Origin of the sequence: Corallococcus sp. EGB, from assembly GCF_019968905.1 — a bacterium.
In the GTDB taxonomy this organism is placed as follows: Bacteria; Myxococcota; Myxococcia; order Myxococcales; family Myxococcaceae; genus Corallococcus.
This window is the reverse complement of sequence record NZ_CP079946.1, coordinates 170,916-396,755: the sequence shown is the minus strand read 5'-3', so window position 1 is coordinate 396,755 and position 225,840 is coordinate 170,916. Positions and strand designations below refer to the sequence as shown.

199 protein-coding genes and 1 pseudogene (2 of these 200 running past the window's edge) are annotated in these 225,840 nt (G+C 71.3%); 95 read left to right on the top strand and 105 right to left on the bottom strand.

The window, feature by feature from the left end; translation table 11 throughout:
• On the top strand, positions 1-158 hold the final stretch of the coding sequence (locus KYK13_RS01725) for an OmpP1/FadL family transporter (RefSeq protein ID WP_223641374.1). The gene continues 1,033 nt to the left of window position 1, outside the view; 158 of the gene's 1,191 nt are visible here — the last part of the coding sequence; its start codon lies beyond the left edge, outside the window; the stop codon is at positions 156-158.
• A gap of 86 nt (positions 159-244) precedes the next feature.
• Complete coding sequence (locus KYK13_RS01720) at positions 245-1,537, top strand: YecA family protein (RefSeq protein WP_223641372.1); 1,293 nt, start codon at positions 245-247, stop codon at positions 1,535-1,537.
• 4 nt (positions 1,538-1,541) lie between these two features.
• Here the strand turns inward: KYK13_RS01720 and KYK13_RS01715 are convergent, their stop codons facing one another.
• Both KYK13_RS01715 and KYK13_RS01710 read right to left on the bottom strand, forming a co-directional pair.
• Complete coding sequence (locus KYK13_RS01715) at positions 1,542-2,702, bottom strand: cyclic nucleotide-binding domain-containing protein (protein ID WP_223641369.1); 1,161 nt, start codon at positions 2,700-2,702, stop codon at positions 1,542-1,544.
• Between the two features lie 57 nt (positions 2,703-2,759).
• Positions 2,760-3,857 (bottom strand): cyclic nucleotide-binding domain-containing protein, encoded by a 1,098-nt coding sequence (locus tag KYK13_RS01710; protein ID WP_370645398.1) that lies wholly within the window; start codon positions 3,855-3,857, stop codon positions 2,760-2,762.
• A 361-nt stretch (positions 3,858-4,218) separates the two neighbouring features.
• Here KYK13_RS01710 and KYK13_RS01705 point away from each other — a divergent pair, with 361 nt between their 5' ends.
• Complete coding sequence (locus KYK13_RS01705; protein ID WP_223641363.1) at positions 4,219-4,986, top strand: hypothetical protein; 768 nt, start codon at positions 4,219-4,221, stop codon at positions 4,984-4,986.
• A 10-nt stretch (positions 4,987-4,996) separates the two neighbouring features.
• On the opposite strand, the gene zigA is transcribed toward KYK13_RS01705, so the two are convergent.
• Entirely contained in the window at positions 4,997-6,253 is a 1,257-nt protein-coding gene (gene zigA / locus KYK13_RS01700; protein WP_223641361.1) for a zinc metallochaperone GTPase ZigA, read from the bottom strand.
• On the bottom strand, positions 6,250-6,414 hold the full coding sequence (rpmG, locus tag KYK13_RS01695; RefSeq protein WP_223641360.1) for a 50S ribosomal protein L33: 165 nt from the start codon (positions 6,412-6,414) through the stop codon (positions 6,250-6,252). The genes zigA and rpmG overlap by 4 nt, the downstream gene beginning before the upstream one ends.
• A gap of 245 nt (positions 6,415-6,659) precedes the next feature.
• Between rpmG and KYK13_RS01690 the strand changes: the two genes are divergently transcribed.
• From KYK13_RS01690 to KYK13_RS01660, 7 genes are all read left to right on the top strand, one after another.
• On the top strand, positions 6,660-7,970 hold the full coding sequence (locus KYK13_RS01690) for a sialidase family protein (RefSeq protein ID WP_223641358.1): 1,311 nt from the start codon (positions 6,660-6,662) through the stop codon (positions 7,968-7,970).
• 2 nt (positions 7,971-7,972) lie between these two features.
• On the top strand, positions 7,973-8,617 hold the full coding sequence (locus KYK13_RS01685; RefSeq protein ID WP_223641356.1) for a hypothetical protein: 645 nt from the start codon (positions 7,973-7,975) through the stop codon (positions 8,615-8,617).
• Positions 8,614-9,852, top strand: coding sequence for a YncE family protein (locus tag KYK13_RS01680; protein ID WP_223641354.1), 1,239 nt, complete (start codon positions 8,614-8,616; stop codon positions 9,850-9,852). The genes KYK13_RS01685 and KYK13_RS01680 overlap by 4 nt, the downstream gene beginning before the upstream one ends.
• Positions 9,849-10,568 (top strand): c-type cytochrome, encoded by a 720-nt coding sequence (locus KYK13_RS01675; RefSeq protein WP_370645268.1) that lies wholly within the window; start codon positions 9,849-9,851, stop codon positions 10,566-10,568. The genes KYK13_RS01680 and KYK13_RS01675 overlap by 4 nt, the downstream gene beginning before the upstream one ends.
• Before the next feature lie 146 nt (positions 10,569-10,714).
• Complete coding sequence (locus tag KYK13_RS01670) at positions 10,715-13,126, top strand: PAS domain S-box protein (RefSeq protein WP_223641350.1); 2,412 nt, start codon at positions 10,715-10,717, stop codon at positions 13,124-13,126.
• A 112-nt stretch (positions 13,127-13,238) separates the two neighbouring features.
• Positions 13,239-14,021: a hypothetical protein gene (locus KYK13_RS01665; RefSeq protein WP_223641347.1), complete on the top strand. Its 783-nt coding sequence runs from the start codon at positions 13,239-13,241 to the stop codon at positions 14,019-14,021.
• A 118-nt stretch (positions 14,022-14,139) separates the two neighbouring features.
• Positions 14,140-14,544, top strand: coding sequence for a DUF2203 domain-containing protein (locus KYK13_RS01660; protein WP_223641344.1), 405 nt, complete (start codon positions 14,140-14,142; stop codon positions 14,542-14,544).
• A 10-nt stretch (positions 14,545-14,554) separates the two neighbouring features.
• Here KYK13_RS01660 and KYK13_RS01655 read toward each other — a convergent pair whose 3' ends face one another.
• Positions 14,555-15,160, bottom strand: coding sequence for a hypothetical protein (locus KYK13_RS01655; RefSeq protein ID WP_223641342.1), 606 nt, complete (start codon positions 15,158-15,160; stop codon positions 14,555-14,557).
• Positions 15,161-15,319: 159 nt separating this feature from the next.
• Between KYK13_RS01655 and KYK13_RS01650 the strand changes: the two genes are divergently transcribed.
• Positions 15,320-16,246: an NmrA/HSCARG family protein gene (locus KYK13_RS01650; RefSeq protein WP_223641339.1), complete on the top strand. Its 927-nt coding sequence runs from the start codon at positions 15,320-15,322 to the stop codon at positions 16,244-16,246.
• Positions 16,247-16,345: 99 nt separating this feature from the next.
• Entirely contained in the window at positions 16,346-17,074 is a 729-nt protein-coding gene (locus KYK13_RS01645; RefSeq protein WP_223641336.1) for a hypothetical protein, read from the top strand.
• Here KYK13_RS01645 and KYK13_RS01640 read toward each other — a convergent pair whose 3' ends face one another.
• The gene (locus KYK13_RS01640; protein ID WP_223641333.1) at positions 17,075-17,374 is read right to left on the bottom strand and encodes a hypothetical protein; all 300 of its coding nucleotides are present in this window, start codon (positions 17,372-17,374) and stop codon (positions 17,075-17,077) included. It abuts the gene before it with no gap.
• Positions 17,375-17,523: 149 nt separating this feature from the next.
• Here KYK13_RS01640 and KYK13_RS01635 point away from each other — a divergent pair, with 149 nt between their 5' ends.
• From KYK13_RS01635 to KYK13_RS01620, 4 genes are all read left to right on the top strand, one after another.
• Entirely contained in the window at positions 17,524-19,062 is a 1,539-nt protein-coding gene (locus KYK13_RS01635) for an FAD-binding oxidoreductase (RefSeq protein WP_223641331.1), read from the top strand.
• Between the two features lie 116 nt (positions 19,063-19,178).
• Positions 19,179-20,117 carry a hypothetical protein gene (locus KYK13_RS01630; protein WP_223641329.1) on the top strand — a complete coding sequence of 313 codons (939 nt, stop codon included), beginning with the start codon at positions 19,179-19,181 and terminating at the stop codon, positions 20,115-20,117.
• 113 nt (positions 20,118-20,230) lie between these two features.
• The gene (locus KYK13_RS01625; protein WP_223641327.1) at positions 20,231-21,418 is read left to right on the top strand and encodes a tetratricopeptide repeat protein; all 1,188 of its coding nucleotides are present in this window, start codon (positions 20,231-20,233) and stop codon (positions 21,416-21,418) included.
• Positions 21,419-21,492: 74 nt separating this feature from the next.
• Positions 21,493-22,773, top strand: a complete 1,281-nt coding sequence (locus KYK13_RS01620; RefSeq protein ID WP_223640573.1) for a transposase — start codon at positions 21,493-21,495, stop codon at positions 22,771-22,773.
• Between the two features lie 27 nt (positions 22,774-22,800).
• On the opposite strand, the gene KYK13_RS01615 is transcribed toward KYK13_RS01620, so the two are convergent.
• The gene (locus KYK13_RS01615) at positions 22,801-23,763 is read right to left on the bottom strand and encodes an ornithine cyclodeaminase family protein (RefSeq protein WP_223641325.1); all 963 of its coding nucleotides are present in this window, start codon (positions 23,761-23,763) and stop codon (positions 22,801-22,803) included.
• Positions 23,764-24,033: 270 nt separating this feature from the next.
• On the opposite strand from KYK13_RS01615, the gene KYK13_RS01610 reads away from it, so the two are divergent.
• Positions 24,034-26,064 (top strand): ATP-binding protein, encoded by a 2,031-nt coding sequence (locus tag KYK13_RS01610; RefSeq protein WP_223641323.1) that lies wholly within the window; start codon positions 24,034-24,036, stop codon positions 26,062-26,064.
• Positions 26,065-26,071: 7 nt separating this feature from the next.
• Here KYK13_RS01610 and KYK13_RS01605 read toward each other — a convergent pair whose 3' ends face one another.
• Positions 26,072-27,700 carry a Sapep family Mn(2+)-dependent dipeptidase gene (locus tag KYK13_RS01605; RefSeq protein ID WP_255654157.1) on the bottom strand — a complete coding sequence of 543 codons (1,629 nt, stop codon included), beginning with the start codon at positions 27,698-27,700 and terminating at the stop codon, positions 26,072-26,074.
• Positions 27,701-27,812: 112 nt separating this feature from the next.
• On the opposite strand from KYK13_RS01605, the gene msrA reads away from it, so the two are divergent.
• The gene (msrA, locus tag KYK13_RS01595; protein WP_223641319.1) at positions 27,813-28,469 is read left to right on the top strand and encodes a peptide-methionine (S)-S-oxide reductase MsrA; all 657 of its coding nucleotides are present in this window, start codon (positions 27,813-27,815) and stop codon (positions 28,467-28,469) included.
• Positions 28,470-28,515: 46 nt separating this feature from the next.
• On the opposite strand, the gene KYK13_RS01590 is transcribed toward msrA, so the two are convergent.
• On the bottom strand, positions 28,516-29,499 hold the full coding sequence (locus KYK13_RS01590; protein ID WP_223641316.1) for an AraC family transcriptional regulator: 984 nt from the start codon (positions 29,497-29,499) through the stop codon (positions 28,516-28,518).
• 34 nt (positions 29,500-29,533) lie between these two features.
• On the opposite strand from KYK13_RS01590, the gene KYK13_RS01585 reads away from it, so the two are divergent.
• Positions 29,534-30,622: an alkene reductase gene (locus tag KYK13_RS01585; protein ID WP_223641314.1), complete on the top strand. Its 1,089-nt coding sequence runs from the start codon at positions 29,534-29,536 to the stop codon at positions 30,620-30,622.
• Between the two features lie 18 nt (positions 30,623-30,640).
• On the top strand, positions 30,641-31,504 hold the full coding sequence (locus KYK13_RS01580) for a pirin family protein (RefSeq protein WP_223641312.1): 864 nt from the start codon (positions 30,641-30,643) through the stop codon (positions 31,502-31,504).
• Between the two features lie 16 nt (positions 31,505-31,520).
• Here the strand turns inward: KYK13_RS01580 and KYK13_RS01575 are convergent, their stop codons facing one another.
• A complete protein-coding gene (locus tag KYK13_RS01575; RefSeq protein WP_223641310.1) occupies positions 31,521-31,895 on the bottom strand; it encodes a DUF962 domain-containing protein in 375 nt (124 codons plus the stop codon).
• A 240-nt stretch (positions 31,896-32,135) separates the two neighbouring features.
• On the opposite strand from KYK13_RS01575, the gene KYK13_RS01570 reads away from it, so the two are divergent.
• Genes KYK13_RS01570 through KYK13_RS01560 form a run of 3 tightly spaced genes read left to right on the top strand, consistent with a single transcriptional unit; the run spans position 32,136 to position 33,989 of the window.
• On the top strand, positions 32,136-33,179 hold the full coding sequence (locus tag KYK13_RS01570; protein WP_223641308.1) for a hypothetical protein: 1,044 nt from the start codon (positions 32,136-32,138) through the stop codon (positions 33,177-33,179).
• A 5-nt stretch (positions 33,180-33,184) separates the two neighbouring features.
• The gene (locus KYK13_RS01565; protein ID WP_223641306.1) at positions 33,185-33,619 is read left to right on the top strand and encodes a hypothetical protein; all 435 of its coding nucleotides are present in this window, start codon (positions 33,185-33,187) and stop codon (positions 33,617-33,619) included.
• A gap of 58 nt (positions 33,620-33,677) precedes the next feature.
• Positions 33,678-33,989: a hypothetical protein gene (locus KYK13_RS01560; protein ID WP_223641304.1), complete on the top strand. Its 312-nt coding sequence runs from the start codon at positions 33,678-33,680 to the stop codon at positions 33,987-33,989.
• Positions 33,990-33,995: 6 nt separating this feature from the next.
• Here KYK13_RS01560 and KYK13_RS01555 read toward each other — a convergent pair whose 3' ends face one another.
• Complete coding sequence (locus KYK13_RS01555) at positions 33,996-34,766, bottom strand: bifunctional 2-polyprenyl-6-hydroxyphenol methylase/3-demethylubiquinol 3-O-methyltransferase UbiG (protein ID WP_223641302.1); 771 nt, start codon at positions 34,764-34,766, stop codon at positions 33,996-33,998.
• 221 nt (positions 34,767-34,987) lie between these two features.
• Between KYK13_RS01555 and ptsP the strand changes: the two genes are divergently transcribed.
• Together ptsP and pfkB are read left to right on the top strand one after the other, a co-directional pair.
• A complete protein-coding gene (gene ptsP, locus KYK13_RS01550; protein ID WP_223641299.1) occupies positions 34,988-37,462 on the top strand; it encodes a phosphoenolpyruvate--protein phosphotransferase in 2,475 nt (824 codons plus the stop codon).
• Positions 37,459-38,415, top strand: a complete 957-nt coding sequence (gene pfkB / locus KYK13_RS01545) for a 1-phosphofructokinase (RefSeq protein ID WP_223641296.1) — start codon at positions 37,459-37,461, stop codon at positions 38,413-38,415. Before ptsP ends, pfkB begins: the two co-directional genes overlap by 4 nt.
• Before the next feature lie 95 nt (positions 38,416-38,510).
• On the opposite strand, the gene KYK13_RS01540 is transcribed toward pfkB, so the two are convergent.
• Together KYK13_RS01540 and KYK13_RS01535 are read right to left on the bottom strand one after the other, a co-directional pair.
• Positions 38,511-39,716 carry a GAF domain-containing sensor histidine kinase gene (locus tag KYK13_RS01540; protein WP_223641293.1) on the bottom strand — a complete coding sequence of 402 codons (1,206 nt, stop codon included), beginning with the start codon at positions 39,714-39,716 and terminating at the stop codon, positions 38,511-38,513.
• Between the two features lie 87 nt (positions 39,717-39,803).
• Positions 39,804-40,259, bottom strand: coding sequence for a thioesterase family protein (locus tag KYK13_RS01535; RefSeq protein ID WP_223641289.1), 456 nt, complete (start codon positions 40,257-40,259; stop codon positions 39,804-39,806).
• Positions 40,260-40,422: 163 nt separating this feature from the next.
• Between KYK13_RS01535 and KYK13_RS01530 the strand changes: the two genes are divergently transcribed.
• The gene (locus KYK13_RS01530) at positions 40,423-42,255 is read left to right on the top strand and encodes a metallophosphoesterase (protein ID WP_223641286.1); all 1,833 of its coding nucleotides are present in this window, start codon (positions 40,423-40,425) and stop codon (positions 42,253-42,255) included.
• Between the two features lie 2 nt (positions 42,256-42,257).
• Here KYK13_RS01530 and KYK13_RS01525 read toward each other — a convergent pair whose 3' ends face one another.
• Positions 42,258-43,601 (bottom strand): DUF4032 domain-containing protein, encoded by a 1,344-nt coding sequence (locus KYK13_RS01525; protein WP_223641283.1) that lies wholly within the window; start codon positions 43,599-43,601, stop codon positions 42,258-42,260.
• Positions 43,602-43,691: 90 nt separating this feature from the next.
• Between KYK13_RS01525 and KYK13_RS01520 the strand changes: the two genes are divergently transcribed.
• Positions 43,692-45,356, top strand: coding sequence for an alpha-amylase family glycosyl hydrolase (locus KYK13_RS01520; protein ID WP_223641280.1), 1,665 nt, complete (start codon positions 43,692-43,694; stop codon positions 45,354-45,356).
• On the opposite strand, the gene KYK13_RS01515 is transcribed toward KYK13_RS01520, so the two are convergent.
• The 10 genes from KYK13_RS01515 to KYK13_RS01470 form a co-directional block, all read right to left on the bottom strand.
• On the bottom strand, positions 45,353-46,486 hold the full coding sequence (locus tag KYK13_RS01515) for an imm11 family protein (protein WP_223641277.1): 1,134 nt from the start codon (positions 46,484-46,486) through the stop codon (positions 45,353-45,355). The two genes, KYK13_RS01520 and KYK13_RS01515, sit on opposite strands and share 4 nt — an antisense overlap.
• Before the next feature lie 133 nt (positions 46,487-46,619).
• The gene (locus KYK13_RS01510; RefSeq protein ID WP_223641274.1) at positions 46,620-47,978 is read right to left on the bottom strand and encodes an AHH domain-containing protein; all 1,359 of its coding nucleotides are present in this window, start codon (positions 47,976-47,978) and stop codon (positions 46,620-46,622) included.
• A gap of 122 nt (positions 47,979-48,100) precedes the next feature.
• On the bottom strand, positions 48,101-49,114 hold the full coding sequence (locus tag KYK13_RS01505) for a glucodextranase DOMON-like domain-containing protein (RefSeq protein ID WP_223641271.1): 1,014 nt from the start codon (positions 49,112-49,114) through the stop codon (positions 48,101-48,103).
• A 145-nt stretch (positions 49,115-49,259) separates the two neighbouring features.
• Positions 49,260-51,458, bottom strand: a complete 2,199-nt coding sequence (locus tag KYK13_RS01500; RefSeq protein ID WP_223641269.1) for a hypothetical protein — start codon at positions 51,456-51,458, stop codon at positions 49,260-49,262.
• A 141-nt stretch (positions 51,459-51,599) separates the two neighbouring features.
• Positions 51,600-52,559, bottom strand: coding sequence for a glucodextranase DOMON-like domain-containing protein (locus KYK13_RS01495; RefSeq protein ID WP_223641267.1), 960 nt, complete (start codon positions 52,557-52,559; stop codon positions 51,600-51,602).
• A gap of 43 nt (positions 52,560-52,602) precedes the next feature.
• Complete coding sequence (locus KYK13_RS01490) at positions 52,603-53,490, bottom strand: sugar ABC transporter permease (RefSeq protein WP_223641265.1); 888 nt, start codon at positions 53,488-53,490, stop codon at positions 52,603-52,605.
• A 3-nt stretch (positions 53,491-53,493) separates the two neighbouring features.
• Positions 53,494-55,542 carry a carbohydrate ABC transporter permease gene (locus KYK13_RS01485; RefSeq protein ID WP_223641263.1) on the bottom strand — a complete coding sequence of 683 codons (2,049 nt, stop codon included), beginning with the start codon at positions 55,540-55,542 and terminating at the stop codon, positions 53,494-53,496.
• A gap of 13 nt (positions 55,543-55,555) precedes the next feature.
• Positions 55,556-56,779, bottom strand: coding sequence for an extracellular solute-binding protein (locus KYK13_RS01480; RefSeq protein WP_223641262.1), 1,224 nt, complete (start codon positions 56,777-56,779; stop codon positions 55,556-55,558).
• A 20-nt stretch (positions 56,780-56,799) separates the two neighbouring features.
• Positions 56,800-57,894: an ABC transporter ATP-binding protein gene (locus KYK13_RS01475; protein WP_223646466.1), complete on the bottom strand. Its 1,095-nt coding sequence runs from the start codon at positions 57,892-57,894 to the stop codon at positions 56,800-56,802.
• Positions 57,895-57,973: 79 nt separating this feature from the next.
• On the bottom strand, positions 57,974-59,545 hold the full coding sequence (locus KYK13_RS01470) for an alpha-amylase family glycosyl hydrolase (protein WP_223641260.1): 1,572 nt from the start codon (positions 59,543-59,545) through the stop codon (positions 57,974-57,976).
• A 416-nt stretch (positions 59,546-59,961) separates the two neighbouring features.
• On the opposite strand from KYK13_RS01470, the gene pulA reads away from it, so the two are divergent.
• Positions 59,962-63,381, top strand: a complete 3,420-nt coding sequence (gene pulA, locus KYK13_RS01465; protein ID WP_223641257.1) for a pullulanase-type alpha-1,6-glucosidase — start codon at positions 59,962-59,964, stop codon at positions 63,379-63,381.
• A gap of 82 nt (positions 63,382-63,463) precedes the next feature.
• Here pulA and map read toward each other — a convergent pair whose 3' ends face one another.
• The 3 genes from map to KYK13_RS01450 all read right to left on the bottom strand — a co-directional run bounded on the left by map (position 63,464) and on the right by KYK13_RS01450 (position 65,922).
• Positions 63,464-64,465, bottom strand: coding sequence for a type I methionyl aminopeptidase (gene map / locus KYK13_RS01460; RefSeq protein WP_223641255.1), 1,002 nt, complete (start codon positions 64,463-64,465; stop codon positions 63,464-63,466).
• Positions 64,462-64,698: a hypothetical protein gene (locus tag KYK13_RS01455; protein ID WP_223641253.1), complete on the bottom strand. Its 237-nt coding sequence runs from the start codon at positions 64,696-64,698 to the stop codon at positions 64,462-64,464. Before KYK13_RS01455 ends, map begins: the two co-directional genes overlap by 4 nt.
• Positions 64,699-64,869: 171 nt before the next feature.
• Positions 64,870-65,922 (bottom strand): helix-hairpin-helix domain-containing protein, encoded by a 1,053-nt coding sequence (locus tag KYK13_RS01450; RefSeq protein ID WP_223641251.1) that lies wholly within the window; start codon positions 65,920-65,922, stop codon positions 64,870-64,872.
• Positions 65,923-66,179: 257 nt separating this feature from the next.
• Here KYK13_RS01450 and KYK13_RS01445 point away from each other — a divergent pair, with 257 nt between their 5' ends.
• Together KYK13_RS01445 and KYK13_RS01440 are read left to right on the top strand one after the other, a co-directional pair.
• The gene (locus KYK13_RS01445; protein WP_223641249.1) at positions 66,180-67,994 is read left to right on the top strand and encodes a serine/threonine-protein kinase; all 1,815 of its coding nucleotides are present in this window, start codon (positions 66,180-66,182) and stop codon (positions 67,992-67,994) included.
• Between the two features lie 11 nt (positions 67,995-68,005).
• Complete coding sequence (locus KYK13_RS01440) at positions 68,006-68,488, top strand: DUF2381 family protein (protein ID WP_223641247.1); 483 nt, start codon at positions 68,006-68,008, stop codon at positions 68,486-68,488.
• 73 nt (positions 68,489-68,561) lie between these two features.
• On the opposite strand, the gene KYK13_RS01435 is transcribed toward KYK13_RS01440, so the two are convergent.
• The 7 genes from KYK13_RS01435 to KYK13_RS01405 form a co-directional block, all read right to left on the bottom strand.
• A complete protein-coding gene (locus tag KYK13_RS01435) occupies positions 68,562-69,482 on the bottom strand; it encodes a hypothetical protein (protein WP_223641245.1) in 921 nt (306 codons plus the stop codon).
• Complete coding sequence (locus KYK13_RS01430) at positions 69,482-72,193, bottom strand: TonB family protein (protein WP_223641242.1); 2,712 nt, start codon at positions 72,191-72,193, stop codon at positions 69,482-69,484. The genes KYK13_RS01435 and KYK13_RS01430 overlap by 1 nt, the downstream gene beginning before the upstream one ends.
• 41 nt (positions 72,194-72,234) lie before the next feature.
• Positions 72,235-73,023 (bottom strand): energy transducer TonB, encoded by a 789-nt coding sequence (locus KYK13_RS01425; protein WP_223641238.1) that lies wholly within the window; start codon positions 73,021-73,023, stop codon positions 72,235-72,237.
• A gap of 4 nt (positions 73,024-73,027) precedes the next feature.
• A complete protein-coding gene (locus KYK13_RS01420; protein WP_223641236.1) occupies positions 73,028-73,456 on the bottom strand; it encodes a biopolymer transporter ExbD in 429 nt (142 codons plus the stop codon).
• Positions 73,457-73,458: 2 nt separating this feature from the next.
• Positions 73,459-74,133 carry a MotA/TolQ/ExbB proton channel family protein gene (locus KYK13_RS01415; RefSeq protein ID WP_223641234.1) on the bottom strand — a complete coding sequence of 225 codons (675 nt, stop codon included), beginning with the start codon at positions 74,131-74,133 and terminating at the stop codon, positions 73,459-73,461.
• A gap of 94 nt (positions 74,134-74,227) precedes the next feature.
• Positions 74,228-76,369: a caspase family protein gene (locus KYK13_RS01410; protein ID WP_223641231.1), complete on the bottom strand. Its 2,142-nt coding sequence runs from the start codon at positions 76,367-76,369 to the stop codon at positions 74,228-74,230.
• A gap of 100 nt (positions 76,370-76,469) precedes the next feature.
• The gene (locus KYK13_RS01405; RefSeq protein WP_223641229.1) at positions 76,470-77,306 is read right to left on the bottom strand and encodes an oxidoreductase; all 837 of its coding nucleotides are present in this window, start codon (positions 77,304-77,306) and stop codon (positions 76,470-76,472) included.
• A gap of 89 nt (positions 77,307-77,395) precedes the next feature.
• Between KYK13_RS01405 and KYK13_RS01400 the strand changes: the two genes are divergently transcribed.
• The gene (locus tag KYK13_RS01400; protein ID WP_223641227.1) at positions 77,396-78,292 is read left to right on the top strand and encodes a LysR family transcriptional regulator; all 897 of its coding nucleotides are present in this window, start codon (positions 77,396-77,398) and stop codon (positions 78,290-78,292) included.
• Here the strand turns inward: KYK13_RS01400 and KYK13_RS01395 are convergent.
• Both KYK13_RS01395 and KYK13_RS01390 read right to left on the bottom strand, forming a co-directional pair.
• Complete coding sequence (locus KYK13_RS01395; RefSeq protein WP_223641225.1) at positions 78,270-79,124, bottom strand: DUF5131 family protein; 855 nt, start codon at positions 79,122-79,124, stop codon at positions 78,270-78,272. The genes KYK13_RS01400 and KYK13_RS01395 overlap by 23 nt on opposite strands.
• A 40-nt stretch (positions 79,125-79,164) precedes the next feature.
• Positions 79,165-79,800 carry an SRPBCC family protein gene (locus KYK13_RS01390; protein WP_223641223.1) on the bottom strand — a complete coding sequence of 212 codons (636 nt, stop codon included), beginning with the start codon at positions 79,798-79,800 and terminating at the stop codon, positions 79,165-79,167.
• Between the two features lie 170 nt (positions 79,801-79,970).
• Here KYK13_RS01390 and KYK13_RS01385 point away from each other — a divergent pair, with 170 nt between their 5' ends.
• The gene (locus KYK13_RS01385; RefSeq protein ID WP_223641221.1) at positions 79,971-81,464 is read left to right on the top strand and encodes an HAD-IG family 5'-nucleotidase; all 1,494 of its coding nucleotides are present in this window, start codon (positions 79,971-79,973) and stop codon (positions 81,462-81,464) included.
• A 25-nt stretch (positions 81,465-81,489) separates the two neighbouring features.
• Here the strand turns inward: KYK13_RS01385 and KYK13_RS01380 are convergent, their stop codons facing one another.
• A complete protein-coding gene (locus KYK13_RS01380) occupies positions 81,490-81,948 on the bottom strand; it encodes a DUF2267 domain-containing protein (protein WP_223641219.1) in 459 nt (152 codons plus the stop codon).
• A 208-nt stretch (positions 81,949-82,156) separates the two neighbouring features.
• Here KYK13_RS01380 and KYK13_RS01375 point away from each other — a divergent pair, with 208 nt between their 5' ends.
• On the top strand, positions 82,157-82,675 hold the full coding sequence (locus KYK13_RS01375; protein WP_223641217.1) for a hypothetical protein: 519 nt from the start codon (positions 82,157-82,159) through the stop codon (positions 82,673-82,675).
• A gap of 181 nt (positions 82,676-82,856) precedes the next feature.
• Entirely contained in the window at positions 82,857-83,153 is a 297-nt protein-coding gene (locus tag KYK13_RS01370; RefSeq protein WP_223641214.1) for a hypothetical protein, read from the top strand.
• Positions 83,154-83,245: 92 nt separating this feature from the next.
• On the opposite strand, the gene KYK13_RS01365 is transcribed toward KYK13_RS01370, so the two are convergent.
• Positions 83,246-83,848, bottom strand: coding sequence for a transglycosylase SLT domain-containing protein (locus KYK13_RS01365; protein WP_223641211.1), 603 nt, complete (start codon positions 83,846-83,848; stop codon positions 83,246-83,248).
• Between the two features lie 108 nt (positions 83,849-83,956).
• On the bottom strand, positions 83,957-85,000 hold the full coding sequence (locus tag KYK13_RS01360) for a trypsin-like serine protease (protein WP_223641208.1): 1,044 nt from the start codon (positions 84,998-85,000) through the stop codon (positions 83,957-83,959).
• A 430-nt stretch (positions 85,001-85,430) separates the two neighbouring features.
• On the opposite strand from KYK13_RS01360, the gene infC reads away from it, so the two are divergent.
• Entirely contained in the window at positions 85,431-86,183 is a 753-nt protein-coding gene (gene infC, locus KYK13_RS01355) for a translation initiation factor IF-3 (RefSeq protein WP_223646464.1), read from the top strand.
• Between the two features lie 137 nt (positions 86,184-86,320).
• Here infC and KYK13_RS01350 read toward each other — a convergent pair whose 3' ends face one another.
• From KYK13_RS01350 to KYK13_RS01330, 5 genes are all read right to left on the bottom strand, one after another.
• Complete coding sequence (locus tag KYK13_RS01350) at positions 86,321-87,769, bottom strand: sialidase family protein (protein WP_223641206.1); 1,449 nt, start codon at positions 87,767-87,769, stop codon at positions 86,321-86,323.
• A gap of 153 nt (positions 87,770-87,922) precedes the next feature.
• A complete protein-coding gene (locus tag KYK13_RS01345; RefSeq protein ID WP_370645264.1) occupies positions 87,923-89,380 on the bottom strand; it encodes a DHA2 family efflux MFS transporter permease subunit in 1,458 nt (485 codons plus the stop codon).
• A gap of 320 nt (positions 89,381-89,700) precedes the next feature.
• Entirely contained in the window at positions 89,701-90,231 is a 531-nt protein-coding gene (locus tag KYK13_RS01340) for a hypothetical protein (RefSeq protein WP_223641203.1), read from the bottom strand.
• Positions 90,232-90,243: 12 nt separating this feature from the next.
• A complete protein-coding gene (locus KYK13_RS01335; protein WP_370645262.1) occupies positions 90,244-90,621 on the bottom strand; it encodes a hypothetical protein in 378 nt (125 codons plus the stop codon).
• 17 nt (positions 90,622-90,638) lie between these two features.
• Positions 90,639-91,532, bottom strand: coding sequence for a hypothetical protein (locus KYK13_RS01330; protein ID WP_223641197.1), 894 nt, complete (start codon positions 91,530-91,532; stop codon positions 90,639-90,641).
• 355 nt (positions 91,533-91,887) lie between these two features.
• Here KYK13_RS01330 and KYK13_RS01325 point away from each other — a divergent pair, with 355 nt between their 5' ends.
• The 4 genes from KYK13_RS01325 to KYK13_RS01310 all read left to right on the top strand — a co-directional run bounded on the left by KYK13_RS01325 (position 91,888) and on the right by KYK13_RS01310 (position 97,878).
• On the top strand, positions 91,888-93,846 hold the full coding sequence (locus KYK13_RS01325) for a M3 family metallopeptidase (protein ID WP_223646460.1): 1,959 nt from the start codon (positions 91,888-91,890) through the stop codon (positions 93,844-93,846).
• 277 nt (positions 93,847-94,123) lie between these two features.
• Positions 94,124-95,812 (top strand): DUF1592 domain-containing protein, encoded by a 1,689-nt coding sequence (locus KYK13_RS01320; RefSeq protein ID WP_223641194.1) that lies wholly within the window; start codon positions 94,124-94,126, stop codon positions 95,810-95,812.
• Complete coding sequence (locus KYK13_RS01315; protein WP_223641191.1) at positions 95,809-97,137, top strand: DUF1552 domain-containing protein; 1,329 nt, start codon at positions 95,809-95,811, stop codon at positions 97,135-97,137. The genes KYK13_RS01320 and KYK13_RS01315 overlap by 4 nt, the downstream gene beginning before the upstream one ends.
• An 87-nt stretch (positions 97,138-97,224) precedes the next feature.
• On the top strand, positions 97,225-97,878 hold the full coding sequence (locus KYK13_RS01310; protein WP_223641188.1) for a CAP domain-containing protein: 654 nt from the start codon (positions 97,225-97,227) through the stop codon (positions 97,876-97,878).
• Here the strand turns inward: KYK13_RS01310 and KYK13_RS01305 are convergent.
• The 3 genes from KYK13_RS01305 to KYK13_RS01295 form a co-directional block, all read right to left on the bottom strand.
• Positions 97,872-98,810, bottom strand: coding sequence for a hypothetical protein (locus KYK13_RS01305; RefSeq protein ID WP_223641185.1), 939 nt, complete (start codon positions 98,808-98,810; stop codon positions 97,872-97,874). The two genes, KYK13_RS01310 and KYK13_RS01305, sit on opposite strands and share 7 nt — an antisense overlap.
• 77 nt (positions 98,811-98,887) lie before the next feature.
• Positions 98,888-99,565 (bottom strand): lipopolysaccharide assembly protein LapB, encoded by a 678-nt coding sequence (locus KYK13_RS01300; RefSeq protein ID WP_223646459.1) that lies wholly within the window; start codon positions 99,563-99,565, stop codon positions 98,888-98,890.
• Between the two features lie 5 nt (positions 99,566-99,570).
• Positions 99,571-99,780, bottom strand: coding sequence for a hypothetical protein (locus tag KYK13_RS01295; protein WP_223641183.1), 210 nt, complete (start codon positions 99,778-99,780; stop codon positions 99,571-99,573).
• Positions 99,781-99,894: 114 nt separating this feature from the next.
• On the opposite strand from KYK13_RS01295, the gene KYK13_RS01290 reads away from it, so the two are divergent.
• A complete protein-coding gene (locus KYK13_RS01290; RefSeq protein ID WP_223641180.1) occupies positions 99,895-100,497 on the top strand; it encodes a CAP domain-containing protein in 603 nt (200 codons plus the stop codon).
• Positions 100,498-100,519: 22 nt separating this feature from the next.
• On the opposite strand, the gene KYK13_RS01285 is transcribed toward KYK13_RS01290, so the two are convergent.
• From KYK13_RS01285 to KYK13_RS01275, 3 genes are all read right to left on the bottom strand, one after another.
• Positions 100,520-101,353, bottom strand: a complete 834-nt coding sequence (locus KYK13_RS01285) for a dienelactone hydrolase family protein (RefSeq protein WP_223641178.1) — start codon at positions 101,351-101,353, stop codon at positions 100,520-100,522.
• A 188-nt stretch (positions 101,354-101,541) separates the two neighbouring features.
• A complete protein-coding gene (locus tag KYK13_RS01280; RefSeq protein ID WP_223646457.1) occupies positions 101,542-102,375 on the bottom strand; it encodes an FKBP-type peptidyl-prolyl cis-trans isomerase in 834 nt (277 codons plus the stop codon).
• A gap of 203 nt (positions 102,376-102,578) precedes the next feature.
• Positions 102,579-102,839: a GlsB/YeaQ/YmgE family stress response membrane protein gene (locus KYK13_RS01275; RefSeq protein ID WP_223641175.1), complete on the bottom strand. Its 261-nt coding sequence runs from the start codon at positions 102,837-102,839 to the stop codon at positions 102,579-102,581.
• Between the two features lie 100 nt (positions 102,840-102,939).
• On the opposite strand from KYK13_RS01275, the gene KYK13_RS01270 reads away from it, so the two are divergent.
• A complete protein-coding gene (locus KYK13_RS01270) occupies positions 102,940-104,046 on the top strand; it encodes a GNAT family N-acetyltransferase (protein WP_223641172.1) in 1,107 nt (368 codons plus the stop codon).
• A 3-nt stretch (positions 104,047-104,049) separates the two neighbouring features.
• On the opposite strand, the gene KYK13_RS01265 is transcribed toward KYK13_RS01270, so the two are convergent.
• Positions 104,050-105,486, bottom strand: coding sequence for an MATE family efflux transporter (locus KYK13_RS01265; RefSeq protein ID WP_223641169.1), 1,437 nt, complete (start codon positions 105,484-105,486; stop codon positions 104,050-104,052).
• Between the two features lie 265 nt (positions 105,487-105,751).
• Between KYK13_RS01265 and KYK13_RS01260 the strand changes: the two genes are divergently transcribed.
• On the top strand, positions 105,752-106,765 hold the full coding sequence (locus KYK13_RS01260; RefSeq protein WP_223641166.1) for a DapH/DapD/GlmU-related protein: 1,014 nt from the start codon (positions 105,752-105,754) through the stop codon (positions 106,763-106,765).
• 12 nt (positions 106,766-106,777) lie between these two features.
• On the opposite strand, the gene KYK13_RS01255 is transcribed toward KYK13_RS01260, so the two are convergent.
• Genes KYK13_RS01255 through KYK13_RS01240 form a run of 4 tightly spaced genes read right to left on the bottom strand, consistent with a single transcriptional unit; the run spans position 106,778 to position 113,219 of the window.
• On the bottom strand, positions 106,778-107,935 hold the full coding sequence (locus tag KYK13_RS01255) for an aromatic ring-hydroxylating dioxygenase subunit alpha (RefSeq protein WP_223641163.1): 1,158 nt from the start codon (positions 107,933-107,935) through the stop codon (positions 106,778-106,780).
• A complete protein-coding gene (locus tag KYK13_RS01250; protein WP_370645397.1) occupies positions 107,932-109,572 on the bottom strand; it encodes a GH3 auxin-responsive promoter family protein in 1,641 nt (546 codons plus the stop codon). The genes KYK13_RS01255 and KYK13_RS01250 overlap by 4 nt, the downstream gene beginning before the upstream one ends.
• A gap of 31 nt (positions 109,573-109,603) precedes the next feature.
• On the bottom strand, positions 109,604-110,365 hold the full coding sequence (locus KYK13_RS01245) for a hypothetical protein (RefSeq protein ID WP_223641157.1): 762 nt from the start codon (positions 110,363-110,365) through the stop codon (positions 109,604-109,606).
• Between the two features lie 4 nt (positions 110,366-110,369).
• The gene (locus KYK13_RS01240; RefSeq protein ID WP_223641154.1) at positions 110,370-113,219 is read right to left on the bottom strand and encodes an FG-GAP-like repeat-containing protein; all 2,850 of its coding nucleotides are present in this window, start codon (positions 113,217-113,219) and stop codon (positions 110,370-110,372) included.
• 105 nt (positions 113,220-113,324) lie between these two features.
• Between KYK13_RS01240 and KYK13_RS01235 the strand changes: the two genes are divergently transcribed.
• Together KYK13_RS01235 and KYK13_RS01230 are read left to right on the top strand one after the other, a co-directional pair.
• Complete coding sequence (locus KYK13_RS01235) at positions 113,325-114,248, top strand: fatty acid desaturase (RefSeq protein WP_223641151.1); 924 nt, start codon at positions 113,325-113,327, stop codon at positions 114,246-114,248.
• Entirely contained in the window at positions 114,248-114,874 is a 627-nt protein-coding gene (locus KYK13_RS01230; RefSeq protein WP_223641148.1) for a hypothetical protein, read from the top strand. Before KYK13_RS01235 ends, KYK13_RS01230 begins: the two co-directional genes overlap by 1 nt.
• Here KYK13_RS01230 and KYK13_RS01225 read toward each other — a convergent pair whose 3' ends face one another.
• The 5 genes from KYK13_RS01225 to KYK13_RS01205 form a co-directional block, all read right to left on the bottom strand.
• Complete coding sequence (locus tag KYK13_RS01225; protein WP_223641145.1) at positions 114,875-116,110, bottom strand: imm11 family protein; 1,236 nt, start codon at positions 116,108-116,110, stop codon at positions 114,875-114,877. It abuts the gene before it with no gap.
• Between the two features lie 21 nt (positions 116,111-116,131).
• Positions 116,132-117,328 (bottom strand): AHH domain-containing protein, encoded by a 1,197-nt coding sequence (locus KYK13_RS01220; RefSeq protein ID WP_223641143.1) that lies wholly within the window; start codon positions 117,326-117,328, stop codon positions 116,132-116,134.
• A gap of 247 nt (positions 117,329-117,575) precedes the next feature.
• Complete coding sequence (locus tag KYK13_RS01215; RefSeq protein ID WP_223641141.1) at positions 117,576-117,959, bottom strand: STAS/SEC14 domain-containing protein; 384 nt, start codon at positions 117,957-117,959, stop codon at positions 117,576-117,578.
• A gap of 99 nt (positions 117,960-118,058) precedes the next feature.
• Complete coding sequence (locus KYK13_RS01210; protein WP_223641139.1) at positions 118,059-118,550, bottom strand: CinA family protein; 492 nt, start codon at positions 118,548-118,550, stop codon at positions 118,059-118,061.
• Positions 118,547-119,659: a GRAS family protein gene (locus tag KYK13_RS01205; protein ID WP_223641137.1), complete on the bottom strand. Its 1,113-nt coding sequence runs from the start codon at positions 119,657-119,659 to the stop codon at positions 118,547-118,549. The genes KYK13_RS01210 and KYK13_RS01205 overlap by 4 nt, the downstream gene beginning before the upstream one ends.
• A 221-nt stretch (positions 119,660-119,880) precedes the next feature.
• Here KYK13_RS01205 and KYK13_RS01200 point away from each other — a divergent pair, with 221 nt between their 5' ends.
• From KYK13_RS01200 to KYK13_RS01190, 3 genes are all read left to right on the top strand, one after another.
• Positions 119,881-122,661 (top strand): TonB-dependent receptor domain-containing protein, encoded by a 2,781-nt coding sequence (locus KYK13_RS01200; protein WP_223641135.1) that lies wholly within the window; start codon positions 119,881-119,883, stop codon positions 122,659-122,661.
• A gap of 1 nt (position 122,662) precedes the next feature.
• Positions 122,663-123,943 (top strand): hypothetical protein, encoded by a 1,281-nt coding sequence (locus KYK13_RS01195; RefSeq protein WP_223641133.1) that lies wholly within the window; start codon positions 122,663-122,665, stop codon positions 123,941-123,943.
• A 141-nt stretch (positions 123,944-124,084) separates the two neighbouring features.
• Complete coding sequence (locus tag KYK13_RS01190) at positions 124,085-124,603, top strand: hypothetical protein (protein ID WP_223641130.1); 519 nt, start codon at positions 124,085-124,087, stop codon at positions 124,601-124,603.
• Here KYK13_RS01190 and KYK13_RS01185 read toward each other — a convergent pair.
• The 5 genes from KYK13_RS01185 to KYK13_RS01165 are packed head-to-tail and all read right to left on the bottom strand — an operon-like array spanning position 124,572 to position 131,834.
• Positions 124,572-125,948 carry a PAS domain-containing sensor histidine kinase gene (locus tag KYK13_RS01185; protein WP_223641127.1) on the bottom strand — a complete coding sequence of 459 codons (1,377 nt, stop codon included), beginning with the start codon at positions 125,946-125,948 and terminating at the stop codon, positions 124,572-124,574. The genes KYK13_RS01190 and KYK13_RS01185 overlap by 32 nt on opposite strands.
• 10 nt (positions 125,949-125,958) lie before the next feature.
• Positions 125,959-127,365, bottom strand: coding sequence for a sigma-54 dependent transcriptional regulator (locus KYK13_RS01180; RefSeq protein WP_223641124.1), 1,407 nt, complete (start codon positions 127,363-127,365; stop codon positions 125,959-125,961).
• 42 nt (positions 127,366-127,407) lie between these two features.
• On the bottom strand, positions 127,408-129,828 hold the full coding sequence (locus KYK13_RS01175) for an ABC transporter permease (protein ID WP_223641122.1): 2,421 nt from the start codon (positions 129,826-129,828) through the stop codon (positions 127,408-127,410).
• A gap of 18 nt (positions 129,829-129,846) precedes the next feature.
• Entirely contained in the window at positions 129,847-130,590 is a 744-nt protein-coding gene (locus KYK13_RS01170) for an ABC transporter ATP-binding protein (protein WP_370645396.1), read from the bottom strand.
• Entirely contained in the window at positions 130,590-131,834 is a 1,245-nt protein-coding gene (locus KYK13_RS01165; RefSeq protein WP_223641118.1) for an HlyD family secretion protein, read from the bottom strand. Before KYK13_RS01165 ends, KYK13_RS01170 begins: the two co-directional genes overlap by 1 nt.
• Before the next feature lie 217 nt (positions 131,835-132,051).
• Here KYK13_RS01165 and KYK13_RS01160 point away from each other — a divergent pair, with 217 nt between their 5' ends.
• Positions 132,052-133,140 carry a hypothetical protein gene (locus KYK13_RS01160; protein WP_223641116.1) on the top strand — a complete coding sequence of 363 codons (1,089 nt, stop codon included), beginning with the start codon at positions 132,052-132,054 and terminating at the stop codon, positions 133,138-133,140.
• Positions 133,141-133,147: 7 nt separating this feature from the next.
• On the opposite strand, the gene KYK13_RS01155 is transcribed toward KYK13_RS01160, so the two are convergent.
• The gene (locus tag KYK13_RS01155) at positions 133,148-133,723 is read right to left on the bottom strand and encodes a hypothetical protein (RefSeq protein WP_223641114.1); all 576 of its coding nucleotides are present in this window, start codon (positions 133,721-133,723) and stop codon (positions 133,148-133,150) included.
• Positions 133,724-133,761: 38 nt separating this feature from the next.
• Here KYK13_RS01155 and KYK13_RS01150 point away from each other — a divergent pair, with 38 nt between their 5' ends.
• Together KYK13_RS01150 and KYK13_RS01145 are read left to right on the top strand one after the other, a co-directional pair.
• Entirely contained in the window at positions 133,762-135,309 is a 1,548-nt protein-coding gene (locus tag KYK13_RS01150) for an AMP-binding protein (protein ID WP_223641112.1), read from the top strand.
• A 198-nt stretch (positions 135,310-135,507) separates the two neighbouring features.
• Positions 135,508-135,876: a response regulator gene (locus tag KYK13_RS01145; RefSeq protein WP_223641110.1), complete on the top strand. Its 369-nt coding sequence runs from the start codon at positions 135,508-135,510 to the stop codon at positions 135,874-135,876.
• A 9-nt stretch (positions 135,877-135,885) separates the two neighbouring features.
• Here KYK13_RS01145 and orn read toward each other — a convergent pair whose 3' ends face one another.
• The 3 genes from orn to KYK13_RS01130 form a co-directional block, all read right to left on the bottom strand.
• On the bottom strand, positions 135,886-136,437 hold the full coding sequence (gene orn / locus KYK13_RS01140; protein ID WP_223641108.1) for an oligoribonuclease: 552 nt from the start codon (positions 136,435-136,437) through the stop codon (positions 135,886-135,888).
• A 150-nt stretch (positions 136,438-136,587) separates the two neighbouring features.
• On the bottom strand, positions 136,588-137,043 hold the full coding sequence (locus KYK13_RS01135; RefSeq protein ID WP_223641105.1) for an archease: 456 nt from the start codon (positions 137,041-137,043) through the stop codon (positions 136,588-136,590).
• Positions 137,044-137,099: 56 nt separating this feature from the next.
• On the bottom strand, positions 137,100-137,798 hold the full coding sequence (locus tag KYK13_RS01130) for a phosphoribosyltransferase (RefSeq protein ID WP_223641103.1): 699 nt from the start codon (positions 137,796-137,798) through the stop codon (positions 137,100-137,102).
• Positions 137,799-137,921: 123 nt separating this feature from the next.
• On the opposite strand from KYK13_RS01130, the gene KYK13_RS01125 reads away from it, so the two are divergent.
• Positions 137,922-138,842, top strand: a complete 921-nt coding sequence (locus KYK13_RS01125) for a ribose-phosphate pyrophosphokinase (RefSeq protein ID WP_223641100.1) — start codon at positions 137,922-137,924, stop codon at positions 138,840-138,842.
• Between the two features lie 11 nt (positions 138,843-138,853).
• Positions 138,854-139,606: an enoyl-CoA hydratase gene (locus KYK13_RS01120; RefSeq protein ID WP_223641097.1), complete on the top strand. Its 753-nt coding sequence runs from the start codon at positions 138,854-138,856 to the stop codon at positions 139,604-139,606.
• An 84-nt stretch (positions 139,607-139,690) separates the two neighbouring features.
• Here KYK13_RS01120 and KYK13_RS01115 read toward each other — a convergent pair whose 3' ends face one another.
• Positions 139,691-142,444, bottom strand: a complete 2,754-nt coding sequence (locus KYK13_RS01115) for a M1 family metallopeptidase (RefSeq protein WP_223641094.1) — start codon at positions 142,442-142,444, stop codon at positions 139,691-139,693.
• A gap of 98 nt (positions 142,445-142,542) precedes the next feature.
• Between KYK13_RS01115 and KYK13_RS01110 the strand changes: the two genes are divergently transcribed.
• Positions 142,543-143,577, top strand: coding sequence for a lysophospholipid acyltransferase family protein (locus KYK13_RS01110; protein ID WP_223641091.1), 1,035 nt, complete (start codon positions 142,543-142,545; stop codon positions 143,575-143,577).
• Between the two features lie 22 nt (positions 143,578-143,599).
• Here KYK13_RS01110 and alr read toward each other — a convergent pair whose 3' ends face one another.
• On the bottom strand, positions 143,600-144,829 hold the full coding sequence (gene alr, locus KYK13_RS01105; RefSeq protein ID WP_223641088.1) for an alanine racemase: 1,230 nt from the start codon (positions 144,827-144,829) through the stop codon (positions 143,600-143,602).
• Between the two features lie 305 nt (positions 144,830-145,134).
• Between alr and KYK13_RS01100 the strand changes: the two genes are divergently transcribed.
• The 3 genes from KYK13_RS01100 to KYK13_RS01090 all read left to right on the top strand — a co-directional run bounded on the left by KYK13_RS01100 (position 145,135) and on the right by KYK13_RS01090 (position 147,929).
• On the top strand, positions 145,135-145,995 hold the full coding sequence (locus KYK13_RS01100; RefSeq protein WP_304504084.1) for a sigma-70 family RNA polymerase sigma factor: 861 nt from the start codon (positions 145,135-145,137) through the stop codon (positions 145,993-145,995).
• 86 nt (positions 145,996-146,081) lie between these two features.
• Positions 146,082-146,738: a metallophosphoesterase gene (locus KYK13_RS01095; RefSeq protein ID WP_223641085.1), complete on the top strand. Its 657-nt coding sequence runs from the start codon at positions 146,082-146,084 to the stop codon at positions 146,736-146,738.
• Positions 146,739-146,858: 120 nt separating this feature from the next.
• Positions 146,859-147,929: a hypothetical protein gene (locus KYK13_RS01090; protein WP_223641082.1), complete on the top strand. Its 1,071-nt coding sequence runs from the start codon at positions 146,859-146,861 to the stop codon at positions 147,927-147,929.
• A gap of 9 nt (positions 147,930-147,938) precedes the next feature.
• Here KYK13_RS01090 and KYK13_RS01085 read toward each other — a convergent pair whose 3' ends face one another.
• The 3 genes from KYK13_RS01085 to KYK13_RS01075 are packed head-to-tail and all read right to left on the bottom strand — an operon-like array spanning position 147,939 to position 152,559.
• Positions 147,939-148,829, bottom strand: coding sequence for a YIP1 family protein (locus KYK13_RS01085; RefSeq protein WP_223641079.1), 891 nt, complete (start codon positions 148,827-148,829; stop codon positions 147,939-147,941).
• Between the two features lie 53 nt (positions 148,830-148,882).
• A complete protein-coding gene (locus tag KYK13_RS01080; protein WP_223641076.1) occupies positions 148,883-151,141 on the bottom strand; it encodes a serine hydrolase domain-containing protein in 2,259 nt (752 codons plus the stop codon).
• Positions 151,138-152,559 (bottom strand): GDSL-type esterase/lipase family protein, encoded by a 1,422-nt coding sequence (locus tag KYK13_RS01075; RefSeq protein ID WP_223641073.1) that lies wholly within the window; start codon positions 152,557-152,559, stop codon positions 151,138-151,140. Before KYK13_RS01075 ends, KYK13_RS01080 begins: the two co-directional genes overlap by 4 nt.
• A 405-nt stretch (positions 152,560-152,964) precedes the next feature.
• Here KYK13_RS01075 and KYK13_RS01070 point away from each other — a divergent pair, with 405 nt between their 5' ends.
• Positions 152,965-153,312 (top strand): helix-turn-helix domain-containing protein, encoded by a 348-nt coding sequence (locus KYK13_RS01070; protein WP_223641070.1) that lies wholly within the window; start codon positions 152,965-152,967, stop codon positions 153,310-153,312.
• A gap of 90 nt (positions 153,313-153,402) precedes the next feature.
• Complete coding sequence (locus KYK13_RS01065; RefSeq protein WP_223641067.1) at positions 153,403-153,759, top strand: response regulator; 357 nt, start codon at positions 153,403-153,405, stop codon at positions 153,757-153,759.
• Positions 153,760-153,772: 13 nt separating this feature from the next.
• Here the strand turns inward: KYK13_RS01065 and KYK13_RS01060 are convergent, their stop codons facing one another.
• Both KYK13_RS01060 and KYK13_RS01055 read right to left on the bottom strand, forming a co-directional pair.
• Positions 153,773-154,384 carry a hypothetical protein gene (locus KYK13_RS01060; RefSeq protein WP_223641064.1) on the bottom strand — a complete coding sequence of 204 codons (612 nt, stop codon included), beginning with the start codon at positions 154,382-154,384 and terminating at the stop codon, positions 153,773-153,775.
• A gap of 102 nt (positions 154,385-154,486) precedes the next feature.
• Complete coding sequence (locus KYK13_RS01055) at positions 154,487-155,980, bottom strand: HAMP domain-containing sensor histidine kinase (RefSeq protein WP_223641061.1); 1,494 nt, start codon at positions 155,978-155,980, stop codon at positions 154,487-154,489.
• Between the two features lie 283 nt (positions 155,981-156,263).
• On the opposite strand from KYK13_RS01055, the gene KYK13_RS01050 reads away from it, so the two are divergent.
• On the top strand, positions 156,264-156,650 hold the full coding sequence (locus KYK13_RS01050) for a serine/threonine protein kinase (protein ID WP_223641059.1): 387 nt from the start codon (positions 156,264-156,266) through the stop codon (positions 156,648-156,650).
• Here KYK13_RS01050 and KYK13_RS01045 read toward each other — a convergent pair.
• The 5 genes from KYK13_RS01045 to KYK13_RS01025 are packed head-to-tail and all read right to left on the bottom strand — an operon-like array spanning position 156,647 to position 160,754.
• The gene (locus tag KYK13_RS01045; RefSeq protein ID WP_223641057.1) at positions 156,647-157,639 is read right to left on the bottom strand and encodes a glycosyltransferase; all 993 of its coding nucleotides are present in this window, start codon (positions 157,637-157,639) and stop codon (positions 156,647-156,649) included. The two genes, KYK13_RS01050 and KYK13_RS01045, sit on opposite strands and share 4 nt — an antisense overlap.
• Before the next feature lie 2 nt (positions 157,640-157,641).
• Positions 157,642-158,040 (bottom strand): hypothetical protein, encoded by a 399-nt coding sequence (locus KYK13_RS01040; RefSeq protein WP_223641055.1) that lies wholly within the window; start codon positions 158,038-158,040, stop codon positions 157,642-157,644.
• 13 nt (positions 158,041-158,053) lie between these two features.
• Positions 158,054-158,731: a hypothetical protein gene (locus tag KYK13_RS01035; protein ID WP_223641053.1), complete on the bottom strand. Its 678-nt coding sequence runs from the start codon at positions 158,729-158,731 to the stop codon at positions 158,054-158,056.
• Positions 158,728-159,702: a hypothetical protein gene (locus tag KYK13_RS01030; RefSeq protein ID WP_223641051.1), complete on the bottom strand. Its 975-nt coding sequence runs from the start codon at positions 159,700-159,702 to the stop codon at positions 158,728-158,730. The genes KYK13_RS01035 and KYK13_RS01030 overlap by 4 nt, the downstream gene beginning before the upstream one ends.
• 59 nt (positions 159,703-159,761) lie before the next feature.
• On the bottom strand, positions 159,762-160,754 hold the full coding sequence (locus KYK13_RS01025) for a hypothetical protein (RefSeq protein ID WP_223641049.1): 993 nt from the start codon (positions 160,752-160,754) through the stop codon (positions 159,762-159,764).
• Positions 160,755-161,030: 276 nt separating this feature from the next.
• Here KYK13_RS01025 and KYK13_RS01020 point away from each other — a divergent pair, with 276 nt between their 5' ends.
• Complete coding sequence (locus KYK13_RS01020) at positions 161,031-162,077, top strand: pirin family protein (RefSeq protein WP_223646453.1); 1,047 nt, start codon at positions 161,031-161,033, stop codon at positions 162,075-162,077.
• Here KYK13_RS01020 and KYK13_RS01015 read toward each other — a convergent pair whose 3' ends face one another.
• Positions 162,078-162,905 (bottom strand): hypothetical protein, encoded by an 828-nt coding sequence (locus tag KYK13_RS01015; RefSeq protein ID WP_223641046.1) that lies wholly within the window; start codon positions 162,903-162,905, stop codon positions 162,078-162,080.
• A 17-nt stretch (positions 162,906-162,922) separates the two neighbouring features.
• On the opposite strand from KYK13_RS01015, the gene KYK13_RS01010 reads away from it, so the two are divergent.
• The 4 genes from KYK13_RS01010 to KYK13_RS00995 all read left to right on the top strand — a co-directional run bounded on the left by KYK13_RS01010 (position 162,923) and on the right by KYK13_RS00995 (position 167,158).
• Positions 162,923-163,834: a DUF6310 domain-containing protein gene (locus KYK13_RS01010; protein WP_223641043.1), complete on the top strand. Its 912-nt coding sequence runs from the start codon at positions 162,923-162,925 to the stop codon at positions 163,832-163,834.
• 1 nt (position 163,835) lies between these two features.
• Complete coding sequence (locus KYK13_RS01005; RefSeq protein ID WP_223641040.1) at positions 163,836-164,588, top strand: DUF5953 family protein; 753 nt, start codon at positions 163,836-163,838, stop codon at positions 164,586-164,588.
• Positions 164,589-164,716: 128 nt separating this feature from the next.
• Positions 164,717-165,874 carry a hypothetical protein gene (locus tag KYK13_RS01000; protein ID WP_223641037.1) on the top strand — a complete coding sequence of 386 codons (1,158 nt, stop codon included), beginning with the start codon at positions 164,717-164,719 and terminating at the stop codon, positions 165,872-165,874.
• 57 nt (positions 165,875-165,931) lie between these two features.
• Positions 165,932-167,158, top strand: a complete 1,227-nt coding sequence (locus tag KYK13_RS00995; RefSeq protein ID WP_223641034.1) for a glycosyltransferase family 4 protein — start codon at positions 165,932-165,934, stop codon at positions 167,156-167,158.
• On the opposite strand, the gene KYK13_RS00990 is transcribed toward KYK13_RS00995, so the two are convergent.
• On the bottom strand, positions 167,089-168,282 hold the full coding sequence (locus KYK13_RS00990; RefSeq protein ID WP_223641032.1) for a glycosyltransferase: 1,194 nt from the start codon (positions 168,280-168,282) through the stop codon (positions 167,089-167,091). The two genes, KYK13_RS00995 and KYK13_RS00990, sit on opposite strands and share 70 nt — an antisense overlap.
• Positions 168,283-168,370: 88 nt before the next feature.
• Here KYK13_RS00990 and KYK13_RS00985 point away from each other — a divergent pair, with 88 nt between their 5' ends.
• From KYK13_RS00985 to KYK13_RS00935, 11 genes are all read left to right on the top strand, one after another.
• The gene (locus KYK13_RS00985; RefSeq protein WP_223641030.1) at positions 168,371-169,810 is read left to right on the top strand and encodes an MATE family efflux transporter; all 1,440 of its coding nucleotides are present in this window, start codon (positions 168,371-168,373) and stop codon (positions 169,808-169,810) included.
• A gap of 201 nt (positions 169,811-170,011) precedes the next feature.
• Positions 170,012-171,238 carry an inositol-3-phosphate synthase gene (locus tag KYK13_RS00980; RefSeq protein WP_223641028.1) on the top strand — a complete coding sequence of 409 codons (1,227 nt, stop codon included), beginning with the start codon at positions 170,012-170,014 and terminating at the stop codon, positions 171,236-171,238.
• Between the two features lie 5 nt (positions 171,239-171,243).
• Positions 171,244-172,176, top strand: coding sequence for a hypothetical protein (locus KYK13_RS00975; RefSeq protein WP_223641026.1), 933 nt, complete (start codon positions 171,244-171,246; stop codon positions 172,174-172,176).
• 42 nt (positions 172,177-172,218) lie between these two features.
• On the top strand, positions 172,219-173,253 hold the full coding sequence (locus KYK13_RS00970) for a Gfo/Idh/MocA family protein (protein ID WP_223641024.1): 1,035 nt from the start codon (positions 172,219-172,221) through the stop codon (positions 173,251-173,253).
• On the top strand, positions 173,244-174,077 hold the full coding sequence (locus tag KYK13_RS00965) for an MBL fold metallo-hydrolase (RefSeq protein WP_223641022.1): 834 nt from the start codon (positions 173,244-173,246) through the stop codon (positions 174,075-174,077). Before KYK13_RS00970 ends, KYK13_RS00965 begins: the two co-directional genes overlap by 10 nt.
• Positions 174,074-175,549 (top strand): YcaO-like family protein, encoded by a 1,476-nt coding sequence (locus tag KYK13_RS00960; protein ID WP_223641020.1) that lies wholly within the window; start codon positions 174,074-174,076, stop codon positions 175,547-175,549. The genes KYK13_RS00965 and KYK13_RS00960 overlap by 4 nt, the downstream gene beginning before the upstream one ends.
• A 3-nt stretch (positions 175,550-175,552) precedes the next feature.
• Positions 175,553-176,404, top strand: a complete 852-nt coding sequence (locus tag KYK13_RS00955) for a sugar phosphate isomerase/epimerase (protein WP_223641017.1) — start codon at positions 175,553-175,555, stop codon at positions 176,402-176,404.
• Positions 176,401-177,687, top strand: coding sequence for a glycosyltransferase family 4 protein (locus KYK13_RS00950; protein ID WP_223641014.1), 1,287 nt, complete (start codon positions 176,401-176,403; stop codon positions 177,685-177,687). The genes KYK13_RS00955 and KYK13_RS00950 overlap by 4 nt, the downstream gene beginning before the upstream one ends.
• Complete coding sequence (locus KYK13_RS00945) at positions 177,684-178,490, top strand: PIG-L deacetylase family protein (protein ID WP_223641010.1); 807 nt, start codon at positions 177,684-177,686, stop codon at positions 178,488-178,490. Before KYK13_RS00950 ends, KYK13_RS00945 begins: the two co-directional genes overlap by 4 nt.
• A 45-nt stretch (positions 178,491-178,535) precedes the next feature.
• Positions 178,536-178,973 (top strand): lipopolysaccharide assembly protein LapB, encoded by a 438-nt coding sequence (locus KYK13_RS00940; protein ID WP_223641008.1) that lies wholly within the window; start codon positions 178,536-178,538, stop codon positions 178,971-178,973.
• Between the two features lie 105 nt (positions 178,974-179,078).
• Positions 179,079-179,984: an alpha/beta fold hydrolase gene (locus KYK13_RS00935; RefSeq protein WP_223641006.1), complete on the top strand. Its 906-nt coding sequence runs from the start codon at positions 179,079-179,081 to the stop codon at positions 179,982-179,984.
• A 6-nt stretch (positions 179,985-179,990) separates the two neighbouring features.
• Here the strand turns inward: KYK13_RS00935 and KYK13_RS00930 are convergent, their stop codons facing one another.
• From KYK13_RS00930 to KYK13_RS00910, 5 genes are all read right to left on the bottom strand, one after another.
• On the bottom strand, positions 179,991-180,785 hold the full coding sequence (locus KYK13_RS00930; protein WP_370645261.1) for a hypothetical protein: 795 nt from the start codon (positions 180,783-180,785) through the stop codon (positions 179,991-179,993).
• 38 nt (positions 180,786-180,823) lie between these two features.
• Positions 180,824-181,891, bottom strand: coding sequence for a nicotinamidase (locus KYK13_RS00925; protein ID WP_223641002.1), 1,068 nt, complete (start codon positions 181,889-181,891; stop codon positions 180,824-180,826).
• Between the two features lie 21 nt (positions 181,892-181,912).
• Positions 181,913-183,781 carry a hypothetical protein gene (locus KYK13_RS00920; protein ID WP_223641001.1) on the bottom strand — a complete coding sequence of 623 codons (1,869 nt, stop codon included), beginning with the start codon at positions 183,779-183,781 and terminating at the stop codon, positions 181,913-181,915.
• 4 nt (positions 183,782-183,785) lie between these two features.
• The gene (locus tag KYK13_RS00915) at positions 183,786-184,589 is read right to left on the bottom strand and encodes a protein phosphatase 2C domain-containing protein (RefSeq protein WP_223641000.1); all 804 of its coding nucleotides are present in this window, start codon (positions 184,587-184,589) and stop codon (positions 183,786-183,788) included.
• Positions 184,590-184,770: 181 nt separating this feature from the next.
• Positions 184,771-185,460 (bottom strand): NUDIX domain-containing protein, encoded by a 690-nt coding sequence (locus KYK13_RS00910; protein WP_223640999.1) that lies wholly within the window; start codon positions 185,458-185,460, stop codon positions 184,771-184,773.
• Between the two features lie 110 nt (positions 185,461-185,570).
• On the opposite strand from KYK13_RS00910, the gene KYK13_RS00905 reads away from it, so the two are divergent.
• Both KYK13_RS00905 and KYK13_RS00900 read left to right on the top strand, forming a co-directional pair.
• Positions 185,571-187,298, top strand: a complete 1,728-nt coding sequence (locus KYK13_RS00905) for an ABC transporter permease subunit (protein WP_223640997.1) — start codon at positions 185,571-185,573, stop codon at positions 187,296-187,298.
• On the top strand, positions 187,295-188,632 hold the full coding sequence (locus tag KYK13_RS00900) for a nitrate/sulfonate/bicarbonate ABC transporter ATP-binding protein (RefSeq protein ID WP_223640996.1): 1,338 nt from the start codon (positions 187,295-187,297) through the stop codon (positions 188,630-188,632). The genes KYK13_RS00905 and KYK13_RS00900 overlap by 4 nt, the downstream gene beginning before the upstream one ends.
• Positions 188,633-188,662: 30 nt before the next feature.
• On the opposite strand, the gene KYK13_RS00895 is transcribed toward KYK13_RS00900, so the two are convergent.
• Entirely contained in the window at positions 188,663-189,664 is a 1,002-nt protein-coding gene (locus KYK13_RS00895) for a diacylglycerol kinase family protein (RefSeq protein ID WP_223640994.1), read from the bottom strand.
• 86 nt (positions 189,665-189,750) lie between these two features.
• Positions 189,751-190,755, bottom strand: coding sequence for an SDR family oxidoreductase (locus tag KYK13_RS00890; protein ID WP_223640993.1), 1,005 nt, complete (start codon positions 190,753-190,755; stop codon positions 189,751-189,753).
• Between the two features lie 280 nt (positions 190,756-191,035).
• Between KYK13_RS00890 and KYK13_RS00885 the strand changes: the two genes are divergently transcribed.
• From KYK13_RS00885 to KYK13_RS00870, 4 genes are all read left to right on the top strand, one after another.
• Positions 191,036-192,583 (top strand): PEGA domain-containing protein, encoded by a 1,548-nt coding sequence (locus tag KYK13_RS00885; RefSeq protein ID WP_223640991.1) that lies wholly within the window; start codon positions 191,036-191,038, stop codon positions 192,581-192,583.
• A gap of 43 nt (positions 192,584-192,626) precedes the next feature.
• Positions 192,627-194,048 carry an IgA Peptidase M64 gene (locus tag KYK13_RS00880; protein WP_223640990.1) on the top strand — a complete coding sequence of 474 codons (1,422 nt, stop codon included), beginning with the start codon at positions 192,627-192,629 and terminating at the stop codon, positions 194,046-194,048.
• A 143-nt stretch (positions 194,049-194,191) separates the two neighbouring features.
• Entirely contained in the window at positions 194,192-196,204 is a 2,013-nt protein-coding gene (locus KYK13_RS00875) for an Ig-like domain-containing protein (RefSeq protein ID WP_223640987.1), read from the top strand.
• A 168-nt stretch (positions 196,205-196,372) separates the two neighbouring features.
• The gene (locus KYK13_RS00870) at positions 196,373-198,577 is read left to right on the top strand and encodes a lamin tail domain-containing protein (RefSeq protein ID WP_223640984.1); all 2,205 of its coding nucleotides are present in this window, start codon (positions 196,373-196,375) and stop codon (positions 198,575-198,577) included.
• On the opposite strand, the gene KYK13_RS00865 is transcribed toward KYK13_RS00870, so the two are convergent.
• Together KYK13_RS00865 and KYK13_RS00860 are read right to left on the bottom strand one after the other, a co-directional pair.
• On the bottom strand, positions 198,578-199,120 hold the full coding sequence (locus KYK13_RS00865; RefSeq protein ID WP_223640982.1) for a hypothetical protein: 543 nt from the start codon (positions 199,118-199,120) through the stop codon (positions 198,578-198,580).
• 157 nt (positions 199,121-199,277) lie between these two features.
• Complete coding sequence (locus tag KYK13_RS00860; RefSeq protein WP_223640980.1) at positions 199,278-200,246, bottom strand: LysR family transcriptional regulator; 969 nt, start codon at positions 200,244-200,246, stop codon at positions 199,278-199,280.
• Positions 200,247-200,345: 99 nt separating this feature from the next.
• Between KYK13_RS00860 and KYK13_RS00855 the strand changes: the two genes are divergently transcribed.
• Complete coding sequence (locus KYK13_RS00855) at positions 200,346-201,062, top strand: type 1 glutamine amidotransferase domain-containing protein (protein WP_223640978.1); 717 nt, start codon at positions 200,346-200,348, stop codon at positions 201,060-201,062.
• Positions 201,063-201,074: 12 nt separating this feature from the next.
• Here the strand turns inward: KYK13_RS00855 and KYK13_RS00850 are convergent, their stop codons facing one another.
• Complete coding sequence (locus KYK13_RS00850) at positions 201,075-201,896, bottom strand: class III extradiol ring-cleavage dioxygenase (protein WP_223640975.1); 822 nt, start codon at positions 201,894-201,896, stop codon at positions 201,075-201,077.
• Between the two features lie 147 nt (positions 201,897-202,043).
• Between KYK13_RS00850 and KYK13_RS00845 the strand changes: the two genes are divergently transcribed.
• Positions 202,044-202,490, top strand: a complete 447-nt coding sequence (locus KYK13_RS00845; protein ID WP_223640972.1) for a hypothetical protein — start codon at positions 202,044-202,046, stop codon at positions 202,488-202,490.
• A 9-nt stretch (positions 202,491-202,499) separates the two neighbouring features.
• Here KYK13_RS00845 and KYK13_RS00840 read toward each other — a convergent pair whose 3' ends face one another.
• The gene (locus KYK13_RS00840; RefSeq protein WP_223640969.1) at positions 202,500-202,928 is read right to left on the bottom strand and encodes a FixH family protein; all 429 of its coding nucleotides are present in this window, start codon (positions 202,926-202,928) and stop codon (positions 202,500-202,502) included.
• 149 nt (positions 202,929-203,077) lie between these two features.
• Between KYK13_RS00840 and KYK13_RS00835 the strand changes: the two genes are divergently transcribed.
• Genes KYK13_RS00835 through KYK13_RS00815 form a run of 5 tightly spaced genes read left to right on the top strand, consistent with a single transcriptional unit; the run spans position 203,078 to position 206,201 of the window.
• Positions 203,078-203,545, top strand: coding sequence for a hypothetical protein (locus tag KYK13_RS00835; RefSeq protein ID WP_223640967.1), 468 nt, complete (start codon positions 203,078-203,080; stop codon positions 203,543-203,545).
• Between the two features lie 5 nt (positions 203,546-203,550).
• Positions 203,551-204,210, top strand: coding sequence for an SCO family protein (locus KYK13_RS00830; protein ID WP_223640965.1), 660 nt, complete (start codon positions 203,551-203,553; stop codon positions 204,208-204,210).
• 37 nt (positions 204,211-204,247) lie between these two features.
• A complete protein-coding gene (locus tag KYK13_RS00825) occupies positions 204,248-204,559 on the top strand; it encodes a PadR family transcriptional regulator (RefSeq protein WP_223640963.1) in 312 nt (103 codons plus the stop codon).
• Positions 204,556-205,725 carry an FtsW/RodA/SpoVE family cell cycle protein gene (locus KYK13_RS00820; protein ID WP_223640961.1) on the top strand — a complete coding sequence of 390 codons (1,170 nt, stop codon included), beginning with the start codon at positions 204,556-204,558 and terminating at the stop codon, positions 205,723-205,725. The genes KYK13_RS00825 and KYK13_RS00820 overlap by 4 nt, the downstream gene beginning before the upstream one ends.
• Before the next feature lie 2 nt (positions 205,726-205,727).
• On the top strand, positions 205,728-206,201 hold the full coding sequence (locus KYK13_RS00815) for a hypothetical protein (protein ID WP_223640959.1): 474 nt from the start codon (positions 205,728-205,730) through the stop codon (positions 206,199-206,201).
• 192 nt (positions 206,202-206,393) lie between these two features.
• Here KYK13_RS00815 and KYK13_RS00810 read toward each other — a convergent pair whose 3' ends face one another.
• From KYK13_RS00810 to KYK13_RS00795, 4 genes and pseudogenes are all read right to left on the bottom strand, one after another.
• Entirely contained in the window at positions 206,394-208,175 is a 1,782-nt protein-coding gene (locus KYK13_RS00810; RefSeq protein ID WP_223646451.1) for a sel1 repeat family protein, read from the bottom strand.
• Positions 208,176-208,343: 168 nt separating this feature from the next.
• Positions 208,344-208,658: pseudogene (locus tag KYK13_RS39170) on the bottom strand (hypothetical protein); the annotation flags it as partial.
• 362 nt (positions 208,659-209,020) lie between these two features.
• Entirely contained in the window at positions 209,021-209,773 is a 753-nt protein-coding gene (locus KYK13_RS00800; RefSeq protein WP_223640957.1) for an SIMPL domain-containing protein, read from the bottom strand.
• A 122-nt stretch (positions 209,774-209,895) separates the two neighbouring features.
• Positions 209,896-210,540, bottom strand: a complete 645-nt coding sequence (locus KYK13_RS00795; protein WP_223640954.1) for a hemerythrin domain-containing protein — start codon at positions 210,538-210,540, stop codon at positions 209,896-209,898.
• Positions 210,541-210,783: 243 nt separating this feature from the next.
• Between KYK13_RS00795 and KYK13_RS00790 the strand changes: the two genes are divergently transcribed.
• Positions 210,784-211,821: a PDR/VanB family oxidoreductase gene (locus KYK13_RS00790; protein ID WP_223640951.1), complete on the top strand. Its 1,038-nt coding sequence runs from the start codon at positions 210,784-210,786 to the stop codon at positions 211,819-211,821.
• Between the two features lie 102 nt (positions 211,822-211,923).
• Positions 211,924-212,601 carry an RDD family protein gene (locus KYK13_RS00785; RefSeq protein ID WP_223640948.1) on the top strand — a complete coding sequence of 226 codons (678 nt, stop codon included), beginning with the start codon at positions 211,924-211,926 and terminating at the stop codon, positions 212,599-212,601.
• A 33-nt stretch (positions 212,602-212,634) separates the two neighbouring features.
• Here KYK13_RS00785 and KYK13_RS00780 read toward each other — a convergent pair whose 3' ends face one another.
• Positions 212,635-214,971: a serine/threonine-protein kinase gene (locus tag KYK13_RS00780; RefSeq protein ID WP_223640945.1), complete on the bottom strand. Its 2,337-nt coding sequence runs from the start codon at positions 214,969-214,971 to the stop codon at positions 212,635-212,637.
• 351 nt (positions 214,972-215,322) lie between these two features.
• On the opposite strand from KYK13_RS00780, the gene KYK13_RS00775 reads away from it, so the two are divergent.
• The 3 genes from KYK13_RS00775 to KYK13_RS00765 all read left to right on the top strand — a co-directional run bounded on the left by KYK13_RS00775 (position 215,323) and on the right by KYK13_RS00765 (position 219,004).
• Complete coding sequence (locus KYK13_RS00775) at positions 215,323-217,074, top strand: S8 family serine peptidase (RefSeq protein ID WP_223640942.1); 1,752 nt, start codon at positions 215,323-215,325, stop codon at positions 217,072-217,074.
• A 208-nt stretch (positions 217,075-217,282) separates the two neighbouring features.
• On the top strand, positions 217,283-217,687 hold the full coding sequence (locus KYK13_RS00770) for a hypothetical protein (protein ID WP_223640940.1): 405 nt from the start codon (positions 217,283-217,285) through the stop codon (positions 217,685-217,687).
• A 153-nt stretch (positions 217,688-217,840) separates the two neighbouring features.
• Positions 217,841-219,004, top strand: coding sequence for a cytochrome-c peroxidase (locus KYK13_RS00765; RefSeq protein ID WP_223640938.1), 1,164 nt, complete (start codon positions 217,841-217,843; stop codon positions 219,002-219,004).
• A gap of 3 nt (positions 219,005-219,007) precedes the next feature.
• Here the strand turns inward: KYK13_RS00765 and KYK13_RS00760 are convergent, their stop codons facing one another.
• From KYK13_RS00760 to KYK13_RS00750, 3 genes are all read right to left on the bottom strand, one after another.
• Entirely contained in the window at positions 219,008-220,444 is a 1,437-nt protein-coding gene (locus KYK13_RS00760) for a M24 family metallopeptidase (protein ID WP_223640936.1), read from the bottom strand.
• A gap of 143 nt (positions 220,445-220,587) precedes the next feature.
• On the bottom strand, positions 220,588-221,688 hold the full coding sequence (locus KYK13_RS00755; protein WP_223640934.1) for a kelch repeat-containing protein: 1,101 nt from the start codon (positions 221,686-221,688) through the stop codon (positions 220,588-220,590).
• A 176-nt stretch (positions 221,689-221,864) separates the two neighbouring features.
• The gene (locus KYK13_RS00750; RefSeq protein ID WP_223640932.1) at positions 221,865-222,200 is read right to left on the bottom strand and encodes a DUF2171 domain-containing protein; all 336 of its coding nucleotides are present in this window, start codon (positions 222,198-222,200) and stop codon (positions 221,865-221,867) included.
• A gap of 152 nt (positions 222,201-222,352) precedes the next feature.
• Here KYK13_RS00750 and KYK13_RS00745 point away from each other — a divergent pair, with 152 nt between their 5' ends.
• Entirely contained in the window at positions 222,353-222,550 is a 198-nt protein-coding gene (locus KYK13_RS00745) for a hypothetical protein (protein ID WP_223640929.1), read from the top strand.
• Here the strand turns inward: KYK13_RS00745 and KYK13_RS00740 are convergent.
• On the bottom strand, positions 222,541-223,563 hold the full coding sequence (locus KYK13_RS00740) for an ABC transporter ATP-binding protein (protein WP_304504083.1): 1,023 nt from the start codon (positions 223,561-223,563) through the stop codon (positions 222,541-222,543). The two genes, KYK13_RS00745 and KYK13_RS00740, sit on opposite strands and share 10 nt — an antisense overlap.
• Positions 223,564-223,750: 187 nt before the next feature.
• Here KYK13_RS00740 and KYK13_RS00735 point away from each other — a divergent pair, with 187 nt between their 5' ends.
• Positions 223,751-224,794 carry an oxygenase MpaB family protein gene (locus KYK13_RS00735; RefSeq protein WP_223640927.1) on the top strand — a complete coding sequence of 348 codons (1,044 nt, stop codon included), beginning with the start codon at positions 223,751-223,753 and terminating at the stop codon, positions 224,792-224,794.
• A gap of 2 nt (positions 224,795-224,796) precedes the next feature.
• Here KYK13_RS00735 and KYK13_RS00730 read toward each other — a convergent pair whose 3' ends face one another.
• Both KYK13_RS00730 and KYK13_RS00725 read right to left on the bottom strand, forming a co-directional pair.
• Positions 224,797-225,081: a DUF427 domain-containing protein gene (locus KYK13_RS00730; protein WP_223640924.1), complete on the bottom strand. Its 285-nt coding sequence runs from the start codon at positions 225,079-225,081 to the stop codon at positions 224,797-224,799.
• Positions 225,082-225,120: 39 nt separating this feature from the next.
• Positions 225,121-225,840 carry the 3' portion of an alpha/beta fold hydrolase gene (locus KYK13_RS00725; RefSeq protein ID WP_223640921.1) on the bottom strand. Its footprint extends 108 nt past the window's final position, so only the last 720 of its 828 coding nucleotides appear in the window; its start codon lies beyond the right edge, outside the window; the stop codon is at positions 225,121-225,123.

The following is a 225,840-nucleotide window of genomic DNA, read 5'->3' as shown; positions in this document are numbered from 1 at the left end:
CCGCGGGCGTGGGCTACGAGTTCAAGCCGTTCCGCGCGGACCTGGGCTACCAGTTCGTCGCGCTGGCGAACAAGGAGAGCACGGCGCCGGGCATGCCCGGCACGTACTCCGGCTCCGCGCACGTGCTGGGCCTGACGTTGGGCTTCAACCTGCAGTAGCCCGCTGAACCGTTCCTGAAGCACCGGGGCGCCCGGCTCCTTCCGTTCATGGAAGGGCCGGGCGCTTTCGCTTACGGTGCCGGGCCGTGAGCCCTTCCAAGCCCGGCCGCAACGACCCGTGCCCCTGTGGCAGCGGGAAGAAGTACAAGGCCTGTCACGCCGCCGAGGACCGCGCGAAAGCCGCGCAGCCTCCTCCCTCCGCCCCCGCGAACCCGCTGAAGCAGGACCTGGAGGCCGCCATGGCGCTCCTGGGTGACGCGGACGTGTCCCGCCTGTCGCAGGCGCTGGAGCACCTGAGCGTGCTGCTCCAGGCCGCCGGTCCCCAGCCGGGGCTGCGCTACGACGACAAGGCCTTCAGCGACCACGTGGGCCAGGCGCTCGCGAAGCTGGCCGCGCAGGAGGGCCTGGACGCGATGGCCGCCCGAGACAGCCTGCGCGTGGGCGTGGTGCGCGAGCTGGGCGGGCGCCACTTCCAGGAGAAGCTGGGCGCGGCGCTGCTCGCGCAGGCGGCGAAGGGCGGGCGCACGCCGGAGGAGCGGCGGGCGCTGAGCGTGGGCGCGCTGCTGGCCACGGCGGCGAAGAAGACGGGCAAGGTGCGGCCGGAGGACAACCCGGTGCTGGACGTCGTCTTCGACGTGCAGTTCCGCGAGTGGAGCCAGAAGCACGCGGAGGTGGTGCGCAAGTACGAGGCCCTGATGGAAGGCATGGCGCCGGAGTCCCTCACGCCCGAGGCCGCGGAGGCCCTGCGGAGGGCGGAGACCGGTGAGCTGGACGCGCTGGTGAAGCACGTGCAGGCGGACCCCGCGCTGGTGGAGCGCATCTCGCGCGAGGCGAAGGAGCGCGCGCAGCGGGTGGAGACGAAGCTGCGCGACCCCGCGACGCCGTCCGTCTTCTCTCCGGAAGAGGAGCTGTGGCTCACCGTCACGCTGTGGGAGCCCCTGCGCGCGATGAAGACGCAGCCCAAGGACCCGGAGGCCCGGCGGCAGGTCATCGCCGCGCTCCTGCGCGCGGTGAAGGGCGCGGTGGACGCGGACTTCCTCGAAGGCATGCTGGAGCGCATGCGCGCGGGCGCGAAGGACCCGGCGGCGGACGAGCCCACGCGCGAGTGGCTCACCGACGCGGCCATCGCCTTCGAGGCGGAGCCCGCGCGGCTGGTGCTGGCGGCGCTGCTCACCGCGCGGCAGGAGGCGCGGGGGCGGAGCGCGGAGGAGCTGGTGGCGCTCGCGGACCTGAAGGCGCTGCCCGCGTGGACGCCGGAGCAGCTGGAGCCCTACCGGCAGCTCCTGGAGAAGGAGGGCCGCGCGTCCGGCGCCGACCGCGTCCGCCGCGCGCAGGACTGGCTGCGCGAGCACCCCGTGCGGCTGGACGCGGAGGCCTGACGCGTTAGACGAAGAGCGCCTTCGCGGTCTGCTGGAGGCGCTCCGTGCCCATGCGCATGAGCTGGCCCTTGAGGCCGGGCTGGCTGACGACGTGCCGCTCGAAGGCGGCGCGCTCCAGGCGCAGCACCACGCAAGGCGTCTTCGTGCGCACCGTCGCGGAGACGGGCTTGCCGAGCAGCAGCGAGATTTCACCGAACACGTCGCCCTCGCGCAGCTCCGGCAGCAGCACGATGCGGCCCGGCTGCTCCAGCGACAGCTGACACTGGCCGCGCAGGAGCAGGTAGAAGGCGTCGCCCGGCTGGCCCTGCGTGAGGAGCACCTGTCCCGCGGGCACGGCGCGCAGGTCGAACTCGCGCGACATGGCCTGCTTCAGCGCGGGCGACAGGTTGGTGAACAGGGGGCTGGTGCGCAGCAGGTTCTCCACCAGCCGGCGCTGGTAGAAGGCGTGCACCGCCGCGTCCACCTCCGGGTGCGCCGCGCTCACGCGGGCGAGGGAGGAGCGCTTGAACTCCAGCAGCACGGAGCGCTCGCGCACCTCCACGCTGGCGAGCCGGGGCCCCTCCGACACCAGCGCCACCTCGCCGAAGAAGTCCCCCGGCCCCAGCGTGGCGACGACCTGGCGCGCGTTGCCCTCCACCCGGCGCGCCACCTCCGCGCGGCCCTCCACCAGCGCGAACATGGAGTCGCCCGGCTGGCCCTCCTCCACCACGCGCTGGCCCGGCCAGAAGGCGCGCACCTCCAGCGCCCCCACGAGCGCCTCGAAGGCGTCGCGTCCCACGGCGGACAGGACGGGCACGCCCGCGTCCTTGCCGTCCGGCACCCAGGCGAAGGTGGGGGCCAGGGCGCCGGGAGGCTGGGCGAAGCGCTCCGCCAGGGCGCGCACCGTCTGGGGCCTCGCGCGCCGCGACAGCACCGCGGCGGCCACCGCGCGCAGGAGCGCACCCGCGCGGGTCCAGCCGAGCGCCGCGTCGTCGTAGGCGCGGGCGGCCTCGGGGGCTCGCCCCAGCCACTCCAGCAGCTCCGCGACGCGCTGGTGGAGCTCCGCGTCCTCCGGCTCATCGCGCAGGGCGGCCTGGTAGCCGGCCAGCGCCGCGTCCATCTTCCCTTCGGCGGCGAGCGCCGCCGCCTGGGACTTCAGGGACCGCGCGTGTGGAGGGTGCGCCATGCGCGCCTCTGTAACCCAGCCGCGCGGCGCACGCATCCCTTCCCAGGGGCAGTCCGTTCAGCTGCTCAAATCGCGCACCCGCTCCGCCAGGCTCTGGGTGAAGAGGCGGTAGATGCGCAGGGCCGCGGCCTCGTGCGTCTCCAGGAAGTATTGGAAGTCCGCCCGCGTGACCCGCAGCGCGCGCACCACCGTGTGCGCGCGCACATGCGCGGACACCGGGCCGTCGAGGATGAGCGAAATCTCTCCCAGGAACGCGCCCGGCCCCAGCATGTTGAGCTGGCGCGCGTCCGGCCCCGGGCCGGTGGACACGCTCACCATGCCCTCCAGCAGCACCACCAGCCCCATGCCCCTGGCGCCCTTCTCCAGCACCGTCGTGCCCGCCGGCACCAGGACGGGCCGGGCCAGACGGTAGAGGTCGCGCATGTCCTCCAAAGACAGACCATCGAAGATGGGAATGGCTTTCAGATAGCCATAGCCATCCACCACCGGCGGGGCCTTCTCCGCCGCGGCCGCGCCCTCCGGCGCCGACGCGAGCCCCAGGTGCTGGAGCAGCCGCGCCTGCTCCGCCTGGAGCAGGAGCAGCCCCGCTCCGGACGCGTGCTTGATGCCGTCCGCCAGCAGCACCAGCGCGCGCCACGTGGCGCCCTCCGCGTCCAGCAGCTCGCACATGCGCAGCACGGCCTCCGGCCGCTGCGGGTCGTCCACGGGCACCGCGCGCAGCATCTCCAGCTCCGCGTGCGCGTTGCCCAGCATCCGGAACGTCCTCGCCGCCTCCAGGGGCCGGTGCATGCGGCCCAGCAGGTGCGCCAGAGACTCGCGCGCGCCCAGCGCCTGGTACAGCGACAGCGCCTGCTCCAGCGAGCCGGCCCGCTCGAAGGCGGCCGCCGCGCGGGCCTGCTCCCCCACCCGCAGCCACGCCTCCGCCGCCAGCAGCGGCGCGCCCGCCTGTTCGTACAGCGGCGCCGCGCCCCGGTCGTCTCCGTCCGCCTCCAACAGCCGCGCCGCGCCCGCGAAGTCGCGCGCCTGCCGCAGCACCTCCACCAGCTGGGTGCGCGTGGCGGTGGGCACCACCAACGCCTCCTCCAGGACCCGCTCGCGCTGCCCCGCCCCCATCGCCTCGTAGGCGCGCACCGCCTCCTCCAACGAACCCTTCATCACCCGCGCCCACACCCCTCGAGTGGCGCTGGAGCCAGGGCCCCCGGCCACGTCGCCCACGTCCAAATCGTCTGGAGTCACGGCCTTGTCGTTCCTCCCGGACGCCCTGACGGACAAACGACGTCCACGCCGGGGTCCAGGAACCTGAATCCGTAGCATCCCGAAACATGGAAAGCCAGCCATCACGGCCATCAACGACAAGCCTTGGACAGACTGTCCACCGCGTGAATCGGATGCGCGGAACCTGAGAGGTTGGGGTTCACGCCAACCCTGCGCTTCGGGGTGGCTGTCGTGCGTGAGAGGGCTTCCCCACCTTCGGGCCTCCCTGTCCCAGGGATTCCTACCCCAGGTGTCTTCCCCCATGATGTCGCGCTCCACTCTCTCCCGTTCCCTCGATGTCCTGAAGTCGTCCCACCTGCGCCGCGCGCTGACCATCCTCGCGCGGGGTGGCTGTCTGCTGGTGCTCGCGTCGGGCGCCGCCAGGGCCCATGAACCCGAGTCTCCGCCTCCGGCGGCGGCGCCGGTGCGGGCGGAAGCCCCGGCGCAGGCCGAGGCTCCGGCGCAGGCCGAGGCTCCGGCGGAGGACATGGTGTGGGGCGAGGAGGCGCTGGCGCAGGCGGAGCTGCCGGAGTCGATGGAGGACGCGGCGCGCACGCTGGAGGACTCCCCGGTGGTGGTCTGCTCGGGGTCGCTCCAGGTGGCGTACCGCCCCGGGCTGCTGCTCACCACGCCGCGAAACTCCGTGCAGCGCGAGTCGCTCCAGTTCAGCGCCTGCCCCGTCAACGACGGCGTGGTGATGACGGCGGTGGGGCTGGAGACGCTGCACCTGAAGCGCGCGACCTGCATCGGCAACGCGGGCGGCGCGACGTCCGCCACGGTGAGCTGGTCCAACGGGGAGAAGTCCTCCGTGGAGCTGGACCGCGTGGAGGCGGTGGTCGACGGAGGGATGCAGGTCTTCACGTCCGAGGGCACCATCCGCTCCGGGCGCCACGCGGGCCACGCGGTGCGCCTGGTCACCGCGGTGCCCACGCTCACCACGCTGGCGGCGTGCGTCCAGCCGTCGGGGCTCACGACGAACATGGGCATCGCCACGCTCACCGTGACGGACCTGCCCTCCCAGGACGAGTGAGGGTGGCCGCTCAACCGGCGGACGTGTCCGGCGTGTCCGCGTCCTGAGCCATCCTGCGCCACTCGGGGAAGGGGTCCTTGAGCCGCGCCCAGGCCTTGGGCCCCTTCGCCAGCTCCTGGGGCGTGAGCAGGCAGCGCTCCAGCGCGCCCGCCAGCGCCGCGGGGTCCGCGTCGCGGGTGATGAAGACGATCTCCTGGCGCCGGTCTCCATACGGCCCGGCCGCCACGTCGCGCTCCAGCTCCGCGCGCACCTCCGGGTCATCGGGCCACTCCTCACGAGGCAGCGCGGACCACCAGAGGCCCGCGGGCTCGAAGCTGCACGCGCCGCCCGCCTGCGCCCACAGGCCGGTGATGTCCATGCGCGTCGCCAGCCAGAAGAACCCCTTGCTGCGCAGCACGCCCTTCCAGCTCCCGTGCACGAAGTCCCAGAGGCGCTTCGGGTGTAGCGGCACGCGGCTTCGAAAGACGAAGCTGCGGATGCCGTAGGCCTCGCTCTCCGGCAGGTGCTCGCCCCGCAGCTCCCGGAGCCAGCCCGGGGCACGGCTCGCGCGCTCGAAGTCGAAGCGGCGCGTGTCGAGCACCTCCGACAGCGGCACGCGGCCCCGTTCCGAGGGCACGATGCGCGCCTGGGGGTTCAAGCGGCGCAGCACCGCCTCCAGCCGTCCCAACGCCTCGGCGTCCACCAGGTCCGTCTTGTTCAGCACCAGCACGTCGGCGAACTCCACCTGCTCCACCAGCAGGTCCACCACCGTGCGGTCGTCCTCCTCCGCCAGCGCGAGCCCCCGCTCCGCGAGCGCCTCCGCCCCCTCCCAGTCCTTCAGGAAGTTGAACGCGTCCACCACCGTCACCATCGTGTCCAGGCGCGCCACCTTCGACAGGCCCTGGCCCTCCTCGTCCTCGAAGGTGAAGGTCTCCGCGACGGGCAGCGGCTCGGAGATGCCCGTGGACTCGATGAGCAGGTAGTCGAAGCGCTTCGCCTTCGCGAGCTTCGCCACCTCCTTCAGCAGGTCCTCGCGCAGCGTGCAGCAGATGCAGCCGTTGGACAGCTCCACCAGCTTCTCGTCCACGCGGCGCAGCGCGGCCCCGCCGCCGCGCACCAGCTTCGCGTCGATGTTCACCTCGCTCATGTCGTTGACGATGACCGCCACCCGCAGCCCCTCGCGGTTGTGCAGCACGTGGTTGAGCAGCGTCGTCTTGCCCGCGCCCAGGAACCCCGACAGCACCGTCACCGGCAGCCGCGAGTCCACCGCCTCACGCGCCCGGGTCATGGCCTGCCCTCCACGAAGAGCACGTGCTTGCGCACCCTCGGGTCGTACTTGCGCTTCTGGAGCTTCTCCTGCGACTTCCGCTTGTTCTTCGTCGTCGTGTAGCAGTAGCCGGTCCCCGCCGAGGACACGAGCTGGATGATGGTGCGGTTTCCCTTGGGCATGGCTACTTATGTAACTCAGTTACAATAACACCTCAAGCCTTCCGGCGGTGCGGGCCCCTCGCCGCCAGGGTTGCCGCGGCACCCGGTGGCGACCACGACGCAGCCCCCGCGGGCCAGGGATACCGGCTGGCTGCCTGCCGCATGGGGAGCCGGTGACGCCCGGGGCCGTCCCGCGCACGCGCCGCTATGCAGGCGCGGGCCGGGCGCTATCGTGGGGGGCCATGGGGCCTGCCCCGGAGCACCGGATGCGAAAGCGACGAATCATGGGGGTGTGGGCGGCGGTGACCGGGGTCCTGGCGTCGGGCACGGCGTGGGCCCACGCCGGCCTGCCAGAGTCGGCCAACGTCACGCTGAGACGGGGCCACCCGGAGGACTTCTTCGTGGGGGCCACGTTCGGCGCGGTCATCTCGCGCGACAGCGGGCACACGTGGCGCTGGGTGTGTCCGGATGCCATGGGCTACGGCGGCTGGCGCCCGGAGTCCTTTGTCTGGCGCGGGACGGGGGAAATCCTGGCGGCCACGGGCAACGCGCTCCTGTCCTCGAAGGACGGCGCGTGTTCGTGGTCGTCACATCCCGCGTTCAAGGACACGTGGGTGACGGGGCTCGCGGCGCACCCCACGGATGACGCGGTGTTGTACGTGACCACGGGCCGCTCCACGTCGGCGACGAACGGGGTGTTCCGCTCGGATGACGGTGGCGAGACGTGGCGGGCGCTGCCGCTCCAGCGCGCGGGGGTCCTCTTCTCCGCCGTGCGCCTGTCCACGGCGGAGCCGCGCACGCTCTACGTGTCCGCGACGGACACGGCGCGCATGTATCTGTTCCGCAGCGACGACGCGGGCGAGACGTGGGAGGAGCTGCCGCAGGCCTTCCCGGACCTGGTGCGCCCGTTCGACTTCGTGGTGACGGCGACGGACCCCGTGGAGCCTCACGGCGTCTGGGCGCGCGTGTCCGCGCAGGGCTACACGCACATCCTCCACAGCACGGACGGCGGGCGCACCTTCACCGCGCGCACAGGCGCGGGCATCGACGACGTCTTCGTCAACATGGACCTCTCCGCGGACGGCGGCACCGCGTGGGTGTCCACGTACAACGCCTTCTTCCGCAGCCAGGCGGGCGGGCCCTTCGCCAAGCTGGAGCTGCCCACCGGCAACGCGTGCGTGACGCGCGTGGGAGACGTCATCTACGGCTGCGGCTCGCCGTGGCTCCATGACTGGTCCCTGGCGCGCAGCAGCGACGAGGGCTCCACCTGGGAGCCCCTCTTCAGCCTGGAGCAGATCCAGGGCAGCCATCAGTGCCCCGCGGGCACGCCCGTGCGCGAGCTGTGTCCGTCGCGCTGGCCCCAGCTCGCGCAGACGATTGGCGCGCCGCTCTACCCGGACGGCGTGCCGGACGCGGGGGTGCCGGATGCGGGCGCACAGCCGGCCGACGACGCGGGCACGCCCACCGACCCGAAGCCGAAGCCGTCCTCGGGCTGCACCGCCGCGCCCGTGGGCACGCTGCTTCCCCTGTTCCTTCTTCCCCTGTGGCGCCGCGGCCGGCGGCGCGAGGACCCATGACCATGAGACTGAAGACGTCCCTGCCGTGGAGCACCGCCGCTGTCGCGCTGCTGGCCCTGAGCGCATGCAATGACGACGACAACAAGCCCCAGGACACCGGGTGCGGCGAGCCGCTCTACGCGGGCGCCGCCACGGACGAAGCGTGGCGCACGCTGGAGGATGCGCGGAACCAGCCCGTGGACAGCTCGCGCGCGGTGACGCTGGTGTCGCCCGAGTCCGGGCAGACGTACTTCACGGACCAGGCCGCGCCGCTGTGGAAGTGGACGTCCCCGCTGCGCGCGTCGCTGGAGCGCCCGGGCCGCACCTCCCCCCTCCCCGAGGGCCCTCCGCGCGAGTCGCGGCGCTCGGTGCTCGCGTGGCTGGGGAACCTCGTGCTGCCCACCGCCGAGGCCCACCTGCCGCCGTACACGGGCGACCTCTACTGGGTGAAGGTCCAAGTCGCCGGACGCGAGTGCCCCATCGCCCAGGTGTTGACGTCGGAGTTGCAGTGGCAACTGGATGACGGCTCCTGGCAGACGGTGAAGGAGGCCGCGGGCAAGGGGCTGTCGGTCCAGGTGGTGAGCGCGTACCTGGTGCAGAACCGCATCACGGAGGGGCCGTACACGATGGGGTCCACCGTGCCCTTCACCATGGGGATGGCCAGGTGAGGCGCGCTGCCTGGCTTTGCGCGCTGGCGCTGGGCGCGTGCTCGGAGACCGCCCCCCCGGAGCCGGGCACGGACATCCCCGAGCTGACGTACGCGGAGCCGGCTCCATGGACGCGCGGCGGTTCGACGGTGCCGCCTCCGGGGCCCTCCGGGCGGCTCATCGTGACCAACAGCCTGGATGACTCCCTCAGCCTGCTGGAGATGGACGGGCTGGGCACGCCGGGCTGGGGCGAGCTGGCGCGCGTGCCGGTGGGGCTCAACCCGGTGGAGTTGGAGGGGCCGCACCACACGGCGGTGTCTCCCGCGGGCGACTTCTACTACGTGGGCATCTCCAACTACGTGCCGGGCGGCGGCTCGGGTCCGCATGGCGCGCATGGCACGGGCACGGCGGATGGCTACTGCCTGAAGCTGGACGCGAAGACGAACCGGCTGGTGGCGTCCGCGCGAGTGGATCGCAACCCGGGGGACGTCATCGTCAGCGCGGATGGGCGCACGCTGTACCAGACGCACTTCGACCTCCTGCGCGTCGCGGACGTGGCGCGGCAGGGCGGGACGGAGGAGGACATGGTCGCGCGCATGGTCATCCTCGACGCGGAGACCCTGACGGTGAAGGAGCGCGTGAAGGTGTGCCCCGCGCCGCACGCGGTGCGCCTGTCCGCGGACGAGCGCACGGCGTACGTGGCCTGCTGGTCGGACGAGGTCGCGGTGGTGGACCTGGCGGCGGAGGGCAGGCCGGTGACGCGCGTGAAGGTGGCGGCAGGCGCGGGCACGGCGGTGAATCCGCGCCATCAGCCCTACGCGCTCACGGTGTCGCCCACGACGGGGGACGTGTGGGTCAGCTCGCTGGCGAGCCGGCAGGTGCAGGTGCTGGAGCCCGGGACGCGCACGATGAACCCGGAGCGCACGGTGTTCCTGCGCGGCTCTCCCATGTTCGGCGCTTTCACTCGGGACGGGCGCACGCTCTACATGCCCTATCAGCAGGAGGACGCGGTGGCGGTCATCGACGCGGCGACGTCCACGGTGCTGCGCACGGTGCAGCTGTCTCAGGCCGGCTGTCTCAACGTGCACCAGTTCATGCTGACGCCGGACGAGCGCCACGGGCTGGCGGTCTGCGAGGGGGACCACCTGGGCCCGGGCACGTTGCACGTCGTGGACGTGAGCGAGGGCACGGTGGTGTCCACGGTGCGGATGGGCATCTTCCCGGACTCGGTGAGCCTGCTCCGGGGGCAGCCGTGAGGGGCGTGCGCGGGAGTGTGGCGGCGCTGCTCCTGGGAGCGCTGGCCGGGTGTGGCGGTGAAGACGGCCCCCAGGCCGCGGCGGATTACGGGGAGGCGTTGTTCCGGAGCTCGAAGCTGTCGGAGAGCGAGTACAACCGCTTCTCGTGCGCGACGTGTCACGCGACGACCCCGGAGGCGCCGGCGGGGCGCATCGACTCCGGGCACACGCTGCACGACGTGGCGGCGCGGCCCAGCTGGTGGGGCGGCAACGAGACGCAGCTGCTGGACGCGGTGAACTTCTGCTACGTGAACTTCATGCGCGGCGTGAAGAAGCTGGACGCGCAGGAGCCGCGCGCCCGCGCGCTGTATGAATACCTGTCGCGGCTCAGCCCGGACGCGCAGGCGCCCGCGCTGCCCTTCACGGTGGTGAAGGACGTCCAGGACGTGCCCCGGGGCGACGCCACGCGCGGCGAAGCGGTGTACCGGGCCGCGTGCCAGACCTGCCATGGCGCGACGCACACGGGCGAGGGCCGGCTGACGGACCTGGCGTCGGTGTTGCCGGAGGTGACGCGGGAGTACGACCGGCTCTTCCCGGGCATCCCGCACGCGCAGGTCGTCATCGAGAAGGTGCGGCATGGGCCCTTCTTCGGCGTGGGCGGCAACATGCCGCTCTACGGCACGGAGGCCCTGTCCGACGCGGACCTGGGCGCGCTGCTCACGTACCTGGGGCTGTAGGCCTGCCCGTCCGGTGGACGGGCATGGCGGCAGGGGCCAGCCCCCCTGCCCCTGCCCATGCGAGCCCGGCCTCCGCACCTGTAGACACATTCATGGCTTCATCGGGTTCACAAGAGCGGGGCCCTTCTTCCGAAGAGCGGACGCCCATGAAGGGCCGTTCCCCCGCGTCCGTGGCCCAGCTGCTGGACGTGGACCGCGACGCGCTCCTGGAGGACTGGGCCGCGCGGGTGTCGCCCCTCTTCGCCCCCCTGCGCCTGTCGCATGCTCAGGTGGTCGATGCCCTGCCCGCCCTGCTCGATGAGCTCCACACCGTGCTCGTGGAGGCCGAGGAGGACCCCGGCGGACAGCCCCCGCACCACCACAGCGAAGCCGCTGGCGCCCATGGCCGCCAGCGCCTGCGCCTGGGCGCCGACGTGTCCCTGCTCACGCGCGAATACGCGCTGCTGCGCGACTGCATCCTGGCGCGGGCCGAACGCGCGGACCTGGACGTGTCCCTGCCTCAACTGCGCGTGCTCTGCACCTGCATCGACGACACGCTGGCCCAAGCCGCCATCCCCTTCGCGTTCGACAGCGCCGAACGCGGCCACGCCGAGGCCGAGGAGCGCGAGCGCTTCTTCCAGCTGTCCCCCGACATGTTCTGCATCGCGGGCATGGACGGATACTTCAAGCGCGTGAACGCGTACTTCGTCCACGTGCTCGGGTGGAGCGAAGAGGAGCTCTACCAGCGCCCCTCCATCGACCTGGTCCACCCCGACGACCAGGAGGCCACGCGTGAAGAGACGCGCAAGCTGTCCCAGGGCATCCCCACCCTGCGCTTCCAGAACCGCTTCCGCACCCGCGACGGCGACTACCGGTGGCTCGCGTGGGCCGCGCGCCCCGTGCCCGAGCTGGGCCTCATCTACGCCGCCGCGCGCGACATCACCGAGCAGAAGGCCGTGGCCCAGGAGCGCGAATACCTGCTGGAGGCCGTGCGCGACAGCGAGGCCCGCTTCCGCAACATGGCGGACCACGCCCCCGTCATGCTCTGGATCACGGACGTGCAGGGCTCCACGACCTACGTGAACCGGGGCTGGTATGCCTTCACCGGCCAGACCGAGGCCACGGGCCTGGGCTTCGGCTGGCTGGACGCCATCCACCCCGATGACCTGGAGCGCACGCGGCGCACCTTCGAGGAGGCCAACGCCATCCGCCAGCCCTTCCGCATGGACTACCGGCTGCGCGGCAGCGACGGGCAGTACCGGTGGACCGTGGACACCGGCTCGCCCCGCTTCGACGCGGAGGGGCACTTCCTGGGCTACATCGGCAGCGTCATCGACATCTCCGACCGCAAGCAGGCGGAGATGGACCGCGAAGCGCTGCTCGTGCGCGAGAGCGCCGCGCGCCGCGAGGCCGAGGAGGCCAACCAGCTCAAGGACGAGTTCCTCGCCACCGTCAGCCACGAGCTGCGCACGCCCCTCACCGCCATCCTGGGCTGGGTGCAGCTGCTGCGCACCGGCAACCTCACCGAGCCGCGCCGCGAGCGCGCGCTGGAGACCATCGAGCGCAACGCGCGCTCACAGGGGCAGCTCATCGAGGACCTGCTCGACGTCAGCCGCGTCGTGTCCGGCAAGCTCAAGCTGGACGTGGAGCCCGTGGAGCTGGCCACGGTGGTGCAGCAGGCGCTCGACTCCGTGAAGCCCGCCGCGGACGCGCGCGGCATCCAGGTGCACTCCACGGTGGACACCTCCAGCAGCGTGATGGGTGACCCGCACCGGCTCCAGCAGGTGGTGTGGAACCTGCTGTCCAACGCGGTGAAGTTCACGCCCCGGGGCGGCCACGTGCGGCTGGTGGTGGCGCGGCGCGACTCCACCGTGGAGCTCACCGTGGAGGACACCGGCCAGGGCATCTCCGCCGCCTTCCTGCCGCACGTCTTCGAGCGCTTCCGCCAGGCCGACAGCGGCACCACGCGCAAGACGGGCGGCCTGGGGCTGGGGCTGTCCATCGTGCGGCACATCGTGGAGATGCACGGCGGCACCGTCACCGCCGCCAGCGACGGCGAGGGCCGGGGCTCCGCCTTCACCGTGCGGCTGCCCCTGTCCGCCACCCTGCGGCGCGACCCCGCCATGCCGCCGTCGCCGAGACCGCCCGCGCCGGCCCCGGTGCGCGTGCCCCCGCCGGAGCTGGGCGGCGTGCGCGTGCTCGTGGTGGATGACGAAGAGGACGCGCGGGAGCTGCTGCGCACGCTCCTGGAGGACAGCGGCGCCCAGGTGGTGACCGCGGGCTCCGCGGAAGAGGGGCTCCGCGTGCTCCAGGCGGAACATCCGGACGTGCTCGTCTCCGACATCGGCATGCCCGGCACGGACGGCTATGGCTTCATCGAGCGCGTGCGCACGCTGTCCCCCGCCAGGGGAGGCCGCACCCCGGCGGTGGCCATCACCGCCTACGCCCGCTCCGAGGACCGCACCCGCGTGCTGCGCGCCGGCTTCCAGAGCCACGTGCCCAAGCCCGTGGAGCCCGGGGAGCTGCTCGCCGTGCTCGCGTCGCTCGCGGGCCGCTACCCCTCGCCCCCCAAGGCGTGAGGGCCGCGGCGTCCCGTGGGACGCCCGACACGCCCGAGCGCATCCTCCTGGCCAGAGGGAGGGGGCAGGGCTTACCTTTCCCGCGATGCGTCCACCGCCCGGACAGCTGGCGATGTTCGACGCCCCGGCGCCCGGGCGGGACCCGGCGCGCTCGCGGCTGCCCTCGCGCGAGGACGCGCTGCCCCGGGCCGCGGAGCTCGCCCGGCGCGTGTCCGCGCTCCTGGGCCTGCCGGTGCACCTGCGCCTCACGGACAACCGCGCCACCCTGGTGAGCTACCGCCGCCTCGCCGAAGGCGTGCGCCTGCGCCTGCACCACCTCTTCCTGGACGCGCCGGACACCGTGGTGCGCGCCCTGGCCCGCTACGTGGCCGGTGACGCCGCCTCCGGAGAAGTCCTGGAGGCCTTCAGCCACGCCCACCAGGGCCAGGTGCGCCGCGAGCGCAGACCCGGCGCGCCCCTGCGCACCCGTGGCCGCTGCTTCGACCTGAAGGCCGTCCACGCCCGGCTCGACGCGGCGTACTTCGACGGGCGCGTACACGCCGTGGAGGTGGGCTGGGCCCGCCGTCCCGGCCGCCGCACCCGCCGCACCATCCACCTGGGCGGCTACGACGCACGCCTGCGAGAGGTGCGCGTCCACCCCGCGCTGGACCGCCCCACCGTGCCCGCCTTCGTCGTGGACTTCATCGTCTTCCACGCCCTGCTGCACGCGGACCTCGCCGCCACCGACGCCGGCCCGGGCTCCGCCCCGGACTCCGCCCCGGACTCCCATGACGCCACCGGCCGCTGCGCCGCGGAGCACACCCCCGCGTTTCTCGCGCGCGAGGCCGCCTTCCCCCTGCGCGAGGCCGCGTGGCGCTGGCTGCTGGAGAACCTGGCATCGCTGCGGCGCGGCTGACCGCCCCTCCCGGGCGTTGACCTGTTTCAGACAGGTCCATCTGGCCGTGACATGGGCGCCCGTCCCCACTCGCAACGGGGTGGCGGGCGCGGGGCGCACACTGCATGCTGTCCCCCCGATGCGCTTTTTCAGCGTGGAAGAGGCCAGCCGGCTGGTGCCGTTGCTGACGAAGACCTTCGGGCGTGTGCGCCCCTGGGTGGAGCGCGTGCAGAAGCTGGCCGAGGTGCTGGACGGCCCGGAGGCCCCTCCCGACACCGCCGAGGTGCGCTCCTTCCGCGAGGAGCGCGAGGAGCTCCTGGAGCGCATCCGCCGCGAGTTGGGCCCGCTCCAGGAGATGGGCCTGGAGATCAAGGGCGCGGACGGCCTGGTGGACTTCCACGCGCGGCGCGGCGAGGAGCCCGTCTACCTCTGCTGGCGCTACGGAGAGAGCGCCGTGGCGCACTGGCACGACGTGAAGGCCGGCTTCTCCGGGCGCCGCCCCATCGACAGCCCGGACGACTTCGAGCCCACCTACCTCAGCTGAGGGCGCCCGCTCACTTCGACAGGCTCTGGTGCAGCAGGCCCAGCTTGTTGCGCGCGGAGAGCAGCTGCTGGCGCAGCGACTCCGCCTGCCGGCCGATGTCGGAGAACTTCGCCTCCTCCGCCGCGCGCGTCAGCGTGGCCGCCTCGTCCGCCACCTCCGCCATGCGCGCCTGGAGCGAGGTGAAGACCTCCGTGAGCCGCGCGTCCTCCTCCGCCGTGCGCGTGGCCTGCTGACGCAGCGCCGCGAACTCCTGCATGCGCCCGTTGAGGTCCGCCGCGCTCTGCCCCAGCGCCCCGTAGCGCGTGAGCAGCTCCTTGAAGACCTCCGTGCGCTGCTGCAGCTCCTGCGCGCGCACGTTGACCGCGTCCGCCTGCGTCTGCTGCCGGTTGCGCACCCCGGTGATGGCCTGCACCAGCGCGCCCACGCGCAGGCGCAGGGCGTCGTCCAGGTCCGCCAGTTCCTTGAGCGTCTTCGACGCACGCTCCAGCTGCTTCTCCGACGTCAGGGGCGCTTCCTTCAGCTGCTCCGACAGCGCCTCGAAGCGCGCCAGCTCGGCGTCGAGCGCCTGCGCGGCGGAGACCAGCTCGGAGGACGGGGGGGTGTCACGCTTGCTCATGGGACCCGGAGGATGCCACGCCGCCCGCCCCTCCCTGGCGGCCGCCTGCCTGCCTCGGGAGCCGGTGCTCGGGGGAGGACACTGCGGCCGATGGGCCTCGCCAAAAAAACGGGGCGTCTCCAGCTTTCCATGACACGTCGCATCCGGAGGTCTGAACCCATGCCCGTGGATTTCTCCATCACCGTGCTCGTCACTGGCGCCACCGGCCAGCAGGGCGGCGCCGTCCTCCGCAAGCTGGCGGACCGGGGCCACCACGTGGTGGCGCTGGTGCGCGACGTGGACGCCCCCTCGGCCCGGGCCCTGCGCCGGCCCGGCGTCACCCTGGCCCAGGGGGACTTCGACGACCCGACTTCCCTGGAGAGCGCCATGCGCGGCGTGGACGCCGTCTACGCCATGGCCACGCCCTTTGGCGGAGGCGGCGTGGACGCGGAGCTCCAGCACGGCAAGAACCTGGCGGACGCGGCGAAGCGCTCCAACGTGAGGCACTTCGTGTACTCGTCCGTGGCGGGCGCGTCCGAGCTCACGGGCATCCCGCACTTCGACAGCAAGCACGCCGTCGAGCTGTACCTGCGGCGGCGCGACATGCCCTTCACCATCCTGGGCCCCGCCTTCTTCATGGAGAACCTCCTCCGCTCGCCCACGTACGACCTGCTGGCGAAGGGGACGCTGGCCCTGGGGCTGCCCGCGACGCGCGGCCTGCAGATGGTGGCGGTGGAGGACCTGGCCGGCTTCGCGCTGTACGTGCTGAGTGACCCGGAGCGCTTCATCGGCGAGCGCATCGACGTCGCCTCCGACGAGGTGACGGGCCAGCAGGCCGCCGCGCTGCTCTCCATGGTGAGCGGCCACCGCATCAACTTCGAACAGATTCCCCTGGCCCAGCTCCGGCAGCAGAGCGAGGACCTGGCGGCCATGTTCGAGTGGCTCGACCGCGTGGGCTACCACGCGGACATCCTCACCCTGCGCAACAGCTACCCGCGCGTGGGCTGGCAGAAGTTCGAGGAGTGGGCGCGCCACCAGGTCTGGGACTTCGTCTCCGCGCCCTCGTACCTCGAAGAGGCCGCGCAGCCGGTGACGCCCCAGCCCTGAGCGGAGCCTCGTCCTGCCGCCCGCTCCCCGGGGGGGAGTCCGGGGCATGTCCTTCACCGAACGCAGCGGTCGTTACGTTGAGGCGTGAGGAGGCATGCGATGCGTGGAGCACTGGGACTGGGGGCCTTGGCATTGAGCCTGATCGCGGGCTGCGCGGCGCAGACGACGCTGCGGCCCACGCCGACGGAGGGAGTCCTCCAGGGCAACAGGGGCAGCGCCATCACGGAACAGGCGGGGGTGCGGCTGACGGCGGACGCCTCGGCCTGGCGCGGTTCCCCCTCCGACCTGGAGCGCCGCCTCACCCCGGTCTACGTCCGCGTGGAGAACCAGGGGGACCGCCCGCTGCGGCTCCAGTACAGGGACTTCGCGCTGGTGGGCCAGGAGTCGCGCTTCCGCTACAGCGCGCTGTCGCCCCTGGCCATCCGGCGGGCCACCTCGTCGCGCGAAACGCAGGCGCCCGCGACCATCAGCCCGGCGGTGGCGCCGCGAGGCAGGGTGTGGGTGGGCGGCGGCTTCGCCTACCGCCCCGGCCCCTGGCGGCGCGGCTGGGGACCCGGCTGGTACGGCCCCCCCTGGGGCGGCCCCTTCTATCCCCCGTACTACCCGGGCCCGACGTATTACGACTCGTCGCTGCCCACCACGGACATGATCAACAACGCGCTGCCCGAAGGCACGCTGGAGCCCGGCGGGAGGATGGAGGGCTTCCTCTACTTCCAGGGCGTGGTCCACCGTGAGAGCGCGGTGACGCTCCAGTTGCAGCTGGTGGACGCGCAGACGGGGGAGCCGTTCGGCTCGCTCGGCATCCCCTTCGAGGTGAGCACGAAGTAGCTAGTGCAGGAGCGTGCTGGGCGGGGCGTAGGGGGAGCGCCCGCCGTCGTGCGCCAGGTCGAGCAGCGGCGCGTCCTCCGGCTGCCCCAGCGCGCGCCGCACGTCCGCGCCCCGCACGGGCAGGCCCATGAGCGGCCCCAGCAGGAACAGGTCCAACGCGCCGGACAGCAGCGGGGCCAGCCCCGCCAGCGCCACCATCGCGCCCCGGGGGGTGCCCGCGCCCAGCCCTCCCAGGACCATGCCCGTGCCCGCCAGAATCCGAACCCACCGTCCGTTGCGTGACGTGATGAAGCCGACCATGCACACCTCCCCACGCCGAAGATGAACACGCGCCAGGGAGCGACCATGGTCGGTGTCCACCCGGCGACCCTCCACCCCGGAGGCCCGCCCGCCCGCTCGCCGCCCGGAGGGCCAGCGGGAGACCGTCCGCGCGGGCATACTGCGGCCCCGTGAGCGAGACCGAAGGGAAGGCCCCGGTGGACTCCCCGCTCCAGGCGGCCCTGGCCGCGTGGCGGGAGGCCGTGGGCGAGGCGCACGTCGTCGTGGAACCCGAAGCGCTGGAGGCCGCCCGGACGGCCACCTTCGCCACCACGCAGACCATCCCCGCCATCGTGCGGCCCGCGGACACGGCGCAGGTGCAGGCGTGCCTGCGCATCGCGAGCGAGCACCGCGTGCCGGTCTACCCGGTGAGCGCCGGCCGCAACTGGGGCTACGGCTCGCGCGTGCCCCCGGGTGACGGCAGCGTGCTGCTGGACCTGGGGCGCATGAACCGCATCCTCGCGCACGACGAGCAGCTGGCGTACCTCACCGTGGAGCCCGGCGTGACGTTCCGCCAGGCCGCCGCGTACCTGCGCGAGCGCGGCTCCGCCAACTTCGTCACCACCATCGGCGGCTCCCCGGACGCAAGCCTGGTGGGCAACGCGCTGGAGCGCGGCGACGGGCGCGGCCCCCACTCGGACATCTTCCAGCACGTGTGCGCGCTGGAGGTCGTCCTGCCCACGGGCGAGCGCCTGGAGACGGGCCACGCCCGGTTCCCCGGCTCGCGCGCCGCCCCCGTCTTCCGCTGGGGCCTGGGCCCGGTGCTGGACGGCCTGTTCAGCCAGTCCTCCCTGGGCGTGGTGACGCGGATGACGTTCTGGCTCGCGCGCAAGCAGCCCTGGCTGCGCGAGTTCGTCTGCGCCGTGAACGACGACGCGCAGCTGTGGGACTTCGTGGACCGGCTCCAGGCGCTGGCCCTGGATGGCACGCTCAAGGGCAGCTTCTTCTTCTGGAACGACATCAAGGCGTTCAGCGTCACCCAGCAGTACCCCTACGCCGCCGTGGGCCGCACGCCCCTGCCGGACTGGGCCCGCGAGAAGTTCCGCGAGGGCTTCGGCCGCTGGGCCATCAGCGGCACCCTCACCGCCCCGGACGCGGAGTTCGGCGCCCTGCTGGAGAAGCGGCTCGCCCGCGCGCTGGAGGGGGCCTTCCGCCCGCTGTCCTTCGGCCCCGAGGTGCGGGACGGCGACGGCGGCTTCCAGGGCGTCCCCTCCGAGGCCAACCTCGCCATGACCTACTGGCGCAAGCGCACGCCCCAGCCGCCGGACCCGAACCCGGACCGGGACCGCTGCGGCTTCATCTGGTGCTGCGTCGCCGTCCCCTTCACCGGCCAGGAGGCGAAGCGCGCCACGGAGATCGCCGACCGCGTCCCCCGCCTCTTCGGCTTCGAGCCCAACCTGGCCCTCCTCGCCTTCTCCCCGCGCTGCCTCTACCTCATCACCGCGCTCGCCTATGACCGCGACGCGAAGGGCGAGGACGCCCGCGCCCAGGCCTGCTACCGCGCCCTCACCCGTGAATTGGCGGAGGCCGGGTATCACCTGACCCGAGCCGGACTCCAGGCGCGGGAGTCCGTACCGGCCGTGCGGGATGACTCCCCGGAGGTGCGCCGGCGGCTGAAGGCGGCCTTCGACCCCGAGGGAATCCTGGCTCCCGGGAGATCCGAGCCCTGAGGGCCCGGCGGATCAGAAAGAAAAAAGAGGAGCGGAAACTTTCTCAGGGGCGCCGCCGATAAATTCTCAAGTCACAAGCTTTCCCACCGTGCCTCGCGCCGCCGGAGCCCTCTTCCATGTCCATCGAAGCCAACCGCTACCGCCCCGTGTTCCGGAACACCACCACGACGCCCCCGGCCAACGGCACGCAGGTGCGTCGCGAGGCGCAGGCCCAGACGCAGAACCGGGCCCAGGGCGAGGCGACGATCGACCTGAACCGCGGCGTGCAGGGCAACCGCGTCACCACCAGCAGCCAGGCCAACCCGAACACCACGTCGGACATCCAGAAGCAGCTGGACACCAGCCGCTTCGACAAGACGGTGGCCTCCGGCGAGTGGAACAAGAACTGGACCGCGGCCTCCGGCTCCCACACCGTCGGTGACGTCAACGGCAACTTCCACAACACGGTGGAAGGCCAGGCGCTGACGGCGGACGTGACGGCGCAGGGCAGCGTCTCGGTGGATCCGCTGCACGGCAAGATTGGCGCGCAGGGCTCCGTGGACGTGCAGGCGGACCTGGTGCGCGGCTCCGTGGAAGGCCACGCGGACAGCGCCCTGGGCCGCTCGCAGTGGGGCGCCGAGGGCAACGTGGGCGCCGAGGCGAGCGCCACGGGCCAGGTGGTGCTGGATCCGCTGCACGGCCAGGCCGCGGCCTCCGTGAAGGGTGAGGCCTTCGCCGGCGCCCGCGCGAGCGCCGAGGTCAGCCAGGAGATTGGCCCCGCGACCGTCACCGCCGGCGCCGAGGCCTTCGCCGGCATCGGCGTGGAGTTCGAGGCCAACGTGGGCCTGAAGGACGGCAAGCTGTCCGCCAACTTCGACGTGGGCGCGGCGCTGGGCATCGGCGCCAGCCTGGAGTTCGGCTTCTCCGTCGATGTGGGCAAGGTGGGCGACGCCGCCAAGGCCGCCGTGGAGAACGTCGGCGAGGGCATCAAGAACGTCGGCGAAGGCATCAAGAACGTCGGCGAGGGCATCAAGAACGTCGGCGAGGGCATCAAGAACGCGCTGAGCCACTGGTAGTCAGCGGCCTACCGCACCCGAAGCCCGTTCCCAGGGCCTCGTCCATCCGGGCGAGGCCCTTTCCTTTTCCCCGTTGCTCGACAGCCCCCGCCCCCTGGGGGACACTTTCCATCATGAACTCTCTGGAAACCCTCCTCGCGCAGGGCCAGGTCGCCCAGGCCAGGGCCGAGGCCGAGAAGCTCCTCGCGAAGAACCCCAACCACCGCGACGCGCTGGTGGTGATGGCCAAGCTGGCGCTGGTGGAGAACAAGGTCCCCCAGGCCGAAGGGCTGCTCGCCAAGGCGGAGGCCCAGGGCGCCACGGCGGAGACGGGCCTCGTCCGCGCGAACATCGCCGCCCAGAAGGGCCAGCTGGACGCCGCCCTCAAGGCCTACCAGGGCGTGCTCGCGGTGGAGCCCCAACGCGCGGAGGCCCACTTCGGCAAGGGCATGATGCTGATCAAGCAGGACAAGGCCGCCGCCGCGCTGGAGGCGCTGTCCCAGGCCGCGAAGCTCGCGCCCCAGAACCCGGTGTTCCGCTACCGGCTGGGCCAGGTGCAGCTGGAGGCGGGCAAGACGGACGCCGGCCTCGCCACGCTGCGCGAGGTGCTCACGCTGGCGCCGCGCTTCGTGCCCGCGTACCTGAGCCTGTCGCACGCGCTGTCCGCCCAGGAGAAGCTGGTGGAGGCGCGCAAGGTGCTGGAGCAGGGCCTGAAGGCGGTGCCCAACCAGCCGCGGCTGCTCGCGTCCGTGACGGTGCTGTCCATGGCGCTGCGAGACCTGCGCACGTCCTACCAGGCGGCCTCCACGCTCGCGGCCCAGCGCCCGAAGGACGCGGACGCCCAGGCGAACCTCGCGCAGCTGATGCTGGCGCGCGGCCAGATTGAACAGGCCCGCCACCTCTGCCAGACCATGGCGTCCCTGGGCGTGGCCAGCGAGTCCCTGAAGATGGCGGAGGCCACCTGCTTCGAGGCGCAGGAGCCGCCCGCGTACGACAAGGCCATCGCCGCGTACGAGCAGGGCATGAGCATCGCGCCGGACGGCTGGCGCGCGGCGAACAACCTGGGCCAGCTGCTCCTGCGCATCCCCGCGGAGCCGGCCAACGCGAACCTGCCGCGCGCGGTGACGGTGCTGGAGGAGGCCGTGCGCCGCGCCCCGGACCGCCCGGAGCCGCTGCTCAACCTGGCGCTCGCGCAGGCGCGCCTGGGCCAGGAGCCGAAGGCGAAGGAGCTGGTGCAGAAGGTGCTCGCCATGCCGCTGGCGGAGGACACCGAGCTGCACGAGGAGGCCGTGCGCCTCTCGCAGGCGCTGGCCAAGGCCTGAGGGGCTGAGAAAAATTTAACGATTCTAATGAATTCGAGGGATGCATAAGCGCTGCTGTGCGAGCATGAATCGCCATGGCGAGGAGCAAACGGCCTCGAGTGCGTTTGCTCCGGCCAAAACGGACGCAGGTGCTGGCGGCTCGGACCTACGAGCAGTTGGTTGACCGAGGTCATCCAGTGCGCGCTGTCTGGGCGGCTGTCGAAGCGCTGGACATGTCGGACTTCGAGCGCGCCATCCGTGCGCGCGCGCATCACGCGGGTCGTGCGGCGGTGGACCCGCGGTTGTTGCTGGCGCTGTGGGTGTATGGGCAGATGGAGGGCCTCTCCAGCGCTCACGCCATTGCAGCCAGGCTGCGTACGGACGTTGCGTACTGGTGGTTGTGCGGCGGCGTCAGTGTGTCGGCGCATACGTTGTCCTCCTTCATGACACGCTCAGGCCCTGCCTTCCGGGCGTTGCTGGGCAAGCTGCTGGATGACCTGTACAGCCGCGGTGCCGTGCTCCGGCCACGACGACTCGCGCAGGACGGCACGCGTGTACGTGCTTCAGCAGGGGCTGCCTCATTTCACCGAAAGGCCACTCTGCAGAGGCGGGCAACCGCGGCGGCTGCCGCCGGCCGGTGCCGACAGGGCGCGAGCGCCAAGGCACGTGCAGCATGCAAGCGCGCTCAGGCCGATTTACAGGCCCGGGCGGCGCTCGCACTCGCTGCATTGCCGGCGGCAGCACGCCGTAAGAAACGTGCGAAGGGGGGCGCTCATGGCGAGCCCCGAGCCTCTCTCACCGACCCACAGGCCCAGGTGATGCGCATGCCAGACGGCGGCTTCCGTCCCGCCTACAACGCGCAGGCCGTCTCGGACGTCGAGAGCCGGTTGGCATTGGCTGGTCGTGTCACCGATGAGGGGGCGGACGCTGCGCAGCTGCTCCCCATGGTGCACTGGGTGGCCCGCGTCCTGGGACTCAAGCCCGAAGCCTGGCTGGTGGACGGGGCCTATCGGAATCTCAAGGCCTTCTCCGCGCTTGAGTCGCAGGGCATTCGTGTCTTTTCTCCCTTACCGGCGCGCAAGAACCTGCCTCCTCCGGAGGGGCGGAGCAGGGGCCGACGAGGCGACCTCACCCATGCGTGGCGTGCGCGGATGCAGACACCCGCCGGCAAGCGCACCTACGCCCAGCGCGCACCGACGGCGGAGTTGCTCAATGCGCAGGTCAAGGAGCGCCAAGGACTGCGCAGGCTTCACGTACGAGGTCGCAAGCGAGCCGAAGCCGCGTGGTTGCTCGCACTCGTCGCCCACAACCTCCTGCTCGCCATCGCGCAAGGGTGGCTCGACGAGTCGGAAGGGGCATTTCTTCTCACCCCCTGAGGCCTGAGGGACGCGAGACGGCCCGCGCTACGCGTTGAAGTCGAGCGTGGGCACGTCCGCGTCGCCGGACGCCGCCTGGTACACGTGCCAGGCGGTGGCCAGGTCCTGGAAGGGCAGCCCCACCCCGGCGAACACCGTCACCTGGTCCTGGGAGGTGCGCCCGGGCTTGAGGCCCGCGAGGACCTCGCCCAGCTCCGCGTGGATGGCGTCTTCCGTGAGCCCCACCGCGCCCGCCGCGCCGGTGGAGACGCTCAAGCCGCGGTGGTCGCAGATGAACAGCGACTGCTCGAGCAAATCCCTGGACAGCTCCGCCTTGCCCGGCTCGTCCGCGCCCAGCGCGGTGATGTGCGTGCCCGGCCGCACCATGCCCGCGTGCAGGAAGGGCTGGTGGCTCCACGTCGCCGTCACCACGATGTCCGCGTCCGCCACCGCGTCCTCCACGGACGTCTCCACGCGCACGGGCAGGTTCAGCTCCTGGTACATGCGCGTGGCGTAGGCGTTCGCGTGCGCGATGTTCGTGTCGTGGACGCGCACCTGGCTGAGCGTGCGCACCAGCCGCAGCTGCTTGAGCTGGAGCACGCCCTGTCGGCCGGCGCCAATCACCGCCACGCGCGTCGCGTCCGGCCGGGCCAGCACGTCCGCGGCCAGCGCGCCCACCACGCCGGTGCGCACGGCGGTGAGGTGGCCGGAGTCCATCACCGCGAGCAGCCCTCCCGTCACCAGGTCGTGCAGGTGCACCACGCCCTGGATTGCGGGCTGCTGCGCGGGGAACTTCGCGTGCACCTTCACCGTGTACGCGGGGATGCCGGGCACGCAGCCGGGGAAGAGCACCATCGCGGTGCCCTCCGAGTGGAGCGGCGCGCGCACCCGCTGCGGGGCCACCGTGCGGGCCAGGACGTCGGTGCGGAAGGCCTCGCGCAGGTCGTCCAGGAGCAGGAGCGCCTGGAGGTTGCGGGCCACGGCGGAGCGGTTGAGCAGGAGGGTGCGCATGCTGTTGCGGGCCACCCTACCCGAGCGTCCCCCCGCGCTGGGGCGCGAACGTCCCGGGAGCACGGCCGAGCGCATGAAGGTGAACGGCGGGCCGGGCGGCGCGTCCAAGGCCCGGCCTGATGGCGGCGGCCGAGGGCTCGGGGCGGAGGTGTCCACCCGCCGCGAGGGCGAGGCGCGACGGGGCCTCCGTGCGCAGACTTTCCGCGAGGGGCGGCGCGACCGGGCGAGGGCCCGGGGAGATGGGCGATGCAGGAGCGGGAATCTCACTCCGTGGATGAGCAGGCGCGCGGCGGCTCCGGCCTGCCCGCGGCGGAGTTCCTGCGCGCGAACCACGAGGCGCTGCTGGCGGACTGGCAGCAGGCGGTGATGGAGCACCTGAGCCGGGTGGCCCCCGCCCGCCAGCCCTGGCTCCTCGACCACCTGCCGGAGCTGCTCACCGCGCTCGCGGACGCGATGGAGCAGGGGCCGGAGGCGCTGGACGAGCAGCTGGGGGCGGCGCACGCGGCGGCCCGGCTGGATGCGGGCTTCAACCTGGGCGAGGTCGCGCGCGAGTACGCGCTCTTGCGCCGCTGCATCCTCCACCGCCTGGAGGCGCGAGGGCAGCGGCTGCGGTCCGGCGACCTCACGCGGCTGGAGGAGACGCTCGACCGGGTGGTCACCCGGACGATGACGCTTCTCTGGGACACCAAGCAGCGCATCCTCCAGACGCTGGACCGCATGGCCGAGGCGACGCTGGACGGTCCGGACATGGAGACGCTCCTGGAGCGCCTCCTCACCCGGCTGATGGAGACCGCGCTCACCGTGGACACGGCGGCGGTGATGCTGCTGGAGGGGGACGCGCTGGTGGTGCGCGCCGCGGTGGGCCTGACCACGGACGAGGTGAAGGGCCTGCGCGTGCCGGTGGGCCTGGACGTGAGCGGGCATGCGGCGCTGGAGCGGAAGCCCTTCTTCGTCCGCTCGGCCGCCACGGATCCGCGCGTCGTCGTGGAGCCGCTGCGCCGCGCGGAGCTGCGCGCGCTGTACGGCCTGCCGCTCGTGGATGGCGAGCGGGTCCTGGGCGTGGCGTACATGGGGTCGCGCACGGCCTTCGCCTTCACCCACTCCGACGTGGTGCTCTTCCACGCGGTGGCGGAGCGGGCGTCCGCGCACATCGCCCAGACGGAGCTGCACGCGCGCGAGCACGCGGCGCGCAATGAGGCCGAGCGGTCGCTGGCGCTCCTGGATTCGCTGCTGGACGCGGCGCCCGTGGGCATCGCGTTCCTGGATCCGGACCTGCGCTACCTTCGCATCAACGGCATGCTCGCGCGCCTCAACAACAAGGCCGTGGAGGCGCACCGGGGCCGCACGCTGCGGGAGATGGTCCGCGGCGGCGCCGTGGCCCCCATCGAGCAGGCGTTGCGGCGGGTGCTGGAGACGGGGCAGCCCGTGCTGGACTCGCTCCTGGTCGGGCCGGATCCGGTGCGGGGCCGCGAGGGCACCTGGCGCGCGGACTACTTCCCGGTGCGCACGCCGGACGGCGCGCTGCTGGGGGTGGGCTGCACGGTGGTGGACATCACCGACCACAAGCGCGCCGAGGTCGCGCTGGAGCAGGCCATCGACTTCCGCGAGGAGCTCATCGCCGTCCTGGGCCACGACCTGCGCAACCCGCTACACGCGGTGAACGCGTCGGCCTTCATGCTGGGGAAGGCCCCGGGGCTGGACCCGGCCGCGCGCCGCTCCGTGGACCGCATCCGCAAGGCCACGGCGCGGATGACGCGGATGATCAACGACATCCTCGACTTCGCGCGCAGCCGCCTGGGCGGGGGCATCCCCGTGGCGCGCCAGCACGTCAACATGGTGGAGCTGTGCCAGGGCATGCTGGACGAGTTGCAGGTGGTCTATCCGGAGCGGCCCCTCCTGCTGGAGGTGCACGGCGATGACCTGTGGGGGGAGTGGGATCCGGACCGGGTGACGCAGGTGCTGGGCAACCTGGTGGTGAACGCGCTGCAACACGCGAAGAGCGGGACGCCCGTCGTCACCGCCCTCACCGCCGAGGCCGTGGACGTGGTGATGCGGGTGCGCAACGAGGGCGACCCCATTCCCCCGGAGCTGCTGCCGCACCTGTTCGACCCGTTCAAGCCGTCGCCCCCGCCGGCAAAGAGCACCAAGCAGCGCAGCCTGGGGCTGGGGCTCTACATCGTGAGTGAGATCGTCCAGGTGCACCAGGGCACCGTGCGCGTGGAGACCTCCGCAGGCAGGGGCACGACCTTCACCGTGCGCTGGCCCCGCGTCCCCCCGCCGAGGGCCTACCTGACGCCGTGAGCGGACGTCACGGCGTGGCCTTCACCTCGGAGACGGGCGCGATGGCGAGCGTGTGCACGGCCTCCGCGAGCATGCGCGTGCCCAGGTCCAGCGTCTCCAGCGCGATGGACTCGTCCGGGGCGTGGCCGGTGTAGGGCTCGTTGGGGAACGCGGGCCCGAAGTCCACGGCGCGGGGGAAGAGCCGCGCATAGGTGCCGCCGCGGATGGAGCCGGGCACCGCGTCCGGCGCCTTGCGCTGTCGCTGGTAGATGTCCATCAGCGTCTTCACCAGCGGGCCGGACGTGTCCGCCACGTGCGGGTCACCCAGGTAGCGGCCGGAGCCCTCCTTCACCAGGCCCCCGGAGTCCTCACCCACCCGCTTCGTGGCGGCGTCCAGCGCCGCGTTGAACGTGGCCGCGTCCTGGCCCTGCGGCCGGCGCATGTTGACGCCCAGGGACGCGGTGCCGTCCTTCACGCGCAGCACGGTGGGCGCCACGAGCAGCGGCCCCATCAGCGCGTCCTCGTACTTCAGGCCCAGCTTCTCGCCGTGGTGGTCTCCGTCGAAGCGCTTCGCCACCACGCGCAAGAGCGCCGCGATGCCGTTGTCCTCCAATGACAGACGCGAGGCCACGGCGGACAAATCCCAGAGCGCGTTGTGGCCCTCGTCCGCGACGGACGAGTGCACCGCCACGCCGTGGGCGGTGAGCACCACGGTGTTGCCCTCGCGCTTCGCCTCCACCTTGAGGTCCTTGCGCGAAGGGGACTCCTGGGAGATGGCGGCCTTCACGGCGGCGAGCACCGCGTCCGGCGTCTGACCCTTCACGGGTTCGAGCTTCAGCGTGGCGGCGCCGGGCACCTGGGTGAGGAACTCGCCCGCGCTCACGTCCACGGCGCGCGCGACGGTGCCCGCCCCGGGCGCGGCGGCCGCGGTGCCCACGGGGGCCTCCAGCGTCCACGCGACGAAGCCGGACTGCGCGGCCATCACCGGGTAGCCGGAGTCCACGGAGATGACGTGCGTGGGCTTGGGCTGCGTGTCCGCGTAGTGCTTCATGCCGTTCCAGTCGCTCTCCTCGCCGTTGCCGATGATGACCAGCACCTTGCCGCGAGGCTTCAGGCCCAGGTCCCTGGCCATGGCCAGCGCGACGAGCCCGGACGCGATGGGGCCCTTGTCGTCCTCCACGCCGCGGCCGTACAGGCGGCCCTTCTCCACCACGGGCTTGAAGGGCGCGCGCTTCCACTCATGCGCGGGCGCGGGGACCACGTCTCCGTGGAACACGAGCCCCAGGAGCGGCTCGCCCTCGCCCCAGGACAGCTCGAAGACGTCGTTGTCGCCCACGGTGCGGAAGCCGAAGCCGTGCTGCTTCGCCCACGCCTCCAGGGCACGGCCCATGGCGGCCATCTCCGGGTTCTTCGCGGCGGGGGACTCGCTGCTCACCGTCTTGAAGCGGACGAGCGTCTGGGTGAGGGCCACCACGTCATCCAGCGCGCAGGCCTGGACGTAGGCGGCGTAACGCTCCGCGGCGGAGGCGCCCTTCAGGGCGGTGTCGGAGAAGCGGGCCGCGCGGGCGGCGGGCTTGCCAGCGCAGCGGGGGTCCTTGGCGGCGAGGGCGGCGGCGGGCGCCAGGAGACAGAGGGCGGCGAGGAGGCGGGTGTGCATGGGAGACCTGGGAAACCGTCGGGAGGACGGGGCATTCCTGGTGGGATGCAGGGCGGGCGGGTGGGCGTGCGCCGGGCGTGAAAACGGGGAGCCTCGGGGCTAAAGCTAGAGCATGTTCTTCACGTCCCCGAAGAAGTTGAGGCTCCCCACTCCGCAGGAGGCGCTGCCGGGCCGTCCGCAGGAGATGCCGGTTCCGCCGAAGCACACCGTGCTGGGCACCCCGCTGAAGGGGCCGGTGCCGGAAGGCTTTGAAACAGCCCTCTTCGGCATGGGCTGCTTCTGGGGCGTCGAGCGCAAGTTCTGGCAGGTGCCGGGCGTGTATTCCACGTCGGTGGGGTACGCGGGCGGGCTGACGCCGAACCCCACGTACGAAGAGGTCTGCTCGGGGCTCACCGGCCACAATGAAGTCGTGCGCGTGGTGTACGACCCGAAGAAGGTCACGTACGCGCAGCTCTTGAAGGTCTTCTGGGAGAACCACGACCCGACGCAGGGCATGCGCCAGGGCAACGACGCGGGCACCCAGTACCGCTCCGGCATCTACTACGCGAACGACGCGCAGAAGCGCGCCGCGGAGGAGACGCGCCAGGCGTACCAGGGCGCGCTCAACGCGAAGGGCCTGGGCGACATCACCACGGAGATCCTCCCGGCGCCGGCCTACTACTACGCCGAGGACTACCATCAGCAGTACCTGCAGAAGAACCCGGGCGGCTACTGCGGCGTCGGCGGCACCGGCGTGAGCTGCCCCATCGGCGTGGGCGTCAGCGCCTGACGTTGCGTCACGCGCGGCCCGCCTCCGAAGGAAGAGGGCTGACGCCTCACGCCCGGCGGTGGCTGCGCCGGTACGCGCCGGGCGCCGTCCCGTCCCAGCGCTTGAAGGCGCGGTTGAAGGACGCCTCGCTCTGGTAGCCGATGACCGGCGCGACCTCGCTCAGGGGCAGCTCGCTCTCGCGCAGGAGCTGGGCGGCCTTGATCATCCGCCACCCCGCCAGATACTCCAGGGGCGGTTCCCCCACGAGCTCGCTGAAGCGCGCGGCGAAGCCGGACCGCGACATGGCCACCGCGGACGCGAGACTCTCCACCGTCCACGGCTCCCCGGGCCGCTCGTGGATGAGCGCGAGCGCCTTGGCGATGGGCGGATCCACCAGCGCCCGCAGGCCGCTCTCCCGGCACGACCCCGAGGACATGATGTGCGCCCGCAGGGCCTGCACCAGCAGGATGTCCGCGAGCCGGCTCATGATGACGGTGGCGCCCGGGTGCGAAGACGCGCTCTCCGTCAACAGCAGCTGCACCGTGGACGCCAGGGACGGCGCCGTCGCCGCGTCGTCCGCGGCCAGGTGGATGACGCGGGGCAGCTCCTTGAACAGGAGCGTGCGCGGCGCGACGCCCAGCTGGAAGGACGCCGCGACCAGCGTCGTCCGCTCGCCGTCGCCGCCCAGCCGGATGGAGCCCTTGCCGCGAGCACTCGCACAGGCCCCGTGCTCCAGGACGTGCACGGGGCTGCCCTCCGCGTCGCGCAACGTGTGCCCTCCGCCATGCGGCAGCACCGCCAGGTCCCCCGCGGACAGCTCCAGCGCCTCCGGGACGCCCTCCACCTCCAGCCGGGCCCCACCTCGCGCGATGAGGACGATGTGCGCGCCTGGAGCGCTCCCGAACTGGAGCCCCCACGGCGCGAACAGCTCGAACCGGCCGTGCATCTGGGTGGACAGCCTCAGCGTGTCCAGCACTTCCGCGAGCACATCCGCCCCCTGCCACTCCGGCAGCTCTGGACGCTCGGTCAATTTCTTTGGACTTGAGGCCATGGCACGTCCATAGCGCCTGGAGCATCTACCGGCCATGGCAAATACACTGAAGCTGCTCTCCCCCTTCGGCCTCGGCCGCCTCGAACTGAAGAACCGGCTGGTGATGGCCCCCATGACCCGCAGCCGGGCGCTGGCGGACGGCAACGTCCCCAACCCCCTGGCGGTGACCTATTACGCGCAGCGGGCGTCCGCGGGCCTCATCGTCACCGAGGGCACCCAGGTCAGCCCCCAGGGCGTCGGGTACATCCGCACGCCGGGCATCCACTCGCCGGAGCAGGTGGCGGGCTGGCGCAAGGTGACGGACGCGGTCCACGCGGCGGGCGGGCGCATCTACGCGCAGCTGTGGCACGTGGGGCGCGTCTCGCACCCGGACTTCCACGGCGGCGCGCTGCCGGTGGCGCCCTCCGCCATTCCGGTGGAACAGGAGGTCTTCACGTTCCAGGGCAAGAAGCGCGCGGTGACGCCCCGAGCCCTGGAGACGGAGGAGCTTCCCGGCGTCGTCGAACAGTTCCGCCAGGCCGCGCGCAACGCGAAGGAGGCCGGCTTCGACGGCGTGGAGCTGCATGGCAGCAACGGCTACCTGCTGGATCAGTTCCTGCGGGACGGCTCCAACCACCGCACGGACGCGTACGGCGGCGGCATCGAGCAGCGGGCGCGCTTCCCGCTGGAGGTGGCACGGGCGGTGGCGGAGGTCTGGGGCGCGGAGCGCGTGGGCTACCGGCTCCACCCGCAGAACTTCCCCTACGCGGGCATGACGGACTCCACGCCCGTGGAGACCTTCACGCACCTGGCCCGTGAGCTGGGACGGCTGGGGCTGGGCTATCTGCACGTGACGGAGAACGTCACGGGCCCCAACGCCCCGGCGCCCGAGCAGCGCATCACCCCGCGGATCCGCGAGGCCTTCCCGGGGGCCCTCATCGCCAACGGCGGCTACGACGCGCAGGCCGGTGAGGCGGTGCTCGAGCGCGGCGAGGCGGACCTCGTGGCGTACGGCGTGCCGTTCCTCGCCAACCCGGACCTGCCGGAGCGCTTCCGCCGGTCCGCGCCGCTCAACACGCCGGACGCGGCGACCTTCTTCGCGGGCGAGGAGAAGGGCTTCACGAGCTACCCGGCGCTGACCTGAGCCGGAAGGAGGACCGTCATGAGCACGCAGCGAGGCGAAGTCGTGGAGCGCCGGCTGGACCGGATCATCAACCTGCCGGAGCCCACCCAGGGGCAGTTCGGCCCGGCGCACACGGTGGTGCCGGTCATCTCGCCGGAGGACTACGCGCGGTCGGATCCGTTCATCCTGTTGATGGATGACCGCATCGACGGCAAGCCCATGGGAGGGCCGCATCCGCACGCGGGCTTCGAGACGGTGACCGTCGTGGTGAAGGGCGGGATGACCCACGACAGCGGCAGGCTGGGCGAGGGCGACGCGCAGTGGATGACGGCCGGCCGTGGCGTCATCCACGGGGAAGGACTGGAGGGTGACCTGGCCCAGGCGCGCATCCTCCAGCTGTGGCTCACGTTGCCGAAGGCGCAGCGCTGGGTGCCCTCGGGCTACCAGGACCTGGCGTATTCGGAGCTGCCGGTGCGGCGCGAGCCGGGCGTGGAGGTGCGGGTCTACAGCGGCACGTCGGGCGCGGTGCGGTCGGCGACGAAGAACTACGTGCCCGTCACGCTGGCGGAGCTGCGGTTGGAGCCGGGCGCGTCCGTCGAGCAGGACCTGCCCGCGTCGTACAACGGCTTCTTCTACGTGCTGGAGGGCGAGGTCGCGGTGGGGCCGGACCGCCGGGCGCTGAGGCCCGGGCAGGTGGGCTGGCTGGACCGGCCGGAGCCGGGAGGCGACAGCACGGTCCGCGTCACCGGGGCGACGCGGGCGCGGGTGCTGCTGTACGCGGGCCAGCCGCAGCGGGAGCCGCTGGTGAGCTACGGGCCCTTCATCGGCGACACCCAGGCGGACATCCTGAGCGCGTTCGAGGGGTACCGCGCGGGCCGCTTCGGCCCGCCACCGCCGAGGTAGCGGATCCGCGGAAGCGTCAGCGGCTCTCGACGGGGGCCGGCGCCAGGGTGGCGGCGGCCGTCGCGCCGGCGTTCGCGCGCTCCAGGTGCGGGCCCAGCTGGCCGGTGAGCATCAGCGCGGCCATGCGGAAGTCGGAGACGAGCGACCAGAGGGGGTACTTGAAGGTCGCGGGCCGGTTGTGCTCGATCTTGAAGTGGCTGGCCCACGCGAAGCCGTAGGCGGCCACCAGGGCGGCGGGAATCAGCGCGCCACGTCCGGTGACGGCGGCGGTGACGCCCAGGCTCACCCCCAGGGTGGTGCCGGCGAAGTGCAGCCAGCGAGTCGACGCCTGCGAGTGCTCGCGCAGATAGAACGGCCAGAACTCGGCATAGGTCTGGATGCGGTCGGACATGAAGTGAAGTTGTGTCCAGCTGCCCGCCTCCCGTCAACCCATGCGGGCTCCCTTCGTGCCGGTCGGGACACCGCTCGGCCCCGTGGCACGACAACCCGGACGGGACCGTTGGCAGGCGGGCAGCCAGGCGGCCCTCGACGCGCCCTGTCGTTTTCGGGCGGGCCGGGAACAATCCGGTGGGGATGGCCTGCGGGTGGGGAGGCGCAAACCTCGCGTGTCGTGAAAGACTCGGGGGCGCGCATGAGTGACTGGACGCCCAAGCTGAACCCCTCGGTGGACCTGCGGCGGCTTCCGCTGAACGCGGAGGAAGGCTTCGTGCTGTCGCGGCTGGACGGGCACACGCGCGAGAAGGACCTGCCCGCGCTGACGGGGTTTCCCCCGGACAAGCTGCGGGACATCCTCGCGAGGCTGGTGTCGCAGGGGGCGCTGCTGCCGGGCGCGGAGCCTGTCAGTGCCGTGAACACGGTGCGGCCGTCGGAAGCACCGCCCACGCTCGACGCGAGCGACTCGGAGCCGTTGCCGGAGGCGGAAGCCCTGGATGGCGCGGACGACGAAGCCGCCGCCACGGACGACGTGCCCGAAGCCGTGCTGGGCGACTACCGCAAGCTCTTCGAGACGCGGCTGCACGCGCTGCCGGAGGACCAGCGGGTGGCGCTCGCGCATGGGGCGGAGGACCCGGAGCTGTCCGCGCTGTGCTTCGACCCGGTGCCCGCCGTCATCAAGGCCGTGCTGGAGAACTCACGCGTGGGCCTTCCGCACGCGAGGCTCATCGCGAGACACCACCGCAACCCCGTGGGCCTGGAGGCGCTGGTGGCCCGGGCGGCCTTCGCGTCGGACACGGGCGTGCGGCGCTTCCTCGTGCGCAACCCGCAGCTGCCGGTGGCGGTGTTCCGCCGCCTGTGGGCGATGCGCCGCCTGATGGAGCACCACAAGCTCACGGTGGACCGCGACGTGCCGGAGCAGACCCGGCGCACCGCGCGCGAGCTCTTGCGCCAGCGCTTCTCCACCGGCCCCTCCGAGGAGAAGGTGGAGCTCATCCTCAACACGGAGGGCCGGGCCCTGGGCGCGCTCGTGGGCATGGCGGTGGACGGCAAGACGACGTCGCTGTTGTGCGGGCGCACGTACCGCTCCCCCATGCTGGTGCAGAACATCGCGCGCTGGAGCGCCGCGCCGCCCGCGCTCATCTCGCACCTGCTCAAGCAGGAGCTGGTCCGCCGTCAGCCCCAGCTGCGCATGATGCTCGCGCGCCACCCCAACGCCCCCGCGGACGCGAAGCGCGCCTGAGCCGCATGCCCCGCGCCGAGGCCAGGGTCGTCCGCGAGCTGAAGCACCACCTGCTCACGCAGAGGCTGCGCGAGTCGCGCGTCGTGCACCTGCTGGTGGACGCGCATCCCTCCTATGTCCGCAGCCCGTTCGCCCGTGACCTGGAGCCCATGGCGCGGCTCACGCTGGAGGGCACCCGTCCGGACATCCTGTGCAGCGTGGCGCGACCCGAGGGCGTCCTCGTCACCGGCATCGAGGTGAAGGCCTCCGAGCGGGATTGGGTCCAGGGCCTGGGACAGGCGCACAGCTACCGCGCGGGCGTCCACCACGCGTCCCTCGCCCTGCCCACGCCCGCGGGCGAGCTGCGCGCCCCCACCCTGGCGCAGGCGCGGACCCCTCGGGGACGCTCAAGCCCGGGCTGCGCGGACCCGACATCAACCCGTCCACCGGCAACCACTTGACTACAGCCGTAGTCATGGCATATCCCTCCTGACTACAAATGTCGTCAGGAGGGATGCCGTGGACCGACCGCCGCATGGACAGGGGAGCCCTGACGCACGCGCCGAGGCTCCGTCCCGGGAGCCGGTGCCGCTCGCGCCGTTCCTCCGCGAGGGCCTGGGCTGGCTCCTGGCGTTCTACCTGCTGCTCGCGCTGCTGCCCCACACGCACCTGATGGAGACGCTGCGCGCCGGGGAGGACGCGGCCCGCGTCTGGTGGAAGGCCGCGGCCACGGTGCGCCGTCACGCGGCGCCGCTGGTCCTCGCGGAGCTGGAGTCGTGGTGGCACGAGGCCCTGGCATCCCGGTGCGCGCCCCGGACGTCGCGCGCGTGATGCGGCTCAGGGCTTCCGGGCCGTGATGAGCGGCTGGTTGAAGCCCGTCTCCTCCGGCGTGTACCAGCGCGGATCCACGAGCCCCGCCTTCGTGAGCGCCTGCTCCAGCTCCACGGGTTGCAGCAGGCGGTAGACGCCGGTGTGCTCGGTGGTGTGCCAGATGCCGGACTCCTGGCGCAGGATGAACTGGCGCACGGTGTATTGCCTCTCATCCACCGCCCAATCCCAGACTTGAAACAGCACGCGGCGGCCCAGCGGCGTGTCCAGCACCCGCTCCGCCGTGAAGCGCGGCCGCTTCTCCAACAGCGCCGAGTGGTCGCGCAGGCTCGCCACCAGCAGGCCCCCGGGCACCAGGCGCGACGCCATGGCGTTCGCGGCGTCCTCCAGGTCCGAGTCCTCCAGCAGGTGCGCCACCGCGTTGTCGCACGACATCACCACGTGGAAGGTGCCGGGCACCTGCCAGTCCAGCATCCGCATGTCCGCCACGCCGGTCGTGAGGCTCACGTGCATGGCGCGGGCCTCCCGCTCCGCGCGAGCCACCGCGGAGGGGCTCAGGTCCGTGGCGTGCACCGAGTAGCCCCGCGACGCCAGCCCCAGCGCCTGCGTGCCGATGCCGCACGCGCAGTCCAGCACCCGGCGAGGCGGCGCGATGCCCGAGCGGCGCAGCAGCGCGTCCAGCACCGCGCCCTGCCGGTCCACCGCCTGTTCCCAGTCCGCGAAGAGCAGGTGGTACTCCTCGGCCAGCCCTTCGTAGAAGTCCAGGACGCTGTCAGACATGACGGCCTCCCCTTTAACACCCCCGCGCGGCGCGTCACGCGCGAGGACGCGGGACGTCGGCTGTCCGGCATGTTCACGGCGGGAGGTCTTCCCCGCTCTGGGCTGTTACCCGGAAGACGGGATTCGGGAAGCCCGCGCGGGCCCGGGCGGACCCGGGCAGGATGCACAGCCTTCCCTCACGTGAAGCCCGCGCGCCCCCGGAGCAAGGAGCCCCGATGCTGATGCTGACACCGTCGCAGGTCCGCCTGGGATGGGTCGCCACGAACAAGGCGGAGGCCATCCGCCTGGTCGGCCAGGTGATGGTGGAGTCCGGCTTCATCTCGCCCGCCTACGTCGACAGCATGCTCAAGCGCGAGCAGGTGTCCGCCACGTTCCTCGGCCACGGCATCGCCATTCCGCACGGCCTGCCGGAGGCGCGCGACCTGGTGCTCCAGACGGGCGTCGTCGTGGTGCAGTTCCCCGCCGGGGTCGTCTGGAGCGAGGGCGGCCATGCGCGCCTCGTGGTGGGCATCGCCGCGAGGTCCGACGAGCACCTCCAGGTGCTCGCCAACCTCACCCGTGTACTGGACGACGAGGCGCAGGCGATGGCCCTGGCGTCCACGCTGGACGTGGACGCCATCATCCAGGCGCTCGACGGCCCCAGCGAGGAGCTGGAGCCTCGCGCCGCTCCCGTGCTCGACGCGCCCTCGCTCCAGGTCCTGTCCCCTTCACCGCACGGCCTGCACGCGCGCCCCGCCACCGTGCTGGTGGAGGTGGTGCGCCGCTTCCGCGCGGACGTCACCGTGCACCACGGGAGGCGGCAGGCGAACGCCCGCAGCCTCCTGTCGCTCCTGCAGCTGGGCGCCCGGGGAGGCACGACGCTCACGCTCACCGCGATGGGAGAGGACGCGGAGGCGGCGCTCCTCGCGCTGCGCGACGCCTTCGAGGTCGGCCTGGGCGAGCCCTCCGCCGCGCCCACGCCGGCCCCCGCCGTCGTGCTCGACTACGAGGGGACGCTGGTCGCGGGGCTGTCCGCGTCGCCGGGCATCGCGGCCGGGCCGGTCTGGGCCTTCCAGCGCAAGCGCCTGGAGGTGGAGGAGCGGGCCGCCGACGCCGCGAGGGAACACCTCCTGCTGGAGGAGGCCCTGGCCGGCGCGGCGGCGGAGCTGCGCCAGCTGCACGAGGGCTTCCTGATGAAGGCCGGGGCGCAGCGGGCCGCCATCTTCAAGGCGCACCTGGAGCTGCTGGACGACCCGGAGATGCTGTCGGAGTCCCACGGGCTCATCGACGCGGGCCTGAGCGCGGGCGAGTCCTGGCGCCGCGTCTTCGAGAGCCGCGCGGCAGCCCTGGCCGCGCTGGACGAGCCGGTGCTGGCCGCGCGCGCCGCCGACCTGCGGGACGTGGGCATGCGCGTGCTGCGGCCCCTGGCCAGGGTGCTGGAAGGCGAGCCCATCTTCCCGGACCACCCGGTGGTGCTGCTGGCGGAGGACCTGGCGCCGTCGGACACCGCGAAGCTGGATCCCAGCATGGTCCTGGGCCTGTGCACCGCGGGCGGCGGCACCACGTCGCACACGGCCATCATCGCGCGCTCGCTGGACCTGCCGGCGGTGGTGGCGGTGGGCCCGTCCGTGCTGGAGCTGCGCGATGGCCAGCACTGCATCCTGGATGGTGACCTGGGCGTGCTCGTCGTGGGGCCGTCGGGGCGGGACCAGGCCCGGGCCGCGCACCAGCGCGAGCGGATCCGCACGAAGCGCGAGGAGGAGAAGCTGGACCGCTACCGGCCGGCCATCACGCTCGACGGACGGCGCGTGGAGGTGGCCGCGAACATCAGCGAGGCCTCGGAGGCGGGCAAGGCCGTGGAGGCGGGCGGCGAGGGCGTGGGCCTGATGCGCACGGAGTTCCTCTTCCTGAAGCGCGATGAGCCGCCCGGCGAGGAGGAGCAACTCCACGCGTACCGCGCCATGGTGCGAGCGCTGAACGGCCTGCCGCTCATCCTGCGCACGCTGGACATCGGCGGGGACAAGCACGTGCCCTACCTGTCGCTGCCGGCGGAGGACAACCCGTTCCTGGGCGTGCGAGGCATCCGGCTGTGCTTCGAGCGGGAGGACCTGTTCCGCACGCAGCTGCGCGCCATCCTGCGAGCGTCGAAGGAGGGCCCGGTCCGCATCATGTATCCGATGGTGGCGACGCCCGAGGAGCTGACGAAGGCCCGCGCCATCACCGAGTCCGTGCGCCGGGAGGTCGGCGCGGATCCGGTGGAGACGGGCATCATGGTGGAGGTGCCCTCGGCGGTGATGATGGCGGAGCGGTTGGCGAGGGACGTGTCGTTCTTCTCCATCGGGACCAACGACCTGACGCAGTACGTGCTGGCGATGGACCGGCGGCATCCGGTGCTCGCGCCCCGCGCGGACGGCCTGCATCCGGCGGTGTTGCGCATGGTGGACCTCACGGTGAAGGCGGCGAGGAAGGCGGGCATCTGGGTGGGCGCGTGCGGAGGCATCGCGGGAGACCCGTCCGGAGCGGTGGTGTTGTCCGGCCTGGGCGTGACGGAGCTGAGCGTGGCCATCCCCAGCATCCCGGCGGTGAAGGCGCTGCTGCGGGGCATCTCGATGGCGGACGCGGAAGCGGTGGCCCTGAGCGCGCTGGAGTGTGACGACGCCACGGAGGTGCGGGGCCTGGTGCACGGCCTGCTGGCGAGGAAGGGAACGAAGGCGTGAGGCCGAAGAAGCCAGGCGTGGTGACGGTGACGTTGAACGCGGCCATCGACCAGACGTTGGAGTGTCCGGGGTTCACGGCGGGCGCGGTGAACCGGGTGGTGGCGGAGACGCGCACGCCGGGCGGCAAGGGCATCAACGTGGCGGCGTTCCTCGCGGGAGGCCCCAGGCCGGTGACGGCGGCGGGCTTCCTGGGGGAAGACACTGTGCCGCTGTTCGAAACGCTGTTCCGCGAGCGAGGCATCCAGGACCGCTGTCTCCGGCTGCCGGGCACCAGCCGGGTGAACATCAAGGTCGTGGACCGCACGAGCGGCGCGGTGACGGACCTGAACCTGCCAGGCCCGCGAGTGCCGGAGGAGGCCCTGGAAGCGCTGATGGCGACGCTGGATGCGCTGGCGGAGGAGAACGGCTGCTTCGTGCTGTCAGGCAGCGTGCCCGCGGGAGTGCCCACGACCCTCTACGCCACGCTGACGGAGCGCCTGCGAGCCAGGGGAGCGGTCGTCGCGGTGGACACCAGCGGAGAGCCCCTGCGTCACGCCGTGGCCGCGAAGCCGGACTTCGTGAAGCCAAACGCACACGAACTGGGCGAGCTGGTCGCAAGGCCGCTGAGGAACGCGGGCGAAGTGGCGAGAGCCGCGAAGGACCTGCACGCGGCAGGCATCGGGCTGGTGGTGGTGTCGCTGGGAGCCGAGGGAGCCCTCTTCATCTCGGACGACGGAGCGTGGAGGGCGCTGCCGCCTCCCGTGGAGGTCGCGAGCACGGTGGGCGCGGGCGACGCGCTGGTGGCGGGGGTGCTGGCGGCAAGGTTGGAGGGCTACGACCTGGAGACCTGCGCCAGGAGAAGCACGGCCTTCGCAGCGGCGAAGCTCGCCAGGGTGGGCCCGGTGCCCCCCGCACCGGAGCGGGTCGCGGAGCTGATGTGCGCGGTCCGGATGCATCCCCTGGGACAGGGCTGAGACCGCGGCAGTTCCCTCTCGAACCTTCGCGCAGCGCGGACGTCACCACGCCCGCATGCGTCGTGCGCAAGCGGTCCCTGCGCGACGCATGCGGATCAACACCCGCGCGGCAGGTGCACACGGAAGGTGGTGCCCGCCTCCTCCGTGGACACCACGTCCACCGCGCCGCCGTGCGCACGGACGATCTGGTTCACGATGAAGAGCCCCAGCCCCACGCTGCGCCGCGCACAGCCCTCCGTGGTGCCCCGGGTCATCGGCTCGAAGAGAACGGGCAGCAGCGCCGGCGGGATGGGCGTCCCCGCGTTCGTCACCTCCAGCACCACCTCCCGCGCGTCGCCGCGCGCCACGACCTGGATGCGCACGTCCGGCGCGCTGTACTGCACGGCGTTGGTGAGCAGGTTGGTCAGCACCTGCGCGATGCGGTCGGGGTCCCAGTTCCCCCGCCCGCTGCCCTCGCACACCAGGTCCAGCGAGCGCCCCTGCGCGGTGAGCCGCACCTCGTCCACCACCTGCTCGGCGACTTCGTGCAGGTCCATGGGCTGGGGCTTCACCGGCAGGGGCATGCCCGTGCGCACGTGGGTGAAGTCCAGCAGGTCGCGGATGAGCCGGTTCGCCCGGTCCGACGAGTCGAGGATGCGCCGCAGCCCCCGGCGGGCCCGCTCATCCAGGTCCGTCCTGCGGATCAGCGTCGCCGCGGACAGCGAGATGGCGTTGAGCGGATTGCGCAGGTCATGGCTGACGATGCCCATCAACTGCTCGCGAAGGAGGGCCGCTTCTTCAGTGCCCGTCCGCTTCGGGTCGCGCTCGGACAGCGCCGCCTCCGGCTCCAGCTGGGAGCCCACCAGGTCCCCCAGGTGGCGGAAGGTCTCCAGCGCGTCTTCGGGGAGGTCCGCGGGCTTCGAGTCCAGCGCGCACAGCACGCCGAAGAAGTTTCCATCGCGCCGGTACAGCGGCGCCGCGATGTAGCTCTCCACGTGGTGCAGCCTCGGCGCGGGGTGGTCCCGGAAGCGCGGGTCCTGGCTCGCGTGGCTCACGCGCAGCGGACCTCCCAGGGCCCGCACCGTGTCGCAGAACGTGGTGTCCACGGCCAGCGTGTCCCCGGCCTTCATCCCGAAGCCCAGCTCGTCCAGCACCGCGCAGCACGTCCACGCCTGGGGCGTCACGCGAGCCACCACCGCCATGCGCAGCCCCGTGGTGCGCGTCAGCACGCGCAGCACCGTCTTCACGGCCTCGATGCGGCCCACGGCCGCGACGTCCGCGGCGAAGCGGGAAGGTGTGTTCGCGGAAGGGGATGGGGACATGGGTGGCTCCGCTCCAACCTACGTACCGCGTGGGCCCTGGGATCAGGTGACCCCGTGCCACCCCCAACGGCCACACCCGCCCCCACTCTAGCCGCGCCCCTCCAACTTTTCGATGGCGGCCCGCACCGCCGGGGGCACCGGCACCTTCTCGTGCGTGGCGTAGCGCAGCGTCACGATGATGGAGCCGCCGCGCGTGTAGAGCACCCCGTCGTCCGCGCCCGCCACCACGTGCTCGAAGGTGATGGAGGAATGGCCCACGCGCGTGACGCGCGCGCCCGCCACCAGGTTCACCGGGAACACCACGGGCTTGAGGTAGTCCGCGTGCGTGTTCGCCAGGATGGGCCCCACCCCGTCCGTCGTCGTGGTGTCCGCGCCCGCGGCGGAGGGCCCCACCAGTCCGATGCGGGCCATGTACGCGATGCGCGCGGACTCGAACCAGGTGAACGTGCGGGCGTTGTTGACGTGCCCGTACGCGTCCATCTCGCTCCAGTGCACGGGGAAGGGCACGACGACGGGGAAGTCTCTCAGGGCAGCGTTCGACATGCCCCCCAGGGTCGCAGGGACCATCCCGCCAGGGAACGGAAACCACGCCTGCCTGCCCTCCAGGAGTCCCGTGCAGCCATGCTAAGCCAGGGGTCCATGGCTCTCCGGTCCACGCTGGCGCCGCCCGCCGCTCCGTCCCACCCCTTCGTCCCGGGTCCTCGCGATGGCCGGTGAGCCCACGCAGCCCGACGGGGAGCGCCGCTACGACCCGCCCGCGCCCTGGGAGGAACCGGCCCCCAGGCCCGCGCCGCACGAGGTGCGCGAGCGGGGCAGCGCCACCGCCACCAAGCCGCGGAAGCACGCGGACATGGTGCGCTGGCTGCACCCCACGCAGGTGCTGCGCACGGGCCTGGACGCGGTGGTGGCCACGGTGTTCGGCGCGCGCGCGGACCACCGGCTCATCGAGGCGGTGGTGCGGCCACAGCAGCCCTACTTCGACTATTCGGAGGAGTCGGGCGCGGACGGCGACTTCTGGCTCGACTACGTCTCCGACATCGGCGACGGCTGGGACTCCACCTACGCGGTGGCGCGCCTCCTGGCGCTGCCAGAGCTCAAGCTCGCGGAGGAGGACGGCAAGACGTCCCACGTCACGCCGCGAGGCCGCGTGCTGGTGTTCGGCGGGGACGAGGTCTACCCCGGCGCCAGCCGCGAGACGTACGAGGAGCGCACGGTGCAGCCCTATGAGGCCGCCATGCGCCGCTCGCAGGCGCCCCACCCGGACCTGTTCGTCATCCCGGGCAACCACGACTGGTACGACGGCCTGGCCGCCTTCATGCGGCTGTTCTGCGCGCAGCGCTGGGTGGCGGGGCGCCGCACGCGGCAGAGCCGCAGCTACTTCGCGCTGAAGCTGCCGAGGAACTGGTGGCTCATCGGCACGGACGTGCAGCTCAACAGCGACATCGACGTGCCCCAGGTGGAGTACTTCCGCCACGTCGCGGAGCAGATGGGCCCCGACGACCGCGTCATCCTCTGCAACGCGGAGCCCGCGTGGGTGCTGGCCGCGGCCGCGCGGAGAGCCAAGGGCAGCTACCTGGAGAACAACCTGGAGTACCTGGAGGAGAAGGTGCTGGGGAGGCGCATCGCCGTGTTCCTCGCGGGCGACCTGCACCACTACCGCCGGCACGAGGACGACACCGGCCAGCACCGCATCACCGCGGGAGGCGGCGGCGCCTTCATGCACCCCACGCACGCGCCCGCGGCCCCCGTGCTGCGCGACGGCTCCACGCTGCGCAAGAGCTTCCCGGACGAGCCCACGTCGCGAAGGCTCGCGCGCAAGAACCTGCTCCTCATCCGCTACAGCCCGCTGTTCGGCCTCATCACCGGCATGTGGTACCTGCTGCTCGCGCTCGCGGCCTACGCGGAGGTGGGCTCGCTGGGCCTCTCCCGCCTGCCGGAGGTGGTGACGGCGGTGGCCAACAGCATGGTCAACCGGCCCTGGACGCTCATCCTCGGGATGGTGACGGTGGGCGGGCTGGCCGGGCTGGCGGACGCGGCGCTCGGCCGGTGGCGCGCGCTCCTGGGCGGCCTGCACGGCGCGGCGCACATCGTGGCGGCGTTCTTCATCGCCTGGGGCGCCACGTACTTCACGGTGAGCAAGCTGGGCGTGTGTCCGGTGCTGTCCCCGGATGGGGCGAACTGCGCGGACGGCTGGCTGCACCTCGCGGGCAAGTTCTTCTTCTCCTCCGCGCTCACCTTCGTGGGCGGCTTCCTCGTGGGCCCGTTCATCCTGGGCGTGTACCTCTGGCTGAGCGTGAACTTCTTCGGTGCGCACTCCAACGAGGCCTTCGGTTCGCTCGCGCTGCCGGACTGGAAGAACTTCCTGCGCATGCGCATCGGGAAGGACGGAGCGCTGACCATCTACCCCGTGGGCATCGAGCGCGTACCGCGCAAGTGGAAGCCCACCGGCGCGGGGCCGGCGTCGCCCGCGTTCGACCCGGACGACCCGAAGGCCACCGAGCCGTTCCTCATCGAACCGCCCATCCGCGTCTCCCGCTGACGCTACCCGGCCGAGCGCGTCGCGGGAGGCGTGCGAGGAGGCTCCTCCTCCACCTCCTGCGAACTGGAACCCGCGGCCCGCGCCGCGTCCTCCAACAGCGGCACGATGCCAGGCTGCTTGCGGGTGAGCGCGACGTAGTCCTGGAGGGCCGCGTCCAGGCCCACGTCGCGCTTCGCGCGCTCGGACAGGAACCACTTGTGCTCCAGCACCTGGCAGTAGAGCTCCGCGGTGTCGGCCACGCGGCCCAGGTCCTTCTGCAGGCGTGACAGCGTGGGGTGGTAGCGCTCGTCCAGCCAGCGGAACGCGGCCACGCTCAGGGGCACGCTGCGGTCCAGCTTGCGCGTGAGCGTGGCCTTCATCTCCCGCAGCTCGTTGAGCAGCAGGCTCGCCTGGCGCTCCTCCGCGACGATGCCGGTGAGCGAGTGCAGCTGGTGCCGGTGGTACTCGCGGTCCGTGACGATGGTGCGCATGCGCAACTGGCTGCCCTGCCCGCTCGCCACGAGCTCCACCTCGCCCACGGAGAAGCCCAGGTCGTTGAGCGTGCGGATCCGCTCGTGGATGCGGTAGCTCTCATGCGGCTGGAGGATGAGCTCGCGGTTGATCTCCGCCCACAGCCGTTCGTAGCGCTGGCGGATGCTCGCGGCCGTCTCCTGCCACGCCTCCAGCTCCTGGGGCAATTCCTCCGCCAGCTCCACGCGAGCGGACAGATCCGCCAGGCCCCCGGCGATGTTCTCCTCCATGATTTGAAGGTCCATCTCCCGCTGGCCCGCGGAGAGCTGCTCGTGCAGCTCGGACGTCTCCGCGTCCACCGCGTACGCCTGCAGTTCGCCCGCGTCGCGTCGGAAGAGCACGTTGGACAGCGAGCAGTCTCCCCAGAAGAAGCCGCCCAGGTGCAGCCGCACGAGCAGGCCCGCCATCGCGTCCAACAGCCTTGAGCGGTAGCGCTCCAGGCCCTGGTGCATGAACAGCGCGCGGTACGGCAGCGACGAGGCCAGGTATTGGGTGATCAACAGCCCGGGCCTGTCCCCGGGCGCGGCCTCCAGCCCCTCTTCTGTCTGCACCGCCAGCCCCACGGGCACCACCGACGGCAGCCGGCGCTCCTCCAGGCCGCGCAAGAGGTCGTACTCGCGCTGCGCCACGCGCGCGGGGGTCTCCTTGAAGGCGTAGATGGTGGCGCCGTAGCTGACGAACACCACCACGTGCCGGGACAGGCCGCGCGGCACCTCCACCACGCGCGGCGAACGCTCCGGCCACGCTTCCAGCGGCAGCTCCCACGGGAGGTCGAGGAAGTCCGGGTGCCCCTGCCGGATATGCAGGGAATGAAGGCGGCGCGCGGGATGAGACATGGTGGTCACCAGCCTACTGCCCGGGTGGCCGCGCATCATCCGGGCCGCTCGCTGGCCCGCGTGGATCGTTCGCTGTTAGAGGAAGAGGCCATGCGCCCCCTCCGCGGACTCTCCCTCTGCAGCGCGGCCCTGCTGTCGGCCTGCGCCGGCTCTTCACCCTCTCCGGCTCCGACACCGTCCGCGCCTGGAAACATCACGCTCGCCGCGCCCGCGGGGGACGCGTGGTACCGGGGCGCGGTGTTCTACGAGGTGTTCGTCCGCAGCTTCCAGGACTCCAACGGCGACGGCGTGGGAGACCTGCAGGGCCTCATCTCACGGCTGGACTACCTGAACGACGGCAACCCGGCGACGACGGATGACCTGGGCGTGGACGCGCTGTGGCTGATGCCGGTCTTCGCGTCGCCCAGCTACCACGGCTACGACGTATCGGATTACGAGCGCATCCAGACGGCCTACGGTTCACTGGAGGACCTGCAACGGCTGTGTGACGAGGCGCACCGCCGTGGCATGCGCGTCATCCTGGACTTCGTCATCAACCACACCAGCACGGAACATCCGTGGTTCGTGGACTCGAAGTCCTCGCCGCAGTCGGCGAAGCGGGATTGGTATCAGTGGCGCGCGAACAACCCCGCGTGGGCGCAGCCGTGGGACATCTACTCGCAGACCAACACGTGGCACCAGCAGGACACCGGCTGGTACTACGGCGTCTTCTGGGGCGGCATGCCGGACTTGAACCTCCAGACGCTCGCGGTGCGCGACGAGGTGAAGCGGCTGGCGACGCTGTGGCTCCAGCGCGGCGTGGACGGCTTCCGGCTGGATGCCGCGCGCTACCTCATCGAGACGGGTGGCGGCGCGGGGCAGGCGGACACGCCGGAGACGCATGCGTTCTGGAAGGAGTTCGCCGCGCACGTGCGTTCGGTGAAGCCGGACGCGGTGCTGGTGGGCGAGGCCTGGAGCGAGACGCCGTCGGTGGCGAAGTACTACGGCTCCACGGCGACGGTGCCGGGTGGGGACGAGCTTCCGCTCAACTTCAACTTCCCCATGTCCGCGCGGGTGATTGAAGGCATCAACGCGGGCAACAGCGGCGGCGTGGCGTCGAAGCTGTTGGAGATGAAGAACAACTATCCGGCCGGGGTGGCGGACGCGCCGTTCCTCACCAACCACGACATGGTGCGGCTGGCGACGCAGTTCTCCAACGACGGAGCGAAGCTGGGGCTGGCGGCGGCGGTGCTGCTGACGCTGCCGGGCGCGCCGTTCCTCTACTACGGCGAGGAGGTGGGCCTGGGGAACGGCAACGCCAACAACGACGAGTCCAAGCGCACGCCCATGCCGTGGAGCGCCGCGGCGGGTGGAGGCTTCACGACGGGCTCGCCCTGGTACGCGTTCTCCGGCGGAAGGGAGACGGCGAACGTGGAGTCGCAGCGGAGCAACCCGGGGTCGCTGCTGTCGCGCTACCGGAACCTCATCCACGCGCGCCAGGGTTCAGAGGCGCTGCGCAACGGGGGCCTGAGGCTGTTCACGGCGACGACGGGCATGTCGCGCACGCTCGCCTTCGTGCGGACGCTGGGCGACGAGCAGGTGCTGGTGATCCACAACTTCTCCACCGCGCAGGAGTCGGTGGGCCCGTTCGACGTGGAGGCCACGACGGCGGAGCCGCTGTTCCTGGACTCCGGCGTGGCGCCGCTCTCGGGAGGCACGGGAGCGTGGAAGACGAGCCTCCCGGCGCGCTCCACGGGCATCTGGCGGCTGCGCTAACTCACGACGGGCTGACGCCACGAGCGGGAGAGGTAGCTCTCTCCCGCGGCGTGGAAGCGGCGGATGAGCTCCGCTGCCGCGCTCCTGCCCTGACGGAGCAGCCATTTCAGCTCCGCGGGCATCAGCGCCTTCACGGTGAGGAGCCGGACCTCGCCACCGGGAAGCGTGAAGCGCGAGGGCAGTGCATCCGTCTCCATGCCGATGAGCACGGCCACGCGGCCCTCGGGGGTGATGAGGGTTTCCGGCATGCCCACGCCGTCCACCTCCATGGACAGCGTGCCGTTGGACAGGGAGACACGGAGCTTCTCGAACTCAGCGACCTCGTAGGCCACGCGTTCGAGCAGGTGCACCGGCCAGCTCTTCCACACCTCCCCCAGTGGCTCCGGAGTCTCGATGGCGAGCTCCAGTCCGAAGCCCGCCGTGGGACGGTCCAGGATGTCGTTGAACGGGTCGGACAGACCGTCGGTCACGATGAGCATGTGGCCATCAGGACGGCCGATGGCTATCCAGTTCTGTCGCTCGCCGGGCCAAGGACCACCCACGACAGGAGGGATGTAGAGATCGTCAGACAGGGTGCCAAGCCCCTGCCACACGGCTGCACGAGCATGGCGCGCCTGGTGCCACAACTCGGCGCGCTTCTTCGTCTCCGCACGCCGAACAGGGTCGAAGGTCGGAGGCCCCGTGACTGCTTCGAACTTCGCGCCTGTAATGCCCGCGCGCTCCATCGCGTCCTTGATGTCCTCGGAGACGATGAGAGAGCCCTTCCACTCAGAAGGACGGAACACCTTCGCATCGCCCACCTTCGACGGGTCAATTCGCATTCCGGAGATGGAGAAGAGCTTCCCCACCTTCTCGGGTATGCCGTCCTCCTCTCTCCAATAGGCCACCTCCGAGGAAGCCTCGGTATCGATGCATGGGAAGGTGCGGAGGGCATTGAGGATGAAGTACGGCCCAGCGTGGGAGTCGACCTCGACAGGAATCAACTCCACTTCATTTGAAGCCAGCTCCTGGAAGATGGCAGCCAGCTTCGCATTGACGACCGGCGTTCCGAACGCCGCGTGCGCGTAGTCACGAGACTCCCCCTCCAAGTCCAGTGGGAGCTTGATCCGCCCCTTGAACTGGACAGGCACACCTTCGGTGAATTGCCAGGGGTCATCGAGCTCTCGCCTTTGAGCATCGAGCGGATGCCCCAAGCACCAGAATCCTTCAGCGACATGCTCATAAAGGTCGAAGTACTTCGTCGGCACGGGCGGCGCTCCTATGTCACTCCAAGCCGGTGACCCAACGATTCAAGTCGGTACCCTTCTCTTGAATCTCGCTTGCAAGGCTCCGCAGCGCTTTCGTCAACGATGCGCGACAGTCTTGCATGGTTCTGCATTTTGCCGTCGCATCCCTCAAAGTCGTGAATACCCTCCGATGGTACGCCTCCGGATGGGGCCCCTTGTGTCCCGGAACGCGAACCTTGTTCGCCGGGTCATCCAACGACATCCCCGCCTTGTCGAAGATCTTCTGGAACCGAGGTGACCACGGGCCTCCGCGATTCGTGGCGCTCCACCACTTGTTGGATGCGATGTGGTGCTCGTGCCCTTCCGCATCCGCCCCACTCGCGACGGGTCCCTTGTCATCCCGCGCGGACATGGCCACCGCGTTCGGCGCCAGCACCAGGGTGACACCTTCAGAGGTCACCGCCGCGGACTCCACCTGCGCCGCCGCGCCCAGCCGGAAGCCCCCCACCTCCGCGGCCACCAGCGAGGCCTGCCCTGAACCCGGGAGCGTCGCGACCCTCGCCGCGAACGTCTCCGCCGTGCTCCCCACCGCCGCCAGCGCCAGCATCACGAACGCGCGCGCCGCGTTCTTCCCCATCACCTCGCCGTACTCCTCCCCCGCGTCACGAAGCGCGTCGAACGTCCGGGCCACCCGGGCCTGCTCGGACAACTCGATCCATCCCTGGATGAGGTTCCACACCGTGTCGATGCCCAGGTAGGCGACGAGCACCACCGTCATCGTCGCCGCGATGCCCTTCGACACGGGCTCGGGCAGCAACCACAGCGCCAGGTACACGGTGCTCGTCGCGACGATGGTGGTGAGCACCGCGCGCCGGTCCGTCATCCCCACCAGCGCATCCGCGGTCTCCTCCCACACCGAATCCAGCGCGATGGCGAACGCCAGCGAACGCCGTCCGTCCTCATCCAGCGCGGAACGGCCCTCCAGCAACTGAAGACAGTCCCCTGGAGTCTGCTTGCGCTGGCACCACCGCCCATAAGCGCTCGCCAACTCCCGTTCGCCGTCCTCCATCCACAACGAAGCCCGAGAAGGCCCCGCCACGGAGACCAGTCCCAAACGCCCACGGACCCGGGCATAAGCCTTCATGGAGAACGAGCCCGCGAACAACCGGTACGCCTCATCACGAGGGCGCGAAGCCACCGGCGCATCCTCCGCCAGCGTCCGCACCGCCTCGGTGAACGCACCCTCCTCCAGCTCCACAGGCGCGACATCCGTCCGAGGCACATGGACGACCGGAGCCCCGCGCCCCGTCTTCAGCCGGACGCCACGCGTCGCTGAACACCCCGTGCCCAGCAACAACAGCAGCATCACCACCGCCCAGCTCCGGCCTGAGGACATGGATGCCTCCAAGGCACCCATCCTCGGCCGCGCGGACTCACCGCAACCAGGACCTCCCGCGCACAGCGCGCGAGGCGACCGTCACGGGGCGGGCGATGACGGACCCACGGTCCCCGCGTCCGTCACATCCACGGGCCCCCCGCTTCCGCGTCAGGAGGAGCCACCTCCACCGGCGCCACAACCTTCCCCGAAGGCACCACCGCGCGCCACGCCGGCTTCGCAGGCCCCAGCACCTCCTCCTGCGTCGCCCCCGGCGCCACCAGCAGGTCCACCACCGGCGACTGGGACGGGTCTCCCTTCCGCCCACCGCCGAAGCGGTCATGGACCGGCTCCCCCGGCATGATGCCCATCGCCATCAGCCGCGGGTTCGCGGACGAGTCCCCACCGAACATCCCGCCCAGCGCCACGCGCCGGTCGATGGTCGCGCCCGTCACCGCCACGCCGTAGCCCCAGTCCGCGCTCGCGCGCCCACCCAGGAAGCGGTCCGGCACCAGGAACATCACCGTGCGCCCGCTCACCTGGATGACGGTGGGGAAGAACACCCGCGCCTCCAGCTCCTGCTCCGTGGCCGCGTTCAGCTCCGCTTCCACCTTGCTGCCAATGCCCCCCGACTTCTTCTCGTACGCATCCAGCGCCTCCTGGCGCCACTGCTTGCGCAGCGCCTCGCGCGCCTCATAGGGGCGCGGCGTCAGCACCACCGCCTTCTCCCACCCGGAATCCGGCGCCAGCTTCAGCCCACGCCCCGGCAGCGTGTCCGTGCGCCCGGAGCCGGGCACCCGGTCCTGGTCCACGTACAGGTCCACGTTGAACGTGTAGAAGCCGTGCCGGGCCCGCTCCGCGACCGTCGCCCCCTCCAGGTCCAGCGCCTGCGCACGCGAAGGCTTCGCGATGGGGTGCGCGAACGTCACCTCGAACCGCGTCGCCCGGTCATCCGCGAACGCCGCCACCGCCACCACGTCCAGGTCACCGGGCCCCATGTCCGTCCGGCGCGGATACACCAGCTCGCCGTCGCCGTGGTCATCCCCCACCGGATCCGTCAGCCGGAACAGCAGCGCGTCCTCGCGCGTCTTGCCGCCGGAACACGCGGCCAGGGTGGAGGCGAGCAGGAGCGCGGACACGCGGGGACGCACGAACATCGATGGGCACCTCATGCACGAGGAACAAGCGCGTCAGGTGTATCGCGCGGTGCCCCAAACGCAAGGAGCCCGGAGTGCCTTCACAGGCGCCCCGGGCTCCCACTGCGTCAACCGCATGCCCCGCCGCAAGCAGGGCGAGCGGTGACTAGAACTGCGCCTTCATGAACGCCTTGACGCGCATCTGCTCGAAGTGGCGCTCCTCCAGGCTGTTCCAACCGCCGTTGCGGTTGGTGAAGCCGCGCGAACCCACCGCCACGCCGTGGTCGGCCGCGATGGTGTCGTCCGCGTACTGCACCACGAAGCCGTCGCCGAAGTCCGGACGGAACGTGCCGAACGCGTACTGGCCCTCCAGGCCGAACTCCACGCCGGACAGGATGTAGCGCGCCTTGACGAGCACCTGGTTCTTGTTGTGCTTGCCGGACGCCATCTCGTGGTTGTTGTACGCCTGGAACGCCGTGTTGCCGTCCAGCAGGTCCGCGAAGAACTTGGAGTAGCTCGCGGACACGTACAGGTCATCCGTGAACTGGTAGCCCGCGCCAGCCGTGAACGTCGTGTAGTCCAGCAGGCGGTCGTCGTCCGCGATGTTGTCGAACGGCTTGAACTGGTAGCCCGTGTCACCCGCGCTGTTCGTGATGACGTTCGGGTTGCTGTAGAGGCCGGCCGTGGTGTTGCCGTCGCTGTAATCGTTGACGAGCGAGTTGTCGCACGCCACCGCGCCGCCCGGGCACGCGCCCGCCTTGAACGGCAGGAAGCGCGGGTCGTTCATGCGCTTGTCCGTCTCGTGGATGTACTTGAACTTGCCGAACACATCGATGCCCTTCAGCACGTCCACGACGTACTTGGCGCGCAGCGCGACCAGGTGCGTCTTCTTGTCCTGGAAGGGCTGGTAGGCCGTGCGGAAGTTGTGGCCCACGCCGGAGTCCAGCTCCGTGCCCGGGTACTGGGTGTCGTTCAGCGACTTGGACGCGTTGCCGTACGCCTGCCAGTTGGTGTTGTACGTGATGAACGAGTACTCACCGCCCACCTCCAGCGCGCCGTTCGCGTAGACCGGGTTCGCCGTCACGCCCTTCCAACCAATGGCCGTCTCCGCCATGGGCTCGTCGAAGTCCGTGAAGTCGTTGTCCACGTTGATGGTCGCGACCTGCTGGGCCTCGCTCGTCCAACCGCCGTAGCCGATGCGGGTGGGGTTGCCCTTGTAGATGCCGTAGGCCGCGTTGGACGGGCCCGGGAACGCGAAGCTGCCGTCATGACCTTCCGTGAGGAGCACGTCCGCCTCGCGGCGGCTGGCCATCACCGCCACGTAGTCCGCGCCGATGCTGAACAGCTGCAGGTTCAGCGACAGGCCCACGTCCAGCGGGTCGTTGAGGGACGCGTTCAGCATGTACGTCTGGTCCGTGTGACGGCCGGCCAGCACGGCGCTGTAGCCACCGATGCCGCCGAAGTTCGCCGGCGACAGCACGGGGCTCGCGTTGGAGTACGACGTGTACGCGGCGCCGCGCACGTCCAGCCACGAGCCCATGTGCAGGCCCGCCTTCAGACCGCCCACGCCGTTGCGGTAGCGCGGCGTGAGGTCGCGGCCGTCGTCGAAGTTGTTGTCCTCCGCGTTGATCTCCTGGTCGTTGGCGTACTGGAAGATGCCGCCCACGTCGAAGAGCTCGGACGGGGTGTACTTGGCCTGGAAGCCGTACGCCGCGTCACGCGCGTGGAAGATGCCCGTGTTGAAGCCCGGGCCCGCCCAGAGGCGGGGCAGCGCGATGCGCGCCGCGTCCCACGTGAGCTTCCGGCCCAGGTTGGAGCCCTGCAGCATGATGGCCGCCGCGTTGTCGCGGTCGATATAGCGGATGCGGCCGATGACGAACGGGTCGAACTGGCCCAGGTCCGTCGCGCCGATGAGCGCCGAGTCGATGAGGTAGCCCGGACGCAGCGTCACGGACATGCCACGCAGCTTGATGTACTGGTTGGAGCGCGGGTCGAACTCGCCGCAGTCGCCCGCGACACAGGGCTTGGACGGGTCACCACCGAAGCCGCCGAAGTTCGTCCAGAAGTTCTGGTTGAAGCGGCTGTGGATGCGGCCGTTGACCTCCACCTGCGGGGAGATCTTCGCGTTCAGCAGGAGCTCCAGCTCCGTGCCGATGCCGTTGTCGCCGTAGCCCTCACCGGGCACGGTGGTGAAGTTGTACATCGCGCCCTGGTCACGCTGCGTGCCCCAGAGGTACTTCGTATAGGTCGTGCCGCCGATGTTCAGCTTGGGGCCGCTGTCCTGCGCCATGGCCGCCCCAGGAAGCAGGCCGACCGCCACGGTGAGCGCACACGCTCCCCGCACTACGTTCTTGCGATTCTTCATGATTTCCGGAAAACCCTTCTCGAATGCTTGATTCAGAGGGGGGTCATCCCCTCTCCCGGGGCCGCCGCGGGTCCTCCGCGGCAGCCCTCCCCGTGTTGCATCAAACCTTGAAACAGACTGTTTTGAACAGTCCGCCACCGACTACTTCGTCGGCGTGGCCGTCGTCGGCGCCGGAGCGACCGTCGTTCCAGCCGGAGCGGCCGGCGTGGGCGCCGGAGCCGGGGCCGGAGCGGCCGGAGCCGCCTCGGGGGCCGGGGTCGCCGCCGCGCCGCCCTGCGCCGCCGGGCGCTTCTCGCCGGAGACCATCTTCAGCGTGGCCTTCTTCGACGCGGTGCCGTCCGCCGCGCACTCGTACGAGAGCATGTCGTACTGAGCCTTGACCTCAGAGCTGTCACCCTTGCCCTGGCCCGCGAGCACGTCCATCACGTGCGGATCGCAGTTGGTGTCGGTGCCGCCGCCGAAGCGGTGCTGACCCTCGTACTCGTTCACGCGGCGGGTGAGCAGGTCGTTCTCCGCCGGGAAGCCCTCGTTGGACTGCATGACGACCTGGTAGCCCCACGTGGAGGGGTCACCGGCGCCCAGGTCCGCATTCATGACGGTGGCGGTGATCTTGTTGCCGGAGGCGCGCACCTTGGTGGGCACCACGACGGCGTTCTTCATCGCGCCGGCCTTGTTGTTGGCCTCCGCGCGCACGCGCGACGAGCCCTGCGGCGAGATGATGATGACCTTGTCCCACGCGTCTTCCGGCGCGAAGGCGACGTTCAGGCCCGGGGGGCTGTCGGTGAAGCCGCTGCCCACCTTGTGGTCCGTGTCGATGAAGATGAAGACCTCCTGCACGGAGAACCCGTCCGCCATCTTCCAGGGGTTCTCCAGCGACGCCTTCACCGTGATTTCGATGTCCGTCTTGTTGCCGCCCTGGTCCAGCTTGAAGCCGGTCAGGTCGAACGAGCCCGGCTTGTACACGGGGTCCGTCGGGTAGGTGTACTTGCCCGGGCCCTTGTCGTCGCCGGTGGGGTCCTTGAAGGACACCTTCTCGGCCAGGGCCGGTGCCGCGGTCAGGGAGGCGGCCAGCGTGAGGACTGCAATGCGGGGGGTGATCATGGGGTGCTTGCTCCTTGCAACGACAGACGAAAGGACTGCGGGACTAACCCTTCACGCCGCCGGCGGTGAGACCGGAGACGAGGTACTTCTGCAAAAAGAGGAAGAGGAACACGACGGGCACGGACACGATGATGGAGCCGGCCGCGAAGTAGCCCCACTGCTGGCTGAAGCCGCCCACGAAGAAGCGCAGGCCCACCGGCGCCGTGTACATGGCTTCCTGGTCCATGAACGTCGCCGCGAGGATGAACTCGTTCCACGCCGTCATGAAGCTGAACAGCGCCGTCACCGCCACCGCGGGCTTGGCCAGGGGCAGGATGATGCTCCAGAAGATGCGGCCCACGGACGCGCCGTCCATCAGCGCCGCCTCCTCCAGGTCCTTGGGAATCGTGTCGAAGTAGCCCTTGAGCATCCACACGCTGAACGGGATGGACGTGGTGGCGTACACGATGATGAGGCCCAGCCGGCTGCTGCCCAGGCCCAGCCACTGCACCAGGATGATGTAGAGCGGAATCAGCATCAGCGTGCCCGGGAACATCTGGGACACGAGGAACGCCATCATGCCCGCGCGCTGGCCGGGGAACTTGAAGCGGCTGAACGCGTACGCCGCCGTGCACGCCATGAAGACGCCCAGCACCGTGGTGCCAATGGCCACGATGGCGCTGTTGAGCATCCACTTCGCGAACGGCTGGTCGGACATCACCGACACGAAGTTGGAGGCGGAGAAGGTCTCCGGCCACGGCGTCACCGCGCGCAGCCGGTCCCAGAAGGTGGGGTTCTCCGGCAGCGTGGCGATGGCCAGGCTCTGCTTGCCGGAGAAGGCCAGGCTCACCACCCAGAGGATGGGGTAGAGGGTGAAGAGGGTGAAGGCCACCAGCACCGCGTGCAGCGGCACGTGGGAGATGCCCTCGCGACGTTCAGAGAAGAGCGCCATGGTCTACGCGGCCTCCGTGGCGCGGCTCATGCGGTTCTGCACCATGCTGTAGAGCAGCAGGATGCCGAAGATGACGGTGGAGTACGCCGCCGCGTAGCCGTGGCGGTAGCGCTCGAAGGCGAACTTGTAGGCCTGGGTGACCAGGATCTCGGTGGAGCCACCCGGGTCGCCGCCCGTCACCAGGAAGATGATGTTGAACATGTTGAAGGTCCACACCACCGACAGGATGACCGCCGGCACCAGCGCGGGCTTCAGCGCGGGCAGCGTGATGGCGGTGAACTGCTGCCACCGGCTGGCGCCGTCCACGCGCGCCGCTTCATACAGCTCCGCGGGGATGGACTGCAGCGCGCCCAGCGACACCACCATCATGAACGGGAAGGACAGCCAGCCGTTGGTGGCCAGCGCCGTGAAGAACGACGTGAGGGGGGAGTCGAACCAGGCGAGCCCCTCGCCGCCGAACATCCGGATGACGTGGTTCACCACGCCGAACTGCTGGTGGAACATGCCCTTCCAGATGAGCGCGGTGATGTAGTTGGGCATGGCCCACGGCAGGATGAGCAGCACGCGGTACACCGGCCGCATCTTCAGGTTCGGCACGTTGAGGGCCAGCGCGAGCAGCAGGCCCACCGTCACGCCGATGGTCACGTTCGTGACCGTCCACACGATGGTGAAGAGCAGCGTGTAGTAGAAGTTCAGGTAGTTGAAGACCAGCGAGCCGTCCGCCGCCGTCTTCGCGAAGCTGAAGTCGCCCAGGATGTCCACGTAGTTGCGGAAGCCCACCCACAGCTCCGACAGCGGCTGGCTGCTGTTGTAGAGGTTGGCGTCCGTGAACGACAGCGTGATGCCGTAGGCGAAGGGGAAGAACACCAGCACCACCATGCCCACCATGGCGGGCAGGATGTAGGCGTAGGCCTGCCGGTACTCCACCGCCGTGGCCGCCGCGCGGTGCAGCGCGCCCAGGCCGATGAACAGCAGCACCGCGAGCCCCAGCACGCCCAGCGTGCCCAGCGCCTTCGTCGCGTTGCCGCGCACCTGGGCGCCCTGCGCCGCGAGCTTGCCCTCATCCGGCGCGCCGGACTCCGTCAGCCGGCCCAGCGGGCGGCGCATCGAGTCCGCGTCCCATGCGCCCGGCTTCAGCGCGGGCTCCGCGTTGAGGTTGTTGGCGGCGATGAGCGCCTGGGCCTTCTCGCCGCGCGTGCGCAGCTCCGCGCTGACCGCGTCCTCCGTCGCGCGCAGCTCCGCGTCCAGCGCGCGCAGCGAATAGACGGTGTAGCCCCCCAGGCCCGCCAGGAACAGCGCCGCCGCCACCGCCACGCGCACGCCCTGGCGCGACAGCGCGAACACCGCCGCCGCGCACGCCGCCAGGGGCAGCAGGAAGGCCAGCAGCACCGGCGTCCACGACGGCGCCTCTCCCTTCACCACCACCGGAGTGAGGGCCTCCACGGAGCCCACCACCTGCCCGTCCACCTCCACGGGCGCGGAGAGCAGGCGGCTCGCGCCGTTGTCGAGCAGCTCGGACTCCACCTCCGGCTTGCGCGCGCCGCCCTCCTCGCGGTTCGTCTCCACCGCGGCGCGCAGGCGCTGGCCCCGGTCGTACAGCGGCTTCTCCTCGCGCGACAGCCGGCGCGGCGCCGCCTTGTCCCCGGTGTCATCCGGGAAGGTGGACGCCTCCAGCTTGATGCCGCTGAAGGCGATGACGCGCACGGAGCTCCCCGGCACGCCCGGCCAGCCCGCCACCACGGCCTTCACGCCGTCGCTGGAGCCGCCCGCGCGCTGCACCAGGTCCGCCAGCCCCAGCAGGGACACGGTGGACGTGCGCTGCTCGCGCTCGGCCGCGCGCTCCTGGTTGGCGCGCGCGAGCAGGCCGTGCGCCAGGACCAGGGACACGCCCAGCGCCAGCGCGAGCCCCACCAGCACGCGCCCCCGGTAGCCGCCCGCACGGCCAGCGGGTCCCGAAGTCGCAGGGCCCGGCGCTGAATCGTTCGGAGAGACGCGGGCCGGCGTGGGGGCGCCGGCCGCGGAAGGGGGCTGCTGGGAGGCGTTCTGGCTCACTTCAGCTCCTCGCTTACTTCTTGCGCAGACCGGCGACGTCCTTCGCCACGCTCTTCTGGGCCGCGTCCAGCGCCGCCTTGGGGGTGGCGGTGTTCTTGAACACGGTGTTCATCGCGCTGGTGGCCGGGGTCCAGACCATGGACATCTCCGGCAGGTTGGGCATGGGCACCGCCACGTCCACCTGGTCCTTCATCGCCTTGAGCAGCGGATCCGCGGCCACCTTCGCGTCCTTGTAGACCTCCTGGTTGGCCGGGCTCTGGCGGCCCTCCAGGGCCAGCGTCCTGCCGGGGCCCGCGTCGGTGAGGAACTTCGCGAAGTCGTACGCCGCTTCCTTGTTCTTCGACGGGGCGGCCACGTACACGCCCTCCACCGTCATCCAGGGCTTCATCGGCGTGCCCTTGTTCTCATCCAGCGTGGGCAGCCGGGCCAGGCCGTAGTCCACGTCCTTGGAGACCTCGCCCAGGAACCACGGGCCGGAGAACACCATCGCGGCCTTGCCCTCGTTGAAGAGCGAGGTGATCAGCGCGCTGGAGGGCTCCGCGGGGAGGATGCCGTCCTTGTTCTTCCACTTGAGGACCTGCTCCACCGACTTCACGTTGGCGGGCGAGTTCAGCGTGGGGGCGCTCTTCGCGTCGAACACGCCGCCGCCGAAGCCGTTCATCACCGCCGCGTGGTAGTAGAAGTCGTTGTACGCGTACGCGAGGCCGAAGCGGCCCGCCTTCGCGTCAGTGAGCTTCTTGGCCATCGTCACCATCTCGCCGGATGTCTTGGGCGGCGTGGGGACCAGCTTCTTGTTGTAGATGAGCGTGATGACCTTGTAGTTCAGCGGCAGGCCGTAAGCCGTCCCGCGGTAGGTCATCGCCTCCATCGTCGTGGGGATGAAGCGCTTCTTCGTCGCGTCATCCAGGAAGAAGTCAATGGGCTCCACCGTGTTGCCCGCTTCAATCCAGCCGCCCAGGCGGTCCTGCGCGAAGATGAAGAGGTCCGGGCCCTTGCCGCGCGGCACGGTGGCGCTGATCTTGTCCGCGTAGGCGTCGTAGGGCACCGCCAGCGTGGTGACCTTCACCTTGCCTTCATTGGCCTTGTTGTACTCGGCGACCACCTTCTCCAGCGCGGCCTTCTCCTCCGCGCGGTAGGCGTGCCAGAGCACCAGCTCCGTGGCGGCGAAGGACGGGACGGGCAACAGGCCGACTGCGCACAGACAGAGGGCCGCGAGCAACGTTCGCAGGTGCGTCATTGAGGAAATCCTCCGGGGTATCAAACGGAAAGCCGCAGCTCGGATTCAGCGTCGAAGAGGTGCAGGGACTCCAGCTCCACCGTCACGGCAATGGCGGCACCGGGCTCCGGGGTCGCCTGCGGCGGCAGGCGGAAGACCAGCGGGTTGTCCCCCAGGCGGGCGTGCACGATGAGCTCGTTGCCCAGGGGCTCCACCAGCTCCACGCGCGCCTCCGCGGCCGCGGACTCGCCGCGCGCGGAGCTGCCCGCGGGCAGGATGTTGTCCGGGCGCAGGCCCACCTTCACCTTGCGGCCGCCCTTGCCCGCCGTCGCGGCGCGCAGCTTCTGCGGCACCGGCAGCCTGAAGCCGTCGCCGGTGAGTGACGCGCCGTCCGCGTCCAGCGTGGCGGTGAGCATGTTGATGGGCGGCGTGCCGATGAACTGCGCCACGAACACGTTGACCGGCTTCTCGTAGACCTCCAGCGGGGTGCCCAGCTGCTGGAGCTTGCCGTCCTTCATCACCGCGATGCGGTGGCCCATGGTCATCGCTTCGATCTGGTCGTGCGTGACGTAGACGGACGTGACCTGGAGCCGCTGCTGCAGCTTCTTGATCTCCGAGCGCATCTGCACGCGCAGCTTCGCGTCCAGGTTGGAGAGCGGCTCGTCGAAGAGGAACACCGCCGGCTTGCGCACGATGGCGCGGCCCAGGGCCACGCGCTGGCGCTGGCCGCCGGACAGCGCCTTGGGCTTGCGGTCCAGGAGGTGCGAGATGCCGAGGATCTCCGCCGCCTCGTCCACCAGCTTGTCCATCTCCGGCTTGGGCGTCTTGCGGATCTTGAGGCCGAACTCCAGGTTCTGCCGCACGGACATGTGCGGATAGAGCGCGTAGTTCTGGAACACCATGGAGACGTCCCGGTCCTTCGGGGGCAGCGCGTTCACCGCGCGCTCACCGATGGAGATGGTGCCCCCGGAGATCTCCTCCAGGCCGGCGATCATCCGGAGCGCCGTGGACTTGCCGCAACCGGACGGCCCCACGAGCACCATGAACTCATGGTCGCGGATATCGAGGTTGAGCCCCTCGATGACCGACACGTCCCCGTACCGCTTCGCCACGTCCTTGAACGACACGCCGGCCATCAGGCCCTCCAGCAAGAGCCCCGCTCGCGCCGGTGACAACAGCACGTCCGGGTCTGGTTCTGCGCATGCCGCGGGTGCCTCACGGCACGCGCCCGAGGATGCGCGCGGACAGCGGCGGGAGCGCCAGGTCCAGCGTGGCGCCAGCCTTCGTCCGCCCTCCGTTCAGCAGGTCCTCCACCTCCGCGACGCCCGTCCAGCCCTCCGGCCACGGCACCGACGCCGTGCCCTTCGTCTTGCCGCGGTTCACCGCCACCACCACCGTGTCGCCGGATGCTTCGTCGCGCCGCTGGAAGACGTAGACGTCGCCCTCCGTGTTGAGCGCGGCGTGCGTGCCCCGCGACAGGGCCGGGTGCGCGCGGCGGATGGCGATGAGGCGCTTGTAATACTCGCGCAGCGCCTCGTCGCGTTTCTTTCCCGCGCCGGGCCTCACCGCCTGCCTGCCCCACGGCATGTCGCCGCGGTTCGCGGGCCAGTCACCGCCGGCGCGGCCCACCTCTTCGCCGTAGTAGATGACCGGGATGCCGCTGGTGGTGAGCTGCAGCGTGGCGGCCAGGCGGAAGAGAGGCACGTTGCCCTGCAGCTGGTGCAGCGCCCCGTCCACGTCGTGCGACGACAGGAAGTGCGCCAGGTGGTGGCCCGGCGTCACCTTCCCACGCGACTGGAGGTAGTGGTCGAACGCCACCGCGCGGCCGCGGCCCTGGATGAAGCCCAGCACGTTGCCCTGGAAGGCGAAGTCGAACCCCGCGTCCATCTCGTCCGGGGTGAAGTACGGCGCCAGCACCTGCACATCGCCGCCCCACACCTCCCCCAGCAGGAAGAAGTCCGGGGAGATTTCGGCGCGCGTGCGGCGGCGGTGCTCCTGCCAGAAGTCGTGGGCCACGTGCTTCACGGTGTCCAGCCGGAAGCCGTCCACGCCGGAGCGCTTCGCCCAGTCAATCTGCGCGTCCATCAGGTACTTCGCCACCTCCGGACGCTCGGTCTTGAAGTCCGGCAGGCCCGCCACGCACGTGGTCACATCATCCGAGCCGCAGGTGCCCTGGCCCTCGGAGCGCAGCCAGTCCGGGTGGTCCTTCAGGTAGCGCGAGTCGTAGCCCGGGTGGTTGTAGACGACGTCCAGGAGCACGCGGATGCCGCGCGCGTGCGCCGCGTCCACCAGCGCCTTGAAGTCCGCCTCCGTGCCGAAGCGCGGATCCAACGCGTGGAAGTCGTCCGCCCAGTAGCCGTGGTAGCCCCAGTCCGGAAAGCCAGAGCCGGTGACGAAGCCCGGGATCTGCTTCAACAGCGGCGTCACCCACAGCGCCGTCACGCCCAGCGAAGACAGCTCGTCCAGGTGCGCGGTGAGCCCCTTCAGGTCGCCGCCGTGGAAGGTGCCCGCGGCCGTCAGGTCGCCCTTCTCGTTGTTGGTGGGGTCGCCGTCCGCGAAGCGATCCACCACCACGAAGTACAGCACCTCGTCCGCCCAGGGCCGCGCGGGCTCCTTCTTCTCCGGAGCAGGCTGCGCGGGCGCGGCCTCCTTCACGGGTTCGGGAGCGGGGGCCGGTGCCGCCGGCGTGGCGGGCTGTGTCGCGGCGGACTCCGTCGCGGGCTTCGTGGGGGTCGGAGGGGCCGTGGCGCACCCCGCCAGACACAGGGCGACAAGGCCCTGGAGCATCGGACGCCACCGACCGCGGTGGGCAACAGCGTTCGGTTGTCGGCGGGGGCGGCTGGAGGACATCTGGGCGCGGCACTGTATCCAACAGTCTTGGAAGCGGTGAAGGGTCGTCGGAACAATCGGCTGATGGCGCAACGCGCCATGTCCCCAATGTCTTCCTCTGTACACCCGTGTGACGCATGGCGCGGGCGGGCTCAACGGAGCGCCTGGTTTCTGCCGCTCCGCGTCCTGGTTTGATGGCCCTTCGCATCCGACTTCATGGGGCGGATGGTCATGTCCCCACCCGGGTCATCCAGGAGGTCACCCAAAGCTTGGAAACGACCCGCGGGCGCTCGTGACAGGAGCGGCTGGTACGGTGCCGGAGATTTCCATCCCCCTGGAGGTTTCCCCTGAGAGTTCCTTTCGCAGTTTCCCGCATGACGCGAGCGCTCGCGATCAGCGGGCTGATGGCCGCGCTCGTTCCGCTGTCGTCGCTGGCGGCGCCCGCGTCGGTGACTGTCATTGGCGACCTGCAGCAGGGCGCCGGCTGTGCCAGCAACAACGACCCCACCTGCGCGCAGACGGCGCTGACGTACGACGCGGCGGATGACAAGTGGCAGGGCTCGTTCAACGTGCCGGCGGGCACCTGGCACTTCAAGGTCGCGCTGGACGGTTCGCTGTCACAGACGCACGGCGGCCCCGGCGGCGCGGACGTGGTGCTGAACCAGGCGGCGGCGGGCGCGGTGAAGTTCTACTTCGACGCGAACACGCTGTACGTGACGAGCAACCGCTCCGGCACCATCGCCACGGTGGCGGGCACGCTCCAGAGCAAGCTGGGCTGTCCGGGCGACTGGGCGCCGGACTGCCTGCGCACCCTGATGCAGGACCCGGACGGCGACGGCATCTACACCTTCACCACGAAGGCGCTGCCCGCGGGCAGCTACGAGTGCAAGGTCGCGCTCGATGAACAGTGGACCACCGCCTACCCCGGCAGCAACGCGGCCTTCGCGGTGGAGAGGGATGGCCAGGAGATGATCTTCACCTTCGACTCCGGCGCGTCCAAGAAGGTGACCATCCGCGCCGCGGACGCTCCGGCGGGCAACCTGCTGCTGGCGCGGGCGCACTGGATCGCGCGCGACACGCTGGTGTGGAGCCCGGAGGTCGCGGTGCCCGCGGGCACGGTGTTCAAGCTGCACACGGCGCCCACGGGCGGCATGACCCTGGGCAGCACCGGGGTGCAGGGCGGCACGGCGGTGACGCTGACGGCGGACGCCGCGGGCCTCACCGCCGCGCAGGCGCTGCGCTTCCCGAACCTGGTGGGCCGGCCGGTGCTGAAGCTCGCGCAGGCGGACGTGGCCAACGCGGCCACGTGGCTCAAGGGCCAGCTGGCCGTGTCCGCGACGAACGCGGACGGCGTGATGCTGGACGCCACCAGCGTGCAGTTCGCGGGCGTGCTGGATGACCTGGACACGTACACCGGGCCGCTGGGCGCGACCTTCGAGAACGGCATCCCCACGCTGCGCCTGTGGGCCCCCACCGCCCGGAGCGTGAACCTGCTCCTGTTCGCGGACGGCAGCCCCACGTCCACCACCACGCGCGTGCCCATGACGGCCGGCGCCCAGGGCGTCTGGAGCGTCACGGGCGACGCGTCATGGAAGAGCCGCTACTTCCTCTACGAGGTGGAGGTCTACGCCCGCAAGGAGGGCAAGGTCGTCACCAGCCGCGTCACCGACCCGTACTCGGTGGCCCTCTCCATCAACAGCGAGCTGAGCCAGCTCGTGGACCTGGCGGACCCGGCGCTCGCGCCGCAGGGCTGGAGCACGCTGGCGAAGCCCGCGCTGGAGGCGCCGGAGGACATCGTCCTCTACGAGCTGCACGTGCGCGACTTCAGCATCAACGACAAGACGGTGCCGGAGGCCGAGCGCGGCACGTTCAAGGCCTTCACCCGGGACTCGGACGGCATGAAGCACCTGACCCGGCTGGCGAAGGCGGGCCTGACGCACGTGCACCTGCTGCCGGTGTTCGACATCGCGACCATCAACGAGGACCGCGCTCAGCAGCAGCACCCGCAGGGCGACCTGGTGTCGCTGCCGCCGGACTCCGACAAGCAGCAGGCGGCGGTGGGCGCCGTGGCGGACCTGGACGGCTTCAACTGGGGCTATGACCCGTACCACTACACGGTGCCCGAGGGCAGCTACTCCACCAACGCGCAGGGCACGACGCGCACGGTGGAGTTCCGGGAGATGGTGCAGTCGCTCAACCAGCACGGCCTGCGCGTGGTGATGGACGTGGTCTACAACCACACCCACTCCTCCGGGCAGGACGCCAAGAGCGTGCTGGACCGCATCGTCCCCGGCTACTACCACCGCCTCAGCGACGACGGGAACGTGGAGACGAGCACCTGCTGCCAGAACACCGCGTCCGAGAACGCGATGATGGAGAAGCTGCTCATCGACTCCGTGGTGACATGGGCCAAGGCCTACAAGGTGGACGGCTTCCGCTTCGACCTGATGGGCCACCACCTGAAGTCCAACATGGTGAAGCTGCGCGCCACGCTGGACGCGCTCACCGTGGAGAAGGACGGCGTGGACGGCAAGGCCATCTACGTCTACGGCGAGGGATGGGACTTCGGCGAGGTGCAGAACAACGCGCGCGGCATCAACGCCACGCAGGCCAACATGGCGGGCACGGGCATCGGCACGTTCAACGACCGCCTGCGCGACGCCGCTCGCGGCGGTGGCCCCTTCAGCGGCCTGCAGGAGCAGGGCTTCATCACGGGCCTGTTGTCCGACCCCAACGGCACGAGCCAGGGCACGGAGGCCGAGCAGAAGGACAAGCTCCTGCGCTACAGCGATTGGATCCGCGTGGGCCTCACCGGCAACCTGAAGGACTACTCGCTGGTGGACCGCACCGGCGCGACCGTCACGGGGGAGGGGGTGGACTACAACGGGGCCAAGGCCGGCTACACGCTGGACCCGCAGGAGGTCATCACCTACGTCTCCGCGCACGACAACGAGACGCTCTTCGACGCGGTGCAGTTGAAGGCGCGGCGCGACCTGCCCATGGCGGAGCGCGTGCGCATGCACAACCTGGGCATCTCGCTGGTGGCGCTGGGCCAGGGCATCCCGTTCTTCCACGCGGGCGACGAGCTGCTGCGCTCCAAGTCGCTGGACCGCAACAGCTTCAACTCCGGGGACTGGTTCAACCAGGTGGACTGGACCTACCAGTCCAACAACTGGGGCGTGGGCCTGCCCCCGGCCCAGGACAACTCGGGCAACTGGCCGCTCTTCGGGCCGCTGCTGGCGGACGCCGCGCTGAAGCCGGCGAGCGCGGACATCCTCCGGGCGCGCGACCACTTCGAGGAGATGCTCACCATCCGCAAGAGCTCGCGGCTGTTCCGCCTGCGCACCGGTGACGAGGTGAAGCAGCTGGTGCGCTTCGAGAACACCGGCCCGGACCAGATTCCGGGCCTCATCGTGATGGCCATGCAGGACCACGGCACCAACGCCGAGGGCAAGCGCGCCATCGTGCTCTTCAACGGCACGGATGACGCCCAGACGTTCAAGGCGGACGGGTACAAGTCCCTGAAGCTCAAGCTGCACCCGGCGCAGCAGGCATCCACGGACCCCGTGGTGCGCACGTCCGCGTACGACGCGGCCACGGGCGGCTTCACGGTGCCAGCGCGCACCACCGCGGTGTTCGTCACCGACGACGCGGTGGTGGACCCGGACGACCCGCAGAAGCCGGACGAGTCCGACGGCTGCAACTGCCAGAGCACGGTGCCGGGCCCGCTGGGCGCCACCAGCCTGCTGATGCTGTGCGGCCTGGCGCTGAAGCTGCGCCGCCGCCGGGCGTAACGCAAGTCACCGCCTGGACATGAAGCGGGCCCCGGATGCGAAGCGCGTCCGGGGCCCGTGGTGTTTCAAGGCGGGGGAGCCGTCAGGGGACGGTGAGGATCTCCGCGCCCGTGTCGGTGACGAGCAGCGTGTGCTCGAACTGCGCGCTGCGCATGCCGTCCGCGGTGACGACGGTCCAGTCGTCGTTCCACGTGCGGTGGTCCCAGTGGCCCTGGTTGATCATCGGCTCCACGGTGAAGATCATCCCGGGCTGCATGAGGGTGTCGGCTTCCGGCTCGTAGTAGTGCGGCACCTGGAGCGCGGTGTGGAAGGTCTCGCCGATGCCGTGGCCGCAGTAGGCGCGCACCACGCTGGTGCCGTTCTTCACGGCGTGGGCCTCCACCGCGCGGCCGATGTCGCTGATGGGCCGGCCGGGCTTCACCGCCGCGATGCCGATGTCCAGGCACTCCCTGGCGATCTGCACCAGGCGCTGGTGCTGGGGCTCCACGTTGCCCACGAGGTACGTCGCCGAGCAGTCGCCATGGACGCCATCCAGGTAGATGGTGATGTCCAGGTTGACGATGTCGCCGTCCTCCAGCGCCCGGTTGTCGGGGATGCCGTGGCAGATGACCTCGTTGACAGAGGTGCAGAGCGACTTGGGGAACTTGTGGTAGTTGAGCGTGCTGGGGTAGCCGCCGCGCTTGAGGTAGGCCTCGTGCGCGATGGCGTCCAGTTCGTCCGTGGTGATGCCCACGCGCACGTGCTGCGCGGTCTCCACCAGCACCTGCGCGGCGGCCTGGCAGGCGCGGCGCATGCGGGCGATGACGTCCGGCGACTTCACGTCCGGCTCGTTGCGCGAGCGCGAGGGACGGCCACTGAGCGAGTCCGCGTAGTCCGGCCGGGCGATGGTGGCGGGCACCACGCGGCGGGGGCTGACGAGCCCCTTGCGGACGGGCTTGCGGTTCGTGTCGGTGCCCCGCTTGCGGGCCTCCACGGTGTCCGCGCCGCGGTGGCACTTCTTGTACTTGGAGCCACTGCCGCACCAGCAGGCGTCATTGGGCCCGGGGAGGACGGCGGGGGCGGTTCGGGGGGTGGCGGTGGTCATCGGGTGTCTCGGGAGCTTGAGTGGGAGGTGGCGGCCTGGCGGGCGCGGGCCCAGCGGAGCATCTGGGGTTTGAGCCAGAGGCGCGGGCGCCCGGCGCCCAGGTCGAGCACCGGGCGGGGCATGTCCGGATAGCGGCGCAGGTACGTGCTGACGCTGTTGGGGTGGCGCAGGCGCAGCAGGCCCGCCACTTCCTGGGCGTCAATCAGGTCCTTCGTGTTCACCAGGGGGCACATGGGCGTGTCTATACCCATAGACACATGGGGATGCACGGTTTCCTTCCCGGGCTGGAGGGCGCGAGCGGCCTGCCCGCCGGGGCCCTGCCTGCTTCCGGACATGAAAAAGCCCCGGGCTCCTGAGGGAGGAACCCGGGGCTTCGGGACGGCGGGGACGTCAGGCGGGGAGGACTACTCCGCCCACCAGGTCTCGGTCATCACGCTGAAGCCGTTGGTGGTGTCCACGTAGATGTGGACGGTGTTGCGGCTCCAGGGGTCGTTCTCGTAGGTGAGGATGCAGCCCTTGAACGAGCGGCCCTGGGTCAGCGCGTCCAGGTTCGCCAGGCCCGCGTCGCGGACCGCGTCGGGGATCTTCGTCTCGCCACGGGCGTAGTGGTAGGCGCTCTCGACCGCGGCGCGCACCTCGGCGGCGGTGGCCAGGTTCGGGCGGATGGTGGCGCCGTACGGAACGCTCGACGGCTCCAGGCCGAAGCACTCCTTGCTGTCACGGTAGTGGTGATCCTGGATGGCGATGTTCCACCAGTCGAAGTGGCGCAGGGCGGTGGCACCGTAGTCGCCGTTGGAGGAGACGGCGTTGATGGCGGCGAAGAGCGCCTCCAGCGGGCGGCTCAGGGTGGCGGAGTTGCGGATGTTGCGGAAGCTCACGTCACCGATGCCCGCCGTGTCCGCGATCTGCTGCGCGGTGGTGAAGGGGTGGGCGTTGCGCGCGTTGAGCAGGTTCACGGCGCCGTTCCACGCGTTCGGCAGGACGTCGTGCAGCTCCGAGTCGGAGATGCTGTTCACCAGCGCCACGATGGCGTCCTGGTCGTCATGGGAGATGGCGATGCCGTCCATGATGCCGACGCAGTCCGCGTCGATGAAGTCCAGCGTCCGGGCGCCGCCCTCCAGCTGCTTGAGCCGGGCCGGGCCGACGAGCGGCACGGAGGACAGGTCCGCCAGCGACGTGAACGGCGCGGTGGCGCGGCGGTTCACGATGTTGGTGACCACGTTGCTGGGCAGGTAGCGGTCCAGGAGCGTGTACGACGCCGTGTTCGCGAACTCGAGGATGCCCGTGCACTCGGTGGCCACGTCGACGTTCGTCGTCGTGAGGAGGGGCGCCTGCTGCTGCTGCTCGGCGGACGGGGTGGTGGAGCCGGACTCGGAGGGGGTGGTTCCAGCTTCGGAACCCGCACCACAACCCACGAGCATGCTCACGGCGAGAAGGGCTGAGCCAATACGACGCATCAGGAACTCCTGAATGGGGGGATTACTGCGATGAGACGCGGCTTAATACATCAAATCCGTCTGACACCACCGGCCTGATACGCGCCCTGCGCATGTCACATTTCGGTCACCCTCCCTCTGTTCCGCTGGGAGCATTCCGCCCGGGTCCACGGGGCGAGACTTCCTGACGTGAGAACACACGAACCCAGGGTTGTCTCCGGCCCCCGGCCCGGAGTGACCTTCCAGGTTGAGTGATGTTCATGAGACCCTGCACGTCCATGGGTCAGGAAGGGTCACAGGTGTTCCCGGGGGCGCTCCAGCCTGGCGCGGTGGTGGGGTGCTGGCGAGTGATGGGGACACTGGGGGTGGGCGGGTATGGCGCGGTCTATCGGGTGGAGCCGCTGGAGGCGCCGGGGCGGAGCTTCGCGCTCAAGGTGTCGCTGCATCCGGAGCCCGCCCGGGCGCTGCGGGAGATGGCGCTGCTGTTGGACCGCGCGTGGCATCCGAACGTGGTGCGGGTGCATGCCACGGGGCGGTGGCCGGATCCGGTGGAGGGGCTGCCGTACTTCGTCATGGATTGGGTGGAGGGGATGGCGCTCCACACCTGGGTGGAGACGGTCAACCCGACGTTCCGGCAGGTGGCCATGGTGGGGGGCTCGGTGGCGATGACGCTGGGGGTGCTGCATGCGCGAGGCGTGCTGCACCGGGACCTGAAGCCGGAGCACATCCTGATCCGCGCTCGCGAGCAGGTGCCGGTGCTCATCGACTTCGGGGCCGGGGACCAGGCCGGGGCCACGACGCTCACGACCACCACCCTGCCCCCGGGGACGCTGCACCTGCGCAGTCCGGAGGCCATCCGCTTCCAGCAGCGCCACTGGAGGCAGCCGGAGCTGCGGTATCCCTATCGCGAAGCGGACGACCTGTATGCCCTGGGCGTGTGTCTGTACCGGGCCGTCACGGGGCACTACCCGTTCCCACCGGAGCAGGAGCCGGAGCTGCTGGCGGTGGCCATCACGGAGCGGCTGCCGCCGTCTCCGAGGGACATCAACCCCCAGGTGCCGGAGCCCCTGTCGCGGGCCATCCTGCGGCTGTTGGAGAAGGAACCGGAGCAGCGGCCGCGCACGGGGGAGGCGGCCCATTCGGAGCTGATGCGGGGGCTGCTGTCCGGAGGGGCGGCCGCGTTCGAGGCGCACGTCTTCGATGAGATTCCGGGCACGCCGAATCAGATCCGCCGTCCGGCGTGGCCGGCGCAGCCGTACCTGACGCCCGCGCCCCGGCCCCGGGCGGCTGCGGAAGCGGTGGCTCCGCGCCGGTTCCCGGCCTGGGGCTGGGCGGGCGTGGTGCTGTGCCTGGGGTTGCTGGTGGCGGGACCTGGGACCTGGGAGGTCCTGCTGCGCGGCTGGACTCGCCATACAACCCCACAGGTTCCGGAGAGTCTTTCCTCCCCCATTGGTCATAAACTGGCGATCACACCGGACCGCCCGCACAGTGTTCCTGTCGCCGCCCCGCAGCCCGCGGGCCCTCCCCCGGCGACCGCTGCCTCCCCGGCGGCGCCTCCCGAGGAACGTGCTCCCGTGACGAACAAGCCTCCTGCTCCGCCGTCTCCGAAGGCCAACCGTGCGCTCAAGGCCGCGACGCTCGCGTCCTGCATGGCGGGCATGGCCTGCGCCAGTGCCCCCCTGGTGGACCGGCCCACGCCTCCCGCCGAGGACTGTCCGGAGGACGCGAAGGCAGCCATGACGGCGCTCGAGATTGACGGCGTCCAGTGGGCCGCCAAGTTCGACCCGAGCACGCGCTCCGCTCTCGTCACGGTCCGAGAAGGACGTGCCGCTGTGTACACCGTCGGTACCGAGGGGCACGTGAGGCACAACTCCATGCTCACGGGCACGCTCTACGTCGGCTCCAAACGGGTCTATGGCCGTTTCACGCAGCTGCGTCAGAACAAGACGGGTGAAACATTTCCTGTCTGCGTCGAACTCTGGTTCCTGGATGACCGCACGCGAGGCGTTCCTCGCAGCGAGGGGGGAAATGAGAACACCGCCGTCGTTCCCAACCTGATGTCCATCCGGGGCGTGTGGCGATACGACGAATAGGAGGGCAGCACATGCTCCTGTTCCTGCTTCCGTTCCTCGCAGCCGCGGATGGAGGCGTGTCCGGCGACACGGCCCCTCTGCTTTCCGAGCAGCCCTGTCCCGACGTGGGACTGGCGGCGATGCTGTCCACGAAGCTCCTGGATCAACGTGGGGTCCAGACGTTGCAATTGGATGCTCCCGAAATGGGGCTCGCGGGCGCGGAGTTCCAGGTCAGGAGCTTCCGCTCCGTGCACCGGGTCGCGGTGCAATTGGAGTTCTCCGGCCGGACGGCCCTGACAGGCAGGGCCGCCAGGGCAAGCCTCCGCGGTCCGAGTCATCAAACCCTGAGGGTCGTGGAGGTGCTCGAGGTGGTTTCCGGCTCCGAAACCGCCCGAATCATCGTGGAAGCCGAAGCGCGGCCCCTTGAGGCGCGTGGTGTCTACACGCTGGAGCTCCAGGACGCGGAGGGCACCCCGCTGCTCGTCCTGCCAGGAGTGCGGTTTCCTTCGAGCTGATCCATCCACGCGGGTCAGGACATGACGGGCCGCATGAGCGTGGAGCCCCGCCGCGAGCGCGCCCCGCATCCCCTCAAGGAGCCCAGCGCGCGCGGCGGGTGAGCCAGGACTGGCCTCCGCGCCCGTCCCGCACGACGGCCCAGAAGGTGACGTCCCGCGCGGAGCCGCCCTCCTCGGGAGGCTCCCACTCCGTGCGGTGGCGCCCGACCTCTCCACCGAAGTCCGCGCCGCCCGTCTCCGTTTCGGAGAACTCACCGAACGTGGTGTGCCACGACACCTTCCACGCCTCCGTGAGCGCCACCGGCCCGGACGTCAGCCCCGGCACCACGTAGTGCTCCTCCAGCCCCGTCAGGTCCTCCACGGTGATCACGAAGGGCCCCTGGCCCTTCAGCTCCGGGACCGCGTCCACCGCCCACGGGGCGTCGTCGAGCCGCAGGCCCGGCAGCTCCGGGTTCACGTTCGCGGTCATCCCCTCCACTATCGGGCATGAGAAGACCATCAGCTTCTGCGCGTACACCGCCTCGTCGCCCGCCCGGGCGTGGAGCACCAGCGGCATGCGCAGCCCGCCCAGCCCCAGATAGGGATCCTTCTCCCGCACGCGCACCAGGAGCGGGGTGCCGTCCTGGGCCTGGGTATCGCCGGGGCGGATGGTGACCGACAGCTCGCTCTCCGTGGTGGAGCCTTCCGCCAGTTGCACGCGATTGGCCGTGTCCGCGCACGTGGTGTCGTCCACGTCCGCGCAGGCCCAGAGCGTGTACTGGATGGAGCGCCCGCCGCCGGCCGGGTCCGCGAACAGCGCGCGGAACGTCACCGGCTCGCGCAACGCGTCCAGGTCCGCCTGCGTGAAGTCACAGCTGGGAGCCATGAGCTCCGGGCGCTCGGTGGCGAGCCCCAGCACCCGGAAGTCGTGCACCCGGTCCGGCGAGTCCTCTGGATCCACACAACCCACGGCGCCCAGCGCGAGCACCAGGCCGCACGTCACAAGGGCCTTCATCAGAAGCTTCCTTTCACACCCACGACGGGGAGCAGGGGGATGCCCGGCAGTTTGTACTTGCCGCGGTAGCGGTAGTCGTCGAGGTCGAACTCGGCGTTCTTCCGGTTGTAGAGGTTCTGCACGTCCAAGTAGGTGGTGAGCGTCCAGTTCTCGAAGCGCCAGCTCTTGTCCACGCGCACGTCCAGCTGGTGGAAGCTGCCCGAGCGCGCGGAGAGGTAGGGCCCCGGCGTCGGCTCGAACCGGTTTCCATCCCCCCGGAACACGTCGTAGGAGTGCTGGAGCGGCGTGGTGGGCCGGCCCGTGGTGTAGCGGAAGCGCCCGCCCACCTCCCAGCCGTTGCCCAGCAGGTAGCTGGCCACCAGCGTGAGGATGTGCGTCTGGTCCCACGGGCTCAGGCCGTAGGCCTGCTCCTCCGCGTTCGCGCGGGAGCCGCCCGTGACGGCCGGCAACGGCCCGGCGCGCCCGTCCTCGGCGTGGCTGAAGGTGTACGAGAGCCAGCCGCTCCACTTGTCGGTGGGAGAGAGCCGGGCCTTCTTCACCATCAACTCCAAGCCCAGGGCCTTGCCGATGCCGTCGTTGCTGAAGCGCTCCTGGAGGAACCCGCCCCCCTCCTGGAGCAGCTGCCCGGGCGTCACGACGTTCTTGAAGCGGCGGTTGAAGAAGCCCGTCAGGTCCACGTTCACCGCGTCCATGACCCGCTGCTCGACGCCGAGGCTGGCCTGGAAGGCCCGCTGATACCCGAGCCTGGGGTTACCGTATGGCAGCGGGATGAACTGATACGTCTCCGCGTGCTGGCTGTAGAGGCCCGCCGAGCCCTTCAGAGCGGTCCGCTCGCTGGCCGCGTACCGGAGCCAGAGCCGTGGATCCAGGGCCAGGTTGTCCGTGCCGTTGACGTGCTGGAGGTTGCCCCGCACGCCGGGGGTCAGCGTGAACGCGCCCCACTTGAGGTCCGCCTCCAGGAAGAGGCCTCCGTCGAAGCCGTTGAGCGTGATGACCTTGCGCTGCATCTCGGTCCGAGGCTCGGCGCCGGGGAAGGGCACGTAGTCGGTGCCCCCGGAGATGGGGAGCAGCGCGGACACCTCCACGTGCTCGAAGTACGCATCCACGCCCGTGCGCAGCGTGAGCGCGGAGGACAGGTCCAGCGACAGCGTCTGGCGCGCCCCCGCGGAGTAGATGCGGTCGTCCTCCTGGAAGGTCCCCAGCTCCGCGCGGACCTTGTCCAGGCCCACATAGGGCGTGAAGACAGAGGTGAAGTCGCCGCGCCGGTACGTCCAGTCTCCCTTGATGCGGTGGAACTGGGTGTGGGTGCCGAGCTTGATGTCCCGCGACTGGTCGCCTCCGGAGGACACGACGGAGAGCTGATCATCCGCGCCGAAGGCCATGATGTAGCCGGTGCTGCGCCCGGCGCCGGACACCGGGGCCTCCTTGGAGCGCGAGCCCAGGTCCACGCGGAGCTGGTAGTCCCAGTAGCGAGGCACCACCGACATCGTGCGCCCCTCCTCCTTCGGGAGGACGAGCGGCAGCAGCGCATCCACATACGAGCGCCGGGCCGCCGCGGCCACGCTGACGCCCTCCGTGACGGGGGCCTCGAGGAAGAAGGCGGCGTCCACGAAGTCCACCTTCACCGAGCCGTGCACCGTGTCGCTGGCCCCCTTGCGCGTGGCCACGTCCACCACGCCGCCCACCGCGCGGCCGTACTGGCTGCCGTAGCCGCCCGGGTAGAAGTCCAGCGAGTCGATGAACTCGGCGTTGACCACCGAGGGCCCGCCCAGCAGGTGGAACAGCAGGGGGATGCGCACCCCGTCCATCAGCGTGGCGGACTGCCCCGGGTTGGAGCCTCGCACCAGCAGGTCGCCCGAGTTGAACGGCGCGCGCGCGACACCCGGCAGCGCCTGGATGACGCGGATGGGGTCGCCGAAGGTGCCCGGCGTCTTCTGCGCCTCCTCGCGGGACACCGTGCGGCGGACCACCTCCTTCTTCGGCCGCTCCGAGCGCACCACCGTCTCGAAGGCCCCGCCCCTGGGCACCAGGTAGAAGACGATCTCCGTCGTCTCCCCCGGCTTCAGCGTCTCCGTCGTCTGGTAGAGCTGGAAGTTGGACGCCACCACGCGCACCGCGCACTCGCCCGGCTCGACCTGGAGCGAGAAGCGCCCCTCCTCGTCCGACAGGGCCTCGGGCGCCTCCGGGTCGTCCCCGCAGCGCACGGTGGCCCCCGCCACGCGCGAGCGGCTGCCGCGCGAGATGAGCTGACCGGTGAGCGTGGCCCTGGGCCTCTCCACCTCTTCGGGCGGGGCGTCCGGGGACGCGGCGGGCGCGGAGAGGGTGAAGTGATAGACGTACTCCACCTGCACGGGGGCCGGCACGCCGTCCACCTCCGCGGGGGAGAACTGGAAGGCGCGCACCGCCTCCAGGGCGGCCTCGTCGAAGCCATGGCCCACCGGTTCGGCGGGCTGCGCGTCGGCGACGGTGCCGTCCTCCGCGATGGTGATGATCAGCTTCACGTCGGCGGTGAGCCCCTGGGCCGCGGCGTCGGGGGGATAGGCCGCCTCCACGGACTTCACCAGGACGGGCGCCTTGGTCATCTGTGGAGCGGGCTTCGCCGCTTCAGTGGCGGGAGGCGGGCGGGAAGGCTGGCCCTGGGCGAGCGCGGACGCACCCGTCAGGAGCGAGGCCGCGATGAGCGCGGCTCGGGCGTTCAGGTTCGAGGACATGTCGGGGTGGGATGGTGGGTGGGACGGCGGGACGGCGGCGCTCAGTCGAGCAGGAACGTGTACGCGTACTTCATTTCAGTGGAGACGGCCTCACCGCCCTTGATGGCCGGCTTGAAGCGGAAGCGCAGGATGGCGTCGCGCGCCGCCTCGTCCAGCCCGTAGCCCGGGCCCGACACCACGCGCGCGGCCACCACGTGCCCCTCCGTGTTGATGGTGATGGACAGCGTCACCGTGCCTTCGATGCCCGCCCGGCGGGCCTCGTCCGGGTAGGGAATCTTCACCTCGCCCGCCAGCCGCGGCTCGCTGTCCACCTGGTAGATGGGCGTGTACTTCGGCGCCGAGTAGGCCTTCACGTCCTTGGGCGCGGTCGCCTTGTCCGCGGCGCGCCCGTACAGCGTGTTGCCCACCGGCGCGGCGAAGCTCCCCGCGTTCGTCGTGGAGGACATGGAGAGGCCCACCACCAGGGGCGCGGCCTTCGTGGGCGCGGGCGCGTCGTTGGGCGGCGGTGGCGCATCCACCGGGGGCGGCGGCGTGGGCCGTGGCGAAGGGGCCACCTTCACCGCCGGCCGGGGGACGACCCGAGGCCTGGGCGGTTCGGGCTTGGGCTCCTCCTTCACCTCCTCCGGGGGAGGCGGCGGCGGCTTCTGGACCTCCACCATCACCAGCTCCACCGGACGCTGGGGCACGGGCCGGTCCGCGGACCGGGCATCGAGCAGCACCAGCGCGCCGGCATGCAGCGCGAGCGAGCCGGCCACGAAGCCCACCAGCCATCGCGAGCCACCGCTGCGTGGGAACGCGGATGCGCCATCTTCCAGGGCAAGCGGGCTCATGGGGCTAGAGCCCCGCCTTCGCGGGGGCCGCGTCCTGCTGGATGTTGAGGGCGAACTTCGCGATGCCCTGCCCCTTCACCACGTCGATGAGGTGCATCACGCGGCCATAGGGCAGTGACTGGTCGGCGCTGATGATGGCGCGGGTGTCCTTGTCCTTGGCGACCTCCTGCGCGATGCGCTTCGCCAGGGCCTCCTCGCCGAGCTCGGTGCCGTCGAAGAACAGGCGGCCCTCCTTGTCGAGCACCACGTTGACCAGCCCCTGCACCGTCTCTCCGCCGTTGGCGGCGCGCGGCAGGTCCACCTCCACCGTCTCCCGGACGATGAAGTTGGCCGTCACCATGAAGATGATGAGCAGCACCAGCACCACGTCCACCAGCGGCGTGACGTTGATGCCGCTGATTTCGTCGTCGTTCTCCGCGGCTCCCCCGGCCATGGCTAGCGGACCTCCGAGCGCAGGCTGCCCATGAGGGCGTGGCCCAGGGCGTTGGTGCGGCTGGTGAGCGTCTTGAGCTGGCGGTTGAAGACGTTGAAGGCCACCACCGCGGGGATGGCCACGGCCAGCCCCACCGCCGTGGCGACGAGCGCCTCGGAGATGCCGGACATGATGGTCTCCTGGATGGCCGCGCCCTTGACGCTCATGGCGCCCAGGTCGTGGAAGGCCTTGATGATGCCGAGCACCGTGCCGAACAGGCCGATGAACGGCGCGTTGTTGCCCAGCGTGCCCAGGAAGGACAGGAAGCGCTCATACTGGGGACGCTCCCGCGCGATGATGGAGGCGATGACCTCCTCCACGGCGTCCGCGCCCCGGCCGGAGGAGGCCAGGCCCTCCAGGATGACGGCGGCCTCCATGCCGCGCCGGCCCTTCACCGACTCACGGACGGCGTCGAACTCCCCCCGGGCCAGCCGCTGCGTCAGCACCTCCGAGTCCCGCAGCCGGTGGCGCGCGAAGTACAGCGAGCGCTCCAGCATCACGGCGATGGACAGCACCGACAGGACCACCAACACCCACAGCACCCACTCCGCGCTGGAGATCGTCACCCCCAGCAGCTTGCTGCTCAGCCACCCCAGGCCCTGCGTGGGGACCTGGGCGAAAAAGACCATCGAGGACATCGTGTTTCCCTTCGCGGAGCGAATTGGCGCGAAGGGAAACACCGTGCCCCGGAAAATCTGTCACCGGGGCCATTCACTTTCCGGAAGGAGGCGCTCAGATGCGGACCCCGAGCATGAGTCCGGGCCAGAGGCGGTCGGCGGCGGCCTCCCCACCCAACGCCAGCTGGGGAATCCAGCTCACCGCGCGGTCCTCGGAGTCCTTGGGCACGTCGTAGTAGTTCAGGGAGACGCCCGTGAAGAAGGCGAGCCGCCGCTTCAGCTCCCACCCCACCATCAGCCGCAGCCGGCCGAGCCGATGCGGGGGCGCCGCTCCGAAGAACTGCGAATTCCACCTGCCATAGCTCACGTCGGTGTCCAGGTAGACCGACGGCGACGGGGTGAAGTGGAGCCCGAGCCCCAGGAACTCGAAGCTGCGGTACGTCTTCTCCCAGGGTTGGACGCCGTGGGTGAGCAGCACGTAGACGCGCTGGCTGCCGTACTTGATGCCCACGTTCACGGACGCGATGTCGTCCGCCCAGACCTCGAACGCCAGCCGCCCCTTGCGCACGATGTTGAGCGCGCCGATGGGCACCGTCACGTCGTCGGCGATGTTGAGCAGGCCCAGCTGCACCCCCCGCACCTCGCCGCCCACGTTGAGCAGCCCCACCTGCGTCCCGGTGACGGCCCCGCCGATGTTGATGAGGCCGACCTGCATGCCCCGCAGCACCTCCGACGTGTTGATCATCCCGCCCTGGAGGCCGCGCATCTCCGCGTCGGTGCGGTTGAGGGTGAGGCTCAGCTGGACCCCGGTGAAGGAGCCCTCGGCGATGTTGAGGACGCCCGCGAGCTGCGCGCCCTGCCCGTCTCCGAACGCGAGGTTTCCGCCGAGCGCCACCTGGCCGCCCCGCACCTCGCCGCCCGACACGTTGGCGAGCCCGGAGACCTGAAGGCCCTCCAGGGTCCCATCCACCCAGCCCATGCCGCCCGCCAGCCCCACGCCCCGGACCTGGAGGGAGCGCGAGCCCAGCACGCCGAACGAGACATGGTTCAGGCTCCGCGGCCCCAGCCAGGTGTTGGTGGCCAGCGGCGGCACCAAGGACACGTTGAGCGGCACGGTGGGGGCATCCAAGGGGCCGCGGTCCTCCAAGGGCGCATCGCCTCCGCCGCGCTGGGCGGTGTGCAGCAGCGTCATGGGGATGAAGTCGCCCACCCGGAGCTCCGCCTCGCCCCGGCCCGCCACGGCCAGCTCCGCTTCGAAGCGCTGCGAGGGGCGCTCCAGGGTGACGTGGTAGCGGCCCGGATCCAACCCGAGCGACAGGCGCCGCCCCGCGGGCTTCTGCAGCTCCACGACGAGCTGGTTGCCCCAGTTGCGCACGAAGAGGCGGCCCTCCAGCTCCTTCGCCAGCGCGAGCCGGGCCTGCGAGCCGCGCAGGTCGGTCATCACCAGGTCGCCGCTGCCCGCCAGCTGCATGTCATAGGACGCGTGCTGGGGCCCGCCCTGGCTGCGCTCCGTGCGCGCGAGCGTCTCGTGGTAGGCGAACTGGTAGGCCTCGTCCAACGTGACGCGGCCGTCACCATTCGTGTCCGCGGCGCCCCGCAGGCCGGAGAGCAGGAAGTGGGTGAAGAACGAAGCGCCAATGGAGTCCGCCTCCTGGGCCACTTCGTCCGCGGAGCTGGAGGCGAGGAACGCGTGCCCGCGCACCTGCGAGGACACGTCCGAGAGGAAGGCCAGCCGGCTCACGCCGCCCTTGAAGCGGGTGAGCGAGCCGGAGCCGCACGAGTCGAGGATGGCGATGCGCACTTCGACCGGGATGTCGGTCAGCAGCCGGCGCAGCTCCGTGTAGGCCAGCCTCTCACCGCGAGGCAGCAGGCCCTCCGAGTCCGAGTGGCCCGAGTAGTAGAACACCAGCTCGCGCCGGGCCTCCGTGGGAGGCGTGCTGGAGATGAGCTGGCGCATCCGCGCGATGGAGGACACCAGCGTGTCCCGGGTCGGCTCCAGCAACAGCAGCCGGTCCTCCGCGGCCACCCCCCCCAGCTCCTCGAGCACGCGCGAGAGGGCCAGCACGTCGGAGCTGGCGTAGCGCAGCCGCTCACGCCCGGCCCCGCCCTCGCTGGAGCCGATGAGGAGGGCATAGCGCCGGATGGCGGCGCGAGGCTCCTCGCCAGGGGAAGCCGTGGCCCGGGTCGCGCCGAGCAGGCACAACACGCCCAGCAGTGCGCCCAGGCGACTCCAACGGCTGACGGCTTTCTTCCCCATGGTGAATCACGCCGCGTTCCCCGGCCGGGCGCGAGGCGGACTTCATACTCCAAGGGCTTGGCCGGGCGCGAGTCCCTGCCTCACGGGGAGGGGCCGGGTCTCAGAACCCCATCGACAGCGCGAGCTGCTCCGTGCGGTTCACGTCCTCCAGCACCTGCGCCAGCTTCTCGCGGATGGCTCCGGGGGCGTCCGGCCCCAGGGGGAGCCGCAGGGTCGGGGCTCCCGCGGACACCGCGTCCACGATGGCCTTCGCCGCCTTCACCGGGTCCCCGGGCTGCGTGCCGGCGGACTGCGCCACATGGGCGCGCATCGGGCCCACGGACTCCGCGTAGGCCGCCAGCTCCGGCATCCGCCGGTACGACGGGCCCAGCAGGTTCGTGCGGAACATGCCCGGCTCCACGATGAGCACCTTCACACCGAATGGCGCGACCTCCTTCGCGAGCGATTCCGACAGGCCCTCCAGCGCGTGCTTGGCGGCGCTGTACGCCCCCACTCCCGGGTATGTGACCAGCCCGGCCACGCTCGTGAGCTGCACGAGGGTGCCCGTCCTCCGCTCCCGCATGTGCGGCAGCACCGCGCGCGTCATCGCCACCGCGCCGAAGAACAGTGGCTCGAAGGCCGCTCGCAATTCCGCGTCGCTCGTCTCCTCCACCGCGCCCAGCAGGGTGTAGCCCGCGTTGTTCACCAGCACGTCGATGGCGCCGAAGCGCTTCAGCGCCGCCGTGACGGCCTCCTGCACCTGCTCCGGCCTCGTCACGTCCAGCCGCGCCGCGAGCACCCGGTCCGGTGCCCGTGCCACCAGGTCCTCCAGCGTGCGCGGGTCTCTCGCCGTCGCGACGACGCGCTCCCCCCTTGCGATGACCTCCTCCACGATGCTCCGGCCGAACCCCGACGACGAACCCGTGACGAACCAGACCTTGTTGCCCTGTGCGCTCATGACCGCCTCCGTGTGGTCCATGAAGTACGCCCGCGGCCCGCGCTCCGAAACGCGTCGTCGCTGCATGCGCTTTGTAGCTACCCTAAGGAATGCGCGATGACCTCTCCGGCCTGATGGCGTTCCTCGCGGTGGCTCACAAACGCAGCTTCACCGCCGCCGCGGCGGAGCTTCAGGTCACCCCCTCCGCGGTGAGCCAGAGCCTCCGGGCCCTGGAGGAACGCGTCGGTGTGCGGCTCCTCCAGCGCACCACCCGCAGCGTGGGACTCACCGAGGCCGGCTCGCGCTTCCTCGCGCGGCTCGAGCCCGCGATGCACGGCGTGCAGGATGCCTTCGAGTCCCTCGGCGAGCTGCGCGACCGGCCCTCGGGACTCCTGCGACTGACCCTGCCCCGCTTCGGCTACCAGGAGGTGTTGGGGCCCCGGCTCGCGGAGTTCCTCGCCGCCCATCCCGACATCCGCGTGGACATCCAGTTGGATGACGCGCTCGTCGACATCGTCCAGCAGGGCTTCGACGCGGGCTTCCGCATGGGCGAGCTCGTGGACCGCGAGATGATCGCCATGCCCGTGAGCGGCGACATCGTCATGCATGTGGTCGGCTCGCCGGCCTACTTCGCGAACCGCGGCAAGCCGAAGCATCCTCGCGACCTGCGCGACCACGACTGCATCAACTACCGCAGCCGGACCACCGGCAGCCTCTACCGCTGGGGCCTCACCGACGGCGGCAGACGCATCGAGGTCTCCGTCGAGGGCCGCGTGGTGTTCGATGACTCGGAGCTGGTGTTGGACGCCGCCGTCGCCGGGTTGGGGCTCGCATACGTCCCGGAGAGCCGCACCCGGAAGCTCCTCGCGGAGAAGCGGCTCGTGCGCGTGCTCGAACCGTACTCCGCCACCCTCCCCGGCTTCTTCCTCTACTACCCGAGCCGCGCCCAGGTGGCGCCCAAGCTCAAGGCGCTCATCGACTTCTTCAAGGTGAAACGGCGGCGCTGATCACGCCCCCGCCGCCAGGGACACGCGGCGACAGCCACGGGGCCGCCAGCGCTTCGGCCTCCTCCAACAGCCGCAGGCGCCGGGCGTCGTCGGGGAACGGCGCCGCCGTGCTCCGGGGGAGCGCGTCGTACGTGCGACCGTCCAGCACCCGCCCGGCCGCCGCCTTGCGCTTGCCGCCCCACTGCTTGAAGAAGAAGGCCACGCCCGCCGCGGCACACTGCTCGCGCACGGAGCGGACCCACTCGGGGTCCAGCGGCCTCGCCTTCGCGCCGCTCTCGCCTCCGACAATCACGCCGTCAATGCCCGTGAAGTCCACCCAGCCCAGGTCCTCCAGCAGCGGCTCGATGGAGAGGAACCGCACCCTCGCGGGCGTGGCCCGCAGGTGCTTCACGCGCGGCAGGCCGTACTTCCGGTCCTCCACGCTCACGCCCCACCACACGTTCGGCAGCCTCGCCGCGAACGCGAGCCGCGTGGACAGGAGCCGCTGCATCCGCTCCGCTCGCTTCGTCAGCACCTGGAACGTGTGCCAGTCCGCCAGCGCCATCACCCGCGCCACCGCTTCGATGTACGCCTCCGGGACGTCGTCCAGGAACAGGTCGCTCATCGAGTTCACGAACACGCGCCTGGATGCCTTCCAGCGCAGCGGCTCGGCGAGCTTCCCCGGGATCAGCTTCAGGTCGAAGCCCTGCTCATAGGGGTGGCCCGGCACGCCGCGGAAGCGCTCGGCGAACGTCTCCGCGTAGCAGTGCTTGCACCCGGGGCTCAGCTTCACGCAGCCGCGCACCGGGTTCCACGTCGCATCCGTCCACTCAATCTTGGAGTTGTCAGCCATGGCGTCCGGGAGGAACAGCCGGCCCGCATGCCTCCATCCCCTACTTCGTGGGAGGCGACTCCACGCTCAGCGACTTCGCCCGCTTCTCCACGGCGCGCAGCGTGTCCACCACCGCGTCCTTCTGCCCCATGTTGGCCAGAAACCCCGGGATGGAACCCGCGGGGTCCACCGTGAACTTGTAGACGGCCCAGGAGGTGCCTTCGCCCTTCGGCTCCACCTTCCAGCTGCCCTCATTCAGCCGCAGCCGCACCACGTCCCGGCGCGCGGGGAACGCGTCCGGCTCCGCCTTCCAGTGCTGTTGGTACACGCCCGTCCCGTCCGGCGCGACCTTCGACTCCGTCACCACGTGGCAGATGTAGTCGCGCGAGGACACCACCGGCAGATCCAACCGCGTGTACGTGAGCCGCCCGCCGTCATCCGTGGGCCGCACCACCCGTGACTCCTTCACGTACGGCATGAAGAGCCGGTACGACTCCTGGTCCTCCAGCGCCGTCTGCACCTGCGCCGCGCTCGCCTTGAGCTCCCCTTCCGCCCAGATGTCCTTCGCCTTCGTCCCCGGACGGGGCCGCACCTTGATCAGGTAGGGCGTGGTGGCCACCGTGTCCCATTCCTCCTCCGCCCCCGCCACGCCCGCCACCAGCACCGCCGCCAGGGCCAGGCCCCAGCGCCGCGTCATTCCCGACATGTCTTCTGCCCTTCGGTTGCGCGCATGCCCGGCCCTTGGCGGCGCGCGCGTCACCTGTATCCCATCTTTCCGACACCCGGACGGCCCGGGCCTGCCCACGAGGCGACTCGGGCACACGGGCCGCTCGACTTTGCGTGGAAGCCTTGGCAAGCCTTGCTCCCATGCGTCCTCACTACTCCGGTCCTCCGCCCGAGCGCGGCCTGTTCTGCAACCGCACCCTCAACATGCGTGCCATCAAGGCCGTGGGTTACGACATGGACTACACGCTCATCCATTACCGCGTGGAGGCGTGGGAACGCCGGGCCTACGAATACATTCGCGACCGGCTGGTGGAGCAGGGCTGGCCCGTGGCCGACCTGACGTTCGACCCGATGCTCGCCATCCGCGGGCTCATCATCGACACCGCCAAGGGCAACCTCCTCAAGGCCAACCGCTTCGGCTTCGTGAAGAAGGCCCTGCACGGCAGCCGCCCCATGGACTTCGAGGCGCAGCGCGAGGCCTATACCCGCACCGTCATCGACCTGGCGGACCGGCGCTGGGTGTTCCTCAACACGCTCTTCTCCCTCTCCGAGGCCTGCATCTACGCGCAGCTGGTGGACCGCCTGGACGCAGGCCAGCTCCCCGGCCCCATGGGCTACGCGGACCTCTACGAGCACGTGCGCAAGAACCTGGACGCCACGCACATGCAGGGGCGCCTCAAGGCCGAAATCATCGCGGACCCCGAGCGCTACGTCATCGACGACCCGGAGACGCCGCTCGCGCTGCTGGACCAGAAGAACGCCGGCAAGAAGGTGCTGCTCATCACCAACAGCGAGTGGGCCTACACCGAGCCCATGATGCACTTCGCCTTCGACCGGCACCTGCCGGACGGCATGACCTGGCGCCAGCTGTTCGACGTGGTCATCGTCAGCGCGCGCAAGCCCGAGTTCTTCACCACGCGCTCCACCCTCTTCGAGGTGGTGGAGGTGGGCGGCGAGGCGCTCCTGCGTCCGCACTCCGGGCCGCCCGACAAGAACAAGCCCTACTTCGGCGGCAGCGCGCTGGAGCTGGAGCGGCACCTGGGCCTGTCCGGCGATGAGATCCTCTACGTGGGCGACCACATGTTCGGCGACGTGCACGTCAGCAAGAACGTGCTGCGCTGGCGCACGGCGCTCATCCTGCGCGAGCTGGAGGACGAGGTGCGCGCCATCGCCGCCTTCCGCGCCACCGAGCTGCGCATCGGCGAGCGCATGCTCAAGAAGGAGCGCCTGGAGGCGGAGAGCTGCCAGGTGCGCCTGGAGCTCCAGCGGCGGCGCCACCAGTACGGCCCGCGCTCGGACGTCCCGGAGGGCGACCTGGTGACGCGCCTCACGGAGCTGCGCGCGGAGCTGGAGGCGCTGGACGCGGAGCTGGGCCCCATGGCCCGCGCGGCCAGCGAGCTGTCCAACCCGCACTGGGGCCTGCTCACCCGCGCCGGCAACGACAAGAGCCACCTGGCGCGGCAGGTGGAGCGCTACGCGGACATCTACACGTCGCGCGTGAGCAACTTCCTCTTCGCCACGCCGTTCGTCTACCTGCGCAGCCCGCGCGGCAGCCTCCCGCACGACCCCAGCCTCCCCGGCGGCACCCCGGTGTTCACCACCGGCGACGGCGCGGGCGGCGGATCCGCGGAGTAGCGCGGGTCCCCGTGGCGCCCCGCCGCTACTGCGTGAGGCGCCAGAGGGCCTGCAGGTCCGAGGGCAGGTTGCTGGCGACCTTGTCCGCCTCGCCCTCCGAAATCTGGTCCTGCACGGCGCGCAGCACCGTGCGGACCACCACCTCCGCCTGGTCCTCCGGCATCAGGAGGTCCTCCGCCACGGACGCGACCATCTCCTCGCGGCCGAAGCGGTGGGGGCGCGGCGGGCGCTCTTCCGGCGGAGGCAGGAACTCCACCAGCAGGCGCGGCAGCTGGGACTCCAGGTTGCGCGCCCCGTTGGGCATGAGCCGGCGCTCCAGCGCGCTCAGCACCGACACGGCGGCGGACTCGGCGAGCGCGGGAGGCATGCCGCCCAGGTCGCACAGGTGGCGGATGAACGCCGCGTAGCTGGCGCGCACGTGGGCTTCGTGCCGCCGCGCGTGACGTTCCTGCTTCTCGGTTTCGGTTTCGTGGCCCTGGGCCATGGGCGCCTCCGGAGGTGAGGGGACGGGACCTCCTGAAGGTGGATACCGGAGCGCCGGCCCGCGCCCGGCAGGCAGGCAGGCCCCGCCCCCTGGCGCCCCACCCCCGCCCGGCCTCCGGAGGAATCCCCTGGAAATGCCAGGGGTTACTGAACATGTGTCCAGACCTCCGAACGGAGCGGGACCGGGCGACCCGCCGCGTGAAGCGGCCATGTCAGACCCCTCCCGTAGAAATGATCGCGTGAGCCACTCGACCCCGCCATCGTCTCCGTCGCGAGTCCTGGAGCAGCGCAACCTCCTGGGGGGCCTGGACCTCCTGCCCGTGATGGGCCGGGGCAGCCGCAAGCGCGGGCGTCAGTTCCACGTCCCCTCGGAGCGCAAGCTGGGCTTCGCCGCCGCGCTGGCGCTGGTGGTGGAGCACGGGAAGGAGAAGGCCAAGGAGACGGGCACCACGTCCATGACGCGCTGCCCGCGCTGCGGCCACGTGGGGCCCACGGAGCAGGACTTCGGCTTCCGCATCATGAGCCAGGGCCAGCGCCGTCCGCAGTCCTGGTGCCGGGGCTGCCGCGGCCAGCACCTGGAGCCGGTGAACGCCTCCGCGCCCCGCCCCCAGGACGGCTGGCTGTTCCCGCCGGAGGCCACGGAGAAGCCGCAGAAGGCGAAGGCGGCCAAGTACAGCAAGCCCAAGGCGAAGAAGCGCGCCCGCCGCAGCAACGAAGACCTCACCTGAGCATGCCGCTCCTGACGTGATTCCCACTTCGGGGAGACCGTCAGTCCGCGTGCCCGCTGTCGTCCCGCGCCACCGGGCGCCGCGCGTCCCGCATGCTCCCGGAGCGGCCCCTGTCCCGCCCGTCGCCAGGGATGGCAATGACCTGCCGGGGTTCCTACCTCCACTTCAAAGGAGGACATTCATGTCCGTTCGGACCCGATTGGCAGGCATCAAGAACCGACGCCGCGTGGATCCCCATGCGGCCCAGCCGAGCGTGCAGGCCAGCCATGGGCGCAAGACCCTGCCTCACGACGAGGCGCTGCGGCTGCTCATGCAGAAGGCCCTGAAGCGCGTGACGCTGGGCCCCGCCGCGGGCGACCACGGCCCCAAGCGCAACAACCGGGGCACGGGGTTGCGCGGGCGCAAGAAGGCGCCCAGCCAGCTCCACATCAAGAGCGCGGGCGGCCCGCGCGACCGCTCTCCGCTGCACGGGGGCTAGAAGCCTGTTCCTGGAATGACGACGCCCCGCGTGGGAGACGGAACGGACCGTCTTCCACCGCGGGGCGCGGTGCGTCTGGCTTTGCGCGCCGGTCAGTAACCGACGTAGCCGCTGCCGCTGTTCAGGCCCTGGATGCCGGGGACGTTGGACACGGAGCCGTAGCGCTCGATGGAGTAGCGGACGCCGGCGATGATGTTGTCCACCGGGTTGCGGATGTTGTCGTGGCCCGGGAGCTTGTACGCGTCGAACGTGGGCTGGATGGTCTGCATCAGGCCGATGGACGGCGTGCCCTTCTGGGCGTTGGAGTCCCAGAGGTTGATGGCGTTCGGGTTGCCGCTGGACTCGTGCTCGATGATCTTCGCGATGTCCTGGGGGTTCATCTTGTCCGTCGGGACGCCGTTGGCCTTGAGGATGTCCATGGCCTGCTTGATCCAGTCACCCACCTGGCCCGGGGGCACGTCACCCACGGCCTGCGAGGACTGCGCCCCCTGCGTTCCGCCCGTCAGGTCCGGCCCCTTGGCGACACCCTGCGCCTGGAACTCATCCTTGCTGCCCGGGATGTTGAGATTCGCATCCGCGTAGATGAGGTCCTTGTTGGTGATGTTCGGGTTCGCCTTCACCAGCGAATCCACGTCCGTGTTGAAGCGCTTGGCCAGCGCGCTCAGCGTGTCGCCCGACTTGATCTTGTAGTCCATGGGGAGGAGGACCTTTGTGACTGCCGAAAACGTCTGTGCCTGATTCTCGGAGTTTGATTCGCAGAGTTTCGCCTACATTTACGGTTCTGTAGGTGCTCTCACGCCGAGTCACGCCCGGAACCGGCCTCCCGGAATCCTGCGGTGGGACTGTCGCCAGAAGAGCCCCAGCAGGACGGCGAGTGTAGCACCCAGGTCTCCGGCGCTCGTGTCACAGCCGCCTTTTTCCCCGGGCTTTTCGTCCCCAGGTGTCGACGGGTCGACGGTGGCCTCGCACGGGGTGAAGCAGCGGCAGGCGGCGTCCCCGTCCACCTCCAGCCGGGCGCACATGCCTTGCGTGCCACAGGCGGAGTCCTCCGTGCAGGCCGCGCCGTAGGTCCCGGCCTGGAGCGCGGGCAGGAGGCAGCGGGCGGGGGCGTCCCCGGCGCTGACGCACAGCAGGCCCGAGGGACAGTCCGCGTCGCTCGCGCACGTCTCCCGGCAGAGGGCGTCCCTGGGGAGCGGCGCGGTGGGTGCCGGAGGCGGGGCCTGCGCCAGGAAGGGGCGGAGGAAGTCCGCCAACGCGTCCACCCGCACCTGGACCGCCTCCGTCCGGCAGGCCACGTCGCCGCTGACGGTGAGCCCCTGGAGCACCTCGCTCCCGGCGGGGCCTCCCAGCACCGGGCCTCCGCTGTCCCCTACGCAGGTCATGGCCGGGGCGGGGCCGGCGTGGAAGGCGCTGCCGGACACCCCCGTCACCTGGAGCGGGCCCTGCCGCCGCTGGCCCGCGGGTCGGGTGGCGTCCTTCGTGTCCCCGTAGCCCACCGCCCGCACGACCTCTCCCGGCGCCACCGGGGCGTCCCCCGCCCCGGGGAGGCGGAAGGGCACGACGTCCGTCACGGGCACCGCCAGCCGCAGGAGCGCGGCGTCCCAGGCGTGCGTGGCCGGGACGTAGTCCGGGTGGGCCACGGCCCGGGTGACCCGCACGAACCGCCCTCCGGGCCCGGGCTCCGGGAGCAGCTGGGCGCCCAGGAAGACCTCGTAGGGGCCCGCCTCACCGAAGATGGCCAGGCAGTGCGCCGCCGTCAGCACCACGTCCGGCGCGATGAGGGCCCCCGAGCAGAGGAGCACCGGCGCCTCCCCCCCACACCGCGTGCGGCGGGCCACCAGGGCCACGGCCGCCGCGTCCCCGGGCGCGTCCGTCCCCTGGACCAGGGCTCCCTTCCGGCTCCCGGCAGGCCCGGAAGCATCGGAAGGGCCGGCGGCATCCACCGGACCGATGGAGGGCAGGCAGCCGAGCACCCACCAGGCCCCGAGCGCAACCGCCCTCCAGGGTCGGCATCCTGTCCGTTCCCGGGCGGAGGCGGCGGAGCGTTTCACCATGAGCCGCATCATAGGCAACAGGGGGTCATGGGAATGGGGGGTGCCCCGCGTTACCTTGCCCCGGGGGGACGTGAACCGGATAGAGTCCGTTGCACGTCTCCCTGCCCCTAGGGGCGGAAGGCACGCCTGCCTGCCTTCTCCGCCGGAGGGGACTGCCACATTGGAGGGTCCGCCACATCTTCACGGGTGGTGGGTCCGCTAACCCTTTTTGGAGGATGTTCACATCATTCGCGAACAGAGAAACAGCAGCCGCGGTCCCAACCGGGACCAGAGAACCAACCGCCGCATCCGCGCGCGTGAAGTCCGTGTCGTGGGCTCGGATGGTTCGCAGCTCGGCGTCATGACCCTCGAGGCCGCGCTCGAGCGGGCTCGCACCGAGGGGCTCGACCTGGTCGAGGTCAGCCCCATGGCCAAGCCGCCAGTCTGCAAGATCATGGACTACGGCAAGTTCAAGTACGAGGAGAAGAAGAAGGCCTCGGACGCGAAGCGCACACAGGTGGTCATCCAGCTCAAGGAAGTGAAGCTCCGTCCCAAGACGGAGGAGCACGACTACGAGTTCAAGGTGCGCAACACCCGCCGGTTCATCGAAGAGGGCAACAAGGCCAAGGTCGTCATCCAGTTCCGCGGGCGTGAAATCACGCACAAGGAGCTGGGCAGCGCCATCCTCGATGACGTCATCAAGGACCTGAAGGACGTGGCCGTGGCGGAGCAGCTGCCGCGCATGGAAGGCCGGCAGATGTTCATGATCCTGGCCCCCACGCCCAAGGTCGCGCAGAAGGCGCGCGAGCAGGCGCGGCAGGCCGCGGCGGCCGCCCGCAAGTCTCCGCCCCCTGGCGCTGGCGGCAAGAAGCCCCAGGCGGCCGGTGCGCCGGGCGCGGAGGGTGCCTCCACGGCGCCGGTGGAATCCGACGGCGCCAGCGACGCCGACGATGCGGGTCCGGACGACGCGCAGGACTCCGCTCCCGCGACGACCTGACCGTCGCGCGCTTCCCGCGTCTCCCCTCGCAGGGAGACGCGCACACGGGCGGTTCCCCTCGGGAGGCATCCCGGGGAGACCGCCCGCGTTCGTTTCCTCGAGGCCTGGCCTCGCCGCTTCGGGGAGGCCCTGCCTCGCTAGCCGGGCAGCAGCCGCGTGCGACGGCGGCGGCCCCGCTCCATCAGGAAGAACGTCACGCCCACCGCGAGCATCGCGCTGCCACCGCCACACCCGGCGGCCATCGCCTGCTGTGCGGGGCTCGTCGCGGCGCTCGCCAGCGCGCCGGGGTCCTGCGGCGGTTCGAACCCGGAGCCGCCGCTGGCGGCGAAGCGCGCGTCGTCCTCGTCGCCGGCCAGGGCCTGCTTCGCCGCGACGGACCGGGACTTGAGCGACGACGCGTTGATGGAGAAGAAGGACAGCCGGTCGCTGGAGCCGGAGGACGGCTCGATGCCGAAGAAGCACATCAGCGGCACGCCCGAGGGCAGCACGTCCGGCGCCGCCGGGTAGCCCGCGAAGCCGGACACCGACGCGAGCTCCTTGCCCGCACCCGGCTTGCCGCTGGAGGACAGCGCGCGGACCCACAGCCGGTAGCCGGTGCCGTCGCTCCGGGGCTGGTTGTAGAAGAGGTACAGGCTGCTGCCCATGCGCACGAGCGCGGGCTGCGAGGCCCAGTCCCCGTCCTCCAGCACCTTCACCGGAGAACCGAAGGCGTTGCCGTCGAAGCGGCGGTACAGGAGCCGTTCGGAGTTGTCCTTGTAGACCAGGTGCAGGCCGCCCTTCCCGTCCGCCACCGCGCTCATCGCGGCCCCGTGGTAGATGCCGTCGGAGAAGGCGGTGCGCGTGGAGGACCAGCTGGACACAGCCGCGCTGTCATCACGGATGCGGTAGTGCGTGGTGTCGCGGCCGTCGTGTGAGCTCCACAGCATCATCAGCCGGCTGCCCAGGCTGATCAGCCGCCCACCGCCGCGCTTCGGGATGTCACGCGCGAGCGCGGACTGCGTGCGGAAGGTGGAGCCGCCGTCGCTGCTCACGGAGATGACCAGCGTGTTGCTCGCGTCCTTCTCCCGCAAGAAGGCCTGCACCCAGAAGCGGCCCTTCGAGTCGCGCGCCAGCTCCGCGCGGTAGTACGCGGTGCTGGAGCTGGTGGAGTCGAAGACGCGCACGGGCCTGTCCGGGAGCCAGTGGTTCTTGGACGCGCTGTAGCGCCACCACTGGAAGTACACGTCGCGGGACGTGGAGCCACTGATGCCCTGGCTGTCCGGCGTCTCCACCGCGTAGACGAGCGCCACGTCCTTGCCCACCGCCACCAGGTCCGCGCGGTCGTAGGTGGAGCCGTCGTGGATGATGCCCTCCTGCTTCCAGCTGCTGCCGCCGTTGTCGCTGCGGAACAGCCGCAGGCCGTGCCCGTCCTGCCCGCCCTGCTGCACGGCCGCGAGCAGCACGGAGCCCTCGCTGCGGGACACGCGCACGATGTGCCGGTGCGCGGGCAGCGTCAGCGCGTTGCCCCCCCGCACCGGGACGGCCGAAGGCGGGGTCGCCGCCGTCATGCCCGCGAGCAGGAGCCCTGTGAGTGCCGCCCAACCCATTCCCACCCCCTCCGTTCGATTCCCCGCCGGGAAACTGGGGGGGAGGGCGGGACGAATGAAGGTGGGAAAAAGGGGTGCTGCCTGCCCGCCCGCCCTCCAGCGGAGGCTCGGGCGGAAGTCTTGCGGCGGCGGCGGCGTCGTTTGACGGACGCTTCAGCCGCGCGCCGCGGCCCGGCCACCGATGTGCTGGCCCGCGTCCGGACGCAGCCGGCGGAAGAGCGGCCCGGCCAGCGACGACACGACGCCGATGGCGAGGAACGGCAGGAGGAAGCGGTCCGGCGTGAGGCGCACGTCTCCGCCGCCTCGCGCCACGTGCAGCATCAGGCCACCGAAGCTGATGCCCACGCTCAGCGCCATCTGCTGCGTCACCACCGCGATGGTGGAGGCGTTGCTCACCGCCTCCTTGGGGATGTCCGCGTAGGCCACCGTGTTGGTGGCGGTGAACTGCAAGGAGCGCATGAAGCCGCTGCACACGAGCGCGCCGATGATGACCGGGATGGACGTGCCGTGTCCGAAGAAGGCGGGCACCGCCGTCAGCGCGGCGGTCAGCAGGTTGGAGGCGATGAGCGTCTGGCGGAAGCCCACGCGGCGGATGAGCGCGGGTGCCACCGGCTTGCATGCGAAGGCGCCCAGCCCCGTCCCGATGGTGACGAGCCCCGCCTCCAGCGGCCCCCAGCCCAGGGCCACCTGGAAGAGCAGCGGCAGGAGGAAGGGCGTCGCGCCCAGGCCGATGCGCACCAGCGCGCCGCCCACCATGCTGGCGCGGAAGGTGTCCACCTGGAACAGGCGCAGGTTGAGCACCGGGCGCGGCGTGCGCAGCGCGTGCCGCACGTAGGAGGCGAGCGCGCCCACCGCCACCAGTGAGATGCCCACCTGCACGGGCCACGACACCAGGCCGATGCCCACCGTCTCCGCCGCGCCCATCAGCGCGGTGATGGCGACCACGGCGATGGCGAAGCCCTTCGTGTCGAAGGGGCCCGGGTCCGGCTGCTTCAGCGGCGGCACGAAGCGCGCCACGGCCCACATGCCCAGCACGCCCACCGGCACGTTGATGAAGAAGATCCACGGCCAGTCCGCGACACCCAGGATGAAGCCCGCCAGCGGCGGCCCCAGGAGCGGCCCCACCAGCGCGGGCATGGTGAACCAGCTCATCGCGGACACCAGCTTCTCGCGCGGCGCCGAGTTGACGACGATGAGCCGTCCCACGGGCGTCATCAGCGCGCCGCCCAGCCCCTGCAGGGTGCGGAAGGCCACGAGCTGCGCGAGCGTCCTCGAGAAGCCGCACAGCACGGAGCCCGCGAGGAACACGACCATGGCGGTCATGAAGACGCGGCGCGGACCGAAGCGGTCGGCGATCCACCCGCTCGCGGGCGCGAGCACGGCCAGGGCCAGGATGTACGACGTCAGCGCCAGCTTGAGGTGGACGGGGTCGGTGCCGAACGCCACGGACAGTGTGGGCAGCGCGGTGGACAGCGCCGTGGAGTCCAGGAACTCCATGAACAGCGCGCTGGCCACCGCGATGGATGCCAGCCGGGAGCCTCGAATGGAGGGGGTGCTGGACGGTGCGGTGGAGGCAGTCGCGGTAACGGACATCTCCTTTTCTATGCGCATGTCGCGCCATGCCTGTCACGCCCATGTGAGGGCCTGGCGGTTCCCGGCAGAAGCGCTCGTACTCCCAGCGCGAAGCGGTGGGGCCGTCCCGTGAAGCGGGCGCGGCGTGCCAGTTGGAGGACAGGCGGGCGGGCATCGCGGCCGACAGGTCCCAGGGCATGCGGCCCACCTCCCCGGTCGCGCTCCGAGACCGGTCCGGCTGTCGGACAGGTCTCCGCGGATCAGCGGGAGCAGGGCCCCCGGCCCGGTCGTCAAAACCTGTCCGACTGTCGGACAGGTCTTCGCCGAGCGCCCCCGGCGGGGAGCCCTCCCCCCTTCCGTCAGGGTTCGGGCGGTTCGTTCCGCGCGGCCTCGGCCAGGGTGCGCGCCTCTTCGCGCAGCTCCTCCAGGCGGAGGCGGTGGCGCTGGAGCAGCGCGTCCACCTGGTCGCCGCGGGTCTTGTCCCCGCGCGCCCTCGCCTCCTGACGCTCGCCTTCCAGCCGCGACACGTCGCGCCCCAGCAGCGTGGCGATGTGCTCCGTCTTCTCCAGCTTCCAGCGCGCCGTCTGCGGCAGTTCCTCTGGAATGGGGTCGTTCTGCTGCGGCGGCGCGTTGGCCACCTCCGGCTCCGGCGGCACATCTCCGGGAGCGGAAGGCACCACCGTGGCGTGCGGCGGCGCGGAGTCCGGCGTCCGCACCGTCACCGCGCGCTCCGGCGACACCGGCGCCGCCGTCACCGGCGCGGGAGCCTCTTGGGGTGTGTCAGAACCGGACGCCCCAGGGGCCTTCCGGGCCGGCCACAGCAGCACGGCGCCGAGCGCAATCACCAGCACGCTCGCGCCGCCCAGCATCACCCGATCGCGGTTCCGCATCGTCCACGCTCCCTACAACCGAAGGCGCCAGCCGTCACCCTGGCGCTCCACCCGGAAGAGGAACGGCTCCGCGCGCTCCGTCCCTCCCTGCGACACCCGCGCCCGCACGACCACCGCGTTCGGGTCGCGGCCATCCACCTTCGCGTCCAGCACGTCCACCAGGCCCAGGTTGTGCTCGCGCAGGTCCTTCACCGTCTCCTCGCATGAAGGCACGCCCTGCCCCGTCACCAACATGGGGCCGAGCACCGCGCAGTCCCCGGAAGGCAGGGCCTGGAAGAAGCGGCGCACGGCCGCCTCGCCTGCCTCCGCCTTGGAGGACGTCGTGGACGGACAACCGGGCACGGCGAGCGCGGCGAGCCACAGCCCCGCCGCCCCCACCCCGTGTCTCACCGCGCGTCCCATCCTGCTCAGTAGCAGTTGGGCGCGAACAGCTCGTCGTCCGACGCGGACACGAACTGATCATCGCAGTAGGCGGACGCCAGCATGTGGCCGTTGCGCACGCAGCCGTCGTGGTTGGTGGCGTCCAGCGTGTACTGCGTGTCGCCGCCGCAGCCGCCGCCGCAGCGGCCGAAGCAGTTGCCCATCACCTTGGGGCGCGACCAGTGGTCCGGCTCGCCGCACACCCAGGTGGTGCCGTTCATGTAGTACTCATCGCCGCTGCACGTCGTGTGATCACCCAGCTGGGCGATCTGCTGGTTCCTCGGGTTGTCGAAGCCCCCCACGTTGCAGTCGTGCTTCGCGTACGAGTACCAGTTGTACGTACCGCCGCAGCTGCCCGTCCACTTGCCGGCGCACTTCGCGTAGCTGCACAGCATCGTGTAGCCGCGGCCCTGCTCGCCCATCACCGTGCGCTTGAGCGTGACGCTCGTGGGCTGCTGCGCCCACAGGCCCACCGCGCGGCGCAGGTACATGGCCTCCGGCGCCGCCGCGTCACCCTGCGGCAACCCCTGGTTCAGCGCCCCGTAGAACGCGCTCAGCGCCTGCCGGTCCGCGTCCACCACCTGCGTGTCCTGCACATTCGCATCCGCGAAGCCGTCCAGCGTGGACACACCCGACGCCGGGTCCATCAGGCCCGTCAGCGTCATGCCGTGCATGCGCACCTCCACGCGGTACACACCGGGCTCCACCTCGCGCGAGGCGAAGGACACCGCCTGCCCGTCATGCGCCCACGTGCCCTCGGTCAGCCCCGTGCCGGTGTTGAGCGACAGCCCCTCGGGGGGCGCCGGCGGGGCTTCCGTGCCCGCGCCACCACAGCCCCACAACAACAACGCCGCGACAGCACCACCCAGAGCCTTGCGCATCGGTGTTCACCCTCCGGCCAGGATCACATTCATGGAATTCGAGGCGAGCGCCGGATTACCGGGCGGTTGGACGGGACTCAAGGCGGGCTGCGTCAGGGGGGCCTCCAGGCACCCGGCCGGCGCCAGGGGCCCGCCTGGCGCTTCACGGCGGACGGGCGCGAAGGGGCGGGGATGTGGCATGACGGCCCTCGCGAAGCACGTCGTTCCCCTTGTGGAGGAAGTCCCCTTGAGAATCCCCGCACTCACCGTGTTGGCGGCGCTCGCCGCGACGGGTTGCTCCAACGGCAGCATCACCCAGAACCGCGAGGCCCAGGCACGCCTGGCGGCCAACGCCGCGAAGCCCCAGGTGGCGCCCATGAAGGGCTCGGAGTCCCTCGCGGGCACGCCGGACGCATTCAAGGCCCTGTGCAAGGCGGACCTGGAGCGGGCCCAGGCGCAGGTGGTGGCGCTGAAGAAGCTGGATCCGAAGACGAACGGCCAGGGCGTCCTCAAGGCGTACGACGAAGCGCAGACGGCCATCATCAACGCGGCCAACCGCTCCAGCCTCACGCACGAGGTGCACCCGGACGCCGCCATGCGCGACGCGTCCCGCGAGTGCGAGCAGCAGGTGGACGCGGCCAGCGTGGCGCTGTCGCAGGACCGCGGCGTCTACGACGCGCTGTCGCTGGTGGACCTGTCCAAGGCGGACGAGGCCACGCGCCACTGGATGGACCGCACGCTCCTGGACTTCCGCCGCGCGGGCGTGGACCGGGACGAGGCCACGCGCGCCAAGGTGAAGGCGCTCAATGAAGAGATCCTCAAGCTGGGCCAGCAGTTCGGGCAGAACATCGCGGAGGACACGCGCAGCGTGGCCTTCACGCCCAAGGAGCTGGACGGGCTGCCGGAGGACTACAAGAAGGCGCACGCGCCGGGCGCGGACGGCAAGGTGGTCATCACCAGCAACTACCCGGACTACTTCCCGTTCATGACGTACGCGAAGAACGCGAAGGCGCGCGAGAAGCTCTGGCGCACCTACCGTCAGCGCGCGTTCCCCAAGAACCAGGCCGTGCTCGCGCAGCTCATCGAGAAGCGCGACGAGCTGGCGAAGCTGCTGGGCTACGACTCCTACGCGGCCTTCACCACCGAAACGCGCATGACGCGCACGCAGCAGGCGGCGGCGGACTTCATCGACCAGCTGGCGCAGGCCACGGAGGCTCGCGCGAAGAAGGAGATGGCGGAGCTGCTGGCGCGCAAGAAGAAGGACGTGAAGGGCGCCACCGTGGTGGAGCCGTGGGACCAGGACTTCTACGAGGACCGGCTGCGCGCGGAGAAGTTCGGCTACGACTCGCAGACGGTGCGGCCCTACCTGGAGTACGCGCGGGTGAAGGACGGCGTGATGGGCATCACCTCCAGCCTGTGGGGGGTGGCCTTCCAGCCGGTGAAGGACGCGAAGACGTGGCACGCCGACGTGGAGGCGTATGACGTCGTCGACAACGGCAAGCCGCTGGGCCGCATCTACCTGGACATGCACCCGCGCGACGACAAGTACAAGCACGCGGCGCAGTTCGACCTCGTCACGGGGGAAGAGGGCAAGCGGCTGCCGGAGGGCGTGCTGGTGTGCAACTTCCCGCGCCCCGGCGACCTGATGACGCACGACGAGGTGGAGACTTTCTTCCACGAGTTCGGCCACCTGATGCACGCCATCTTCTCCGGCCACCAGAAGTGGACGCCCATCTCCGGCATCTCCACGGAGCGCGACTTCGTGGAGACGCCGTCCATGCTCCTGCAGCAGTGGGCCGAGCAGCCGGAGGTGCTCAAGAGCTTCGCCAAGCACCACGAGACCAACGAGCCCATCCCCGCGGAGCTGGTGGAGAAGCTGCGCGCGTCGAAGGAGTTCGGCACGGGCCTGTACGCGCGCCGGCAGCTGTTCCTGTCCGCGGTCAGCCTCCAGTACTACTCGCGCACGCCGGGCTTCGACACGGCCGCGGTGCTGGCGGAGCTGCAGAAGAAGCTGTCCCCGTTCCGCCACGAGTACCGCGACGGCACCCACTTCGAGCTCGCGTTCGGGCACCTGGATGGGTACTCGGCCGCGTACTACACGTACCTCTGGTCCTCCGTCATCGCGAAGGACCTGGAGTCGAAGTTCCAGGAGAACGGCTACCTGGACCGTGACACGGCCATGCAGTACCGCAAGACGGTGCTGGAGCCCGGCGGCTCCAGGCCCGCCGCGGAGCTGGTGAAGGACTTCCTCGGCCGGCCCTACGGCTTCGAGGCCTACCGCGCGTACCTCGACGGCGCCCCGAAGACGACGGGCACCGCGAAGGACTCGAAGTAACGCGGGTTGCATCCCCGGGAGCGGGCCGCGCCTCCCCGCCCGCTTCCGGGAACGCCGCGCCGCCTGCCCCGCCCATCGAGGCAGGAGTCGGCGCGCGGTGCCTCCCACTCCCAGGACCCAGCCCGGCCGCGGAACGGTTCTTCCCCATCCGTTCCCCCGCGCGTCCCCATCTCCCCCCCGGAGATGGAGCCGTGCGTCGGCCCGTCGTCACGCGGCGTTGGTGAGGGATTTGCTTGGGTGCGCGCTCGCCGGGGGCCTTTCGCGGCCCGGAGGAGGCGTGCACGACGTGAGGGCCAGCGGTTGGAGATGGCGGAGGAGGAGCCTCGCGGCGGCGGCGGTGCTGCTGGCCGTGGGCTGCAACGGCTCACCTCCCAAGGCGAGGGTGCTCCCGGGGCCGGACGCCCCCGACAACACGCCCGTGGATCCGCAGGACGCGCAGTGCCGCGAGGCGGCGCGCGACCCGGGCCGCGTCACGCTGCACCGCCTCAACCGCGCCGAATACAACAACACCGTGCGCGACCTGCTGGGGGACACGAGCTCGCCCGCGAGCGACTTCCCGCCGGACGACCACGGCTTCGGCTTCGACAACAACGCGGACGTGCTCAGCATGTCCCCGCTGCTGATGGAGAAGTACTCGCGCGCGGCGGAGGTGCTGGTGGACGCCGCGTGGGCGCGAGGCGCGTTCAACACGTGCGCGCTCGACCCGGCCCAACCGGAAGCGTGCGCGAAAGAGCTGCTCAAGACCTTCGTGCGCCGGGCCTGGCGCCGGCCCGTCACGCCGGAAGAAGTGGAGCGGCTGGCCGCGTTCGTCACGCTGGCCCGGCAGCATGGCGACACGCCGGAGGTGGGCGTGAAGCTGGCGCTGCGCTCGGCGCTGGTGTCGCCGCACTTCCTCTTCCGCGTGGAGCTGGACCCCGCCCCCACCTCCCTCGCGCCGCATCCCGTGAGCGACCTGGAGCTGGCGAGCCGCCTGTCCTACTTCCTCTGGAGCAGCATGCCGGATGAAGCGCTGCTGCAGGCCGCGGAGGGCGGCCACCTGCACGAGCCGGAGGTGCTGGAGGCGCAGGTGCGGCGCATGCTGGTGGACCCCAAGGCCCGCGCGCTGGTGGACAACTTCGCGGGCCAGTGGCTCTACACGCGCGCGCTCGACTTCTCCCAGCCGGAGTCCCGCTACGGCTTCGACGAACCGCTGCGCGCGGCCATGCGCCAGGAGATGCAGCTCGTCTTCCAGGAGTTCATCACCGGCGACCACCGCATCGAGGACCTCTTGGACGCGCCCTTCACCTACGTGAACGACCGGCTGGCCACGCACTACGGGATGCCCAGGCCCGGCACCTCCGCGATGACGCGCGTGGAGCTGAAGGACCACCCGGAGCGCGCGGGCCTCTTCGGCAAGGGCGCGCTGCTCACCGTCACCGCCAACCCGGACCGCACGTCGCCGGTGAAGCGCGGCGTCTGGGTGTTGGAGCAGCTGCTGTGCAAGGGGCCGCCTCCGCCACCGCCTGACGCGGGCGGGCTGGCCCCGGCGGTGGACCCCACGCTCAACATCAAGGCGCGCATGGCGCAGCACCGCGCGAACCCGTCCTGCGCGGGCTGTCACACGCTGATGGATCCGCTGGGCTTCGGCCTGGAGAACTTCGACCCGGTGGGCCGCTGGCGCACGAAGGAAGAAGGCGGCGCGACGGTGGACCCCAGCGGCGAGCTGCCCGGGGGCAAGTCGTTCAACGGCGTGGTGGAGATGCGCGAGGTGGTGAAGCAGGACCCGGACCTGTCCGCGTGCATGACGCGGCACCTGCTCACCTACGCGCTGGGGCGCGGCGCGGAAGACCAGGACCGCTGCACCGTGCGCGACATCTCCCAGCAGGCCGAGTCCCAGGGTGGCCGGCTCACCGACTACATCCTCGCCATCGTCCGCAGCGACGCGTTCCTGCGGCGGCACGGCGAGGCGGAGGCACCCAAACCATGAGCCGCACCCCTACCCTCTCCCGACGTACGCTCCTGCGCGGCATGGGCGCGCTGATGGCGCTGCCCCTGCTGGACGTCATGCGCCCCAACACGGCCCGCGCCGCCCCACCGGCCCCGCGCCGCTTCGTGGCCTTCTACACGCCCTGCGGCATCCACATGCCCAAGTGGACGCCCGACGACGAGGGCGCGAACTACTCGCTGACGCCCACGCTCGCGTCGCTGGCGCCGGTGAAGAGCGACCTGCTGGTGCTGAGCGGCCTGAACAACCTGCCCGGCAAGCCGGACGGCGACGGCCACCACGCCGCCGCGACGTCCGCGTTCCTCTCCTGCGTGAAGGCGCGCAAGACGGAGGGCACCAACATCCACACCGGCATCTCCATGGACCAGGTGCTGGCGAACGCGGTGGGCAAGGCCACGCGCTTCCCGTCGCTGGAGCTGGGCATCGACCAGGGCAAGGGCATTGGCAACTGCGACTCCGGGTACGCGTGCCCGTACGCGAACAACATCGCCTGGGCGGGGCCGTCCAGCCCCGTGCCCAAGGAGACGAAGCCGCGCGCGGCCTTCGAGCGGCTCTTCGCGGACTTCGACCCGGGCGCCACGCAGGCGGAGCTGGCGAAGCGCAAGGCGTATGGCCTGAGCATCATCGACGCCGTGCGCGACGACGCGAAGGCGCTCCAGTCGAAGCTGGGCGCCACGGACCAGCACAAGCTGGACGAATACTTCACCGGCGTGCGCGAGCTGGAGCTGCGCGTGAACGCGATGGACGGCGCGGGCCCCACGTGCGGCGCCGTCACCGAGCCCGCGGACACCGTGGACGTGCGCGAGAAGACGAAGGCGATGCTGGACCTCATCGTGCTCGCGTTCCAGTGCGACCTGACCCGCACGTGCACCTTCATGCTGGGCAACGCGCGCAGCGAGCGCGTGTATTCGTTCCTGGGGCTGACCGGCGAGCACCACGCGTACTCGCACCACCAGCGGGCCCAGGCCAACTACGACGCGCTGGCCAAGATCGACAAGTGGGAGGTGGAGCAGTTCTCCTACCTCCTCCAGCGCATGAAGGGCGTGCAGGAGGTGAACGGGACGCTGCTGGACCACACCGCCGCGTACTTCTCCAGTGAGATCGCCGACGGCAACATGCACGAGCACAAGAACCTGCCCATCCTGCTCGCGGGCCGTGCGGGCGGCGCCCTCGCGCCGGGCCGGCACATCCGCTTCGGGGGCCAGCCGCTGGCGAACCTCTACATCGCCCTGCTCAACATGTTCGGCGTGCCCACCACGACCTTCGGCGACGACGGGACGGGGTCGCTCTCCGGGCTGGGAGCGTAGGGCGGGAGGGCGCTCGGGCCCCCCGGGGTCCGCCTGCCCGGTCCGGTTCTCCTGCACGCGGGGCGCCAGTGCGGAATGATTCGGCGCATGGCTCCTCCTGTGTTCTGTCGCGGGCTCGCCGTGGCGCTGCTGACCCCGTTGCTCGGCTGTGGCTCCAGCGCGAGCGCGCAGCGCCCCGTCTCCGCTTCCACGAAGAAGGCCGCGACCACCGCCGTCGCGCGCAAGGCCGCCGAGGCCACGCCCGTGCCTCGCGAGGGTGCTCGCAAGCCGGTGCCGTCCGCCGCGGAGCTGAAGCGCGACATGGTGGCCGCGCACAACGAGGCGCGGGCGAAGGCCTCGCGTCCCACGCCGAAGCCGGCGCTGCCCGCGCTCACCTGGTCCGACGAGGCGGCGCGCAAGGCGGAGGCCTACGCGAAGGAGTGCCGCTTCGAGCACAACCCGGACCGGGGCGGCTTCGGTGAGAACCTGGCCGCCGCGACGCCGGACACCTGGACCACCGCGCAGGTGGTGAAGGGCTGGGCGGACGAGGCCTCCGACTACGATTACGCGTCCGGCAAGTGCAGGGCCGGGAAGATGTGCGGCCACTACACGCAGGTGGTGTGGCGCACCACGAAGGCGGTGGGCTGCGCGACGCGGCTGTGCACGAAGAACTCGCCCTTCGGCGCGGACGTGAAGACGTGGCAGCTCTGGGTGTGCAACTACGCGCCGCCGGGCAACTGGGTGGGCGAGAAGCCCTACTGAGCCGCGAGCGTGATGACCTCGATGCCGTTCGCCGTCCCCACGGCGAAGCGGCGGTTCGCGGGGTCCATGGCGAAGGGCGGCGGAGGGGGCAGGTGGCTGCGCATGCTGCCCAGCGCCTTCCCCGTGTCCAGGTCCTCCCAGCGCTGCACGACGCGGCCGGTGGAGCGCGACACGAGCTTCGGGTGGACGAAGAAGTCCACCACGTGCTCCGCGTCCACGACCATCAGCGGGCCCGCGGGCTCCTCCAGCTCCACCTCCGCCAGCACCTTCTTCTCCGTCAGCGAGTACGTGCCCAGGAAGAAGGTGGCGTCGTCGCGGGACTCTTCAATCCGGACGAAGACGAGCGCGTCCTTCGCGCCGAAGGCCACGGACAGGAGGAAGATGCCGTTCTCCACGCCGTCCATCAGCGCGGCGCGGTCCAGCGATGCGGGCTCCTCCAGCGCGCGGGGCACATCGAACACCGACGCCGCGTCCACCGGGTGCCAGATCCAACCCGCGCTCGCCAGGTAGCGCCCGTCCGGGCTGAACTGGAGCCGCGAGTGGAAGATGTCCATCGGGGTGTTGTCGCGCTTCGTGAGGCGCTCGCCGGTGGCGGCGTCCTCCAGCTCCAGCACGCAGTACGACTCCGGGCAGTGCGCGAGCAGCGTGCGTCCGCTGGGGAGCGTGTGCAGGGCCACGGGATAGTCGTGGGTGTCCGCGTGGTAGAAGTCGCGCGTCAGCTGCCGCACCACATGCGTGCCATCGAGCAGCAGCCCCGCCGTCCCCAGCGATTCGTACAGCACGCTGAACCGGCCGTCCGGGGACATCACCGCGCGGTCGAAGCGGTAGGCGTAACGCACATGCGGGTCGGAGAGGGTGCCGTCCAGGTGGTAGCGCACCAGCCCACCCACCGGGTCCACGAGCGCGTCGCCGCTCCAGCACAGGGAGGACACGGCGCCGGGGGTCTTCAGGGTCTGTCTCTTGAAATCCATGGCGCCGGGGACGGGGGTCCCCGGCGCGGACTGACGGCTCAAGCGGGGAGCATCCCCAGCAGCTGCTGGGCCTTCGCGCGCAGCTCCTTGTCATCCCCCTGGAGGACCTGCTCCGCGTGGTGGCGGGCCCTGGCGGGCTCGCCCAGGCGCAGCGCCAGCGCCAGGTTGAAGTGCGTGGTGGGGTCCTCCGGGTGCGCCTCCAGCACCGGGGCGAGCACGCGCGCGGCGAGCCCTGGGCCCTCCTGGGGCACATGCTCCAGGTAGTGCACCGCCAGGTCGTTGGGCGCGCCCGTGTCCGTGGGCTCCCTGGCGACGGCCTCCTCCAGCAGCGTGCGCACCCGGCCGTGCTGGCCCGCGACGTCCAGCGCCCGCGCGAGCTGCCGCCGGGCCTCCACCGATTCGGGGTCGCGCTGGAGGACCTCCTCGAAGAGGGGCAGGGCCTCCGCCAGCTTGCCGGAGAGCAGCGCGGCCATCGCGTGCAGGCCGATGAAGTTGGGGTTCTCCGGCGCCAGCTGGCGCAGCCGCAGCGCCGCGGCCAGGGCGTTCTGCGTGAGCCCTCCGAGCAGCGACAGGTTGAAGATCTCCTCCCAGAGGACCGCGTCGTCCGGCGCCAGCGTCAGCGCGTCCCGCAGCTCCTGAAGCGCGAGCCCCAGGTCCCCTGTCTCCAGATACGCCCGCGAGCGCTCCCACTGCGCGCGGTAGGACTCCATCGCCATCGTGCTCAACCCCGGAACATCTTGTGGAACAGCCGCATGAACATGCCCGACGTGGGGGCGGTCTCCGGGCGGCCGGCCTGCTGCTGCGCCTCCGACTGGAGGTCCAGCTTCATCTTCAGCTTCTTGAGGTCCGGGTCGACGGAAAAGGTACTGAACTCATCGTTCCCTTCGAGAGCTGTCTGGATCTTCCTCGCGCGGGTTTCGTCCTGGCTCATGTCGCCCCTCCTGACCGGACCCCGACCCTATCACGGGCCCCCCACCGCTCCCCATCCCGGCTGCCCTCCTGTCCGCTTGCCCGCACACCCACCCGCGCGCGGATAATCCCTCCCATGCGACGCCCCTCCCGCCTCCGCTCCCTGTCGTCCATTGGACTGCTCAGCCCCTTCCTCCTGCTCGCCTGCATCCCGGGCGGGGACACGGACGACACGACCGTGGACGCGGGCATCCAGGAGGACGGGGGCACCGGCACCGACGCGGGGACCGTGGAATTGACGCAGTTCGCCCGGGACATGCTGGAGGCCCACAACGCCGCCCGCGCCGCCGCGATGCCCACACCGTCACCCGCGCTGGAGCCGCTCACGTGGGACCCCAGCGTGGCGGAGGTCGCCCAGAAGTGGGCGGAGACCTGCGCGCTCGACCACAACCCGGGCCGGGGGAACGCCGGGGAGAACATCGCGTGGGCCACTCCGGGCTACTGGGACACGAAGGGCGTGGTGACCAAGGCCTGGGTGGCCGAGGTGGCCGACTACGACTACGCGAAGAACACCTGCAAGACGGGCGCGCAATGTGGCCACTACACGCAGGTGGTGTGGCGCAACACGCGCCGCCTGGGCTGCGGCGTGCAGCGCTGCAACGTGAACGGCTCCACGTGGGACTTCTGGGTGTGCAACTACGCGCCCCCCGGCAACTACGTGGGCCAGCGGCCGTACTGAGGGCCGCCGGCCCCGTGCGTCTTCAGCGCTTGAGGGTGCGCGCGAGGAACGCGGACGTCTCCGCCCAGGCGGACGCGGCGGCGCGCGCGTCGTAGCGGGCGCCGGACGGGTTGGCGAAGGCGTGGTCCGCGTCGTACTCCACGATGCGGCTGCGCACGCCGGCCTCGTCCAGGGCCTTCTCGAAGGCCTGCACCGTCTCCTGCGGGATGGACTTGTCCTTGGTCCCGAAGATGCCCAGCACCTGCGCCTTGATGGTGGACAGCTCCTGCGGATCCGTCACCGGGGAGCCGTAGTAGAGGACCGCGGCGCTCAGCTCCGGGATGGCCATGGCGGCGCGCAGCGACCAGCCGCCGCCGAAGCACCAGCCGATGCTGCCGGTGCGCGGGGCCTGGATGCGCGGGTCGCCCTTGAGGAACGCGTGCGCGGCCAGCAGCGTCTTCGTGGCCTGGTCGTCGTCCGCTGCCTTCACCAGCGCGAGCGCCTCGTCGGGCGTGGTGGCCACCTTGCCGTGGTAGAGGTCCACCGCGAGCGCCGCGTAGCCCTCGGCCGCCAGCCGGTCCGTCCAGGCCTGCACGTGCTCGTTGAGGCCCCACCACTCGTGGATGACGATGATGCCGGGCAGGGGGCCCTTCGCGTTGGGCGGCAGGCTCAGGTAGGCCTTGGAGCCGTCGGACAGCTCCACCTGCTGGCCCTTGCGCTCGGGGGCGGCGTCCGTGCGCAGGGTGTGCATGGCCTTGAACTCCTCCTCGGAGACGGCGCCCGTGGCGGAGGGCGTGCGCGACACCTCCGACGGCCTGCCCGCCGCGCAGGCGGTCATCATCAGCGCCGCCGCCAGCACCCACGTGAGCCTCTTCATGTCCGGCCTCATCGTCCGTGTCCTTTCGGGGCCCGGGCTCATCCGGGCCGCCTTCCGCGTGCCTTCCGGGCGTAGCGCGGTGGAGACGGAGGCGCCAGCGCGTTGAAAAGCGAAGAGGGCCGGCGCGAGGGGAAGTCCCCCACGTCCGGCCCTCGTTCATCAGCGCTCCCGCGTGGGAGCGGCGGTGACTACTTCGTCGCCGGGGGCGGCTTGGCGGCCGGGGTCTTCGCGCCGGGGGCCTGCGGCTTCGCGCCAGGGGCCGGAGGAGCGCCCATGCCGCCGGGCATGCCCGGGGGCGCCTCGGGGGGCTTCACGATCTCGAGCAGCTCCACGTCGAACACCAGGGCGGCGCCGCCGGGGATGTTCGGGGGCGCGCCGCGGTCGCCGTAGGCGATGTCGGAGGGGCACACGAGCTGCGCCTTGCCGCCGACCTTCATCTTCTGGAGGCCCTCGGTCCAGCACTTGATGACGCCCTGGAGCGGGAACTGCGTGGGCTCACCGCGCTTGTAGGACGAGTCGAACTCCTTGCCGTCCGCGAGCGTGCCCTTGTAGTGCACCTTCACGATGTCGGTGGCCTGGGGCTGGGGACCCGTGCCCGCCTGGGTCTCCTTGTAGATGAGGCCGGACTCGGTCTTCACCGCGCCGGGCTCCTTGGCCTTCTCCTCCAGGAACGCCTTGGACTTCTCCTTCTCCGCGTTGGCCTTGCGCAGCGACCGCTCGCGCGCGAGGTCCTGGAGCTTGGGGCCGTAGGTCTCCAGGTCCACGTCGGACTTCTGGCCGGTGACCTGGGCGGTGAGGCCGGCCTTCACGAACTCCAGCTCCTGCGGGGTCATGTCGAACACGCTGATGCTGCGGCCGATGGACAGGCCCAGCGCGTACAGCGTCTTCTGCTCTTCGGTCTGCGGAGCGCCGGCGGTGCCCGCCGTAGAGCTGCCGGTGGCGGAGGTCTCGCCCGGCTTCGCGCCCTGGCCCTGGCAGGCCGTGAGGCTCAGCATCGCCGCGATCAGGATCGTCTTCTTCATCATGATGTCGTCGCCTTTCCTTTGGCTTCAGCGGCGGCCGACCGCCCCCCGCTGCATGCCTGGGGGCGCGGTGTACTACAGAAAGTGCCCGGCATCCTCTTGGGAACCGTGCTTTCCCCGGAAGGGGGTCCATGCAGGTAGGACAACCGGCCGCCGGGCGTCGAAACCCGCGACAAGGCCCCGGATTCCCGGCGGTTGGAGCGCTACCGGGAGCGTCCGCCGAAGGCCGCCTGGGCCACGAGGAGCAGGACGATGGCCCCCAGGATGGCGCCGAAGAACCCGGTGGGTTCCGGGTCGCGCCAGTTGGTGCCCCGCCAGACGGACGTGAGGAAGCCGCCCACGAAGGCGCCGGCGATGCCCAGGAGCGTGGTGCCGATGCAGCCCAGGCGCTGGTTCCCCGGCAGCACGGCCCGGGCGATGAGCCCCGCGAAGAAGCCGAAGATGATCCACCCCAACAGCCCCATGACGTCCTCCCCGTGCGGCGTGTGAAGGCCCGCAATGTGGCGCACGGGAGGCCGGGGCGGAAGTCCACTCCGGCGTCGGATACGCTGCCGCACGGCCCCCATGAGCCCCCTCCGCCGAGCCACCCGGGACGACAACGCCGCGCTGCTGGACCTGTTCGGGGACGTGCCCATGACCGGGGACCTGGTGCTCAGCACGCAGCGGTCGCCGGACTACTTCGGCCTCTTCGCCATGCAGCGCGGCGAGGCCGAAGTCTGGGCCCACGGCGGACCGTCCCGCCTGGACGGCATGGGCGCCATCCACGTGCGCGACGGCTGGCTGGACGGCGCACCGTGCCGCGTGGGCTACCTGGGCGACCTGCGCACCCGCTTCTCCGCGCGCCGCGCTCGCGGCCTCGCCCGGTTCTATGGCCCCGTGCTGGAGGAGACCTCCCGCCGCCACGGCGTGGACGTGTTCCTCACCGCCGTCATGGCCTCCAACGCCGCCGCGCTCCAGGCCCTGGTGCGCCGGGGCGCGGCTCGGGAAGCGCAGCCGCACTACCACCTGCTGCGCGCATTCTCCGCCGTCTCGCTCCAGTTCGTCCTGCGCCGCAAGCCGCGCCCCAGCCGCTTCACCGTGCGCCGCGCCACCGCCGAGGACGTGCCCGCCATGGCCGCGCTGCTGGACGCGGATCACCGCTCGCGCCCCTTCGGCTACCGCTTCGACACCGGGGAGCTGGAGCACCGGTTCGCGCACTGGCCCGGCCTTCGCGTGGAGGATTCATTCCTCGCGTTCGACCCCGCCGGACAGCTCGTCGGCTGCACCTCCGCGTGGAACCCCGACGCCGTGAAGCGCTACCGCGTGCTCGCGTACCGGGGCGCCATGAAGTGGGTGCGCCGGGGCTTCAACGCGCTCGCCACCGTCACCGGCGCGCCCCGCCTGCCCGCGCCCGGCGGCGACTTCCGCTACTTCTACCTCTGCAACACCAGCATCCCTTCCGAGGACCCCGCCGTGCTGCGGGCGCTGCTCGACGCCGTCTACGCCGCGTTCCACGGCCAGGGCTTCCACTTCTTCACCGTGCAGCGGGACTCCGGGGACGCGCTGGCCTCCGCCTTCGACGGCTTCCTCCAGCGGCGCCTGGACTTCCACCTCTACGCCGTCACGCCCGCCTCGCGCCCCCCGAGGACCTTCCCCGGGGGACGCACCGGCTTTGAAATCTGCCTGCCCTGACGCTCACACCACGCGCGTCTTCCAGCGCCCGCGCCGGAACAGGACGATGCCCAGCACGGACATCACCGCGAAGGCCACGGGCACCGACCAGTACGCGCCCACCACGCCCAGCCCCACTGGATGGGACAGCACCCACGCCAGCGGCAGCTCCAGCACCCAGAGACACCCCAGGTCGATGAGCGTGGGCGTGCGCGTGTCCCCCGCGCCGTTGAACGCGGAGGTGATGACCATGCCGTACGCGCATGACAGGAAGCTCAAGCTGAAGATGCGCAGCGCCGTGGCCCCCGCGTCCACCACCGCCGGATCCGTCGTGAACGCCCCCAGCAAGGGATGCGCGAAGATGAAGAAGCCCACGCCGATGGCGCCCAGCACCATCAGGTTGTACCTGCCCGCCAGCCACACCGCCTTCGCGCCCCGGTCCGGGTCTCCCGCGCCCATGCTCTGCCCCAGCAGCGTGGACGCCGCGTTGCCCAGGCCCCACGCGGGCATCAGCGCGAACATCGTGATGCGGATGGCGATGGTGTAGCCCGCCAGCGCCGTGCTGCCGAACGACGACACGATGCGCACCAGCACCACCCAGCTGGACGTGCTCACCAGCGCCTGCACCATGCCCGCGCTCGACAGCCGCAACATCGCGAGCATCGTCGCGGGCTCCAGGGCCAGGTGCTCGCGCCGCACCTGGAGCCGGCCGTTCGCGCGCGCCAACCGGAAGAGCTGGTACACGACGCCCGCGCTCCGGCCCAGCGTGGTGGCCCACGCCGCGCCCACCACGCCCAGCTCCGGGAACGGCCCCCAGCCGAAGATGAGGCACGGCGCGAGCACGATGTTGAGCCCGTTGGCCAGCATCAGCACGCGCATCGCGATGGCCGCGTCACCCGCCCCCCGGAAGATGGCGTTGATGAGGAAGAGCAGCAGGATGCTCACCACGCCGCCCATCATCACGCGCGTGTAGCCCACGCCGTGCTCCAGCACCCACGGCGAGCCTCCGAGCGCCGCCAGCAACGGCCGCGCGAAGACGATGCCCGCCACGGCCAGCACCGTGGAGATGACCACGCCCAACCCAATCGCCTGCACCGCCGTGCGCCCCGCCCGCTCCGTGTCCTTCTCCCCGATGCGGCGGGCCACCATCGCCGTGGCGCCGATGCTCAGGCCCATGCCGGCCGCGTAGATGAGCACGAGGATGGATTCGGTGAGGCCCACCGTGGCCACCGCCTCCGCGCCCAACCGGCCGACGAAGGCGACGTCCACCACGGCGAACACCGACTCCATGCACATCTCCAACACCATGGGCACGGCCAGCAGGAAGATGGCCCGCCCGAGCGGCAGCCGTGTCAGGTCCTGTTCCGTGCCGTGCAGCGCCTCCTTCACCAGCGTCCACGGTCCCTTGTCCACGGGCGCGGGGACCTGGGTGTTCCGGTCCGCCAGGGGTGTCTCTTCCACGGGGTGCGGCCTTTCGAGAGCGAGGGGACTTCCTACCGCAAAACGCCCACACGTGGCGCCCAGCGACGCGGGCTCTTACGTCCCCTGGCCCCGACTCCTGACATCTGAAGGTGCGACACCCACCCTCGCCGGGACAGCGAGCGAGCGTCGGCTGTCGGACGGCGTGGTCGCGCCTTCGTACAACATGCCCTTGGGAGGGCCAGGAGTAGCTTGCTGCATCCCAATGAGTCCCTCACCCGCGACCGCTTCCTTTCAGCCCACCGCGGTGGGTCCTCATTTCACCCTGGCTTCGTCCGCGCGACTGCTGGGCACCACGCAAGTGGGCCCCGGAGCCATCATCTCCCGCGGCGCCGTCGTGCGCTCGGTGGGAGGCTCCGTGATGTTGGGAGCCTTCTCCACCCTGCGTGAGGACGCGGTGGTCATGGGCACCCCCGAGCGCCCCACGTCCATTGGCGAGAAGACCTTGCTGGGTCGACGCTCGCTCGTGATGGGCGCGCGCGTGGGGTCGCTGTGCGACATCGGCGACGGCGCCATCCTGATGCCGGGCGCGACGCTGGGTGATCGCTGCCTGGTGGGCGAGGGCTCGGTGCTGCCGCCTGGCATGACGGTGCCGGATCAATCCGTGGTGCTGGGCCGGCCGGGTCAGGTCCTGCGGATGCTCTCCACCGAGGACCTGGCCCACCTGCAACAGCGCTGGGGCGGTGACCTGTCGCTCCCCGCCGCGCCACTGACTCCTTTCTCCGCGCGCGACCGCGCCGAGGATGCCCCCATGGGACAGCTGTACGCCTTTCGTGACCGTCACCCCTTCGTCCACCCCACCGCCACCCTCTTCTCCTCCGCGGAGGTGTCCGGCGACGTGGTCATCGGCGCGGGCGCCATCATCGGGGCGGGCGTGAAGATCACGGGCGACCTGAACGGTCCGGTGCGCATTGGCGCGCGGGTGCAGATTCTCGAGAACACGGTGCTGCACCTGCAGCCGGACACGATGCTGGTGCTGGAAGAGGGCGTGGTGGTGGGCCCGGGCTGCGTGCTGCACGCGTGCAACCTGGGGGCGGGCACGGTGGTGGAGCCGGGCGCCATCCTCTGCGAGGGCAGTCACCTGGGGAAGGGCTGCCACGTGGCGGCCGGCAGCCTGGTGAAGGCGCGCGCGGTGTTCCCGGACTACGCGCTCGTGGAGGGCTTCCCCGCGGCGCAGGTGGGCACGCGCACGTCGCCGCCGGAGCCGCCGCGCTGGGTGCTCCGTCCGGAGGACCTGCCGGGCCTGCGACGCATGGGCTGAGAGGGGTCTTCCCTAGACCCAGAAGACCACGTCGCGCTCCGCGTCCTCGGGGCCGGGCCCGTGCGCGCCCTCACGAAGCCAGCGGCGGTAGGCCTCGATGTCCGCGTGGTGCAGGTCGGCCTCCGTGCCCGAGTACACGCCGCCACCGGGGCCATCCGTCAGTCCCTGGCGCTGCGTCTCCATGATGCGGACGTCCTGCTGGATGACCTGCCGGGTGTACCAGCGCACCAGCGGCGTCAGCGCCCGGCCCACCCACGCACCGGGCACGTCCAAGGGCAGACGGTAGCTGATGGCCGTGTAGACGAGCGTGTCCGTGGGCCCGATGGGCGTGCACTGGGAGTTGATGGCGAAGCCGCTGTCGCCCCACTGGTAGTCCACGCGCGTGACGTTGGGGACGATGAACTCATCCGTGTGCACGAGTGGCAGGCCGCGCGGGTTGAACAGCCGCCCCAGTCCGGTGAGCGCGTCTTCTTCCTGGTGGTAGGTCATCCGCACGCGGCCCGCGTGGCGCTTCACCGTGGAGGGAACACGCTTGCGCGTGGGATTGCGGAACCAGCCCCGGTGCACGAAGGACGTGTGCGGCACGTCCATGAAGTTCTCCACCAGGTTCGTCACCCCGTTCGCGAAGCGCGTCACCATGAAGTAGACGGTCCAGCCGCGCTCGTTCCAGGAGGGGACCCGGAAGGGCTCAGCGCGTGCATGCGTCACGTCCCCGCCCAGGTAGACGTAGACGAGTCCGTCCTGCTCCCGAGTGGGGAAGCGTGCGAGCCGGCCCAGTTCACAGGGCGCGGGCTTGAGCCCTTCGTGCGCGCAGGCGTTCGCGTCCAGCTTCTCTCCCCGTTGCGGCGGACCGAGCGCTGGGATCTCCACCACCGCGCCGGACGCGTCGTAGACCCAGCCGTGATACGGACAGCCGAGCCGTCCGTCGAACATGTCGCCCTGGGACAGACGCGCGTTGCGGTGGAGGCAGCGGTCGCGCAGCGCGGTGGGGGCGCCATCCGGCCCTCGGAAGAGGACCAGCCCCGTGCCGAACACGGTGCGCGCGATGGGCTTGTTCGCGGGCAGCTCCGTGGAGAGACACGCCACGTACCAGAAGTCCTTCAGCGCGCCGCAGCGGGCGAGGTCCGCCTCCGCGTCCAGGTCCACCGCGCGCACTTCACTGCGACTCATGACGTCCCTCTCGCGAACCATTCCGTCCAGCCGGGCTGACGGTGCAGCTCCACGGGCTTGATGTCGCCCGCACGCTGGCCCAGTTGGATGCATCGGGCTTCGTAGCGCCGGGCCCCTTGGGTCACTCGCACCGCGCGGACCGGCCCGAGCTGTCCCAGCTCCCGTGCGTAGCGGTAGTGGTGGCCTTCACACAGGGCTCGATCCACGTTCGCGGCCATTGCGTCCATCTGGCTCGTGGGCAGGTCTGTCTCCAGGAACAGGCGGTAGGCCGGTGGGGTCCCCCACTCCGGCGCGAGCATGGCGAACATGGGACGCCTGGGGCCCAGCGCTGTATCCAACACCGTGCTGACTCGCGCGGCGGAGAGCTTCTCGCCCACGAGATCCGACACGGCATCCGCTCGGCCGAGGAATCGCAAGCAGGGCGTCGCGTGCACGAAGCCTTCCACGCGCACGAGGTCCCCCAGCCGGTAGCGCAGCAGTCCGCCGGACGTGGAGAGGAGTACCGCGTAGGTACGGCCCTTCGTCAGCTCGTGCGCCAGGAGAGGCCGCGCCTCTGGACGCTCTGGCTCCATGAATTCAATGAAGTGGCTGCGGACCGCGAGCACCGGCGCGGGTGCCTCGAAGAGGGGCAGCGTAATGACACCCTCCGTGGCGAGCAGGCCCTTGCCCTGGACCTCGACGCCCGGGAAGCGGCGGCATGCGCCAGCCATGGCGTGCGCGGCCTGGGCGTCCGTCCACATGCTCAACAGCGCGAGCCCTGGCCACAGCGTGCGTGCGGAGGACAGTCCGTCGCGCAAGGCGGCGCGCAGCACCTGGGCTCTTGGGAGATCACGCACGCCCTGGAGCCCCTGCACGAGCGCTGTCCACTTGGGGTCGGTGCCCACGGGCGCACCGTCCGCGTCGTGTTCGGGAGGCCGCAGCGTGCCTCGCTCCAGGTCCTCCGCGAGCTGGTTGCCGTGCCGCTCCAGTGCGTCCATCAGCAGCGTGAGGAAGCTGGGGTTCCAGACGCTGATCAACGACAGGTTTGAACACCGCACGAGGTACCACAGCGTCACGTAGCGGCACGGCTCAACGTGTGGCGCCTGCCCCACCGCGCCCGGCACGGCGAAGACGCGCGCGAGCAGCGGCTGCAACGGACGCGGGAACCACGCGCTGTCCTCCGCCGAGCCCACCGGGATGCCGCCCGCGGTCCGGTGCTGCCTGCGCCCCAGTGGAGAGATGGACCAGTAGCTGGGGCCCTCGCGCACCGCGGGCCGGCGCAGGAACACCTCGTGCAGCATGGGCGCGAGTGCTCGCTGGAACTCACGGAGCAGGCCCTGTGTCACCGGAACCCGCTTGGACGCGCCCGAGGAACCACCGGACAGCTCGAAGCGCAACATGGGTTCTCGGGTGAGGACTCGCGCTGCTCCGTTCGCGATGCGCTCCACGTCCTCCGCCACTGAGTCCGGCGTGGTGATGGGCACCGCGTCCTGGAACTCCCTCGCCGTGTGGATGCGGTCGAAGTGGGGCACCCGGCTTGCCTGTGCCGTGCCCTCCACGGCGCGGAGGATGCGCGTGAGGCATTCCGCCTGCGCGACCTCCGGCTCCCGCAACGCGTGGCGGAAGCGCAGCGCGGACGGCGTCAGCGCAGCCAGCATGGCGGTCAGCAGCCCTCGTGAGGTCAGCACGTCACGTCCCCACGCGGATCCGCGAGGCATTCCGATCCCTGCGGGCCCAGCGGCGCAGCTGGCCCCAGATGCTTCGTGCCAGGGCCCTCGCCAGGTCCCAGCCCCTTATCTCCACCAGGCACACCAGCTCCTCACCCTCGGCGTGGCCCGGATTGCGCTCGGCGAAGTAGGCGATGTGCGGATGGGCCGCCGCGTCCCGGTCGATGGGCGAGACGCCGTCCCGCACCCGGTAGTGCGCACCGTCGAAGCGCAGCGTGCCCTTCGCCGCGTCGTACTGCGCGCCGAACCACCGCGTCGCCAGTGCTCGCAAGAACTCCGAGCGTCCTTCCGGCGGCAGCCAGTCCCTGCGCGGGTGCGTGCGCGGGAAGTAGTTCACCGCCAGCAGGTACGTCTTGTACCCGCCCGACAGCAGCAACCAGTACAGCGGCCGCCATGGCCGGCGCAGCTTGCGCGCGAGCAGCAACCGCCCGAACACCACCTGCAACGTCTTGTGGCCCCACCAGTCCGGATGGATGACCGTGTCGCCCGAGTACAGCACCTCCACCCCGTCCTCCTCCGCCACCCGCACCGTGCTGAACCCCACCAGTTCGCGCGTACGCCGGGCGTGCAGCAGGAACACCCACTGCTTCGCGTCCAGGTCCGCGTGGAAGCGCTCGGCGCTCACGCCCACGTAGCAGCACTGCATCAGCGCGAGCATCCGCGCCCGGGTGTCGGCGTCCAGGTCCTCGCGCCGCACCGTGGTGCCCTTCATCGCGGAGAGCATCGGCTCAGGGCCCTCCCCGCAGCGCGGTGGGCGCGGGCGGCTGGCGCACCTCCTGGTAGCGGTCCGCCTCCAGCGTCACCTCCTGCGGCTCCGCGCCATACCAGTGGATGACCGCCTTCACCGGCCCCGCGTGACGGCCCAGACCGAAGTGCAGCCGAGGATCCGCCGACGCGGAGAAGCCTCCCATCAGCCCCACCTCGCGCACCTGCTCCACGCGCTGACCGTTCTCCTCGTAGGACACCACCACGCGCGTGCCTACCGCGCTCCGGTGCGTGCGCTGACCGTCTCCCACCAGCGACAGGCCCACGAAGTGCGCGTCCTGCTTCGCGTCCGTCGCGCTGGCTCGCAGGGTGTTGCGATACAGCGACACCGGCGCGTGCTGGTTGGTGATGAGCACGTCCAGGTCGCCATCGTCATCCAGGTCCGCCATCAACACGCCTCGCGAGTTGTCCGGCGCCTCGATGCCTACCTCCTTCGCCACGTCTACGAAGTGCCCCGGACGCGCGTCGCCCAGGTTGAGGTACACGCGGCGCGCCTCGTTCGGATAGAGCACGCGGCCCCGGATGTCGCCCCACTTGTCCGCGTACGTGTGCACCTCCGGGCCGGACTGCATCAACTTGTGATTCACGTACCAGTAGTCGTTGCGCTGTCCCTCCGGGATGCGCCACTTCGGCGCGTCCAGGCGCGCGTCCACCATGCCGTTGGCCTGCACCAGGTCCGGCCACCCGTCGTCGTCCAGGTCTCCCGCCGCGGCCCCCCAACCAAAGCGGCGCTCGTTCAACGCGCCCCGGAAGGTGGCCTCGTCCTGGAAGCGGGGCACGAAGGGATCCTCGCCCGGGCCTACCATCCACAACAGGCTGCCCTCCGCCTGGAGCGAGTGGTGCACGTTGGACACGTACACGTCCAACCAGCCGTTGCGGTCGAAGTCCGCCACGCTCGCGTTCATGCCCTTGTACGTGTCACGGCCAATCTCCCCGAAGCGCTTCCCCACCACGTGGCGGAAGTGCCGGCCTCCCTCGTTCAGGTAGATGTCGTCCGGTCCGAAGTCGTTGGCCACGTACAGGTCCGTCCACCCGTCCTGGTTCAGGTCCACCGTGCTCACCGCGAGCGACCAGTGCGTCTCCTTCAGCCCCAGCGCCTCCGCGTCCTGCTTCTCGAACGTGCCGTCGCCCCGGCCCCGGTAGAGCACGTTGCGTCCGCCGTTGTTCGCGTTGTGCCAGCCGTCGTGCATGAAGCGCAGCATGCGGCGGTCCCCCGCGTATTCGGGCTGCGGCAGCTTGAAGAGGTTGAGCGGCGGCGCGGGCTCCGGGTAGTCCGGCAGGTGCGTCGTCATCGCGTTGAGCACCAGCAGGTCCAGGTGCCCATCGCGGTCGTAATCCAGGAACGTGAGCCCCAGGCTCACCGCGTGGTCCGTCACACCCGCGGCCTCCGTCACGTCCTCGAAGGTCGCCGTGCCCGTCTCGCGCAGCATGTTGCGCAGCAGGCGCACCGGCCCGAAGGCCACCGCCACCGCGAGGTCCATGTCCCCGTCCCCATCCCAGTCCACGAACGTCCCGCCGCCGGCCAGGCCCTCTTCCTTGTAGCGGGTGGCGAAGCGCTCCAGCGCGGGCACGGGGACGCGCTCGAAGCGCATCCCGCCCAGGTTGCGGTACAGGCCCGCGTGGTCCTCCGGCGTGCCCAGCGGGTGCGTGAGGAACAGGTCCAGCCTGCCGTCCCCATCGAAGTCGCCGGTGGCCACCGCGTCACCCACCGCGACCAGCCACTTGGCGACGTGGGCCACGCGAGGATCCAGCTCCTCCAACGTGTGTCCCATCGTCGAGCCCAGGCCCGCTTGCGTGACGTCCTGCGCATCCAGGTGGAACGCGAGCGGCGCAGAGCGCTCCCCCTGCGCCGCCGTCACCGCGTAGCCCGTGCCCAGCACCGCCCCGAGTCCGCCCACCACGCCCAGGCGCCGGAGCACGTCCGGGGTCCCCAACGCGCGCGGTGACGCGCCCCGGGTGCGCCACAGCTCGCGCGCGTGCATGAACACGAAGCGGCAGGTGGCCACGGTGAGCGCCGCGTAGAAGAACGTGTAGACGCTCTCCTTCAGGTGCAGCACCAGGTCCACGCAGGTGATGGCCAGCGCCACGAGCACCTGGGCCTTCGGCGTCGCCGGCGACGTCGCTGGATCCGTCAGCATGTAGAAGACGAAGATGAAGAATGACGGCGCGCCCAGCGTGCCCAGGAACAGCACCTCCGGCGGCAGGTGGTGCCGGAGGATGTACGCGCGCAGCGCGGTCTGGAGCGCGTAGAAGGACAGGAAGCTGATCACCAGCCAGCCGCGCCCCACCCGGAAGAAGAACAGCACCAGCGCCGCCATCACGATGAAGGCCGACAGCGCGACCTCGCCGTTGGCCCACTGGTAGGCGGGCGCGGCGGTGATGAGCTCGCGCGTGGTGAGCAGCGACACGGCCACCGCGAACATCGACGGGTTGAAGACGTGGCGCCCCTGGAAGGTCAGCACGTACTTGGAGCCGATGGCCAGCCACACCGGCAGCCACAACAGCGTGCTCGCGTGCGAGTAGTTCAGCAGCAGCGCCAGCGAGCAGCACGAGATGTACGCGGAGAGCGGCAGCTCCTTGCGCCGCTTGAGCACCCAGCCCAGGACCGCGTCCAGCAGCGTGCCGGAGATGACCAGGAAGGCCATCTGCCCGGGGCTGCGGTTGAAGCCGAAGAAGGTGAAGCCCAGCACACCGTAGAGCGTGAGCAGCGCCGCGAAGGGCAGCCTCGGGTCGTTCCAGCGGGGGAAGACCCAGCCGCCCCACTCCACGCGCGTGCCCGCCAGGGCCGGCGTCGTTGGCACATGCACACTCATGATTGACCGTCCCGATGCACGCGCGGAGCGTGCCGCGCCCGTCTCCGGGTGTCCAATCCGCACGGGACTTGCGTCTTGCGCCCATGCGTGGAGTCCTGGCACACGATGTCCTCTTCCCTGCCTCGCCGCGCGGCGGTGCCTCGCGAGCTGCTCGTCCCCGCCACCCCGGAAGGCCTGCTGCGGCTGGCGGCCGTGGAGTGGGCGGGGATGGCCGTGGGGTGGGCGGTCATGGCTTGGGCGCCTCCGGTGCTCGCGCCGCTGGCGGTGCTCGCCGTCGCGGGACGGCTGCATGCCCTGGGCGTCCTGCTTCATGACGCGGTCCACCTGCCTTCGCGAAGGCGCGAATGGCGACTGTGTCTGCTGGAGACCGTCGCGGGATATCCCATCGCGTCCACGCTGGCGGCGATGCGCTACCACCACCTCCGCCATCACCGTGACGCGGGGCTGCCCACGGATCCATACCGCAAGCCTCCGGACGGAGGCCGGCTGCGCACGGCGTGGCGGTGGCTGTTGCTCCTGGGCGTGATTCCCGGCTGGGTGCTGCGCGGGCCGGTGGGGCTCTGCGCGTGGGTGCTGCCTTCGCTGCGCACGGCGTATGCGCGCGTGTTCCTCCAGGACCGGTCCGGGCGCGTGCTCTCACGCGACGCGGAGGTGGCGGCGTGTGCTCGCGCGGAGGCGGGGCAGGTGCTGTTCCACCTGGGCGTGCTGGCGCTGGCGGTGCGGTGGCCCTCCGCGGTGCTGTGGGGGTACGGGGTGCCGTTGCTCGTGGCGGCGGGGTTCAACGCGCATCGGCTGCTCGCGGAGCACACCGCCACGCCCGCTCGGGGGCGGACGCTGGAAGATGTGTTCGCGTGCACGCGCGACCATGGGCTCGGGTGGTGGGGCTGGATGGGATTGGCGCCCCGGCACGTGGGGATGCATGTGGTGCATCACCTGCACCCGCAGGTGTCCCTCACGCACCTGCCCCGGCTTCGCGCGTGGTACGTCGAGCGGTTTCCCCACCACTATCCCCGGCCTCGTTCTTCCTGATGCTCACTTCGATGACGCGGGTGTCGTTGGTCGTGGCGCTGGTGGCGTGCGCGAGCGCGGCGGTGGTGTTCCGGCGCCGGCAGAACGCACAGGGTGGCCGGGGGGGTCGCATCTCCGGGCCGAAGCTGGCGTGGCTGCTGTACGCGGTGTTCCTCTGGTTCCTCGTGTGCCCGCTGGTGGCGATGGATGCGGCCGTGCCGATGGAGGCTCGCGTCGTGTTGGGCGCCTTCGCGGTGTCCATGTGGCTGCGCGGCGCCGCGGAGCTCTACATGCTCTATGTGTCTCGCAACTGGCGGCCACCGTATGGCGTGGGCCATGACCTGGGATGCATCGCGCTGCTGGGAGCGGGGCTCGTGTACACCGGGGAGAAGTGGGCCGGGGTGCTCGACGGGCGCGATGTCTGGGCGCTGGCGCTGGTGGGCCTGGTGCTGGTGACCCTGGTGGTGGAGGTGGCCTATGCGGCGCTGTTCCACCAGGCCGTGGAGGGGCGCACCACCGGCGAGGATGGCGTGTGGTTCGCGGACGCGGAGCAGGCGCGGTTCCGGCGCATCAACCGGCTGACGCTGGCGCTCAACGTGCCGCTGTATGGGGCACTGGCGGTGTGGCTGATGCTGGGGATGGGGTAGCTACACCACGGGCTGGCGCCAGGCCTTGGACAGGTGGCCGGGACTGGACTGGTTGAAGCGATGGAGCAGCTCTTCCCGGCCGTGCTCCAGCAGGTACGTGAGCTCCCGGGGCATGAGCGTCTTCACGGTGACCAGACGGACCTGTCCGTCCGGCAGCGTGAAGTGCGTGGGGAGCGTGGGGGTTTCCATGCCCAGGAGCACGGCGACACGGCCGTCTTTCGTCAGGAGGGGTTCGGGCATGCGCTCTCCGTCGATTTCCATGGAGAGGATGCCGGTGCGCGCGGGTTCGCGCAGGTGTTCGTGGCCCACGAGTTCATTGGCGATGCGTTCGAGGAGGAGCTGCTGCCAGCTCTTCGCCACGTTCGCCACGGGCTCGTCGGTTTCGAGCGCGAGTTCCAGGCCGAAGCCCACGGAGGGTTCGGCTTTGTCCGCGAAGAAGTTGGAGAGGCCGTCCGTCACGAAGAGCGTGCGTCCTTCAGGCCGGTGGATGACTCGCCAGATTTCGCTTCGCGCCGGCCAACCACCACCGACGACGATGGGGATGACGAAGTTGTCATCCATGGTGCCCAGCGTGTGCCAGAAGGCTTCACGGGGTTTCGTGGAACGTTCGTAGAGCTCGCCGAGCATGCGGTTGTGCGCGCGTTCCTCGGGGCTGACTTCGCTGGGGCCGGTGACTTCCCGGAACGACATCCCCGTGGCGCCGGAGCGCTCCAGCGCCTCCTTGATATCCTCGGAGACGATGAGCACGACACTCCAGCCCCAGGGACGGAAGACCTTGGCATCGCCCACTCTCGTCGTGTCGATACGCATGCCCATGACGGACCTGTATCGCCCGGTCTTCTCTGGCCGCCCGTCTTCAGGCAGCCAATACAGCACCTCTGCTGACTCCTGATCATCGATGCATCGGATGGTGCGCGTCGCGACGAGGATGAAGAAGGTCTCCGACTGCCCGTCGACATCGACCGGGATGAGCTGAACCTCGTCAGGAGCAAGCTCCGTGAACACGCATGCGACTCGCCTATGGACGATGGGCGCACCACCGACGCTCGTCGTGGCGTAGTCGAGGACCTTCCCAGGATGACCAATGGGGATCCGTAGACGTTCGTTGATTTGGACCGGGCAACCCCTCTTGAACTGCCAGATGTCATCGATCTCTTGCCCCTGGGCATCTGTGGGCTCATCTGGCAACCAGCGGTCCCTCAACTCCATGTCGTCGCGAAGCTCGAAGTACCGCATCGAAATCCATCTCCCTATGCGTCAGGGTTGGGTGACAAGAATGTTGAGCCGGGTGTTCGGTCTGGAGATCAGCCGACCCAGGGCTTGGAGTTCCCCCACCAACGCGTCCCTGCATGACTGGATGGTACTGCAGTCTCCCAAGGCATCACTCAATCTCGAGTAGACAGTCTCATGGTACTCGCGAGGATGCGGACCCTGATGGGCTCGGACGCCAACTGTATTCACTTCGTCGTCCAGTGACATTCCCGCGCGGTCGAAGAGCTTCTGGAACCTGGGAGACCATGGACCACCGTTGTGCGTCGCCTCCCACCACTTGTTCGTAGCGATGTGATGCACCCGGACTTCACCCGGCACGGGAACATTCGGTCCCTTCGCGCCCATCGCCATCGCGTTGGGCGCCAACGCGATCGTCACTTCCCCAGTCGCGGACACTGCGACGGCAGAAACCTCCGCCGCAGCCACCAGCCGGAAGCCTCCTTGCTCCGCTCCCACCAGCGCGGCCTGTGCTGAACCCGGCAGCGTCGCGACCCTCGTCGCCAGCGTTTGCGCCGTGCCGCCCAGCGCGGCCATCGCCAGCATCACGAAGGCCCGTGCCGCTTGCTTGCCCATCACCTCGCCGTACTTTTCTCCCGCGCTCCGGATGCCGTCGAACGTCTGGGCGTCCTTCACCTCCGACGCCAGCACCCTCCAACCCTGGATCAGACTCCACACCGTGTCCCAGCCCAGGTACGCAATCAGCGCCACCGTCAGCGTTGCTGCCACGCCCTTCGACAACAGCGGCTCCGGCACCAGCCACAGGCTGAAGTACACCGCTCCTGTCGACACCAGCAGCGACACCATCGCCTCGGGGTCCACCATCCCCTTGAGGGCTTCGACTGTCTCCTCCCACACCGAGTCCAACGCGATGCGGAAGGCCAGCGTCCGCTTGCCCTCCTCGTTCAGCGTCAGTCCCTGGTCCAGCAGGTGGAGACAGTCTCCGGATAGCCGCTTGCGCACGCACCAGCGTCCGTAGGCAGCCTCCAGTTCCGTGCTCCCTTGCGCGGCCCGGACGCGGCCCTGCTTCGGATCCACCACGGAAACGACACCCAGCGATGCCCTCGGACGGTCCGCTCCGGGATTCAACAGCCGAAGCGCCTCCCTCCTCGGATGCACCGATGCTGGCGCTTGGCGCGCCAGCGTCCGCACTGTCTCCTCGAAAGTGTCACCATCCAGCGCCACGGGTCGTGTGTCCGTGCGCGGTGTGTACTCACGCGCCCGGCCATCACCCGTGTCCAACCGCCACGTCCGTGACGTCGCGCAGCCCGTCACCAACAGCGCCCACAGCACGCACAGTCCGCGCAGCGACATGGACGGCCTCTTGGTATCGAAGGCTACACCACGGACTGACCGAGCTCCCGGGGCAGGAGCGTCTTCACGATGACGAGGGATGGCGCCTCGGGCCGCGCGCTGTCATGTGCGGGACCTTTCAGCCCTGCAGCGCCACGCCCTGCTCCTCGTCCCCGTGCTTCAGCCAGGTCCTCGCCGCGGACTCCTGCCAGAAGCGCCGGAGGATCTTGTCCGTGCCGCTCCCCGAGGCCACGCGGTTCAGCTGCAACGCGACGATCTGGTTCTGAACCAGCTCCGCCACCCGCGTCACCCCCGAGCGCAATCCATACTCCTGCACCCTCCGGATGAGGTCCGCGGCCTCCGGCGAGGCCGGCCGGAACGTGCGCAGGTCCGCTTCGATCTTGATGGCCTGCCCCGCCACCTCATCCGTCGCGGCGCGCAGGTCCTCCACGAAGCGTTTCATCTCCTCCAGCCGGATGTAGCCCTCCAGCGCGAAGCTCACGATGGATTCCGTTCGGTCCACGTCGATTCGATACATCGAGGCCCCCTTCGTGAGTCCGCGTCAAACCTTCTCTCGCATCGAGCATCCCCCCGCCAATGTCCGGAAGGATGAGTCCCCTATTCAGGACTCCACGCCCAGCTCCTCCAAAAGGAGGGCCAGTCCCCGCGCCGCCGCGGCGTGCCGCACCTGGCGCCGGTCCCCCTCGAACTGGTGACGCTCCACCACCGCGCCCCTCCCCCGCCGCTGTACCGCGATGAACACCAGCCCCACCGGCTTCGCCTCCGTCCCGCCCCCAGGCCCCGCGATGCCCGTCTCCGCCACCGCCCAGTCCGCCCACGAACGCTCCAGCGCCCCCGCCGCCATCGCCTCCACCGCTTCCGCGCTCACCGACCCGTGCGCCTGCAATAGCGCCAGCGGCACGCCCAGCTGCTCACCCTTCGACTCGTTCGAGTACGGCACGAACCCACGCTCCACCACCGCCGACGCCCCCGGCACCTCCGTCAGCGCCGCGATCATCAGGCCTCCCGTACACGCCTCCGCCAATGCCAGCCGCACGTCGGCCTTCCGGCAGCTCGCGATGACCTTCGGCGCCAACGCCTCCAGTTCGCTCACGCGCCCTCCCCCGGCACCGCCGCCAGCACCGACACCAGCACATCGCCCCGGAAGGTGATGCCCACCGTGCCCGCGTCCCCCTTGAGCAGCCCCACCGCCGGATGCACGTCGCCGGGGCACACCGCCTCCAGCCCGCCTCGCGGCGCGAAGCCCGCGCGCTGCAACCGCTCCCACCAGGCCGAGGCCAGCTCATGGCGCTCGCACCGCTCCGCGTCGTTCACCGTGCCCACGATGTCGTCCACCTCCCGGCCGAAGAACCGCTTGATGGCGCGCCGCTCCGCGCCCGGCACGTCCAGCGTATCCAGCAACTGGAACACGCGGGAGAAGTGGTGCCATGCGTTCTTCAATCGCTCACGCGCTGGAGCGCGGTGGTGGTCCACGTGGGGCTCGCACAGCACCATGCCCACCGGCCCCAGCGACGCCAGCCGCGCCAGCACCGCGTCGCGCGCCTCCACTCCCGACGTCTCCCTCTCCGCGATGTGGTGCAGCGCGAACGCCGCGTTCACCACCAGCGGCCGGCGCACCGAGCGCAGCGCCGCCCACGTCGCCGCGTCCAGGTCCTCCACCGGCGACTCCAGCTTCACGAACTCGAGCGACAGCCCCACCTCCTCCGCCACCGCCAGCACCGCGTCGCGCGCCTCCACCAGGGCCGCGCCGCCGGGGTCCACCCCCACCACCATCAGGTGCCGGGGCAGCGCGCCCGCCCTCGCCAGCGCCCGCAGCAGGTTGCACTCCTGCCGCCCCTGGCCAATTCCCACGTCCAGCAGCGTCGCCTCCGCGTGCCCGCTCAGGAAGTCCGCCAGCAGCGCGTTCGCCACCGCGTCCGCCGCCGAGGCCAGCGGCAGGTGCTTCATCAAGCGCCGGAACAACTCAATCTGCGGCGCGCCTCCGTCCACCTCCGAGGCCCGGTACGGATGCAGCGCCCCCGTCGCCCCCTCCAACCGGCGCGACAGCGCGGTGGCGAACACGGCGTAGTTCTCGTCCTCGGGAATGCGCTCCGCGTCCAGCAACCGATAGAGCGCCGCCAGCGCTTCCACCGCCTCCACCGTTCGCGCCGACAACGCATGATCCATCGCCCGGAGCAGCAGTTCATCCTTCACCGTGCGCATGCGCCCTCCCCGCGAAGCCGTGGCCGTGGCTTCCACTCGACATGAAAAAGTGTAACGACGGCTCGAGTCGCGGCTCCAGGGGGCGGCACCGCGGGACAGCGGGCCGTGCGCGTTCGCACAGCGCTCCGCCCCCGAGGACGGACTGGCGCGACGCGGGTGTCATGGCAGGGCACCCGCGAGGGTGTCACTTTCGCGGGGGGCCGGTGTTGAAGCACGCGCCCATGCTCCTCCCCCCCCTCGCTGTCCGCCTGGTGCTGGCGGTCGTGCTGCTGTCCGGCGCGGTTGCTCGCGCGCAGGGCGTGCCCTCCGCCACCAGCGAGCCTCGCGCCGTGGAGGTGGACGTCCATGCCACTGACGCGGGTCAGGCCCTCTCCGCCGAGGACGCCGTCCGCCTGGGCCTGTCCCCCGACGCGGGGGACGCGACGCTCGTCCCGCCGGTCCTCACCGCGGAGGCGCCCGCCTCCTGGCCGGAAGGCTTGGAAGGTACGCCTGGCGAGGTGGAGCTGGAGCTTCGGGTGGACGTGGACGGCCGCGTCGCGGAGGTGAAGGTGGTGCGCGCCGCCGCCGAGCCGCGCCTCACCGACGCGGCGCTCGCCGCGGCCCCGGGCCTGCGCTTCACCCCGGCCACCCTGGGCGGCACGCCCGTGGCGGTGCGCCTGCCGTTCGTCTACCGCTTCACGCCGCCCGTGCAGGTCCCCGCCTCCGACACTCGCGTCACCGGCGAGGTGCGCGCGCGCGGCACGCGCCGCCCGCTGACGGACGCGGCGCTCTTCCTGGACGGCGCGCCCGAGCCCGCCGCCACCACGGACGCACAGGGCCGCTTCACGGTGGACGTGACGCCGGGCACGCACACGCTGGAGGTCCGCGCGCCGGGCCACGCGACGACCGCGTTCACGGAGACGCTGACGCAGGGCCAGACGCTCCAGGTCATCTACCGGCTCCAGCCTCGCGAGGTGAACCCCTACGAGACCGTGGTGCGCGACGAGCGCCCGCGCACGGAGGTGACGCGCATCAGCCTGCACGAGCAGGAGATCCGCGAGGTGCCCGGCACCCTGGGTGACCCGTTCCGCGTGGTGATGCTGATGCCGGGCGTGGGCAGCCTCGCGTCCGGCATCAGCTACCCGGTGGTGCGCGGCAGCCAGCCCGCCGCCACGGGCTTCTTCCTGGACGGCGTGCGCATCCCGATGCTGTACCACCTGCTGCTCGGGCCCGCGGTGGTGCACCCGGACTTCATCGACACCGTGGACTTCTACTCGGGCGCGCCGCCGGTGCAGTACGGCCGCGTGCTGGGCGGCGCGGTGGAGGGGCGCCTCAGCCGCCCGCGCGAGGACCGGCTGCACTTCACCGCGTACGCGGACCTGATCAACGCGGGCGGCTTCATCGAACAGCCCTTCGAGTCCACCGGCACCAGCGTCAGCCTCGCGGGCCGCATCAGCTACACCGCGCTGCTCATCTCGCTGGCGGCCAATACCTTCCAGAGCTCGGACGCGGAGAAGGTGCGCGCGGGCTTCTGGGACTACCAGGCGCGCATCGAGCAGAAGGTGGGCCAGGGCCGCCTGCGCCTGTTCGCGCTCGGCAGCTCCGACGACGTGGGCGTCGCGCCGGAGCTGCGGGACGCCGCGGACGGAGGCGGCGTCGTGTCGCGCTTCCACCGCATCGACCTGCGCGGCACGCACCCCGTGGCGGGCGGCGAGGGCGAGGTGGGCGTCACGCTGGGCTGGGACGGACTGGGCCTCACCGGCGAACGGACGCGCGACACCGGAAGGGAGCTGATCCGCGAGCAGGTGGGCGAGTACAGCCTGAGTCAGGCGAGCGTCTCCGCTCGCGCGGGATGGCGCCGGACGCTGACGTCCTCACTGGACCTGACCCTGGGCGCGGACGTGGAGCACCGTCGCTCCGCCACCGTGCTCGCCGGCACCGCGCGGCCTCCAGGGTGGCGCCCCTCGGACGACGCGGATCCGCTCAAGCGCCCGAGCGCGCTGGCCACCTTCTCCGGCGCGTATGCGTCCGCCACGTGGAAGCCCTCGGAGCGCTGGTCCGTGACGCCGGGCCTGCGCGTGGACGCGTACCACCTGGTGCCGGGCATGACCTTCACCGCGGTGGAGCCGCGCCTGGCCGTGCGCCACGCGCTGACGGAGACCCTCACGCTCAAGGGCGGCGCGGGCCTGTACCACCAGCCCCCCACCGTGCTCGTGCACGTGCCCGCCATCGACACCGCGAGCCTGCGCTACGGCCTCCAGTCCGGCGCGCAGCTCGACGTGGGCGCGGAGTGGAAGGCCTTCGAGGGGCTGGAGCTGAGCGCGGACGCGTACTTCAACCCGCTGTTCCGCGCGGTGGAGTTCGACCTGAAGGACGTGGCGGAGAACCGCCGCCGCCGGCTCAGCCTGGACACGGACCCCGCCACCACCGGCTACGCCTATGGCTTCGACCTGATGGCCCGACACCCGCTGGGCCGCCACTGGTTCGGCTGGGTGTCCTACAGCTTCCTGCAGAGCAGGCGGAAGGCGCGCTTCTCCCGCTTCAGCGACGACAACAAGGTCCTGGAGACGGTGGAGGGCACGCTGCCCTTCGCCTTCGAACAGGCGCACACGTTCAACGCCGCGCTCAGCTACAAGTTCGGCAACAACTGGACCGTGGGCACGGTGGTGCACTTCAACACCGGCCGCCCGGAGACGGGGCAGATCACCTCCCAGACGCAGCGCTGGGTGCCGGACGGCGACGGCACGAACCGTTGGGTGCGGCAGGACCTGGACCGCACCCAGCGACTGGCGCCGTTCTTCCGCGTGGACGCGCGCATCGCGAAGTCGTGGGCCTACCAGGACTTCACCCTGGATGCGTCGCTCGACGTGCTCAACCTCTCCGCGCAGCAGGAGGTGGTGGCCTACGAGTACCGGGACGAGTCCGACTTCGACCCCAACAACCCCCGGGGCACCCATCCCGTCCGCGCCCCCATCCGCATCCCCGTCATCCTCCCGCTCTTCGGGCTCAAGGCGACCTACTGACATGCGACGCGCACTCGTCACCTCCCTGGCGCTCGTGGCCTCCGCCGTCACCGGCTGCGACCGCTATCCCGAGGACCCCATCTTCGCCTACGGCCGCGCGCTCCACCGGGACGGCTCACCGCGCGCCGGCGAGCCGCTGCCCCTGGAGCGCCTGCATCCGGAGGAGGAGTCCTTCCAGCCCTTCGGGACCGTCGTCCCCGACGCCTCCGGCGACTTCATCCTGGAATTGCTCTACCAGGACGTCGTCGAGACGGACCCCTCCGGCAGACGGTGCGTGTTCCGGATGTCGCTGCCGCTGGAAGCGGACGGCAGCGGCGCATCCCTTGCGTTCTCCTTCCAGAATGACGTGGAGCTGCCCGAGCTGAAGGCGTGGGACGCGCACCCGGTCGTGAGCGTCGGTGAGCAGGGCCCCAGCGTGGCCTTCCCTCCCGCGCCCCCGGCGCCGCCCCTGCCGGTGACGGCGGACACCCTGGAACTGCGCTCCATGGACGGCGACCTCATCCCCATCCTGCCCAGCACGCCGGAGCCCTTGCTGTGGGTCACGTCCGGCGGCGAGCTGCTCTGGCGCCAGACAGGCGCCCCCTCTCCATGGACGCCGAGCCCGCAGGTGATGGAGGACTTCGCCAGTCCCCGTGTCCAGCTGCGGGCCGCCAGCGGAGGGACGTGGCTGTTCTCGCCCCTGGGCAGCGAGGCGAGCTCCGTGGACTTCCGGCTGGAGTGGCGCACCGGCACCGAACCGCTGCCCGCGGGGACACTGCGCCCCATCAGCCGCGGCGCGCCGTGCGAGCCGTCCTTCCCGGATGTCTGTCCATGGACGGATGGCCTGCTCACGCCCGTGGACTTCTTCAAGAAGGAGACCGACCCGCGGGTCCACAGCGTCGTCATCACCCTGCCCCGGCCCACCCTGCCCCGCAGGGCGGTGGTGCGCGGTCTTCAGTATCTGCGAGGCTACGGCGGTAGGGATTCGCTCGTCGTGGAGGGCAGCGCGGACGGCGAGCACTGGCAATCCCTGGCACGCGTCGTCCTGCGGGACCTGAGCTCCACCGAGCAATCCCTGCTCGACGCACAGCTCGGCTTCTTCAACGAGCCCACCGCAGAGGCCTCGTCCTACGGAGACGCCCCGCTCCTGCTGGGCAGGCGAGAGCGCGTCTTCCAGGATGTCCCCCTCTCCAGCACGGAGCCCGCGCGCTTCGTGCGCTTCTCCGTGGAATCCCTTACCTACGACGGAAGCGCCCCACCCGCCGATCTCTATACCCTCTCCGAGCTGTCCATCTTTGAATAGTCATTGGGGAGGCAATCCAACCCATGAAGATTGCTTGGGTAGGGGAAGCCGGGGAGTCCATCCCAACCAAATAAATCAAGAAATAAAGGGCGCTCCGTTCATCTCATGAAGCACCGCTCATTCGTGCCCGAGGAGGGCCCCATGATTGCGCTGACCTGGACGTATGGGCAGCTCCTCAAGGGACTGACGGAGCGGGTGCGCCGGGTGCTGCTGGTGCAGGTGCTCATCCTGGCGCCGAGCTTCGGGGTGCTGGAGCTGAACCCACTGGGTCCTTCGCACCGGGGGCTCTCGCTGACACGGCTGGCGCTGTGGGGCTGCGCGGTGGGGCTGTTGTGGGGCCTGCACCGGTATGCCTTCGGGCCCACGCGGGTGGCCTCGTGGCAGCGCGTGCTGTGGGTGACGGGGCTGTGCTGGCTGGGGCAGTGGCTGGGCGTCTTCGTCTCGGTGGAGGCGCTGCCCCCGTCGATCCAGCAGTGGTCCGGGGCGCGGTGGATCCACGTGGGGTTCAGCGTGATGTTCTTCTGGGCGGCGACCGCGGTGCTCTACCGGCTGGCCGCGCCCGTGCCGGAGCCTGACGCGGTCCCCGCCATACCCACCGGGCCCGAGGCCGCGCCCAGCAAGAAGCGCCTCACGCGCGCGGAGCGTCCAGCGGGAGCCTGAGCCTCGCGCGGCAGCCCCGGCCGTCGGTGCGGTTCTCCAGGCGCAGGCTGCCACCGTGCGCTTCGGCGATCTGCCGGCTGAGCGCCAGGCCGATGCCGCTGCCCTGGGGCTTGGTGGTGAAGAAGGGCACGAAGAGGTTCGACGTGTCGGCGAGGCCGGGGCCTTCGTCCTCCACCCAGACCTCCACGGCGCCGGGCGTGTGCACCGCCCAGGAAACCCAGACACCGCCCGAGCCTCCGTCCGACAGGACCGCGTCCACGGCGTTGCGGACCAGGTTGATGAGCAAGTGCTCCAGCTGGTCTCCGTCTCCGGGCACGGTGAGGCCGGGGCCCGGGCGCACGGCGACGGGGCGACGCGGCTCCAGGGCGGCCACTCGACGGACCCAGGGCTCCACCTCCACGGGCCCCAGGCTGGGCGGGGGCAGGCGCGCGAGCCGCGCGTGCGCGGACATGAAGCGCGACAGGGCCTCCGCGCGGCGGGCGATGATGCCCAGGCCGTGACGGGCGTCCTCCTCCCAGTCCTCGGGGCGCGGCACCAGGGCGAGGGTGTCTCGCAGCGCGTCCGCGATGGATTGGATGGGGGTGAGGGAGTTGTTGATTTCGTGGCTGAGGACGCGGACCAGCCGGCGCCAGGCTTCCCGTTCTTCCTCGCGCAATGCCAGACGCAGGTCGGTGAGCACGACGAGCTGGTGGGGTTGGCCTCCTTCGCGGAAGGAGCCTCGCCACAGCTCGTAGGGGCCGCCGTCCTGTTGCGCGAAGACGCGGGTGAGGCGGCGGGGAGCGGGGCCCTCCAGCAGCTCGCTCCAGCCGAGGGAGTCCGCGCGCTGCCCCAGGAGCTGCGCTCGCGGGAGGCCCACGAGCCGGGCGCCCGCCCGGTTCACCAGCTTGAGCGTGCCGCTGGCGTCGAAGGCGAGCACCGCGACGTCGATGGCCTCCATCACCTGCCCCAGCAGCGCGCCGGCCTCCAGCGCGCCCAGGCGCTGTTCGCGCAGGGTGTCGCCCAGGGCGTTGACCTCCAGGAGCACCTCCCCGAGCGGGTCTCCCACGTGTCCGCCCCGGCCGCGCACGGAGTAGTCCCCTTCGCGCAGCGCGGCCAGCAGGCCCGCGACGGTGTGCAGGGGCCGCACGACGCGCTCGCGGAGCGCCAGGCATGCTCCGGCGTGAACGCCCACCACGAGCACGGACAGCGTCCAGCGGACCTTCGCGGTGAAGTCCCCCGTCCAGAGGAGCGCGAGCGTCACGAGGACCGCGGGCAGCCCCGCGAGGACCCCGAGCCACAGGATGCGCAGGTCGTGCGGCACGCGCGACTTCTGTTCGTGCGCGTCCTGTTCGTGCGCGAGCTTCATGACGCGCGCTTCACCGCGCGCCCTTGATGCCGTAGTACTGGAGCCGCCGGTAGAGCGCGCTGCGCGACAGCCCCAGCGCCTTCGCTGCTTCGCTCACGTTGCCGTCGTGCCGGCCGAGCGCGCGCTCGATGAGGTAGCGCTCCACCTCCTCCAGCGTCATCTCCTCCAGGCGCGTGCTCCCCGCGGCCTGCGGCCCCATCCGCTTGAGCAGCAGGTCCTCCGCCTCCACCCGGTCGCCCACCGCCATCAGCAGCGCGCGCTCCACCGCGTGCTCCAATTCGCGCACGTTGCCCGGCCAGGGATACGCGATGAGCGCCTCCATGGCGCCCGGCGCCAGGTGGATGTTCGGGCGGCCGTAGCGCTGGCCCTGCGCCGCCAGGAAGTGCGCCGCGAGCAACGGGATGTCCTCCCTGCGCTCCCGGAGCGGCGGCAGCTGCACCTCCACCGTGTTGAGCCGGTAGAGCAGGTCCTCGCGGAAGCGCCCCTCCGCCACCGCCCGGCCCAGGTCCACGTTCGTCGCGCTCACCACGCGCACGTCCACGCGCCGGGTCCGCGACGAGCCCACCGGGTGCAGCTCCCCCGTCTGGAGCACCCGCAGCAGCTTCGCCTGCTGCGTGAGCGGCATGTTCCCAATCTCATCCAGGAAGAGCGTGCCGCCGTCCGCCAGCTCGAAGCAGCCGATGCGGTCCGCCTTCGCGTCCGTGAAGGCTCCCTTCACGTGTCCGAAGAGCTCGCTCTCGAAGACGCCCTCGGACAGGCCGCCGGAGTTCACCGCGACGAAGGGCCGGTCCGCGCGCGGGCTCGCCGCGTGGATGAGCCGCGCCACCACCTCCTTGCCCGTGCCGTGCTCTCCCGTCACCAGCACCGGCGCCGAGGACGGCGCCACCCGGTCGATGAGCCTGCGCACCGGCTGCATCGCCCGCGACTCGCCCACCATGGGCGAGCGTCCCCCCTGCTCGCGGCGCAGGTGCTGGTTCTCCTCCTCCAGCCGCCGGCTTCGCCGCAGCGCCCGGGACCACTCCAGCTGCGTGCGCAGCGTGGCCAGCAGGCGCGTGTTGTCCCAGGGCTTCTGCACGTAGTCGCGCGCGCCCAGGCGCATCGCCTCCACCGCGCCCTCCACGCTCCCCCACGCCGTCATCACCACCACGGGCAGCAGCGCGTCCCTCGCGCGAAGCTCGCCCAGCAGGTCCAGGCCCTCGCGCCCGGACGTGGTGTCGCGCGCGTAGTTCAGGTCCATCAACACCAGGTCCACGTCCTCCGCGTCCAGCGTGGCCTTCACGCCCGCGGGGGACTGCGCGCTCACCACCGTGTAGCCGTCGCGCTTGAGCAGGAGCCGCAGCGCCTCCAGCACGTCCGGCTGGTCATCGGCCACGAGGACGCGGGTGGAACGGGAGGAGGAAGCGGTGGGTTCGGACACGGGGGACACCAGGGGACGCAACTGTGCCAGAAAGGAGGGAACTCAGTCCGCCCGGAGCGCGATGATGGGGTCCACGCGCGTCGCTCGCCGGGCAGGCAGCCACGACGCCGCCAGCGCCACCCCGGTCAAGAGCAGCGCCACCCCGCCGAACGTCCATGGGTCGTCCGCGGACACGCCATACAGCAGCGCCCCCAACAGGCGCGCCAGGGCCAGGGACAGACACAGCCCCACCGCCACGCCCGTGAGCGACAGCCGCAGGCCCTGCGCCAGGACCAGCCGCAGCACGTCGCCTCGCGCCGCGCCCAATGCCATGCGGATGCCCAGCTCCCGCGTGCGCTGCGTCACCGAGAAGGCGATGACGCCCGACAGCCCCAGCGCCGCGAGCAGCAGCGCGACGCCCGCGAACAGGCCCATCACCAGCGCGGACAACCGCCGGGGGCCGGTGGACCGGTCCATCCGGCGCGTGAGCGGGGACACGTCGAACAGCGGCAGGTCCGCGTCCACCGCGCGCACCTCCGCCTCCACCTGGGCGCGCAGGGCCTCCGGGTCCCCGGACTTCACGCGCACCGCCAGGCCCATGGACACGGACGGCAGCTGCGACAGCGAGTAGTACGCCGCCGGGCGCGACGGCACGTCCAGGCCCCACTCGCGCAGGTCGTCCACGATGCCCACCACCGTGGCCCACTGCATGTCCTTGCCGTGCAGCTTCAACCGCTGCCCCAGCGCGTCATCCTTCGGCCAGAAGAGGTTCGCGAAGGAGCGGTTGATGACCACCGCCCACGGCGCGTCCGGCCCGTCCGAGTCCTCCAGGAGCCGGCCCTGCCGCAGGTGGACGCGCAGCGCGCGCAGGTAGCCGGAGGTGACGGCGCGGAACTCCACCGCCTTCCACTGCTCACCCGGCTGGCGCGGACGCCCCTCGATGTCGAAGCTGTTGTCCGTGGTTCCCCCCAGCGGCAGCACGTTCGTCAGTCCCGCGGACTCCACGCCCGGCATCCCCTGGAGCCGGGGCAGCAGGGCCTGCAGGAAGGCCGCCTGCTTCGCCCGCTCCGGGTACTGCCCCCTGGGCAGCGCGAGCTGTCCGGTGAGCACGCCGTCGGACTCGAAGCCCGCGTCCACGCGCTGGAGCGCGAGGAAGCTCTTCACGAACAGGCCCGCGCCCACCAGCAGCACCAGCGCGAGCGACACCTGCGCCACCACCAGCGCCGCGCGCAGCCGGCCCGTGCGGTGGCTCCCCGTGGCACGGGCGCCCTCGCGCATCGCCGCGTGCAGGTCCGCGCGGCTCGCTTGGAGCGCGGGCACCAGCCCGAAGAGCACGCCCGTGAGCACCGACACCCCCAGCGTGAAGAGCACGGAGGCCACGTCCAGCTTCACGCCCTGGGCGCGCGGCAGGCTGTCCCCCACCGTGGCCACCAGCGCGTCCGTGCCCCACAGCGCGAGCAGGAGCCCCACCGCGCCCGCAACCAGCGACAGCACCAGGCTCTCCGTGAGGAACTGCGCCACCAGCCGCAGCCGGCCCGCGCCCAGCGCCGCGCGGATGGACACCTCGCGGCCTCGCGACACCGCTCGCGCCAGCAGCAGGTTCGCCACGCTGGAGCACGCCACCAGCAGCACGAAGCCCACCGCGCCCCAGAGCAGCCACAGCGTCTCGCGGACCCCGCCCACCACCTGGTCTTCCAGCGGCGTCACGCTCATGGACCAGCCCCACCGCTGGTAATCGCTCACCAGCTCCGGAGGGCGTGCGTTGCCCATGCGCACCAGGTCCGCGCGCGCCGCGTCCAGCGTCATGCCCGGCTTGAGCCGCGCCAGCACGCTCAGGAAGCGGTTGCCGCGCCGGGCCTCCTCCTGCTGTTCCGGCGTGGGCGCGAAGGGCAGCACCACCTCCATGTCCTCCGGGTAGACGCCCCCCGGAGGCAGCACGCCCACCACCGTGCGCGGCACGCCGTCCAGCCGCAGCACGCGCCCCAGCACCTCCGGGTCCTTCGCGAAGAGGGTGCGCCACGCGGTGTCCGTGAGGATGACGACCTGGTCGCGGCCCGGCGTCTCCTCCTCCTCGGTGAAGCCCCGGCCGAGCACCGGCGTGACGCCCAGCGTGGGCAGGAAGGACGCCGTGGCGATGGCGACTCGCAGGCGCCGGGGCGACTCCTCACCGGTGAGCGTCACGTCGTCGGGACGGAAGGCCGCCAGCGCCGTGAAGGCCCGCGTGTGCGTGGTCATGTCCCGGTACTCCGGCACCGAGTTCGACACCGCCTTCAAACCGAAGGCCTCGAAGTTCGGGGCCAGCAGCACCAGCCGCTCCGGCTGCACGAAGGGCGGCGGGGTGAGCAGCACGCCCTTCACCACGCTGAACACGGCGCTGTTCGCGCCGATGCCCAGCGCCAGCGTCAGCACCGCCACCGCCACGAAGCCGGGAGCGTTCTTCAGGGAGCGCCACGCGTAGCGCAAATCGCCGAGCAGGTGTTCCATGGCCGTTTCCCCTCTGCTTCAGCGGAGCTGTTCGTCCTGCACGACGCGGCCGTCGAACAGGCTCACCGTGCGCGTGGCGATGCGCGCGTGCGCCGGGTCGTGCGTCACCATGCACAGCGTGGAGCCGGCCTTGTGCAGGTCGGACAAGAGCTGCATCACCGCCTCGCCGTTCTTCGAGTCCAGGTTGCCCGTGGGCTCGTCCGCCAGGAGGATGAGGGGGTCTCCCGCCACGGCGCGCGCCACGGCCACGCGCTGCTGCTGGCCGCCGGAGAGCTGCCCCGGCAGGTGACGCGCCCGGTGCGCCATGCCCACGCGCTCCAGGGCCCGCTCCACGCGCTGCTTGCGCTCCTGCGCGGGCAGGCCGCGGTAGGTGAGAGGCAGCTCCACGTTCTCGAAGACGGTGAGGTCTCCGATGAGGTTGAAGCTTTGGAAGATGAAGCCGATGTGCTGGTTGCGCACCTTCGCGCGCTCCGTGGGCGACAGCTCCAGGACGCTCTTGCCGTTGAGCTGGTAGCTGCCGCGCGTGGCGGTGTCGAGGAGCCCCAGCACCGCGAGCAGCGTGGACTTGCCGGAGCCGGACGGGCCCACAATGGCCACCCACTCGTTCTCACGGATGGTGAGCTGGATGTTGGAGAGGGCGTGCGTCTCCACCTCCTCCGTCTCGAACACCTTGGTCAGCCCGTCGAGCTGGAGCAGCGCCCGGCCCGGCACTACGCCCGGGCCCATGGCCTTCGCCTCGCCGTCGTTCGTCATCGTCGTCATCATCGCAGCCTCACGCGCTCCACCGCATCCCACGCGGTCATGTCCGACAGCACCACCTGATCGCCTTCTGAAAGTCCCTGCACGACCTCCACCGCGTTCACCGAGCCCCTGCCCAGCTTCACGGGGATGCGCACCGCCTCGTCGCCACCGGGCAGCAGGCGGAAGAGCGCCAGCGTGCTCTCCGCCTGGGCGCCCGCCGGACGGCCCACCGACAGCACGTCGTCCAGGCGCTCCAGCTCCACGGTGCCCTCCACGGTGAGGTCCGGCCGCGCGCCCCTGGGCAGCGTGTCTGGAAGGGACACCTCCACGCGCACCGTGCCCTGGCTGGCCGCGGGGGCCACGCGGGCCACGACGCCCTCCACCACGCCGTTGCGCGTGTCCACCTGCGCCTTCAGGCCCGGGAGGATGTCGCGCGCCTGCGTCTCCGCGATCCGCAGCTCCGCCTTGAGCCGCTCCGGCTTCACCACCTTGGCCAGGAGCACGCCGGGCGTCACCCACTGGCCCAGCTCCAGCGGCAGCTCCTGGAGCACGCCGTCCTCGCCCGCGAGCACCTTCATGGACTCCACCTGCTGGCGGCGGAAGCGCGCCACGGCCTTGAGGCGCTCCACCTGATCCTGCTGCGCGGCCAGGCGCTGGCGCAGGCTCTGGGACATGACCTCCAGACGCTGGCGCTCCAATTCCAGACGCTGGCTGGACTCCTGCGCCTTCTCCTGGGCCTGCCTCGTCTCCAGATCGCCCACGAAGGCCTTCTGGAAGAGCTCGGTGCTGGCCTGGGCGCGGCGGGTGGCGTCGGCGGCCTCGGCGGTGAGGGTGGCGACGGTGGCCTGCTGGGACAGGCGCTGCGTCTGGAGCAGCTCGCGCAGCTCCAGGAAGTCGCCCTCGGCGCTCGCGAGCTGACGTTCGGCCTCCAGGGCCTGGAGCTGCACGTCCGGGTTGGACAGCTCCAGGAGCAGCGTGCCCGCGGTGACGGTGGCGCCGGGCCTCACGTGGATCCGCTCCACGCGGCCGGCGGTGTCCGCGGTGAGCCAGCGGATGGATTCAGGGACGAGCGAGCCGGTGCCCTTCACCTGGCGCACCAGCGGGCCGCGCTTCACGGTGTCCAGCCACACGGAGGCCTTGTCCACGGTGGGCGCGGCGGGGCGCAGCCGGGACAGGCCCACCGTCACCGCCACCAGCGCGGCGAGGCCCAGGGCGGCCAGGAGATAGGGTTTGCGACGCGGTGCTCGAGCCTTCGGGATGTCCACGCCCCGGGCCATAGCGAGCCGTGTGCCAGGGCTCCGAGCCGGGCCAAGCGCCCGGAAACACGAGGGTGACGGAGGAACGTCCGGCCGCGTTGACCGCTTGCGCGAAGGGCGCGTCCCAGGAGCGGACACTGGAAAGCTCCAGTGGGCGCTGAATAGAGTCGGCGTCCGCTCGTCTGCAGGCTCGATTCATCTCCCACACACTTTCGCGAGACTCCCCATGCGCTCCACCGCTCCGCGGGCGCGCGCCGGCATGCTGCTGGCCGCCACCCTTCTGCCTTTCTCCGCGTTCGCTGATGCCCTGTATCTCCAGCTCACGGACGTGGGCAGTGAAGTGGACGCGGGCGGCCTGTCCGCGAGCACCGTGGCGGAGCGCACGCGCTACGGCATCAACGAGGCGCTGAAGAACACCACCTCGGAGGCCATCCTGATGGATGGGCAGCACGAGGGTTCTCCAGACGTGACGGTGAGCGCGAAGGTGACGCGCGCGGGGGAGAAGTACCGGCTGACGTACCTGCTGAGCACGACGCATTCGCCGGTGCGCACCAAGACGCTGGCGTATGAGTTCGTCAATCCCAGCCTGAGCGACAGGGGCTCGGTGGTGATGGCGCAGGCGGTGCTGGACGAGGCGAAGAAGCTGGAGGTGGCGGCGGAGCAGGAGGTTCCGGTGGCCTCCGGCGCGGACACGGGTTCGGACTCGCGGGTGTCGGAGCGAATGAACCACAACGGGTCCCGGTACGACGGGATGTCCGGCGATTCGACGGGACGGGACCTGTCGGCGGATCAGGATGCGCCGCGCCGCCGACGCGGTGGCCGGACGACGTTGGACCTGGGTGTCGCGGCGGGCTTCAACAGTCCCTCGGGCATCTTCGGCGTTGAGCTCGAGTATCGGGTCGCGCCCATCCTGGGACTCAACCTGAGCGCCGGCGTGGGCGCGTGGGGCATCCGGATGGGGCCGGGGGCGCGCCTGTATCCGCTGGGTGAGGTGCGCACGAGCCCGTTCCTGGAGGCGGGCATGAGCTTCAACATGGGCGGCAGGTCGACGACCACGCTCAGCTTCGGCGGCGAGTCGGAGTCGTACACGACGGAGAAGCTGATGACGCCGGTGGCGACGGTGGCGGTGGGCCTGCGACAGGCGATGGGCCCCATGTACCTGGGCGCGCGCGTGGGCTGGGGCTACCGCCTGCGTGAGGACAACTGGCGCACGTCGGACGGCCGCGACCCGAACCTCCTCGACGACCTGGACATCGCCACCACCCAGCACGGCGGCTTCCTGTGCAGCCTCACGCTGGGCGCGGCGATGTTCTGATGCATTGCTACGGGCGGGGCGCGGGAGCCGGTGAGCCCGCGTCCTGCCAGGAGCGTGGCAGGAACGGTGAGGGCCCGTCCCCCACAACACCCGGGGATGCAGTCCCGGGTTCTCCAGGCGTGGAGGTCACGCCAGCATCCTCGGGCTTCGCGACGTCGGGCTGGCCGTCGATGAGCCGCCGGAGGATCCGGCCATCCCGGTGGATGGCGTAGCTCGCCCCTGAGTCGAGCGCGGGCTGCGTACGGCCACAGGCCTTCGGGTCTTCGTCGATGCGGATGAAGATGACGTCGCCCTGCCGGACGACCCGGTACTGCTGGGACTCCCAGCGGCTTCCACAGGACACGGTGGCGTCCTGCGGTGGAAGCAAGTCACGCGCGGCGACCGTGAGCGCACGCAGGACGTCTCCATCCATTTCGTACACCGTGCCTTCGGTCCCCAGCGAGACAGCAGGCTGAGCGAAGAACGATGGGAAGGTGATGGAGGGGTCCTCCTCGTACTTCGCGGGAGATGAGGCGGCGGCTCTCATGCAGCCCGCGAGCACGAGCGCGGAGGCCAGGATGAGATAGGTCCTCTGCACGGACATGCGCCCAGCGTATCCCGTCCCGGGTAGGCTCGCGCGCCATGCCGGCCTCCCTGCTTGAAGTGTTCCTGGACCATGCCCGTCACGAACCCTCGCGCCCGCTGCTGTCCTTTGAAGGGACGACGTACACGCGGGGACAGCTGGCGGAGCGGGTCACCTCGTTCGCTCGCGGACTCAAGGTCCGGGGACTGGCTCCGGGTGAACGCGTCGCCCTCTTCCTGGAGAACAGCGACGCGTTCGTCATCACCTGGCTCGGCGTCCAGGCCGCGGGCTGCGTCGCCGTGCTCGTCAACACCGCCTACCGCCAGGTGGAGCTGGCCCACATCCTCTCCGACGCCGAAGTGAAGGTCTGCGTCACCGGCACCTCCGGCGCCTCCGAGCTCGCGCCGCTGCGCGACCCACTGCCATCGCTCCAATGGCTCATCACCGTGGAGCCGCCTCCCGCGAACCTCCCCGCGTCCCTGCCCACCGTGGCCTTCGACGCCCTCGTGGAACAGGGCGCCACGTCCACCGCGCCGCTCCCCCTGCCTCGCGCCGAGGACCTCGCCGTGCTGGGCTACACGTCCGGCACCACCGGCCGCTCCAAGGGCGCCATGCTCCAGCACCGGCAGCTGCTCGCCAACGTGCGCGCCGTCACGGAAGCGTGGCGCTGGACGGACGCGGACAGGCTGCTGCTCACCCTTCCCCTCTTCCACACCCACGGCCTCATGGTGGGCCTGCACGGCACCCTCTTCACCGGCGCCAGCGTGGACCTGCGCCGCCGCTTCGTCGCGTCCGACGTCCTCACCGCCCTGCACGACGATGCGTCCCTCACCCTCTTCTTCGGCGTGCCCACCATGTACGGCCGCCTCCTGGAGGAATCCCTCCGCACCGGCGTGACGCCCCACCCGCTGCGCCTGTGGGTCTCCGGCTCCGCCCCCCTGAGCCCCCAGCTGTGCCTGGACATCGAGGCGCGCTTCGGCGCTCGCATCCTGGAGCGCTACGGCATGACCGAGACCCTCATGAACACCACCCAGCCCTACGACGGCGAGCGCCGCCCCGGCACCGTGGGCATGCCCTTCCCCGGCCAGGAGGCCCGCGTCGTGGACGTGCGCTCCCGCAAGCCCCTGGGCCGCGGCGAGACAGGCGAAATCGAGGTCCGCGGCCCCCACGTGTTCACCGGCTACTGGCGCCGCCCGGACGCCACCCAGGAGGCCTTCGACGCCGATGGCTGGTTCCGCACCGGCGACCTGGGCGAGTGGGACCCCGACGGCTTCCTGCGCATCACCGGCCGGGCCCGGGAGCTCATCATCAGCGGTGGCTTCAACATCTACCCGCGCGAAGTCGAAGAGGTCCTCACCCAGCACCCGTCCGTCGCGGAGGCCGCCGTGCTGGGCCTGCCCGACCCGGACTTCGGCGAACAGGTCGTCGCCGTCGTCGTCCCCCACCCCGGCGCCCCCACGGACGCCCAGGCCCTGGTGGACTGGTGCCGCGAACGGCTGGCCGCCTTCAAGAAGCCCCGCCGCGTCGTCTTCACCGACGCCCTGCCCCGCAACGCCCTGGGCAAGGTCCAGAAGCACATCCTCCGGGAACGCCTGGTCGCCCCCTAGGGCACATCCACCGCCATCTGCCCAACAGGGCCCACACCAGCCCCTGGCCGAAATTCCGCGCGGACCTACCTTCTCCCGCGAGAGAAACCGGAGCCATTGCGTGGAGTCCCACCCTACCCGAAACCCGTCCCATCCGACCTCGGCCTCCTGGGCCACGGGGGTGCCAGGTGGCGCACGGAAGGGTGCGGGGGGCCGCGCATGAGGCGGTTGCTCATCGTGGATGACGAGCTCGCCATCGTGGAGGCGCTCGAGGACATCCTGTCCCTGGAGGGCTACGACATCGTCACCGCGTACAACGGCGACGAGGGCCTGCAGCGGCTCCTGGCCTCCAAGCCGGACCTGGTGCTGTTGGATTTGATGATGCCCGTGATGGACGGCGGCGAGCTGTTGCGCCGCATCCGCGCCCACCCGGACCTGCGCGACCTGCCCGTGGTCGTGATGAGCGCGGGCCGCCTCACGGACGAGGAGCGCCGCGCCAGCTCCCACTTCCTCGCCAAGCCCTTCGAGCTGGACGACCTGCTGGGCACCATCGCGAAGCAGCTGCCCCCGGAGGGGCCTCGCGCCTGAAGCGGGCGTTCAGCCCGGCGTCGCGCGGAAGAGGACGTCCCGGTAGTACTGCAGCTCGCTGATGCTGGAGCGCAGGTCCGCGAGCGCGGTGTGCCCGCTGGGCGGCTTGCGCGGCTCCACCAGCGCCGGATACCAGGCACGAGTAATCACCTTGAGGCTCGTCACGTCCACCATGCGGTAGTGCAGGTAGCGGTCCACCATGGGCATGTGGTCGATGAGGAAGCGCCGGTCCGTGTGGATGGAGTTGCCCGCGAGGATGCCCTCGCCCACGTCGCAGTAGTCCGCGATGAAGGACGTCACCTCGCGCTCCACCACGCGCAGGGACGACGTCGACGCGCGCACCTTGTCCAGCAGGCCGTTCTTCGTGTGCATCTCCCGCACGACGGGCTCCATGCGCTGGAGCATCTCCTCCGGCTGCCAGATGACGCGCTCGAACTCACCCATGGGGCGCAGGTCCGGCCCGGTGATGATGATGCCCACCTCGATGATCCCGCACGTGTTGGGATCCAGGCCGGTCATCTCCAGGTCGAGCCATACAAAGCAGGGTTCACGGGAAGGCATGTCCGGCGGGTCCTGGTCGCGAAGAGGGAGATGTCCCTATAGCAGCCCCGAGCCCCGGCGCACCCCTGCCGTGGACGAATCATCCCTCCGCGCCCGCACGTCCACCGGGAGTCCGGGCGTGCGGCGCACCCGCACGGCCCGTCCACGGCCCTAGAAGTCCACCAACGCCTCGGCGGTCCACACGCCCTCCGGCTGCTGGCGCACGGAGACCTGGGTGAGCGACGCGCCCGTCACCGCCACGTTGGCGCCGTGGCGCGACTGCCCCGCGCGCTCGCCAAAGCCGTGACCGAAGAGGTTGAGCCCGTCCAGGCGCACCACGAAGCCATTGAAGCGCAGGCGCCGGCCCGCCATGGCGCCCACCACCGCCCGCAGCCAGTCCGCGAGCAGCTCGTCATGGTCCGCCGAATGGCAGTCGACCTCCAACTCCTCGTGCGTCTCCACGCTCCGGGGGTCCGTCACCAGCGCGCAGAGCCCCAGCGCCGCCATCTCGAAGGCCTGCTCCATGGAGCGGCCCACGCCCCGAACCCCGAGCAGCTCGTCGCGGGTGAAGTGCTCCCAGTGCGTCCGGGGCCGTGGGTCCTCCGCATGCACGGTTTCGATGTCCATCGGTCCTCTCCTCGTGTCCTCGTCGTTCGCCGTTTCGCCTGCCCTCGCGCGGTCCGTCAGAACCACCAGCCCCCCGCCACCTCCGGCGCCACCTCCGGCGCCACGCCCTCCGCCCGCGCGGGGTGGGCCTCCCGGGCGCGGGTGAGCCAGCGCCGCAGCTCGTCCTGGTTGAGCGCGGGGAAGGCGTCGTAGGCGTCGGAGACCTCGCGCAGCGCGGGGTCCAGGCGCAGCGCGTGCACCGCGTCCGCGCGGCCCCGGACGAGCTCCAGCGCGCGCGGCGTCGCCACGCCCACCGCCACCACGCGCCGGCGCGCGCCCTGCTGCTTCAGCGCCAGGAGCGCCGCGGCCACGGTGGCGCCCGTCACCATCCCGTCATCCACCAGCAGCACCCTGCACCCGCGGACGCGGGGCGTGAGGCCGCCTCGCAGCTGCCGGGCCTGCCGCTCCACGTCGTCCACCTCGTCATGCACGAAGCGCTGGAGCGCCTCCCCCGGCACCTTCGTCCGCCGAGCAGCCTGGGGATCCAGGTACAGCCCGCCGCCCTCCGTCACCGCGCCCAGGGTGAGGCGGCCTTGCGGCTCGCGCAGCCGCCGCGCCACCCACAGGTCCAGGGGGGCTCCCAGCGCCCGGGCCACCTCGTACGCCACGCGCAGCCCCCCGCGCGCCAGGCCCAGCACGCACGCGTCCCCGGAGCGGTAGGGCGCGAGCACCCCCGCGAGCTTCTGTCCCGCCTCCGCCCGGTCCCGGAAACGCATTGGCCAGCCTCCACTCCCGGAAGGTGTTCTTCGCCCACGGGAGTGTCGGCGAAGGCACGGACAGCGGCTCTCCTGGCGGCATGCCCGGGAGGCCAGGGCACCACGAGCGGCTCCCGCGCTAGGGTGCGCCCCATGATGCCCATCGCCCTCGTCGTCGGCAGTGCCAGTCCCCACCTCGGCCGAGCGCTCGCCCAGGCGTTCGGTTCGGCGCCGGTGGGGGTGAAGCGGGAGCGCTTTCCGGATGGAGAGCTGCACATCGAGGTGCCCCCGGAGGAGGTGCGCGGCCGCCGCGTCGTCGTCCTCCAGTCCTCCACGCCGCCCGTGGGGGAGAACCTGATGGAGCTGCTCCTGCTCGCGGACGCGTGCTGGCGGGCGGGCGCGGCCTCGCTGGAGGCGGTGATTCCCTATGTCGGTTACGCGCGGCAGGACCGCCGCGCCCGGCCGGGTGAGCCCCTGGGCGGCCGTCTGGTGGCGGACATGGTGTCCCACGGCCGCTTCACGCGGGTGTTCACCGTGGACCTGCACAACCCGGCGCTGGAGGGCTGCTTCGGCGCACCGCTGGAGCACCTGTCCGCGCTGCCGCTCTTGGCGGACGCGCTGCGCCCCCACGTCACGGACACCACCGTGGTGGTGGCGCCGGACCTGGGCGCGGTGAAGCGGGCGGAGGCGCTGGCGAAGCTGCTCGGCCGTCCGTGGGCGGTGGTGCACAAGGCGCGGCTGAGCGGCAACGACGTGGAGACGCTCGGCTTCCTGGGCCACGTGCGCGGCATGCGCCCCATCCTGGTGGACGACATGGTGTCCACCGGCGGAACGCTCGCGGCGGCGGCGAAGGAGCTGAAGGGCGAGGGGTGCGTGGATGACTTCATCCTCGCCACCACGCACGCCCTCCTGGTGGGCCCCGCGCTGGAGCGCCTGCGCGGCGTGCCGGTGAAGCGGCTGGTCAGCACGGACAGTGTGGAGCCCCGGGAGGACCTGCCCTTCCCCCATCAGGTCGTGACGCTGGCCCCGCTGCTGATGCGCGCGCTGCGGCCCGACGCGCGTTAGGCTGCCCGACCATGTCCGACACGCTTCTGACGCAGCTCGACGCCGGGGTCTTCTCCGTCACCTTCAACCGGCCGGAGAAGAAGAACGCCTTCACCCACGCCATGTATGAAGCCGCCACCGCCGCCCTCCAGGAGGCGGAGCGCCGCGACGACGTGCGGGTGGTGCTCCTGTCCGGCGCGGGCGGCGCGTTCACGGCGGGCAACGACATTGGCGACTTCCTGGAGCACCCGCCCACGGGCGAGGACAGCGCCGTGTTCCGCTACCTGCGCGCCCTGGCCGGCATGGCCAAGCCCGTGCTCGCGGCGGTGGAGGGCGCGGCGGTGGGCATCGGCACCACCATGCTCCTGCACTGCGACTACGTGGTGGCCGGGGAGAAGGCGCGCTTCGCCATGCCCTTCGTCAACCTGGGCCTGTGCGCGGAAGGCGCCAGCAGCCTGCTGCTGCCGCGCGCGGCGGGCTTCGCGCTGGCGTCGGAGCTGCTGCTCTTCGGAGACCCGTTCGACGCGGCCACCGCGCTGCGCGCCGGCATCATCAACAAGGCCGTCCCGGAGGCGCAGCTGAAGGACGTGGCCACCGAGCGCGCCCGCGCCCTGGCCCAGCGTCCCGCCCAGGCCCTGAAGGTGACCAAGGCGCTCATCCGCGGCCCCCTGCGCGAGCAGGTGGAGTCCGCCCTCAAGCGCGAGGGCGAAGAGTTCGTCCAGCGCCTCGCGTCCGACGAAGCGAAGGAGGCCTTCATGTCCTTCATGTCGCGCGGCCGGAAGTAGTCCCCGCTCGCTTCGCGACGAAGGCAGCTCCACCGGGTCCGCGCGCTGCCGTGCACGCGGACCCGGCGTCGTTTCAGCGGCAGGCTAGCGGGGCGCGGGCGCGGCCTGCGGCGCCTTCGCCGGCTTGCCGGACAGGAAGGCCCCGATGCTCGCGCCCTGGGCCTCCTTCAGCGCGACGCACTGGTCGACGATCTCCATCACCTGCCGCAGCACGCGCTCGGAGCCGGGCAGCTTGCCGACGCGCGGCTCGAAGAACGCGGCGAACTCCTGGCGCTTGCCCGCGTCGCAGTCGTTGGCGGCCATGTACGGCAGCCGCGAGCCCATTCCCTCCGGCAGCAGGCCCGGCTTGTCGTCGGTGCCCACCAGCGCGTCGAAGTGCGTCTTCAGGAACTCCACCGCGGTGTCGCGGGTGCGCGGGTCGCGCGACGCGCCCATCAAGAGCCACAGGTTCTCCCGCACGTCCTGCTTCGGGTCGAGCAGCAGCTCCAGGTTCGCCTTCACGAGCTGGGGGTCGGTGGTGTGGCTCAGGCCGCCCAGCAGCTGCTGCCGCTGGTAGCGGCTCTTCTCCGCGCGCAGGGCCTCCATCAGCTTCGCGTGCAGGGCCGCGTCCCCGTGCTCCACCGCGATGGCGAGCACCGCGAACACCACGTCCGGCGCCACCGCCTTGCGGTCCTTGAGCCACTGCTCCGTCAGCGCGCGCGCCTCCGCGATGAGCTTCGGGTCGTTGCCCTCGTTGCCGGCGAGCATCAGCAGGCGCGGGCGCAGGAGGCGCACGTCCTCGCTCTCACCCGCGCGAGGCTTGAAGCCCAGCTTGCGCGCGCGCGGTCCGAAGGTGTCGCGGACGTAGCGGGCGCGGTCCGCGTCCTGCGCCTGCGTGAGCAGCCGCGACGACACCAGGTCCATCAGCTCCAGGCCCGCCTCCAGCACCTGCCGGTCCGGGTCCTCCGCCACGCCCGTGAGCAGCGGCAGCGCGTCCGCCGCGGGCATCAGCCCCGCCTGCGCCAGCGCCAGCGAGTCGCTCAGGAGCACCACCCGCTCCGCGCGCGAGAGCCTCTTCAGGCCGGACTTCATCAGCTTCGCGCGCGTGTCGTCGGCCAGCCGCAGGCGGTAGTAGCCCGCGCCGTCCGCGTTGGGGAACACCCACGCCGGGCACGCCTTCGCCTCCGGCAGCGCGACCTCCGCCTTCTCTTCCGTCATCAGCGTGCACGCGGTGGCGTCCTTGCCCTCGCCCGGGTACTTCACGCACACCGGCACCTTCCAGGACTGCGCGTCCGGGGCCTTGGAGCCCAGGCGCACGTAGCGCTGCTGGGTGAGGGCCACGCGCGGCTTGCCGCCGTCGCACAGCAGGGTGGCGGCGATGAAGGGCGCGCCCGTCTGGTCCAGGAAGCTGTTCATCACCTGGGCCACGTCCTTGCCGGACTCGGCGGACAGCGCGTCCAGGAAGTCCTTCGCGGTGGCGTTCCTGCCCGCGTGCGCGCGGATGTAGCGCTGGATGCCCTTCTGGAAGACGTCGCGGCCCAGCCACGTCTCCGCCATGGCCAGCACCGCGCTGCCCTTGCCGTAGGTGATGCCGTCGAAGGCGTTCTGGATGTCACCCGCGTCGTGGATGGGCTGGCGGATGAAGCGCGCGGCCACCAGGCTGTCCGCGTCCAGCGCGCCGTTGCGGTCCTGCACGCGCTCCACCGGCGCGTCCCACGTGGGCTGGTACGACTCCACGATGCGCGGGGTCATCCACGAGGCGAAGGACTCGTTGAGCCACAGGTCGTCCCACCACGCCATGGTGACCAGGTCGCCAAACCACTGGTGCGCCAGCTCGTGCACCTGGGTGCCCACGAACGCGCGCTGGCGCCCCACGGAGTCCTCCTCCGGCTTCGCCAGCACGAGGCGCGAGTTGAACGTCACGAGGCCCGGATTCTCCATGGCGCCGCCCATCAGCGGCACCGCGAGCAGGTCCAGCTTCTCGTAGGCGTAGGGGATGCCGAAGTATCCCTCCAGGCGCTCCAGGATTTCGGGCGACACCTTCGCGGCCCACGCGCCCTCACTGGCCCGGCCGCGGGGCGTGATGACGCGCATCTTCACGTGCTTCTGGCCCGCGTCGCGCGCGGGCAGGAAGTCGAACGGGCCCACGCCGAAGGCGATGAGATAGCTGGGCAGCGGCTGCGTGGGGGCGAAGCGGTAGATGTGCCAGCCGTCCGCGCCCTTCTCCTCCGCGAGCTGCGGCGTGTTGGTGACGGCCACGTTGCCTTCCGGCACGTGGAAGGTGAGCTGCCAGGGCACCTTGAAGCCGGGCTCGTCGAAGGACGGGAACGCGCGGCGCGCGCCCAGCGGCTCGAACTGCGTGTAGATGTACCACTCGCCATCCTCGTTGACGCGGAAGGCGCCGGACGTCTCGTGCTCGGACGCGGTGCCCGTGTACGCGAGGTGCAGCTTCGCGCCGCCCACCGCCAGCGGCTTCTCCAGCGTCAGGCCGAGGAAGTCCTCGCCGGAGGAGGAGGGCTTGAGCGTCTGCGTGACGCCGCCCTGCTCCAGCGTGGCCTCCTTCACGATGAGGCCCTTGCCGTGCATCCAGATGACGTTCGTGGCCTTGGCCACCTCCAGCATCACGTCGACGGTGCCCTCGAAGGACTCCGCCTTCGGATCCATCTTCAGGACGATGGCGTACTTCGTGGGCCGCACGTCGTCCGGCAGCCGCAGCGCGGGCGGCCTGGGCGCGGCGGGCGCTTGAACGACAGGCGGCGTTTCGACAGAGCCGGGAGCGGGAGCGTTGCCCTGTCGGGCACCGCATGCCGCAAGGAAGGTAACGGTGGCCAGCGCCACCGGTCGGAGCAGGTTGGGCATGGCCACGCAGTCTGGACCAGAGCAGCCTGCCAAGGTAGCGATGCGCATTCAGTGCGTGACCTTGCTGTCAGGTCCTGTTCGCGGTGGAGTGCGCCGCCGTGTCCGCTCCCCTCTCTTCGCATCCGCTGTCACCGCAAACGAACACCCCTCCCGAGGGGAAAAGGCCGCCGGAGCACCTGCGCCGCATCATCGGTTCGCCGCCGGGCCCCATCATGGCGTTCCTGACGCGCGGCGTCTGGGCGCTGCTCACGGCCCTGTCACCGAAGGCGCGGGATGCGCTCGCGCGCTTCGTGGCGAACCTGGCCTACACGCTGGGCATCCGCCGCAAGGTGGCGCTGGACAACCTGGCGCAGGCGATGCCGGAGAAGAGTGAAGCCGAGCGCCACGCCATCGCGCGAGGCGCGTACCTCACCATGGCGCGCGTGGTGGTGGAGTCCCTGCCGTCCGGGGACCGGATGACGCCGGACTGGGACCAGCAGGGCATCGTGGGGGAGGAGGCGTTCGCGGCGCTGAAGGCGCACGTGGCCACGGGCAAGGGCGCGCTGCTGGTGACGGCGCACTTCGGCAACTGGGAGCTGGTGGGCCAGATGCTGATCCGCTGGGGCATCCCGCTCAACGCGCTGGTGCGGCCGCTCAAGGGCGCGCTGAACACGCGCATCGCGCAGAACCGGCTGGACGCGGGCGCGGGGCTCATCTACCCGAAGGGCGCCATCCAGGAGATTACGGACGCGGTGAACCGCGGCGAGTCCGCGTACATGCTGCTGGACCAGGCGCTGCCCGCGAAGTCCGCGGTGTTCGTGCCCTTCTTCGGGCGGCTCGCGTCCACGACGCCCGCCATGGCGGTGGCCGCCGAGCGCACGGGCGTGCCGGTGTTCGTGGTGATGGGCGTGCGGCCTCCGGGCCCCGGCGCGCGCTACATGCTGGAGATAGAGGGCCCCATCCTCCCGCCCGGGCCCGGCGAGTGCGCGGACCCCATCACCGAGCACACCGCGCGCGTCACCGCGGCGCTGGAGCGCGCCATCCGCAGGCACCCGGAGCAGTGGCTGTGGCTGCACCGCCGCTGGAAGGTGCAGCCCCCGGCGCCGGTGACGGCGCCCTCGTCCGGGCTCACCGAGGGCACGCCGCGGGAGTAGCGCGCTCCCCGGCGAAGGAGCGCTACTCCACCACCACGCGGCGCAGGTGCGCGCCCAGGCGCGTCACCAGCTCGTAGTGGATGGTCTGCGCCCAGCCGGCCAGGGCCTCGGCGGACACGGACTCCTCGCCGTCGCGGCCCAGGAGCGTGGCCGTCACGGGGCGCTCGTCATTCGTCGCGCGCGTCACGTCCACCATCAGGTGGTTCATCATCACGCGCCCCAGCACCGCGCACCGCCGCCCGTTCACCAGCACGTGCGCCTTGCCGGACGCGAGGCGCGGGTAGCCGTCGTAGTAGCCCACCGGCAGGACGGCGATGCGCGTGGGCTCCGGGCAGCGGTACGTGCAGCCGTAGCCCACGTAGGCGCCCGCCGGCAGCCACTTCACCACCTGGCTCCTGCACCGCCACGACAGCACCGGCTTGAGCACCGGCAGCTCCCCCAGCACCAGCCGCGCGGACAGCCGCGTCTCCGGGGACGGCCACAGCCCGTACAGCGAGATGCCCACGCGAGCGGCCTCGTAGCGCGCCCGGGGCAGCACCAGCGCCGCGGCGCTCGCGGCGATGTGCCGCTGTAACGGCTTCGAGGGCCTGAGCTGGGCGTCCAGGTGCTTCAGCGCCGTCTCGAACGCATCCAGTTGCGCCAGCGCGTAGCCCTGCTCCGTCACGTCCTCCGTGTTGGCGAAGTGGCTGAGCACGCCCACCGGCTCGAACACGTCCGGCGCGTCCGCGAGGAACCGCGTCTCACGCGGCAGCTGGTCCAGCGTGAAGCCCTCGCGGCCCAGCCCCGTGTCGATGTGCACGTGCACGCGCAGGGGGCGCGGCAGCTTCGCCGCGCGCAGGGCGGGCACCGCGTCCGCCCAGGAGCGGTCCGCCACCACCACGTCGATGCCCTGGCGCGCCAGCACGACGGCCTCCTCCGGGGCCACCGCGCCCAGCACCACCACCTGCCGCGCGGGCAGGCCGTGCGCGGACTCGTGCGCGCGCACCGTGAGCGCGTCCTGCGGCGCGATGAAGTAGAGGACGTCCACGCCCGCGTGCACCAGCGGCAGCACCTGGGCCAGGCCGTGGCCGTACGCGTTGCCCTTGAGCACCACGCCCAGCGCCCTGGGCGTCGGGCCAGAGGACTCCAGCGCGCGGAACGCCGCCACGTTGTGCTGGAGGTGGGACGCGCTCACCTCCAGCCACGAGGAGTACACCGCGTCACCCGGCCCGGCTCCGAGCCCGGCTCCGAGCCCACCACTGACTTCCTCCACGTTCGTACCTCCGCACCAGGCAACGTCCTGGAGGGCTCTACCAGCAAAGCGCAGGCCATGGGCGGCCGTGGCCGGAGGGCCGCGGGGCCTGGATGCCGCTCGGGCGGACGAGGGCGGACGGGGCAGCCCCGTACGGCCAGGGGGGCGTGCGCGGGTGGACACGCGCGGCGCGAGAGCGTGTCCCGTGGGACACCTGAGAGGTGGGAGCGTCTGCGCGACATGACGGGTGACACGGCGGCGCGACAGGGGCCGATGGTAGTGTTCCATCCGTGGCCTCCCCGGAATTGCCCCTAGCCCAGGCCTTCATGACCGCCCGAGGAAAGACGGAGCCGGCAGGCGCGCTCTCCGTCCTCCAGGAGCGGCTGGCCCAGGCCCTGGACGCGGCCCAGCGGTCCTGGCCGGACATCGCGCTGGAGGGGCCGCGCTTCGCCGCGCACCTGGCCCGGCTGGTGCCCGCGGACGGCCACGAGGACGCCTGGGGCAGGCTGCACCTGGCGGACGTGTACCTGGCCCGGGCGGCGGCGGACGGGGTGCCCGCGGCGCTGACCACCTTCGAGCAGCGCCTGATGCCGGAGGTGGACGCGGCGGTGGCGCGGCTGAAGCTGCCCCCGGCCGGGCTGGACGAGGTCCGCCAGGCGCTCCGGCAGCGGATGCTGGTGGGCAGCGCGGAGGCCCCGGCGCGGCTGGCGGCGTACCCGGGCACGGGGCCGCTGGCGGGCTGGGTGCGCGCGGCGGCGCTGTGGCTGGCGCTGGACTGGCAGCGGCAGCGCTCGGGGCAGGCGCAGTCGGAGGACGGCGACCTGTCCATGCTGGTGGCGCCCGGGGACGACCCGGAGCTGGCGTACCTCAAGCAGACGTACCGCGCGGAGTTCAGCGCGTCCTTCCAGGCCGCGCTGGCGGCGCTGTCCGCCCGGCAGCGCAACTTCCTGAGGCTGAAATACCTGGATGGGCTGGGCATCGACCAGCTGGGGGCCCTCTACGGCGTGCATCGCTCCACGGCGGCGCGGTGGGTGGTGGGCGCGCAGGAGGAGCTGCTGGACGGAACGCGGCAGCGGCTGACCGAGCGGCTGCGGCTGACGCGTTCGCAGTTGGACAGCGTGCTTCGGCTCATCTCCAGCCAGTTGGACGTGAGCCTGAGCCGCCTGCTGCGCACGCCCTCCGAGTAACGCGGCGCGCGAGCGCCCGTCCGCACGCGAGCCTCCCGAGAATCCGGGCAAGGCATTCGCGGACAGTGCGTTAAAGAGAGGGGGAGATGCGAACGCTCTTCATCGGAGATGTGCACGGCTGTTCCGCCGAGCTGGACGCGCTCCTGAAGGCGTGTGACTGGAAGCCTGGCGACCGGGTGGTGCTGGTGGGCGACCTGGTGGCGAAGGGGCCGGACTCGGCGGGCGTGGTGCTGCGGGCGCGCGAGCACGGCTTCCTGGCGGTGAAGGGCAACCACGACGCGCACGTGCTGCGCTGGCACGGCGGCCGCGCGGCGAAGGGCAAGAAGCTCAAGCCGGAGCACCGGCAGGTGCTGGACACGCTGAGCGCCGCGGACTGGGCCTGGATGGAGAGACTGCCCTCCTATCTGCGCTTCCCGGAGCTGAACGCGGTGGCGGTGCACGCGGGGCTGGTGCCGGGCGTGGCGCTGGAGGAGCAGAAGGAGGAGTTCCTCTTCAACCTGCGCAGCATCGCGGCGGACGGGACGCCGTCGAAGCGGCTGGAGGCGGGGGCGCCGTGGGGCAGCCTCTGGAAGGGCCCGGAGCTGGTCATCTTCGGCCACGACGCCATGCGCGGCCTGCAGCAGCACCCCTTCGCGGTGGGCCTGGACTCCGGCTGCGTCTACGGCGGAAAGCTCACCGCGTATGTCCTGCCAGAGGGCAGGTTCTACTCCGTCCCCGCGGCCCGCGCGTACATGGCCCTGTAGCCGCGCGACGGGGCTGATCCACTCCTCCGACCTCTCCATGCAGGCACCGGGAGCCTTCCGCTCGCCCCTGGTGCTCTGACATATTCCTTTGAGGTCATCTTTTTCCGGGAGGAGTTCAACATGGTCCGCACCTCGAGCCTCGTCAGCGCCCTGCTCTTCATGAGCGCCTGCCAGAAGCCCCCGGAGGCCTCCGCGGCCGCGCCCGCCCCCACGCCGGAGGCGGCCCGGGTGAAGGTGGCGCCGTTTTCACTGTCGGTGCTCCAGGACGTGGCGCCGTCGGGCTGTACCTGGCTGCGACTGGAGTCGGACGGCAGACGCAGGGCCCTGGTCACCGTGGACGCGGCGTGCGAGGGGCTGCAACTGGCGTGGAGCCCGGACGGCAAGCACGCGGCGGTGCGCGACCCGGCCGGCAGCGCGCGGGGGCCCGGGCGGGTGTGGACCGTGGACCTGACGTCCGGCCAGGGCGCGGCGCAGCTGTTGCCGGAGGAGGGGCTGACGGGCGCCGTGGGGTTCGACTCGGTGGGGCGGCTGGTGGCGCTGACCGCGTACACGGGCGAGCTGGTGCGGCGCGAGGACGACTTCCTCTTCGAGGGCCGGCGCATCCCCATCCCTGAGATGGCGGAAGGGCCAGGGCTCGCGCACGCGTACCGGCTGGAGGCGGGGGCCTGGAAGCGCATCGAGACGGTGGCCACCCGCGACGACGCGGACGCGGTGTTCGAGCTCTCCACGACGGAGATGCTGGCGTCCTCCACGGTGGCCGGGGACGCGGACGCGCTGGTGGCGCAGGGCCTGGACGAGGACAGCCAGGACGCGGCCCGGCTGGATGCCGTGGTGCCCCACCGGGGCCATGACGTGTTCGGCGGCTGGGCGCGCGTGGAGTCGCGGGGCGGCCCGCTGTTCGCGTGGCGGACCGTGGGCGAGCAGACCGCGCTGATGATGCCGGTGCGCTGGGAGGTGGAGGACGGCCACCTGGCGGAACCCGAGGGGCTCGCCCTGCCTCCCCACAGCCCCGTGCGGGTGCTGGCGCGCGGGGACCTGCTGCTGCTCGCGGGCGAGACGCAGGCGCGCGTCTACGACGTGGGCACGCGGCGCCTGGCGGCGTCCTTCGACGGCCTGCGGGCCGCGCGCTTCTGGCCGGAGCCCGCGTCGCTGGTGCCGCACGGGGCCACGGCGGCCTCCGGGCAGCAGTAAGGCGCGCCGTCAGACCTTCCCGGCGCTCTTGAAGGCGAAGAACATGAAGGCGGCATAGCCGCCGCAGCAGAGGCAGGTGGAGAGCACGGGCAGCGCGAGCGCGCCCGCGACCGCCGTCCCCCAGCTGGTGCGGTGCAGCGTGCGGTACGTGTAGAGGCGCAGGCCCGTGGCCCAGAAGGGCGCGGCGTACAAGGCGACGAAGGGAATCACGCCAGCGATGTACGGCGCCTGGGAGAGGGCGTACGCGCGCAGGGTCACGGAGAAGCCGCGCGTCACGCCGCCCATGCGGAGGATGAGGTGGTCCAGGCCCGCGTTCACCAGGGTGATGCCGGTGGCAAACAGGGGGACGAGCACGGTCCAGACCGCCATGAACCCGACCGCCCACAGCCTCACGGCCTTCGGATCCGTGCCGCTCGCCCCCGAGTTCAGCCCGGGCAGGAAGCTCATGGCCGCGCCGAGGAGCACCAGGTAGGCGAGGCACGTGGGCACGAAGCCGACGATGGCCGTCAGCAGCGCGAAGCCCAGGGAGCTGCCCACGGACCCGTCGGGGTTGACGCCCCGGACGATGTCCGCGGGCCGCACCAACATGCCGAAGCACGTCCGCCAGAACGCCTTGAACAGCCCCAGCTCCGAGCGCTGGTCCCACGGCAGCGGGGCCAGGGGCTCACGCTCGTGGCAGGTCGCGCAGATGGCGCCCTCCGGCCCCTGGCGCAGGCAGCGGGCACAGGCGAACGCGCCGCAGCGCTGGCACGTGGCCACGCTGCGCCACTCGGGGTGCACGGCGCAGACGGGGTCGGCGCCGCCGAAGGAAGGAGCCACCAGCAACGAGGCCCCGCACCGCGCGCACGTCTCCGCGCCGGGGGTGAAGGGGGCCTGACAGGAAGGACAGGAGGGCGTCATCGCCGCGCATCCTCGCACGGCCCGGGCACCCTCACGCACGCCCGGTTCGTCCTCTACGGCTCCGGTGAGGACTCCGGCTCCACCGGCGCCGTGGGGGACGTGCTCCCGGCCTTGTCCTGCGTCGGCGCGCCTCCGGACGGGGCCCCGGCACCAGGCGCCTTCGGGGCCCGGGCCTCCTGCCCGGCGCGGACCTGACGGGCGCGCTTCGCCTGGGCCAGCGCGTTCTTCGCCGCGCTCGCGTCACCCAGGGCGCGCTCGCGCTTCGCCAACGCGTCCCACAGCTCCGGCGCGTCCGGGTGCAGCGTCACCGCCGCGCGCAAGAGGCCCCGCGCCACCTTGGGCGAACGGATGTCCAGGAGCCGCTTCAGGAAGCCCGCGGGCGACAGCACCAGCGCCCCTTCCGGCGTCTCGAAGGCCTCCCGCACGTGGGGAATGGCCTCCTGCTCCCGGTCCGCCTCCAGCAGCCCCATCGCCCGCGCCAGGTGCGCGTCCATCGAGTCCGGCTGCAGGTCCGTCGCGCGCTCCAGCCAGCGCATCCGGTCCGCGGGCTTGCGCTTCGCCCGGTCCGCCAGCGTCAGCATCTCATCCGTGTAGTCCGGCCGCACCACGGGGGCGCGCGCCGCCGCCTCCTTCAGCGAGGGCCACACCCGCTCCGGATCCTTCACCGCCTCCAGGCGGGTGCGCTTCAGCGCCGGCACCTCCGCGCGCTTCCACCCCGCGACGAAGCGGGCCACGTCACTCCGCAGGGACGGGCTGAAGCGCTCCGCCTCCGGACACTTCAAGGTCTCGCACGCGGCCAGGTAGTCCGCGAAGAAGCCCGCCGCGCCCTGCGTCCGGTACGCGCGCAGCCGCTCCACGCCCAGCGCCTTCTCCACCGTGGCCGCCATGTGCGCGCCCACGCGGATGAAGACCGACTCGGCGCGCGGCTCGTGCGCGCCGCGGATCCGCTCCATCGCGCCCCGGCTGTCCCGGGCGATGGCCGCCCGGTCGAAGAGCGCGGACACCTTCGCGAAGGCCCCCGGCAGGTCCTTCTCCGGCGGCAGCGTGCCCGGGCCGCGCGTGGCCCAGTCGTGGTACGCGAGCCCGTAGCTCGTCAGCCGCCCCATGCCCTCGTAGACCACCGCGTCCACGGGGTCCGTCAGGTGGCCGCCCCGGCCGGGGGCGCCCTCGTCCAGCACCGTCTCCATCAACCGGATGGACAGCCGGCGCAGCCGCTTCGCCTCATCCTCCACGTTGGTGGCGAGCGCGATGGCCGTGTCCTCCGCCGGCAGCAGCACCAGCAGCGTCGTCGTCTCCGGCTGCCCCCCCGCGTGCGCCACGATGTAGTGGCCCCGCAGCGGATAGGTCGCGAAGCCCATGCCGTAGTCCGTGATGCGACCGTCGCGCGTCGCCATCGTCGCCTGCATGCGGCCCATCGTCTCGCGGGACACCAGCGTGTTGTTCATCACCGCGCGCGCGAAGTTCAGCAGGTCCTCCACCGTCGCGCGCGTGCCGCCGCCACCGAAGCGGCTGGTGACGTCCAGGAAGCGCGACGGCTTCAGCGTGGCGCCCGAGACGCGATAGCCCACCGCCTGCTGCGCATCGCGCGTGCTGAGTTCATCCAGGTCCGCGTGGCTCATGTTCGCGGGCCCGAAGACGTGGTCGCGCAGGTACTCGCGATAGGACTGGCCGGAGGCCGTCTCCACCGCCGCGCCCAGCAGGTTGAAGCCCCACGTCGTGTAGAGGTAGCGCGTGCCCGGCTCCGACACGAGCGGCCGGTCCGCGAACAGCGCGATGGCCTCCTTCGTCGTCACCGGCCGGGTGTTGTTGCCGGCGCTCGGGCTGTCGTAGGTGGGCACCCCGCCCAGGTGGCCCAACAGCTGCCGCACCGTCACCGGCCACTGCTTCACCGGGTACTCGGGCACCAGCGTGTGGATGTCCGCGTCCAGGTCCAGCTTGCCCGCCTGCGCCAGCTGCATCACGGCCACCGCCGTGAAGGACTTGGTGATGGACGCCATGCGGTACGTGGTGCGCACCGTGGCCGGCAGCTTCTTCGCCAGGTCGCGGTAGCCGTAGCCGTTCATCCACCGCTGGCCGCCCCGCATCACGCCCACGGACAGGCCCGCGGTGGGGCCCACCTTCAGGTCCGCGCGCACCAGCGCGTCCAGCGCGCGCTGGACCTCTGGCGGGAACTCGGAGGAGGCCTTCGCGTCCGGCGCCGTCGCGGCCTCCGCGCTCGACTCCAGCGGGGACGCGGGCTTCCCGGCGGGGGCCTGCGCGAACGCGGGCCCCGCCCCCAGCAACACCCACAGCGCGACGAAGAGCCGCTTCATGGCACCGCCTCCGCGGTCTGGCCGCTCGCACCGGTGTCCGGTGCCTCTTCACGCGACGTCGTGAGCGCCGGCGTCGGCACCGCGCCCTCGTTCACCCATCCCGCCAGCAGCGCGTCCGAGACCAGCTGCCCCAGCAGGTCCAGGCCCTGACCGCGCGGATGCACCAGGTCCTCGTGCATGAACCCCGCCTGATTGAAGCGCGCGAGGGAGCCCGCGCCGCCCATCGCCGCGTAGAGGTTGAAGAAGCCGCAGCCCTCGGCGAGCGCCACCTCGCGCTCGGCCTGGATGGTGGCCTCCAGGAACGGCCGCTGCGTCAGGGGCTTGCCCTCCTCGTGAGGGTCCTGCACCGCGTCCATGGGGCCCACCACCAGGCACGCGCTGCCGGGCGCGGCGGCGCGGGTGCGGCGCAGGAGCGCGCCCAGGTCCTGGCGCACGGTGGGCAGGTCCGTGCGCTTCCACTCCACGCGCTTGGACTCGTTGCCTCCCAGGAAGAAGAGCATCAGCTTCGGGTCTCGCTGCTGGAGCTGCGCCTTCAGCGCGTCCTCCTCCATCCGGGCATACAGCGAAGCATCCGACGACGGCACGCCCAGCATGTCCAGCACGATGCCGGGCGCGTCCTTCTGCAGCACCACGCCCTGCACGATGGCGCCCTCCCCCTCCGCGGTGATGTCCAGCCACTTCGCGCCCGCGGGCAGGTCGAAGGACGTGGCGCGGCTGGCCCCGTCCCCCTGGGGCTCCGTGCGCGCGAGCACCGCGCCGTCCACGGACGCGACGAGGCGGCCCGCGCCCTTCACGTCCAGCCACCACAGCGTCCCGCGCGGCTCGCCCTCCAGCTTGAAGCGGCCCCGGGCGCGGTTCTCCGTCGCCAGGTGGTACACGCCGGTGATGCCGAACGGGTGCGGCGGCGCCTTCAGCTCGCCCAGCGTGCGCGGCTGCCAGCCGCTGCTCACCGCGGCCGTGCGCGACCGTCCGCCGTAGGGGGCCATGCGGTCCACCAGCAGCACGCCCCGGCCCGCCCTGCCGAAGCCCGCCGCCAGCTCCTCGCGGATCACGTCCACGATGCGGTCCCCCGCGATGAGCGAGTTGCCGAACGCGGCGACCACCGTGGGCGCCTTCGCCGTGCCCTCCCGCAGGCCATCCAGCGCGGTGAAGAACGGCGCCAGCGCGGACCGCGCGCAGCCACCGTCGCCGCGCTCCAGACACGGCTCCTCCACCGCGCCGCCCGGAGCCTTCAGCCGCGTGGCCAGCGCGTGCAGGTGGCCGGCGCGCTCGGTGGTGGGCGGCAGCGCGCGAAACGCGGAGCGCCCCGCCGGACGCGCCGTGCCTCCCGCCGGCTCGGGCGGGTTCGCGGGAGCAGGCACCGCCTCGGGCGACACGGCTTCGGCGGCCTCGGGGCCCGCGGAAGGTCGCGCCTCCACGGATGCGGGTCCCGCGGCACTCGGCTCCGGCGCCGCCACGGTCGTCGACGTCCGGGGGAAGCGTTGAGGGGGTGTGCGGGACTCACACCCGGGGAGCAGGCCCCCCGCCAGGACAGCGAGCAACCCCGCCCGCCGGAGCCGCCGCGAGACATCGGGAACCGTCATGTGGCCCGCGAGCGTAGACGAAAGCCCGGGGTCACGCATGTTCTGGACCCCACGCTCGGCCGCCTCGTAAGCCGCCCGGGCGTGGCCTCCCGGACACCGCTTCCGTCGTGCACCGCACGTCCAGGCCCGCCCGTCCCTGGGAAGAACGGGTTTCCTGTACCCGAGCGCAAATGCAGGGTCCGGCCGCGAACATGCTCCCTTCACATGGTGCGGCGCGTCCCCAAATTATCCGCCGCGATTATGGGGAAGAACCGGCTCACGACGTGGACGAAGCTCCATCGGCGATTTGGCGACCACGTGCGCCGCATGCGCAACGGCCGCTCGCTCACGCAGGAAGCGCTCGCCGAACGCAGTGACCTGTCGGTGGATGCCATCCGCCGCATCGAACGGGGTGCGTTCTCGCCCTCGCTGGACACGCTGGGCAAGCTGTCCGTGGGACTGGACGTGTCCCTCAAGACGCTCTTCCACTCGTTCGACCTGGAGCGCACCGACGGCGTGGCGGAGATCTGCGACTTCCTCGCGTGCCGCACCGGCTCGGAGGTGAAGCTCGCCTGGCGCGTGCTCCAGGCCATGTTCGACGAGGGGTGAGAAAGCGCCGCGCGCTACCGGTCGCACCCGGCAGATGTTCCCTGTCGCTCCGGACGCGTTTGCCCTAAGCGTCGGGCCCCCATGAGCCGCGTGCCTCCCCCCCTCCTCCTCGTCGAGGACGACAGCGACCTGCGCGACGCGCTCGTGGAGATCCTCCTCGCGGAAGGCCACACCGTCGTGGCCACGGGGAACGGCCACGAGGCGCTCACCTGGCTGGGCGGCCACCCGCCCCCGGCGCTGCTGCTCGTGGACATGTGGACGCCGCGCAACGACTGCTGGCGGCTCCTGGACGCGCTGCTCCGCGAGCCCCACCTGCGGGACGTGCCCGTCGTGGCCATCTCCTCCAGCGAGGAGCGCCACCCCGCCATCCGCGAGGTGCTCTCCAAGCCGTTCGACCGCGAGGCCCTGCTCAGCGGGGTGCGCCGGTTCGTGCCCCCGCTGCACTGAAGAAGGACGGCCCTCAGCCGCCCGTCGTCTTCTGCCCCAGCCGCCCCATCACCGCCGGGTCCAGCCGGAACGAGTCGAAGAAGCGGTCCGCGTCCTCGGGCGCGCGCCCCTCCGGGTGCAGCAGCAGCTGCTGGTACAGGCGCGGGCCCACCATGAAGAAGCGGCCCCGCAGCCGGCGCGGACCGGACACCCCGCCCACCTCCTGGCCCGGAAAGCCGCCCTCCATCTGGAGCGGCTTCGCGGTGATGGCCGTGGCGCCCAGGGCCTCCAGCGCGCCCTGGCTGGCGCGGTCCACCACGTCGCGCGGGTTCACCTGCGACACCGCCGCGAGCGGGAAGTCCGTATAGGAGACGTAGTAGGCGGTGTCGTCCTGCGCGCGCGCGGCGATGAACGTGTGCAGCGTCACCTCGCCCACGTCCGTGGGCTGCACGCGCCGCTCCTCGGTGACGGGGCTGGGGAAGGTCACGCTGAAGCCGCCCTCCTGCGACTGGACGACGGAGGATGGCGCCTCGCGCACGGGGGCGGCGGGGGACACGGGGGGCTCGGTCTGCGTGCGCCCCGCGCACCCTCCCAACACCAGCAGGGCGGCGGCCAGCGGCACGGCCCGGTAGGAACGCTTCTTCATCCAGACGGCTCCTGACATGGGGCCGCAAGGTACGCCCTGCCCCGCCCGAGCGCATCCCTTGCCGTCATCCGGGCCCGCTTCAGGCAACGCTTTCCCCGGCCCTCAGTGCACCGCGCGGGAGTCCTTCCCGGCGGGCTCCTCCTCGTCGGAGGGCGAGGGCGCGCGGGGCGGGCCCGCGGTCACCCGGGCCAGGTGGACCCGGAACACCGACCCCCGGCCGGGCTGGCTCTCCACCTCGATGCGGCCGCCGTGCGCCTCGATGATCCGCCGCGACACCGACAGCCCCAGCCCCACTCCCGGTGCGCGCTGCTTCGCGTTGCCCGCGCGCTGGAACGGGATGAAGAGCCCCTCGAGCTCCTCTGGCGACATGCCGATGCCCTGGTCCGCCACGGCCACCACCACGTGCTCGGCGTCTCCGCCCACGGACACCTCCACGCGGCTGCCCGCGGGGGAGTACTTGAGCGCGTTGCTCACCAGGTTGGTCAGCACCTGCTCCAGCCGGGCGGGGTCCGCGCGCACCAGCACCGCCGTGTCCGGCACCACCAGCTCCAGCGTGTGCCCGGACTCGCTGGACTGGTACAGCTCCACCACGGAGCGCGCCAGCTCGCGCGTGTCGCGCACCTCCAGCTGCAGCTCCAGCTTGCCGGCCTCGATGCGGGTCGCGTCCAGCAGGTCCCCCACCATCCGGTCCAGGCGCGCCACCTGCCGTCGCACCAGCGACAGCGTGCGCTGCATCCGCTCCGGCGTCACGTCGCCCCGGTTGGTCAGCGCCGTGGACAGCTTCAGCGCGGACAGGGGGTTTCGCAGGTCGTGCGCCACGCCGGCCAGGAACGCCAGCTGCTGCTCCTGCTGGTGGCCCAGGCTGTCCGCCATCTCGTTGAAGGTGCGGGCCATGTCGCGGATCTCCGACGGGCCCTCCTCGGGCGCGCGCAGGTGCCGTCCGCCGCGGCCGAAGCCGGCCATGGCGCTGCGCAGCGCCGTCACCGGGCGCAGCGCGAAGCGCCGCAGCCAGAAGACCACCAGCACCAGCGTCGCCAGGAGCAGCAGGCCCAGAATCAGCCCCAGCAGGTCGCCCATCTCGCTCGCGTGCGCCGCGTTCTGCCGGGCCTCCTGCGCCTGGTCCACGTTGATCTGGATGAGGTGCTCCAGCGACCGCAGCGCCGAGTCCAGCGAGGCCATCGCCGCCGCGTCGTGCTGGGCCGGGGACTCGGAAGGCCCCAGCGGCGCATGCTGCGCGGCCAGGTAGGCGAAGACCTGCTGCTGCACCTCCGCCGTCGTCTGGCGCTCATCCTGGGTGGAGGCGATGGCGTGCATGTCCAGCAGCTGGCGCCGCAGGTCGGCTTCAATCTGGAGGGGCGTGCGCCCGCGCGTCGGGTCCGCCATCATGGGAACCCCCGGCGGGGAGGTCAGCAACCGCGAGTGGACGAGCAGGTCCACCTCCAGCTCCTCGGCCTGCCGGACGCCTTCCACGGATTCACTCAGCGTGGAGGCCATCCCCTCCAGGGAGGTCGTCAGCACCGCGAGCAGGGTGGCGGACACCAGGGTGAGCAGGACCAGCCCCCCCACCACGGTGGAAAAGAAGGCCCGCAGGCTCATGGCACCTCCCGTGCGAGCCTCCAGCCGTCGTCCTGCTTCGTCATGGTGGCGCATCCTCCCTCCGGGCCGCGTGCCAACCCAGATGGTCGCCGCCCTGTTCCTGAGGAAAGCAACAAGCGTTCGATATCGTGGATTCGCACCCCCAATGCTTGCAGGCCAACCTCCGGGATGGCCCCTCAAAAGGAGCCGGCCTCCCGAGGCCCGGCCATGTTAGTCAGCACGGACACGCGGCCCGGCGCGCACCCGGCGTTCGGACGCCCGCTCTGCTTGAAGAGGTCACCCGATGGATCTGCTCGCCCCACCGGCCCGCACCCTGAACTTCGATGCCTTCTGGCGCTGGCTCCAGGAGCACACCAACTGCATCCTGCGCTGTGGCTCTCCGGACATGACGCTGTTCGACCATGACGACTTCCACTGGATGCTGATGGAGGAGGAGCGCCAGCACGTCCTCCAGCTCATCAAGGGCAAGTCCCTGGTGGGCGAGATGGTGATGGTGGGCCGCGAAATCTCCGAGGTCACCGTCTCCCCGGATCCGGACGCGGATCCGCAGGCGGGCCACTTCCTGGTGGAGCTGATGGGCGGGCCCAAGGAGGATCCGCAGGTGATGTATCACTTCATCATGGCCCACGGCATCGAGCCGGCCACCGGCCACCAGGGCTTCAAGCACTAGCGCGCGACGCGCTCGATGGCCTCCACCGCCGCGTGGACGCCGTTGCCCCAGGCCGAGGGCCGCTCACGAGGCCCCGCCTGGAGCAGGGACGCGACCTTCGCCTCCAGCGTCCCCGCGTCCTCCACCCGCTCCGCCGCCGTCAGTCGCAGGGCCTGCCGGTCATAGAGCCGGGGCCGCGCCCAGGCCACCAGCGGCGTCCCGGTGGCCCGGGTCTCCTGCACGGTGTTGTAGCCGCCCGCGCCCACCAGCACGTCCACGCCCCGCATCAGCTCCAGCGCGGGCCAGACCGCCTGCCCGGAGTCCCGCGCCATGGGAACGAGCCACCGCACCGCCGCCCGTCCCTCGAAGGCCGCGCGCAGCCGGTCCGCGGTCGCCCCGGCTTCCGCCACCTCCTCCGGCCGGCCGCAGCCCATCACCGCGACGAGGGGCCGCGCGTCCTCCGCCTCCAGGCCCAGCCGCCGCCGGGCCTCCTCGCGGGGCAGCAACGCGTCCGCGTCCAGCAGCAGCCACGGCGCGGTCCGCACCGCGCGCGGGTGGTGCGCGAAGGGCGCGTCCTCGCCGGGCACGACGAGCAGGTCGAACGCGTCCACGGCGCGGGCCACGTGGAAGCGCTCCACGTAGACGGGGTTCAGGTCGCGGTGCACCAGCACGCGCGGCGCGCGCACCGCGGGCAGCAGCGCCACCAGCTCTCCCGCGAGCCCCCGGGGAAAGGTGTCCACCACCAGCACGTCCGGCGGGGCTTGCGCGAGCCACGCGGCCACCGCGGCCACGGTGGCGGCCTTGTCTCCGTGCGCGTCCAAACGGTGCACGGTGGCGCCGGAGCCGAGGAACGACTCCAGCGGCAGGCCGGGGGCGAACGGGCTGTTGGTGAGGAGCTCCACCCGGTGGCCCCGCGCCACGGCCGCGCGGGCCAGGCCCGCGGCGCGCGTCAGGTGGCCCAGGCCTCCGCCGAGCGCGTAGAGGCGCCAGTGCTGACGTCGCGCGGCCACGCTCAGCTACCGCCCAGGTCCTCCTCGAAGGAGGCGTCGTCCTCTCGCCGCACGCTCTCGCCGTCGGCCTCGGTGAAGTCGTTGCGGTCGGTGCCCGAGGACGAGGACCCGGAGCCGCGCCACGCGTCGCGGCCGTAGTAGCCGTAGTCCTCGTAGTAGTAGCTGGGGTCGTCCTCGTCGTACTCGGAGCTGGACGCGTCGCGGTTCTCGTCGCCGTTGTCGGCGGCGCGCGCGCACGTCACGCAGACGGTCTCCTCACCGTCGAGCGTGCGCATGTGCAGCACGCAGATGGGCTTCTGGCAGCGCATGCACTGCGTGGTCGCCCCGCGCTCGCACGGATGGGAGAAGAGGAAGCCGGAGGTCTCCAGGCACTGCTCGGCGGACGGGAAGGATGGGGACATGGCTTGAGCCGGTTCAGGGCGACGCGGCGCCCGCGGGGGACTGGAGGCGGAAGAGCAGGGCCATGCGGATGGGCAGGTCCAGCGAATGGAAGCCGAGGCACGCGGCGGCCTCCGGCGGCACCGGCTGCTTGGTGGCGAGCAGGGTCTTGCCGGACGGGTCGCGCAGGGACAGCTTGCCGTCGCGCACCTTCACGTGGACCTCCTCCGCGCCGGACGCGCCCTTCACGGACGCGCCACCGCCGTCAGGGGTCACGGTGTAGAGCACCGCGCCCTGGGCATCCGTGAGCCGCCACCCGGTGCCCTCGCGCGCGAGCGTGTAGCGCACGGCCGACTTCGCCGCGTCCTTCACCTGGAACGCGTCCGGGCCGCCCGTGACGTAGGCCAGCACCGCGTCATCCGGGCCGGACACCTTGAGCTCGCCGCCCTTCCACTTGTAGCGGGCGACCTCCTTGTCGTCGCCGTCCACCAGCTTGGCGCCGTCGTCCTTGGGCTTGAGCGAGAAGCGCTCGCGGTCATCGCCGTCCTTGAACTTGAGCTTGGCGCCGGATTCGTGCGGCTCGGCGGAGGGAGCGGCGGTGGCGGCGGGAATGGCCTGGGTGGGCGGCGCGCTGGACGCGGGAGCACCGCCCTGCGAACAGGCCGAGGCCCCGAGCACGCCCAGCCCCACGAGGAACAGGACACGAAGCTTCACGGCGTGGACCTCCCCCCGGGCCGGGCCCGGGCGCTGGAGTGGTGGAGCACCTGATAGAGGCTCAAGAGCATCATCGTCGCGGTGCGCGACGCATCTGTTTTCGACGGCTCCCGCGGCCGGGGTCCCCTGCTCGGGTGCACCTCGGAAGGGGCCGGGGTCCTGGGGGCCCGGGCCACCCATTCCTCGTCCATCAAGGCACGCAGCTCCACCCGGTCCTTCGCCACGTCCAGCCGCGACAGCGCGACGCCCGGCGGCAGCTTCACGGCCTGCTTCGCGGCCGGGCCCAGGTCCGCGAGTCCGGGGAAGCGCTCCGGCTTCACGCGCAGCCCCACCTGGAGCAGCGTCCTGCCCTTGCGCTTGGTCTTGAGCTTCGTCCTGCCGCTGCGGCTGCGGCCGTAGCGCTTGCGCTTCTGCAAGCGCTCCACGGCGGACAGGTGCAGGTGCGTGCCGTCCGCGAAGCGGCCGTGCAGGGACAGCCACGCATCGGTGAAGTCCTCGCATTCCCACCGGCCCCGCTTGGGCGTGCCCACGCGCTTGCGCGCGTCATCCGCCGGCGCCAGGTCCAGCTTCACGGCCACCGGCGCGCTCGCGTCCAGGTCCACCTGGAAGCGCTTCAGCAACGTGGCCACCAGGTCGTAGCGCCGGTTGTCCAGGTCCGTGCGGCTCGCACGCGCCCGGAGGATGAAGAGCACGATGCCCGCCACGAAGCTCGCCACGGCCACGACGAAGGGCATTCCCCCCCATGCGTCCTGCTGTGCGAACGAGAGCTGCCCCACCACGAGGGACAGGAGGGCGGCGGCGACGAGGCTGAAGACCATCAGGCTCCAGGCGGCGATCCACAGGGTGCGCCGCTTCCGCTCCGCCCGCGCGTCCAGCTCCGCCACGGCCTTCAGGTCCGCCAGCACCTCCGGCACCGGAGCGCGAGCTTCATAGACATACGTCTTCTGGAATGCGTCGAGGTCGAGCGCCACGGTGGAGGGCCTTGTCCAGCGAGAGTCGCGCGGGAGCGTAGGGGGCGCTCCCAGGCGGGTCAAACGGACTCGCGGCGCCCGCGCGCCGCCTGCAGTTTCGCGCGCCGGCGGGCGTAGCCCAGCACCTGGTAGACGCTCAGCAGCAGCATCGTCGCCGTGCGGGACGCGTCGTCCCTCGGCAGCGCCTGCGTCCAGAAGGCGGGCACCTCCGGGTCCCCCGGCTCGCGCTCCGCCTTCGCCATCCACCTGTCGGACAGCCGCGCGCGCAGGGACATCCTGTCCGCGGCGACGCGCACCCGCTCCAATTCGATATTCCGGGGCAGGCGCACGGCGTCCGTGGCGCGGGCCTTGAGCCGCTCCAGGCCGGGGTAGCGCGCCGGCTTCACGCGCACGGACACCTCCAGCCGGGCGAAGCCCTTGGTCTTGGTCTTCGTGCGCGACTTGCCGCTGGCGCTCCTCTTGGAGCGCTCGCGCTTCTGGAGCCGCTCCACCATGCGGATCCGCACGAAGGAGCCGTCCGCCAGCCGGGTCTCCAGCATGAACCACGGGTCGACGAAGAAGTCCGTGTTCCACCACCCCACCATGCCCTGCTTCACGCGCTTGTCGAGCTCGTCGGGCGGGGACAGGTCCAGCTTGAGCCTCACCGGCGCGTTCGGAGCCAGGTCCATCTGGAGGCGCCGGAGCAGGACCCGGGCGAGGCCATAGCGGCGGTTGTCCAGGTCCCGCCGCCGGAGGGTGAAGCGCCAGAAGAGGAGCAGGAGTCCCACGACGAGCAGCGCCCCGCCCACCCCACCCGTGAGCTTGAGGAGCCGGGCACCCGCCTCGATGATTTCCTCCCGCTTCAAGGTGGCCGCCCACACGACGTAGGTCACCGTGGCCATCAACCCGCCCGGTATCGCGGTGAGCCACCCGGACCACCTCAGCGTACGCCGCAGCCCTTCCGCGCGGGCATCCAGTCGGGCCAGGACCTCCAGGTCCTTGAGCAGGTCCGGCACCGGCGCGCGGGACTGGTAGCGGAAGACTTCGTGGAAGCGGGTGACGTTGACCGCCAAGGCGGTGGACTCCCTGCGATGCCCATCGGGCGGGTCCTGCGGGAGCGTAGGAGGCTCCGCGCTTTCCCACCAGGGGTGGACACACCGGCCGTGCAGGCAGGCCGGGCGCCGGAAAGGCGGGGACGTTAGATAGGATGGACGGCCCCAACGGCATGGAGCGCGAGGTGGACCGTGGATGAAGTGAGCCGGAGGGCCGCGCTGAAGCTCATCGCGGCGGCGGGTGTCACCACCGTCGCGGGATGTTCACGCGGCTCGGCAAAGGCGGAGGAGCAGCAGATGGGTCAGCAGCAGACACAGCAACAGCAAGCCGTGGTTCGGGTGGATTCGCTCGGGCCGTCCCCCACCCCGTGGCGCACGCCGGACCCGTTCCTCTTCTGCGTGCACCATGATGACCGCTACCCCAAGGGCAACGCGCGCATGGGGCCGGACGCGTCGCTCGCGGGCCGGGACATCGGCCAGGACTTCGCGGGCCGGGATGGCTGGAACATGTACCACGGCACCGTGGTGCCGGGCTTCCCGCAGCACCCGCACCGGGGCTTCGAGACGGTGACCATCGTGCGCAACGGGCTGCTGGACCACTCGGACTCGCTGGGCGCGGCGGCGCGCTTTGGCGGGGGCGACGTGCAGTGGCTCACCGCGGGCGGTGGCATCAACCACTCGGAGATGTTCCCGCTGCTCAAGCAGGACCAGGGCAACCACATCGAGCTGTTCCAGATCTGGCTCAACCTGCCGCGCGCCAACAAGATGGTGCCCGCGCACTTCTCCATGTTGTGGGACCACGTCATCCCGCGCCACGTGGCGAAGGATGACGCGGGCCGCGCCACGAACGTGACCGTGGTGGCGGGCAACCTGGGCGACGTGAAGGCGCCTCCGTCGCCGCCCAAGTCCTGGGCCGCGAACCCGGAGGCGGACGTGGCCATCTGGACGCTGAAGATGGAGCCGGGCGCGCGCTGGACGCTGCCCGCGGCGAAGAGCGGCACGAACCGGATGCTCTACTTCTTCCTGGGCTCGGGCCTGTCCGTGGGCGGCCGCGCGGTGCCGGCGAGGAGCGCCGTGGAGCTGCGCGCGGACATGGACGTGGTGCTGGAGAACGGCCCGGAGACGGCGGAGCTGCTGCTGCTCCAGGGGCGGCCCATCGGCGAGCCGGTCGTGCAGTACGGCCCGTTCGTGATGAACTCGCGGCAGGAGATCCAGCAGGCCTTCGCGGACTACCAGCGCACGGGCTTCGGTGGCTGGCCCTGGCCCAGCCACGACCCGGTGCACGCGCGGGAGGAGGGGCGCTTCGCGCGGCACGCGGACGGCCACATCGAGAAGCCGGCCTGATCAGGGCTTCTTCGACTTGGAGCCTTCCCACTCGAAGCTCACGGAGGGCGCCTTGACGGCCTTGGCGTCCTTCATGAGGAAGCCCTCCTGGCGCGTGTTCGCGCGCTCCAGGGCGGGCTTCAGGGACGCGGGGATGGGCAGCAGCACGCCCACCACGAACATGTTCCCGCGGCACGACTCGTTGTCGTAGCTGAAGGCGATGCGCACGGCGACCTTGTCGCCTTCGACGTGGTGGAACGCGACGGAGCGCTTCACGCTGTCGATGCCGTATTGGAACCCGACACAGTCGTCGCCGGGCTGGAGGCTCTCCAGCAGCGCCTCCACCGTCTTCGCGGCGTTGAAGGCCTTCGCGTCGTCGATGTGCTTCTTCACGAAGCCGTCCGCCTTGAGGGCTGCGAGGACGTCCTTCTCCGGGAACACGTCCAGCAGGTTGAAGGCGCCCTTGTCCTTCGTCACGTCCCAGGTGACGTAGGCGGAATGCGCGTAGGGGTGGGCGCCGCCGGTGTAGCCGGAGCTGGACTCCTCGTAGCTCGCCCAGGGGCCCACGACGGAGAGCACGTTGAAGGATTGGGAGGCATCCCAGTCGGACCGGTCCCGGGTGTCCTCCGGGTCGGGCGCGAGGTCCGCGAGGAAGTCCTTCTTGCGCGACTGGAGGCCGAAGACCTCCTTGCCGCCGCGCAGGGCGCGCAGGTCCTTGGACGACATCTCGAACGTCACGTCGGTGCCGGTCACCATCCACGTGAGCGGCTGGGACTTGGGAGCAGGAGCGGGCGCGGCCGTCAGCAGCGCCATCATCATCACCACGGGGCTCAGGAGCATGCGCGCCATGCTATGGCAGCCGGGCCATGCGTTTCCGCACCTGCGCCGCGCTGCTGCTCCTCCTCGCCACGGCCTGCGCGACGACGGAGGCGCCCGTGTCCCGGAGCCCGAGGCTCGCGAACCTCCAGCGCGCGGCGACGCTGCCCTGGAGGGACGACGGGCGGTGCGTGGTACGGGAGGCCTCCCGGCCCTGGTCCGACGTGGTGGAGCAGTGTTTTCCCGCGCTGGACACGCGGCGGGTCCGCTTCCGGGATGTGGGGCACCGGTGTCCCGTGGCCACGGCGGACGCGGCCAGTCTGGAGATGGTGGTTGGCGTCTGCCTGCTGACGCAGCCGGAGCTCGTCGTGGGCGCCGTGGTCGTCATGGGCGCGGTGGTGGTGGCGGTCGCCATCCGGGAGGAGCTGGAGGCGTATGAGCTGCGGCACGCGTATCCGGATGAAGATGCGCCCCGGACGCGGCCCCTCAAGCGACACCCCATGGCGGAGCACAGCCCGGAACCCGAGGGCAGCGCCGCGGGACGGGACTGGTTTCCTCCGCCGGGGCCTCCAAGCTCCGCGGATCCGCGTGAGCGAGCCCCGGAGTGCCGACCTCGGCCAGTGTCCCATCTGGGCGGCGATGCCCTGCACAACCAGTGCGCGGACCGGGTGCCGTCGAACGCTTTCGCCGGGTCGGACGTGCTCATCAACGGCAAACGCTTCGACGCGATGCAGCTCCGTGCGGGTGTGCTGTGGGAGGTCAAGACCGATAACTTCGATGCGTATCCGGAGTCACTGCAGGAAATCGTGCTCAGAAAGCAGGTAGCGGAGCTGCTCCGCGAGCGTGAAATCGCGCTGGCTTGTGGGTACGACTTTTCGGTCGGAGTTCGAAGCACCGCGCACATGGCGGCATTGCGCAGCCTGGCTCCTGGCCTCACCATCGTCGTCATGGACTGGTGCTGAAATGGCAACCCCACGCTTACTGCTCATCGCCCATGCGCCCACGCTCCTGACGGATGACGACCGCCCCCTCGTGATGACCCGCGCCATGGAGCAGGCCATGCCGGGCTTGAAGCTCGCGTGGTCCATCTCCGACGAAGGCCAGTTCATCCCCCTCGCCCGGAGGGACGCCTGGCTCGCCAGGGAACAGCCAGACCGCGGAATGCCCCTGCTCTGCAATGGGGATGAGAGACACCTCGTGACGCTGACGGGCTGGGAGAGCCCCGCGGGTGTTTCCGCTGGCCGGCAGGCTCAACTCCAGGTTCATGCGAAATGGCACGTGGACGCGGCTGGCATCACCGTGGCCACGGCGGTGCTCTCAGCGGTCGCAGAAGCAGCACGCGCGTTCTGGGGCCATGTGACTCCCAGCGGTACGGCATCGGACATCGCGTTGCAGACAAGCCCCACTTTGGGCGGCCCTCCCAAGCCCCCCAGAGGCCTTCCCGCGCTCAAGCTTCCGGAGACCCTTCGCGCTCCAGAGATTCCCCAGCACCTCGGCTGGCTGAACTACTGGTCCGCGGCCACCGCGCGGCTGCTCGGGTTCCCGGACCCATCGCGCGACGCGGAGCTGCTGACCCGCTCGCGCCGCATGGCCAGCGGTGGGTGGCTCGTCCCGCTCACGGACGCGCCGCTGGACCTGGACGACCCCGCTCACCTCGACGTCCTGCTGCGCGCCTACGCGCGCTTCCCTGAAATCGGCGGGCGCGCGGCGCCCTGAGCCGCTGGAGCAAGGCACGCCCGTTCACGCTAGAACCTCGCCCAGTGCGGAACATGGGAGGCACCATGGAGCAGAAAGCGCTGGCGGCAGCCGAAGGCGCATGGGCCAGGACCGAGGAGCGCCGTGCAATGGCGCGGCGGGTCCTGGGGACGGTGGGCGGAAGTCTCCTCCTCGGGGGCGCGGGCATTGGCGTCATGGGCGCCCTCCTCACGCCCTGGCTCTTCATCCCCGCCGGCGCGCTCGCCGTCGGCTCCGGCGTCCTCTTCATCGTGCGCGGAGCCATGGGCGCGCCGGGCGCCGCACGGGCGCAGGTGGACGGTGCCGCGCGGATCGGCCTGGGGGCGGAGATTGCCAGCTCGGCGCGCATCGAGCCCGGTGCCGTCATCGAGATGGGCGCCACGGTGCAGGCAGAGGCGGTCATCGAAAGCGGTGCTGTCATCCGCATGGGCGCCACCGTGCAGCGCGGCGCGGCGGTGCAGCGGGGCGCCATGGTCGGCTGGGGCGCCACGATTCAGGAGGGGGCGACCGTGGAGCGCGCCGCCAGCGTCGGTGCGGGGGCCACCGTCGGCCGGAATGCGCGGCTCTCCGCGGGCGGTCACCTGGGAGCCGGTGGGTATATCGACTCGACCGAGAGCCCTGGCGCGCCATTGAAGCGTGCTCCGGACGCGGTCGCGGTGCTCCAGGAGGATGCGCGGCTGCGCGAACTTGACGAGGTCTGCGACCGGCTGGAGGCCGCCTTCCGCAAGGCCTCACCGGCCGTGCGGGGTTTCCTCAGCGGGGGCGAGGAGTCCGTGAAGGCGCTGCGCCGCTCGTGCCACGACCTGCGGGAGCGCGAGCAGGGCCTGCGCCGCGAGGTCAGCCCGGAGTTGATGGGCCGGCTCGACGCGGAGCGCACGATGCTCTCCGCGCGCATCACCGCTTCAACGGATCCGCAGGTGCGCGCCTCGCTCCAGAGCGCCGTGGAGGCCATCGATGCACAGCGGGCGCAGCGCGAGCGGCTGGCGCGCAACGCGGACCGTTTGGATGCCGAGCTCACCCGCCTGCGCTGGAGCATCGAGGGCGTGGCCACCCAGCTCGTCCAGGTCCACGGACAGAGCGGCCCCACGGCCGCGCCCGCTGACGCCGAGCAGGGCTTGAGCCGCGTGCGTGAAGAGCTGGCCGCCATCAGCGAGGCGCTCGAGTCGGTCAACGAGGCGGAGCGGACGGGACTGCGGCCGACGCAGGAGCCCTTCGCGCCGCAGGAGCCCCAGGAGCAGGGCACCCGGCCTCCACGCGTCCGCGGCTGAGCCGCGGACCGGCCCACCCGGTTTGCCGCCGGCCCGGCGTCGCGGTAGCACCGGGCCATGGGCACCTCGTCCGGCATCGTCTACGCGTCCTTCGACCGCTTCCCCGCGCCCAAGGGCGCCGCCGTGCACATCCGCGCCTTCGTGGAGGCCCTGGGCGCCGCGTTCGGCCCGGTGGACCTCGTGGCCATTGGCGATGCACCCGGTGCTCCCCCGCCTGCCCTGGGCCCCCACGTCACCTACCACCCGCTGGGGGCCCGCGGGAAAGACCTCATCGCCCAGGCGCTGACGTTCCGCTCGCACCTGGGCGCGTGGTGGCGGGACCGGCCGCGCGCGAAGGTCGTCCACGTCCGCTCCATCTTCGAGGGCTACCCCATCGCCCGGCGCAAGGCCGCCCTCACCGACGCGCTCGTCTACGAGGTCAACGGCCTGCCCTCCATCGAGCTCAAGTACCACCACCCCGACGTCACGGATGACGCGGAGCTGATGCGCAAGCTGCTCGCGCAGGAGGAGGCCTGCCTCCAGGCCGCGGACCTGCTCGTCACGCCCAGCGCCGTCACCGCGGAGCACCTGGTGTCGCGCGGCGCGGATCCGAAGCGCCTGCGCGTCATCCCCAACGGCGTGGACCTGGACGTGTTCCGCTACGCCCCGCCGCGCGCGCCCGAAGCGGGCCGTCCCCTGCGCATGCTCTACAGCGGCACCATGACCTCGTGGCAGGGCGTGCACCACGCCATCGAGGCGTGCCGCCTCCTGCGCCGCGACCTGAGCGCGACCCTCACCCTCGTGGGCCCGCTGCGCAAGCACGCGCGCCGCGCGCTGCTGGACCGCTGCGGCGACCTCGTGCTCCAGGGCGCGGTCGAAATCCTCGAGCCCCTGCCCCAGGAGGAACTCGCCCGGCTGCACCACGCCTGCGACCTCGTGCTCGTGCCGCTGCCCGTGAACGACCGCAACTGCGTGCAGGGCTGCTGCCCCCTGAAGCTCCTGGAGGCCATGGCCACCGGCACGCCCGCCATCGTCAGCGACCTGCCCGTCACCCGCTCGCTCGCGGAGGCCACCGAGGCCTACCGCATCCGCTCCGGCTCGCCCAAGGCCATCGCCGAGGCCGTGAAGGACCTCGCCGCGAACCCCGCGCTCGGCGCCGCGCTGAGCGCCAACGCCCGCGCCCGCGTGGAGCGCGACTTCCCATGGGGCCGCGCGCAGGAGGCGCTCGTGAACGCCTACGCGGACGACCTGGGCATCGCGCGCGTCAGCACGCGGGAGAGCACCGCGGCCTCCGCGTCCGCCTGAAAGCCCGCCTCCACCCGCGCGCGCGCCGCCGCGCCCAACGCCGCGCGCTTCGCCTCCGGCATCCCCAGCACGTCCAGGCACGCCTGCCCCAGGTGGTTGAGCAGCGCCTTCTCCACGATGAAGCCATTCACCCCGGACTCCACCGCCTCCGGGATGCCGCCCGCGTCGCTGGCGATGACCGGACGCGCGCACGCCATCGCCTCCAGCAGCGCGTTGGGCATGCCCTCCCACAGCGACGGCTGGAGATACACATCACACAGCCGCAGGTGCCCGGCGATGAGCGCCGGGGACTCCAGCGCGCCGGAGACGATGATGCGCGCCGCGTCCTCCGGATGCTCCGCCCGGTAGGCCACCAGGTGCTCGGCGTCCCGGGCCCGCACCTCGCCAATCACCAGCAGGCACGCGGGCCGTACGCGCCGCACCTCCGTGAGCGCGGACAGGAGGAACGGCAACCCCTTCTTGTGGCGCAGCTCTCCCGAGAAGCCGAGCACCGCCTCGCCCGGCTGGATGCCCAACCGCTCGCGCAGCACCCCATCCGCCGGGCCCGGTGAGAACAGCGCCGTGTCCACCGCGTTGGGGATGACCTCCACGCCCGGGTCGCGGCCCAGCAGCATCGCCATCTTCCGGCCCAGGTCCGCGGACGCGGCGGTGAGCACGTCCGCCCGCTGCAACGTCCAGAGCAGGCGGGCGAAGTCCCCCGGCGGGAACATCAACTGATCCACGTCATTGCCCCGCGCGCTCAGGATGGACTTGAGCCCCGCGCTCTGCGCGAACACCACCGCGAGGAACCCCGGGGGATACAGGTAGTGCCCCCACACCAGGTCGTACCCGCGCCGCGAATGCAGATGTCCGAGCACGTCGAGCGTGTGCTGCATGGACAGGTCCGCGCTGCCGAACAACCCCAGCCGGTGCAGCGTGACGCCCTTCGCGAACGGGGACACGTCCCCCGCGTCCGGCACCGTCTCCAGCGCCCCGGGCCGCGCCGTGCGCGTCCAGGCCACCACGTCCACGCGCGCGCCCAGCCGCACGAGCGAGCCCGCGGTGCGCGCGCCGCTTCTCGCGAGCCCTCCGATGTCGGGAGGAAACCGCTCGGCGAGGAGGAGGACGCGGGGACCGGAGGCCATGCCCTGAATCTACCCGCCCACGCGCGCCGGCAGGCGGGGAACCGCGAGGGATGAAAGACGCAAGGCGTCCCGTTGCAACGCCCAATCCATGACGCAACCCCCGCTTGAATCCGCCTCCCCGGACGCCTCCTCCTCCTCGGACTGCAAGGGCCTCCTTGCCTCCCTGTGGCAGGCGGTGAAGGGCTCCACCGAGGACCTGGCCACCGGGCCCGTGGATCGCGCCTTCCTGCTCCTCTCCGTGCCCATGGTGCTGGAGATGGTGATGGAGTCCATCTTCGCCCTGGTGGACGTGCTCTTCGTGTCGCGCCTGGGCGCGGACGCCATCGCCACCGTGGGGCTCACCGAGTCCATGCTCACGCTGCTCCAGACGCTGCCGCTGGGGCTGTCCATCGGCGCCACCGCGCTCATCGCGCGCCGCATCGGGCAGAGAGACCCGGAGCGCGCCTCCAGCGCGGCGGTGCAGGCCCTGGGCCTGGGGCTCGCGCTGTCCGTGCCGCTGGCGTTCGCGGGCAGCCTCTTCGCGCGGCCGCTGCTCGAGGCCCTGGGCGCCGAGCCCGGCGTGCTGGCGCACGGCGCGGGCTACACGCGGCTGATGCTGGCCAGCTTCCCCATCATCACGCTGCTGTTCCTCATCAGCGCCATCCTGCGCGGCGCGGGGGACGCGGCCACGTCCATGCGCGCGCTCTGGCTGGCCAACTCCGTGAACATCGTGCTCGCGCCGCTGTTCATCTTCGGCCTGGGCCCCGTGCCCGCCCTGGGCGTCACCGGCGCCGCGCTGGCCACCACCGTGGGGCGCTCCACCGGCGTGATGTATCAGGTGTATCGCCTGCTCAAGGGCCGCGGCCGCCTGGAGCTGCGCCGCCGCCACCTGCGCGTGGAGGGGGCCACGCTGCGCTCGCTCCTGAAGCTGTCGGGCGGCGCCACGCTCCAGTCGCTGCTGGGCATGTCCAGCTGGCTGGTGCTGATGCGCATCGTGGCCACCTTCGGCAGCACGGCGCTCGCCGGCTACACGCTGGCCATGCGCATCCTGCTCTTCGTGCAGCAGCCGTCGTGGGGCCTGTCCCACGCGGCGGGCACGCTGGTGGGCCAGAGCCTGGGCGCGGGCGACACCGACCGCGCGGAGAAGGCCGCGTGGCGCGCCAGCTTCTACACGCTCGCGTTCCTGGGCGTGGTGGCGGTGGGCTTCCTCCTCTTCGCGGAGCCGCTCATCCACCGCTTCACCGCCGAGTCGGAGGTGGGCCTGCACGCCGCGCGCTGCCTGCGCATCGTCAGCTGCAGCCTGGCCCTCTATGCCTTCGTCACGGTGCTGCCCCACGCCTTCAACGGCGCGGGGGACACCACCACCCCCACCGTGGTGAACGCCCTCTTCTCCTGGGGCCTCCAGCTGCCGCTCGCGTGGGTCCTCTCCCATCCGCTGGGCCTGGGGCCGGCGGGCGCGTTCATCGCCATCGCCGTCACCTACGGGGCGCTCGGCCTGGCCAGCGCCGCCCTCTTCCGGCGCGGCGGCTGGAAGCTGCGCCACGTCTGAGCCCCGCCTCCACCAGCGGACAGTCCGCACCGGCCAGGGGCTGAGTTGAAAGCCCCCGGCCATGTGGCGACTTTCCCGAAACTCTCGCAGCGAGTGGGCGCGGCAAGCGCCCCCAAGCCCCGGGGCTCCTGTCGCCTCGGGGAGCCACCGGAGTGTCGCCGCGAGGGCACGGGGCACAACGGTTGGGGAGGGGCTTCACACATGGCGGGCGATGAGCGGCTGGGCGTGGCGGTGGTGGGCTTGGGCGGCGCGGTGGCGACCACGGCGGTCGCGGGCATGGAGCTCTTGCGGCGGGGACGGGTGGACACGCGCGGCCTGCCCCTGGCCGACGCGAAGGGCATGGGGCTGGTGGAGTACGGCGCGCTGACGTTCGGCGGCTGGGACCTCTTCGAGGATGACCTGGCGCGCGCGGCGCGCAACCACGCGGTGCTGACGGAGGCGCAGCTGGAGGCGGTGGCGCCCACGCTGGGCCGCATGCGGCCGTGGCCCGCGGCCTCCAACGCGAGGTTCTGCAAGAACGTCGTCGGCACCGCGACGAAGAACGCGAACACGCTGCGCGAACAGGTGCGCGCCATCCGCGAGGACCTCACCCGCTTCAAGCAGGCCGAGCAGCTGGACCGCGTGGTGGTGGTGAACCTGGCCTCCACGGAGAAGGCCGTGGACCTCACCCGCCCGGAGTTCGCCACGCCGGAGTCCTTCGAGAAGGCCCTGGACGCGAACCACCCGGACATCGGCCCCGCGATGCTCTATGCGTACGCGGCCATCGGGGACGGCATCCCGTTCGCCAACTTCACGCCCAGCGTCGCCGCGGACGTGCCCGCGTTGCTCATGCTCGCGAAGCGCACCGGCGCGCCCGTCGCCGGCAAGGACGGCAAGACGGGGCAGACGCTGCTCAAGACGGTGCTCGCGCCCGCGCTGCGCGACCGCGCGCTGCACGTGGACGGCTGGTACTCCACCAACATCCTGGGCAACCGCGACGGGGAGGCCCTCAACGACCCGGCGTCGCGGCAGAACAAGCTCGACACCAAGGGCGCCGCCCTGGACAGCATCCTCGGCTACAAGGTCCAGGACCACGTCGTCTCCATCCAGTACTACCGCCCGCGCGGGGACAACAAGGAGGCCTGGGACAACATCGACGTGACGGGCTTCCTCGGGCAGCCCATGCAGCTGAAGCTCAACTTCCTCTGCAAGGACTCCATCCTCGCCGCGCCGCTCGTCGTGGAGCTCGCGCGCACGCTGGACCTGGCGAAGCGCCGGGGAGAGTGCGGCGTCATCGACGCGCTGGGCGGCTTCTTCAAGGCCCCCATGTCGCAGGACGGCCAGCCCGTGGAGCACGCCATGCCCGAGCAGCAGCGCCGCCTGATGGCGTGGCTCTCCAGGGGCCGCGCGCAGCAGGTGGAGCGCCTCCCGGAACGCATCAGGGGCTGAGCGCCATGAACGCACCCGCGCATGACACGGCGGCCGCCGGCCGTCTGGCGGAGCTCCGTCCGCTCCTGTCGGAGCTGATGGACCTCAAGCGCATCCGCACCCCGGACCACCCGGACGGCCTGGCGGCGCACGGCTTCCGCCGCGCGTGGGCCTCGCTGGCCTCCGGCATGGCTCCGCGCACCGTGGCGCTACAGGAGACGGCGCGCGCGGTGGCGGCGGTGCGGCTGGGCGGCCTGGACATGGACGTCCTCCAGCGGGCGGGGCTGTCCCCGCTGGACGCGGCGCGGGTGCTGCACCGGGGCCTGGAGGCGGTGGCCGCGCCGCTGGATGCCCGCCTGAAGGAGCGGCTGTCCGTGGCGCTCGCCCAGACGCCGGAGGAGGCATGTCACGCGCCACCGCCGTGGTTCGTGGAGCGGCTGGTGCGCCAGCCCCGCGCCGGGGCCACGTTCCCCGGCCGGCCGCGCATCCTCGTCTCGCCGCAGGAGGGCCACGCGGACCACTGCTACGCGGTGGCGGTGGGCGCGGTGCTCGTCGCGCCGCGCTTCGGCGCGTCTGCGGCCCTGCCCTTCGTGGCGGGGCTCTCGCATCACCTCTTCAACGCGGCGCTGCCGGACGCGGGCTACGGCGGAGAGGCGCTGCTGGGCGACCTGCTGGAGCCCGCCATGAAGCGCCTCACGGAGGAGGCCCTGGCCGCGCTGCCGGAGCGGCTGGCGGGCGTCGTGCGGCAGGCGCTGACGCTCACCGGCAACGTGGACTCGGCGGAGGCGCGCGCCTTCAACGCCGCGGACGCGCTGGACCGGGTGCTGGAGCTGGAGGCGCACGCCCGCGCGGCGGGCTTCACCCTGCGCCAGGCCATGGAGGACCTGGAGCTCATCCACCCCGGGCCGCTCCAGACCTTCGGCAACGACGTCCTGCGCGAAGCGGCGGTGTGGCCCTGAGCGGGCGGCGGTTCCTGAACCTTCTTTGCGGAGGCGGTGATCATGTTCGAGGCGAAGCCGGGGACCCGAAGCCTGGGCTGGGCGGTGGTGGGCTGTGGCTGGGTGGCGCGGGACTACGTCATCCCCGCGCTCCAGGGCGCGAGCAACGCGCGGCTGGTGGCGCTGTGCGACGTGAGCGCCGAGGCGTTGATGCGCATCCGCGCGGACGGCGTGAATCGCTACACCGCGCTGGGGTCGGTGCTGGCGGACAAGGACGTGCAGGCCGTCTACATCGCCACGCCCAATCACCTGCACGTGGCGATGACCGAGGCCTGCGCGGCGGCGGGCAAGCACGTGCTGTGTGAGAAGCCCATGGCCATCACGGCGCGCGACGGCCTGCGCATGGTGTCCGCGTGCCAGCGCGCGGGCGTGCACTACGCCACCGCGTTCGACCAGCGCCACCACGCGGCGCACCGGCGGCTGCGCACGCTGGTGAAGGAGGGCGCGCTGGGCACCATCACCCAGGCGCGCATCCACTACGCCTGCTGGCTGCCCGAGGACTGGGCGCCGGACAACTGGCGCATCGACCCGGAGCAGGCCGGCGGTGGCGCGATGATCGACCTGGCGCCGCACGGCCTGGACCTGCTGGAGGTGGTGCTGGGCGACGAGTGGGCGTCACTCAGCGCCCTGACGCAGCGGCGCGTGCACACCTACGCCGTGGATGACGGCGCGGTGCTGATGGGCCAGTTCAAGAGCGGCACGCTGGGCCTGTTGCAGGTGGCCTACAACTGCCCGGACACGTACCCCCGGCGCACGCTGGAGCTCATCGGCACGAAGGCGCGCGCGCTGGCGTACAAGACAATGGGGCAGACGCCCGGCGGCACCCTGACCCTCACCGACGCGAAGACGGGCGGGGAGACGCGGATCATCCTCCCGCCGGAGGAGGACCCGAGCCCCTTCCTCCATCAGGTGGAGTCCTTCTCCGCGTGCGTGCTGGAGGGCCGTCCGCAGCCCTACGCGCCCGAGCGTGACGTGCGGCTCGTGGGGCTGCTGTCGCAGGCGACGCGGGACGGAAGGGCGTTTCCGCCATGCCACTGACCCGCTACGCCTGCACCCACTGCGGCACGTGGCAGCCGGGCTTCCCCCGGGAGAAGCCCATGGGGTGCCCCACCTGCCTGGACGTGCGCAACGCGCTGCCGCGCGAGGGCTGGGAGTTCCAGTCCGCGGGCCAGGTGTCGGAGCGGCTCGGGACGCGCTGGCATGAGGCGCTGCCCGGCATCTGGGGCTTCACCTGCACGCCGCCCTTCGGCCTGGGCTCCACGGGGTGGCTGCTGCGCAGGCCCGAAGGCAACGTGGGCTTCGAGGGCGCGCCCTGGTACTCGCGGCCCGCGCTGGAGTTCATCGAGGTGATGGGCGGCCTCCACGTGCTGTCGGCGTCGCACCCGCACGGCTTCGGGGCGCTGTGGCAGTTGCAGGAGCACTTCGACCCGCTGCTCGTGCTGCACCGGGAGGCGGTGCCCTACAGCAAGGCCTTCCAGGTGCGCTGGCCGGTGGATGACGAACATGCACTGGCGCCGGACCTGACGCTGCACTGCGTGGGGGGCCACTACGAGGGCCACATGGTGCTGTACGACGCGCGGACCCGCTCGCTGTTCTGCGGAGACGCGCTGAAGGTGGACCTGGACGCGCGAGGCAGGCCCACGGCGCTGTCGTGCCACAAGGGCTTCCACTACGCGATTCCGCTGAGCCACGGCGAGCTGCGCCGCTACCGCGCGGTGCTCGAAGCGCTCCCGTTCGAGAACGTCTTCACCCCGTTCGAGTTCGCGCGCGGCGTCACCCGCGAGCACGCGCTGGCGCTGTTCGACCGGCTGCTCGCGGGCATGCCGCACACCCGTCCCCTTCCCCTGGAGGAGCTGTCATGAGCGTTGCCCGAGCCCTCGATGCCTATCACCGCGCCATGTCCACCGGCGCCCTTCAGCTGTTCCGCATCGACCCCATCGACCGGCTGGGGATTCCGGTGGCCTCCGCCAGCCTTCGCCTGGGGAACGACGCGGGCGCGGTGCTGCACGGCAACGGCTATGGCCGCACGGAGGAGGAGGCGCAGGTGGGCGCGCTGGGCGAGCTGGTGGAGGAGACCTTCAGCGAGCTCGCCATGCGGCGCATGCCCCGCGTGCACGGGAGCTACGCGGCGCTGGTGCGCGCGCGAGGCCCCACGGCGGTGGCGGATCCGCTCACGCTGGGGCTGCCCGCGGGCAGTCCGTATCAGCCGGAAATGCCGCTCATCTGGGTGGAGATGCAGCGGCTGTCCACGGGCGAGCGGGTGCTGGTGCCGGAGGAGTACGTCGCCATCCATCCCGGGCAGTTGCAGGGGCGCGCTCCGCTCATCACGCCCATCACCAACGGCCAGGGCGCGGGGCTGACACGGCCCCAGGCGCTGGCGCACGGCCTGCTGGAGCTCCTCCAGCGCGACGGCAACGGGCTGGTGTACCGCGCCATGGACCAGGGCGTGGCGCTGGACCTGGAGGGCGCGGACCTGCCGCCGGACGTGCGCGAGCTGCTGGAGCGCTACCGGCGCGCGGGCGTGGAGGTGATGGCGAAGCTGGCCTGCACGGACTTCGGCCTGGTGAACCTGTACGTCGTGGGCCGGGACGTGTCCGTGGGGAACCAGCCGCTGATGGTGACGGCCTGCGGCGAGGCGGCCGACCCGGACCGCGACCGGGCGCTGCGCAAGGCGCTGCTGGAGTACGCCTGCTCGCGCGCGCGCAAGGCGTTCATGCACGGACCGCTCAGCGAGGTGGCCCGCGTCGCGCCCCAGGAATACATGGACCGCTTCGTGCCCATGGTGGACCTGGAGGCCGAGGAGCCGCGCGCGCTGAACGCGATGGTGGAGTGGGCGCGGCTGTCGGCCCCCGAGCTGAGCGAGCTGACCGCGTGCACGCTGATGGTCCGCCAGAAGGTGCGCTTCGAGGACCTCCCTCGCGCGCCCGCGCTGGAGGACCCGTCCCTGCGGTGCGACCACGTGGTGCGGCAGCTGCACGCGTCGGGCCTCGACATCCTGGTCGCGGACCTGTCGCCGCCGGGGCGGCAGGTGCACGTGGTGAAGGCGCTGGTGCCGGGCCTGGAGGTGGAGACGATGACGTACAACCGCGTGGGCGAGCGCAACGTGGCGCGGCTGCTGGAGCGGAGGGATCCGCTGGTGGGCCTGGGAGCGCCGCCGCCGGGAGCCGAGCCGGTGCGGCTGACGCCGGAGGCCGAGCTGCGGCTGGGCGGTCCGGCCTGGTTCAACGTGCGGCTGGCGGAGGCGCGCGTGGGGCGGCTGTACGCGCTCTACCGGGAGCCGGACCGGCACGCGGTGCCGGCGGTGCTCTCGAGCCGCCGCTTCGGGGGGCAATGAGTCATGGCCCTGCGCTTCGCCTACAACACCAACGGCGTGTCCCATCACCGCTTCGAGGACGCGCTGAGCCTCATCGCGGACAGCGGCTATGACGGAGTGGCCCTGACGCTGGACCACCATCACTTCGACCCGTTCGCTCCGGACTTCGGGCAGCGCACGGAGCAGCTGGCCACGCGGCTGGAGCGGCTGGGCCTGGGGCTGGTGGTGGAGACGGGGGCGCGCTTCCTGCTGGATCCACGCCGGAAGCACGAGCCCACGCTCATCACGCCGGACGCGGAAGGACGTGCGCGACGGCTGGAGTTCCTGAAGCGCGCGGTGGACGTGTGCGGGACGTGCCGGGGAGAGGCGGTGTCCTTCTGGGCGGGCGTGCCCCTTCCGGGCGTGACGGAGGCGCTCGCGTGGCCGTGGCTCGAGGAAGGGGTGGCGCGGCTGGCGGAGTACGCGGCGGCGCGCGGCGTGGTGCTGGCGGTGGAGCCCGAGCCGGGGATGCTGGTGGAGACGGTGGACGGCTGGCGGCGACTGCACGCGCGGGTGCCCGGAGTGCGTCTGGCATTGGACGTGGGACACCTGCTGGTGACGCAGGAGCGGACGCCCGCGGAGGCGGTGCGCGAGTTCGCGCCGGTGCTGGGCACGGTGGCGCTGGAGGACATGAAGCGCGGCGTGCATGAGCACCTGCCGTTTGGCGAAGGGGACGTGGACGTGCCGTCGGTCCTGCGCGAGCTGACGCGCGCGGGCTATGGGCGGCTGGTGTGCGTGGAGCTGTCCCGGGACGCGCACCGGGCGCACGACATGGTGCCCCAGGCGCTGGAGTGGCTGAGGGCGCGCCTGCCGACGGGCGCGGAGGTGGCGGCATGAACAGCGTGAACCGGCTGCGGATCTGCTTCATCTCCCGGCGCTTCTTCCCGGCCATCTCGGGGATGAGCGTCTATGCGCTGAACCTGGTGCGGGAGCTGGTGGCCAGCGGACATGACGTGACGATGGTGAGCCAGTACCGCAACGACCCCGCGGGCATGGCGGTGTACGGGGGCGGACCGCCGCCGGGGATTCCGGGCGCGCAGGTGCTGGGCTGCGAGTCGCTCGGAGAGCAGCGCATCAACCAGGGCCAGCCCGCGAGCTTCGAGCAGGACCTGGAGGTGATGGTGGACACGGTGGTCCGCGAGCACCGGCGCCGGCCGTTCGACCTCATCCATGCGCAGTATGGCTACCCCTGCGGCCTGGCGGCGCTGGAGGCGGCCCGGCGCCTGGGGTTGCCCAACGTCGTCTCCATCCAGGGAGGGGACGGGCACTGGGTGGGCACGTGCTGCGGGACGCACAAGCAGGCGATGCTCGCGGTGCTGGGCCACGCGGGGGCGCTGCTGATTGGGAGCAGGTCCTTCGCCGAGGAGGTGCGCGGGCACCACGGGACGCCGCTGGAGCGGTTCACCATCGTCCCCGGCGCCACGGACACGCAGCGCTTCCATCCCCGGAATGAGTCGGCGCTGGGGCAGCCGCGGGACCCGCCGGTGTGGCTGTACCACGGCCGGGTGGACGCGCGGAAAGGCGTGATGGAGCTGCTGGACGCGGCCCGGCGACTGGTGGCGGACGGGCGGAGGTTCAAGCTGCGGGTGTCTGGGATTGGGCCGGACGTGGCCGCCGTGCGCGCGCGGGTGGAAGAGGGCGGGCTCCAGGACGTGGTGGAGCTGACGGGCGTGTCCTCCTACGCGGAGGCGCCGGACCTGTACCGGAGCGGGGACCTGTTCGTGTCACCCACGTACTCCGAAGGGTTCTCCAACACGCTGCTGGAGGCGATGGCGTCCGGGCTGCCCATCGTGTCGACGCGGGCGGTGGGAGTGGTGGACTGCCTGGAGGACGGGAGGGACGCGCTGCTGGTGCCGCCGAAGGACAGCGTCGCGCTGGCGGAGGCGATGGGCCGCCTGATGGACGACGCGCCGCTGCGCCAGCGCCTGGCGGCCACGGCGCTGCGCGAGGTGCGGGAGCTGTACTCGTGGCAGTCGGTGGGGCGGAGGATCCAGGGCGTGTACGCGGAGCTGACGGGCACGCGGCCGGACACGGGATGGACGCACCTGTACGACCCGGCGATGACGGAGGAGCGCGCGGACCACACGTGCCGGTTCCGGGCCGCGCCGCACCTGTTATGAGCACGGCCCTGTTCGTGTCACCGCACCTGGACGACGTGGCCTTCTCCTGTGGCGGCACGTTGGCGGCGCTGAAGGCGAAGCGGTGGACGGTGGCGCTCGTCACCGTCTTCACGCGCTCCGTGCCGGAGCCGAAGGGCTTCGCGCTGCAATGCCAGACGTCGAAGGGCTTGGGACCGGAGGTGGACTACATGGCCCTGCGACGGGACGAGGACCGCGCCTTCGCGGCCTGCATGGGCGTGGACCACGTGAGGTGGGGAGACCTGGAGGAAGCGCCGCACCGGGGCTACGCGAGCCCGGAGGCCCTGTTCCAGCCGCCGAGAGCGGACGACACCATCGAGGCCAGGGTGGCGGCGTGTCTGAAGCCGGTGCTGTGGGACCTGAAGCCGGACCGGGTCTTCGTGCCCCAGGCGCTGGGGCATCACGTGGACCACGTGCAGGTGGTGCGGGCGGTGAAGGGGCTGGGCATCCCCTCGAACCGGATCCTCTATTACCGGGACACGCCCTACGCCGTAAGGCAGCCGAGGGCGCATCCGGACGCCGCCGTGCCCCAGGGCCTGCGTCCCTTGACGGTGGACATCACGGAATACCTGCCGAAGAAGGTGGAGGGCTGCATCCGTTACGGCACGCAGCTGGGCTTCCAGTTCGGAGGCGTGGAGGGCCTGGCGCGGACGCTCACGGCGTTCCACCGGATGGAAGCGCAGGCACGCGGGCAACCCGGAGCGGCGGAGGTGTTCCTGGCGGAGCCCTCACAAGGGGCGCCCCCTCCTCCCGTGACGAAGACGTCCCCGCCTGCGACTCGGTAGAGTGCTCCGAGGACCGCGAATGTCTCCCCGGTCCCCGGAGCAACGATGTCGTCAATCTCGGATGAAACCCACGAACGCATCACCGACCTCTGCGCCCAGGGAGACGCCGCCGCGGGCGAGGACGACTTCGAGCAGGCCCTGAAACACTTCAAGGCCGCCCTCGCCTTGATTCCCGCCCCCACCCACGCCCACCAGCAGAACACCTGGGTGCGCGCCGCCATCGGCGACATGTACTTCCAGCTCGAGCGCTTCGAGGACTGCCGCGAGCACTTCCGCGAAGCCGTCCGCTCACCGGGAGGGCTCGGCAATCCCTTCATCCACCTGCGGCTCGGCCAGTGCGCCCTCGAACTGGGTGACGAAGCCCGCGCGGCCGACGAGCTGGCACGCGCCTACATGGGTGGCGGCGAGGAGCTCTTCGACGGCGACGACGCGAAGTACCTGGAGTTCATCCAGTCCCGCCTGAAGCCGCCCCACGACGCATGAGGGACCCAGGAGCCCGAGCGCCGGACTCCCCGCTCGGCCCGGCACCTCCCGGACGCGAGGCGTGCACACCCTGAGGCGTGAACCCGCTCTCGCGCGGAGGCGCCGATGACACGCCAGCAGCCGAACCCCACGACGACTCCAGCCAAGGCTCCGAGCGCCGTCCGGCCCTTCTTCCCTCAGGGCTTCCGCGAAGGCGACGAGGACGTCAACGGCACGCGGATCCACTTCGTCATCGGCGGCGAGGGACGCCCCGTCCTGCTGCTGCACGGCTACACGCAGACGCACCTCATGTGGTGGCGCCTGGCGCCGGGGCTCGCGAAGCAGCACACCGTGATCCTCCCGGACCTGCGCGGCGCGGGCGCCTCGGCCGCGCCAGAGCAGGGCTACGACAAGGAGACCCTGGCCCGGGACATGCGCGCGCTGGTGAAGAAGCTCGGCTTCGACAAGGTCTCCGTCGTGGGCCACGACATCGGCCTGATGGTCGCCTACGCCTACGCCGCCCTGTTCCCCAACGAGGTCGAGCGACTGGCCCTGCTGGACGCGTTCCTGCCGGGCATCGAGCCCTGGTCCGACCAGGTCATGCGCAGCCGGGACGTGTGGCACTTCACCTTCAACGGCCCCACCGCGGAGAAGCTGGTGCGGGGACGCGAGCGCGTCTACTTCGACCATTTCTGGACCGACTTCGCCGCCAATCCCCACGCGGTCGACGAAGCGGAGCGGCAGGCCTACACGGAGGCCTACGCGGCCCCGGGCCGGCTCCACTCGACGTGGAGCTACTTCCAGGCGTTCGACCAGGACAAGAAGGCCTTCCGGGAGCTGGCCCGGAACAAACTCCCCATGCCCGTGATGGTCATTGGGGGTGACAAGTCCCTGGGCGGACCGCTCGCCGCACAGGCGCGTGCGGTGGCCACCCAGGTCGAACCCCACATCCTCCCGGACACCGGCCACTGGGTGGCCGAGGAACGCCCCGAGGAGGTCCGCAAGCTGCTCGGAGGCTTCCTCCGGGCGTGACGCCCGTCAGGCCCCGAAGCCCCCCAGCGCCGCGCGGCTGAAGCTGGCCGCGCCCTGGCTGACGCGCACGGCGGACTGGCTGAACACCTGGAACGCGGCGCGGATCTCCTGGGCGCTCTGGCCCGGCGTCAGGATCCACCGGTCCGCGATGCCCATCTCCTGGAACACGCGCCGGAAGTCCGTCACCCCATCGTCGATGCCCATCGCCGCGACGATGTGGTTCTCCACCCGGTGCAGGTCCTTCACCAGCGCCGCCACGTCCTTCGCCCGCGCCTTCTGCGAGCCCTGGTCCGCGCCGTCGGTGATCAGCAGCGTCACCGTGCGCACCGGCACCCCGTTGCCGCTGAACTCCTGCGCCTTCGCCAGCACCGTGCCCAGCAGCACCACCGCCTGGTCGTACAGCGGCGTCCCGTTGTCCGCCGAGTAGTTCTTGGAGTGCATCCGCACCACGTCCTCCAACGGCCGGAAGGGATTGAGCACGTGGCCATTCAGGTAGCGCGTGTGGAACAGCACGCCGTCCTTCTGCTGGCTCGCCAGGAGCGCGTCCAGCACCAGGTTGTGCCCGTCACATACCGTCTTCTCGTGCCCCGAGTGCGCGATGCTCCCGGAGTCATCCGGCATCACCGTCACCAGCACCACCTCGCTCGCCTGCACGTCGTCCACGTGGATGCCCAGGCCTGCTTGGATCTGCGCCCCCAGGTCCACCACCGTGAGCGTCTGCAACCCCGCGGGGCTCAGGATGCCCTCCGCGTGCGCGTCCTCGAAGAGCTTCGTGACACCCGTCCCGTTCGCCTTGCTCATGTCCGTGCCTCCCGTCGTGTGAGTGCCCATGCCAGACGTCACGCCAGGCGCAGGTCCGGCCAGCTCGCGAGCGGCTCCGTGGCCTTCACCAGGTGCATGCCCGCGTCCGCGAAGCGCTTGAGCGCCGCGTCCGCCTGCGGCGTGAAGTCCGCCGCGAAGCCGCCCTTGCCGTCCGGCACCGTCACCGACGACATGCAGTCCGTCAGCAGGTACACCTTGCGGGCCAGCGCCGCGTCCTGCGCGACGATCTCCCCCAAGAGGTCGTCGATGCTGCTCTTCACGCAGTGGCTGGCGGCCTGCCCGCCAATCACCACCGCGTCCGACGTGAGCAGCGTCTTCAGGAACTGCGTGTTGCGCTGCGCGAGCGGCTGGCCGTCATGCCGCATCAGCACCTCCGGCCGCAGCACCGAGTAGTTCTCCGTCAGCGGGTTGCCGCCCTTCACCTCCGCCCACGACTGCACGCCGCGCGCGTACGAGTGGAACAGCCGCGCCTCCTGCACCACGCCCGACAGCGCGTGCCCGTCGCTGCCCAGCAGGCAGTGCGGCGGCCACAGGTAGAGCGTGTACTTCCCCGCGCGCTCCAGCTCCTCGCAGTAGAACTTCACCTGCTTGAGCAGCCACGGGTAGTTGCCGCCGCACAGCCACTTGGCCACCGCGGGGTTCGGCTTCGCCTGGCCGCGCTCGATCTGCTCGCGGGTCACCTCGCGGTACGGCTGGAGCGGCTGGTCGTCCTGGTCCACCCAGAACGACGGGAAGAAGATTTGATAGGCGAAGTGCGTGTCCAACGTCGCGGTGACGTTCGTCAGCGTCCCCAGGTTCCGGTAGATGAACTCCGCGATGCGGCGGTTGTCGTCGATGGCGCCCCGCCCGCTGCGCCCCGCCACGTACAGCGAGCCGTCCGGGAAGCAGAAGTCCTTCTGCACGTCGATGAGCAGCAGGTGCAGGTTGAAGCGGTCCGTGGCCGCCGCCGTCACGCCCTGCGCCGCCTTCCACGCCCCGGCCTCACGCTGGAGCTTCCCGGCGTTCGGGCCGTAGCCGTACTCCGCCGCGTGGTTGGAGTTGTAGAACCCGGGCAGCGGCAGTTCCTTCGCACTCGTCTTCGTCATGTCCAGCCCCCTGTCTGTGTTTCAGCTCATGCGCAACACGGTGAGGTCCTGAGGCCCCACCACCGTCAATCCCTCGCGCGACAGCAGCAGCCCGCGGCCCGCGTCCACGAACGGCTCCGTGTCCGGGAACTCGCGCACCGACTCCAGGCGCCCCTGCCGGCGCTCCACGCGCACGAGTCCCGCGTCCGTGGCGCAGAAGAGCGCGCCCCCCACGGCGCACTTCCCGCGCAGCGTCCCCAGCCACGAACCGTCCCCCGCGTCGGCCCGGGCGCTCGCGCGCACCACCCCATCCGGCCCCAGCAGCACCGCGTGATGCACCGTGCGTCCACCGGCCTCCTCCGCGAGCAGCAACCACACGGTGTCCCCGTCGAACACCGCCTCCGCGTCCAGCAGCTGCCCCGAAGGCCACGGCAGCGAGAGCCCGTCCCGCAGCCCCTTGCGCTCCACGTTGAACAGGAAGGCCCCCCGCAGCCCCGCCGCGCGGTGGAACCCCAGGCCGAACCGGGGGCCCACGAACAGCCGCGTCTGTCCCTGCAGCACGTCGCCCCACCGCTCGGCGCCGAGCGCTCCGTCCCGCCACAGCCCGCCGCCCGCCGCCCAGAACCGGTGTCTGGCATTGGCCGCGAACACCGGCCGCTGGTCACAGACCTCCACGCCCAGGTACTCCGGCCCCCGGCCCGGCATGAACACCGCCACGCGCCCCCGCTGCCCCAGCAGCGTCACGTCCCCCTGCGCCTCCCAGCGCAGCGACGGGTCCAGGTCGCCGCGCATCACCGTGCGGCCGTCCTCGCGCCGGTACGCGCCATCCGCGTGGTAGACGAAGCGCACCGCCCCGTCCTCCGCGCTCGCGTGCAGCAGCACACCGCGGGTCGTGAACGTCCGCTTCGCCGTCACCTGCCCGCGCACCGCCGACACCGGCGTGGCCGCCACCGTCGCGTGCGGCTGGCACGTGGGACACGCGGCCCGCGCATGCTCCAGGCCGCACGACGCGCACACCGTGAAGCGCAGCCCCTCCAGGAGCGGCAGCGGGAAGGCATCGCGCCGGTCCTCCACGAACACCTGATGGAACAGGTGCAGCACCGCGTCCGGCAGCGTGTCGCGCGGCAGCGCGGGCTTGGGGTACTGCACGTCCGGATGGAACACGCTGACGCGCTGGAGCAGCCGCCCCAACGCGTTCAGCCGGGCCGCCTGCGCCTTCGGCTTGTGGATGCCCCCCTGCGGCCCCACGCACAGCAGCGACTGCATCACGGTGACGGCGAAGGCATACCAATCACTCTCCACCGTCGCCGGCCGCGCGGGCGTCAGCGATTGCGCGCCCGCGTCCACCCGCAGCGGGTCGAGGAACTTCTCCGTGAACACCGGACACAGGAAGGCGCCGAACTGGAAGCTGTCCGCGTCGATGAAGTACGCGTCCGTGCCCACCGTCAGCACGTTCAGGTCGTTGAAGTCCCCCACCACCACGCCCGCCGAGTGCACCGCCGCCAGCACGCGGTGCAGCCCCGCGAGCACCGTCACCGCGTCGGCGGCCCTGCCTCCCGCGCGGCGGAACGCCGGCTCGCTCCAGCGGCGCAGCGGCTCCACGCCGTCCAGCTTGCGCATCGCATAGCCCAGCACCTCCGCGCCCTTCTTGTCCGTGGCCAGGGCCTGCGGCGTCACCACTCGCGCCGGAAGGCCCGTGGGGAACGCGCGCAGCTTGCGCTGGTGCTCCGCGAGCCGGGCCTTCGCCGCGGCCTGCTCGGGCAACAGGCCCAGGTAGTCCGGATGGTCGGGCTGCTTGAAGACCTTGAGCGCGCGGCCATCCCCCAGGTCATACACATCCGCCTCGCCGCCCTTGCCCAGCGCCCGCTGCGGCTCCAACCGGACCTTCCTTCCCTCCAGCCAGAGGTCCATGGCCTCACGCCCTCCCCATCCGGCGGCGCAGCACCACCAGCGTGGTGTCGTCCGTCAGCAACCCCGGCGTGCGCAGCAGCCGCCGCTCCACGAAGTCCGCGCGCACCGACTCACGGTTGAGCTGCGCCAGCCGCCGTCGCACCGCGTCCGGGTTGGTGAAGTACCGGTCGTCCGTCCAGAACCGCGACAGCGGGCCCACCGGCTCGTCGCGCTCCGGCAGCCGCGCCTGCGAAAGGGCCAGCAGGTCCCCCACCCCATCCGTCCCGACGAGCAGCGCGTTCACGTCCTCCGTGGGCACCACCGCCCGGGGCTCCAACCGCACGTCCTCCCCGCGCAGCAGCGCATACGCGAGATACGGCGGCGCGTTGCCCGGGAACGGTCCCAGCGCGTGCACCCGGCCGTTGAGCATCCACACCCCGTCCCCCGACGAGAAGACGAGCGTGTGCGCCGGCGTCACCACCGCGCCCACGAGCGTGAAGAGCAGGTCCCCCAACACGTCCCGCCCCAGCGCGGACGCCAGTCCCTCCATCAACTCCAGCAGGTCCCCGCGCAGCCCCGGCAGGAAGTCCGCGCCGTCCACCCCCTCGCCCCGCTGAAGCCTCGCCTGCGCCGCCTGCGCCAGCCGCCGCACGCCCAGCTGCGCCCCCAGCTCGCTGCACGGCTGGCTGCCACACCCGTCCGCCACCACCACCACCAGCCCGTGCTCGCTCCACCGGACGCAGGCGGCGTCCTGGTTGTTGCGCCCCGAACGCGCGTGCTCCCGGCCCTGCACCGAACCCACCGCGACATCGAAGGGCAGCGTGGACATGGCTCTCCCGTGGCCCTCGAAGGGCACGCACGACCCGGAACCTGCTGGCGACCGGGCGGCCCGCACCGCCCGTCTTCGTGTATCTACGACACGAACATAGTGTCCATATGACACGAAGTCAATGCGGCGTGTGACAACCTGTCAGCGGGCGCCGAGGGAGCTGGCGGGAGGTGTAGGGAGGTCAGAGCTCGAAGTTGAAGCCGGCCTTCTCGAGCTGTTTGTACTTCTTGTGGTCGAACCGGTAGAGGCGCGCGGCGCGGTGGGAGACGTCCTGCTCCACCTCGTCCAGCTCCTCCAAGAGGTCCATGGCGAGGATCTTCTTGCGGAAGTTGCGCTTGTCGAGCTCGCGCTCCAGCACCGTCTCGTACAGCCGCTGGAGCTGCGACAGCGTGAACTTGGGCGGCAGCAGTTCGAAGCCGATGGGCTGGTAGCGCACCTTGCCCTTGAGCCGCTGCAGCGCGGTGGCCAGCACGTCCGCGTGGTCGAACGCGAGCTTCGGCGTGTCCCAGACGGAGAACCACGCCGCCTCGCGCGCGTCCGTGGAGGCCTGGAGGTGATGCTGGGACAGCTTCACCAGCGCGAAGTACGCCACGGTGATGACGCGGCCCCGGGGGTCGCGGTCCGGAGCACCGAACGTGTAGAGCTGCTCCAGGTGGCTGGTGCGCAGCCCGGCCTCCTCCTCCAGCTCGCGGCGCGCGGCGTCCTCCAGGGACTCCTCCATGCGCACGAAGCCGCCGGGCAGCGCCCACCGGCCCTGATAGGGCTCCACGCCGCGCTGGATGAGCAGCACCTTGAGGTCCTCTTCGTCCAACCCGAAGACGACGCAGTCCACCGTCACCGCCGGGCGCGGGTACTCATAGGTGTGGCTCACGTGGGAACCCTCCAGCCGACATCGTGTCCAGAGGACACCGTACCGGCAAGCAGGCATTTCACCGGCCCCCGCGAGGAGCCCCTGGCACGTGTGTCGCAAGGCCAGACGGCGTGCGCCGCTCTTCGTCCTCTACCTTCGGCGAGTCGAACGCCTCGCTCGAATCGAGCCGGGCTCCGGGCTGGGTGGACCTGCTCATCGTCGCGGGCCTGGCGGGCGCCTTGTTCGGAATCACCCGCACCGTCGAGGAGTGGACGGGCACGCTGCGGCCCACGGTGGACATCGACCTGTCACCCGCCGCCCTGCCGCGCTACGCCTTCTTCTCGCTGTGCCGGGGGCTCATCGCCTACGTCTTCTCGCTCGGGTTCACCCTCACGTATGGGTACTGGGCCGCGAAGGACGCGCGGGCCGAGCGCGTGCTGCTGCCGCTGCTCGACATCCTCCAGAGCATCCCCGTGCTCGGCTTCATGCCGGGGCTCGTGCTGGCCCTCGTCGCCGCCTTCCCCCGGAGCAACGTGGGGCTGGAGCTGGCCGCGGTGGTGATGATCTTCACCGGGCAGGCGTGGAACATGACGTTCAGCTACTACCACTCGCTGCGCTCGGTGCCCCTGGAGCAGCGTGAGGCCGCCACCGTCTATCGCTTCAATGGCTGGGAGCGCCTGCGCTGGGTGGAGCTGCCTTTCGCCACCATCGGCCTCGTGTGGAACAGCATGCTGAGCATGGCGGGGGGCTGGTTCTTCCTGATGATCAACGAGGCCTTCGTCCTGGGGGACCGGGACTTCCGCCTGCCAGGGCTGGGCTCCTACATGAGCGTGGCCGTCGCGCACGGGGACACGGCCGCCATGGTCTGGGCCATCGTCGCGATGACCGCGATGATCGTCGTGCTGGATCAGCTCCTCTGGCGGCCCGTGGTCGTCTGGGCGCAGAAGTTCCGCACGGAGGAGGGCGGGCAGGTGGCTGGCATGGGCTCCTGGTTCCTCACCCTCTTGCGCCGCTCGACCCTGCTCGCGGCGCTGAAGCGCGCCTGGAGGCGGCGCGCGTACGCCGCGACTCGCGCGGCGCCCCGGCGCGGCGGGCGGCTGTCTCCCCGGCTGCCGCGGCTGCTGTCCCAGGCGCTGCTGCTCCTCCTCGTGGGCGCCCTCCTCGTCGGGGCCGCGCGGTTGATGCTCATCCTCCGGGACGTCCCCCTCGCCCATTGGAGGGACACCCTGGGCAAGGCGTTCCTCACGTTGGGTCGCGTGCTCCTGGCCACCTGCCTGGGGACGCTGTGGGCCGTACCGGCGGGACTGGCCATCGGGTTGTCTCCGCGCCTGTCCCGGCTGCTCCAGCCGGTGATTCAAGTGGTGGCGTCCTTCCCCGCGCCCATGCTCTTCCCCATGGTCATCGCGGCCCTGAGCCTCCTGGGCGTGGGTCTGGGGTGGGGCAGCATGTGGCTCATGCTGCTGGGGACCCAGTGGTACATCCTGTTCAACGTCGTGGCCGGCGCCACGGCCATCCCCGCGGACCTGCGCGAGATGGCGGCGAGCTACCGGCTCGGCGTCTGGCGGCGCTTCTGGAGCCTCTACCTGCCCGCGGTCTTCCCGTACCTCGTGACGGGTTGGGTGACGGCCGCCGGAGGCGCGTGGAACGCGAGCATCGTGTCCGAGTACGTCACCTTCCGGGGGCGCGTCCTCACGGCCCCTGGCCTGGGCGCTCAAATCAGCCTGGCCGCGGCGTCCGCGAACTTCCCGCTGCTGAGCGCGAGCGTCGTGGTCATGTCTGTGATGGTCGTGACCTTCAACCGTCTGGTGTGGAGGAGACTCCACCGCCTGGCCGAGACGCGCTTCTCCTTGAACAAATGAGCCTCGATCGCGTCATCGCCTCCCGGTCCCAGGATGCCCTGGGCACGTCCTCCCCCGTTCCGCTCTGCGAGCTGCGCGGGGTGAGCCAATCCTTCGCCCAGCCCCATGGCGCGCCGCTCCTCGTCCTGGAGGACATCTCGCTCCAGGTCCACCCCAACGAGGTGGTGTGCCTGCTGGGGCCGTCGGGCTGCGGGAAGTCCACCGTGCTGCGCATCCTCGCCGGGCTGTTGCGGCCCACGCGCGGGGAGGTGCTGTACCGCGGGCGCCCGCTCCAGGGCCTCAACCCGGGAGTGGCCATCGTCTTCCAGTCCTTCGCGCTCTACCCGTGGATGACGGTCGAGCAGAACGTCGAGGTCGTGCTCAAGGCGGCGGGGCTCGGGCACGACGAGATCGCCGCGCGCGCCTCCCAGGCCATCCGCAAGGTGGGGCTGGAGGGGTTCGAGCGGGCCTATCCGCGAGAGCTGTCGGGCGGCATGAAGCAGCGCGTGGGCATGGCGCGCGCCTTCTCGCTCGACCCCGAGCTGCTCTTCATGGACGAGCCCTTCAGTCAGGTGGACGCCCTGACCGCCGAGAGCCTCCGCGCCGAGGTGCTCGACATCTGGTCCGCCAAGGACAAGCAGGCCTCGTCCATCCTGATGGTGAGCCACGACATCAAGGAAGTGGTCTACATGGCGGACCGCATCGTCGTGCTCGGGGCGCATCCTGGCGTGGTGCGCACCGTGGTGGAGAACCGGCTGCCGCGTCCCCGGGACTACCGCTCCCCCGAGCTGCTGCGGATGGTGGACCGCCTGCACGACATCATCACCGGCCACGAGCTGCCCGACACGCAGGAGCCAGCCGCCCCGGTGTCCACGACCACGACGCCGGTGGAGCCGCTGCCCAACGCCTCCGGCGGGGAGCTCGTGGGCCTGCTGGAGTACCTGGACGCGCGAGGTGGCCGCGAGGAGCTCTTCCGGATCGCGGCCGACACGGACCAGGAGTTCGGCAAGGTCATCAACGTGGTGAAGGCCGCGGAGATGCTCGACTTCGTGGACACGCCCAAGCGGATGGTGATGCTGTCCGACTGCGGCGTCCGCTTCCTCAAGGGCGACGCCTCGGAGCGCAAGCGAGTGTGGCGCGAGCAGCTCCTGCAACTCGGGCTCTTCCGCAAGGTGAGGGCGGCGCTCGAACAGCATCCGCGCCAGGAGCTGGACCGGGAGCTCGTCCTGGACCTCATCGTCCTGAGCATGCCGTCCGAGGACTACGAGCGCATCTTCGACACCCTCGCCCGGTGGGCCCGGTTCGGAGAGCTGTTCACCTACGACGAGAACCGGGGCGTCCTCCTCCTGCCATAGCGATACAGGAGGAGCGCCGGCAGGGCGTGCTCAGACGGCGACCAGGCGGCTGAGGCGGCGCCAGTCGACCAGGTTGACGTTCTCCTCCGCCAGGTCGAACTCCAGCGAGCGGCGCATGCCCAGCACGTCGCCGCCCATCTGGAAGGGCACCTCGCGGTCGAAGTCCATGCGCAGGCGCTCCACGAAGAAGTCGTGCATGCGCGGCATGGGGTGCTCGCCGCGCCACAGGCGGAACATGTTGCGCGTGGCCTCCAGGACGCCCGCGCCGTACACGCGCACGGACAGCCGGTGCGGCACCGCCTGCGCGAACGGGAACGCCTTGAAGCCGAAGCCCCACTCCGGCGTCGTCGCCGCGCCCGCCACGCCCGCGGGGCCCTGGTACAACAGCTGCCCCGCGCCGCCGTTGGGCACCGGCCGCACCGCGCCCGTGGGATCCATGGTCAGCGCGGACGCGCCCAGGTTGTAGACGGAGACGTTCGGGTTGCCCTCGCCGAACAGGTGGCGCGGCACCGTGCGCGTGAACATGGCGCCCAGGTAGCCGCGCAGGCCGGACTGCATGCTCTTCAGCGGACCGGCGTCGGCGAGCTGGTTCTTGAAGTCCTGGATCATCTCCGCGTCCCAGCCCGTGCCCGCGAAGGGCGCCACCCGGCCCTCCACCCGCACCAGCGAGAAGGGACGCAGGGGCGGCAGGCGCTCGCCGTACGCGGCGATCTGCTTCAGCGCCACCTGGGGACGCGGCGCGCCGGTGACGCGGGCCCACGCGTTGCCCGTGCCCAGCGGCAGCACGCCAATGGCCGGCAGGGCCACGCCCTGGGAGCGCAGCTCGTTGAGCAGGCCCGTGATGGTGCCGTCCCCCCCGCCCGCGAGCAGCAGGCTGGGCGGGTCGTGGCGGAGCTGGTCCACCCACTCCCTCGCCTCTTCCAGCGAACGGGTGAGGGCCACCCGGGCCCGGGGGAGCAGGTCCTTGACGAGCCCGCCCATCCCTTCGGTCCCTTTACGCGCACGCAGATTGACGAGGACGGCAATGTTCATGGCGGGCGCGACTCTTCCCCAGTTCATGTCATGGCCCCGTCACGAAAAGCACCCCGGCATGGGGACGCCCCCAGGGAACATGCTCATCACACCCCCAGGGCATGGGCCAGCCGCGCCTCCAGGTGTCGCTCGGCCGCACGCCGGCGCAGCGTCACCGCCGCGGCCGCCAGCCCTCCGGCCATCAGGAGCCGCCGCAGCCATGTTTTTCCGGTGCCGTGGTAACCGCCCGACGCCGCGGTCCCCTCCTCCATGGGCCGGAAGACGTTGCCGGGGGTGGGGCCCTGCCGCGCGTCCTGGAAGTGCAGGACGTCCGTTCCGGACTTCATGGTGCGCTCGAACGTGCGGGGGAACAGGCCGTGCATCGCCGCGAAGCTCTTGCCGGCGGGGCCGACGATGACCTCGTCCTGGGGCTGGCGCAGCACGCGGAGGATGGTGCGGGCCACGCGCTCCGGCGTGTAGACGGGCTCCACGGGGCGGATGCGCCAGCCGGTGTAGTTGGCGGTGTGGCGCCACAGGGGCGTGTCGATGGCGGCGGGCATCACCGTGCACACGTCGATGCCCGTGCCGAGCAGCTCCTGGCGCAGCGACGCGGAGAAGCCGCGCACCGCGAACTTGGAGGCCACGTAGGCGCTCAGGTACGGCGCGGGCACGGTGCCGAAGGTGGAGGACACGTTGACCAGCGTCCCGTAGCCCTGGCGGCGGAACTGCGCGAGCGCCACGCGCGCCCCGCTCACCGTGCCAAAGAAGTTGGTCTCCATGAGCTGGCGGAACGCGTCGTCCGGCGTCTCCTCCAGGCTGCCCAGCATGTAGACGCCCGCGTTGTTCACCCAGCCGTCGAAGTGGCCAAAGGCCTCCACCGCGGCCTCCGCCAGCTTCCGCACGGCCGCCGCGTCCGACACGTCCGTGGAGACCCTCAGCGCCTGGACGCCGTGGGACTCGCACTCGGCCGCCAGCTCCTCCAGGGGCTCCTCCCGGCGCGCGGCGAGGACCACGTGGGCGCCCTTCTTCGCCAGCAGCAGCGCGGTGGCCCGGCCAATGCCGCTGGAGGCGCCCGTGATGACGATGACCTTCTGCTTCCACATGCGATCCATGGAGTGGGGTCCTTTGCTGGCGGGCCCGCCGGCCCGAACGTTCGACATGGGTTCGTGCATGGAAAGGTGGGGATGACGCCCGGCGTCGCACCCGGGCCACCGGTGACTCACCCGGAGGGCAGCCAGCGAGGCGAGGGGCCCCGGAACCCGGACGGGCGTCCACGCGCGGGACCGGGGAGCAGCGGCCAGGGGCCGCTGGCCTGGAGGGTGGACAGTCCGGTAGAGGGCGGAACGCGGCCTGCATCGCCCGTCCGGCCATCCCTTCCACTCCCACGTGACCATGTCCTTCCGTCCGAAGCCGTCCGCGTTCGCGCTGATGCTGTGCCTGCTGTGCGCCACCGCCTCGCGGGCCGCGCCCCACCGGCTGGTGGTCTCCAGCGGCGACTGCCGGGACGCGGAGCTGAGCGGCCAGTCCAAGGCGTTCTACGACGCCCTCCGCGCCCGCCCGGAGCAGCGCGTGCTGAGCGCCCCCGAGTTCGCCGAGCGCCTCTTCCCCGCCTCCTCGCGCTCCTTCGAGGACCTGCAGCGCCAGCTGGACGCGGCGCAGGACCAGTTCTACGAGGGCCGCAACGCCCGCGCGGCCCAGCTCCTGGACGACGCGCTGAGCGACATCCGCCGCCTGCCGCCGGGCGAGCCGCGCTGGAAGCTCTTCGCGCACGCGCAGCTGCTGCACGGGCTCAATCAGCGGGCGATGGGGAAGACGAAGGACAGCGACACGGCCTTCCTCCAGGTGCTGCGCCTCCAGCCGAAGTACCGGTTGGATCCGGACCAGTACGCCCCCTCCATCCGGCAGGCCTTCGAGAAGCTGCGCCGCGACCTGGCCCGGACGCCCAAGGTGAAGCTGTCCCTGAAGTCCACGCTGCCCGCGTCGGACGTGTACCTGGAGGGCCTGGGCATGGGGCAGACGCCGCTCACGCTGGAGCTGCCCGCCGGGTCCTATGAGCTGACCGTGGTGAAGGGAGACGCGGTGAGCTTCCCCCGGCAGGTGCAGGCGCAGGGGGCGGACACGCCGCTGTTGGTGGACCTGGCCTACGAGGGGTCGGTGACGGCCGCGCCCTTCCCGTGCCTGTCCGCGGCGGACGGCAACGAGGAGCGCACGTGGAGCCACGCGGTGCGCCTGGGCGGCACGCTGGGCGTGGAGGAGGTCATCGTCGTGCGGCTGGAGCGCCCGAGCAGCGGGCCCAAGTGGTTCGCCGCCACGGTGCTCAACGTCGACGGCGGGCAGAAGCTGCGCGAGGGCGGCTTCAAGACGCAGGGCCTGGACGCGCCCGGCGAGGCGCTCTCCGCGCTGGTGGACTTCGTCACCACGGGGCGCTCGCCCTCCAACCTCGTGGTGATGAACAACGCCAACGGCAAGGCGCCCTGGGACGCGGGCAACGCGCGGGGCACCACGGCCGCGTCCGGCACGGGCACGGGCGCGGACCTCAGCGCGCCCCACCTCCTGTCGGAGGATGCCACCCGCAACACGGGCGCTCCCCGCCAGGGCCTGCGCACGGCGTCGTATGTGGCGGTAGGGGCGGGCGTGGCGGCGCTGGGAGGCGCGGGCGTGGTGCGGCTGCTGGCCCAGAAGGACCTCACCGGCCTGGAGGACCGCCGCAAGGCCAACGGCGGCCAGCTGGTGAGCACGGACGCGCAGGCCGTCGCGCTGCGCAACTCGCTGGTGGGCAAGAGCCACCTCCTGACGGGGCTGCTCGTGGGCGGGGGCGCGGCGGTCGTCACCGGGGCGGTGCTCTACCTCGTGTCCGCTCCCGCGAAGCCAGCGCCCGTGACGCTGGGGGTGACGGCGGACGGGACGGGCGCGGGGGCGAGCGTGTCCGGGTCGTTCTGACCGTTGCTGGCCGGGAGGCACTGGGGGCGTAGAGTCGCGCCCCATGCGCGCTTCCCTCCTGCTGTTGCTGTTCACGGCGAGCACCGCCCTCGCCGCGCCCCGGACGTTCCGCGTCGACTACTTCCACACCGGCAATGCCACCGAGGAGCGCTTCAGCCTGGAGCGGCTGGTGGTGGAGCCGCTGCCCTGGCCGGGCCACCCGGCGCGGGCCATCGACGAGACGAACCTGGGCAAGTACCTCTTCGAGGTGCGGGACCGGGGGACGAACCGGCTCCTGTACTCGCGCGGCTTCGCCTCCATCTTCGGCGAGTGGGAGCTGACGGACGAGGCGAAGCAGGGCCACCGCACCTTCAGTGAATCGCTGCGCTTCCCCACGCCGGACCGCCCCGTCCAGGTCGTCCTGAAGAAGCGCGACGCGCAGAACGCCTTCCGCGAAATCTGGTCGCTGGTGGTGGATCCGAAGGACCCCACCGTGGATCCGTCCTCGCCGCCCGCGCCGGGCCCGCTGCTCAAGCTGCTGGAGAACGGGCCGCCGCAGGACAAGGTGGACTTCCTCATCCTGGGGGATGGCTACACGGAGGCGGAGCGCGGCAAGTTCGAGAAGGACGCGCGCAAGCTGGTGGACACCCTCTTCAGCTTCTCCCCCTTCAAGGAGCGCAAGGCGGACTTCAACGTCTGGGGCTTGATGCCCGCGGCGGCTGAGTCCGGCATCTCCCGGCCCTCCACCGGCGTCCACCGCCGCCCGCCCCTGGGCTCCACCTACGACGCCTTCGGCGCGGAGCGCTACATCCTCACCTTCGACAACGAAGCGCTGCGCGACACCGCCGCCTTCGCGCCCTACGAGTTCATCGAGATCCTCTCCAACGGCAATACCTACGGAGGAGGGGGCATCTTCAACCTCTTCAGCACCGTGGCCTCCGACAGCCTCTGGGCCCCCTACGTCTTCGTCCACGAGTTCGGTCACCACTTCGCGGGGCTGGCGGACGAGTACTACACCTCCGCCCCGGTCTACGGCGCCGCGCCCGCGGAGCGGGTGGAACCCTGGGAGAAGAACGTCACCGCGCTCCACGACCCCGCCCAGCTCAAGTGGAAGGACCTGGTCGCCCCCGGCACCCCGCTGCCCACGCCCTGGAATCAGTCCACCTATGACGCGCATGCCCTGCAGGTGCAGCAACGCCGGCAGAAGATTCGCGCGGAGCGTCAACCCGAGGCGGAGATGGACGCGCTCTTCATGGAGCAGCGCAACTGGGAGGAGAAGTTCCTGGGCACGCAGAAGGTCTCCGGGAAGGTGGGCGCCTTCGAGGGGGCCCACTACGAGGCGAAGGGCTACTTCCGGCCGCAGACGGACTGCGTGATGTTCACCCGGGACCGGGTGCCCTTCTGCGCGGTGTGTCAGCGCGGCATCAGCGAGGTCATCGACCTGTACGCGGGTCCCCCCTCCACCCCGGCGCGGAAGACTCCTTGACTTCCTTCGAATCCCAGGCCCCGGGGCGTCCTTTCGAGTGACAGGGACGTGGCAGGTGGTCGGCCAAATGGACGCCCCTCTGTTTTCGGGTGTAAGGGGGACCGCATCCGCGGTCTGGACCCTCATCTCATGGAGGCTTTCACATGCTGAAGCAGAGCCTGAAGCGCAGCTGGCTGCCGGCGCTCGTGACCACTGTGTTCGTCACGGTCGGCACGGGTTGCGGTGACGAATGTGTCGATCAGTTCGACTGCCGTGACAAGGGCGCGCCGCCGGCGGGCCAGGAGTGGACCTGCAACGCGGACAACAAGTGCGAGCTGCACTCGGTGAACACCCCTCCGGGTGAGGACGCGGGCACGGACGCCGGTACGGAGACGGACGCCGGCACGGAGACGGACGCCGGCACGAACACGGACGGCGGCACCACGACGGACGGCGGCACCACGACGGACGGCGGCACCACGACGGACGGCGGCACGGGCACGGCCTGCGCTCCCGCGTGCTCGCTGACCCAGGTTTGCAACCCGCAGACCCTGACGTGCGAGGACTCCGGTCCCGCCGTGGCGGACACCAGCGCGCAGATCACCGCCTTCAAGAACGCGGCGGGGACGACCTATGACCCCGCGCTGCCCATCAACGGCGCGTTCGTCACGTACATCAAGCCTGCGGTGGGCGCGGACGTGGCGGGCTTCTTCCTCCAGGCGGAGGCCAACGGCCCGGCGATGTTCGTCGCGGCCGACCCGGGCGCCCTGCAGGTGGGTGACCGCGTCAACCTGAACGTCTCCGGCGCGACGGTGCTGAGCGGCCAGAACAAGGCGGCCTCCACCATCTCCGGCCTGACGGTGGTCAGCAAGGGCCACCCGGTGCAGAACCTCAACACGGCGACGCCCGCCGGGCTCGTGGTGGACCAGTCCAACGCGCCGAGCACGGAGCTGCTCGACAAGGCGGACACCTACTTCGCGACCATCGCGCGCATGAGCGGCACGCTCGTGGGTGCGTCGTCGACCAGCGGCTCGGGCCACGTGGCGTTCACGTTCCGGACCGCGGGCATCAACAACGCGAACCTCAAGCTGCGCGTGACCGACGGCATCGCGGCGGACCTGGGGCTCGTGGACACGTGCGCCGTGACGCTGGGCGCGGGTCCCATCTGGAAGTTCACGTCCACGGCCAACCCGCCGGTGACCACGCTGCAGCCGTCCGCGTACTCCACGACGGACCTGACGGGCATCACCTGCCCGGCCCCGACGCTGGCGAGCGCCATCGCGACGTCGCTCACGCAGGTCAAGGTCTCCTTCAGCCGTCCGGTGGACGCGGCCAGCCTCACAGCGGTGCCGACGCAGTTCACGTTCAGCGGTGGCCTCCAGGCGCAGAGCGCGACGGTCAGCGGCAAGGACGTCCTGGTGACGACCAGCCAGCAGACCGCCGGGACGGACTACACGGTGTCGGTCGCCTCGTCCGTGAAGGACACGGTGGGCGGCGCGGTCACCGTCCCGAACTCGGTGGGCTTCAAGGGCTTCCGCTCCGGGGCCGTCCTGCGCATCACCGAGGTGCAGCCCAGCGGTGCGAACAACATGGACCTCGTGGAGCTGCAGGCCGTCACCGGAGGTACGACGGCGGGCATCCTGCTGCAGCAGGACGTGAACTCCGCCGTCACCCTGGCCACCCTGCCGGATGTGACCGTGGCCGCGGGCGACATCATCGTGGTCCACATCAACGGCACGGGCGAGAGCGAGACCACCGCGAAGAACCAGTTCCCCGCCAGCTCCAATCCGGCCAACTACGACACGGCCTGGGACTTCAAGGGCGGGACGACGGGCATCACCTTCTCCAGCCGCGTCATCCTGGTGCGTGACGCGCAGAACGTGATTCAGGACGCGGTGCCCTTCACGCGCAACTCGGGCACGCCGCCCGCGGCCTTCCCGGGCAACCTCCAGGCCATCCAGGCCGCCGGTCAGTGGCTGCCCGCGGACTGCGGCGGCGCGCTGTGCACGACGACCTCCACGCCCACCGCGGCGGCCGTCTCCGCGGACTGGACCGACGCGCCGACGTCCAACGCGACCCCCGCCAGCAACAGCGTCCGTCGCATCAGCGCCACGGACACGAACACCAAGGATGACTGGGCCGTGGGTGCTCCGTCCTGGGGCGTCGCGAATCCGTAGTCGTCGCGCCTGATACCCTGCTGTGACAAGGGCCGCGTCCACTCCTCGTGGGCGCGGCCCTTCTTCTTGATGACAGGGGGATGTGCCACCCTGGGTGTCATGGGGACGCGCCGCTCGTCATCGCGGTGGGCCGCGGTCCCTTTCCGGCATCTGGACCGGATGGCCTCCATGTCCCTCCCCCGCATCGTCGCGCCCGTCCTCGCCCTGCTGCTCGCCGCGTGTCCCGGATCCACGCCTTCGAATCCGGGCGGGCCTTCCGACAGCGGTGCGCTGTTCGACAGTGGCGTGACCTCCGACAGCGGCGTGCCCGGCGATGGCGGCGGCACTTCCGACGGTGGCGCTCCCGAGGATGGCGGTGGCCCCGGCGATGATGGCGGATCCGTCGATGGAAGCGTGCCTGGTGACGCGGGTACGACCGATGACGGTGGCTCGCCTTCCGATGGCGGCACGTCCCCCGATGCGGGAATGCAGGATGGAGGCGTCCTTCCGTCCCTGACCGTGACGTCCCTGGGGCTCGGGGACGGGCGCGTGGGGCAGCCCTACAGCATGACGCTCACCGCCTCCGGTGGACGGGCGCCGTTCACCTGGAGCTTCACCGGGACGCTGGCCGCGGGCCTCACCCTCTCCGCGAACGGCGCCCTGTCCGGCACGCCCACCGCCGCGGGCTCGACGGTCTTCACCGCCACCGTGAGCGACGCGGATGGAAAGACGGCGTCCGCGCGGCTGATCATGAGGGTGCAGCCGCCCCTCTCGCTATTCACCGTGGGCCACTGGAACCTGGAGTGGTTCGGCGCCCCCAACCAGGGCCCGGTGAACTCCACGTCCGACGGCGGCGTGCCCGACGACCTCCAGGTCGTGGGGGCCCGGGACGTCATCCGCGACGCGGGCGCGCATGTCTGGGGACTGGTGGAGATGGTGGACAGCGCGGACTTCAACACGCTCGTGGCGGGGCTGTCCGGCACCTACAGCGGCTTCCTCGCCAACAACCCCACCTACGTCCTCAGCGGCGCGTCGAAGTACTCCGCGGGCGAGCAGAAGCCCGGCATCCTCTACGACAGCACGCTCACCTACCGCAGCGCCCAGAACATCCTCACCGCGCAGGCCGCGGACTTCGGCGGACGCCCGCCGATGCGCGTGGACTTCACCACCCGCATCCACGGCGAGGACGCGCCCCTGGTCGTCATCGTCACACACATGAAGGCCTTCGAGGACCGGACGTCCTACGACCAGCGCCAGCGCTCCTCGGTCGCCCTCAAGGGCTACCTGGACCAGTGGCTGCCCGAGGCCCGCGTGCTCGTCATCGGCGACTGGAACGATGACCTGGACCGCTCCATCACCAAGGAGAACGGCGTCGCGCTGGCCTCGCCCTACCTGAACTTCCTGAACGACCCCGCGCACTACACGTTCCTTACGAAGGTGCTGACCGACTCCAACATCCGCACCACCACGGAGTACGACGACTCCATCGACCACACGCTCGTCACCGACGAGGTGGCCGTGGACGCCGTGCCCGGCGGCGTCCAGGTGCTCCGGCCCGACGCGACGATTCCGGACTACTCCCGCACCGTCAGCGACCACTACCCCGTCCTCACCCGCTACGACCTGAGCGGCGTTCCCGGGCCGCGCGTGCGGCTCACCGCGCCCCTGGGCGGCACGTTCATCGCGGGCACCTCGCTGACGTTCACGTGGCGCTCGTTGGGCGTGGACACCGTGCGCATCGAGGCCACCTACGACGGCGGCGACACCTGGAATGTCGTGGCCGCTTCGGTGCGCGCGGACGCGGGCACCTTCACGTGGACCGTGCCGGACTTGGAGAGCGACCTGGTGCGCGTGCGCGTGGTGGACACGGCCAACGCGTCGCGCTTCGACATGAGCCCCGGCCGCGTCTGGTTCACGCACGCGGAGCCCCGCGTGTTCATCAACGAGCTGCTCGCCAACGAGCCCGCGCTCCCCGGCGGCACCGACCATGAGTTCGTGGAGCTCTACAACGCGGGCTCCGCCCCGGTGGACCTGTCCGGCTGGAGCCTGTGGGACGCCACGGCCAGGCGCCACGTCTTCGCCGCCGGCACGGTGCTGTCTCCGGGCCGGCCCATAGTCGTCTTCGGTGGGCCGGCGGGCTTCACGCCCGGCACGCCCGACACCGTCGCGGCCTCCGGAGGGACGCTGGGCCTCAACAACACGTCGGACAGCGTGCGGCTCATGCGCACCGACGGCGGCGTCGTGGACAGCGTCGAATACTTCAGCACCGTGGACGCGGTGTCCATCAACCGCTCGCCGGACCTGACGCCGGACGCGAGCTTCGTGCTGCACACCACGCTGACGCCCGGGCTGCAGTCCTCGCCGGGCCGGCGCGCGGACGGCGGCGCGTTCTAGTCAGCGCAGCGGCGGGGGCTCGGGAGGGGGTTTGGGTGCCGACCGCGCGGGCACCGCCTCCACGTCCCGGGCGATCCACTCCTGGCCCTGGTCCTCGTAGGAGACGCGGATCTCATCGCCCTCGGCCATGTCGCGCAGCTGCACGTTCTGGCCGCCGCGCTTGATCCGCGTGGCCTCGTCCACGAAGACCTCCTGCTCCTGACCGCGGCCGTCCACGAAGAGCAGCTCGTCGTCGCCCACCCAGGACACGCGGCCCGCGGCCCAGCCCATGGGATGCTGCGGCTGGCCGGAGCCCCCCGTTCCCTCCGGGGCCGGCGCTGGCGCCGCGGCCGTGCCCTTCGCCTCCTTGCCCGCGGCCCTCAGGGCATTGGGGTCCACGCTCTCCTTGGACGCCATCAGCCCCCGCAGCACCTCCGAGCGGCCTTCGCGGTGCTTCGCGGAAGGACCCTCCGGCCCCGGCTCTCCGCCGTGACACGCCGACAGTCCTCCCAGCCCCACCATGCCCAACACCAGCAGGGCCGCCGTCCCGTGCATTCCGCGCATTGGCCACGTCCTCCCGCGTCGCGCCAGGGAGCCCGCGCCCCGACGGAGTCCCCCTCCATGGCGGCATGGGCTCGCTCTCTGCACGCTTGAAGATGGGGACACCCCACCCCGCGGGGAACCACGACCTTTCAGACTGGAGCCTGGCCGCCTGGAGCCCTCACCTCCCTGGTGGGAGGGCAGGCGGGCGCGCGCCGCCCCGTGCTGGTTCCTTCGACGTCGCCGCTCCCGCCAGGAGCCAGTCGCGCACCGCGAGGAAGCGGGCCGTGGGGGCCGCGGCCTTGCGCCACGCGACGTAGAGCGTTCCCCGGGGACGCCGCGCGGAACGACGGCCCGGCTCCGGCGTGAGCGTCACGACACGCTTCTCCCGCACGGCGGGCGCCACGAAGTAGTCCGGCAGCACCGCCAGCCCCACGCCCGCCTCCACCAGGGCCAGCATCTCATCCAGGTTCGCGACGCGGCACACCACCTGCGCGGGCAGGGGCTCCTTTGGTCCGAAGGCGGCGCGCCACCACGGCGCCAGCATCGCCAGGTCCGCGTCGAAGACGATGAACCGGTGCGCACCGTGGTCGCGCGCGGTGCGCGGCGTCCCCCACCGCTTCAGGTACGAAGGTGCGCCCACGGCGACGAACTCCTCCTGGGCCACCGGCCGGACCTCCAGACCGGGAGCCTCCGGCAGCAGCCCGAGGATGCCCAGGTCCAGCGCGCCCTCCAGGAGCAGCCGTGACACGCGGCTGGGCACGTCGAAGCGCACGTCCAGCCGCAGCTCCGGGTGCCGCGCCAGCAGGCCCGGCAGGCGAGGCCGGAGCCAGTACCGGAAGAAGGGCCAGGGGCCCCCCAGGGACACCTCGCCGCGCACCGCGCGCTGGGCCTCGGAGGCCGCTTCCAGCGCGGCCTCCAGCGCGGGCAGGTGTTCGCCCAGCCGCGCGACGAGGGCGGCGCCCGCGGGAGTGAGCCGGGCCCGGCGTCCCACCCGTTCGAACAACGCCACGCCCACGTGCCGCTCCAGCGCCTTGAGCTGCTGGCCCACCGCGGATGCGGTGATGCCCAGGCGCGCGGCGGCGGCCGCGTGCGTGCCCGCGCGGCTCACCTCCCACAGCGTCCAGAGCGCTTCGTGATTGCCAAGCATGGCTTCAGTTTATGTGAAGAAACCCTCGGTTTTCTTGGGAAGGGCCGGGACGTATTCCTCGTCCATCGCCCCGGGGAAGGGGCTCGAAGGAGGCGTCCCATGGAAGCGCTCACCGCCGTGAAGGTGCTGCTCATCGTCACCAGCCACTCGCAGTTCGGGAACACCGGAGAGAAGACGGGCTTCTGGTTGGAGGAGCTCGCCGCGCCGTACGAGCAGTTCGTGAAGGCCGGGGCCCAGGTGGACATCGCCTCGCCGCTGGGCGGCAGGGCGCCCGTCGACCCGCGCAGCGAGGAGGAGCAGACGGAGGACACGCGCTCCTTCCTCGCGGACGCCGAGGCGACGAAGAAGCTGGCGAACACGAAGGTCCTCGCGCAGGTGAAGGACACCTACGACGCATACTTCGTGGTGGGCGGGCACGGCGTGATGTGGGACCTGGCGGGGCACACGCCGACGCACCAGCTGCTCTCCCAGGGCTACAAGCGCGGCGCGGTGGTGGCGGCGGTGTGCCACGGCCCCGCGGCGCTGGTGGGCGTGAAGGGGCCGGACGGCAAGCCGCTGGTGGCGGGCAAGCGCGTGGCGGCCTTCAGCAACGCGGAGGAGCAGGCGGCGAAGTTCGATGCCATCGTCCCGTTCCCGCTGGAGACCCGGATGCGCGAGCTGGGCGCACGCTACGAGTCCGGCCCGGCGTGGAAGAGCTTCACGGTGCGCGATGGGAGGCTCGTCACCGGGCAGAACCCGGCGTCCTCGGCGGCCACCGCGCAGGAGGTCCTCAAGGTCCTCGCCGAGAAGAAGCAGGCCCCGGCCTCCAAGGGCTGAAGCCCCTCGGCGTCAGCCGAACTGGAAGCCGGAGATGCGCACGCCCATCATGGAGCCGGACCAGGCAATGGTGCCCCGGTCCTCTCCGGCGGCCCCGGCGGCGACCATCAAGGGGAGCAGGTGCTCCTCGCGCGGATGGACGAGCCGCGCGTACGGGGCCTGCGTCCACTGCGTGAGCTTCTCATCGCGCAGGGCGGCGGGAGACGTGGCGGCGTCCTGGACCCACGCGTCGAACTTCACGGAGATGTCGGATGCGCGAGGGTCCCCGAAGGCGCGCAGGTTGTGGAACGTCATCCCGCTGCCGATGATGAACACGCCCTCGTCGCGAAGCGGCGCGAGCGCCCGCCCCATGGCCAGGTGCTCCGCCGGATCCAACCCCTGCTTCAGCGACAGCTGGACGCAGGGGATGTCCGCCTCCGGGTACGTCAGCTTCAGCGGGATGAAGGTGCCATGGTCGTAGCCACGCTCGGGGTCCTCCGCCGTGGAGATGCCCGCCGTGGCGAGCAGCTCGCGCACCCGCGCGGCGAGCTGGGGGTGGCCCGGCGCCGGCCAGGAAATGCGGTACGACTCCGGCGGGAAGCCGTAATAGTCGTACAGGATGGGAGGCGCGGCGGACGTCATCACCGTGGGCACGCGCTCCTCCCAGTGGGCGGAGATGACGAGCAGCGCCCGGGGCGGCGTCGCGAGGCGCTGGCCCACCTCCCGCAGGTACGTCGCGAGGGCCTGGACCTCCGCCCTCGGAAGCCCCATGTCCACGAATGGCCAGGGGCCTCCACCGTGCGGGATGAAGACGACGGGCAGGCGCGAGGACGTGCTGGAAGGGTCGGTCGGCATGGGGGCTCCCGAGGCCATTCAACTCCACGGAGGGACCCAGGCACCATGGCACTCCGAGTGGAGCAGCGCATCCGCTTGGACCGCGAGGCCTTCTGCTATGACCCGGCGCGGGGAACGGAAGAGGGGTCCCGTCGCGATGGGGGTTGCATGAAGAGCATCATCGGGGGGTTGCTGGTCGCCTTCGGCATCGTGGGCTTCGGCTCGGAGATCGACAACCTGCGCAAGGGCACGGCGGAGAACACGGTCACGGGGTTCGTCCTCGCGTCCCTGTTCGTCCTCGGAGGACTGGCCCTCATCCGCTCCGCGCGGCGCGCGAAGCTGCCTCCCGAGCTGAGGGAGGCGGCGCGGCCGGCCATGAGTGCGCGCGACATCGAACGCACGGTGCTCACCTGCGCGCAGGAGCGCGGCGGCCGCGTCACCATCGCGGAGGTGGCGGCGAGCACGCAGCTCTCGTTCACCGAAGCCAAGGAGGTGCTCGAAGGGCTGTCCCGCTCGGGCGCCTGCACCGTGGACGTCACGGAGAACGGCGCGTTCATCTACGAGTTCAGCGGCCTGATGCCGCGCGAGCCCGGCCGCGTGTCGCTCAAGCCCTGAGCGTCACGCCTACCGTCCCAGCTTGAGGGTCACGGTCGCGGAGTCCTCCACCGTGCCCTTCAGCGTGAAGCGCAGCTCCCAGACGCCGGGCATGAAGAGGTCCGCGTCGGACACCTCGAAGGTGCCGGGGGCTCGTGCGGTGACGCGGGGGACGTCGGAGATGCCGTGGTTCATCGCGGGCATCCAGGGCTGGACGGACAGCACGACGCCGGACACCGGCTTCCCCGACGTGGCGTCGGTGAGCCGCACCTGGAACGTCTGAACGCCTCTGCGCAGAGGGGTCATCGAAGAGAGGACCTCCACACGGAGCCGGCCGGAGGCGCTGACCGTCGTCCCCACACTGACGGCCGCGCTCACCTGCCCCGCGCCACTTCCGGCATCGGGCCCGACCCGGGGCGTGGCGCCCAGCAACAACATCCCCATCAGCAGTGTCTTCATCACCCGTGCCGTGTAGCGGAAGAGGCCGGCCCGGGTTCTGCGACAAGGTGTCGCATCGCGCATGCGGTCCGGATGCGAGAGGGTGCGCCGTCATGACCGCCCTCTCTTCAGCGCAACCCCGTTCGTGGGTCTTCGGGGTGCTGGGAGCCATGGGGTTGACCGTGACCGTGCTCGCGTGCGCGGCGCTCATGGTGGTGCTGGACTTCGCGTGGTCGGAGGCGCCCTCCACGAACGCCTCGTGGGAGCTGGAGGCACCGCCTCCTGTGTATGGCCCGCTGCCCGCGCTCTCTCTGCGCGATGACCGGGGCCAACCGCTGGAGGCCGGGCAGCTTCATGGACAGCTCAGCCTGATCCACTTCGCACAGGAGCCGGATTCACTCCCGCGACAGGTCCAGGAGCGGCTGGAGACCGACGGCGTCCCGCTCCGGCTCGTCTTCGCGGCGTCGCGCGGCTCCACGGTGCTCCACCCGGATTGGCAGCCGCTGCGGGACAGCGGACGACTCCTGTTGCTGGTGGATCAACGCCTTCAGGTCCGCGGCGTCTACGACTCGCTCCAAGGCTCTCCCGAACGCATCGTCACGGACGCGCGCTGTCTGCGCTCCTGTCCCCCTCCATGAAGCCCATGCCCCTCCCCGTTCCCGCATCACGCAGGGCCCTCCCCTGGCTCGCGCTTTCGCTGGCCTTCGCGCTGCTGCCCATCGCGTGGCCGCGGGTTCAACGCGAACGCGCGCGCATCGCGGCGGAGAACCTCCCCCTGTACGGGCCGCTTCCGCGCTTCGAGCTGACGGCGCAGACGGGACAGCCCTTCTCCGACGCCGACATGCGGGGCCACCTCTATGTGGCGGACTTCTTCTTCACCCGCTGCCCCACCGTCTGCCCGCTGCTCACGGAGACGATGCTGAAGGTGCAGCGACAGGCCCGAGAACAGGGACTGGACCTGCGCTTCGCCTCGTTCAGCGTGGATCCGCGCCACGACACGCCGGAACGGCTGACCGCCTATGCGCGCGACCATCACATCGATACGTCCAACTGGACGCTGCTGACGGGGCCGCTGGACCAGGTGGAGACGACCGTGCTGGAGGGCTTCCGCGTGATGATGGGCCGCGACGCTGACGCGGGCGAGGACGACTTCTTCAGCGTCTTCCACGGAGAGCACTTCGTCCTCGTGGACGCCCGCGGACAGCTACGCGGGTACTACCGCGTGACGGAGGGTGAGGGGGGATTGGAAGCCCTGCTCCGAGACGCCTCGCTGCTGGCACAGGCGCCAGCGCAACTTCAGTAGGCCTTGACTTTAAATCTACATAGGTAGATTTAGAGACATGCCACGAACCCGCGCGTTGTCGAACCACGCCCGCTCCGTTCTTGCCGCGCTGCTGGATGCTGGCGCGGGCTGGTCGCACGGGTATGAGTTGTGCCGTCTTGCAGGCGTGAAGTCGGGCACGCTCTACCCGCTGCTGATCCGCCTCGAAGCCCAGGGCCATCTCGAAGCCGAGTGGCAACAGCCCACCGAGGGCGGGCGGCCGCCGAGGCACGCCTATCGCCTGACTCCAAGCGGGGTGCAGCTCGCGCGCGACAATCCGCCAGAGCGCAAGGTGGCTGCTCGCTCCGGCCTTCGCGAGGCAACGACATGAGCGTCCGAGTCCAACGGCTTGTGGCGAACGTGCTGTGTCGCGCCCTGCAGTCGATCCTGCCGCCACAGATGCGCGACTGGGGGCTGGCCCTCCGCTACGAGGTCGCGCAAATCCCCGAGGACACCAAGGCCCTGTCGTTCGCGCTCGCAAGCGTCTGCGGATTGGCGCCGCGTGCCATCGGCATGCTCCTGATGCAGCCCTTCGTCGCCCTGCTTGGAGCGGCTGTCCGTGCGTCACGAGCAGGCGCGAACAGGGGCTCCGGCACGTTGCACAGCCCGCGTGCCGTCGGTGCGCTTTGCGCGGCCGGGGCGGTCGCCATGGGGCTCGTCTACATGACGCTTGCCGGCGCGCCTGTCCGATACCTCGGCATCAACGCTGGCGCTCTCGTCCTCGGACTTGTCCTGCTGCCCCTCGTCAGCCGCATCCCGGAGACGGAAGGGCGCTTGTCCGGAGCCCTGATATTGGGCCTCTCGGTCCTGCTGCTCGCCACCGCACTCGCTGGCCTCCGCGTCGAGGGGGCGGCTCGCTGGGTCAAGCTCGGCGGCGTGACCGTGCAACCGAGCCTTGTCCTTCTGCCGCTCATGCTTGCCCGATTCTCCCGGACGCGCACCCCACTTGCGACGACGGGGGTCATCGTTGCCGCCCTGGCCATGGCACTCCAGCCCGATCGTGCGATGGCGGCCATGATGACAGCCGCGCTGGCGACCGTCGCGGCGAAGCGCGCGGACCGGCCGAGTCATCTGGCATTCACGGCCAGCCTCCTGGCGTTCGGGGTGACGCTGCTGCGCCCCGACGCGCTTCCAGCCGCGCCTTTCGTCGACCAAATCCTCTCTTCTGCCTTCGCGATCCATGCCCTTGCCGGACTGGCCGTGGTGACCGGCTCGGCCCTGCTGCTCGTCCCTGTGATGTTCGTTCGGTCCGGTGACGAGGACAGCCGCGCGGCCTGTGTCGCCTTCGGGGCCGCGTGGCTTGCGGCGCTCCTCGCGGCCGCGCTTGGCAATTACCCGACACCGGTCGTGGGTTATGGCGGCAGCGCGATCCTCGGCTACGTCCTGAGCCTTTCGACCCTGCCGAGGCCGGTGGAATCGCGGGGCAGCTCAGCAGCCGCCCCGTCCGACAAGCCGCAGGCTCCGCGCGACCTCCATTCAAGGGTCGCACTGGCCTGACCATGACCCTCCCTCGCCCAGGACGGCGGGTTCGATACCTGCTGCCTGTTGCACTGCTTGCCCTCGTGCTCTGGTTCACGTGGACGCAGCTCACGCGCCGCCGCGGTGACACAAGGGCTTCGTTCACGCCCGCGAGTCAGCAGTGCGACGTGCAGGGCCCCCTGCGCTACTGCGTCAACAAGGCCGCCGGGGGCACCAACGGTGACATCGTCTATCACCACCACGGACGCAAGTACGTGGCCGACGAAGCCGAATGGCGCCGCGTCTCGCCCCTGCAACTGGCCGCGCAAGCAGGGCCGGACGCGCCAGAGCTCTATCTCTCCTGCGGCCTCTACGATGCGTACGGCAACTACGAAGGCACCGAGCGCCTGGCCCACCTTGCCCGTCAGCGTGGCGTCAGGACCGAGTGGCACCCGCTCTATGGCGGCCACTGCGCGACAGACGTGTCCTCGCTGGCCGACTTCCTCGTGAGATGAGCCAGCGGGGCACCGTGCTCCCGGCGCCTACTGGATGGCGAAGATGAGCGTCACCTTCGCCAGGGCGACAGGAAACCTCACGCAGCGAAGCTGAAAGAGGAGGTGGAGGCGCAGCGGAGCCGGGGGACGCGGTGGAGATTCGACGAGGACTTCCGTGCGGCGGGCGTCCGCTTCCGAGGGCAACGGAGACGATCACGGCGACGCGACGAAGCGAGTCATCCCCATGGGCTCGAAGCGCAGGAGGTCGTCCCTGTTACAGAGGATCCAGGTGGCGCCGGGGCTCGCGGCGACGTCCTGCGGATGGACGATGCACCCCAGGTCGCCTCCGTCCATCGGCAGGCTGCGCTTGGAAAGAAGTCGCCCGTCCCGGCTGAACTCGATGACCGAAGCCGCACTCACCTCACGCCACCGCTCCGGTGAGATGGGGACGAGTCCGCGACCCCAATGGGAGCGCGGGACGGGCAGCCTCGGGCTGGCGACTCCATCCAACCCCAGGAGCCGGTAGCCCCCCATTTCCGTCGTGACCAACAGCTGCTCTCCCCACAGGGCCGCGTCCATCACCCGCCACTGCCTCACCGCGCGCAGGAGGAGTGAGTCCTCCTTCCACTGGGTTCCCCCGAAGTGCACCGGGTGATGGCCGACGGTGATGAATCCATCTGGCAGGGGAACGACGTCGAAGTGGGTGTCATCGACTCCCGTCAAAACGCTTCCCCGGTCCAGGGTCAGCTCACGGTCCACGACGATGAGCTCGTCTGTCCACGCCCTCGCGAAGTACACATCCGCTATCAGGGTGCGCACCTCCTCGAAGGGGTGGACCCGCGCGGGACGCTTGCGGGTCCAGACAGCGAACTTCACCGTCCCAACGGTCAAGTCGCCCACTTGAACGGAGCTCTTCACCGGGCCCACGAGCTGGCCCTCTTCGACCTCGTCGAGCGCCAACCAGAGCTGGGGGTCGTACGCCGCCGCTTCGAGGGAGCTGACGGTCGCGACCTCCGCGCCAAGCTCCTGACCCGCATGGGCAGCCGCGGTCTCGAGGGTCAGCGCTCCGGAAAACAGCCCTCGCGAAATCGCATCCGTCACCGCCCACCCCTGGTGCATCTCGAAGGGCGCCAGGCGACCTTCCGAGAACGCGACGCCGACCCGGGCCTCAGGCTTGAGGTTCACCTTCGAGGGGTGGAGGTCCAGGGAAAGCAACCGCCCCTCGTAGACAGCCGGGTCCGTGAAGCGGGCCAGGTTGCTCCGGTAGAAACGCTCGAGCTGAGCTGGTGACGGCTTCGGGCCCGGATTGGCCCCAGGACACGCGGCCCCCCTCGTGCGCCGGACCACCACTCGCCCATCGGGTAGCGCCACCAAGGTGTTGATGGAACAGAGTGCGCTCTCCCCCAGCGATCCCTGCGTCCATGCGCCGTCGGGGGCGCGGCGGGCTACCTGGCGGGAGCTGGCGAGCCACACCGTGCCGTCCACGTGGCTGGCCACGTGGGTCCACGGCTCGTCTGGAGATGGCAGGGGAACCTCGGTGACGCGCCCGTCGGGTTCCAGGTCCCACAGCGAGTGGCGCATCCGGGTGTCGTCACGGGCCAACAGGTAGAGGCGCTCACCGTGAGCCGCGATGGCAATGGGACGAGGGAGATGGAGCGACTTGCGTCTCGGCACCATGGACGTCAATGCCTCGCATGCGCCCTCCTCTCCCGCCCGGCACGCCGGTTCGAGGATGGCACGCGCACGCTCGGCGTCCTGGCGGACACCCCGGCCCGAGGCATGGGCCAGTCCCAGGAACAGGCAGTGTCGGGGCGAGTCGAGCTCGCAGGCTCTCTGGAACAGCTTCAGGGCCTTGGCGTCGTCCTGCCGGACGCCCAACCCTCGATGGTGGAGCATTCCCAGCGCGATGCAGCCTGTCGAGGTCCCGAGCTCGCAGGCGCGACGGTAGAGCGGGGCCGCGCGTTCGAATCGCCTCGGGCGTTGGTCGATGCTCATCCCATCCCCCTGCTCATGAATGGTCCCCAGGGTCAGGCAGCCCGCGCCATCCCCGAGTGCACACCCCTTCGCGAGGAGTGACTGAGCCTCCTCGGACAGCAGCTTCACCCCGCGATTCCTCTGGAGCACATCTCCGGCCAGAGCGCATGCCACGGGATGGTTTCGCTCACAGGCCCGAGAGAGCAGGTCGAGCCCCCGCTCGATATCTCTCTCGACCCCCTTTCCATCGATGAAGGCATTGCCCAGGGCGAAGCAGGCGAAGGCCTCCCCCTCGGTGCACCGCGGCTCGAGCGCCGCTGGGGCAGCAATGGCGTCCAGCGCGAGCAGGCATTGCGCGGCGCTCCCGCGGGCACACCCCTCCTGGGGTGACGCGGGAGGTGGGGGGACGGTGGCGCACGAGGTCGCCAGGAGGGCCAGTGCGAAGAGGTGCACCAGGCACCGGACCGGGACGAAGGAGGAGCCACCTCGGAACGGCACGCGCATGCAAGGCCCTGGGACAGATGTGACCGCCACCGACGGTTGCCGTGGGCGGCGTATTCAAACACGTCCCATGCGGGCGAACGCGCTCCTGGAATGACCGGATCCGCCCCGTCCTCCGACGGCTGGCGGTGGCCTCGCTACACACGCAGGGTGGCATGCAGCACCGTGAGGGCCACCCCGCCGGCAATGGGAAGAAGCCGTGACCCAAGCACCGCCCACCAGCGGCGGCCCATCGCTCGCGCCTCCTGGGTGCACTCCGGTCTGGCGTGCCGGACCCGGTCACAACCGCCGGGTCCGACACCTCAGCCAGAACGGATGGCGCATGCCGCCGAGCACATGCCAAGGAGCCGCGAGGGCCCTCCGTACTACTGGATCGCGAAGATGAGCGTGACCTTCGCCTGCACCGTCTGCTCCTCCGGCTGGATGGGCGTCATGGGCGCGGCGCGCGACTCGGCCATGTCCATGGCGAAGGTGGCCGGATACAGGCGCGGCGCTTCCGTCACCGTGCTCGCGTCCAGCACCGCGCCCAGCTTCACGTTGAGCGACGCGGCCAGCACCTCCGCGGACTTGCGCGCCCGGGCCACCGCCTGCCGCAGCGCCTCGCCCTGCACCGCGTCCTCGCGGCTCAGCCCGAAGCGCACGGAGTCCACCCGGTTCGCTCCCGCCGCCAGCGCCTTGTCCAGCAGGCTCCCCACCTTGGACAGGTCCGTCACGTGCACGCTCACCAGGTTGCTCACCCGGTAGCCCTTGAGCTTCGGCTCACCGCCCTGCGGCGGCGCCGGCGTGTACTCGGGATAGACGTTGTAGTTGCGCGTCTGCAGGTCCCGCTTCGCGATGCCCGCGCCCGTCAGCGCCGCGAGCACCTTCTCCATCCGCTTCGCGTTCTCTTCACCCGCGGCCTTCGCGTTCGGGGCGGACGTCTCCACCGCCACGTCGATGAAGGCCTCGTCGGGCTGCGCCTTCACCTCGCCCGTGCCCTCCACGCGCAGCGTGCGCACCTGCGGATCCACCGGCGGCCGGGGCTGCGGTGAACCCGGCGGCGGAATCTGCGACTGCGCCGCGGCCGTGAAACCCGCGAGCATCACCAGCGTCGTCAACATCCTGCGAACAGCGGACATGGCGCCTCCTTCCCAGGGCCCAAGGACCTCGCGCTTCAGGCGCGAAGCCTCTCATGCCCCTCTGGACGCCCCAGCCCCGGCGAACATTCACCGGCCCAGGACGTCCGGCGCCGGACGCCCGGTCAGTGGAGCGATTCGCCCACCGAATCCCGCGACATCATTGACTCCAGCGGCTTGCGCAGCGGACGCGGCGCGGACTTCCGCACCTGCGTGACGGCCTTGCGGCGCGCGACGCGCAGCGCGTCCCGGCCCATGTCCATCACCGCCGCCACCGCGCCCGTCAGCAGGTTGCCCGGCGGGGTGTCCGGCGCGGCCGGGTGCGGGTGCGTGGGCGCGGCCTTCTTCGCCAGCTCCAGCGCCCCGCCCACCTGCCGCAGCTCCTGCGGCTTGAAGACCTTCTTCACCTCCGGGAAGAGGTACTGCTCCTCCTCCAGGACGTGCGCGCGCACGTTCTCCATCAGCACGTGCACCTTCGCGACGAAGCGCTCGGACTCTGGCGGCAGCGTGTCCAGCTCCGACAGCACCCACTTCACCACGTGGTGCTCCTCCAGCGAACGCAGCACGTCCTCGGACAGGTCCGCCGAACGCGCGCGCACGGCGGGGTAGAAGACCTGCTCCTCGATGGCGGCGTGGATGGACAGCTCCCGCACCATCTCGTCCACCAGCTTGCGCTTGTGCGCCAGCGCGTGGTCGCCCGCCTTCTCGAACTTGCGGAACAGCTGCTCCACCGTCTTGTGGTCCGCCTTCAGCAACGTGATGGCATCCATCGGCCGTCTCCCTTCCTTCGAAGCGGGGGCCGCGCCTCCCCCCATCCCCCCTGCCGCCCGGGCCCCTCCCGGGGCCCTGGCGCGGCGCGGCACGGGGTGAAGGGTGGGGATGGGTCCCGGCCGTGCCCACCCCCGCCGCCCCGGCCCTCGCGTCTGGACGCAGGGCAGCCGGGCAACACGCCCCAAGTGTCCGCCACCCGTCACAAAAACCACCCCGGCCCCCACTCCCCGGATGGCCCGGGCGTGTACACCGTGCGCGGCCAGATCGATCTCGCGCGGGCGGCGGGCAAGGGAACAGGGGGCAATACCGTGACGACGAACACGCTGCGGCTGCGGGTGGCGCGCATCACCCGTGAGGCGGAAGGCATCCAGTCCTACGAGCTGGTCTCCCAGGATGGCGGCGCCCTGCCCGAATTCGAGGCCGGCGCCCACCTGGACGTCCAGGTGCCGGGGCTGAACGGCATGCGCCAGTACTCGCTCTGCAATGACCCCAGCGAGACGCACCGCTACGTCATCGCCGTGCAGCGCGACGCCAACGGCCGCGGCGGCTCCAAGGCGATGCACGAGAACGTCCACGAGGGCGACGTGCTCACCGTGAGCGAGCCCGTCAACGACTTCCCCCTCCTGTACGGGCGCAGCTACGTGCTCATCGCGGGCGGCATCGGCATCACGCCGCTGCTGGCCATGGCGCGCCTGCTGGAGCGCACCGGCGCGGAGTGGGTGCTGCACTACTGCGCGCGCGACGCGGAGCGCACCGCCTTCAAGGAACTGTTGTCCACGCCGTCCTTCGCGGGCCGCGTGCACTTCCACCACGACGGGGGCGACCTGTCGAAGGGGTTGGATGTGCGGGCGCTGCTCGCCACCCGCGGCCCGGGCACGCGGCTGTACTGCTGCGGCCCGGCGGGCCTGATGAAGGCCGTGCGCGAGGCCGCCACGCTGCACAAGTGGCCCTGGGAGAAGGTGCACTTCGAGGCCTTCACCGCGGAGGGCACCTCCGCCACCCACGCCACCCCGGAGGAGGACTTCGAGGTGACGCTCAAGAGCACCGGCCAGGTGCTGCGCGTCCCGGCGGGCAAGAGCGTGCTCAACGTGCTGCGGACGCACGGCGTGAAGGTGGAGAGCGACTGCGAAGCCGGCTCCTGTGGCACCTGCGTGACCCGCGTGTGCGAGGGCACGCCCGACCACCGTGACACGTTCTTCCAACAGGAGCCCGCCGGGAATGCGCGGATGCTGGTCTGCGTTTCGCGCGCCCGGTCCAAGCGGCTGGTGCTGGACCTGTAGCCGGTTTCCCGTCCTGGCATGCCGGGCACAGGCGTTTTTGGATCGCGCCTGGAGACGGCGGGCCGCCTATGCTCGCGCGCCGCTCGTACACGAGAGAGGCTGATGAGCGACGGGACGTTGTTCTCCATGGACACTCCGCCCACCGAGGCCCGGTTCCAGAACCGGCTCTGGGTGGCGGATGCATTGGACCTCACGGGCGCGGCGCTCGTGGGTTGGGGCGCGGTGCGCGCGGCGGAGTGGGTGTCCACGCCCGCGCTGCTGGGGTTCGCCATGGGGGCCGCCTGGGTGGTGCTGTGTTGCGTGGGCGGGCTGACGGGCCTCTCCCCGGGCCGTCACGTCCTGGGACTGAAGCTGGAGCGCGCGGAAGGAAGGGCGCCGGGCCTGGGAACGGGGCTCTTGCGCGCGCTCACCGCGCCGGTGGAGCTGGTGCTGCAGGTGGTGCTGCAACGCCGCCCGCTGGATGCGCAGCTGGGCGTGCACGCGGCCCGGCTTCCGGGCGGCCTGCGCGGCTGGGTGCGGAGCCTGCCGCTGCCGCTCGTGGGGCTGCTGCTGCTGGCGGGCGCGGTGTGGAGCATCGTCACGCCCACGCGCCAGGAGATGCTCCAGTACCTGGACCGCACGCTGACCGGGTGGCACTGCTGCCACGGCACGCGCGAGGTCACCTGGCAGTGCCGCACGTCCCTGTCCCGCGCGGTGCGCAACGCGAACGGCGGCGACTCGGAGGTCGCGGAGTTCCTGCGCAACGAGTGCCCCGTGGGCGCCACGCGGATGAGGCCCTGAGGCCCCGACGCGCGCCGGGGTGACTCGCGCCTTTCAGCGCTTGCGCAGGGCGAAGGTGTCCTCGCCCTCGTCGCAGCTCACCCACACGGCCTTCTCCGGCACGGCGGGCGCCTTGTAGTTCACCTTGAAGTAGCGGTCCTCCACCCGGACCGTGTGCGTCTGGTAGGGCTCCAGCCTCGCCATCCGCGCCTCCTTGCGCCCGTTCAGGACGATGACGCAGTTGTGCCAGGTCCGGGTGTCGGAGCTGATCACATAGAGCGTGCTCTTGAAGCTGCTCCCCAGGAGGCCGTCGACCTCCGCCGTTCCCAGCAGGCGCGAGCGCTCCACGGCCTTCGGCTCGGGCGCGGGCTCCGCGACCGGCGAGGACTCGCCCACGGGCGTGGGCAGCGTCGGCCCCGAGGGACGCGCGGTCATCAGCACGAAGCGCGGCTCCTGCGCCGCGTCCGCCTCCGCGTCCAGCCGCAGCGTCATGCGCTCGCGGCTCGGGTGGATGTACTCCACGGTCGCCGTCCCCAGCACCGGACGCTTGCGGGTCCCCTTCTGCGGAGGCCCCACCACCTTGAACACCGTCCCCGCGTGGATGCCGGAGGGCACCGCCGCGTTCACCACGCGCTGGCCGCCGCCCGTCTCGCCAATCTTCGCCACGGGCAGGTGCCCGGGCACCAGCTCGACGGGACGCGGCGTGGGCCGCTTCGTCCCGGCGGCGGGCTTCAACTCGGGCGGAGGCTTCACCACCGGCTCCCCCTTCACCTCCGGCTCGCCCGCGCTCGCCTCCACCGCGGGCGGAGGCTCCACGGGCGGCGTCACCGCGGGCGGAGGCCCCACCTTCGGGGGCTCGGCGGCCACCACCGGCTCGGCCGGCGGAGGCGGCCGGGGCGCGACAGGCTGCGTGGACATCCCCGGGCGCAGCACGTAGGCGGTGATGCCGACGGAGGCGCCCACCAGCAGCAGCGCCGCCACGGCGATCCGCGCCACCGGACTGCGGCGCTCGGGTCGGTCCGGCACGGACCTGCCCACCGCGTCCTGGGATGTCGCGGCCGCCAGGTGCACCGCCGTCGCGCCCAGCGCGGCCGCGTCCACCCTGTCGGTGCTCCGCGCCACCCCGCCCGAGCCCGACGTGGCCCGGGCCACACCGCCCGAGCCCGTCACCGGCGGGGACACCCCACCGGACCCCGACGTGGGATGGGACACGAACGTGCCCCCCGGCCCGACGGCCTGCCCGTCCACGTCGATGCGCGCCGTCTGGGGCCGGCTCCCGGCGGCGGGCGGCTCCACGGTCCGCAGCGCCGTGGCCTCGAAGGCCGCCTCCTCCGCGGGCGCATTGCTCCCGGAGCCGCCATACAGCCCCGTGCCCGAGCCGCCCCGGGGCGCCGGCGACGGCGTGCGCCGCTCTCCGTGCACGCCGGACGTCAGCTTGCGCTGCTCGGCGAAGGCCTCCGGGCAGAGCGTGCGCACGAACTCGCCCACCTCCTCCGCCCCCATGGGCGTCCCGGAGCGCAGGAGCTCCGCGTTGAGCGCCCGCGCGAAGTCGTCCGCCCGCGAGTACCGGTCCGCCGGCGCCGGCGCCAGCGCGCGGCGCAGCACGGCCTCCAGCGAGGGCTCCACGTCCGGACGGAAGTCCGTCAGCGGCGGCACCACCGGGTTCGACATGGCCGCCATCATCTCACCCACGGTGCCGTGGGGAACGAGCCCACGGCCCGCGAGCATCTCCCACACCACCACCGCGCAGGAGTAGATGTCGCTGCGGTGATCCAGGGGCTCCGCGCGCACCTGCTCCGGGGACATGTAGCCCAGCTTCCCCATGACCGTGGACGGCAGCGTGTACTTGCTGCGCGCGGTGGACTTGGCGAGGCCGAAGTCGATGACCTTCACCTCGCCCTCGTACGACACCATCACGTTGTGCGGGGACACGTCGCGGTGGACGATGCCCAAAGGCTCACCGTCCGTGCCCGTCTTGCGGTGCGCGTACCCCAGCCCCTCCGCCATGCGCTGCCCGATGTAGAGCGCCACCGGCGTGGGCACCGCCCGCCCCTGCACCCGGGCCTGCTCCAGCAGGTAGCCCAGGTCCACGCCCGCCACGTACTCCAGCGCCATGTAGTACGTGCCGTCCGCCTCGCCCATGTCGTACACCTGGGCGATGGAGGAGTGCACCAGGTGCACCAGCACCTTGGCCTCGTGATGGAACCGATCCAGGAACTGCCGGTCCTTCACCAGCCCCGGGAGGATGGTCTTCACGATGCAGGGCTTCTCGAAGCCCGCCGCCCCGGACAGCTTCGCCAGGTACACCTCTCCCATGCCGCCCTGGCCCAGGAGGTGGACGAGCTCGTAGCGCCCGAAGAAACGAGGGGACTCTGTGGGTGCGGTGCTCATGGCTTGGACGCCGCGGAGCGCAACATGGACTCCCCCATGGAATCAAGCCGCGCACCCCGCGCCGCCCTCCCTTCCCTGCCTCCCAGACACCGCCGGGAGCAAAAAAGAGAAAGTCCCGAGCCCAACGGAATTCCCGAGCCCGTGTTCCACCTGACAACAGCTCGGGTGTGCACCCGCGCACGTCAGGGGCGCCCTGGAGGCTCGGAGCCGATGCGCGCTCGCGTGGGGATGCGTTCCCTCAAGGCAGCACGCCGCTTCCTTCCAGTGTGAGGGGGGCGGGCTCCTCCCGGTCCTCCGCCATGCGGGGTGCCGCCCCCGGGAGGGGCTTCCTGCTTGGAAGGAGTCCGCGTCATGAGGCACTGGGGAATCGTCGGGTTGCTGGCGCTGGCTGCGTGTGCGCCAGAGTCGTCCTCGCGCACCAGCGCGCAGGGACACGTGTGCCCGGGGGTCGTCGCCGGAGGGATGACGGCCCGCCAGGAACTGGATGGGAACGAGCCCTCGCGGGGGCATGGCGACGGGCGCGAGCCGGTCATCATCCGCTTCCGCCAGGGGGACCGCACGCACGCGTCGAGCGTCTCGGCGTCCGGCGCCGGACTCGCCGCGAGCACCGGGGCGAAGGTGGGCGCCATCTACCGCAACATCCCCGCGGTGGCCGCGCGCGTGACCCCCGAGGAGCGCCGCGCCCTGGAGCGCAGCGACCTGGTGGAGAGCATCGAGCAGGACCAGCTCTGGAGCGCCCAGGGCCTGACGCCCGGGCTCTTCGCGCCGCTGCCGCGCCAGGTGCTGGCCACCACCCCCCCGCCGGACGAGTACACGGACGGCCTGCGCCTGGTGCAGGCCCCGGACGTGTGGGACGCGAACGGAGACGGAGTGCTGGACGTGGGCGCGCCCACGGGCGAGGGCGTGAAGGTGTGCGTCGTCGACAGCGGGCTGGACATGGACCACCCGGAGTTCCAGGGCGCGGTGGTGGGCGGCCATGACTTCGTGGACGACGACGAGGACGCCAACGACCGCGGCCCCCAGGGCCAGTGGGGCCAGGGCCACGGCACGCACGTGGCGGGCATCATCGCGGCGCGCATGGGCCACGGCGGCGTCACCGGGCCGCGGGGCACGGTGGGCGGCATGGTGGGCGTGGCCCCCAACGCGTCGCTGCTCATCGCCCGCGTGCTGGACCTGGCCGGGCAGACGCAGATGAGCGTGGTCCTCTCCGCCATGGAGTGGTGCGAGGCGCAGGGCGCGCGCGTGGTGTCGCTGTCGCTGGGCGGCGGCTCGCCCACCCGCAGCACGGTGGAGGCGTTCCGCGTGTTGCAGGACCACGGCCTGCTGGTGGTGGCGGCCGCGGGCAACCAGGGCGGCCCGGTGTTGTACCCCGCGTCCGACCCGTCCGTGCTCGCGGTGGGCGCGGTGGACGCGAGCGAGAAGCGCGCGAGCTTCTCCAATGGGGGCGCGGAGCTCTCGCTGGTGGCGCCCGGCGTGGACGTGCTGTCCACCTTCCCGCGGGGGCTGGGCGCCTCCGCGGAGATGTCCCTGGAGGACACGTCTCCCATGTCGCGCTCGCTCCTGTACTCGCCCACGGGCGAGACCGCGGGGCGGCTGGTGGACTGCGGCCTGGGGGACACCCTGGCCTCGTGCCAGGGCGCGACCTGTGACGGCTTCGTCGCCTACGTGCGGCCGGGCGTGGTGCCCGTGTCCGAGGCCATGGCCAACGTGATGATGCAGGGCGCGACCGCCGTCATCTTCGGCTCCGACGACGCCCCCGCCGGCGGCGCGGTGGACATCCTCTCCCTGCCGCGCAACGGCCACTGGGCCCCCGCCGTCAGCGTCAACCAGGCCGCCAGCACCATGCTGCGCGAGCGGCTGGGCAACGACGCGCGGCTCTCCCTGGTGCCCACGGACTACACCCACGTCTCCGGCACCTCCATGGCCGCGCCCTACGTGAGCGGCGTGGCCGCGCTGCTCTGGAGCGCCCGGCCGGACCTCACGCCGCAACAGGTGCGTGACGCGCTGGAGTCTTCCGCGCGAGACCTGGGCCCCCCGGGCCGGGACACCGCTTTCGGTCACGGCCTGGTGCACGCACGCGACGCATTGTTGCGGCTGCAGTGACACGCGCGTTTCTCACGAAACGGGAGGCACGGCACGGACGCGGAGCGTGGCTGTTGGGGAACGAAAAAACGCTCCGTGTGACGCAATCAGGAATGCATTCCTGCGTGGAATGAAAGCGCGCCGGAATTGTACGTGGCGCGCGCCAATGGCTGCCGGGAAGGCAGCCGGCCGGCGCGGAAACCATCACATTCTTGAATTGAGGATATCCATGTTGCGAATTGCTGTTGCCGCCTTCGTCGTTGCCGCCACGGGTTGCGCCTCTTCGGGTGGCGCGGCGGCCGCGGGTCGCGCGGGCAACGCCACGGTCACGGGCAGCATCGCGTACCCGGCGACCGGCCTTTCGGGTGACCCGTGCTCGTCGGTGGGGGTGAAGGTCACGGAGAGCGACGGGGTGGCGCTGGGCTGGGGCGAGGTGAAGCAGAGCCGCAACAACCGCTGCAGCTTCAACGTGAGCGGGCTGCCGGACGGCAAGGAGCTGAACGTGGAGCTGACGGTGGGCGCGGGCTTCAAGTGCGCCAACGGCGCTGCGCCCACGGTCACGCCGGGCCCCACGAAGATGACGATCGCGAAGTACGCCGCGCCGGTGGTCAGCTTCAAGCTCACCTGCGAGTAGCACCCCTGAAGGTCCGTTGAAGGATTCACGCCGTGCAGGCCGGGGCTCCCTCCAGTGGGTCTCCCCGGCCTCCGTGCTTGGATGGCCGCACGCCTGGTGGGGGGACAGGGACCATTGATTGCTGAACACAAGGGCGCGAAGCTGCCCCGGCCCATGACTGGTCTCCGTCCACGTACCGCCGTGCTCGCCCTGGCCCTGCTGGGGGCGGGTTGCGAATCCGAAGTGCCCTTCCCCACCGACGATGAGTTGGATCAGCTGAGCTCCCTGCACACGCAGAGTGCGAAGCCGGAGGCGGACCCCACCAACAAGTGGGCGGACAACGCGGACGCGGCGGCGCTGGGCCAGCGGCTGTTCGAGGACCCGAAGCTGTCGCGCTGCGGGACGGTGTCCTGCAAGAGCTGCCACACGGGCGACTCCTACACGGTGGAGACGGCGTCGGCGGAGGGCTGCGGAGGCCACCAGACCGAGCGCAACCCGCCCAGCCTGCTGAACATCGGCTACAGCCGCTGGTTCATGTGGGACGGCCGGGCGGACCGGCTCTGGTCGCAGGCGCTGCTGCCGCTGACGAACCCGCTGGAGATGGACTCGGACGCGACGGTGGTGCGCGCACGGCTGGTGGCGGAGCCCACGTACACGGCGGCGTACACGCAGCTGTTCGGCAAGGCGCCCGCGGACGAGTCGGACGCGGACCGGCTGATGGCGAACGTGGGCAAGGTGCTGGCGGCGTATCAGCGCACGCTCAACCGGACCGACGCGCCCTTCGACGCGGACGTGCGGCGCTTCCTGCAGGCGGTGGAGGCGGGCACGCAGGAGAAGGACCCGGCGTACCTGGGGCTGAAGACGTTCGTGCGCAAGGGCCAGTGCGTGGTGTGCCACAAGGGCCGCTCGCTGTCGGACGACAAGTTCCACAACCTGGGCGTGAAGGACTCCGGCGCGGGGCGGCGCGGGCAGGCGGACGCGGTGGACGCGCTGGTGTCCTGGCCGTTCAACGCCGCGGGCCCCTACAGCGACGCGCCCGGCGGCACAGACGCGGCGCGGCTGTCCACGCTGAAGGCGCAGGCGCAGAACAAGCCCACGGAGGTGGTGGGCGCGTTCCGCACGCCCTCCCTGCGCAACGTGGCGCTGACCGCGCCGTACATGCACACCGGCGCGGAGAAGACGCTGGAGGACGTGGTCGACTTCTACGACAAGGGCGGCGACGCGGAGGGCTCCTTCGCCGGCGTGCGCACGGAGACCATCGTCAAGCTGGACCTGAGCAGCGAGGAGAAGCAGGCGCTGGTGACGCTGCTCAAGTCCATGACGGGCGCGCCGAAGTAGGCCTCAGCGCACCAGGTGGAAGGACTCCTGACGCTGGAGGGCCCAGTGCACGGTGCCCTCCGCGTCCACGACGACGTCCTCCTCCTGGGCGGAGCGCACGGGCTGGTCCTTCCACTCCGGCACGGGGCTGGTGGCCTGCAGCTCGATGGAGAACCAGGAGTTGGGCATCACCTTGTGCTCGCCGTTGCCGGGCACGCCCTCCTGGCGGTCCCACATGCCAATCATGGGACCGGCGCCGTGGCCGTGCAGGCCAATGGGGTGCGAGTACACGGTGCCGTTGATGCCCTCGGACTTCATGCGCGCGAGCGAAGCGCGCAGCACCTCGTTGCCGGTGCGGCCCGGCTTGATTTCACCGGTGACGATGTCCTGGAGGCGGTTGGACGCCTTGAGCGCGGCCTTGAGGCCTTCGGGCGCGTCCGTCTCTCCGTCGCGCAGCACGTAGCCCATGTGCTGGGTGTCGGTGTTGAGGCGCAGGGCGGTGACGCCGAAGTCGCAGTGGAGCACGTCGCCGCGCTGGATGACGGGGTTGTCGCCCAGCTGTTCGTCGGTGGCGCCCTGGCGCTGCACGTCCACGTCCGGCTGGAACCAGGTGTCCAGGCCGTCGTCGGCCAGGCGCTGGCGCATCCACCACTCCACGTCCTGGGTGGTGGTGGTGCCGGGGGTGATGACGGCGTTGGAGAAGGCGGTCTGGATGAGGTTCCAGGCGTACTTCTGGAGGTCGGCGTAGAAGCGGACCTCGTCGGCGCTGCGCCAGCCGAGCACGTCCAGGGGCAGGCCGCCGGCGGGCTTGAAGCGCTTCACCCAGGTGGGGCCCAGGGCCTGGGCCATGCCTTCGTATTCGCCATGGGTGAGGCCGTCCGCGAAGGCGATGGCGGGGGACACGTCGATGGCGATGGAGTCCGGCTTGCGCTCCTCCACGACCTGCTTGAGGAGCTGCCACTGTTCAGGGCCCAGGAGCTCCGCGGCGCGCTGGGAGCCGCCGCGGTCCACGACCAGGGGAGAGCGGCGGGCCTCATAGAGCCCGCCCTGGGTGCTGCCGCCCAGGGCCAGGCGCTCCACGCCCTTGTCGCCGCCGCGGTCGAAGAAGACGTAGATGGTGCGGCGGCGGGCGGAGAAGGTGGTGGGGGCGACGAGCGCCTTGAAGACGGGGTCCTCGTTGTACTCGCGCATGGGGACGACCCACATGCGCACGCCGTACTTGCGCATGAGCTGGGGCACTCCGGTCTCCAGCCGTTCCTGGAGCCACGCCTGCTGGCGGGCGGCCTGTTCGCGCAGCGTGCCGAAGGGGCGCACCGGCGCGGCGGGAGCCGCGGGGGCCACTGCGGGAGCGGCCGGCGCGGCGGCGGCCGGGGCCTCGGGTTTGGAGGGCGCGGCGGGCGCGGTGGCGCAGGCGGAGGAACAGACGAGCGGGACGACGAGCAGGTGTTTCCAGGAGCGCATGGGCGCGCAGTCTGGCACGCGCCCCGGCACGTCGCGCGGCGCAAATGGCCGCCCGGAACCGCCGTTGCCAGTCATTCATGGAAAAGCCAGACACGCTGTCCTGGCTTCACTTCGAATCCGTGGAGCGTCTGTCCAAGCCCGAGCTACTCCAGAGGCGTGGCCTGGGCCACGGCCGGCGCGGGGACGTACTCCTCGCTCGTGGCCAGGGTGCCCAGCTCGTTCACTCCGCCCACCACCAGCACCGTGCCCCGGCGCAGCCACAGCGCTCCGGCTTCGCCTCGCGGCTCATGCAGCGTGGGCGCCTGCGTCCAGAGGCCCTTCGCCGGGTCGAAGCGCTCCGCGGAGTCCAGCGTGCCTCGCGACGAGTGCTCGCCGCCCACCACCAGCACCATTCCCTCCGGCGTCACCAGCGCCGCGTGGTGCTCTCGCGGCGCCGCTGGCGCTTCCACCTGTTCCCAGGCGTTGCGCTCCGGCACGTATACCTCCGCCGTCGTCGACGCCTGCGTCGTCGTGCCGCCCACCACCAGCACGCGCCCGTCCGGCAGCAGCGTCACGGTGTGCCCCCTCCGGTGCGCTCCCGCCGCGCCGCCCATCGCTCCCGCCTTCTCCCAGTGGCCCGTCGCCGGGTCGTACAGCTCCGACTGCAGGCCGCTCGCGAAGAGCACCTTGCCCGTGCGCAGCACCACCGCCGTCCCCGCGCCACCTCGCGCGGAGCCTGGTGCCTCCGCCACGCTCCACGTCCCCGTCGCCGGATCGAACAGCTCCGCCGAGCGCACCGGCCGCAGGTCCACGTCCGTGCCCCCCGCCACCAGCACGCGCCCGTCCGGCAACAGCACCGCCGCCGGGTCGTTGCGCGCCTCGCTCATGGGCGCCACCGGCGTCCACACGCCCGTGTCCGGCGCGTACAGCTCCGCGCTCGCCAGCGCGCCCACCGCCACGCCGTTGGAGCCGCCCACCGCCAACACCCGCCCGTCCGGCAGCCGCACCACCGCGTGGTTGCGCCGCGCCGTGCGCAGCGCCCCCGTGGTCCGCCACCGGCCCGTCTCCGGGTCGAAGACCTCACAACTGCCCAGCGTGCGGCTGCCGTCATGCCCTCCCGCCGCCAGCACCCGCCCGTCCTCCAACGCGACGTAGGGCAACAGCCGCCGAGGCGTGGACAACACGCCCGGCTCCAGCGCCTCCACGCCCCCCGCATCCGCCCGGGGCGCGGGCCCACACGCGAACACCACTCCCAACCACAGCATCGTGACGCAAGATGTCGAAAACCGTCGCATGACCCCACCGGAACGCCTGGCCGAGGGGTTCGTCTAACGCGGCGGTCTGACATCCGGGCCCCGCAAGGCCTTGTAATTCCAATGTTTGCCCCTCCCTCCAGGTTGGAAATCCCGAACTCCCGGAGGCAGCACGGGGCCCGGCCGCGTCAGTGCCTCATGGGACCCGCGGGGTCGTTCGCGGGCTCCGCGTCCATGCCCCCGCTGTGGCGCGGCGGCAGGGCGCCGCCGTCGTCGTCCTCCTCCAGCGTGAGCTGCGCGTGGTCCGCCGGCTTGAGCAGGACCTCATCGCCGCTCACGGCCTCCACGTCGCTGAACTCGACCAGGTAGTCGCGCCGGGGGATGGGGACCAGCCCACGCTCCAGCTCGAAGTGCGTGGCGCCCACGCCCGCCACCCGGCCCAGCTGTTGTCCGTCGGCGGTGCGCACCGACATGCCCTCGCGCACGTCTCCCGCGTGAATCATCGCGTCGCTCCTCGCGCTCATGGGGTCCTCACCCAGAGTGGGGTCGCTCCCGCCGTCGTGCGCGCGCGGGCAGGCAGCCCGGTGGGCCCCCGGGCCGCCTTCTTCCCCGGCTGGATGCCTGCCCCGCGCGCAGCCTCGGCGCGGGGTGCCTAACGTTGCCGCAGGAGGCCACCATGCTGCTGGAACTGTCGAACGATGAGTCGCGCGTGCTGAAGGACGCCGTGGACTCCTCGCTGCACACGCTGCTGGAGGAGATTTCCCAAGCCTCGCAAGGCGAGTTCAGGGAGGCGCTGCGCCAGCGCTACGACCGGCTGGCGGCCCTCCAGCACCGGCTGGAGCCCATCGTGGAGAGCGAACAGTTCTACGCCTGATCCACCGCGAGGCCCGTCCTCGCGTCGAACCGGCGCAGGTACCGCGCGTCGTGGCGCAGCCACACCGTGTCTCCGCTGGAGGCGTGGAAGTCCCCGGGCGCCCGCGCCACCAGGCGCTCGCCGTTCATCTCCACCGTCACCCAGACCTCCGCGCCCATGGGCTCCACCAGGTACACGCGCCCCTCGCGCGCGTCGTCCGGCAGCGCGCCCTGCCCCACCTGGAGGTGCTCCGGACGCAGGCCCAGCACCGTGTCACCGCCGGACAGGCCCAGCGTCTGGGGCTTCACCAGGTTGATGCGCGGCGAGCCGAAGAAGCCCGCGACGAAGAGGTTCGCGGGCGCGTCGTACAGCTCGCGCGGGGGGGCCACCTGCTGCACCTCGCCCTGGCTCATCACCACCACGCGGTCTGACAGCGTCATCGCCTCCGCCTGGTCGTGCGTGACGTAGATGAACGTGGCCTTGAGCTGTTCGTGCAGCTTCTTGATTTCACCGCGCATCTGCGTGCGCAGCGCCGCGTCCAGGTTGGACAGGGGCTCGTCGAAGAGGAACACCTTGGGCCGGCGCACCAGCGCGCGTCCCAGCGCCACGCGCTGCCGCTGTCCACCCGACAGCTCCTTCGGCCGGCGCGACAGGAGCGCCTCCAGCCCCAGCACGGCGGACACCTCGCGCACGCGCGCGTCGACGTCCTTCGCGCCCACGCCCGCCACCTTCAGCGGGAACGCCAGGTTCCCCGCCACGTCCAGGTGCGGATAGAGCGCGTAGCTCTGGAACACCATCGCGATGTCGCGCTCGCGCGGAGACAGGTCGTTCACCACCTGCCCGTCGATGCGCAGCTCCCCGCCGGACAGCTCCTCCAGCCCGGCGATGAGGTTCAGCGTCGTGGACTTGCCGCACCCGGACGGGCCCACCAGCGACACGAACTCGCCGTCCGCGATGTCCAGCGTCACGCCCTTCACCGCCGCCACGCCGCCCCGGTACACCTTGCGCACGTCCTGCAGGGACACCGTCGCCAAGGCTCCGCTCCTCCACGCAGGGCCACGCCCCGCGAAAAGCCGCAGCATCGCCGCTCCCGTCCCGCCGGAAAGCCCCCTCGCGCCCTGCCCCGTCACCTCTCCTACGTGACAGGATTTCCAGACCAGGCGGTTTGTTACAGGTTCAACAGTTCCCTAGACTGCGCCGGAACGCCCCGCTGGAGCAGCCATGCCCTTCGTCTTCCGTGGTCAGAACCTGGACGCCATCCTGGGCGACCCGCTCAACGCCGCGAACAGCCTGTACGGCATCATGAGCGCGGCGGATCCCCAGTTCATGGAGGACCTGCGGCTGCACTGGAAGAAGCATGTCCGCGAGACCCCGGGGGTGAACGGCACCGCCTGGCGGCCGGCGCTGAAGGCCTTCGCCGCCATCGCGAAGGACTGGTGGAGCACCTACAGCGACCATCGGCTCGCGGGCATCCTCTACGGCACGGGTCACTCCGTCGCGACCGCGGCGGTGACGGGCGCGCAGTCCTCCGCGCAGTTCCTGCGCGACTTCGAGGCCGCGCGCGATGAGGCCTTCTACGTCTTCTTCCAGTTCGCCTCCGTGAACGAGCTGGCGGGCGTGTCCTTCCAGGCCACGTACTACCACTACGACGTGTCCGCGCTCTTCGAGCAGCGGGCGCACAGCAAGCTCAAGGCCATCGTGTCCCGCCGGGTCATCGAGACGGCGCAGATCATGCTGCGCATCCTCTACGGCAACATGAGCATGGGCTGGGGCAGCCTCTACAGCACGCGCACCCTGGCCACGACCCTGCTCCTGGCGCAGATGCACAACGCGGCGCTGAGCACCTACCGCTCCCGCTACACGGACCGGCGCTGCTACAACCAGAGCGCGGTCGCGTTCACGCTGCTGACGTTCTCGTACATCGTCGCGCAGGCCTGGCGGGACAAGCGCTACGAATTCGACGAGGCGCGCTGGTACTCCTTCTGGAAGTTGGTGGGCTCGCTGCTGGGCGTGGACACGCGCCTCATCGCGGACAACCACGCGGAGGCCGCCACGCTGTGGGAGCTCTTCTTCGAAGAGCACGAGTGCCAGGGGGGCCCCAGCGCGCCCAACCCCACGACGTTGGACCCCCGCCGCATCAACTCAGGACTGCGGCAGGGCTACGCCGTGCAGCCAGAGGCGAACCTGCTCCAGTGGGTGCCCGCCTTCATCGTCACGCAGCTGCGCAACGGCAAACGCTGGGGCAAGTACCTCATCGGCCGCTGAGCTCAGCGCTCCACCGTCACGCCCTTCCAGAAGGCCACGTAGCCCTGGATGTTGGACGCGGCCGGCTTGGGCTCCGGGTAGTACCAGGCCGCGTCCGGGTTCGTCTTCCCGTCCACCACCACCGAGTAGTAGCGGGCCTCGCCCTTCCAGGGGCAGTGGGTGTGCGTGGCGCTGGGCTTGAAGTGCTCACGCACCAGGCTGTCCGGAGGGAAGTAGATGTTGCCCTCCACCGTCTCGTAGGTGTCGCTCTTCGCGAGCACCACGCCATTCCATTTCGCCACGGGCATGCGGAAAACCCTCCTGGAGACTTCTTCGCTAACGCTGACTCAGCCCGCGTGCGCGGCCTGGTTGGATGCGTGCCGGGTCAGAAAGGGAGCGAGCTCCGCGTTCACGAGCGCCGGCTCCTCCACGGTGGACGAGTGCCCTCCGCGCGACAGACGCACCAGCTTCGAGCCGGGGATGAGCGAGTGAATGCGCTCCGCCTTCTGAGGCACCGTGGCGCGGTCCTCCTCGCCCACGATGACGAGCGTGGGCGTGCGGATGCGCGGCAGCTCCTCCGGGATGCCCTTGCGCTGGAGGACGCCGTTGACGGCGCGGTAGATGTCGCGGCGGTTGCCCTTGAGCCGCGCGCGCCACAGCGCCCGCTCCTCCGCCCGGCCCGGGTCGGTGAGGAATGACGTGCCGAACATGATGCGCATCACCGGCGTGACGACGGGGCCCAGGCCCACGTAGCGCGCGATGAGGTTGAGCGCCGTGTAGCGCGGGACGTTGGCGGGGGGCTCGGGGTCGGTGGACGTCTCCAGGAGCACCAGCGAGCGCAGCAGCTCCGGCCGGCGCGCCGCGATTCGCTGGCCCACGAAGCCGCCCATGGACAGGCCCACGAAGTGGACGGGGGCGACGCCCAGCGACTCGATGAGCGCCACGGCGTCCGCGTACACCGTCTCCATGTCGATGACCTTCTCCGGGGGCACGTCGCTCTGGCCCTGCCCCCGGTGGTCGTACGCGATGCAGCGGAAGCGGCCGCGCAGGGCCTCCACCTGCGGGTC

Excerpts from the sequence above, each read along its gene's own strand:
- KYK13_RS01715 (WP_223641369.1), bottom strand. The coding sequence starts at position 2,702 with ATGGCGCACCCTCCACACGCGCGGTCCCTGAAGTCCCAGGCGGCGGCG.
- KYK13_RS01710 (WP_370645398.1), bottom strand. The coding sequence starts at position 3,857 with ATGAAGGGTTCGTTGGAGGAGGCGGTGCGCGCCTACGAGGCGATGGGG.
- KYK13_RS01705 (WP_223641363.1), top strand. The coding sequence starts at position 4,219 with ATGATGTCGCGCTCCACTCTCTCCCGTTCCCTCGATGTCCTGAAGTCG.
- zigA (WP_223641361.1), bottom strand. The coding sequence starts at position 6,253 with ATGACCCGGGCGCGTGAGGCGGTGGACTCGCGGCTGCCGGTGACGGTG.
- rpmG (WP_223641360.1), bottom strand. The coding sequence starts at position 6,414 with ATGCCCAAGGGAAACCGCACCATCATCCAGCTCGTGTCCTCGGCGGGG.
- KYK13_RS01690 (WP_223641358.1), top strand. The coding sequence starts at position 6,660 with ATGCGAAAGCGACGAATCATGGGGGTGTGGGCGGCGGTGACCGGGGTC.
- KYK13_RS01685 (WP_223641356.1), top strand. The coding sequence starts at position 7,973 with ATGAGACTGAAGACGTCCCTGCCGTGGAGCACCGCCGCTGTCGCGCTG.
- KYK13_RS01670 (WP_223641350.1), top strand. The coding sequence starts at position 10,715 with ATGAAGGGCCGTTCCCCCGCGTCCGTGGCCCAGCTGCTGGACGTGGAC.
- KYK13_RS01665 (WP_223641347.1), top strand. The coding sequence starts at position 13,239 with ATGTTCGACGCCCCGGCGCCCGGGCGGGACCCGGCGCGCTCGCGGCTG.
- KYK13_RS01660 (WP_223641344.1), top strand. The coding sequence starts at position 14,140 with ATGCGCTTTTTCAGCGTGGAAGAGGCCAGCCGGCTGGTGCCGTTGCTG.
- KYK13_RS01655 (WP_223641342.1), bottom strand. The coding sequence starts at position 15,160 with ATGAGCAAGCGTGACACCCCCCCGTCCTCCGAGCTGGTCTCCGCCGCG.
- KYK13_RS01650 (WP_223641339.1), top strand. The coding sequence starts at position 15,320 with ATGCCCGTGGATTTCTCCATCACCGTGCTCGTCACTGGCGCCACCGGC.
- KYK13_RS01645 (WP_223641336.1), top strand. The coding sequence starts at position 16,346 with ATGCGTGGAGCACTGGGACTGGGGGCCTTGGCATTGAGCCTGATCGCG.
- KYK13_RS01640 (WP_223641333.1), bottom strand. The coding sequence starts at position 17,374 with ATGGTCGGCTTCATCACGTCACGCAACGGACGGTGGGTTCGGATTCTG.
- KYK13_RS01630 (WP_223641329.1), top strand. The coding sequence starts at position 19,179 with ATGTCCATCGAAGCCAACCGCTACCGCCCCGTGTTCCGGAACACCACC.
- KYK13_RS01625 (WP_223641327.1), top strand. The coding sequence starts at position 20,231 with ATGAACTCTCTGGAAACCCTCCTCGCGCAGGGCCAGGTCGCCCAGGCC.
- KYK13_RS01620 (WP_223640573.1), top strand. The coding sequence starts at position 21,493 with ATGGCGAGGAGCAAACGGCCTCGAGTGCGTTTGCTCCGGCCAAAACGG.
- KYK13_RS01615 (WP_223641325.1), bottom strand. The coding sequence starts at position 23,763 with ATGCGCACCCTCCTGCTCAACCGCTCCGCCGTGGCCCGCAACCTCCAG.
- KYK13_RS01605 (WP_255654157.1), bottom strand. The coding sequence starts at position 27,700 with ATGCACACCCGCCTCCTCGCCGCCCTCTGTCTCCTGGCGCCCGCCGCC.
- msrA (WP_223641319.1), top strand. The coding sequence starts at position 27,813 with ATGTTCTTCACGTCCCCGAAGAAGTTGAGGCTCCCCACTCCGCAGGAG.
- KYK13_RS01590 (WP_223641316.1), bottom strand. The coding sequence starts at position 29,499 with ATGGCCTCAAGTCCAAAGAAATTGACCGAGCGTCCAGAGCTGCCGGAG.
- KYK13_RS01585 (WP_223641314.1), top strand. The coding sequence starts at position 29,534 with ATGGCAAATACACTGAAGCTGCTCTCCCCCTTCGGCCTCGGCCGCCTC.
- KYK13_RS01580 (WP_223641312.1), top strand. The coding sequence starts at position 30,641 with ATGAGCACGCAGCGAGGCGAAGTCGTGGAGCGCCGGCTGGACCGGATC.
- KYK13_RS01575 (WP_223641310.1), bottom strand. The coding sequence starts at position 31,895 with ATGTCCGACCGCATCCAGACCTATGCCGAGTTCTGGCCGTTCTATCTG.
- KYK13_RS01570 (WP_223641308.1), top strand. The coding sequence starts at position 32,136 with ATGAGTGACTGGACGCCCAAGCTGAACCCCTCGGTGGACCTGCGGCGG.
- KYK13_RS01565 (WP_223641306.1), top strand. The coding sequence starts at position 33,185 with ATGCCCCGCGCCGAGGCCAGGGTCGTCCGCGAGCTGAAGCACCACCTG.
- KYK13_RS01555 (WP_223641302.1), bottom strand. The coding sequence starts at position 34,766 with ATGTCTGACAGCGTCCTGGACTTCTACGAAGGGCTGGCCGAGGAGTAC.
- ptsP (WP_223641299.1), top strand. The coding sequence starts at position 34,988 with ATGCTGACACCGTCGCAGGTCCGCCTGGGATGGGTCGCCACGAACAAG.
- KYK13_RS01540 (WP_223641293.1), bottom strand. The coding sequence starts at position 39,716 with ATGTCCCCATCCCCTTCCGCGAACACACCTTCCCGCTTCGCCGCGGAC.
- KYK13_RS01535 (WP_223641289.1), bottom strand. The coding sequence starts at position 40,259 with ATGTCGAACGCTGCCCTGAGAGACTTCCCCGTCGTCGTGCCCTTCCCC.
- KYK13_RS01530 (WP_223641286.1), top strand. The coding sequence starts at position 40,423 with ATGGCCGGTGAGCCCACGCAGCCCGACGGGGAGCGCCGCTACGACCCG.
- KYK13_RS01525 (WP_223641283.1), bottom strand. The coding sequence starts at position 43,601 with ATGTCTCATCCCGCGCGCCGCCTTCATTCCCTGCATATCCGGCAGGGG.
- KYK13_RS01520 (WP_223641280.1), top strand. The coding sequence starts at position 43,692 with ATGCGCCCCCTCCGCGGACTCTCCCTCTGCAGCGCGGCCCTGCTGTCG.
- KYK13_RS01510 (WP_223641274.1), bottom strand. The coding sequence starts at position 47,978 with ATGTCCTCAGGCCGGAGCTGGGCGGTGGTGATGCTGCTGTTGTTGCTG.
- KYK13_RS01505 (WP_223641271.1), bottom strand. The coding sequence starts at position 49,114 with ATGTTCGTGCGTCCCCGCGTGTCCGCGCTCCTGCTCGCCTCCACCCTG.
- KYK13_RS01500 (WP_223641269.1), bottom strand. The coding sequence starts at position 51,458 with ATGAAGAATCGCAAGAACGTAGTGCGGGGAGCGTGTGCGCTCACCGTG.
- KYK13_RS01495 (WP_223641267.1), bottom strand. The coding sequence starts at position 52,559 with ATGATCACCCCCCGCATTGCAGTCCTCACGCTGGCCGCCTCCCTGACC.
- KYK13_RS01490 (WP_223641265.1), bottom strand. The coding sequence starts at position 53,490 with ATGGCGCTCTTCTCTGAACGTCGCGAGGGCATCTCCCACGTGCCGCTG.
- KYK13_RS01480 (WP_223641262.1), bottom strand. The coding sequence starts at position 56,779 with ATGACGCACCTGCGAACGTTGCTCGCGGCCCTCTGTCTGTGCGCAGTC.
- KYK13_RS01475 (WP_223646466.1), bottom strand. The coding sequence starts at position 57,894 with ATGGCCGGCGTGTCGTTCAAGGACGTGGCGAAGCGGTACGGGGACGTG.
- KYK13_RS01470 (WP_223641260.1), bottom strand. The coding sequence starts at position 59,545 with ATGCTCCAGGGCCTTGTCGCCCTGTGTCTGGCGGGGTGCGCCACGGCC.
- pulA (WP_223641257.1), top strand. The coding sequence starts at position 59,962 with ATGACGCGAGCGCTCGCGATCAGCGGGCTGATGGCCGCGCTCGTTCCG.
- map (WP_223641255.1), bottom strand. The coding sequence starts at position 64,465 with ATGACCACCGCCACCCCCCGAACCGCCCCCGCCGTCCTCCCCGGGCCC.
- KYK13_RS01455 (WP_223641253.1), bottom strand. The coding sequence starts at position 64,698 with ATGTGCCCCCTGGTGAACACGAAGGACCTGATTGACGCCCAGGAAGTG.
- KYK13_RS01450 (WP_223641251.1), bottom strand. The coding sequence starts at position 65,922 with ATGCGTCGTATTGGCTCAGCCCTTCTCGCCGTGAGCATGCTCGTGGGT.
- KYK13_RS01445 (WP_223641249.1), top strand. The coding sequence starts at position 66,180 with ATGGGTCAGGAAGGGTCACAGGTGTTCCCGGGGGCGCTCCAGCCTGGC.
- KYK13_RS01440 (WP_223641247.1), top strand. The coding sequence starts at position 68,006 with ATGCTCCTGTTCCTGCTTCCGTTCCTCGCAGCCGCGGATGGAGGCGTG.
- KYK13_RS01435 (WP_223641245.1), bottom strand. The coding sequence starts at position 69,482 with ATGAAGGCCCTTGTGACGTGCGGCCTGGTGCTCGCGCTGGGCGCCGTG.
- KYK13_RS01430 (WP_223641242.1), bottom strand. The coding sequence starts at position 72,193 with ATGTCCTCGAACCTGAACGCCCGAGCCGCGCTCATCGCGGCCTCGCTC.
- KYK13_RS01425 (WP_223641238.1), bottom strand. The coding sequence starts at position 73,023 with ATGAGCCCGCTTGCCCTGGAAGATGGCGCATCCGCGTTCCCACGCAGC.
- KYK13_RS01420 (WP_223641236.1), bottom strand. The coding sequence starts at position 73,456 with ATGGCCGGGGGAGCCGCGGAGAACGACGACGAAATCAGCGGCATCAAC.
- KYK13_RS01415 (WP_223641234.1), bottom strand. The coding sequence starts at position 74,133 with ATGTCCTCGATGGTCTTTTTCGCCCAGGTCCCCACGCAGGGCCTGGGG.
- KYK13_RS01410 (WP_223641231.1), bottom strand. The coding sequence starts at position 76,369 with ATGGGGAAGAAAGCCGTCAGCCGTTGGAGTCGCCTGGGCGCACTGCTG.
- KYK13_RS01405 (WP_223641229.1), bottom strand. The coding sequence starts at position 77,306 with ATGAGCGCACAGGGCAACAAGGTCTGGTTCGTCACGGGTTCGTCGTCG.
- KYK13_RS01400 (WP_223641227.1), top strand. The coding sequence starts at position 77,396 with ATGCGCGATGACCTCTCCGGCCTGATGGCGTTCCTCGCGGTGGCTCAC.
- KYK13_RS01395 (WP_223641225.1), bottom strand. The coding sequence starts at position 79,124 with ATGGCTGACAACTCCAAGATTGAGTGGACGGATGCGACGTGGAACCCG.
- KYK13_RS01390 (WP_223641223.1), bottom strand. The coding sequence starts at position 79,800 with ATGACGCGGCGCTGGGGCCTGGCCCTGGCGGCGGTGCTGGTGGCGGGC.
- KYK13_RS01385 (WP_223641221.1), top strand. The coding sequence starts at position 79,971 with ATGCGTCCTCACTACTCCGGTCCTCCGCCCGAGCGCGGCCTGTTCTGC.
- KYK13_RS01380 (WP_223641219.1), bottom strand. The coding sequence starts at position 81,948 with ATGGCCCAGGGCCACGAAACCGAAACCGAGAAGCAGGAACGTCACGCG.
- KYK13_RS01375 (WP_223641217.1), top strand. The coding sequence starts at position 82,157 with ATGTCAGACCCCTCCCGTAGAAATGATCGCGTGAGCCACTCGACCCCG.
- KYK13_RS01370 (WP_223641214.1), top strand. The coding sequence starts at position 82,857 with ATGTCCGTTCGGACCCGATTGGCAGGCATCAAGAACCGACGCCGCGTG.
- KYK13_RS01365 (WP_223641211.1), bottom strand. The coding sequence starts at position 83,848 with ATGGACTACAAGATCAAGTCGGGCGACACGCTGAGCGCGCTGGCCAAG.
- KYK13_RS01350 (WP_223641206.1), bottom strand. The coding sequence starts at position 87,769 with ATGGGTTGGGCGGCACTCACAGGGCTCCTGCTCGCGGGCATGACGGCG.
- KYK13_RS01345 (WP_370645264.1), bottom strand. The coding sequence starts at position 89,380 with ATGCGCATAGAAAAGGAGATGTCCGTTACCGCGACTGCCTCCACCGCA.
- KYK13_RS01340 (WP_223641203.1), bottom strand. The coding sequence starts at position 90,231 with ATGCGGAACCGCGATCGGGTGATGCTGGGCGGCGCGAGCGTGCTGGTG.
- KYK13_RS01330 (WP_223641197.1), bottom strand. The coding sequence starts at position 91,532 with ATGCGCAAGGCTCTGGGTGGTGCTGTCGCGGCGTTGTTGTTGTGGGGC.
- KYK13_RS01325 (WP_223646460.1), top strand. The coding sequence starts at position 91,888 with ATGAAGGGCTCGGAGTCCCTCGCGGGCACGCCGGACGCATTCAAGGCC.
- KYK13_RS01315 (WP_223641191.1), top strand. The coding sequence starts at position 95,809 with ATGAGCCGCACCCCTACCCTCTCCCGACGTACGCTCCTGCGCGGCATG.
- KYK13_RS01310 (WP_223641188.1), top strand. The coding sequence starts at position 97,225 with ATGGCTCCTCCTGTGTTCTGTCGCGGGCTCGCCGTGGCGCTGCTGACC.
- KYK13_RS01300 (WP_223646459.1), bottom strand. The coding sequence starts at position 99,565 with ATGGCGATGGAGTCCTACCGCGCGCAGTGGGAGCGCTCGCGGGCGTAT.
- KYK13_RS01295 (WP_223641183.1), bottom strand. The coding sequence starts at position 99,780 with ATGAGCCAGGACGAAACCCGCGCGAGGAAGATCCAGACAGCTCTCGAA.
- KYK13_RS01290 (WP_223641180.1), top strand. The coding sequence starts at position 99,895 with ATGCGACGCCCCTCCCGCCTCCGCTCCCTGTCGTCCATTGGACTGCTC.
- KYK13_RS01285 (WP_223641178.1), bottom strand. The coding sequence starts at position 101,353 with ATGAAGAGGCTCACGTGGGTGCTGGCGGCGGCGCTGATGATGACCGCC.
- KYK13_RS01280 (WP_223646457.1), bottom strand. The coding sequence starts at position 102,375 with ATGAAGAAGACGATCCTGATCGCGGCGATGCTGAGCCTCACGGCCTGC.
- KYK13_RS01275 (WP_223641175.1), bottom strand. The coding sequence starts at position 102,839 with ATGGGGCTGTTGGGGTGGATCATCTTCGGCTTCTTCGCGGGGCTCATC.
- KYK13_RS01270 (WP_223641172.1), top strand. The coding sequence starts at position 102,940 with ATGAGCCCCCTCCGCCGAGCCACCCGGGACGACAACGCCGCGCTGCTG.
- KYK13_RS01255 (WP_223641163.1), bottom strand. The coding sequence starts at position 107,935 with ATGAGTCGCAGTGAAGTGCGCGCGGTGGACCTGGACGCGGAGGCGGAC.
- KYK13_RS01250 (WP_370645397.1), bottom strand. The coding sequence starts at position 109,572 with ATGCTGGCTGCGCTGACGCCGTCCGCGCTGCGCTTCCGCCACGCGTTG.
- KYK13_RS01245 (WP_223641157.1), bottom strand. The coding sequence starts at position 110,365 with ATGCTCTCCGCGATGAAGGGCACCACGGTGCGGCGCGAGGACCTGGAC.
- KYK13_RS01240 (WP_223641154.1), bottom strand. The coding sequence starts at position 113,219 with ATGAGTGTGCATGTGCCAACGACGCCGGCCCTGGCGGGCACGCGCGTG.
- KYK13_RS01235 (WP_223641151.1), top strand. The coding sequence starts at position 113,325 with ATGTCCTCTTCCCTGCCTCGCCGCGCGGCGGTGCCTCGCGAGCTGCTC.
- KYK13_RS01230 (WP_223641148.1), top strand. The coding sequence starts at position 114,248 with ATGCTCACTTCGATGACGCGGGTGTCGTTGGTCGTGGCGCTGGTGGCG.
- KYK13_RS01225 (WP_223641145.1), bottom strand. The coding sequence starts at position 116,110 with ATGCGGTACTTCGAGCTTCGCGACGACATGGAGTTGAGGGACCGCTGG.
- KYK13_RS01205 (WP_223641137.1), bottom strand. The coding sequence starts at position 119,659 with ATGCGCACGGTGAAGGATGAACTGCTGCTCCGGGCGATGGATCATGCG.
- KYK13_RS01200 (WP_223641135.1), top strand. The coding sequence starts at position 119,881 with ATGCTCCTCCCCCCCCTCGCTGTCCGCCTGGTGCTGGCGGTCGTGCTG.
- KYK13_RS01195 (WP_223641133.1), top strand. The coding sequence starts at position 122,663 with ATGCGACGCGCACTCGTCACCTCCCTGGCGCTCGTGGCCTCCGCCGTC.
- KYK13_RS01190 (WP_223641130.1), top strand. The coding sequence starts at position 124,085 with ATGATTGCGCTGACCTGGACGTATGGGCAGCTCCTCAAGGGACTGACG.
- KYK13_RS01185 (WP_223641127.1), bottom strand. The coding sequence starts at position 125,948 with ATGAAGCTCGCGCACGAACAGGACGCGCACGAACAGAAGTCGCGCGTG.
- KYK13_RS01175 (WP_223641122.1), bottom strand. The coding sequence starts at position 129,828 with ATGGAACACCTGCTCGGCGATTTGCGCTACGCGTGGCGCTCCCTGAAG.
- KYK13_RS01170 (WP_370645396.1), bottom strand. The coding sequence starts at position 130,590 with ATGACGACGATGACGAACGACGGCGAGGCGAAGGCCATGGGCCCGGGC.
- KYK13_RS01160 (WP_223641116.1), top strand. The coding sequence starts at position 132,052 with ATGCGCTCCACCGCTCCGCGGGCGCGCGCCGGCATGCTGCTGGCCGCC.
- KYK13_RS01155 (WP_223641114.1), bottom strand. The coding sequence starts at position 133,723 with ATGTCCGTGCAGAGGACCTATCTCATCCTGGCCTCCGCGCTCGTGCTC.
- KYK13_RS01150 (WP_223641112.1), top strand. The coding sequence starts at position 133,762 with ATGCCGGCCTCCCTGCTTGAAGTGTTCCTGGACCATGCCCGTCACGAA.
- KYK13_RS01145 (WP_223641110.1), top strand. The coding sequence starts at position 135,508 with ATGAGGCGGTTGCTCATCGTGGATGACGAGCTCGCCATCGTGGAGGCG.
- orn (WP_223641108.1), bottom strand. The coding sequence starts at position 136,437 with ATGCCTTCCCGTGAACCCTGCTTTGTATGGCTCGACCTGGAGATGACC.
- KYK13_RS01135 (WP_223641105.1), bottom strand. The coding sequence starts at position 137,043 with ATGGACATCGAAACCGTGCATGCGGAGGACCCACGGCCCCGGACGCAC.
- KYK13_RS01130 (WP_223641103.1), bottom strand. The coding sequence starts at position 137,798 with ATGCGTTTCCGGGACCGGGCGGAGGCGGGACAGAAGCTCGCGGGGGTG.
- KYK13_RS01120 (WP_223641097.1), top strand. The coding sequence starts at position 138,854 with ATGTCCGACACGCTTCTGACGCAGCTCGACGCCGGGGTCTTCTCCGTC.
- KYK13_RS01115 (WP_223641094.1), bottom strand. The coding sequence starts at position 142,444 with ATGCCCAACCTGCTCCGACCGGTGGCGCTGGCCACCGTTACCTTCCTT.
- KYK13_RS01100 (WP_304504084.1), top strand. The coding sequence starts at position 145,135 with ATGACCGCCCGAGGAAAGACGGAGCCGGCAGGCGCGCTCTCCGTCCTC.
- KYK13_RS01095 (WP_223641085.1), top strand. The coding sequence starts at position 146,082 with ATGCGAACGCTCTTCATCGGAGATGTGCACGGCTGTTCCGCCGAGCTG.
- KYK13_RS01090 (WP_223641082.1), top strand. The coding sequence starts at position 146,859 with ATGGTCCGCACCTCGAGCCTCGTCAGCGCCCTGCTCTTCATGAGCGCC.
- KYK13_RS01085 (WP_223641079.1), bottom strand. The coding sequence starts at position 148,829 with ATGACGCCCTCCTGTCCTTCCTGTCAGGCCCCCTTCACCCCCGGCGCG.
- KYK13_RS01080 (WP_223641076.1), bottom strand. The coding sequence starts at position 151,141 with ATGAAGCGGCTCTTCGTCGCGCTGTGGGTGTTGCTGGGGGCGGGGCCC.
- KYK13_RS01070 (WP_223641070.1), top strand. The coding sequence starts at position 152,965 with ATGGGGAAGAACCGGCTCACGACGTGGACGAAGCTCCATCGGCGATTT.
- KYK13_RS01060 (WP_223641064.1), bottom strand. The coding sequence starts at position 154,384 with ATGAAGAAGCGTTCCTACCGGGCCGTGCCGCTGGCCGCCGCCCTGCTG.
- KYK13_RS01055 (WP_223641061.1), bottom strand. The coding sequence starts at position 155,980 with ATGAGCCTGCGGGCCTTCTTTTCCACCGTGGTGGGGGGGCTGGTCCTG.
- KYK13_RS01050 (WP_223641059.1), top strand. The coding sequence starts at position 156,264 with ATGGATCTGCTCGCCCCACCGGCCCGCACCCTGAACTTCGATGCCTTC.
- KYK13_RS01040 (WP_223641055.1), bottom strand. The coding sequence starts at position 158,040 with ATGTCCCCATCCTTCCCGTCCGCCGAGCAGTGCCTGGAGACCTCCGGC.
- KYK13_RS01020 (WP_223646453.1), top strand. The coding sequence starts at position 161,031 with ATGGGTCAGCAGCAGACACAGCAACAGCAAGCCGTGGTTCGGGTGGAT.
- KYK13_RS01015 (WP_223641046.1), bottom strand. The coding sequence starts at position 162,905 with ATGGCGCGCATGCTCCTGAGCCCCGTGGTGATGATGATGGCGCTGCTG.
- KYK13_RS01010 (WP_223641043.1), top strand. The coding sequence starts at position 162,923 with ATGCGTTTCCGCACCTGCGCCGCGCTGCTGCTCCTCCTCGCCACGGCC.
- KYK13_RS01005 (WP_223641040.1), top strand. The coding sequence starts at position 163,836 with ATGGCAACCCCACGCTTACTGCTCATCGCCCATGCGCCCACGCTCCTG.
- KYK13_RS01000 (WP_223641037.1), top strand. The coding sequence starts at position 164,717 with ATGGCGCGGCGGGTCCTGGGGACGGTGGGCGGAAGTCTCCTCCTCGGG.
- KYK13_RS00995 (WP_223641034.1), top strand. The coding sequence starts at position 165,932 with ATGGGCACCTCGTCCGGCATCGTCTACGCGTCCTTCGACCGCTTCCCC.
- KYK13_RS00990 (WP_223641032.1), bottom strand. The coding sequence starts at position 168,282 with ATGGCCTCCGGTCCCCGCGTCCTCCTCCTCGCCGAGCGGTTTCCTCCC.
- KYK13_RS00985 (WP_223641030.1), top strand. The coding sequence starts at position 168,371 with ATGACGCAACCCCCGCTTGAATCCGCCTCCCCGGACGCCTCCTCCTCC.
- KYK13_RS00980 (WP_223641028.1), top strand. The coding sequence starts at position 170,012 with ATGGCGGGCGATGAGCGGCTGGGCGTGGCGGTGGTGGGCTTGGGCGGC.
- KYK13_RS00975 (WP_223641026.1), top strand. The coding sequence starts at position 171,244 with ATGAACGCACCCGCGCATGACACGGCGGCCGCCGGCCGTCTGGCGGAG.
- KYK13_RS00970 (WP_223641024.1), top strand. The coding sequence starts at position 172,219 with ATGTTCGAGGCGAAGCCGGGGACCCGAAGCCTGGGCTGGGCGGTGGTG.
- KYK13_RS00965 (WP_223641022.1), top strand. The coding sequence starts at position 173,244 with ATGCCACTGACCCGCTACGCCTGCACCCACTGCGGCACGTGGCAGCCG.
- KYK13_RS00960 (WP_223641020.1), top strand. The coding sequence starts at position 174,074 with ATGAGCGTTGCCCGAGCCCTCGATGCCTATCACCGCGCCATGTCCACC.
- KYK13_RS00955 (WP_223641017.1), top strand. The coding sequence starts at position 175,553 with ATGGCCCTGCGCTTCGCCTACAACACCAACGGCGTGTCCCATCACCGC.
- KYK13_RS00950 (WP_223641014.1), top strand. The coding sequence starts at position 176,401 with ATGAACAGCGTGAACCGGCTGCGGATCTGCTTCATCTCCCGGCGCTTC.
- KYK13_RS00945 (WP_223641010.1), top strand. The coding sequence starts at position 177,684 with ATGAGCACGGCCCTGTTCGTGTCACCGCACCTGGACGACGTGGCCTTC.
- KYK13_RS00940 (WP_223641008.1), top strand. The coding sequence starts at position 178,536 with ATGTCGTCAATCTCGGATGAAACCCACGAACGCATCACCGACCTCTGC.
- KYK13_RS00935 (WP_223641006.1), top strand. The coding sequence starts at position 179,079 with ATGACACGCCAGCAGCCGAACCCCACGACGACTCCAGCCAAGGCTCCG.
- KYK13_RS00930 (WP_370645261.1), bottom strand. The coding sequence starts at position 180,785 with ATGAGCAAGGCGAACGGGACGGGTGTCACGAAGCTCTTCGAGGACGCG.
- KYK13_RS00925 (WP_223641002.1), bottom strand. The coding sequence starts at position 181,891 with ATGACGAAGACGAGTGCGAAGGAACTGCCGCTGCCCGGGTTCTACAAC.
- KYK13_RS00920 (WP_223641001.1), bottom strand. The coding sequence starts at position 183,781 with ATGGACCTCTGGCTGGAGGGAAGGAAGGTCCGGTTGGAGCCGCAGCGG.
- KYK13_RS00915 (WP_223641000.1), bottom strand. The coding sequence starts at position 184,589 with ATGTCCACGCTGCCCTTCGATGTCGCGGTGGGTTCGGTGCAGGGCCGG.
- KYK13_RS00900 (WP_223640996.1), top strand. The coding sequence starts at position 187,295 with ATGAGCCTCGATCGCGTCATCGCCTCCCGGTCCCAGGATGCCCTGGGC.
- KYK13_RS00895 (WP_223640994.1), bottom strand. The coding sequence starts at position 189,664 with ATGAACATTGCCGTCCTCGTCAATCTGCGTGCGCGTAAAGGGACCGAA.
- KYK13_RS00890 (WP_223640993.1), bottom strand. The coding sequence starts at position 190,755 with ATGGATCGCATGTGGAAGCAGAAGGTCATCGTCATCACGGGCGCCTCC.
- KYK13_RS00885 (WP_223640991.1), top strand. The coding sequence starts at position 191,036 with ATGTCCTTCCGTCCGAAGCCGTCCGCGTTCGCGCTGATGCTGTGCCTG.
- KYK13_RS00880 (WP_223640990.1), top strand. The coding sequence starts at position 192,627 with ATGCGCGCTTCCCTCCTGCTGTTGCTGTTCACGGCGAGCACCGCCCTC.
- KYK13_RS00875 (WP_223640987.1), top strand. The coding sequence starts at position 194,192 with ATGCTGAAGCAGAGCCTGAAGCGCAGCTGGCTGCCGGCGCTCGTGACC.
- KYK13_RS00870 (WP_223640984.1), top strand. The coding sequence starts at position 196,373 with ATGTCCCTCCCCCGCATCGTCGCGCCCGTCCTCGCCCTGCTGCTCGCC.
- KYK13_RS00865 (WP_223640982.1), bottom strand. The coding sequence starts at position 199,120 with ATGCGCGGAATGCACGGGACGGCGGCCCTGCTGGTGTTGGGCATGGTG.
- KYK13_RS00860 (WP_223640980.1), bottom strand. The coding sequence starts at position 200,246 with ATGCTTGGCAATCACGAAGCGCTCTGGACGCTGTGGGAGGTGAGCCGC.
- KYK13_RS00855 (WP_223640978.1), top strand. The coding sequence starts at position 200,346 with ATGGAAGCGCTCACCGCCGTGAAGGTGCTGCTCATCGTCACCAGCCAC.
- KYK13_RS00850 (WP_223640975.1), bottom strand. The coding sequence starts at position 201,896 with ATGCCGACCGACCCTTCCAGCACGTCCTCGCGCCTGCCCGTCGTCTTC.
- KYK13_RS00845 (WP_223640972.1), top strand. The coding sequence starts at position 202,044 with ATGAAGAGCATCATCGGGGGGTTGCTGGTCGCCTTCGGCATCGTGGGC.
- KYK13_RS00840 (WP_223640969.1), bottom strand. The coding sequence starts at position 202,928 with ATGAAGACACTGCTGATGGGGATGTTGTTGCTGGGCGCCACGCCCCGG.
- KYK13_RS00835 (WP_223640967.1), top strand. The coding sequence starts at position 203,078 with ATGGGGTTGACCGTGACCGTGCTCGCGTGCGCGGCGCTCATGGTGGTG.
- KYK13_RS00830 (WP_223640965.1), top strand. The coding sequence starts at position 203,551 with ATGCCCCTCCCCGTTCCCGCATCACGCAGGGCCCTCCCCTGGCTCGCG.
- KYK13_RS00825 (WP_223640963.1), top strand. The coding sequence starts at position 204,248 with ATGCCACGAACCCGCGCGTTGTCGAACCACGCCCGCTCCGTTCTTGCC.
- KYK13_RS00820 (WP_223640961.1), top strand. The coding sequence starts at position 204,556 with ATGAGCGTCCGAGTCCAACGGCTTGTGGCGAACGTGCTGTGTCGCGCC.
- KYK13_RS00815 (WP_223640959.1), top strand. The coding sequence starts at position 205,728 with ATGACCCTCCCTCGCCCAGGACGGCGGGTTCGATACCTGCTGCCTGTT.
- KYK13_RS00810 (WP_223646451.1), bottom strand. The coding sequence starts at position 208,175 with ATGAGCATCGACCAACGCCCGAGGCGATTCGAACGCGCGGCCCCGCTC.
- KYK13_RS00800 (WP_223640957.1), bottom strand. The coding sequence starts at position 209,773 with ATGTCCGCTGTTCGCAGGATGTTGACGACGCTGGTGATGCTCGCGGGT.
- KYK13_RS00795 (WP_223640954.1), bottom strand. The coding sequence starts at position 210,540 with ATGGATGCCATCACGTTGCTGAAGGCGGACCACAAGACGGTGGAGCAG.
- KYK13_RS00785 (WP_223640948.1), top strand. The coding sequence starts at position 211,924 with ATGAGCGACGGGACGTTGTTCTCCATGGACACTCCGCCCACCGAGGCC.
- KYK13_RS00780 (WP_223640945.1), bottom strand. The coding sequence starts at position 214,971 with ATGAGCACCGCACCCACAGAGTCCCCTCGTTTCTTCGGGCGCTACGAG.
- KYK13_RS00775 (WP_223640942.1), top strand. The coding sequence starts at position 215,323 with ATGAGGCACTGGGGAATCGTCGGGTTGCTGGCGCTGGCTGCGTGTGCG.
- KYK13_RS00770 (WP_223640940.1), top strand. The coding sequence starts at position 217,283 with ATGTTGCGAATTGCTGTTGCCGCCTTCGTCGTTGCCGCCACGGGTTGC.
- KYK13_RS00765 (WP_223640938.1), top strand. The coding sequence starts at position 217,841 with ATGACTGGTCTCCGTCCACGTACCGCCGTGCTCGCCCTGGCCCTGCTG.
- KYK13_RS00760 (WP_223640936.1), bottom strand. The coding sequence starts at position 220,444 with ATGCGCTCCTGGAAACACCTGCTCGTCGTCCCGCTCGTCTGTTCCTCC.
- KYK13_RS00755 (WP_223640934.1), bottom strand. The coding sequence starts at position 221,688 with ATGCTGTGGTTGGGAGTGGTGTTCGCGTGTGGGCCCGCGCCCCGGGCG.
- KYK13_RS00750 (WP_223640932.1), bottom strand. The coding sequence starts at position 222,200 with ATGAGCGCGAGGAGCGACGCGATGATTCACGCGGGAGACGTGCGCGAG.
- KYK13_RS00745 (WP_223640929.1), top strand. The coding sequence starts at position 222,353 with ATGCTGCTGGAACTGTCGAACGATGAGTCGCGCGTGCTGAAGGACGCC.
- KYK13_RS00735 (WP_223640927.1), top strand. The coding sequence starts at position 223,751 with ATGCCCTTCGTCTTCCGTGGTCAGAACCTGGACGCCATCCTGGGCGAC.
- KYK13_RS00730 (WP_223640924.1), bottom strand. The coding sequence starts at position 225,081 with ATGCCCGTGGCGAAATGGAATGGCGTGGTGCTCGCGAAGAGCGACACC.